Raw genomic sequence first — 230686 nt, forward strand, 5'->3', positions numbered from 1 at the left:
CCTTGCTCCATACCCGGACTTCCTTGAGGCATCATAGGTGCAGAAACGCCGATAACATCTTTTGGCTTATTTTGCACAAGCCACGCGACAACACTACTTGGCACATGCCCTTCTATCGCATAGCCTTGTATGAGAGCTGTATGGCAACTTTGATATTCAGGCTTTATGCCGAGTTTGTCTTTGATTGTGTAAAAATCGTTGCTTTCGTGTATTTCAAGCGTGTAGCCATTTTTTTGCATATATTTTGCCCATAATTTACAACAGCCACAAGTTGGGCTTTCATAAAGCTTTATCAGTGTATCATTAGCATACAATCCAAGTGTCGCCACAACTAAAGCACTAAAAATTTTTTTCATCATTTTACCTTTTTGTAAGATTATCCGCTTTTGGCGCGATTAGTGTAACGCGCGTAACTCACGATTGAATTGATATAGCGCGTGAGTTGTTAATTTATCCAAAACACAAACCAAATCCAAATCACCAACGCAATAACGCGAGACATTATGATGCAAAGTTAAAAACCTAAAATAAATGCACATAACTTACAATCAAAATCGGTGTGCGCGTAAAGGTAATATCTTTTGATACCAATGCCTGCTGACTAACTACATTGCCATTGTTATCTTTAATCGCATAGCTCGCTGGCTTTTCTATGCCTAAGCGCAATTCTGAAGGTAATCCTATATAATTCATCGGTATCTTTGCGCCAATCTCAATTTTATCGCGCTCCAAAAAAGTGATATTAAAGCCAAGATTAAATCCATAATCTACTTGAAGCTGGTATTTCCATAGCACATCTTCGCTTGAGTATTGCTGCTTGTCAGATTTCATAAATTGCTTGATATTACCACTTGTATCGGGAGAATCAAAAAGTAGCATAACGCCAATATTAAGCCCTATATATGTGCCAATGGTAAATTTTTTCCAGAATCTTTGCTGTGTAAAGAGGCGAAATGGAAGATCAAAGAGCAAATCAGCATTCATTCCGCCCAAAATATAAAAAAGCTCGCCGACTTTTGTGCCATTGATTTTTTCACTTCCTGCGCTTATGAGCCCATCGCCATAAATGCGACTTCCAAAGTATGGATTAAAAAAGCTCTGATAGCCAAATCCTCCGCCAAAGCTTATGAGATTTGATTGGATATTGAGCGGATTAGCAAATGAGGAGTTAAAAAGTCCTGTAATCTGACAACCACTTTTATCAGTATCTGTGCAGATACTATTTCCGTCATTTGCTGGGACATTATTTGCGCGATTGTATGTTCCATCAGCATAAGAGTTTTGGATACTTCCAAATCCAAGCATAACACTTCCAAAAGCTCCCTTTTTTCTATCTGCATAGCTATAATACTTGCTTAATTGTTGTTTTTTCTCTTTGTCTGCGTTTTTGAAGCGGTATTCGATATAGTCAGATTTTGGGTATAGGAGTATTGGATCTAAGCCATTTTTTCTAAGCAGTTCTTGGTATTGCTGGATTTGTCTATCAATTTCACTTATATTATCTTGATTATATTCTTGATTTTGGGTGTATTCTTGTGTGTCTTGCATATCTTGCGTGCTAGAAGTTTGGTTGGCAGACAAAAGTCCAAATACGCACAATATATTGAGATATTTTTTCATACATTTGTCCTAAAATACATATTGATACCCTGCAAGATAGATTGTTGAAAGTGAATAATTTGAATAAAACACTGAAGGTGGAAATTTGACTCCAAGCTCGAAGCGATGATGATATTTAAGAGTCGCTGAAAGTCCGAGATTTATCACAGATCCAACAACAATATCCTCAATTTTTTCAGAAGTGCTATGTTGATTATAAAACAATGCCCCTGCGCCAACGCCCATATACATACCGACAAAATACCCTTTCTCATAGCCGATAGCCAAATCTCCTGCTACATCAAGATTAAAGCTCAATAAATGCGAATTGACAGAATCTTGTATATCAGCAGCAAAGCTAAATGCCCCTAGATACTGCCCATACGCACGCAATCCAATTGATGAATTATTAATAAAATGCATATATCCGCCACTTAGCCCAAAAGCCACAGGATGGATTGACTGCGGAAGTTTGCCATCTGTGGTGAGGCTTGAGCCTTTATTTATATCAATACTCATCGTTCCGATATGAACCCCCACAAAAACCCCGCTTCTTTCTGTGTTTTCTTTGTTTTGCTCTTGCTGTGCTAACACTTGATAATGATATTGCCCTTTGAGTAAATATAGTTCTTTTTGCTTGTTTGGCTCATTAAATTCATCTGGCTCTGTGCTATTATCTTGCGACCATTTTTGCGCGCGATCTTGTTTTTGCGCGCTAGAAGTAGTATCAGCATGGAGTGCAATGCTTATGCTACAACTAAAAATAATAAGCCATATATGTTTAAAACACATAGCTATATCCTGTCATTGGTATCGCACCAAACCAATCAAGATTGTTATTAATGATTATTTTTACCTCAAGCTCGATTCTGTGTCGTTTTTGGAGCACAAAATCAAATCCAAGATTAATAAGCCCGCCAAGTGAAGAATTTGGGCTTTTGTCATAAACCAAACTCAAAAGCCCAAGTCCCATAATCGCACCTGATTGAAAATTGCGCGTTATTGGCATATCTACCAAAATATCAGCACTTACACCAATTCCACTCAATCTATAATCAGAAAACGAAAGCTCTTTTGTATTGCTTCCAAGGTATTGCAAATAGATTCTGCTTCCTACGACATTGGGGATCACAAGCCTATCATACAAAGAAGGAAAAAAGCTCTGATAGCCGACTTTAGCCCCATAGGCAAAAGTATTTGTAGAAGTGTAGTTTGGATCATTTGTCGCGTTGCTAAACGCCCAGCCTCCATATATTCCGATAAAAATACCTGTTTTAGAACTTGAGGCTTCAAGGCTATTAATAAGTGTAGCGATTTCTTTGTCTGTCGTCGCGTGATAGGCGATGATATAAGGATAATATTTGAGATTAAGCTCTGAATAATCAATCGGCTCTGAAGGATCAAGAAATGGCTGATTACTTGCAGCATAAAGAGTATGGCAATACACACAAAAAGCCAGACACACATACAAAAAATCTTTTAAAAAATTTTTCACTTTTTTCCTAATACTTTTCCAAAATCTATAAATAAGCGTTTATTATAGCTTTTAAAACTTAAAATAAGAATTTATGGATATAATTTTAAACTTTTCTTAAAAGGAGATGTGAAATGAAGATCACTCTTGATGTATTGCAAAAAAGAAAAAACACCCAAAAAATAACAGCTATAACAGCGTATGACGCGTTGTTTGGAAGGATTTTTGATGGCGAGGTTGATGTAATTTTGGTCGGCGATAGTCTCAATATGAGCTTTGGTGGCAATGCTGATACGACAAATATCAGTCTTGAAGCAATGATCTACCACACACAAGCAGTTTGCAGGGGCGTAAAATCATCTTTTATCATCGCTGATATGCCCTTTGGCTCGTATGCCTACACAAAGCAAGCACTCAAAAATGCGATCAAAATGATAAAAGCCACACACATCGATGCGATCAAAATCGAAGTAAAGCCCGATAAAATCGACATTGTCAAAGCATTGGTTGATGAGGGCATAGCCATAATGGCTCATATCGGGCTTATGCCACAATTCATCAAAGCTGAAGGCGGATACAAAATCAAAGGCAAAACCGCCACTCAAGCTGATTTTCTTTTAGATTCTGCGCTTGCGTTTGAAAAAGCCGGTGCATTTGGGATTTTGCTTGAAGGCATACAAGCTGATGTCGCCAAAACAATCACACAATCTCTTGAGATTCCAACCATTGGCATAGGCTCTGGGCGACATTGCGATGGGCAGATTCTGGTATGGAGCGATGCATTTGGGTTTTTTACGCAATTCAAGCCAAAATTTGTGCGGAGGTATTTTGAAGGTGAGGCACTGCTTAAGCAAGCTGTGCGACAATATGCCAAAGATGTCACAGAATCTACATTTCCAAATGAAAATGAGAGCTATTAAATGGAAAAATTTACACTCAATGGAGAAAATGACAAAAACGACAAGAGTGAAAGATTTGTCTCGATTGAAAGAATTGATTTTGAAGAAAAAGTCGAAAACTCTTTGCGTCCGCATATTTGGGAGGATTATATCGGGCAGGAGCAAATCAAAAAAAATCTCAAAATCGCTATTTTGGGCGCAAAAAAACGATCTGAATGCCTTATGCATACGCTTTTGTTTGGACCGCCCGGACTTGGCAAAACAACCCTAAGCCATATCATCGCCTCTGAAATGGAAGCCACAATCAAAGTAACCGCCGCGCCAATGATAGAAAAGCCCGGCGATCTCGCAGCAATCCTTACAAATCTCAATGATGGCGATATACTTTTTATCGATGAGATCCACAGGCTAAGCCCAGCGATTGAGGAGATTTTGTATCCGGCTATGGAGGATTTTAGGCTTGATATTATCATAGGCTCTGGTCCTGTGGCACAAACCATAAAAATAGATCTGCCAAAATTTATGCTTATCGGTGCGACAACGCGCGCTGGAATGCTCTCAAACCCGCTTCGTGATCGATTTGGAATGGATTTTAGACTGCAATTTTATACAATTGAAGAGCTCGCACTCATTATCCAAAAAGCAGCCACAAGGCTTGAGCGCGAGATAGAATCTAGTGCAAGCTACGAGATTGCCAAACGTGCAAGAGGCACACCGCGGATTGCGTTGCGACTTTTAAAAAGAGTGCGCGATTTTTCTGATGTGGGCGATGAGGAGCTTATCACACTAAAGACGACCAAACACGCACTTGATGAGCTAGGTGTGAATGAATTAGGGTTTGATGAGCTTGATTTGCGCTATCTTCAAGCCCTTACCAATGCCAAAAAGCCAATGGGACTCAATACAATCGCTGCAATCATTAGCGAAGATGAGGACACAATCCAAGATATGATTGAGCCGTATTTGCTCGCTCAAGGGTTTTTGGAGCGCACAGGCAAAGGCAGAATCGCGACAAGAAAGAGCTTTGAGTTGTTAAAGCTAGATAGTCAAGCCCAAAATACGCTTTTTTAGTGTGTGCCACTAGAATCTAAAATCTAGCTTTTAAACGATTTTACGGGAGTTTGTTTTTTGCTTCGTCGATAGGCGACTAGCCTTATCTCCTTGCTCAAAACCGCACAACCCGCAAACTCATCTTAAAATCTAGAATCTAAAAATTAAAAAAAGTCTAGAATTACTTTACACTCTCTTGTCTGCATAGATTCTACTAGAATCTATATCATTTTTGTCGTCATTGCGAAGCCCTTTAGGGCTGTGGCAATCCATTTTGACTAGATTGCTTCGCCCTATCGTCCTCGTAATTGATTGGACAGGCTTGTCATTGCGAGTGAGTGAAACGAGCGTGGCAATCCATAAAATGAGTTCTAGATTCTAGATTCCACAGCCAAACAAACCAAATAAATAGCTCAAACACATCAATGTACTTTTTGATAAATCGAGGTGGCTTGCTGCTTTGAGATGACAGCAAATTGCGTGGTTTTATTGAGCTTTGTTTTTTGTGCATCTTCGATGAGTTGTTTTGGATTGCCCCTGATAAATGGATCGATGTAGCCTATCTCAAAACTTTGAGCATTAATCTGTGAATAAAACTCCCCATCTGTTTTGACAACCACCACGCCATATTGCTTTGAAGCCGACATAATCTGAAGCTTTATATGCATTTCAAGTTTGGCATTTGCAGTGTAGATCAAAAATAGCTTTTCATTTTGCTTTTTGTATTTATGATAGTAGTTGTATCCCATTTTTTCGCTATCGGCTAATTTATTTTTGTCAAGCCTTTTGAGATACTGCCCATAAAAAGTCATCGTGCAATATGGGCTATTGATGTCGTGTTTAAAGAAATTATTATGCACAGCGGTTGAAGCCATCGCGATTTTCCACATTTTATTGTCTAGGTTTGAGCATACAAGATTAAGCGTGGATTTGGTTTTGTCAAACAAATCAGCATGGATTCTCTTTAGTTCCTCGCCAAACTCCTGAAAATGACTCTCTTTAAATGTTTTTGTAAGCATTTCAAGCTTTTCTTGGCATTCGCTAAGCACTTTTATCTCTTCCTCAGCTTTGGTGGCAATTTTTTTCTGCGTTTCGAGCTTTTGGGTGAGGACTTGAGCTTCTTTTTTGTTTATCTCTATTTGATTACGCAATTTTTTCATCTCATTAATACAGAATTTAACTTTATTTTTAAGCTGTATGATTTTTTCTTTGATACCCAAAATCGCCTTAATCGCGCCACGATAATGAAGCTGCTTTTCCAAAAATACTTCAGTATAAATGCTATCTGGCTTTAGATTTGCGCTTTGGATCAAACCCCTGTAAGAATACTCAAGAGAGTTTATTTTTTGCAGATCGCTTGCAAACATATCAGGCGTTACATTTTTGTCGCAATAAATCAAATAATCAATCGCTTTTGTCAAAAATCTACGAACGATAAGATATTGCAACTGGCTATCTAACGGTATTTCTTCTATATCTACAAGCGCGGTTTTTATCGTGCTAGATTCTGAAGTAAAATACTCTTGCAAACACTCAGTAATCGACATCGATATATCAATGTGTGTTATCTCCAAGTAATTTGTCTTCTTGAAAATATCTTCGGCGATCTCATTACGCAAATCTTGTTCTTTGGCTTTGAGCTCCTCATCTGTTTCTGTTTTCCAAAAATCTATCTCTTTGATGAGAGAATTCTCGCCAAATTCTTGATAAATCGAACTATGCGCATCAACAATAAATCCATTTGCATCAAGCCTGCATTCTACATATAATCCCGCCGCTGGTAGCATTTTTCTACCATGCCATTGCTCCTTGCGTAATTCAAAAATCTTTTTGGAATAATTTGTAACAACCCCAGAACCTGTTATCATAGAATATCGACTAATTCTTCCGTGCATAACTGCCCCTAAGTTTAAGTTTAAAAACTCGTATGCTATAATATAATTCAAAAAAATCTGCTTAAAAAAGGAAAAACCATTAAAAAAACATATATATTTATTGGCTGGTGTTTATTATTTATCATACTCACATTGGCGATTATCTTTGGTCAAGAAGGCTCTATGGGCAAATGGGGCAGAGGATTTGCTTCACTCAATTTGATGTGGTTTGGGTATTTGGGATATATTTATCTTTTATTGCTGATTTATCCAGCGTATGGAATCTACAAAGATTCTAAAATCTCAAAAACAAGGCTCAAAAATTGTATCGCGATTGTGCTTCTTAGCCTTGGAATCTTAATGCTACAATACATCGCTTTGCAAAAAGGTGAATTAGGCAAAATCATCACAGAATCTATTTTTGTGTATTTTGGCACTTTTGGCATTTGGCTAAATATTATTTTGTGTGTATTTATCGGGCTATTTTTGCTTTTTCCGCGCAGTATGATATATCTCAAAACAAAAATCTACACACTCACTCTTAAGCTTTTTGGCTACCTCAAAGAAAATTTTATCCAAGCGTATTTGTATCTTAAGCCAATCACTTTGCAATATTATCATGCTTTAAAAACCAAATTGCGTTCATTTTTTGCTTATCTTTCTGCAAATCCTAAATCCACGCATTCACTCAATGCCCCACTCAAAGCCCCATTTTCTCAAAGTCAAAAAGACAGGGGCGATACTTTTCTAAGCGATACAACAAGCCAAAATCCAAATAACACAAGCAGCGCGCCAAATCCGCAAACTCAAAATCCGCATAATTTTGATGAAAAAAATATCATCATCACCTACACTGATACCCAACAACATCTCCAAAATCTCATCAATCAAGAAAAAAAATACGCCAATATGGTGCGTCTAGTCGGTAAAGATGAAAATGGCGAAGTGCTTGATGTCGATCTCAATCTCCTGAAGCAGCGACTCAAAAAGCACGAAGAATCAACCCAAGAGCTAGATTCTGCCCCAAGCCATGCATTTACCAAACTCTCGCCCACTTCAAGCTCGCTTGAGGATTCTCATATGTTAGATTCTCATGCCACTGATTTGCATGCTATGGATTCTTATGCGATAGATTCTCACTTAGCAGAATCCAAAACCGCAGAATCTAGCGCTACAAAATCCTCCACACAATCCATTATGGAGCCTCTCATTGTAGATTCTCACATTTCAAAGAATCCAGAATCAAACTCATTGGAAAAAAGACAAATAGAAGAGGAACAAAACGCGATATTCAATCCTCATATCAGCCAAATTAGCCAAAAGCAAAACACGCAAGAAATAACTCATATTTTAGATTCTAGCGCGCAATCTCAAGCACCACAAATATTGCAACAAAGCTCGCAAAATTTACAGAATCCGCAGGATTTGCAAAGCTCGCAAAAAGTCGCAAAAGTAGCGATTATCAAAGAGCTTGATGAGACAAATATGCTTTTGCAAAGCCTTGAGCAAGGCAGTTTGGAGCAGCCAAAAAACTATATCCTACCGCCACTCTCTCTCCTTCAAGAAGCGCAGCCACAAAAACTCAACTTCGAGGAAGGCGAGATCGATACCAAAATCCAAAATCTCCTTACAAAACTCAAAGTGTTTAAAATCGATGGTGATGTCGTGCGGATTTATTCAGGTCCTGTGGTAACGACTTTTGAGTTCCGCCCTGCCCCAAATGTCAAAGTAAGTCGCATCTCTGGGCTTAGTGATGATTTGGCAATGGCATTGTGCGCGAGCTCAATTAGAATCCAAGCACCAATTCCCGGAAAAGATGTGATTGGCATTGAGGTCCCAAACTCTGAGAGTCAGACAATTTATCTAAGAGAGATTTTAGAGAGTGAGGTATTTCAAAACTCATCGTCCCCGCTTGCTTTAGGGCTAGGCAAGGACATCGTAGGCAATCCATTTGTAACAGATCTCAAAAAGCTTCCTCATCTCCTCATCGCCGGAACAACAGGTAGCGGAAAAAGCGTAGGTGTGAATGCGATGATTCTCTCACTTTTGTATCGCAACTCGCCTGATAATCTCAAACTCATTATGATTGATCCCAAAAAAGTAGAATTTAGCCTATATGAAGAGATCCCGCACCTCCTTACGCCTATCATCACGGATTCCAAAAAAGCAATCATTGCGCTTGGAAATGTCGCCAAAGAAATGGAGAGGCGATATGAGATTATGAAAGAAATGAAGACAAAAACCATTGATAATTACAATGCCAAAGCCAAAGAAGAAGGCAAAGAGATTCTGCCATTTATTGTTGTAATCATTGATGAATTAGCGGATTTGATGATGACAGGTGGCAAAGACGCAGAATCCTCTATCATCAGGATCGCGCAAATGGGGCGAGCAGCCGGACTTCATCTCATCGTAGCGACCCAGCGTCCAAGCGTTGATGTCGTTACTGGACTTATCAAAACAAACCTCCCAGCAAAAATCGCTTTCAAAGTCGGCTCACGCACGGATTCTCGTGTGATCCTAGATACAGAAGGTGCGCAAAATCTCTTAGGTCGAGGTGATATGCTTTTTTCTCTTGGCGGTGGAAGCAATATCTTGCGACTTCATGCGCCATGGACGAGTGAAGAAGAGATTGAAAAAATCGTCGAATTTATCCGCTCACAGCGAGAAGTAAGCTATGATTCTAGCTTTTTGGCTGATGATGCTCAAACCAGACTTCAAGAAAGCGACTTTGAGCTAAGCGACAGCGGAAGTTTGCTTGATGAAGCCAAAAAAATGATGCTTATGGATGGCAAAACTTCAATCAGCAATCTTCAGCGCAGACTTGGCATAGGCTACAATAAAGCTGCAAGCATCGTCGAAGAGCTTGAAAGACAAGGCTTTCTCTCTGCGCCAAATTCAAAGGGTATCAGAGAAATCATAGGATAGCCAAAAATAAATCTGCTAGCTTAAATTATTTATAATCTAATTTCCATGAGAGCTAAATCCTCTCTTTTTTGTATATTTCAGGGAGTTTGAAATTTTTAGCCTGCAAACCTACAATGAACGCTTAATGTTACACTTTTTTGTGTTTTTGCTTGCCTAAAAATTTCTATACAACCCTGACTAAATCTGCCTAAAAATAGAGGATTTCTTAATGCTTGCTTTGTGTTTGCATAGATTCTAGAATCTAAAAATCAAAAAATGGATTGCCACGCAAGGCTTGCCTGCTTGCAATGATAAATGAGAATCTAGATTCTGCTTTTTATTATCTTTTATTTCTGCTATTTTGGCAATTTTTTACATTGAGCGGTTTTATCATTTTTGCTTATTTTGGTATTTTGTCTTACCATTTTTCGCCAATGCCAATAAGCAAGCAGCGATTCACTAATGGCACAGCGCATAGCGCATAAAACTCCCTACTCTCGCCTATTGTGAGTAAATCACTCAAATAGCGACCATCAAAATTAAGATATATTTTTTGGGCTTTTTTATCTTTGGTATCTTGCGCCAAAATAGCATGCACGCTCACTCCTCCTAGCTCGCTATATGTAGGCTTGGATTGCAAAATCCCACGAAAAAATATCAATGGCTTTTTGATATTTTTGCGCTCATTTGGCGACATTTGTTTGTAGATTTTGTAATCAACAAGCTCATACCCACGAAAGCGCAAATAGTTTTTTTGCAACGATCTTTGTATGATAATGCGATGAGATTCTTCCAAATTCTCCTTAAACAAATCCAAAAAATCATTTGCATCGGGCAAATCTTTGGATTCTGCGCCAATTTGACTAATAAGACATAATATGAAGAGTAATTTTTTCATTTGGGCTTTGCGACTTGATTAAGCCACACAACAAACCCAATAATCACCACAAAAACGCCAAAAACAACCATATAGGAGTATTGACCATATTTATCGATAAATATCTCGATAAATTTTGAGCTATAAAACGCCACAATCCCAAGACTTGCCGCCCACACAAAGCACGCGATAAAATTTAGCACCATAAATCGCTTGATATTGTATCGACTTACGCCAATAGCCGCTGGAACGAGGAATTTAATGCCATATAAATATTTATTGATCAAAATCAAAATCGAGCCATATTTTTTGAGCCAAATATGCATAAGGGCGATTTTTCTGCGATGTTTGTTGAGGTATTTTAAAAAGTCTTTTTTCTGATAACGCACCAAATACACAAGCAACGAGCTTCCGACAAAATTCCCCATTGCTGCCACCACAATGCTTAAGCCGATATTCATACTTCCTAACGCACTCAAAACCCCAGCAGCAACAATCCCCACATAACCGCTCCCCATACAATACAAAAATAAAATAACATACCCCCAAGTCTCAAAGGAATCTCTAAATGTCTCAACCATTGCATTCATATTCTGCCTTTTTTTGGATTTTACTTATTCAAAAAATGATAATTATACCTAAAAATGAGTATTTAACTCCATTACAAACTCAAATAAATAATATGCCACAAAACACATAATCATACCCGTAACACAATCCAAAATCCTAAAAGCATAGCGACTTTGAAACAATGGAAGCAAGATCCTCACCCCATAGCCAATGCCAAAATACCACAAAAACGAGACACTCAATAATCCGAGCAAAAATAAAGATTTCTCTACCGCACCCAATGTCGCTGCAACCCCACCAATAATCACGAAAGTATCAAGATAGAAATTTGGATTAAGTAATGTAAGCGCAAATGTTGCAAGAATCGTTTTTTTGAGCGTGAGGGTGAATTGTGCGTGGTGGAGATTAAGATTTTTTGTTTTGGGTGCTATTGCGTTTTTGAAAGACAAAAATGCATAAAAAAGCAAAAACAAGATTCCAATCACGCCGATGACAAGATGAATAAGTTTGTTTTTTTGTAGCATTGCGCCAATCCCATAAACGCTAATCCCCATTACCACAATATCACACAGCAAGCACACGCAAATCACAGCAAAAATATGGTTTTTTAACAATCCTTGACGAATCACAAAGGCATTTTGAGGACCAATGGCAATAATCAAACTCGCACCTAGCGCAAAACCCCTTACAAATATCCCAAACATTCTTTATCCTTAAATCTATCAGAATCTAAAATCTTAAAACCCTGCTATTGTAAGCCACACAAAACAACCAAAAATCTTAGAATTTCATTTTAATGTATTTAGATTCTAGAATCTACTTTATTTGCAACCTTTAGCCTTACGCCTAATTTGCTCATTTAACTTACCTTACGCTTTGTTTGTTACAGTATGATTTCTTGATTAATAATGTAAGGACACATTATGCAACGTAGAGGTTTTTTGAATGGAATGGCTTTAGGTATCGTTGCGACACTCTCGCCATCAAATGTTCTTTTTGGTAATACAAAATCACCCAATACCACTCACCCCATACATGCAAAATTTTATCAAGACTCAGCCTATCCGCCCTCACTTCTTGGACTGCGAGGAAGCGATAATGCAAGCTATGCAAGCGCACATTTACTCCGTGATGGCAAAAAGTTTGAGCTTGAAAATATCCCTGTGAGCGAAGAGTATGATTTGGTTGTCGTTGGAAGTGGCATAAGCGGGCTAAGTGCTGCTTGTCTTTACAAAGAAAAACACCAAAACGCTAGAATCTTGATTTTGGATAATCATGATGACTTTGGCGGACATGCAAGACGCAATGAATTTATATTTGAATACAATGGAACGCATTATAAAATCTTAAGCTATGGTGGAAGCGAGAGTTTGCAATCTCCAAAAAGCCTGTATTCTAAAGAAGTTGTAGATTTTTTGGAGCGATTTGGATTAGGGATTGATAATCTTGCAAAAGGATTTGATGTAGGATTTTATCAGCGCAAGGGGTTAAAAAGAGGTGTGTATTTTGATAAAACTATCTTTGGAGAGCACAAAATAATCGTAGGTAACCCTTCAAAAATGGTTAGTGATGATGTGCCACAAGAGCTCCACAATACAATCTCATTCAAAGATTTTGTTAATCAATTTCCACTCTCTGCTCAAGATAAAAAACTCTTGCGACAACTTTTTGAATCACCAAAAGATTATCTTGCTAAACTCACCAAAGCACAAAAGCAAACATACCTTGAAAAAACAAGTTATTTGGAGTTTTTGGAGACAAAAGTCGGGCTTTCCAAACAAGCACTCAAATATTTTGATGGCATAAGCGATGATTTTAGTGCATTAGGCATTGATGCGATTAGCTGCGAGGAAGCACGAGAATCTTTTTTGCCCGGATTTAGCAATCTTGGCTTAGATGATGAGGATTTGGTTTATGGAGATTTGTATATTCATCATGCCCCTGATGGCAATGCAACAATCGCTAGACTTTTAGTCAAATATCTTATCCCGCAAGTCGCCCCAAACGCAAAGCAGAATCTAAATGACATTATCTTGGCTCAATTTGATTATTCAAAGCTTGATCCTGCCAATATATCCAAACACTTTACGCCTACATCAGAGCACAATGTGCGCTTAAGACTCAAAAGCACAGCAATACATGTCATAGATTCTCAAAATAGCGCGCAAGTGTGCTATATCAAAGATAATGCCCTGCATAAAGTGCAAGCCAAAAAAGTCATCATGGCAAATTATAATAGCATGATCCCCTACATTATCCCCTCACTGCCACAAGCGCAAAAAGAAGCATTAAGCCAAAATGTCAAAACGCCATTATTATACGCACGAGTGATTTTGCGCGATTGGCAAAGCTTTATGAAGCTTGGTGTTTATGATTTTTATGCGCCTTCAATGCCCTTTGTGCGCGTAAGCCTTGACTATCCTGTAAATCTTGGTGGCTATCATCACCCCATAAATCCAAATCAGCCAATCTGTATCAATATGATCTGCTCGCCTGTGGCATTAGCAAGAAGAAATATGGATTTGCGCGGAATGAATGCAAGAGATCAAGCAAGAGTAGCGCGACATTTGCTCCATGATATGAGTTTTGCAAGCATAGAGGAGATGATGCGATCGCAGTTGCAAGCTATGCTAGGTAATTATGGGTTCAAACAAGATGATATTTTAGCTATCACACTCAATCGCTGGGCGCACTGCTATTCATATAGCTTTAATCCGCTCTTTGATGACAAAGATGAGTTTGAACGCACAATGACGCTTGCTAGAAAGCCATTTGGTAATATCGCGATTGCAAATTCAGATTCTGGATATGGAGCATATATCCATACTGCCATAGAGCAAGCTATGCGCGCTGTCCAAGAAATATCATAAAAATATCTCATAAAGAGATCATAAAATATCACAAAACATCATAATAAGATTATGATAAAATACCGCGATAAACGCTATAAAGCAAACAACAAATACTATTAGAGTTTAAATAAGAATCTAAATGAGAATCCAACAATGAATACCACAATACACAAAACAATGATCCATCAAAGTAGCTTCATCGATGAGAGAGTAACAATCGGTGAAAGTGTGCGTGTTTGGCATTTTTGCCATATTTTGAGCGGATCGATTATAGGTGATTGTGTGAATATCGGGCAAAATTGTATGATAGGACCAAATGTAATAATTGGCTGTGGGTGCAAAATCCAAAACAATGTCAGCATATATGAGGGTGTAAAACTAGAAGAAGATGTGTTTGTAGGTCCTAGCGTGGTGTTTAGCAATGTCATCAATCCACGTGCATTTATCGTGCGCAAACATCAATACAAGCCTACACTACTCAAAAGAGGCTGCTCAATTGGCGCAAATGCAACCATTGTCTGTGGTGTTGAAATCGGAGAGTATGCGTTCATAGGTGCTGGCGCGGTGATTACAAAAGATGTGAAAAATTTTGCTCTTATGGTTGGAAATCCTGCGCGACAAATTGGCTGGGTGGATAAAGCGGGTATAAGATTAGAATTTGATGAGAGACACAGAGCGCAAAGTGCGTATGATGGAAGCATATATGTGTATAAAGATGAGGCTGTATATCTGCTATGAAACCAAAAAATCCAAAATCTGCCCATACAAGCAATATAAAAAACACTCATCAAGCAAATCACCAAATAAATCACCAAATAGACAATGCCACAAATAGCGCGCGTACTGCAGAATCCATAGATTCTATTCGTATCGCTGTTTTGGGGCTAGGATATGTTGGATTGCCTTTGTGTTTGGAATTTGGCAAAAAATATCGCACCATAGGATTTGATACAAACCCTCAAAGAATCGCCGAACTTCAAGAGCATATAGACAAAACGACTCAATGCCAACCCAACGATTTTTTAGATTCTGTATATGTGGTATTTTCAAGCGATACAAAGGCACTCAAATACGCAAACTTCTATATCATCGCTGTGCCAACCCCAATCCACAACGACAAAACTCCTGATATTTCATTTTTGCTTCAAGCCTGTGAGATCGTAGGCAATGTGCTACAAAAAGATGATATTGTCATTTTTGAATCCACAACCTACCCTACTTGCACGATGAATGATTGCGTCCCTGTGCTTGAGCGCGTAAGCTCTTTGAAGCTAAATTGCGACTTTTTTGTGGGGTATTCACCTGAGCGGATAAATCCAAGCGATACCTTGCATACCCTCACAACCATAAAAAAAATCACCTCTGGCTCTACTCCGCTTATCGCGCAAAAAATAGATTCTCTCTATGCATCAATCATTTCTGCTGGAACATTGTGCGTCTCAAGTATCGAAGTAGCCGAAGCGACAAAAGTCATAGAAAACGCCCAGCGCGATATAAATATCGCGTTTGTCAATGAGATGTATATTTTGCTTGATAAGCTTGGAATCGATATTTTTGAGGTTTTGCAAGCAGCGCAGACAAAGTGGAATTTTATGCCATTTTATCCCGGGCTTGTTGGCGGGCATTGTATCAGTGTCGATCCTTACTATCTCTCACATATCGCCCAAAAAATAGGCTATGAGACAAAAATCATCTCCGCAGGAAGAATGATAAATAACACAATGTCAAGCGTATTTGCCCAACAACTCCTCAAAAAAATGGCTCAAGCCAAAATCGAGATTTTAGATTCTGATGTGCTTGTCGTAGGTGTTGCGTTTAAAAAAGATTGCCCTGATATACGAAACTCAAAAGTGCCTGAAGTCGTGCGTGAGCTTGCAAGCTTTGGCTGCAATGTCAGCGTGTGTGATCCATTAGTCGATAAAAACGAAGTCAAAAAGGCATACAATATAGAGCTTTTAGATTTGCAGGATTTGCAAAGATATGATGGAATCTTGATTGTGCTTTGTCATAGCATATTAGAATCGTATGATTTTTTGGCATTGCTGAAAAAAAATGGCGTGATTTTTGCAATAAATCCTTGACTTTATTGTGATTTTTTCGTAAAATCTCGGTTTTATTAGCACATACTCCTAAGCTAAATAGATTCCGGATTAGCTCAGCGGTAGAGTAGGCGGCTGTTAACCGCTTGGTCGCAGGTTCGAATCCTGCATCCGGAGCCACTTCAATTTACTTTTTATATCAGTTTAGATTCTCTTTTTTATTTGCTAAATCCTCTTAATTTTCTCAATATTTTTTATAGAATCAAGTATAATGCCCTTAAAGTTTTTCTAAGGAGATGATTATGAAACGTGTTTTACTTCTTGGTGCTGGATATGCAAATATATCATTACTAAAGTCATTGCCTCTTATGCAAGATACCACAATCACCCTTATAAGCAATAATCCATATCATTATATGAGTGTGCTTTTGCATGAAGTGGCAAGTGGCGAACGTGGCGAAAATGTGCTTTTTGGGCTAAGCGGTATGTTTGATGAATACATAAACATCATACAAGATGAGATCCTTGAAATACAGCACGATAAAGTCATAGGCAAAAAAAATGCGTATGAGTATGATATATTGGTTATAGGGCTTGGATTTAGTAGCGATACATTCGGGATTCCGGGTATCAAAGAATTTACCCTATCGCTTGTAAATTACAAAGAAGCACTTGTGATTTATGAGACTTTAAAGCAGAATCTAGCAGCATATAAGCAGACAAAAGACAAATCAAAACTCCAAATCGCTGTCTGTGGTGGTGGATTTAGTGGTAGCGAATTAAGTGCCTCGCTCGCGCAAGAGCTTCCCAAAATGTGCGCCAAAGAAGGTATCGATCCGACTTTAGTCAAAATCTATTGTATCGAGGCGATGCCAGAGATTCTGCCGATGTTTCCAGAACCCTTAAGCAAAGCCGGAAGAGCTTATCTTAGCAAGCTTGGCGTGGAGGTTTTGAGTGGAAGCAAGATTTTGGAGTGCAAAAAAGGCGAAGTGATTATCCAAAACAATCAAGGCACACAATCAATTTTTGCAGAGACAATCATTTGGACAGCAGGCGTCAAAGGCAATGAAGTGATAGAAAAATCTAGCTTTTTTGAGTCCAAACGATCGAGGCTTGAAGTCGATGGATTTTTAAACCCAATCAATCAAAAAACCCCGATGGATCATATTTTTGTGGCTGGAGATTGCGCGGCTGTGCTTGATAAAGCGACACAGAGATTTTTCCCACCAACAGCCCAAATCGCGCTCAAACAAGGCGAATACCTTGCAAAAAGCCTTAGCGCAAAACTCAATGACGAGCCATTTAGCGAGGAGTTTCACTTTGAGTCAAAAGGCACTTTTTGCTCTCTAGGCAAATATTATGGCATAGGTATGACATCAAACAAAACATTCAAAGGCAAAATCGCTATTTGGATTAAAAGATTTATCGAGCTTAGGTGGAGTTATAAAATTAGCGGCTTAGGAGGGATTTTGAGATTTTAGATTCTATTTTCCATGAGAGCTAAATCCTCTCTTTTTTGCATATTTCAGGGAGTTTGAAATTTTTAGCCTGCGATGAACTTCTATGTTACACTTTTTTGTGTTTTTGCTTGTCTAAAAATTTCTACACAACCCTAAAATCTACCTAAAAATAAAGGATTTCTTTGTGCCATTGTGTTTGCATAGAATCTAGATTCCAATTTGTCATTGCGAGCAGTTGCAAACTGCGTGGCAATCCAATAGAATGAGTTTCAGATTCTAGATTGCCTTCATCCTATCGTCCTCGTAATGACGATTTTAGATTCTAATCTAAAATCGCTTTGATGATAGCCACACAAAAAGCTATTATCAAAGGTTTTTATATAAATCAAGCTTATTTAATCTGATCCCAATCTGTGATCTTGCCGTTAAAGATTTCTTTGACTTGTTCTTTGCTTAAAGTCTCTAGGCTATTGCTTGGATTGATGATGACAGCAAGCCCATCAATAGCGATCACGTTTACTTCTAGCCCCAAATCAAGCTCACCCTGCTTCAACTCTCTTGAAACCATACCAATATCAGCGATACCTTGATTTGTAGCGTTGATACCTGTTGTAGAATCTGATTGTTGGATCTCAATCACTGCTTTTGGATTCTGCGCGACATAGGCTTCTTTGAGCTTTTCGACTAATGGTGTAATTGAGCTAGATCCTGCGATTGTGATTTTGCCACTTGGATTTTTGGGTGTGTAGCTTTTGGATTCTACGGGAATGTATCCGGCTTTGGTTATGATAGAAGAGGCTTCTTCAGAATGTATAAACCCGATAAAATCGCTCGCAAGCTCATTGTGCTTTTTTGTTACGATATTAAATGATCGTGAAATGGTGTATTTTTTGTCTTTAACATTTGCTACACTTGGCTCGACTCCATCGATTTTGAGTGGCTTGATAGACGCATTCAAAGAGCCCAAAGACACATAACCGATACTATTTTTATCATTAGCAATTGTTGTTAGCATAACAGCAGTTGAGTTTGTGATTTCTGCGCGCGGTGTGGTCGTATCTATTTTTTTCTCCCCCACTTTTTGCAATAACCCAAAAAGCTCAACAAACGCTCCTCTCGTTCCTGAACCTTCTTCTCGTGAGATTGGGTGTATTTTGGCAGCCCAAACTGTGCTTGTGAGTATCCCTGCGACAAGTATCGCACCTAAGATTTTTGTCTGAAACTTTGGTGTTTCGAGTTTTGTTGTTTGTATTTTCATAGTATTCCTTTGTTTTGGTGTAGTGGAAGTGTAGAATTTTGATGTAAAGTTTAAAATCACAAAATGTAAAAACAATGTAAAAGTTTATTTACACGAGTTTTTGATAGAGACTTCTTACAAATATGGCATAATTTTAAGATTTTTTCAAAAGAGTAAAAATGTCTATTACATCATCTTTATCGCCATCATCTATACCGCCAAAGCAGCCCAAAAGTCTAAGAACTAAGATTTTTTATTCTATTTTTGGTGTTGCTACATTGATTGAGATTCTCGTGTTTATTTTTCTTGGCATCGCCTTTGATCGCATGCTCGAAAAGCAAGCGTTTGAAAATCTCAAAAACGAAGCCCTGCAAATCAAACTCCAAATGCAAAATAGCAATTATTTAAATTTTTGGTCGCATTATCCATATCGTATCACACTTGTAGATTCTAGTGGAAAGGTGCTTTATGATAATCGTCTCTTAGCCGAAGATTTGCCAAACCACCTCTCACATCAAGAGATACAAGAAGCCCTATCGACAAAGCAAAGCGCAAGCTCAAAGCGATTTTCACAATCGCTCAACCAAAAAACTTTATATTATGCTATCTTTTTGCCAGAATATAATCTCATCTTGCGCGTCGCAACAAGCCAAAACCAAATGTATCAGACACAATTAGATTTTGTGCCATATATGCTATGTATTATTTTTATCACGCTTATTGCAAGCTTTGGCTTTGCGTGGTATTTCACAAAATCTATCATCAATCCAATTAACGCGCTCGGATCGCTAGAATCCAAAGAAACACTTTTGCAAATCCCATACATAGAGCTTTCCGGCTTTATCTCCAAAATCTACACACAAAAGAAAAAAATCAAAAAACAACTCAAAATTATCTCACTCAAACAGCAAGAATTTGAAGCCATAAGCCAAAACATAGATGAGGGATTTATGCGCTTAAATGCGATTGGCGAGGTGCTTTCATTCAACCACAAAGCCCAAAAAATCTTTGCGCAGACAGAAATTGGTCTTAATGTTACTTTGCACGAGGATTTTTTGAAGTATTTTAAGCATATCGACTTCTCCTCGCCACAAATCCAAACAAGCGAGCAGCAAATCAATGGGCTTTATATCGAGATGATTACTTTTCCGATCCACTCCAAAAGTAAATTTAATGGATTTGTCGTGCTTTTGCTTGATAAAAGTGCGGATTTCAAAATCCAAAATCTACGCAAAGAATTCAGCGCAAATGTTACCCACGAGCTAAAAACCCCGCTAAGCGTGATTATCGCAAGTAGTGAAATGATAAAAAATAATATGATTCTGCCGCAGGATTTACCAGAATTTGCAGACAAAATCTACCTTGAATCCACGCGCCTACTTGACATTATCAATGATATTTTAAAGCTTTCGTTTTTTGATGAGGGGACGCAACATCTTGAAAAATCTCTGATTGATTTGTATGCGCTCTCAAAGCTTGTCCTCAAATCGCTTGAAAATCCAGCCCAGCAAAAAAACATCTCACTTCGCGTGATAGGCGAGAAATGCGAGGTGCTAGGGATAGAGAATCTACTTTGGGATATGATTTATAATCTATGTGAAAATGCGATTAAATACAATATCGAGGGCGGAAGTGTGGAGATTTGCACATCAAAGCAAAACAACAAAGCAATTTTGAGTATCAAAGATAGCGGGATAGGCATTCCTAAAGAGTCGCTAGATAGGGTATTTGAGCGATTTTATCGTGTGGATAAAGGCAGGAGCAAAAAATTTGGTGGCACAGGTCTTGGACTCTCAATCGTCAAGCACATCGCATTGTATCACAACGCCAAAATCACCCTAAATAGCGAAGTAGGCGCAGGAAGCGAGGTGATTGTTACATTTGATCTCTAAGGCAAGATTTTGCATTTATTTTGAGTTGTCATTGCGAGACTTCGCAAGAAATCATGACAATCCAGAATCCAGTTTTTCGTCATTCTGAAGGAGTGCATAGCACGACTGAAGAATCCAGAAAATACATTAAGTAAAAAGAAAAGAGTAGATTCTGTAAATATTACAGAATCTAAAAATATAAAGCTTACAAACAATACAAATACTGCATTTGATTTTGTTTTAGATTCTAGCTTGGCTGGATTCTTCGGCTTTTGCAAAGCCTCAGAATGACGGAGTGGGTTTGACTCAGGGTCAGAATGACGATTTGCTTTTGGCTGTCGCTTAAGTAATGACGAGGTGGATTCTGAGTTAGATTCTCTTTTGCTTCGCAGTTTTGCAACTGCTCGCAATGACAAAATATTTTAGAATAATGAAGTAAAAATTACTACGTTTTCAAGCCTCATCAAATATCATCAAATCCATTAGCCCAAATCCAAAAATCCATCAAGCCAAAAACCTTGTGATTTCAATAATTTGAAGCTGTGCTACAACTTCAATAAATATTTATGACTTCAAAAAATGCCGATAAATCAGCAATGCCACCACAATCACTCCAAATACAATGCCCTCAAACAATAGCCCTGCTATATTTTCCATATCTGCGCCCTACTCTACTTCTCTATTTTACGCCTTGTTTACGCTTTATTTGCGCCTGCCTTACTTTGCTTTTATCTTTTGTTTTATTTGCCTTATTTGTCATATCGCTTGGCATTTTGCCTACACGCCACCATTGTTTTGGAAGTTGAGCTGCTGTTTTTGGCTCTCTTGGCTAGTTTGATTGTCTGCATTGTCTTGGGTTGGCTTATCTGTATTGGTGGTTTTAAATGGCGGTCCTTTGGTGATGACTTTGGTTAGCTCTGCGGCTCGCTTTGGATCCATTTTGGCAAGGATTTTTGCCATTTCAGATGGTGCAAGCGAAGTGAGAATCTCGGCTGCCTCGCTATCTTCAAGCTCTGCAATAATGGGTGCAGCTTTGGAATCCTTCATACCCGAAAAAGTCTTAGCTACTTTGTTATTTGAAGCAGTTTGTATGGATTTAAGCAAGGCTTCATTTTGGGCGATGAGATCTTGGATATTTTTTTTCTCCTCTTCAAGTCGTTGGGCTTCTTTTTTTTGGACGTCTTGGATTTGCTTTATTTTCTCCTCTAGCGCAACTTCTTGGCTTTTGATTTTGGATTCTCTTTGGTCTAAGAGATTTTGCGTGGCATTTCTATATGCTTCAAGCCCCTGCATACGCTCATTAAGCAAAGTAAGACTATCTTGTATCTCACTTTTTCTAGCTTCAAATACAGCATTGCATTCTAGAATCTTGCTTGGATCTGGCTCTTGCTTTTCTAGCGCGGATACAATCCCATATCCACAGAGCAAAACCGCGATATACCGCATAATCAAAAATTGTATTTGAGTTGTTTTCATTATTTTTATTATAGTCATAGATTCTCCTTTATGTAGAGTAAAGTTCCCATTTCATCAAGCATTTTTTGCTCTTTTTGCTTGAGTGCTTTTAGGATATGTTCTTGCTCTTTTTCTTGAAGGTATTTTATCTTTTCAAATTCCATATATATATGCTTATATTCTTGTTTGAGCGTGCGGACTTCTTGCTTCAGCACTGCAAGCTGTATCTGCTGAGATTGTATATCATTAATCTGTGATTTTTTCATCGCCCGAATCTGCAGCAATGTCCCAAAATCAGCACTTTGCGGAATCTCAATCTGCGCTGCCTCAGCGACCATCGCATCGATAGCACTTTGCAAAGCTAGAGCTTTGGCGTTTGTCTTGGCTATTTTCATCTCGCATATAGAGAGCTTTTGCTTTTGGGCTTTGAGAATAGCGTCAAATTTTGTTTTCATCTGATTGTATCGCTTAAATACACCTGTCGTTTCATTGAATCTAAGCTTATCGATAAATGGTTTGGCTTCTTTCAGCACCAGTAGAGATGATTTTGATTTTGACACCAATATGATCCTCGATAAACTGAATGTAGTTTTTTGCATTCTGTGGCAAATCATTCCATTGCGTGATACCAGCACTTCCCTCCCAGCCTTTGAGCGACTCATATTTGGGGCGGACATTTTCTAGATCTGTTGGCACATAAGTGATGAGTTTAGATTTGTATTCATACGCCGTGCATACTTTGATCTCATCAAAGCCATCAAGCACATCAAGCTTCATTAAGGCTATTTCATTGCAGCCATTAAGCCTGCTTGCGTATTTTGCCACGATCACATCAAAAAACCCACATCGCCTCGCGCGTCCTGTTGTCGTGCCAAATTCATAGCCATTTTTTTGTAAGATTCTGCCCTCTTCGCCAAAATCCTTACTTGGAAATGGTCCATTACCCACGCGCGTGCAGTAAGCTTTCATAATCCCTAGCACATTATGTATCTCTTTTGGTGGTAAGCCACTCCCATTGCACGCGCCAGAAGCGATCGTTGTCGAGCTTGTTACAAATGGATAAGTGCCATGATCAATATCAAGCATACTGCCTTGCGCGCCCTCAAGCAGAATCTTTTGATTACGATCAATGGCTTCCCAAAGCAGTTGTGTCGTATCAGTTGCGTATTTGAGAATCTCATTTGCAATCGCATTAAGATTCTCTAAGATTGTCTTTGGATTTGGTAATGTCTCTTTTTTAAGCTCCATAAAACACGCGATTCTTTCAAGATTGAGGCATATTTTTTCCTCCAAAGTAGCTTTATTATACAAATCACAAACACGAATCCCAACCCGTGAAGTCTTATCTGTATAGCTTGGTCCGATTCCCTTTCCCGTAGTGCCTATGGCTTTTTTGGTGTTTTTTTCGTTTGCAAGATCGAGCATTTGATGATATGGCAAAATCAAATGCGCCTTATCGCTAATAAAAAGTCGCCCTTCAAGATTGCTAAACTGCGCGATCTCTGATACAAACGCATTTGGTTCTATCACCACGCCATTGCCGATGATGTTTTTGCAATGCGGATACAAAATGCCTGATGGAACGAGATGAAGTGCGTATTTTTTGCCATTAACAACAATTGTATGCCCGGCATTATGCCCGCCTTGATAGCGCACGACATAATCATAATCCCCAGCAAGCGCATCAACGATTTTGCCCTTGCCCTCATCTCCCCATTGGATACCTACTACTAAATCTGCCATTTTTATCCTTTATCTTTTGGATTCTTTATTTTCTTAAAGATTACTCTTAGGATTCTTGCAATATCAGATCAACGACATTGTCTGTATAGATTCCAAATCCGCAACACTCATATCCTTGAAGATTATAATTTCCTCCAAGCATTAAAGTGTGATTTGCATTAAAAACCTTAAACACCATATCATCATAATAATCCACCACAGGCTTTGCAAGCGGGGCGATTATAATGCGATTATGCTTACACATTTTTGCACTCTCAATCAGCCGCTCCACTTCAAAGCGCAAAAACATAGGTGCAATAGACAAAAAACGTTCCAAACTCTCTATATCATTTACTTCCAGAATCTGCTTCATAAACAACGCTTTTTGCTCAACTTCCTGCACGCATAACGCATTATACGACTCGATATTGAGCCCGATTTCATTGATACACAAATGCAAAATCTTTGCATTGCTAATCTGAAGATAGGCATCAAGAATAAAAGATGACAGAATCTCAAGTCCTACATTTATGATTGTGCTTAATTCATTCATATCCAAGCATTCAGCACCGATTTGATAAATCTCACTTGTAGGGTAGCTAAAAACCGGCTGGATATAAAACCATTTTTGATGGTTTGTGCTTCGTCCCAATCGCTTTGTAATGATACGAATCGTATCAATCGTAGAATCATAGCGCAATGAAATTTGATGATTATTTTGACTGCTTAGGCGGATAATGTGCCGATTTGAAAAATTTTGCTGATGCTCAAAATACGAAAATGATGGCGTGATAATCTCCTCAAACCCATTGTGATAAAAAATCTCGCACGCTTTATTTTCGATATTGCGCTTTAGTCGCGCGCTTTTGCCAAAGTGAAGCTTCGTGCCTTGCGGAATCTCGTGTTCAAATACCATAATCAAACCACACCAAACTACATAAAAAGTGAATTAACACTTTCATTATGACAAATACGACGTACAACTTCAGCAAACAATGGCACAACATTAAGCGTCGTAATTTTGGCGCATTTTTGGCGCAAAGGAATCGAATTACTCACCACCACTTCATCAAGCACAGATTCTTGGATTCTCTGTATTGCATTTCCACTCAAAATCGCATGCGTCCCCAAAGCCATTACAGATTCTGCGCCTCTTTCTTTGAGCTTTGCAGCAGCCTTACACATAGTCCCCGCGGTATCTATCATATCATCAACCAAAATAACATTTTTACCATCAACATCACCGATGATATTCATCACCTCACTTTCATTTGCCCGCTCGCGCTTTTTATCAACGATCACAAGATCTAATCCAAGCTGATTTGCAAAATACCTCGCACGCGCAACGCCCCCTATATCAGGGCTTGCGATGATTGGAGCTTTGAATTTTTTGGATCGCACATAATCCCTAAAAATAATCGAACCATACAAATTATCCACCGGAATATCAAAAAAGCCCTGAATCTGCCCGGCGTGTAAATCCATAGTGATGACGCGATTGATTCCGGCGTATTGGATAAGATTTGCCACAAGCTTTGCGGTGATTGGCACTCTAGGGGCTGCTTTTCTATCCTGCCTTGCATACCCAAAATACGGAATAATAGCCGTGATAGAATTTGCCGAACTGCGCTTAAATGCGTCTGTCATCACTAATAATTCCATAAGATTGTCATTTGTAGGCGAGCAAGTAGGCTGAACGATAAATACATCTTTGCCACGCACAGATTCATTGATTTGCACGCCGATTTCTCCATCGCTAAAGCGATTTACAGAGATTTGAGAAATCATCACATCAAGTCGTTGCGCAAGCTCTCTGCCAAACTCAAAATGAGCGTTGCCACTAAAAATTTTAAATCCCCTCATATAGATTACCTTCGAGATAGAATTAAGCTAGCATTATAAAAAAAACTAGCTTAAAATTTTTGGAATACAAAGCGATTATCTCAAATCTCATCAAAGACTAGAATCTAGACTTAGATTCTGCATAAACTGCACGCAATCTCCCCAAATAAGCAATGCATCAACACAATAGCTAATCCCCTCTTCATTGGCGTTAAAATCGCCTTGAAGCCACTCATTGCAGGCAAAAGATTCTGACAAAAACACTTCTATGCTTTGATAGATTTTGGAGAGTTTTTTAGGTGTGATTGCATAGATAGGATTTGATGTTTGATAGCATTTCACCTCGATAAAATGCAAGACATTATCCTTATGCGCGATAATGTCAATCTCACCAAAGCGCGCAAAAAAATTACACTCAAGAATCTTAAATCCATGAGAGATAAGCCAAGAGCGCGCTATCTTTTCGCCCCTCAAGCCTTTTTGGCGCGTGTTTGGGGTAGTTTTGGCATTTGGCGGATTGTTAATATTTGGCGTGTTTGTGGATTTTGGCGTATTTAGTGTATTTTTAGATTTTGACGTGCTTAATGTGTTTGACGTGCTTGGCGCATTTGTGAAATTCGCAGAATCTAAAGTATTTAGCGTATTTTGCGCGTTTTTAGCATTTTGAGCTTTTGGCAAGCTTACGCCTCGATCCTAATGATTACAGGCTTTGCGCGCACGACTTCTAAAGATTCTAGTGCCTTTAGTGCGTTTTGGATAGCATATTCTGTCGTGGTATGCGTAGCAAGCAAGATTTTTGCACTTCCGCCCTGATTATTTAGATTCTGCTTTGGATTTTGGTTTAGATTCTGATTATTTGGCTTTTGCAAAAATGTGCTAATTGAGATTTCATTATGACTCAAAATCGCTGCGATTTTTTCAAGCACACCGGGCTTATCATCAGCAAGTATGCGGATATAATACCGACTGATGATCTGCTCTTGTGGTATCAGCCCAAATGATTGACTTGTCTTAAATCCTAGCATTTGGCTGCTTTTGCCCCGAGCGATCTCTATCAAATCACTAATAACCGAACTTGCCGTCGCATCGCCCCCTGCGCCGGCTCCATAATACACACTCTCACCCACACAATCTCCCATAACGCTAATAGCATTCATCACATCATCGACTTTAGCGATCAAGCGATCTTGCGCGATCATCGTAGGGTGGATTCTTAGCTCTATGGAGTTGTTGATTTTTTTGGCGATTCCAAGAAGTTTGATTACATAGCCAAACTCCTTAGCAAACTCCATATCCTCAATCGCAATATCTGTAATGCCCTCTACCAAAATCTCTTCAGGACGAGAATCTATCCCATATGCCAAAGACGCAAGGATAAGCAATTTGTGCGCTGCGTCTTTACCATTAATATCTAAGCTTGGGTTTGCCTCTGCGTAGCCTAGATTCTGGGCGGATTCTAGGCTTTGCTGAAAGCTCCAGCCCTCTTTTGTCATTTTGCTTAAAATATAATTACTTGTGCCATTTAAAATCCCATAAATAGCCTCAATATGATTTGCACTCAAGCCATCTTTGAGTGCCTTAATGATAGGAATCCCACCGCAAACGCTCGCTTCAAATCCAATAGGCGTTTTGGCAATCTGCTCTAATTCATAGCGATGGTATGCAAGCATAGCTTTATTTGCCGTTACAAATGCTTTGCTTTGGCTAAGGGCGATTTGCGCAATTTTGTATGCTTGATCTATCCCGCCCATAAGCTCGACAATCACATCGATTTCATTATCATAAAGCACTTCATCGACATTATCTGTCAAAGCGATATTTACATTGCGCTTTTTGCTTAGATCTTTTACCACGCCTTTTTTGACTACGATTTCAACGCCTGTGCGCGCGGTGATGATGTCTTTATTGCGCTCCAAAATATTTGCCACACTGCTTCCGACCACGCCAACGCCAATAATTGCTACTTTTAATTGTTTATGCATTTGCCCTCTTTCAACTCTAAAATAAAATATTCCATAACCGCCATTCTGATTGCTACACCATTTCTCACTTGCTGTAAAACCTTACATCTAGGATCTTTGAGTAAATCATCTTCTATATCGATATTATGATGCACAGGTCCTGGGTGCATAATCACAATATCGCGATCGCGTATTATAGACTTTGTCAAGCAAAAATTATGCGCGTAATCTCGCAAAGAGCCATAATTTTGCTTGCTGTGCCGCTCAGTCTGCGTGCGAAGTGAGATAATCGCATCAAGAGAATCTATCACTTCACTAAGATTATGCGTAAATGGAAGTTTGGTAGATTCTGGCAAAAAATGCGGAGGCGCGATAAGTGTGATATGTATGCCAAATCGACTAAGCAGCTCGATATTACTATTTGCTACACGCGAGGATTTTATATCACCGATGATTCCTACGCGCTTTTTGCTTAGATCTTCTCCCAAACACTGCCGAAGTGTCAAAAGATCAAGCAATGCTTGTGTAGGGTGAGCGTGTGCGCCATCACCGCCATTGATGATAGGACAAGATACGCTTTTGGTTAAATGCACGGGCGCGCCTGAACTTTGATGTCTTATGATGATTGCTTCTGGATTCATTGCATTGAGATTTGCCGCAGTATCTGAAATCGTCTCGCCTTTTTGCGTAGAAGAGCGACTGACATCAAGTCGCGTTACACTTCCGCCTAGATTTTTGATAGCACACTCAAAGCTACTAAGCGTGCGCGTGGAGTTTTCAAAAAAAATCGTAATAATATTTTTACCATGCAGACTTTGATTTGGAGGCAGATTTTGGCTTGAAGATTGGTGATCCAAAAAATATGTCGCTTTTTGCAAAATATGCAAAACTTCATCTTTACTCAAATCGCTTGTCTGTATAAGATGTCGCATACTCTTATCCTTTGTTATTTTTGTTTTGTTTGTTTGGCGCAATGGGCTTTTTAATGTGCTTTATACTTAGAGAAACTTTTTTGATTGCCAGAATCTTAATATATATTTACTTAAGTATGAGTTATAATGCTAGCTTAATTTCTGATTCTAAACCAAAACATCAATAGAAATAATTTAAGACATTTTAAGACAAATGACTTTTAAGTAAGCGCAGGGGGATTTTTTGAGATTTTTTCTAGCATTGTTGTTTGCGATTTTTTTAAGCAGTTGTAGCAATTATCTCCAGCAAAATCTACACCCAAGCGTGCTTGAAGAAAAAAAAATCCAAGCCACACGAAAAGCCGAAATTATCAATGATAATAAAGTCGAGATACTTTTTCTTGCGACTTATCTCAATGAAATCGAAAACTCTTTTTATCAGAATCTTGAATATTTTTTTGTCGAAATCTACACGCCAAATCACGAGCCAATCAATCTTAAAAGAATCCACTTTCAGCTCACAACAAACAATGCTAATAATAACTCCATAGATTCTGATAATTCTATAATAGATTCTGCTATTGCAGGCACAAACGCAAGCACAAAGCCATTTTTAGAGCCACTATATATACGCCAAATCAAACCAAATGAATACGACTCTGTGCTAAGCCCTACAAACAAATGGTCTTCATGCTATCTTGTTGCATTCCAAAAAACAAACATAATCGATACAGAAAAAATCGGGCTTAACATTATCTATGATGAGACGCCACTTAAATTTGACTTTAGTATCAAAAAAATACCTTTCCAAATCTTTTAATGCGACTTGATGTTTTTTTGGTGGAATGTGGCTTATTTGATAGTCGGCAGAAGGCAAAAGAAGCCATACAATCGCGCATTATAGAGCTAAATGGCACAATAACACAAAAGCCTTCATTTGAAGTCTCGCTAGATTCTACCCCTCAAATCACAATCCTAGAGCCACACTATGTCTCAAGGGCAGCTTACAAACTCAAAGGGTTTTTTGATGAGATTGACTTCAAAAAGCAGCATTTCAAAGCGATAGATGTCGGCGCGGCGCGAGGTGGATTCACACAGATTCTGCTTGAATATGGCGCGCGCGAAGTTTGGAGTATTGATGTAGGAAGTAATCAGCTCCACCCACTTTTAAGGCAGAATCCAAATGTAAAAGTTTATGAACATTGCGATATTAGGGATTTTGCAAAGACGCACGCACAAATAAATCCACAAATGACCCCAAAAACAATCACGCAAGCGCGTACACACGAAAATAATAGTTATGTTCAATTTGACTTGCTTGTGTGTGATGTGAGCTTCATAGAGATAAGCAAAATCTTTGACGCGCTCCAAACCCTAAGCGATGAGATGATCTTGCTTTTTAAGCCTCAATTTGAAGTAGGCAAAGGCACCAAACGAAACAAAAAAGGAGTCGTGCAAGATAGAAAACTCATAGATGACACACTCGCTACATTATGCAAATTTATCCAAACTCAAGGCTTTAGAATCCTTACTATCACACCATCAACCCTGAAAGGAAAAGAAGGCAATGAAGAATTTTTTATCCATACCAAAAAACAATAACATCACAAATATCGCGATAGGCAAATTTGATGGAATCCACTTAGGACACCAACAAATCCTTGATTCTCTGCGCGAAAATAGCGCGATAATTATCATTGACAACCACACCAAAGACTTCCTTACTTCAATAAATGATCGCTTTTTGCGCCTCAAAAACACCTACCCCAATCTCTATCTCTTAGAGCTAGAATCTATCAAGCACCTTGAAGGTAGCGCATTTATCGCTATGCTTTTAGAGCTACTTCCAAAGCTAGAAACCATTGTCGTGGGCTATGATTTTCGATTCGGACATAATCGTGGCTTTAGCGGAAATGATATAGCAAATTTTTTCAAAGGCAGAGTTATAATCATTCCACAAGTCAAATACAATGAAATCCCCCTGCACTCAAGCACGATTAAAGATCTAATCCGACATGGCGACATCGCTATAAGCAATGCCATGCTTGGCTGGAACTACACAATCAAAGGCGAAGCCATCAAAGGTCAAGGCTTGGCAAGCCAAAAGCTATTTGCCACACTCAATATCCAAACATCTGGCTATGTCCTACCCTCTAGCGGCGTATATGCAAGCCTCACTGATGATGAGATGAGCGTGAGCTTCATCGGCAATCGCCTAAGCACAGACAAGCAATTTGCAATCGAAACGCACATCATAGGCAAAGCCCACATACCACACAAACATTCCATACGCATTACTTTTCTCAAAAAAATCCGCGACAACCGCCACTTCTCAGATCTCCAAACGCTTAAAGCGCAAATACGACAAGATATAGCGCAAGCAAAAGAGATTCTAGAATCTAGTTTCCATAAGAGCTAAATCCTCTCTTTTTGCTTCTTTTTGCGGATTGCTTCGTTTAGGGCTTATCTTGTATTATTTTGGCGACGCACGCACAAGTGCGACTCACTTGGTTTTGTCTTGCGCCAAACTCGCAAAACCACAAAAATAAGCTAAAAATAGAGAATTTTTTACACGCTCCTTGTGTCTCCATAGAATCTATCTTTATCGTCATTGCGAGACTTCCGCTAGGAAGTCGTGGCAATCCACTCCTTAAAAAGAAAAACATAAAAAATTACAAAGCAAATCAGGTTAGATTCTACACATAAGAATTCAAAATTATGAGAATCTAAATTTTTTAGATTCTTATGGATTGCCACGCAAGGATAAACCTTGCTTGCAATGACGATAAAATTTCTATATTTATTACCTAACATTGCAACACTCACGGCAACACTCACGCTTAATGCCTAAAAATGACATTGTATATTACAAATCGCTTCACTTTGTTTGCAATGACGCACATTTTAACCCGCGTTTTTTTTATTTTTGTTATAATGACAATTTTTAAGATTTTCTAAAGATGCGTAAGCGATTGTGAGCGATAATGAGAGGATATTTGAGAAGATATTTTAGTTTTTTTGCTTCTTTGTTATTTATTATGCTTTGCGCGCAGTCTCTTTATGCTAATGGCTTCAAAATCCAAGAGCAAAGCCTCAATGCCACAGCACTAAGCTCTGCGTATATCGCGGGTGCGAGGGGTGCTGATGCGAGTTATTATAATCCCGCAAATATGGGGTTTGAAAATGATTGGGGTGAGAACAAAAGCGAGTTTGAGCTAGCCACAAGCCTTATCAATATCCCCGGCTTTAACTTCGATGTCGCCACGACTAATCAAGGGTTGTATTCGAAGACAACACTGCAATTTAATAAAAACCCAGTTATTGATTTGGGACCTTTGGGCAAAATGGATATAGAAGGTTTAATCAAATTAGGCGCTGGTATTTTTGATTCTTTAAATGATTTGTTTAAACCCATTATCCTAGAGCACTCTACCCCAGACTCTCAAATTGTAACCGGTGGCACCGGTGATACCGCCCTAGTAGTGCCAAAGATGTTTTATAAATCCCGCACGATGCACGGCATCACCTTTGGCGGGAGCTTTGTAGCTAGCTCTGGGCTTGCTATGCAGTGGGCAGGTAAGGGTGGGGAATTTTTACAAGATGTGTTTATCATGATGGTAGAGGCAAACCCTAGTGTCTCCTATACGATTAATAACCGCCTCTCTTTTGGATTTGGCTATCGTGTAATGTATGCGATGGGGAAATTTAATAATGTCGTCTATGTGCCACTTGACAAAGAAGGAGGTGGGATTTCACTTAATCAAGAACAAATTATCAATCTTGCCAAGCACCCCGAAGCTGTAAATGCGCTTATACCAGAATCCATAAAAAATCAAATAGGACCAATTCTTAACAAACTTGGTACATTGAGTTCAAGTCTTATAATCCCTGGTTGCAATACAAATGGCGTGGAGTGCGTAAATTGGGGTGTATTGATGGGCAATGTCGATGGGGAGAAAACAAACCTTTTTGGCACTTCTAAAGTTTATCAAAAATCTGAAGGCAAGGATCTCTCAACCGGATTCCGCCTCTCTGCCTCGCTTAGAGTGTTTGATAATGGTATGCTAAGTGTGGTGTATAACTCGCCTGTGAAGTTTGATATGGCAGGCAAAGTCGAGGCGCTCACTTATGTAGGCGGGGCTATGGGAAATGTGCTTACAACGGCAAATCTCAATATCGCAGTGCAAATGCCAGAGATCCTAGCCCTTGCCTACGCGCAAGAAGTGTTTGACAAAAGGCTGCGGATTGAGGGCGTGTATGAGCGGACATTTTGGAGTCGTGGGTGGAAATTCAATGTTACGCCGGATTTTGAAAACGCCACTTATACGGGCTTAAGTGGGCTTGTCGCACTCAAAGATGTGTTTAGCTCTGAGACATTAAAGCAAATGGTAGGAATCGCAGATTTTGGCGTGGTGAGTAATATGGGTGCGGGCTGGAGGGATACAAATACATTCCGACTCGGGCTCACTTATAAGAGTAAAAATATGCGCCTTATGGCAAGCACAGCCTATGATGCTGCGCCTAGCCCGCAAGATAAAGTCGGGATTCCGGATTCTGATGGGTATATGGTGGGTGCGGGCGCAAAGTTTAATCTCAGGGGGTTTGACTTCGGGCTTGCAGGAAGCTGGACTTTCAAGCAATCGATGAGCTCGCTATATCACTCTGGCGGACTTGGTGGGCTATTTATCTATACTGCTTCGCTTGGCTATCGGTGGTAAAATCTATGGTAAATACTAATGAGTAAGCAAGGTGGATTGTGGATTCTGCTTTTTGTGAAATCTAGAATCAAAGTGGATTGCCACGCAAATTTTTATAAATTTGCGTGGCAATGATAAGGTAGGCTTGTCATTGTGAGGACGATAGGATGAAGTAATCTAGAATCTAAAACTTATCGTATGGATTGCCACAGCCCTAAAGGGCTTTGTGATGACGACAAAAATGACATAAAACTAGAATCTATGCAAACAGAAGTGAGCGTAAAAAATTTAAATTTTGAAAGTTAGAGGATTTGAAATGAAATATTACAAAATCACCAATCTTGATTGCGCAAATTGCGCAAATAAACTCGAGCATGAATTGCAGAATCTACAAGGCGTCAAAGAAGTGAGAATCTCGTTTGCGACAAATATTTTGCAGATTGATTGCGCGGATATACAAAGTGTCAAAGACAAAATCGCTAAGCTTGAGCCTAAGGTGCAGATCTTTGAATGTCAAGATGAAAGCAATAAAAATAATTATGAAAATATGGAAAATGCGACAAATACAACCCCAGAAAACAACTCAAGATTCTGGTATCTTAATGCTGAATTTTGGCTACTTGTCGGGCTTATTGTAGTGTTTGTTTTGAGTTTGTGCGCGAGTCATTATTACATTCCAAAGCTACCAAACAACACTGAAATATGGATTATGATATGCAAGGCTCTTTGGATTGTGATTTATCTTATCGCAGGTAGAGAGGTCTTTAAGGGTGCGTATAGGAGCTTTAGGAAAAAAGAATTTTTTGATGAAAATCTCTTAATGCTTGTCGCAAGTATCGCGGCTTTTGGTATCGATGCGTGGGAAGAGGCAGTAAGTATTATGCTTTTTTTCTCTGCTGGCGAATACTTGCAGAATCTAAGCCTCAATCGCTCAAAAGAATCAATCAATGCCCTCTCGAATTTCGCACCGCCAAAAGCGCACAAAATCACAGAATCTAAAACCGCCACACTAAGTGATGTCGCGCCAAATGAGCTTCAAACAAATGATGAGATCATCGTATATGCCGGCGAAATGGTGCCAACAGATAGCGTGCTACTTGATGAGGAGGCAAGCCTTGACTGCTCTGCGCTCAATGGAGAATCTCTACCTATGCAAGCATACCAAAATCAAGAAGTCTTAGCCGGAAGTATCGCTCTAGGCAAAGCGATAAAGCTTAAAGTATCGCGCCCTTTTGAAAAAAGCCAAATCGCCAAAATCACAGAACTTATCCAAAACGCGACCACGCAAAAATCCCAAACTGAAAATTTCATTACGACTTTTGCGCGCTATTATACGCCTATTGTATTGCTTATTGCCGTTATTATCGCGATTTTGCCACCATTGGCACTTGGGCAAGATTGGAATACTTGGATTTATCGCGCGCTTGTTGTGCTTATGGTGAGCTGTCCTTGCGCGCTTGTGATTTCTGTGCCTATCGGGTATTTTGGTGGATTAGCAGCATCAAGCAAACGCGGTGTGCTTATCAAAGGCTCAAATTTCTTAGAAGCATTAAGTCAGCTCTCACTTATAGGATTTGACAAAACAGGCACGCTGACAAAAGGTGTGTTTAAGGTTGTAGAAGTGATCCCTCAAGCCCCATACACAAATGCTGATGTGCTAGGCTACGCACTATGTGCGCAGAATCTATCAACCCACCCTATCGCACAATCTATCAAAAACGAATACCAAAAACTAGCACATTCTCACCATATCAGCGAGTTTGAGGAATTATCCGGGCTTGGCGTGAGGGCGGTTTGTGATAATCATGAGATTCTGGCTGGAAATGATAAGATTTTGCATAAATTTAATATCGCGCATAATACCTGCGATGTGCAAGGTAGCGTTATACATATCAGTGTCGATAAAAACTATATTGGCTACATTCTCATCGCCGATGAGCTCAAAGATGAAGCACTTGAGGTGATCGATAAACTTAAAAAAATGCATATACAGCCTGTGATTTTGAGCGGTGATGGGCAATATCCATGCCAAGTTGTCGCTAACAAGCTTGATTGTGAATATTATCATTCTTTGCTTCCGCAAGACAAAGCTCAAAAATTTTTCGAACTCAAAGAAAGGGCAGGCAAAAAGGTAGGATTTGTCGGTGATGGCATAAATGACGCACCAACGCTTGCATTAGCAGATGTCGGGATCTCTATGGGAAGCGGAAGTGATATAAGTCGTCAAAATGCCGATGTGATCGTGCTTAATAATTCTTTGCACTCGCTTCTTAAAAGTATCCAAATCGCTAAAAAAACCAAAATTATTATTTATGAAAATATTATTTTTGCACTTGGTATAAAAGGTGCTTTTATTGTGCTAGGGCTTTTTGGTGTGGCGACAATCTGGGAAGCGGTATTTGGAGATGTGGGCGTGGCTCTTTTGGCTCTTGCAAATGCGATGAGGACGCTAAAAGTGAGGTGATTTGAGATTTGGCTTTTCGGATAGATAGTCTTAAAAAATAAAACTATATCAAACTAAAAGAAAAAAATGCGATATAATAATATACAAAAAGGCGATCAGGGGGATTGTATGTCATTACCAGAATGGAGTGAGGAATTCAGTATCCACAATGAAATGATTGATATGCAGCATAAAAAGTTATTTCAGATAGCGCATAAGGCTGGATTGCTGATATACAAACAAGTTGATGCTGGCGAGATAAGAAAGATTCTAGCGGAATTGTTTGACTATATGAAAGAGCATTTTCACGACGAAGAAGCGTATATGGAGCAAATCAAATACCCTGACATCGAAAGACATAAAAAACTCCACAAAGAAATCATAGCCAATATGTGCGACCTTATCCAAAACATAAAATATGACTTCAAGCAAAAATTAGCCATCATCACAGAACAATGGCTCATCACACATATCCTCAAAGAAGATATGCGAATCGAACAATACCGCGCAGAAAACGAACAAAGAATCCAAGACTTACTTAACTCGCAAGAAGTCGTGCATGTGTATAAATGCAAATGTAAAGACAGCTTTAATGTCCTTAATACAATCCATGAAAAAATCCAAAATGGGCAGAAATTTCACTGCAAGAAATGCGGAGCTACGATTGAATTTATAGGTGATAAAGCCAAGTAATAGAGTTTAGATTCTAGATTCTGCTTTGCATAGATTCTAAATTCTAGAATCTATTACAACTCCACAAAAGCTATTTTTGCGATGTCGTATCAGTTGTGTTTAAAGTAGATTCTAGGGTTTTCTCGATTGTGTGTAGTTTTTTGCTCATTTGTGCTGTCGCTGTGATTTGATTGAGTAATACATAGACATTAATCATCAATAACACAACAACCACCATTCCCACAAAAATCACTATTTTCATCGCTCTTTTTGCGGTAGAAAGAGCAAGATTCTCGTTGTTTTTATTATTCATACCTTATCCTTTGCATAAGAGATTTGATACACATAGCCACGATAAATGCACCCATAGCACACAGCACGATACACGCACCAGAGGCAAGCTCATAATAATATGAGATAAAAAATCCCACCCACATAAACACAAGGCACAAAAGGGTTGATACCACAAGCTGCCATTTGAAATTCCTTGTCATCATCATCGCAATATACGCAGGTATTGATACGATTGAGATAATCAAAACCAACCCACCAGATCGCATACCCAAAACAATCCCAATCGAACTCAGCACAAAAATCATCGTGATAAAAAAATGTGTCTTGAGATTTTTGAGAGTGCAAAACTCTTGATCATACAAAATCCCCAGAATCTCACGATAATACATCGCCACAAGACAAACTAGCACAATATCAAACCCGATGATAAACCACAAATCCTGCCTTGTCGTAAAAATCAAAGAGCCAAAAAGATAACTCTCGATATTGATTTTGTATCCTGAAGCCATATCGATAAAAATAATCCCAACAGCCATACCAAACGCCCAAAAAGCAGCGATAAAAGTATCAAGCCTGCCACTATGCTTAAAGCTTGCATACACCATAAAAAGCGACATCAAAACAGCCGCAATCATCGCTCCAAATAGCGCATTAACCCCAAAAAATAATGCCACGCCAACCCCGCCAAAAGCCGAATGAGCCACGCCTCCAGCCATAAAGACATTTTTATTTGCAACGATAATCGAGCCGATGATCCCAGCACTTATGCTTAGGAAAAATGAAGCAATAAGCGCATTTTGGACAAAATAAGAAGCAAAAAAATCCACTATAATTCTTCAGGTGAGAGATCTTGCAAAAATCTTGTCGTATCAAAAGTAGCATTGAGATATTTAGTGATTTCCAACGCATCAATATAGGCATTTTGCAGGCAACTTGTCGCCCCCGGAGATGGCGTCATATTAAATGTAATGCCTTTATTTGTGATGATTTTTTTCTCGCCAAGCTCTAGTTTTTTGGCACTTCTATCGACAACTTGAGGACGCACTTCCCCATAGCCTTTTGCGTATTCTAAATCCCCAACTCGAAGTGATGGTATAAGCTTTCTTGCGTCTTTTAAAAATTCGCGTTTGCCAAAAAATGGAATCTCAAAAATAATATTTTTAAGCACATACGCGCGGATTTCTGGATCTTTTATCAGATCAAGCAATACCCCAAAAATCTCTCTATGAAAATCCACCTTAGCCAAATCCGTGCTAATCCCGCTAAACCAATACTTACTTCTCTCAAGCTTTGGCATAGCAATAGCCGTAGGTCCAATCCTTGTGCGATTTGCCACGCCTATATCTGGATCGCCATGCACTGCGGCAAATGGTAATTTTGGATTCTGCACCATATAGACTTTTCCACGCAATAAATTTGGCACAAAATAAAAACTCCCAGCCACAGGCAAACAGCCTAAATTAAGCCCATATTGCATAGTTTGAGCCAAAACAAGCGAATAAGAGCCCGCATTGACAAGCACAAATTTTGCATGCACGACTTCACCACTTTTTGAAGTGAGCGTATAGCCATCTTGTGCGTTTTGCTTGATACTTTTAACCCAAAAATTAAGCAAAACTTGGTTGTTTGGATTTTTTTCTTGAGCTCGATTTGCAAAGTCCTTGCTTAAAGCTTCAAAATTCATCGCGCACCACGCCTCACGATACCCCGATCCGACAATGTTTTCAGGTCTATCGTTTGTTCTATCTACCCCCAAAATGATATTTGGCTCAATTTGTTTGATAGTCCCCTTATCAAACCATTCCAAATCAGGAAAAACCTCCAAAAACTCATGATGTCGTTTCTGTATAAATTCACATTCTTTATCGCCAACCCCAATCGCCATTTTTTGTGTTTTATAAATCACTTTATTTTGTAGATTGTGCTTGAGCGCGTAATTAACGACTTTTTGCGCAGAAAGTTTGACTTTTTTTGCTTTTTGGGCTGTATAATTTGTCTCTATTGATCCATCATGCACGGTTTGCGAATTTGCCCTTACATTTGAGCTTACCATTGCCAAATCACTGCATTTTTCGACAATCGCTATACTTTTTACATTGCTATATTCACTCAATGTCCAAAATGTAGCACAACCAGAAACCCCTCCACCAATGATTACAACATCAAAACTCTCATGATCCATTTATTTTTTCTCCTTATCGCCAACACCAAAATGACTTAAAATAGTAAAATCACTCATATTGTCTTTGCTCTCACCCAATCGTGCCATATCCCTTAAAGTTGCCTTTTTATCGATAAACAATACCCGATTTGCATAGCCAAATAAAACTGATATATCGTGACTGATTGCTATTATAGTATGAAACTTATTAATCTTTTTTAAACTCTCATAGATTTCTTTTTGGATTATTTTATCAATGCTTGAAGTCGGCTCATCAAGCACGATGAGCTTTGGATCACCACAAAGAGCGCGAGCTATCAAAACCCTCTGCCTTTGCCCGCCAGAAAGCTCATTCATTTTTTTGTATGCAAGATTTGCGATACCAAGCTTTTCAAGATATGCAAATGCTTGCTGTTTTTGGTGAGGATTTGGACGAAAGCCAAACCATCTTCTCTCAAAAAACCCCATCAATACAACATCAATAACTTGAATCGGAAAATCACTATTGAGATTTGTATCTTGTGGCACATAGCCAATTTGCGTATCTATATAATGTATGATTTCTCCGCTTTTAGGCTTTAAAAGCCCAATGATAAGCTTTATAAGCGTTGTTTTGCCTCCTCCATTTGGTCCGATAATAGCCAAAAAATCATTTTGATATAGCTTAAGATTGATATGCTCTAAGACTTTTTCTCTCTCATACCAAAAGCTCACATCTTTTAATTCTAGAATCTGCTCTTGTGTTTTATGCATTAGATAGGCTCACTGATAGGCGATTTTTCTTGCGATCTCATACATATTATCCGCCCAATCCGCTCTCAATGGATCTAAGATCACCACTTCTAGTCCTAGCATAGAGGCGATTTGATTGATTGTAGCGGGGTCAAATTGCGGCTGTGAAAACAATCGCTTTATATTTTCTTTGCGGATAAGGCGCACAATCTCATCAAGTCGCTTTGTCTTTGTCTCTTTGCCATCAAGTTCCAAAGCGACTTCCCTAAGTCCAAATTCTTTGGCTAAATACCCAAAACCCGGGTGAATGACAATAAAAGTTTTGGTATGAGATTCTAAAAAAATCTGCTTAAAATCTGTCTGCATTACTGCAATTTGCGCCAAAAAATCATTGAGATTTTGCATATAGAAGTCTTTGTAAGCAGAATCTAGCTTAATAAATACATCACAAATCTCTTGTGCTTGCATTTGTGCGAGATTGAGCGAGATCCAAATATGCGGATCGTGATGAGTGTGAATATCGCTCTTTGTGTAGTTCTCGTTGTTTTTGGAAAGTATTTTATCAGCGAGATTGATATAGCGCAATGACGCATTAAGCGTGCTAAATCGTTTTATCCACTCTTCTTCATAATCCATTCCCACACCAAAAAACAAATGCGCTTTTTGAATGATTTGCGCCTCTTTTGGCGATGGCTCAAAGGTTTCTGGCACGATTCCTTGAGGCACCATAATGCTTACTTTTGCCCGATCTTTGGCAATTGCTTTGATGAAATACTCTTGCGGAGCCACACTCACTACGACATTAATCTCTGCTAGCATCACACAAATACCAAACGCCATACCCAAAAAAACTCTCATAATCCCTCCATATACATATATAAATCAGACATTCCCAAAATCCGATCAACTAGCAATGTATGCGAGAATCTACCATTATTTTCTGCTCCTGCATACAAAGTAGAGATCACAACCCCGCCAAACATATTTTGGGTTTTGCTAAATATCGTAGAAGTGCTGACACTCCAAACACTATGAGCGACAATGGCTTTATTATTGTATGTCCCAAGATAAATCATAATATGTCCCTTAAGCCATAAAATAGTCGCAAATGGCGTGGCGTTTTCTATGATGTATCGCTCTTTTTCTTCGCGACTTTTTGTGCGTAAATCAATCATATTTTTTGCATAATGAGCTTGAGCTTGAGAATTCCTAGGCAAATACACACCAAAATACCCAAAGCTATCTCGCACAAAAGCCGAGCAATCACGATTACCCAAATATCCACCCCAACCATATTTATCGCCTATCATGGTATTGAGAATCTCTGCCATTGCATAAGGGGTGAGCTTTTGTGGAAATTCGCTAAAGTCAGAATCCCTCACTTGAGCCAACGAGATTTGCAATGAGCCATTAGATTCTCTTGAAAACACATATACAAGCTTTGTGTCTTGATGTGATTTTGGCTGATTAGTAGCAATCCTAAAAATCTGTCCGATTCGAGCCAATCCTACAAAATCACCCTTTTGACTATAAAGCCCTATATTATCGGTATTTGGCGTAATGTAATGCAGTGTAGTGCTTTGCTTTGTATCCATAAGAAGTGCGATTTGATCATCGCTAATATAAGCAAGATCATCAACCCTCACCCAGCCATACACGAAATTTGTCTGAATATGCGCCCATTGTTTTGTGCTATCAAAAGCGTAATCAGCACGGGCGTGCCTGCAAAAATCCTTGAATTTTGCCAACGATCAAATGGATAGCCATCTTTTGACTTGAAATAAGGCTTATCAGTAGGCACAGCGCGCGCATCAGATTCTCGCACGATAATGGCTTTTGTCTTGGCATTTGGATAAGTATCAATCTCCATATCTTGATAAATGCGCTGTGTAAAATCAAGCGAATTTGGCAATAGATTCTCGCCAAAACCAGGATTTTTAAGCAAACTATCAAGCATCCAAAACACTTCATTTGTGTGCGGATTTATCTCCATATCATTCCAAGGCTGGGACCAAAGCTTGAAATACAACTCCGCAAGCTTTGCGCTCTGCTCTTGCGAGATTTTATAGCTTTGAGAGACATACACGCGCGCATCTTGAGAGAGTTCTGTTAAATCTTGTGGAATTTTTGTCGTGGTGTGTTTTGCGCACCCTGCCAAAACCCAACCCACAAAAGCATAACTCGCCAAAACATAGCAAGTAGCAAGTAAAAAACGTCTTTTTGTCCTCATTGATTATCCTTTCCATTTTGTTTGTATTGACTCGCTCACATTTATTTATTTTTGCGTGAGTTGATTATTTATATCTTTTGCATATTTTTATTGCTTACCCAAAGATATTTTGGTAATGTATTTCATCAAATCCAATGATTAGATTCTCGTTGTATTCGATGACTGGGCGTTTGATAAGAAGTGGAAATTCAGACATTTTTTGGATTTTTTGCTCTTGTGTGAGGTTTTCTTTGGCAAGTGAGAGTTTTTTATATGTCATTCCTTTTGTGTTAAGCACGACATCAACGCCTGCTTTTTTGACCCATGATGTGATCTTATCTATATGTGGTGGCTGCTTTTTTAGATCGATAAATTCATATTTGATATGCCTAGAATCTAAAAAATTCATCGCTTTTTTGACACTTCCGCAATTTATGATTCCATATAATTTCATGCAAACTCCTGTAATAGATTTTTGATTCCTGATTCAAGGAGCTTATACACCTCCTCAAATCTCTCGCCCCCAGCATAATACGGATCCATAACCTCCACTCCACCCAAGCCAAAATCTCCCAAAAGCTTAATTTTTTGAGGTTCAAAGCCAAGTCGTATGAGATTAGCAATATTTTGTCTATCCATAGCAACAAACAAATCCACATCACTATGCCCATATACGCTCACTTGCTTGCTTGTGTAATGCGAAATGTCAATATTATGCGCCTTAGCCACTGCAATCGATCGAGAATCTACACTCTCACCATTATGAAATCCTGAAGTCCCAGCCGAGCTAAAGACAAGCTTATCGCCGCTATACAAGTGCTTTGCTATCCCTTCAGCCAATGGCGAGCGACAAATGTTTCCAAGACACACAAATACAATCTTCATTTTTTCCTCTTCAATATATGAAATATATTTTTATTACCAGAATCTAGCTTTTTGAGATTCTGCTCTTGATTATTTAGATTCTGTATATCTTGCATTTTTGGATTCTGTTTTTTTAGATTCTGCCATTTTGGATTTTGTTTGGGTTTGGATTCTCTTTGCATACTTGCGCTCATCCAGTCTCCACACCAGCCCATAAGAGCGATGATGATAAAAATCATTCGTGTGGTATTGTAATTGGTTTGAGAAATCACCTTTGATGAAAAAATAAAAATCAACACCCCAATAATCAGCCACAATACATTTGCATATTCATAGAATCCAAATGCTTTATTGTCGCGATAAAGCATAATCACTAAAAGCAGTAGCCCAACATAAAAAGTCCATAAATCCAGATATAGCCATAAATTGTTTTTGTCATAAAATGGCTGAATCCCGCACGCAAACAACATAAACAACGAGACATTAAGCGATGGCTTATAAAATTCAAGTCGCTCTCCCCATTTATTAAAAATATTGAGCCTCCACTTCAACGCCCCAAGCAACAACGGACACAATATAAAAAAGATATACAACAAAATAAACACACAAATAAGCAATAAATTATCTAAAAAAATCCCGCTTAATTTATTACTCAAACCATAAGTGATATTGATCGTTTCTGTGGCGTGATTACCTAGAATCCGCGTGATAAACACAATAAAAACAATAAGCCCAATCCCGCCTGCCAAATAGCGATCAAAAAGGTTATTGATATTGTTTTGCAAGGATTTAAGGACAAATACCACACACATAATCACCCAGCCTAGCAATAAAATATTATTGACAAAATCATACGCCCGATATGGCGCAGAAAATACCAAAAAAAGCTGCGCGAAAGTATCGCTCAAACTCGAGACAATCAAAGACAAAAAGACAAAAATTGCCATAAAGAAAAAAATTGATGAAAACACGACTCTACTAGAAATATTGCTTGAGATATTCATAAAACAATCCTAATAATTCTTTGCGATAAATCCATCGACACCATTTGCGATCCCGATTGCCAAAAATCTTTGATATTTTTCATCATTGAGCCTGACTGATTCTATTGGGTTAGAATTATACCCTATTTCTACCAATACCGAAGGCATTAATGCGCCTGCCAAAACCCAAAAAGGACCTTCCCTTACCCCGCCATCAACAATTCCTTGATAATTTTTTTTTAATTCATTTAAGATTCCGTATTGAATATCGATTGCAAGCTTATTTGAAGCAAGCAAGCGATGAGAATTTAGCGAATTCAAAAAAGTTTGCTTTGAAAAAAAATTCATCACATCAATATCATCTTTGTTCTCCTGCTCGGCGACATCTCTAGCCCTATCGCTCCTTGCTGCAGAGAGAAAATATGTCTCTACACCTTTTGGCGATTTGCTCGAAGTCTTTGGCACAGAATTTGCGTGGATTGAGATAAATAAATCCGCGTTTTTGGAGTTTGCAAAATCTGTGCGCTCTTTGAGATTGATATACACATCTTTATCGCGCGTCATATAGGTAATATAGCCTCTTTTTTTGAGTTCTTTATTGAGGGCTTGCGCGACTTTTAAGACAATATGCTTTTCGCATACTTTTGTCTCTCCTATGGCTCCACAATCCTTTCCTCCATGCCCTGCGTCAATAACAATTTTGTATTTATTTTTGGTATGTGAGGAAGTGGATATGACTTGAGTTGGCGCGGGTTTGGGTGGATTTTGTGCCTTAGTGCTTGTAGTGCTTGTGGCAGTAGTTGTGGGTTGGGTAGGCTTAGGAGTTGATTTAGGTTGTGTATTTGTTTGGTTTTTGGGTTGAGATTGGGCGGTTGATTTGGGTTGTGTTTGTGGATTTGACTTGGATTGATTTGGGGTATTTGATTGGGCTGGTTTTGTGATTTGTTTTGGGCTAGGAGGTTGCGTAGCAGAAGGATTTGTCGTGGTTGGCTTTGTTGTAGGCTGTTTAGATTCTGGAATCTTATCCATAAAAGAGATATATATATTTTTTTGGATAATTTTTATCTGATGGCTCATATAATTTCCATTATCAATCACAATTCTTGTGGTTTTGGGCGTGTTTTGCGCGATTGTGATTTGAGCATGGCTTGGAAAATAATATACCTTTTTGCCATTATCAAGCACTGCATTTATATCGACATAAAGGCTTGTGTTAGAGATTTTGCGCGTGATAATCTCAACATCACTCATATCATCTGAAAACACTATCTTAAGACTACTTGCGCCAAATGCCACTGAATTTGTAATATGCACTTGCGCGTTTAGCACAACTGCAAGCACAAACAACAGCAGGAGACGCGACACCATTATCCTTGCGTGAGCTCTTCTATCAATTCTTTTACACTTATGATTTTTTTGACTTTGTAGCCATTTGCTCCACTAAAATAAAGTCCCTCTCGTATATCTCCTAAATGTCCTTTACCTAAACTATCAGCGATACAATACCCAACTTTTTTGGCTTCTACACCACGATGACATGGTGCGACACAATTACTTATACATTTTATTTTTGGTGCATTGCCTTCTTGAATGCGCTTCAATACCCCAATACGCAATGCTCTAGCAGGATAGCCAACAGGCGATTTGACAAGCTCAATATCTTCTTTTTGGATATGAGGCAAAATCTCTTGATATGCTTTTGCATCGCATTCTTTTGTGCCTAAAAATCTCGTCCCCATTTGCACGCCACTTGCACCGAGATTTAAAAATTTATCAATATCTTGCCTATCCCAAATCCCGCCTGCTGCGATGATTGGAATCCCGCCCCATTGCTGCGATTCTTTAGCAACTTGAGGCACGATATTTTCAAGCTGAAACTCCTCTTTGAAGCAGTCCTCATACTTAAACCCTTGATGTCCGCCACTTAATGGTCCCTCAACCACGACAGCATCAGGAATTCGCTTAAATCGCTCTTCCCATCGTTTGCAGATAATACGCAAAGCCTTTGAAGAAGAGACGATAGGTATAAGCGCGACATCTGGAAAATCTTTGGCAAATTCAGGCATATTTGTAGGAAGTCCTGCGCCTGTTATAATCATATTTGCGCCCACTTCGCACGCATCTCTGACAACCCTACCATAGTCATTAATCGCATGCAAAATATTTGCACCAAGCGGATTCTGCCCACAGATTTTGCGTGCATTTTTAAAAATCTCATTCAACGCCACTTTGGAATAAAAATTAATCGCCTCAAAAGGCTTGCTTGAAACAATGCGCCCTGCAAATTGCATTTTTTTGTAATACCCTGTCCCAACAGCAGAAATAATCCCTAATGCTCCCTCTTTAGAGACATTGCCTGCTAATTCGTCCCAGCTTATCCCAACTCCCATTCCACCTTGAAATATCGGAAACTTGATTGTATGCTTGCCTATTTTTAATGGTTTTAAAGTCGTCTTCATTAATTACAAATCCTTACTTAATAATTGCTTTTAGGAATCTACGTTTGCCAATTTGAATAATATATTCGCCAGCTCCTAATGTTAGATTCTCATTCATTATCTTTTCCTTATTGATCTTGAGCGCACCTGCGTTAATATCTCGTCTAGCTTGAGAAGTTGAGGGGCAGAGTTTTGATTCTTGAAGCAATTTGCAAATCCAAATATCTTTTGAAAATTCAAGACAAATAATATCACTTGGAATCTCATCTTTGCTAAATATATTATCAAATTCTTGCTTAGCATTATGTGCTTGTTCCTTTGAATGAAATCGTGCTGTTATTTCTAAAGCAAGCCTTTCTTTTGCTGACTTTGGATGTAAAACACCATTTTCTACATCATGTTTGATATGTTTTATATCCGTAATTGATTGAGAGCTTAAGAGTTCATAATATCTCCACATCAATTCATCAGAAATACTCATTATTTTAGCATACATTGTATTAGGATTTTCTGTAACGCCGATGTAATTTCCTAGACTTTTACTCATTTTATTAACCCCATCAAGCCCTTCAAGCAATGGCATTGTCAAAACAGATTGTTCTTTTTTGAGTCCATAGGATCGCTGCAAGCTCCTGCCTACAAGAAGATTAAATTTTTGATCATTCCCGCCAAGCTCAATATCACAATTTAGCGCGACAGAATCATATCCCTGCAACAAAGGATACAAAAATTCTATAATACTAATTGGTAAATTTTTGGCATATCGCTTTGCAAAATCATCTCGCTCAAGCATTCTTGCCACAGAGAAGTGAGAGCTAAGATGCACAAGCCCGCCAATCCCCAAAGCATTAATCCACTCAGAGTTAAAGCATATATGTGTAAATTTTGGATCAAGAATCTTAAAAACTTGATCTTGATAGGTTTTTGCATTCGCTAAAACTTCCTCTTTGCTTAATTGTTTGCGCGTTTGGCTTTTGCCACTTGGATCGCCTATGGTCGCAGTAAAATCCCCAATCACAAACTTCACATCGCCACCATATTGCTGAAAAGTAGCAAGCTTTTGGATAAGCACTGTATGTCCTAAATGCAAATCCGGTGCTGTGGGATCAAACCCAGCCTTAACAATAAAACGTTCATTACGCGTAAAAAACCGCTCAACTAATGAAGCGATGTATTCTTCTCCTATAAATTCACTTATCCCGCGCTTAATCTCTTGCATGGCTTGATGTGTGTGGGTTGTGTAGGTTTGTGATGTATTCATTATGCGATTCCTATTTTTGATATGCGTCTTTGAAATTTAAAAATTCAATGATTCTGAATTTCTCGCTTAATTTTTCTTTTAATTTTTTATTTTCGTTTTCGACTTCAAAAACAACCTCACAATACGAAGAGGTTTGGCTATTATCAAAGCCACTATATGATATAGAGATGACATTGCAGTTTTCTTTTGCCAAAAGCGTCAAAAATGCCGCAAGAGTGCCTTTTATGTCCTCTAATGCGACAATAACTTTAAACGCTTTGTGATTTGTTTTAGCCCATTCTACAAATACCACAGGATTACTTGCTTTGATGTCTGCACTAAATTTATCGCATAATTTATGATGAATGATAGCTTTTTGGTTTGTCAAAATCGCACCAACACTATCTCCATATTTGGGGCGACAACAATAATCAAAAGCCACGCCATTAATATTGCGATTGCTTACAAAGATAAAATTATCAAGATAAATTTCTTTAAGTTTAAACATATTGAATCTAAATTTTGCAAATAAATTTGTCTCGCCAAAACTTTGCTTGATTTTGGTGCATATATCTTGCAGATAGGTTTTTTCATTGACACATCGCACCAAATCTATACCAAATCCTTTAATCAAAAGATAGCGGGCAAAAATAACAGGATCTTTGCCAAAAATCGTTGCCAAAATATTGACTGCTTCTTGTTTTTCGATTTCTTTGAATCGATTTTGAAGCTGGATTCTGAGATGGTTTTTGGCTCGTGAGGTTTTGACTGCATCAACCCAAGTGTATTTTGGAGATTCTCCCTCATCACATACAATCCGCACAATATCGCCACTTCTAAGCGTTTGAAGCAATGAGGCTTTTTGGTTATTGATATAAGCAGTTTTTGCTTTATCGCCAAGCTCGCTATGTATAGCATACGCATAATCAAGCGCAATCGCTCCTGCTGGAAGATTGAAAATATCGCCGTCTGGCGAAAAAACAACAATATCTTCGCGATACAAATCATTTTTAGCAAGCTCATAAAATTCCTCAATGTCATTATTTTGGTATTGGAGATTATGAAGCCACTCAAGGCTTGGCACAATGCCTATGTTTTTATACTTCCAATGCGCTGCCACACCGAATTCTGCGTTTTTATGCATACTAAAAGTGCGGATTTGTATCTCAAATACTGATGATTTATCAAAAATCGTCGTATGGATTGTTTGGTATGCGTTTTCTTTTGGCAGGGCTATATAATCCTTAAACCGCGATACAATAGGCTTAAACTCAAGATGAATAATGCCTAGAACTTTATAGCAATCAAGTGGGTTTTTAACCAAAATACGAATCGCCAATAAGTCCAGAATCTCATCTATGCCTATGCCTTTTCTTTGCATTTTGAGATAGATAGAATATGGTCGCTTGATTCTGCTTTCAAGCTGAAAATCATTCTCTTCAAATCCATTTTTTAGCATAAGCTCTTGGATCTTGCGTGCAAAATCATTGAGCTTGAGCGAAAAAGACTGATTATTTTGCTTGATATAGTCTTGAATCTTGTGATATTCTTGCGGAAAAATATACAAAAAACTTTTGTCTTCTAATTCATTTTTAATACTAGAGATACCGAGTCTATGCGAGATTGGAGCATATACGACAAGCGTTTCTTTGGCTATTCTTTGCCGCTTCTCCTCTCTTAATCCCTCAAGAGTTAGCATATTATGCAATCTATCGCTGATTTTTATCACAAGCACGCGCGGATCATCTACCGCAGAGATAAGCATTTTGCGAAAAGTAAGTGCCGCTACTGCCATTCGTTGGTTTGCAGTTTTTGGTCCTAGCTCTTCTTTGCGTATTTCATCAATCTTTGTCAATGCATCAACCAATAAAGCAACCCCTTCTCCAAACTCCTTTCTCACCTCATCTAAATCACATTTTGTATCCTCAACAACATCATGCAACAAAGAAGCGCAAATCATCGCCTCATCACCCCCATAAAAAGCCACTAAACAAGCCACACAAAGAGGATGGACGATATATGGTTCGCCTGTTTTGCGAAACTGCCCTTCGTGGTTTGTTTGAGCGCAAAGTATGGCTTTTTGAATATCTGGGGTGATTTCACATAAAGACGCCAAAAACTCTTTTGCTTGCGTGAAACTCTTTATTTTTTGGATAGTATTAAAAATTTCCAAAAGTTATCCTAATGATTGATGCTCTCTTCGATTCTCTCTAAGGTCAATTTACCTTCTGCGATTTCGCGCAATGCAATATCAGAGAGTTTTTCTGTTTTTCTATTTGCATCAACGAGAATCTCCGCTCCATTTGTCAGTTGTTTGACGCGTTTAAAAACTATATTTGACAAAATATATCTATCGTTATTTACTTGTTCAAGGGCTTTAGCCACTATTTGTTCGGTTCTCATAATCTGCCTCCAAATCTAAAAAAATAGCTTTATTCTATAATGATCCACCTTTTATATCGATTAAATTTTAAAAATTATATAATATCAGAAAAATAAATGGCACAACCACAACATGGCAAAAACAACACATCACATACGCACTCCACAAGAAGTGCTTGATATTATCAATATCCTAGAATCTCATGGCTTTGAAGCATATATTGTCGGGGGTTGTGTGCGAGATAGTCTGCTTCATATCACCCCAAAAGATTGGGACATCGCGACAAATGCGACCCCTTCTGAAGTGATTGAAGTGTTTAGATTCTATACGCATTTTCGCATTTTTACAATGGGTATAAAATATGGCACAATCAGAATCCATAATCCACGCACGCAGCACACACAAACACACACAAATACACACAAAAAAACTTGCAAAAACTTGCAAGCCCATCATAGCACAGCCCATAAGCCTAAACCTCAAATCATCGAGGTTACGACTTTTAGAATCGATGGGCGATATAGCGATTTAAGACACCCTGATGATGTGTGCTTTGTTTTGAGCTTGGAGAAAGATTTGAGTAGAAGAGATTTTAGTATCAATGCCCTAGCCTATAGTCCCACACGCGATATGTTTTTTGATTTTTTTCAAGGAGAATCTGATTTAAAAGCGCGCATTATCCGCTGTGTAGGCGATCCTAGTAAGCGATTTGAAGAAGATTGTCTAAGAATTTTAAGGGCTTTGCGTTTTAGCGCGAGTTTGCCTTGTTTTTTTCATATCGAGCAGCATACTAAGCAAGCTATTTTTTCGCTTTATCATACCCTTATCAAATGCCCAAAAGAGCGCGTCCAAATAGAATTTAATAAAACCTTATTAGGAGATTTTGTTTCTGAAGTATTCAGAGAGTTTTTTTTTGTATTTCGCACACTTTGTCCATTATTACCCAATCTTGCTACCCCAAACAATCCGCATTTTGAGGATTTGTGTAAGGCTTTAGATTCTGCGCCAAAAATCCTTGAAGTGCGTATGGGGCTATTTGTGTATTTTTTGAGTTTAGATTCTGCCACACAAAGCCAAAACCTAGCTTTGCAAACCCTTATATCGCTCAAATATAGCAAAAAAACAATAGATTCTATTATGACTCTTTTGCGATATGCAGATACACAGATACAAGCAAACAAACCAAGCATTAAAGCAATTATTCATGCCACAAGCACGCAATCATTTGCCCTGCTCTTAGAGTTTTGGAAAGCCCAAAATAAAAATAAGAGCAAAAGTGGAGGCAGAAATAAAGCCAAAATATATGAGAATCCCTATCATATACGCACCCTCCAATCTCTTTTTCAAGATATTCTTTTGTATGATGAATGCACGAGCTTAGCGCAGTTAGCAATAAATGGCGATATGATTAAGCAAATCGCAAAAGAAGAAAATCTCACAATACAAGGCGCACAAATAGGCGCGATACTCAAACGCCTTTTAGATGATGTGATTAATGATACATTACCAAACACCCCAAAAGCATTGCAATCTCAAGCTAGACAAATCCTTAACTCCTAAAGCTTATTATCGTGCATTGCATTATTGCATTATTATTTTATCAAGTATGTCATATCACCCAAATCACCCAAAGCGTATTGCAACGCTAAGCTAAAATTTATCATTGTTTTTTTATAGTTGCAGCTTTAGATTCTGTAAGGTTCAAAGGTTATGCAATGGATTATCATCATTTCTATTCACACATCGCCAAATCAGCTCGCCCATCGCCTGTAAGAGAGATCTTAAAAATCCTTGACAAAGAAAATATGATCTCATTTGCAGGCGGAATGCCCGATCCAAATGTCTTTCCGATCGAAGAATTCGCACAAGGAAGTGAAGTCCTCAAAACAAAAGGCGCGCAGATTCTGCAATACTCAATCACAGAGGGCAATCCACAATTACGAGAATTTATCGCCTCATGGAGTGCGCCAAGAATGGGCGGTGCTGTAAGCAATGACCAAATTATGATTACTTCAGGATCGCAGCAAATTATTGATTTATTGTGCTGGAGTATTATTGATCCACAAGATATTGTCATCACTGAAGATCCGACATATTTAGCCGCGCTAAATGTTTTTTCTAATCATCAAGTCCAAATCCAAACGGTTGATACTGATAAGCATGGAATCAAAATAGATGATCTCGAAAGCACTTTGCAAACACTCAAAAAAAATGGCAAATCACCAAAGCTTTTGTATAGTATTGTGAATTTCCAAAACCCCTCAGGAATCGTTATTTCAGAAGAAAGACGACAAAAAATCGCCAAACTTGCTGATGAGTATGATTTTTTGATTTTAGAAGATGATCCTTATGGGTATTTGCGCTATGAGGGCGAACATTTGCACTCTATATATAGCTATAATAATAACCGCGTCATTTATGCTGGAAGCTTCTCCAAAATCCTCTCTCCTGCTGTACGGATCGGCTGGGCTATCGGGGCAAAAGAAATTATTAGACAAATGATAATTTTCAAACAAAGTGTTGATATTTGTCCAAGCGCAATCACGCAAGAGCTTGTTTTGGAATACTGCAAAAAAGGCTATCTTGAATCCCATCTCCCTAAGATTCTTGCTTTGTATAAAGCAAAAAGAGATGTAATGCAGCAAAGCTTTGAGAGTGATTTAGCACCACTCAAAGTCAAATGGAATACCCCAAAAGGTGGATTTTTCTTTTGGCTTGATTTAGAAGATACGCACATAAATGCCGATACACTCACCCAAAAAGCACTACAAAACAACCTTGCTGTCATTCCTGCCAAGCCTTTTTGTGTCAATCAAAACAATAGCGTGCGCTTTATCCGCTGTAATTTTTCTTATCCATCGACTGAAATCATACAAGAAGGCTCTCGCAGAATCGCGCAAAGCATTCAAGAGCTTCTTTGTTAAAGAAAAAGTGTATGATTACACTTATCTTGCAATGAGATATGCGCTTATTATATAATTTAACCAAAAAAGGATTTGCATGTCATACAAAAAGATTAAAGAAATTGATGAACAAAGTTTAAAAAACTATCGGTTTACGCGTCTTTTTGGAATGACTGCGCGCCATATAGAAAATTACATATACAAGCTTCTTCAGCCTTATGGTTTGGGATTTGAGCAAACTGGAATGCTGTTTTTGCTCCCTTGTAGAAAAGACCTCCAACTCAATGACATCGTCAAAGAAAGCCTCAAAGACAAAACAACAATCTCACGCGCCATCTCATCGCTTGAAAAAAAGGGCTTCATCACCAAAACCCATAGCCACAGAGATAAGCGCATTGTCTATATCAATATCACACAAGAAGGCAAAGACAAGCTCCAAGAACTCACAGATTCTACGATTTTTTCCGAAGCAGAATCTATTTTTACAAATGCGCTCACCACAGAAGAGCAAGAAATATTCAAACAATGCCTCACAAAAATCCTCAAAGGTATGCTATGATCCCACACCGATGGATAGTGTGTGTATGGATTGCGCTCTTTTGTGTATTATGGCTTCCATTGTGGCTTACTGCAAAATCCGCAGTAGAAGTAACTGAAGTCAAATACGGCAATCTCCCGCATATAGAATCTTTCATCGGTAGTTTGTATTTCAAAGAGACAAGCTCTATTGCCTCCTCATCAGATGGTATTGTCAAAAATATTTTTTTTAATATCGGGCAGAAAGTCAAAAAAGGACAAAAACTCTTAAGCGTAGATTCTGACTTGCTCCTCCAAGACATCACAATCAAACAATCCAAAATCACCGATGCGCAATACACACTTGAGCGGCAAAAAAACGAGCTTGAACGTTACAAAAGCCTTTTACAATCCCAATCTATCTCTATCCAGCAATACGAGAATCTACAATACGAATTTAAATCGCAAGAAGCACGAATCACCGCACTCAAAGCAGAGCTTGAAATCTCAAAAACAATGCTTAAGTACAAAACCATATACGCGCCATTTGATGGAATCATTGTCGATCAAAAAATCCACATCGGTGAATGGGTGCAAGTCGGACAAGCTATTTGTCAGATCCTTAACTCCAAAGATACAGAAGTCATCATCGATACACCAAGCGCAGTCGCTAAAAATCTCAAACCCAATCAAAAAGTTTCACTTCTTATTGACTCCAAAACATACAATGGCATAATCACAGCCATAATCCCAAAAGCCGATATGCTCTCTCGCACATTTCCTGTGCATATCTCACTAAGCAATGATGGAAGTTTCTTAGATGGTATGGCAGCGCAGGCTTTTATCGATATTTCGTGGAATCAAAAAGGCTTTATTGTCCCGCGAGATAGCATTGTCTATCATGATGGCAAACCGTTTGTATTTATCATGCGCGATAATAAAGCCATAAGCATAGAGGTTACGCTCATCTCGACACAAAACTCGCTTGCACTCATTCAAGGCAAGCTCAAAGAAAATGATCTCATTATCTCGCGCGGTCAAGACAATCTCAAAAATGGCGCAGAAATCGAGGTCAAAAATAAGCGATGAATTTTATAAGATTTTGTCTCAAAAATCCTGTTTTTGCTAGTGTAGGCGGAATCTTTATCTTGCTTTTTGGCTGCATTAGCTGGTATAAAATCCCCTATCAGCTCCTTCCGCAAACAACGCGCCCTGTAATTAGCATTTATACAGCTTGGAGCGGTGCTTCTCCTTATGAGATAGAAAAAGAAATCACCCAAAAGCAAGAAAAATATCTCAAAAATCTCCCAAAACTTGTCAGTATGACTTCAACCTCGCGAGATGCAATGGCAATCATTCACCTTGAATTTGAGCTTGGAACAGATCTCAAAACAGCATTTCTTAATGTCAGCTCAAAGCTTGAAGAAGTAGGAAATTATCATCAAGACATTCAAAAACCAATCATTAAAACAACGGGTGAGAGCATACCCATTGCAGTGTATTTATTTGCCAAAACAAAAGATCCAAATCAAAATATTGATACTTACAAAAACTTCATTCATGATAATATTTTGCAATATTATGAGCGCATAGAAGGCGTGGGTGAAGTGTATATGTCTGGTGGCACAACAAAGCAAGCCCAAATTTTTCTCAATGTCCAACAGCTTGCATTTAATAACATCACAATCTCTGAAGTCATCAAAGCTATCAATGCGCAAAATCTCAATATTTCATCAGGTAATATTGATTTTGATCAGCGAAGTTACAGAATCCAAACTATAGGCAAATACACTTCGATTGAAGATATTTTAAATACCTTTATCAAAGTCCAAAATGGCAAAAGTGTGCGCCTAAAAGACATCGCTGATGTCAAAATGGGCTATGAGAAAAAAACAAGCTACAACATACATAATAGCGACAATGTAATCTCAATCCAAATCCGACCAAGCGCATCAGCAAATATCCTTGATCTGACAAATAAAGTCCGCGATCTCACCCAAAAACTCAATGATACACTTATGGCAGAGCAGAATCTAAGTATTGATTGGGGGCGCGATCAACAGGGTTTCATACTTAATGCAATCAAGCAAGTTAAGCAAAGTGTTGTGATAGGTATTATTCTCTCCATTGGAATCTTATTTGTATTTTTGCGTAATATTGTCTCGCTTTTTATTATCTCGCTTATCATTCCATTAAGCATTATCGGAACTTTTGTGGTTTTGTATATCTTTGGAAGGACACTTAATGTAATCTCACTTGCAGGTATTTCGTTTGCGATTTCAATGGTGATTGATTGTGGAATTGTCGTGCTAGAATCTATCATTAGAAATCAGCACAAAAGAACAAATCCATTTGAAGCGACTTTTATCGGCGTCAAAGAAGTCGTTGGCGCGCTATTTGCCTCAAGTATCACAACCATAGGTATTTTTATCCCCATTATTTACCTCAAAGATGAAGCTGGGCAACTCTTTGCTGATATTGCGTTTGCTTCAAGTGGCGCGATAATTATTGCATTTATTGTGTGTATTTTTATCATTCCTGCACTTTTACTCATCGCCCTTCCTAAGCACAAAACCCAATCAAAACTCAGCCAAAAAATAGGCGACTTTGGAGAGATGCTTGCTACGATTATCTTAAAACTTGTTTGTTTTTGTATCAAAACTCCATTCCACAAAATAGCGTGCATTGTGATTTTTCTTGGCACATGTATAGCATTTAGTATCATGACTTTTCCAAAGCTTGATTATATGCCAAAAGGCTCTCAAAACTTCATCATCTCATATCTTTCAACCCCGCCGGGCTTATCGCTCAATGAAAAATATTATATCGTGCATTTAATCCAGCAAGAAATCGCGCCATTTTTAGAGCAAAATGGCTATGAGCAATCCTTGCCCTCAAATCCACCTGTAATTGAGGATTTTTTCATTAGTGCGGATAATTCGATGTATTTTTATCTTGTCGCCAAAGACCCCAAAAAAGCCAAAGATCTTATCCCTTTTGCAAAGCAGATTATCAATAAGATTCCAAATGTATCAGGCGTTGTATTGCAGCAAGAAATCTTTAGCTCCCAATCAAGCTCAAGTATTGATCTTAACATCAGTGGCTACAATCTAGAATCTATCGCGCAAGCTGCGCACAAACTCCAAACGCTCATCTCACAAAAATTCCCCGATATAAGTGTGCGAGTAATCCCAGCACTCACAGCCAATAATCGAGAAATCAACCTCTATCCTAATTCATTTGCGTTTTTGCAAAACAAGCTTGATATAGACAGCTTTGGAGATATACTCAATGTCGCGCTCAATGGTAAAACATTAGGCGATGTTAGGCTCAATAATGAATACATCGATTTAGTGCTTAAATCCTCTCAAGCCAAAAATCAATCGCCCGAAGATATTTTATTTACGCAAATCTACACACCAAGTGGCAAAATCGTTACACTCGGATCCTTAGTCAATGCCAAAAACAAGCTTGGTATCTCAACTATCCGACATTTTGAGCAAAAACGAAATATCCTCCTTATCCTCAATCCAAGCAGCACCCAACCTCTTGAATCCATTATCCAAACACTCCAAGATGAGATTCTCACGCCCGCGCACGCTGAATTTCCATATCTGACATTTAGCCTCAATGGCAATGCTGATAAACTCAGCCTCCTAAAAAGCAATCTTTCTTTAGGATTTTTGCTTGCTGTGATGATTACTTATCTGATTTTGTGTGCGCTATATGAAAGCTTTATTTATCCATTTTTTATCATCTTAAGCGTGCCATTTGCAATCACAGGCGGTTTGATTGGGCTATTTATCGTCAATCGCTATATTGATATGCAGAATCTTGATGCAATCACTATGCTAGGCTTTATTATTTTGGTCGGAAGTGTGGTAAATAATGCGATACTTATCATCTACCAAGCACGCATTAATTATAATGAATACAAAATGCCATGGCAAACAAGCGTGCTAGATTCTACAAAAACACGGCTTGCACCAATTTATATGAGTATGCTTACAAGTGTTTTGGCATTATTGCCATTAGTGATTTTTAGCGGTGATGGAAGTGAGATATATCGAGGATTAGGCGCGATTTTAATCGGAGGATTAGCTTTTTCCACGCTTATTAGTGTATTTATTATTCCTGTATTGCTTTTGCTTTGGACGCCAAAACGAGCGATGACATACAAAAATGATACAATCTCATCATATAATAAAACACAATCAACAAACTAAATTAATAACACATCTATAATAATAAAGGGGGCAAAATTGAGACATTATGGATTTGTGTTTTTTGCACTCTCTTGTGCCTTTATACACAGCATTGCGCCAAACCTCTATGGACTTGGAATGCAAGAATGCATTAATAAAGCCCTTGATTATTCAGCCAGAATCCAATCTCAAAGAGAATACTACTCAAGCGCGACTTACCAACGTTACGCTTCATTTTCGGCATTTATGCCAACGCTTCAAACAAGCTATATTTACAGCTACAATGCTCCAACTGCAAACATAGCATATTCTCTCAATACTTTTAATCTCACAGGTAGAATCAATCTTTTTCGTGGATTAAGAGATTATCTCAATACCAAAGAAAGCGCGCAGAATCTCACAAGAAAAAGCCTTGATCTCAAAAATGCAATCGCTGATATTACGCTCAATACAAAACTTGCCTACATCAAAATCCTCCAATCAAAAGCCCTGCTCCAAACAGCCATAGAATCTAAAAACCTTCTTAGCGAGCAGCTCAAAAAAGCAAACTTATTTTATCAGCAAGGATTGCGCGCCAAAAATGAAGTCCTCACTATGGAGCTTCAACTCTCTAATGCCCTCATCACTTACGAAAACGCAAAGCTCAATCTCCAATACGCCACGCATCAGCTTAGCAATCTTGTCGGCGCACCGATTAATCCGGACGAAATAGAAGAGATTAGCCACATTGATCTTATTAATTATCAAGAACACGAGCTGCTCTCTCTTGCGCTCAATAACAATCCAAGCTATCTTTTTATCAAATCACAACTAGAATCTGCCAAAATAGCACGCAAAAGTGCAATGGGTGCATTTTTGCCACAGCTTGATATAAACGGAATCAAATATTGGTATATTGATGGAGCCGGGGCTACACGCTATACTTACGGGCTTCAAAGCCAAATTGGTATTAATGTTAGTTTAAATCTTTTTAATGGATTAAGTGATGGGCTAAATTACCAAATCAAACATTATGATTTTTTGGCTATTCAAAATACGCTTTTGCAATACTCACGAGATATGGAAATCAATCTCCAATCCCTGCTAAAAGATTATGAGAGTGCCAAAAAACAGCTAAATATCTCTGAGGATTCTCTCAAAAAAGCCAAAGAAAACTACACAATTATCAATAACCGCTACCTCCAAAATCTCTCAACCTACACCGAGCTTATCAATGCCCAACTTTTGCTTACAAACGTGCAAACAAACATCAATCAAGCCCGATATAATATCCTAAGCATTCAAGCCAATATCCAAAGAATCACTAATCCTTAAAATTGCTAAAAGTAACATTTATACCCTTAATTCCACGCAACCCATTGCAAAATCTAACTTTTAAGCCGAATCTTTTTATAATACACTCGTTACATACAAAAAGGAGCGCACGATGAATGCAGAAATAGTTGCACTCAATACCCCAATTATCATTACTTTTGTCATATACGCACTTTTAATGCTAGGCATTGGTTTTTATTTTTTTAAGAAAAACGAAACAACTGAGGATTATTTTTTGGGTAATCGCTCAATGGGACCTATGGTAAGCGCACTTTCAGCCGGTGCTTCTGATATGAGTGGCTGGCTTTTGATGGGACTGCCCGGTGCTCTTTATGTGGGCGGATTTATTGAGGGGTATATCGCCATTGGGCTAACCATTGGAGCGACATTAAATTGGGCTTTTGTGGCAAAGCGACTCAGAATCTATACAAGCGTTATTGCAGATTCTATCACTATTCCTGATTATTTTGAAACGCGATTTTCTGATGATAAACATATCTTGCGCCTCATTTGTGCGTTTGTGATATTGATATTTTTTACCTTTTATATTTCAGCAGGACTTGTTGGCGGGGCGAAGCTCTTTGAGGCGACCTTTTTGCTCAAATACGATTATGCGCTTAGTATCGGGACATGTATTATTGTAGTTTATACATTTTTTGGCGGTTATCGTGCTGTGTGCTGGACAGATTTGATACAGGGATTATTGATGATGAGCGCGCTCATTGCTGTGGCTGCTGTGATGCTTATCAAAATCGGCGGATTTAGCGAAGCAGTGCATTATATCGCACAATCTGATAAAGCAAAATCTCATATCACAACTTATCAAGCCCAGATTCCAGACATTATCCAAGAAATCAGCACCAACAAAGCACTCACACACCAAATACTTGCTCCACTTGTTATGGATTTGGAGCAAAGCAGAGATTCTATCATCTCTAAAAACCCGCCAATCCTTGCCAAAGATCTCGCCCAAAAACTTCAAGCTGCTATTATCTCATATCAGCAAGAAGGCAACATTCAGCCACTCAAAGAGCTTTTACTTATACTCAAAGATGCCAAAATCAAACCACACAACCGCTTAACTTTTTTTGAAGGTACTTCAATCATTAGCATAATATCCGCACTTGCATGGGGGTTTGGCTATTTTGGACAGCCACATATTTTGGTGCGCTTTATGTCTATTAGATCGGTCAAAGACATCAAAACAGCGACAATAATTGGCATATCATGGATGAGTTTGAGCCTTATTGCTGCGTGCTGCATAGGATTTTTAGGAGTGGCATATATTAATAAATTTGAGCTCTCTTTGTATGATCCTGAAAAAATCTTTATTTCAATGAGTCAGATTCTCTTTAATCCTTGGATAGCTGGAATCTTGCTTAGTGCGATTTTGGCAGCGATTATGAGCACAGCAAGCTCACAACTTCTTGTATCAAGCTCAACAATCGCTGAGGACTTTTATCGCAAAATATTCAAAAAAGAAGCTTCAGAAAAAACCGCGATGTTTGTAAGCAGGATAAGCGTTTTGCTTGTCTCAATCATCGCATTTATAATATCCACAGACAAAAATTCTAGCGTGCTACACATTGTCGCGTATGCATGGGCTGGATTTGGAGCAAGCTTTGGGAGTGTGATTTTATTTTCACTATTTTGGGGGAGAATGACTCGAATGGGCGCAATCGCTGGAATGATAACTGGTGCTGTCGTGGTTGTAACATATGAGAAATTTTTTGCCAAATGGTTTGACTTTCCGATTTATGAGATTGTGCCGGGATTTATATGCGCTAGCATTGCTATTGTGATTGTGAGTCTTTTGCAGCCTGTGAGAGCTGGCACAAAAGAAGCGTTTGAAAAAATGCTTAAAGAAGTGCATAAAAAATGAGCCAAAAAGAGTTTTTTGCGACCTTAGAGCCGATTCTTTTTTCAAAGGATTTCACGCACAAAGCAACTCTCCTTAATGATATATACCAATCACTTCAAAGCGGGGATTGTATCTTTGATCATATGCACATCAATGCAAAAGATTTTTTTACATTTACACCTTCAGTTGCCCTGCACCCCACGCGCATCCATCGCCCAAAGCATGCCAAATCAGGCATCGCACTTGCTAAGATTCTGCACTCTATCGCCCATATCGAATACTGCGCGATCACATTAGCTCTTGATTCTGCTTATCGCTTCAAACACTTGCCATTGCGCTATTACATAGATTGGATAGAAGTCGCCAAAGAAGAAATAGAGCATTTTTTGCTCTTAGAATCTTTACTGAATGAGATTGGATTTAAGTATGGGGATTTTGCCGTGCATTTGGGGCTATACGATGCGATGAAGCGTACGCATAGTAGCCTCAAATATCGTATGGGAGTAGTCCATAGAGGGCTAGAAGCGCGCGGATTAGATGCTAATCCATTTGTGCTCCAAAAACTCTCTCTCACTCCACACCCACTCACAAGCAAAATCAATGAAGTTTTTGGGATTATTTTGCGCGATGAGATAACGCATGTCAGCAAGGGCGATCACTGGTGGCGTTTCGCAAAAGAAGCAAATGATGATTTTCTTGATCTTTGCAAGCAATTTCAAGACTTCAGTCTCGCTGGCAAGACGCTCAATAGTAACGCAAGACTCCAATGCGGATTTGATGCTAGCGAGATAAAGAGGATTGATAATTTTTATAATGCTAGAATCTAGAATCCAAAAGTGGATTCTTATAGATTGCCACACAGCTTTGCAACTGCTCGCAATGACAAGCCTACTCCATCATTGCGAGGACGATAGGACAAAGCAATCTAGTCAAAATAGATTGCCACAGCCCTAAAGAGCTCCGCAATGACAAAAAAAATGATAGATTCTAGTAGATTCTATGCAGACACAAAAAGAGCGTAAAGAAATCTTCTATTTTTAGGCAGATTTTGGGGTTGTGTAGAAATTTTTAGACAAGCAAAAACACAAAAATGTAACATAAGCGTTCCATAAGCGTTCATTGTAGGTTTGCAAGCTAAAAATTTCAAACTCCCTGAAATATGCTAAAAAGAGAGGTTTTAGCTCTCATGGAAAATAGAATCTAGATTCTAGATTCTATACAAAAAGCTTCTCACTATGGCTCATCAAAAAGCGATGGCACAAGCCTTATCTTAAAATTCTTTCCAACCAAAGTAATACTCTCCTCATCGCCCATCACCACAAACCCACCGACAAAATGCTTTGTAAAAATCGTCTCGATATTCATAGCGATTCCATCGCACATTTTTTTACTCAACACCCCGGGCAGTATCGTTATATATTTGCCATTGCCTTGTATCTCAAAAGAGCTCAAATAGTTATTGCAGCCCACAATCCCAGAGATATTATTTTGCCCAGAGCCACTTTGAGAGAATGTGAGATAGGCGTTTTCTACATCATTTGGAATGACAAATTCATACTCGCCCATTTGCATGGATTCTACTTCCCAGCGACTCTCTGACATCAGAGAATACGCATTAATAGCGACAAGACTTTGAAATGCAAAGCCAGAATCTAGGCAAAGTGCAAGAGCGATAAGATGAAAGATGAATTTTTGGAAAAAATTTTTCATATTGCTCCTTTATTTTGGTTTTTATGAATTAATGCCAGATAAATTTGTGAAAATGCAAAGAATACAAACTAAAAGTAGCGATATACAGACAAATACTAAAGATAAAATTGCGATATACAAGAGGCGGAATCTTTTGCTTTTTGCGCCAAAAATACAATAAATCAAATGCGCTAAAGAGCAAAAACGCCCATACAATTTGCTTGGCATAATAAGCAAAAACCATAAAGTAATGTTTGTCTTTGATAAACATTGCCACTTCTAAGAAGTTTGAAAAAAAGTTTGGCAAAGTATCATTTAGCAAAAAGCTTGGATACGCACAGAGCAAAAACAAAACAAATAGCACGATGTATTCACGCAAGATAGCAAATCTCAAACATCCACAAAAAAGCAGCACAATAAAGCCCAAAAAATTAGTCGAAAAAAAGTATAAAAACCACAATAACGGAAAAAATGGCAAGAGCAAATACGCATAAAGTGGCGACTGGGCATTTGCTAGATTCTCCAAGACTTGAGGCAAAAGCACGATAAATGCGATTATATAGCTTAAGATTACAAAAAAAAATTTTGCGCTTTGGTTGGTTGCGGTGGCTTTGGTGATAAAGTGCTTAAGTGAGAGAAAAAACAATTTCATAAATGCTCCTTTAGGGGTGAGTAAGCAAAATGGATTCCTATATTATTGTTTTGATATAGAATTTAGATTCTAAAAGTGGATTCTTATGGATTGCCACAGCCCTAAAGGGCTTCGCAATGACAACAAAAACGACAGATTTTACTAGAATCTATGCAAACACAATAGCACATTAAAAAATCCTCTATTTTTAGGCAGATTTTAGGGTTGTGTAGAAATTTTTAGACAAGATAGAACATAGAAGTTCATCGCAGGCTAAAAATTTCAAACTCCCTGAAATATGCAAAAAAGAGAGGATTTAGAATCTATGAAAATAGATTCTGGATTCTAGCATCTTGTTATTTTGAGCTAGTGTAGCAAGAAAAATCCCAAAAAAGAAAAAACCGCCAAAATATTTTAAATTATCCAAACTATCCAAGCATTGTGCCATTGCTAAGATAATTCACCATTTGGAGTTTGTGTATAAGCTGGGCGATGAGATCGTGCATTTCATAGCTTAGATTCTGGTTTTTTAGCACAGCATTAAAGTTTTGAAAACTTATGTCGGGAGCCTTTTTGGCGAGAAAATCAACTGCTAGCATATCATCTTTATTGAGGATACCATTGATGTTGAGTTGTTGTGCCATCGCTTTGAAGGCATTGACATCTGCCATTCCGTTGGTTACATAGTCTTTGGCTTTGAGCGCGGCGTCAAATTCTTTTGAAAGCGATAGAGAATCATTGATTGGCTTTGGGTTGGTGGAGAGATTTGTGATTGTATTTTGGCTATTTGTATCTATTTGATTGAGTGGATTGAGTGGATTGAGCGCATTTATAGCATTTGAATGAGCGATTTCTTGGGCTTTATTTTCTTGATTGTTTTTATTTTCTTTGGTATGGGTTGTGTCATAGCGATTGGTAAATAGCTCGCTCAATGCTTTCATATTTTCTGTTTTGCTATCGATTTTCATATATTATCCTTTATGTCTGCTTTGCTTGTATCGTATTGTTTTGTTTATCTGCAAAACTTGATAAATCCTAAGCAAAAAATATTCCTTAAATTATTTTATTACTATTTTTGCAAGCACGATAATAGCAAGACAATATGATAGATAGTTATGGTAGGATAAACGATTTAAGCACGCGCGCCACAATTCTTGCTATCACATACATCTTTGAAGTGTTTAATGGATTTGTTTGATAATTTGCTTAATAAGTTTGCGAAAATCTGAATCTATCACGCTAGATAACATGCGATAAAATATGACTTTGAACCAAAAACATATACCCCAATGTCCCACCAATCACAGCCAAAACCCCAAATCTCGTAAAAATATACAGCAATGCAGTGATGATGACACCTAGAATTTCATTGAGCCCAAATGGAGCATGCTCTAAATCCATATCTTTGAGGCAATACACAATCAACATTCCAATAAGGGCTGGTGGTAGGATTTTGCCTAATTGAAGGAGGGATTGCGGAATCTTGTCTTGAGAAAAAATCCAAAAAGGCAAAAATCGTGTAAGCACAGTCGCTACAATCACCACGATAACGATCAAAAAACTATCTAACATATAAAACCTTTAAATCTCTCGCATAAGCCTTAGAGATGAATTATTTTGCATAAATAAAAAATATTAATCTACAATATTTTTACTTAAATAATTTACTTTTTAAGGCTAAGATAGCACATACTACCAAAGAAAAGGAGACAAATAAATGAAAAAAACAATCGGTGGTTTAAAAAAATTACAAGCAGATAGTATTGTGCTTTATATGAAAGTGCATAATTACCACTGGAATGTAAAAGGTGCGGATTTCCCGCAAGCACACAAGGCATTAGAAGGAATCTATGAGGATTTTGCCGATATGTTTGATGATTTGGCAGAGCGAATCGTCCAACTTGGTGAAGTGCCTGTGGTTACGCTTTCTGAAGCACTCAAAACAAGCAAAATCAAAGAAGAGACAAAAACTTCATTTTCTTCAAAAGAAGTGCTTAAAGAAGTGCTTAAAATCTATCAACATTTGCAAGAAAGCTTTATAGATCTAGCCAAATCAGCAGACAAAGATGATGATAGAGTTACAGCTGCATATTGCGATGAGCAATTAGCAAAACTTGAAAAATCTATTTGGATGATCAAAGTCCAGCTTGCTTAAAAGCTGGAGCTGTTTTTACTTCTATATTTTTATTTTCCGATTCGCATTTTTTGTTATATAATACAAATATTATTCCACGATTTATTTAAGAATGAAGTTTGCATGGGAGGCATAAGGCTAATGATAAAGATTCTAAACACCCAATCTCGCGACTTTGATACATTATTTGAGCAAATATTGCTTCGAGGAAAGCAAGATATTGAGGGCGTTACACACAAAGCAAGTCAAATCCTACAAGAAGTCGCAAACCATAAGCAAAGCGCGATTTTGGAGCAAGTGCGGTTATTTGATGAGTGGAATCCAAAAACAATCAATGATCTATTTATCACACCACAAGAATGCCAAAAAGCCTATCAAGCACTTGATAAAGATCAAGCCAAAGCCCTTCATATCGCGTATGAGAGAATCTACTCATTTCACCAAAAGCAAAAGCAACAAACTTGGCTTGACATCGAAGATAATGGTAGTATTTTGGGGCAGAGGTGGAGTCCAATTGAGCGCGTGGGGCTTTATATTCCCGGTGGCAAAGCAGCCTATCCTAGCTCTCTTCTTATGAATGCGATTCCTGCTATCGTGGCTGGATCACAAAGTATTGTTGTTTGCACGCCTACACCCAAAAATCAAACAAATCATCTCTTGCTTGCAGCATTACACATCTGCGGAATCAAAGAAATCTACAAAGTCGGTGGCGCAAGTGCGATTGGCTTAATGGCGTATGGTATTGAAAACATCAAAAAAGTGGATTTTATCAGCGGACCAGGCAATATTTTTGTAGCCACCGCCAAAAAAATCGTGTTTGGAGAAGTTGGTATCGATATGATCGCAGGACCTAGTGAGATCGCTATAATCGCCGATGATAAGGCTAATGTCGAGTATTTGGCATATGATCTGCTCTCTCAAGCCGAACACGATGAAATGGCAAGCTCATTTCTCTTTACTACTTCTTGTGAGAAAGCCAAGCAGGTCGCCCAAACAATAGACAAAATCCTTCCTACTTTGCCAAAAGAAAGAATCGCCTCACAAAGCATCAACAATCGAGGGGCAATCATTGTATGCGATACTTTAGATGAGGCTATTCATCTTTCAAATCAGCTTGCTCCTGAGCATTTAGAGATTCTAACTGAACGTCCATTTGAAGTAATGCCAAAAATCAAGCACGCAGGGGCTATTTTTTTAGGTGAAAATACGCCAGAACCTATTGGAGATTACCTTGCAGGACCAAATCATACACTTCCGACAGGAGGAAGTGCGCGGTTTTTCTCACCACTTGGGGTTGAAAACTTTATGAAACGTTCATCTATTATTAGTTTTTCAAAGCAAGCTATCCAATCTCTTGGTAAAGACTGCTCTTTGCTCGCGCATTTGGAGAATCTTGATGCGCATAAGCAGGCAGTTTTGGCAAGACTTGATACAAAGCAATGAAACAAACAAAAACCAAAGGATATGTATGTGGGAAGATTTTAATAATTTAGAAGTATTGCAAGGCGATCCTATCCAAAAATGGAGCGAAATTATGCTTAATGCCTCACCAACGCTTGTTACACAAGAGCTTGAGCGATTGCTTGAGCTCTTGGCGACTTTTGAGGTGGCGTTTGAAGAAAGCGGAAATGATTTGCGTAAATTTACCCACACGCACAAAGAGCAAATACAAGCGCAAATGCAAAATATCGCTATTGAATCTATGGCAAAAATTTTGAGCGAAAATGAATAGAGTTGCAAATCATTACACAGGCAATTTTGTGGCAGATAATTTTTCTGGCATTTGGTGGGTAATTTTATGAGTATGGGACGATTTTTTATCTGTATTTGTATCATTTGCTCGTTTTTGTCTGCGGCAAAGCCTACATGGGATTTCACGCAATCTCTCACACTCAAAAAAGATGAAGTTTATACGACAACTTTTTCCATAGCTGGAATGCCAAAAGAGCTTAGATTCTATTGGACTTTGTATAAAAATTATGGGCTTGTTATTAATCTCAATTACGATAAATTTCCATATCAATTTATCCTTTATACAGATTATAAAAGAAAAAGCTTCAAGATTCCGCTCTCACAAGGCAACGACAGAGATAAAGATGCGTATTTGCTTATTAGCTTTGAGCATTATGATGAAAAGGCAAAAACAGCGACATTGTGGCTTGGAATGATGATGCCAAAGCAGCTCTCAAGCTAGCAGGCATAATAAGCAAGATGAAAAATGAGGGAATCAAGCTAGAGATGAGTTAGAAAATGAGTCAAAAAAGCAAAAGATAAGGCAAACAAGAAGGATAAAATATGCTAGAAAAAGTCAAAAATCGTTGTGATAAATGGATAGCGCAATTACAAAATCCACACATTAGCACAATGTATAATGCAATCGCTTCGGGCAAAATGTTGCGTTCCAAGCTTATTCTTGCGATTATTCCACCAGAATCTAACCCACACAAACACGATCAAATCATTGATTTGTGCGCTATTATCGAGCTTATACAATGCGCTTCATTGCTTCATGATGATGTGATTGATGATGCTTTGGTGCGTAGAGGCAATGAAAGTATCAACGCATCATTTGGTAATAAAAATGCCATTATGCTTGGCGATGTGCTGTATTCAAGCGCGTATGCTAAATTATGCGAGTTTGATAAACAAATCGCCCAATACATCGCGCAATGTGTCAGCGATCTTTCAATCGGAGAAGTCAATGATGTCTTTTATGCGCACTCTTTTCAATCGGATTTGGAGATTTATTATCAGATTCTAGAGCAAAAAACAGCCGCGCTCATCAAAGCCTGCACCAAATCCGCCGCCATTCTAGCCAATCTCAATCACGCGCAATATGAAGAATATGGCAAGAATCTAGGCATAGGATTTCAAATCATTGATGATATACTTGACATCACGCAAGATTCCCAGACTTTAGGCAAGCCAAATATGAATGATTTGCGCGAGGGCAAAAGCACATTAGCATTTATTTTGCTCTATCATAAGCTTCCATTAAATCAGCGACAAACTTTTTTAGATGCGTTCAAAAGGGCAGATTCTAGTGATATAGAATGGTTTAGATTCCAGTTTAAGACGCACAATATCATACATGAGTCAAAGCAAATCGCCAAAGATTTTATCAACAAAGCAATCAAAGCCATTGAGAATGAAAATAATCCCAGACTTATAGAAGTGGCGCATTCAATGATTCAAAGGAGTTTTTAATGGATATACAATATTTAACCTTAAGCTTTTCGCACAAAAGCACGCCAATTTCTGTGCGTGAAAAACTCGCCATAGAATCCCAGAATCTAGAATCTTTCTTGCTTCAGCTGAAGCAAGAAATCACTGCTATTGATGAATTGATGTTTATCTCAACTTGCAATCGCGTGGAGTTCTATATCACGACGCACGCCCCGCAAGAATGTATCGCTGGAATCTTAGATCATCTCTGTATAATACAAAATCTTGAGCTTTCCCAAATAGAAAAATACTACCAAATCGCGCTCGGACAAGAAGCCGTGCATTATGTCTTTAACGTGGCAAGTAGTTTGGATAGCGTAGTGATTGGCGAGACGCAAATCACGGGGCAAATTAAAAACGCCTACAAAATGTGCTTTGATTTAGGCATTTGCGGGCAAAATATCACGCGTCTTATTCATTTTGCCTTCCGCTGTGCTGCACAAGTTCGCAACCAAACCCAAATCTCTCAAAGCCCATTATCCGTGGCTTCAGTAGCTGTCAAAAAAGCCCTCACTTGCAATGCCAAAAACAAAAATGCCCTTGTGATAGGGCTTGGAGAAATAGGCAAACTCACATCGCGACATCTTTTAGATTCTGGCTTTAGCATAACGCTTGTAAATCGCAATCCACAAAAAGCGCTTCACTTTGTAGAAGAGCTCAAACTCAGCAAAAAAGACATCTCAAAAATCACGATCGCGGATTTTACAAAGCTTGCAGAGATTCTCAATGATTTTGACTTTATCTTTAGCTCGACTTCATCAAATCTACCAATCATCACGCAAGATATGGTTTGTGCTATGCCATTTGAGCGGTTTTGGTTTGATTTGGCGGTGCCACGAGATATTCAAGAATCTATCCACACGCAAAATCTTATGATTTTTTGCGTTGATGATCTAAAAAGTAAAATAGAAGAAAATCTCACGCAAAAAAAGATCCAAGCGCACCTTGCGTATGCACTCATCGGTCAAGCGACACAAGATTTTTTTGTATGGCTACAAAATCTCAATGTCCAGCCCATTATCAAAACAATGCGCCAAAACGCCAAAAATGCTTGCTTGCAAGAGCTTAATCGCGCCATAAAAAAGGGCTATCTGCCAAAAGAATGGGAAGAAGAGGTCAAAATTATTTTGCATAATGCGTTTAATGTGTTTTTGCATAATCCAACCCTAAATCTCAAAAATATCACCAACAAACAAGAAGGCGATAGTATCATCGAAGCGATTAAGGTTATTTTTGGAGAAGAGCAAGAAGAGGAGGCAAAATTTTTGGATTATTATAAATGCGAATATAAAACACCCCTAAAATCCTAAGCAAAATCCTAAGGAGCAATAATGCTATTTTCAAAAACGCTTATCCCTACAAGCAAAGAGAATCCAAAAGATGCGGTTTTAAAAAGTCATCAATTTTTGGTGCGCGCAGGATATATCCATCAAATCGGAAGCGGAATCTATAATTTTTTGCCTCTTGGCAAAATCGTGCTTGATAAAATCATTGAAGTTGTCAAAACCCGAATGAATGAAGCCAACGCACAGCATATCACTATGGGGTTTGTGATCCCAGCAGAATTATGGAAAAACTCCGGAAGGTATGAAAAATATGGCAAAGAATTATTGCGATTTCAAGATCGGAAAAATAACGAATTTGTGCTAGGACCAACACACGAAGAAACCATAACTGAAATCATCAAAGCATTTGTCAAATCCTACAAACAACTTCCACTCAATCTCTATCAAATCCACTTAAAATTTAGAGATGAATTACGCCCTCGGTTTGGACTTATGAGAGGAAGAGAATTTATTATGAAAGATGCATATAGCTTTCATAGCAGTGTGGAGGATTTGGATAGAGAGTTTGAGCTTATGCGCCAAACATATATCAAGATTTTACAGGATTTAGAGCTTGATTTTAGAATCGTTGATGCAGATTCTGGGGCGATTGGCGGAAGTGGAAGCAAGGAGTTTATGGTGCTTGCTGATTGCGGTGAGGATACAATTGTAATGTGTGAGGAATGTCAATATGCTGCAAATATCGAGGCGGCAAATCGCCAAAAACGAACCCCGCCAGCTCCGCCGATAATGCCACCAAAAGCGGATTTTGCGCTATTTAGCACGCCAAATGTAACGACTATTCAAAAGCTGTGTGAATTTTTTCATATCCACGCGTATTGGACGATAAAAGCTGTGGTCAAAAAAATCATTCTTGATTCTAATAAGCAAGATTTTGGAGTGTTTTTCTTGCGCGGTGATGATAGTTTGGAGGAGACAAAAGCACTCAATGCGTTAAATGCAAATGGTATGCAAGCCATTGAACTTCAAGAAGCAAGCGCGCAAGAAATAGAGCAAATAGGCTTGATACCTGGATTTATCGGCGCGTATGCACTAAGATCAATCATCGGGGATCGCCCGATTATTTTTGATATTGACTTACAAGATGAGGCTGATTTAATATGTGGAGCAAATCAAATTAATCATCATTTTGTCGGCGTGGATTTAAGCACTTTTGAGAATCTCATTTACGCAGACATTAGCACAATCAATCAAAACGATAAATGCGCACATTGCGGAGGTAATCTCATCTACAAAAAAGGCATTGAAGTTGGGCATATTTTTAAGCTAGGCGATCGCTACTCAAAAGCCCTTAATGCGGAGTTTTTAGACGAAAATGGTAAAAGCAAGCCATTTATTATGGGCTGTTATGGGATTGGGATCACGCGCTTAATGCCAGCTATCTTGGAGCAAAAAGCCGATGAAAAAGGCTGTATATGGGGCAAAGCAAGCACGCCATTTTTGATTCATATCATTATCTCAAATACCAAAGACAAAGAGCAAAGCGACTTTGGGCTGTGGCTCTATAATACACTTCAAAGCAAAAATATTCAAGTGCTTTGTGATGATAGAGATTTGCGATTTGGAGCAAAGATAGCAGATTTTGAACTCATCGGAAGCTCGTATTGTGTGGTGGTTGGTAAAGAGTTGCAATCACAAAAAATAGAATGGATTAACCGCCAGAATCTGCACAAAAAAGAGTTCTCCACTCACAACATCATAGAATCTATTTTGCGCGAGCTTGATAATGCGGATTAGCACATTATTAATTGTTGGTTATATCGCGATTGAAGTGCTTGGCTTTAGCCTTGTGGTGAGTGATTTTGGGTTTGTGGCTTTGGTGCTTGAGATTATTGGTAGTGCGTGTCTTGGATTTTGGCTTTTATTGCGAGGTGATATAGGGTTTTCACGACTTATCAATACCATAACTAGCGTCAATGCAAGCGATATTTTTAGCGGATTTCTTTCAACCTATATGTATTATATCGGGGCGATTTTGCTGATTCTGCCCGGAATCTTTAGCGATAGTATTGGCGTGATTTTGCTTATTTGCAGCCTCATCATACAGCCCAAACAAGCCCAAAATAGCCACACCCAAAACAACTACACTCAAAATAATCATTCAGCACCAAAAAATAGCGCAAGCACAGAAGATGATGAGATTATTGATGTTGAAATAATCCAAAAAGAGGACAAATCATGAAGCAAATCATCATAGGAACTCGCGGAAGCCCTCTTGCGCTTTGGCAAGCCAAACATATCCAAGAAAGACTCAAAAACGAATTAGATATAGATTCTGCATTAAAAATCATCAAAACCAAAGGCGACAAAATCCTTGATGTCCCGCTTGCCAAAATAGGCGGAAAAGGGCTTTTCACAAAAGAGCTAGAAGAAATGCTACTCTCAAAAGAAATCGATATTGCCGTGCATTCACTCAAAGATGTGCCGATACAATTTATCAGCGATCTTGGGCTTGCTTGCATCACAAAAAGAGAAGATCCCAGAGATTGCTTTGTAAGCCATATTTATCCATCATTGCAATCCCTGCCACACAAAGCCAAAATCGGCACGACTTCATTGCGCCGATCAATGCAACTAAAAGCCATTAGAGCGGATTTTGACACACTAAGCCTAAGAGGCAATGTCCAAACTCGACTCAAACGACTTGAAAATGGCGATTTTGATGCGATTATCTTAGCGACTGCTGGACTCAAACGACTTGACATCACAGAATCTCAAATCAAATACATCTCGCCAATTCCAACAACTACGATGATTCCGGCAATGGGGCAGGCAGCACTTGGAATTGAATGTAAAATGGATCATACAATCGCGCCAATACTTCGCAAGCTTCAAGATGAGCCAACGGCACTTTGTGTCAATGCTGAACGAAAATTTGTCGAGATTTTGGAAGGTGGTTGTCAAGCCCCAATAGGCGTGCATTGCGAACATATAGAAGAAGGCAGAATCCAAATTAGCGCAATGGTAGGCTTTGCTGATAGCTCAAAAACACTCAAAAGCTCCATACAAGGCAATAGTCAAGATTCTATCGCGCTTGCGATACAATTAGCTCATGAGATGATTGCAAATGGTGCAAGAGAGATTCTCGCTGAAGCGATAGAATCTTATAGGCTTTCTTGATTGCCCCGATTGTCCATCTTGATTGTCTCTTGATTATGCTTTTGATTGCTCTTTTTTGATTATTTTTCGCATAATTTTTAAGGCATTGAAGCCTTAAAGTCTTATGAAAACTAGCGCGTATCTTTTGCTAAATTCTCAAGCATGATAGGATTTGGAAGATTCTCGATATACACACTTTGAGAAGGAAATGCAAAACTCAAATGATATTTTTCTACAATCTTCATAATCTCCAAAATCACTTCTTGCTTTGTCTGCAAATATTCTCCTAGCGATGTGGCTTTGCTAAAGCAATAAACCAAAATATTAATAGAGCTATCAGCAAGCTCATCAACCACGACAAAAACACTGCCTTTGTAACCCAGCAAGTCATTCATAGAAACAATGTCTTTTTTAAATGAAAGCTGGTAATTCATTTCTTGTTTGCTTTCAGAATCTTTAGCTATTTTTGGATTCTGCAAAAGCATATCTTTAATCTCTGTGGCACATTTTTGTAGCTGCTCCACAGAAGTATCATATGAAAGTCCGATAGCCATTTTTATGCGTCTGCCCTCTTTGCGCCGACTCCAATTTGTGATTGATTTATTTGATAAATCCGCGTTTGGAATCATCACCAAGCCATTATCAAAAGTGCGAATGATTGTTTTGCGAAGTCCAATTTCTACGATTGTCCCCTCAATTCCACCACATTCAATCCAATCTCCTTGCGAGAATGAATTATCAAAAAGAAGCATAACTGATGCAAAAAAATTCGCTAACATATCTTTAACCGCTAGCGCAACTGCCAATCCACCAAGCCCTAGTGAAGCGATGATAGCAGATACATTAAATCCTAGCGTTTTTAGCACCATTAAGCCCCCGATAATGATAATAATAGAATACATAATTTTTAAAATAAGATTGACAACTTCTTTGCGCAAAGTGCCTCCTGACTTCTTAGCCAAAGTCGATACAAAGGCGATACCATAGCATTTGAGCGCGATAATCAAAAACCACACAAAATTGACAATATAAATAATCGGAAACCACACTTCAAACTTTGGAGGCGTTAGCGATGGATAATACAAAATATTGAGCGAAATATCAAAACTCAAAAACAGCAAAATCGATGAAATGGGCTTAATAATGTCTTTTTGGATTTGGCTATGGATTTGTCTGTCATGCTTTACAAATCGCACAGCAATATCAATACACTTAATAAACCCTAAAGCAATCAATCGCCTACACAGCCAAAGCGCGATAAAAGCGCATAATGAAAGTATGATTTTTGAGATTAAAATATTTGAATGATTAGTCGGAAGTATTTTTGCGATTTTGTCTAAAATATATTCTACGCTGATATTTAAAAACATATTTTGGGGCAAAATACTTTGTGCGTGCTGGCTGATATAGCCAAAAACTTCAATATAAGTGGCTATTTTTGATGAATAGGCTTGATTTTCTTTGTGAAAGCTTGCTTTGCGCGCGCTAGATTCTGCGTTAAGATTTACTTCTTCAAAGCTATGTTTAAAGCCATTTATCGCATCTTCGTATGGCTTGATAATCTTTAGCACTTTGTCTTTGGTGGAGAAAAAATCGATATTTTTACGCAATGCTATGATGGCATTATTGATGTTTTCATCAAGCTTCAATGAATAGAGGTGGATTTTGGCAAGGGCTAGGGCGAGATTATCATGCGTGATTTCAGATTGTATCAAAAGCACTTCTTGAACTTCTTGGTCTTTGAGATTTTTGGTAGAATCTATGCCTATTGGCATTGCATTATCCATAATCCCAGACAAAAACGACTGCAAAGCCACTTCTTTGTGCTTAAGTAAAGATTGGATATTTGGATTCTGGGTGGCTTGAGATTTGGCGATTTCTTGGTTGATTGCACTCATTTCCTCAAGCAGACTTGCAAGGCTTTCTTGAGATATTGCCTTTGTGTTAAGGGTATTTTGACTCAAGTTTGCATTGCTATCAGGGCTTATGTTTTCGCTAAAGCAAACACTAAGGATTCCTACCCACATACAGAATCCAAATGCCACATATCGCCATATTGCTATATCTTTTTTTGTTACTTTTGTTTTTGTCATTCTTGCTCTTTTTGTTTTGGTTTGGCAAGGCTAATAAAGCCAAAATCCTAAATACAATAATAAATCAACAATTTTACAGGATTCTTCATAAAATTTGCTTTATTGTGAGCTAGATTTGCGAGACATCACTATCTGAAACATCACTATCGCAGAATCTACAAATAATAAAAATAATTTAGCCCCGTCATAAACACTGGAGTGCCATTTTGTATATAATTTTTTCCATTGTCATTGACTTCAAATCTCGAAAGAAAGCTATAACCGACGCTAAATTCAAGCCGATGATGTGCTTTGATATTCATACCCATACCAATCTTTGTCCCAATATCCAAAGTATTGAGCATTACATTTTGCTTTTTGTAGATACCATTTGTGCCAAACAATCCAGCCATAAACCCCCAATCAATCTTGGTGTGATGAAAAACATTCCAAATCCATATCACATTCGCGCCATATTTAAATCCATTTGCTTCTTCAAAATCCTTTTTATGTGTATTCTCATATATTCCAAGCTTTGCAAACCCTACTTGCAAGGTATAACGCAATGCGTGGCTTTTATTAAACGCATAGATTCCGCCAAAATGGATTCTAAGATTTCCACCTTGCGCGTAGTATTTTGTAACGTTTTGTTTGCTAATATTCTCTTGATTTGTAAAATTTTCTGTTCTAAATACACGCTCGCTACTTGAGAATCCAATCCCAAACACAAAAGAATTTTTAGAGGATTTGGGTGGATTTTTTGTCGCGCTTTCTTGCGTTGTGATTTGCGGTGTTTGCGTATTTTGTGGGGATTGCATATTTTGTTGCGTTGGTGTTTGTTGTGTTTGTGGATTCTGCAAAGACGTAGTTAAAGCAGGATCACTAAGCTCTGGCTTGCCCTGATTGTTTTGATCGCTTAGATTTTCGCCAAATAATGCCGTGCCACACAATACCAACGCAATAAATATAATTTTTGTATTTATCGCATTTATTGTATTTGTGTAGTTGATTCTTGCGGTTTTTAATCGTAATCTCACTTGCAATCCAATCTATGTGATGATATTTCTATGATAATTAATGATAAAAATAGCCTGACATTGTAGCATTAATTTTAAGTAATGATTTACTTTTTTGACTTGATTTTAGATTCTCATAATTGCTAAGAATCTAAAAATCATAATGCACCCACACAAACGCATGGCTTCTATCAGCGATATTTTTTGACGTGGTGGAGGTTGTAGTTGTCGGCTGATATGGACCATTTGCAGCAGTATTATCGCCATTTGAGCCGACCCTATATCCTTCTTTTGTGATGTCATTATAATACTCAATCTTCGCACCCACTGATAATCCCCCCTCAAACTTATACTTAATACTTCCAGCGATACTTTGCTCTTGGCTTCGCCTAGATTCGCTAAATCGCCCAACAATCCCCCAAGCTACTTTGTCTCTATAATGCACCCCGCCGACAAACAAAAACGGCGTAATCGCGTCTTTACCGATCATATCACTAATTGATCGCCCTAAATCATACGAGCTTGCCGTCCAAAAATCAAGCACACTTTGCAATGGATTCCCATTTGTCCCTATCCACGCGTTTGCATTGCCAAAGTTTTTGTAGATTCCAAGCCCAAAATTATAATTATTATAGTTGAATTGCTGCTTGATAAAAAGATTCTGCGTATATCGCTCAACCAAATCCCCATATCTGTATTTGCCGATTCCACGCTCATTGATAGGTGCGATGAAATTTATAAAAGTTTGCGATCGGAATCCTTGATTGTTAAATTCGCGATTTGTATCATACACAAACCTAATGGCAGGAGCAAGATATGTCCCGGGCGAAAAATACACATAAGGAATCACATCAAGCCCGCCAAAGCTATATGTGGCTTTAAATGCGTGGATTCCGTTATTGATAAACTTTCCATTTGACATATATCCCCTTGGCGAATAAAAATCTATCAACCATTGCCCAAACGCAAAAGCCCTGCCATACGAGCTAAACCACCAGAGATTTAGACTTTGTGTATCACTAAATTTTGCGCGAAAAGCGACTTCAAAGCCTTGCGTATAGCCACTCATATATTCTGCACTTGATCTGTATCGCCCGCCTTTAAACCGAAAACTCAATGTATCATCTGCAAAATTACCTAAAGTGTAGTCAAGATAGGCATTATTAAACACATAATAATGTCGCTTTGTAGCAGGATCACCTTGGAGATCATAGCCTGACCACATACCGACATATTCGCTATTTACGCTATTTGCACCACCCGGGTATTGCTTACTTGAAGAATCTACAATCATACTTCCACCTGTAACACTAAATCCATAAAACAGCTTGTGATTTTGGATAGTAGCAGGAAGAATATTTCCTAAGAATCCAAAACTCCCAATGACATTGACAAATGTATCTGTGGGGTATCTTCCGAGATTGACATCAATAGGCTGATTATTAAAGCCTATTTTACTAAAGCTCTCAAGCCAGCCATTATATTTAATATCAAATGCTTCTAAAGTTGCAAAACTTCCAAATATCATTAATATTACATAAGACTTTTTCAAACTAAACTTTTTCATTATCACTCCTTAAATAATAACTCACATTTCAAATGCTAACATAAAAAAGAGCTATCCGCTCTATAATAAAACAAAAACGAGAATCTATAATATAAATACAATGTGTGTTTTTACAAAAATAATATAAACACGATATGTATTCTATATAAAAATTATTAAGATTTGTGTAAATATCCTTAAAAATATTGAAAATATCACAATTTTTTATAAGCTTTTTTCTCTTGTCTGGAATCTTTTGTGTGAAATTATATGAATCTATAATGATAAATTTTAATCAAAAAAACAAAAAAAAAAAAACGCGTAAAGTTTTTGTGCTATAATTCCATTTCACAACAAAACTTACACACAAACCAAAATCTAAAAATCCAACAAGGAGAGTATTTTATGAAATTGTTTAGCAAATTAAATATTGGCACAAAAATCGTGTTTTTTGTCGGAATTACAATTATTCTAGGGGTTAGTTGCATTGTCTTTATCGTCTCAAGCAAGGTCGAAGATAATATCCGAATACAGACTGAAAAAATCCTCACAGATTCTTCTAGTATGTACGCTGAACGTATATCTCAAGTCTTTTATCAGATTTCATCTTTGACTTCAAATGCTTCAGGCATACTTAGCGAAACATTGAAAAACACTTCTATACAATCACTTGATCCATCATTATTTGATACTATCATCAAAAACACACTTGATTACGCAAATCTGATAGAATATGGCTTCATATACATACCAAACGCGCCACAAAACTTTAATAGAAATAGATTCTACAATACCCCAAATGGAAGATTTGTCATCACCTATCATGACGCTTCACCCGAAACAAATGGCGGATCAGAACTTATCCAATCACACGATGAAGTCATAAATTTCCCAATTGTCAAAAAGCTTTTAAGCGAAGCAAATGGTAATCCAGCAGTATTAGCGCAATTTAACAAGCCAGTCCAAATCACCTACGAAAATGGCAAAACATTTCTCGGATTAAATCTTGTCGCGCCATTTTTTGATAGCAATAACAAAGTTATCGGGGTTATTGGCTTAACGATTAATCTGGATTCATTAGCGAAACTTTTTACAAAATCAGAAAAGAACTTTGAAGGCGAGGTAAAAACCCTTGTATCACAACAAGGCTTTATAGCTACACATACCACACCAAAATACATAGGGCAGATGATGAATGATCTCAATAAAAGACCAGAAGCGGCACCTGTTGTCTCTGCCATAGATAATAATACTTCTGTCTTGGTTCCTGATTATATCGCTTTAGATGGCGATCCAAGCTATGCGAGCGTTACTTCATTTAAGACTGCTGATGGCAATGGCTGGAGTGTCTTAGTAACAGCACCCAAAAGCTCTATGTTTGCACCTTTATATAAGCTTCAATATTTAATTACTTTTATAGGTCTTATATTTATAGTTATAAGTTTAAGTATTGTGTATGTATTTGTCAGATTCACAATCGCCAAAAGATTGTCAATTATTCTCAAAGCACTTGATACATTTTTCAAATACATCAATCACGAAACAGAAAAAGTGGATAGAATCACCATTCGAGCGCAAGATGAATTAGGGCATTTAGGAATGATGATTAATGAAAATATCGAAAAATCTCACAAATCCCTCCAAAAAGATCAAGAACTTGTCCAACAATCTCTAGCTGTTATAGAACACACAAGAGAAGGACATGTAGATCAAAGAATAACACTCACAGGAAGTAATTCAGAGCTAAATACACTCAAAGATTCTGTCAATAAACTTCTAGATCTTCTCTCAAGTGCTATTGGAAATGATTTACCAGAGCTTAATCGTGTATTTGATTCATTTGCAAAACTTGATTTTTCAACGCAAGTTAAAAATGCACAAGGAAGAGTAGAAGTGATTACAAATACTTTAGGTGAAGAAATACGAAAAATGCTCTCTGCTTCATCTGACTTTGCAAATACACTCAATACCCAAAGCAATAAACTTGAAGAAGCAGTCAATAATCTTACCCAATCCTCTCACTCTCAAGCAAGCTCATTAGAGCAAACAGCCACAGCAGTAGAAGAGATCACTTCTTCTATGCAAAATGTCTCAGGCAGGACTAATGAAGTAATCCAACAAACAGAAGATATACGCAATGTCATTGGTATCATACGAGATATAGCTGATCAAACAAATCTCTTAGCACTTAATGCTGCGATTGAAGCAGCAAGAGCAGGAGAGCATGGAAGAGGATTTGCAGTTGTTGCTGATGAAGTCAGAAAGCTAGCAGAGCGCACAGGAAAAAGTCTAGGAGAAATAGAGGCAAATACAAATCTACTTGTGCAATCAATCAATGATATGGCAGAATCTATCAAAGAACAAACAGCAGGTATTACCCAAATCAATGAAGCCATTTCAAATCTAGAATCTGTTACACAAAATAATGTAACTATTGCTAATACTAGCGCAGAGATTAGCAATGAAGTCTCATTGATTGCTAAGGCTATCTTAGATGATGCAAAAAAGAAAAAGTTTTAGGATTTAGATCCTAATATTTTTGCATAGAATCTAGATTCTAATTTACATATTTCCATAGGATCTAAATCCTAGCTTTTAAGCGATTTGAGCTGCGAGTTTGTTTTTCGCTTCGTCGATAGGCGACTAGCCTTATCTCCTTGCTCAAAACCGCACAATCTATCAAGCTCTTGCAAACTCATCTTAAAATCTCTTTTACGCTCTTTTTGTGTTTGCATAAATTCTAAAATCTAAAAATTAAAAAAGTCTAGAATTTCTTAATGCTTGCTTGTGTTTGCATAAATTCTAGTAGAATCTATGTTGTTTTTGTCGTCATTACTTGAGTGAGTGAAACGAACGAAGAATCCAGAAAGAATCGTCATTGCGAGCAAAATTGAAAATTTTGCGTGGCAATCTATAAGAATCCACTTTTGATTTTTAGATTCTAGAATCTAAATCGTCATTGCAACTTTTGCTTTATCATTCTTAAGTGTTTGCAAAAAACTATAAAAAATATAAAAAATAAAATGCAATTTTTGTAGAATCTAAATTCTACATTTTAAGGTAGTTTTAAATGTTTTTATCATAAATACTCAAACTTAATCACAACTTTTTAAGGATTTACAATGCAAGAAAAAATCAAACATATCCTCTCACAAGTCATTTACCCAAACTTTCAAAAAGACATCATAAGCTATGGATTTTTAAAAGACATCAAAATCCAAGACGGCAAAGCTCAAATTTTTATCGAAATCCCCTCGAATGACAATGCAGTCTCTCAAGCCCTTTATGATAAAATCGATAATCTTTTGCAAAAAGAGCAAATCAGAGCAGAGATTTATATCAAAACACCCAAAGCACCTGCTCAAGCCACACAACCTAAAAAGAAAAATCTCGTGCCACATATCAAACATTTCATCATGGTAAGCTCTGGAAAAGGTGGTGTAGGCAAATCAACAGCTTCAACCAACCTCGCCATAGCTCTTGCGATGCAGGGCAAAAAAGTCGGAATCCTTGATACTGATGTCTATGGACCAAATATCCCTAGAATGTTTGGCTTACACGATCAAAAACCACAGCTTGATCCTAGTGGTAAAAAGCTTCTCCCGCTCAAAGCATTTGGGGTGGAAGTGATGAGTATCGGCGTGCTTTATGATGAGGGGCAGAGTCTTATATGGCGCGGTCCTATGCTGATGAGAGCCATAGAGCAAATGCTTAGTGAAGTTGTGTGGGGTGAGCTTGATATATTGGTGCTTGATATGCCTCCTGGCACAGGCGATGCGCAACTCTCCATAGCGCAAAATGTGCCTATTAGCGCAGGAATAGCTGTGATGACACCACAGCAAATAAGTCTAGATGATGGGCTAAGAAGTTTGGATATGTTTGACAAACTCTCCATTCCAATTGCTGGAATCATCGAAAATATGAGTAGCTTTATATGCCCTTGCTGCCATAGCGAATACGATATTTTTGGCAAAAATACGATTCTACCATTAGCCACAAAATACAACACAAAAATCCTTGCTACAATCCCATTAGAGCCTGAAATCCGAGAAAGTGGCGATAGTGGAAAGCCTATTGTGTATTTTCAACCAGAATCTAAAAGTGCGAAAGAATATATCAAAGTCGCTGTGAATGTTTTGCAATTTCTTGATAAAGTCGATGAAGAAAACTTGGCTGATAATTCTGCAATTCAGCCACATTAAAGCAATCAAAGCCAAAAAGGCTTTGATTATCTAAACTAAGATGGAATAATCCAAGTCATATAAAACGCGATAAGATAAGTAAAAATCCCTATACCAATAACAAGCAATATAGAGTATTTGACGGTGAATCTAAAGAGTTCAGATTCTCGTCCTACCAAGCCCACAGCAGCGCAGGCTATGGCGATACTTTGTGGGCTTATCATTTTGCCGACAACCCCACCTACTGAATTTGCCGCGAGGAAAAGCACTTCAGGAATATTAAGCTGCTGTGCTGTAAGCTGCTGAAGTGTGCCAAAGAGGAGGTTTGAGCTAGTATCACTTCCTGTGAGGAATACCCCAATCCACCCAACAATCGGCGAAAAGAATGCAAATGCATTGCCTGTCTGCGCAAGCGCGAGAGCTAATGTCGCTGAGATACCACTATGATTTGAGATAGATGCAAATCCTAGCACAAGCGCGATTGTAAGGATTGCAAACTTCATTTCATTGAGCGTCTCACCAAAAGTCGCCACAGCCGTGCTAACTTTGACTTTCAAAAGCACCATTGTGATGAGCGCAACGATGAAAATCGAAGTTCCAACGGTATTGATAAGCGGAATCTTAAATACGGATTCTACGGCTACATCTTTGGCGACAACTGGCGTAGTTTGAATAATATTTGCAAGATCAGCAAAGCTAAATCCAAACACAAGAGAGCTTAAGACTCCAGCCTCCTTTACCACTTCACCATTTTTGACAACAGCATCTGCAAAGAGATCTTTAAACCAAGGTTGTGTCCAAATCACAATCACAGCGATAAGAATCACAAAAGGTGCCCACGCAAGCACGATTTGCTGTGTGGTGTATTTTTTTGCTTCTGTTTTTGTGCTTACAGAATCCTCATCAAATTTAAAGATATTTTTTGGCTGCCAAAAGCGCAAAAAGATAGCTACTGCTGCGATAGAAGCGACTGCTGAAGCAATATCGGGCAATTCTGGTCCTAAGTGCGTAGCAGTGATAAACTGCACGATAGCAAAGCTCCCGCCTGCTACCAATGCCACAGGCCAAGTTTCTTTGACACCTTTAATGCCATTCATCAACAAAATCAAGAAAAATGGCACAAAAAGCGAAAGGGGTGGAAGCATATGCCCTGCCATAGCCGAGATTCTCGCTGCTTCTGTGGCTTGTAATTCCGAACCATAAACAGCCCCAGCCATTGCGATAATAGGAATCCCAACCGCGCCAAATGCCACAGGAGCGGTATTTGCAATCATACAAAGCCCTGCTGCATAGAGTGGGCGAAGTCCTAGCCCCACAAGCAATGCCGCAGTAATCGCCACAGGACCACCAAAGCCGATAGCTCCCTCCAAAAACGCACCAAAACAAAAGCCGATCAAAATCACTTGTATGCGCTGATCGGGCGTGATAGCAATGATAGATTCTCGTAAAATATCAAAATAGCCAGATTTGACCGTGAGCTTGTAGAGGAAAATCGCTGCGATGATAATCCACGCAATAGGCCACATACCATATAGCGCACCATATACTACGCTCCAAAGTGCCTTTGTAGTAGGCATATCATACACAAAAATAGCTATAACAATAGCAGACAATAGCGTAAGAAGCCCGGCTGCATAGCCTTTGAGCTTAAACACCACCAAACATAAAAAAAACAACACGATAGGCAAAAATGCGACTAAAGCACTCAGCCACATATTGCCAAGCGGATTATAGTTTTGTATCCATTCCATACACTCTCCTTATTTTTATTCGTAGATGTTAGATTCTACAATATTTTTTTTGTAAAGCAAATTTTTGATTATTTGGAGATTCTGTGTATCAATAAAGTGTTTATTTTTTAAACACTTTATTTTTTTATGTTTCTTTTGGTAATTATTTTGCGGATTTATTTAGGCTTTAAGCAGAATCTAGTTTGATTTACATTTTTGTTTTGGCTGTTATACCAAGAAGTTCTAAGCCCTGTGTGAGCGATAAACTCACCATTTTACAGACTTTAAGGTATTGTGTCTCTTTGGGGCTCTCTAAGATTCTTGTTGCGTTATAAAACGCATGGAATTCTGAAGCAAGAAATTTAAGATATTCGCATATTTTTTGCAAGCTTTTTTCTTCCCAAGACATCTGCACGACACGCGGAAGCTGCAAAGCCAAGAAAAGCAAATCAAGTATTTGTTTTTCAGATTCTAGCTTTGCTTCTAGTATATCTTCCTCTTTACATCGCGATTTTTGTATGAGGGTGTGGATTCTAGCATTAGCGTAATTGATATAAAAAACAGGATTTGAATTGTCTTGTTTTTTGAGATCATCAACATCAAATTCCAAATGTGTATCGGGCTTTTTAGACAAAAACACGAATCGCAACGCATCACTTCCAATATCAGCCACTACATCGCGCATAAGGATAAAATTTCCAGCTCTTTTGCTCATTTTGTATGGCTCACCACCACGAAGCAAGCTCACCATTTGCGTAAGCAAAACCTCTAGCTTTTTATCATCATACCCCAAAAACGCGATTGCCGCGCGCACTCTAGCGATATATCCGTGATGATCAGCGCCCCAAATATTGATATAATGCCCAAAATCACGCACAAACTTATAGCGATGATACACAATATCACCAGCTAAATATGTAGGCTCTCCGTCCTCTCGGACGATTACGCGATCTTTTTGGTCGTTGTGTTGGCTTGAAGCAAGCCAGATTTTGCCATCTTTTTGGTATGTGCCATTGTTGCTTTTGAGGATTTTTAATGTCTCTTCCCATTCGCGAAATAAGCTTTTTTCACTCACAAATTGATCAAATTCAATGCCAACATCTAAAAGATTTGATTTGATTTCCTCTAGCATTAAATCTTTGCCAAATTCAGCAAGCACCAAGAGATTCTCATCACTCCGAAACACATCTTCGCCAAAACGTTCCTTTGCAAGATTAGCAATCTCTACAATATATTCTCCCTTATAATAATCCTGCGGATAATCCACTTCCATATGCAAAATAGATTCTCGTCCAGCAAGCATAATAGACAGCCCAAGCATACCGATTTGCGAGCCTGCGTCATTAATATAATACTCTGTCTGTATGTCAAAGCCCAAATATCTGCCAACTCTTCGCAAGCTATCGCCAAATACAGCACCTCGCGCATGTCCTATATGAAGCGGTCCTGTCGGATTTGCGCTCACATATTCAAGCAAAATAGATTCTTTTTTGGATTCTGTGTTGGGCTGATTTGCAGAATCTTGAAGTGTGTGGTCTAATTGGTTTGGCTCTGTGTGGCTTGAGGTTGTATGATTTGAAGTTGTATGGGGCTCTATATTGGGTTGATTTGTATGTGCCAAATTAATGTGAGCTTGGGTAGATTCTCCACTTTGTGGCTTTGTAGGTGATGTTGTGAGCGATTTTATGAGTGCTTCTGTCAAAAATGTATCCAAAACATCGCTATGCAAAGTGAGATTGATATAACCATTCATATTTTCGACTTTTTCAAACGCCTTGTGAGCTTGCAATTTGGCGCATAACTCATCTGCGATTTGCTTTGGTGGCTTGCCTAGTTTTTTGGCTAAAGAAAACGCAATAGGCGTTGCATAATGCCCAAAATCTTTATTTTTTGGGCGCTCTAAAATGATAGATTCTTGTATCTCTTGCTCTAAAAGCGATTTGATATAATCATACATAAGCCCTATTCTGCCTTTTTAGTTCGTGTTTTGGTTGTTTTTGATGCTTGGCTTGCTTTAGATTCTGCTTTTTTAGATTCTGTCTTTTTTGCTTTAGTTTTGCTAGAATCTGCCTTTTTGGATTCTGCTTTTTTAGGTGCTACTTTTTGAGTCGTTGTTTTTTTGGGTGGTGATTTTTTTGTTGTTTCAGATATTGCTTTTGCTGTGTTATTTGGTGCAAGCTCTGATTCTTGGATCTCTATCGTCTGCATGGGTTGTACTGCTTGCTCTTCTTGCTCATCATCTTCTTTGACTGCTTTTTTGAAGCTCTTTATACCTGTGCCTAGCCCTTTCATAAGCTCTGGAATCTTTTTGCCCCCAAATAGCAAAAGCACAACTGCCAACACTATTAACCAATGCCACCAGCTAAATCCGCCCATTTTTTCTCCTTTATTTTTGATTTTAATAAGATGTTATTGTAACTTTTTTTGATTAAAAGCTAATTAAGTGCCCAATCCTCAAGCAATGTTTTGTATGAATGATCGGGGATAAACTCTAATGATGTAGCAATGCTTAAAATCGCGCGCTTTGAGACTTCTATATCATCATTGACAATCACATAATCAAAATGCTCGATGTGCTGCATTTCTTTGTATGCGTGCAATAATCGCAACTCAATATTTGCATGAGAATCTGTCTGCCTTGCCATAAGTCGCTCTCGCAAAATCTCCTTGCTTTTGGTTGTGATAAACACAGATTTAGCTTTTGGATATTTTTCTTTGATACTTTTGTGCCCTTGCACATCGACATCAAAAATTACGATTTTGCCTTCTTTTAATGCTTTTTGTATCGGTGCTAGCGCAGTTCCATAATAATTATTATGGACTTCCGCCCATTCCAAAAACATATTATTTTTGATATTTGCGATAAATTCTTCTTTTTTCACAAAAAAATAATGCTTACCATTGACTTCTCCGTCTCTAGGAGGGCGCGTGGTTGTCGAGATCGAAAAATATGTCTTGGCGATATGCTCTTGGATCATTTTACATAATGTTGATTTGCCACTTCCACTCGGTCCAGAAAGTATCAAAATCCTACTCATTTTTGGCTCGGAAAGTTGATGTTTATCGTTACTTGCGCTCCATGAAGTAGCGCGCGAATCTGATCTTCTGATTTATTTGCTAGCAAATGCGCCACGAGATCTTCGCCATGGATTGAGGTGTCTTTGATCTGCGCAGAATCTGATTGTGCGAGAGGTGATGGCACTTGAGTAGAATCTGATTGGACAGAATCTAATCGTGTAGAAACTACACTATCACTTGGTATGCTTGATTCTTTATCTGAAGCATTGGCAAATGTATCTTGCGCATCGTGCGATTCCTCTGGGATCTCCTCACCTAATGCCATTCCTATATCTCTCTCGCTAAGGCTCAAGAAATCATTTGTAGATTCTGTGGATTCTGTTTGGCTTGATGTAGAATCTGATGCAAAATCTGCTGATGAGTGCGATTTGTCTGCTATATCTTGGCTATTTTTAGCATTCTCGCTCTTTTTGCCATCACTACTTGTATCACTCGCACTAATTGCGCTATTTGAATCATCTTCACTACTATCATCTCCGCTGCTTGCACTACCTGCGCCCTCTTCCAAATCCCCAAAATCTTGAATATCCTGAATGTCTCGTGTTTGTTGAGATGATGAATTTTGAGATTCTGCGCTAGATTCTGCTTTGGAATCTATTGTGGATTCTGCTTTAGTCTCGCTTATGTCGCTATGTTGGTCTTGCGGCTCTGTGGGCTCATTATGCATTGATATATGCAAATCATCAACGATCGGCTCACTAAGATTTTTATCCTCTGGTGGCACATCGCTAAAATCTAGCCCTTCAGGCATAGATTCTGGGGTAGAATCTAGATTCTGGCTAGATTCTTGCGATCCTGTATCAAATACATCAAAATCTTGTGAATTTTGCACATCTTGCGATAAAGTTGCTTGGTCGTTTTGGCTATGTTTGTCATCTTGCACCCGTGATTGCATAGAATCTGATTGTGTCCCTACCGATTGTGTCTCTTGCAAAAGTCGCTTCACCTCATCAATGTCATTTTTATCCAAAATCCCAGATTCTGTGGCTTTAGATTCTGTAGATTCTGCTTTATGTGGCACATCATCAAGTGTTTCTTGTGGTGTGTTATGAGATATATCATCAAGCGCAGCATGAGAAATATCACTTGAAGTATCATCATGCAAGGTGCTTGGCTCATCTGAAGACTTTTGCAAAAGCTCTGATGAAAAATCAATATCATCTAAATTTATATCTGCGAGATCACCCAAATCATCAATACTTGGCTCTGTTGTTTTGCCTGTTTGGCTCGCTTTATCTGCTATTTCATCTACCTTTTTATCTTCTTTTTCGCCTATATTTTCATCTTTATCTGCCCTATTGACTTCGTTACTTATGGTTGCTTCCTCATTTGCATTCGTATGCCCTACATTAGAATCAATCTCTTTAGCTATATCAACCTGCTTCAAATCCTTTGTTTTTTCCTCAAGAGAATCTAGCATTTTATGCGTCGCCAAATCCAAATCCTCACCTAAATCTAAATCTGTATGATTTATCGCATCTTCTAAGCCCTGCTGTGTGTCCTCTTCAAGCATTTTATCCTCAAGCTTGTCTTCTTGTGTACCTTCAAGTTGTGTTTTTGCAAGTTGCGTTTCTGTAAGTTGCGCGTTTGCGAGATTTTCATCAAATTCACCCTCAACCAAATCTGACATATCATCTTCATCATCGGTCTGTTCTAGCTTAGATTTCTCAATATCTAACATCATCTCTTCATCACTTGTATCGCTTGTATTCTGCGCGCTATTCATTTTATCTAGATCTGCGCTCTCAAAATTAAGCATATCAAGATTTGGTGCAATATCGCCTAGATCAAGGCTATCATCATTATTATTTGTATCGCTTGTAGCTTGGGAATCTTTCAAAAAATCCGCCTCATTGAGATTAAATGAATCCAAATCAAGCGATTCTTCTAGCGCGCTCTGATTTGGGGCTTTGGCTTTTGATGATTCTTTTGCGTCTGTTGTTATCTCATCTTTTGTGGCATTGGTTTTATTGTTGGTTTCATCTTGTGTAGATTCTGCTTCTAATGGCTCAAGATCATCTTGACTCACCTCACTTCGCAAAGTCGGATCGTAATTGAGCTGCTTTAATTCATCTTGCACAATATCTAGAATCTGCGTTGGCAAAAATGGCTTTTTGATGACATATTTAAACCCATCAAGCTTTGTTTTGGCATACAAAAAACAACTCAAAAAACTTGAAGCAATCTTTTGTGCTAGCTCTTCTTGCCCTGCTATCACTCCCTCATCAATAAAGAAAAAACAATCTTTTGAGATTTTGGTAGGATCTAACTCATCTAAACTTTTGTAATTCAAAATCGGAATGTCTGTCCTGCGCGCTGTCGCTTCGACAAGCTTAGCGACCATTGGGTCTGTATTGACTAAAACTATATGTATCATTATTGCGTCCGTTTGTTTGATAGAATCTTGTAATTATAGCAATTTTTTGAATTTATTGGAATTTATTGATTGTAAAGTTTAGTTATTTTGTTTTGCTACACAAAACCATATTTTTAAAACCAACAAAAAAATCGCGGTTTTGTGTAGAGACTTAACAATTTTAGATTCTATATCTAATATAAACCTTAGAGCCACTGATACGCCTACGCCACAAGTCGCACACATAAGACATACCAACAAAACACAATAAGACAAATCACGCCAAAGATAAAGCCAATCTCAAACAAAATCTGATACAATACACAAAAATTTCATCTTAACAATACAAAGGAATCAATATGCTAAAACACATAAGCGCATTGCTTTTTTGTTTTTGCTTATGCAGCGCAAGAAGCGAATTGTTTATGATGCCATTTGAGCAAAATGAGGCAATCAAAAACCTACAAAATGCCCTCAAATCCGCGCAAAAAACCATTGATATTTCTATTTATAGCTTTACAAATAAAGAAATTGCTAAAGCCTTGCGAGATAGCGCAAAAAGAGGGGTAAAAATTCGGATTATCTTTGATTCAAGCAACAAAACAGATCCGCACTCTGTCATCGGCTATCTTGACAAATACAACAATATCTCAACCTGCCTACTCAAAGGGCAAAAAGCCCAAAATGGAAGATTTTTTGGCATAATGCACCAAAAAATGGCGATTATCGATGCAAAACTGCTGTATATCGGCTCTGCAAATTGGAGTAAAAACGCGTTTGAAAACAACTATGAGACATTGTTTTATGATGATGATTCATACCTTGTCAATAAGGCATTAAAATACTATAATAAAATGTTTGAGCAATGCACGCCATATTAATTTAATATTGAAAGACAAAATATGATCACACTCAATGATGTTTCAAAATCTTTTAAGCACATTCAAGAATACCTATATAGCATAACAGGCATTTATCTTGATAATAATTCCAAACAAACCATGGTCAAAAATCGCCTAGATTCTCTTAGACAAAACCAAATCTTTAGCCAAGCCTCAAATATAAATGACATTATTACAATTGCTATGCGATCTCCTCAAGCCAAACAGCTTTTTATCAATGCTTTTACGACAAATAAAACAGATTTTTTCCGAGAGAATATACATTTTCAAGATATGCTTGATCGCGCATTGCCACAGCTTTTTCAAACTCAATTTAGCACTAAAATCTATTGTGCTGCTTCTTCGACAGGTGAAGAGCCATACTCAATCGCCGCGACAGCGTTGTATGCGCAAGAAACTTGCAAATCCTCATCAGAGGTGATGATTTATGCAAGCGATATTGATACAGATGTGCTTCAAGTAGCAAAAGAAGGGATTTTTAACTTTAATCCACAGCTAAATATACCCGAGTGGTTTTGTATGGAAAAATACTTTCATATCCTGCAAAACAATAGCAATGGCACAAAGCAAATCCAAGCCAAAAAAGAAATCAAAAATATCATTAAATTCTTGCCATTGAATTTATTTGACAGCACATATCCTTTTGCAAAAAATGAGTTTGATATTATTTTTTGTCGCAATGTTTTAATCTACTTCAAAGTCGAAGATCAAGAAAAAATCCTCAAGCATCTATTTTATCATCTCAAAATCGGTGGGGCATTTTATATCGGTCATGCTGAAGATCTTATCGGGCTCAAAGACAAAGTCGAACGGCTTGGCAATAAAACCTATATAAAAATAAAAGATTAAACACAATGCAACAAATAGAACAAAAATATCACCCTGATGTCTTTCTCAAAAGCTCTCCTTGCTCGATCACAAGAGAAAAACTCATCGTCATAGGCTCTTCGACTGGCGGACCAATCGCTTTGGAAAATATTTTGACAAAACTTCCACTTTGTAATATTCCACCAATTGTCATCGTTCAGCACATTCCATCGCATTTCTCCAAATCGCTTGCAGAGAGGCTCAATGCCAAATCACAAATCAACGTGTATGAAATCGATCGAAAACTCACGCTCAAAAACGATAGTGCGTATTTGGGCTGTGGGGGCTTACAAACACTTCTAGGATATGAAAATGGTAGATATTATGCCTATCCTACACAAGGTCCTAGAATCTCAAGGCATTGCCCAAGCGTAGATGTTTTGTTTCGAAGCGCAAACAATATAGCTGGCAAAAATACCTTAGCCATTATCCTCACAGGAATGGGCGATGATGGCAGTATTGGTATCAAAGAATTACACAATAATGGCGCAAAAACAATCGCGCAAGATGAAAAAAGTTGCGTTGTGTTTGGTATGCCAAAACAAGCTATTGTAGTCGGAGCGATCGATGAAGTTGTGGCACTTTCTGATATTCCAAGTAAAATCTTAAAATTCGCAGAATCTAGAATTTAAATTCTCATTTGCATAAGATCCAAATTCTCTCTTTTTTGCCATGCAACTTTAGGGCTTTGCTTGAAAAGTCATATTTTAGGGAGTTTGAGATTTTTAGCCTGCAAACCTACAATGAACGCTTATGTTACACTTTTTTGTATTTTTGCTTGTCTAAAATTTCTACACAACCCTACTGAATCTGCATAAAAATAGAGGATTTCTTAATGTGCCATTGTGTCTGCATAGAATCTACTAGAATCTGTCGTTTCTGTCGTCATTGCGAAGCCCTTTAGGGCTGTGGCAATCCATAAGAATCCACTTTTAGATTCTAAATTCTATGCAAACACAAGTGAGCGTAAAGAAATTCTAGATTTTAAGATGAGTTTGCAAGGGTTTGATAAATTGTGAAGTTTTGAGTAAGGAGATAAGGCTAGTTGCCTATCGACAAAACAAAAACAAATCTCGTAGCTCAAATCGCTTAAAGGCTAGGATTTAGATTCTATGGAAATTAGATTCTAGCATTCCCTATAAACCCCAAAATCTCCTCATAAGTTAAATTACTCAACTCTCCAATAAGCCTTGCGTGCGAGTCAAGAAGATACAAAGATGAACTATGCGCAATAGAATAATCTAGCGCAGAATCATCAAGCAAAATCCGCTGATATTTGACACCATAACGCGCGGTTACCACATCAAGCTCATCTTGACTTAGTGATAATCCATAGGCGTTTGGATAGAAATATTTTGCATATCGATCAAGGCTTTTTACATCATCTCTTTGGGGATCAAGACTCACAAAAAAAAGTGCAATATCATCTGCCCTACTCTCTTGCAGTGCAAGAGACAAAAGCGTGAACGTCATCGGGCATACATCAGGGCAAGACATATAGCCAAAATACACAATTTTTCGCTGATTTTTAAAATCGCTCAATTTGATTGTGCCATGTATGCTTTGTGCGCTAAAGTCAAATTTAGAAGAATTTTTGTAGCAATAAAAACCCCATACCGCCAAGCCCAGCACGCAAATCCCAACAACCATACCAAAAAATTTTTTCATCTACAAATCCTCTCATATCATTTCTATAATAAACCCTATATATCCGCAAACTGCTTAAAAAGTGCAAAATTATTTGAGCTCATAAAGTGGATTTTATTATGGATTTTTTGAAGTGCTTTAAAAAGCTGAAGCGAGAGATCAAGCCCTACTTTATGCTCCTCATCTTTGCCTATTTGGCTTGCTTTTTGCAATCTCTCAACCCAATCATCAGGAATAAACACGCCCGGAAGCTTATCACGCAAAAACAACGCCGCCTTATAGCTCATCACAGGAAAAAATCCAAGAATAAGTTGTGCGCTTTTACCTTGCGCACTCTTTCCTGTGCTTGCATTTGCCCTCTGTATATTTTGAAGCAACATCTCCGCGCTTTCTGGCGAATAAACAGGCTGACTAAACAACGCCTCACAACCACTTGTGATCTTTTTTTGGATTTTAGATTCTAGTGTTTTGGGGTTTTGGGCGTAAGAGCTTATCGTGCTAAAATTATAAATCCTTTGCACCGCAGAATCTAGTGGCTTGCCGCTTAGCGCGTAGCCGGCGTTTAGCTGGGAGATGATTTGTGCGAGTTTTAAGGAGTTAGATTCAAACACGCCCTTAGAATCCGCGCAATCCCCAAGCTTGATAGGATCGCCTGTGAGGCTCAAAAATGCGCGCACGCCAAGCTCATTAATCGCTAAGATCTCAGCACTTAGGGCAATGGAATTCCTATCGCGCATTGAGAGCGTGCAGATGACAGGCTTGCCCAGCGCGTTTTGCAGCTTGAGCGAGCTAAGCAGCGAGCTAGGCTTTAGACGCGCTAATGGGGAATCTGTGCAGACAAAGGCGTGCGCTTTAGTGCAATCTTTAAGCTCGCTAATAAGGCTACTTGAGAGATTAGCGCCTAAATTGGGCGTGACTTCAAGGCTTAGAAATGGCTTATTAGAGTGAATGTGGGTGATAAGAGAATCTAACATTTGATGAATTACCTCTATGACTGCTAGTATTTTTGAGCGAAATTTGGCGATTGCAAAGCGAGGCGAGGGAGCTACCTTAAGCGGTAGTGACCGAAGCCAAGTTTTGCAATCGCCAAATTTCGCTCAAAAATACTACGCATTTATTGTGTGCCAACAGAAAAAATTTAAAACTTATAAGCACAAACACCGCAGATTCTCTAAATTAGAATCTGTTTGCACTTATTTTGGTAGCAAACTGCGCCCTAATGCGCTCAATGTTTCTAAAGAAGCTACACTTTGTGATAAATTTATTGTTTTGCGAGCCGCAACCAAGGGAGTTACCTAAAGCGGTAAGTGAGCGCAGGTTGCGCGATGCAATCAATGAATTTAGCTAAAAAGGGAGCGCATTATCTAAATGCTCGAGTCGCCTCGACCATATTCTTAAGGCTCGGCTTCACCTCTTCCCATTTACGCGTCTTCAGCCCGCAGTCGGGGTTTATCCATAGCTGCTCTTTTGGTAGCACCTCTAGCAGCGCTTTTATCTGCGTTTTTATCTCTTCCACGCTTGGGATTCTAGGGCTATGGATATCATACACGCCCGGACCCACCTCATTTGTGTAGCCCACGCTCTTGAAAACCTTTAGCAGCTCATTGCCACTGCGCGCAGTCTCAATGCTGATGACATCCGCATCCATCGCCTCGATAGTTTTGATAATGTCGTTAAACTCGCTGTAACACATATGTGTGTGGATTTGTGTCTTAGATTCTGCCACGGCGGTTGAGAGCTTAAAGCACTTGAGCGCGTAAGCTTCATAGTTCTTGATATTCTCGCTCCTCAAGGGATAGCCCTCTTTGAAAGCCGCCTCATCGACTTGGATAATCCTAATTCCGCCCTTTTGCAAGTCATCAATCTCATCGGCAATGCCAAGGGCTATTTGCTCACAGACCTCCGCACGGCTTAGATCATCGCGCACAAAGCTCCAGTTTAGGATGGTTACAGGACCTGTGAGCATTCCTTTCATTATTTTTGAAGTCAAGCTTTGGGCAAATTGGCTCCACTCCAGTGTCATAGGCTTTGGGCGAGACACATCACCAAAGATGATTGGCGGCTTCACACAGCGTGAGCCATAGCTCTGCACCCAGCCATTTTGGCTAAACACAAAGCCTTCAAGCTGCTCACCAAAGTATTCGACCATATCGTTGCGCTCAGGCTCGCCATGCACGAGCACATCAAGCCCGATCTCTTCTTGGAATCGCACGCAGTCGGTGATATATTCTTTAATGCCTTTTTCATACTCTGCTTTATTGATTGCGCCCTTTTTGTAGTTTTGCCTCAAAGCGCGTAGCTCTGGCGTTTGGGGGAAAGAGCCAATAGTCGTTGTCGCCAGATCCGGATAGCCTAGCTCCTCTCGCTGAATCTTTATACGCGCTTTGAAGTCTTGTGCGCGCTTTGTGAGTGTGTTTGCCTTTACGCGATCGCGCACTGCTTTATTATTTGTCTTTGTCGAGCTTTTGCGCGTGGCATTTATTTGCTTATTAGATTCTAAAAACTTCTTTGACTCCGCGCTCCCGCCACTCTTAAAGAGATCCTCTAGCACAAGCAATTCTGTAATCTTCTCACTCGCAAAGCTAAGCCAGCTTAGGATCTCACCCTCTATTTTGCCCTCGTCTGCTTTACCAAATGGCACATGTAGTAGCGAGCAGGAGCTACTTGGCACGATCCTATCCTTTGGCACCACGTGCGCGATAGAATCTAGCAGTGCGAGTTTAGATTCTAAATCCGCCACCCAGATATTGCGCCCATCAATCACACCCGCATACAGCACCTTATCACTCTTAGCGATAGATTCTAGCGCGTCTTTATTTTTAGCACCATGGATAAAGTCTAGCCCAATGCCATGGATTGAGGTTTTAAGCAGGACTTCGGTTAGCTCGTTGCTATGCTCAAAAAATGTGCTCACAATGGCTTTTACGCCCTTCTCAGTCATATTATTATAAATACACTCTATCGTGCTGCCGCCCTTACTACACTCTAGCCCAAAAATCCCCGCATCAAAGCCTTTGACAAAAATCGGCTCACTGAATTCAATCACAATGCCCTTGCCAAGCTTTGTGATAAGCTCATCGATGAGATCAAAATACGCGCTTTTTACCTTCTTAAAAATCTCCTCTGGCGCGCCTTTGGTGATCTTGCTGAGTGCTAAAAATGTAAAAACCCCAATGAGCGCAATTTTTGGCTTGTAGCCTAGCACTTTAGCCTCATTATACTGCGCGATAATGTTGCTCGCATCAGCTTTATACGCATCATCAATGCTGAGCTCTGGCACGACATAGTGGTAGTTTGTGTTAAACCACTTTGTCATCTCGCACGCCACGCCTTCCTTGCTCCCACGCGCCATCGCAAAGTAGCCCTCAAGCCCGCTTAAAGATGCAAAGCGCGCAGGCTTGGCATTCAGCGCATAGGCGAGATCAAGCACATTGTCATAGTAGCTAAAGTCATTGACGCAGACATATTCTAAATCTTTTTGCAGCGCCCAATGCTTCGCGCGCAAGGCTTTTGCGACGCTCTCTAGCTCACTTTGTGGAATCTTATTTGCCCAAAACGCCTCAAGCGCCTTTTTGAGCTCGCGATTTTGCCCAATGCGTGGGAATCCGATAATGTTACTCATATCCTGTCCTTTTTGATGAAATTTAATGTGTTATGATATGTGTATTGTGGCATAAATTTTTAAAAACACAATATGTGTTTGTAAAAATTTAGCGAAATTTTGTAAAATTTTCGCATGGCACTTTGCAAGTTTCTCACCAAAAGCCCTATTTCACGCATTTACACCAAAATCTCCCAAATGTTACAAAAATTAACAAACACAATATGTGTTTTGGATTAAGCACAAAAACTTCAATTCTCAATGCTAAGAGAATCTGATTCTGCCTTTTGAAGTCGCGACAAAAGCTCATTTGAGCTTTTCTCAAGATTCTCGATATTTTGGATAATGACAGCAGAATCTTGAGAAGTAACTTCTTTTTTGAGCCTAGAAATAGCCTCACTAGTGTAATGCTGGAGTTTGCGTTTGAAATCCTCAATCTCTGACTCACTGATTGTTTTAAAGATTGTGCGCTTGCTTGCATCATTTTCCAAAAGCCCAGAGATTGGATTGCGTGTTTCAAGCTCTTGATTTTTTTCTTGTGTATTGAGAGAAAAATACACATGAGATTTATACAAAATATGATCAAGCTTTGCCACAGAAAGCACGAGCCTATCAGAGAGTTGTGAGAAAATCTCATCAAGCGAAAGGCTATTTGACTCCATTTTGCTAAACACGACATTAAAAGCATGGACTTTAGAGCTAGAATCATTCGCGATTTTGGTAACTTCTGTGCTTCCTGTTTGGATCGTATCCATTTCTTGCTGCATTGTTTGGATAGAAATGGCAATTTGATTTGTGGCTTCTTGGGTTTTTTCGGCAAGCTTTCGCACCTCATCAGCCACAACAGCAAACCCTCTCCCATGCTCGCCCGCTCTTGCAGCTTCAATAGCAGCATTGAGCGCCAAAAGATTAGTCTGATCGGCAATATCACTAATAATCCCTACGACATTTCCAATGTCTTTGGATTTTTGAGCAAAGCTCTCCACTGATGTGTTGTTTTGATCGATAAGCCCCAAAAGCCCATTGATAGATTCTATGATAATCGTTACATCTTGTTTGCTTCTTGAGGCAGAGTTTTTGATTTCATGGATATTATCCTCGACTTTTCGCATAAATGTAATATCTTGGTTGAGATCATGGGCGATAGATTTAAGGTTTGTGTTTTGGTGATCGAGATTAAGATTCATAAGGTTTTTAGACAACGCATTTTTGATACTTTCTTTGGCGTTATTTTCGATTTGCATCAATGCAGCATTGATATGTGTGAGGTTTTTGGCAAATGTGCCACTCAAGCCACCGATGATAGGCTTGCGATAATAATTTCCTTTTTGAGAGCTTTCAATCGCAGTTTGAGATTCTCGCAAAAATGCCTCCAAGTGATCAACAAAATCATTAAGATTCTCGCATATTTCTACAAGCTTTGGATTTCCTTTTATATGGATAATCCTCCCTTCAAACTCCCCTTGCGCATATTTGTAAATCTGGCTATGAATGCGATCAATTATCGCACGCTCTTTTCCCCTAAGCACAATTTGGACAATCACCCCCAAAGCCACAAGCACAAACAAAATCCCAATAAGTATATGACCCCCAAAAACACTCACTCCTGCACCCACAAACGCCACAAACACGATACCTATATCAACAATAACATTCATTACAAATCCTTAAAAATCCTTAAAATTGCAAAGATGTATAATAACTTAAATAATCTTTTTATTTGCAATTTTTATAAAATTATTGTGAATTTTCTAAAAACTCTGGAATCTAAAATAAATTCTGGTTTGATTCTTCTTGAATTCTTCGCTAACACTTAAGATATGACAAAGTGGATTCTGGTTTATGGTTTAGATTCTGGATTTGCTGGATTGCCACGCAAAATTTTTAATTTTGCTCACAATGACAAGCTTGCTCCATCATTGCGAGGACGATAGGGCGAAGCAAAAGAGAATCCAATTTAGAATCTAGATTCTATGGAGATAAAAAAGAATGTAAAAAAATTCTAGATTTTAAGATGAGTTTGCAAGGGCTTTATAGATTGTGAAGTTTTGAGCAAGGAGATAGGGCTAGTTGCCTATCGACGAAGCGAAAAACAAATCTCGTAGCTCAAATCGCTTAAAAGCTAGGATTTAGATTCTATGGAAACAAAATGGTATATTAAGAAATCCTCTATATTTTAGCTTATTTTTGTAGTTTTGCAAGTTTAGCAGTGAGTCGCACTATATCGTGCGTCGCCAAAATAAAACAAGATAAGCCAAACGAAGCAATCTGCAAAAGAAGCAAAAAGAGAGGATTTGGAATCTATGGAAATTAGATTCTAGATTCTACACAACCTCCGCACTCCTCGCATCACAAAGCGCAATCCCAAAATGCACCCTAGCCCCAGATCTTTGACACACATCAATCGCCTCACCAAAACTCGTGCCTGTGGTGATAATATCATCAACAATCATCACATCTTTGGCTTTTGCGCTATAAAGCAAATCGCGCTTGTTGTTTTGGCGATACTCAAGCGATTTGCCCGCATAAGAGATCACATTTTGAGCGCGCAGTTGCCCATAAATCGGGCGGATTCCGCTTTGGCAAAAATGTTTCAAAATCACGCCTGTGTGTGAGTAAAAACTCCGCACATAATCATCAATCCCCACGCCATAGATTCCGCTAAAATCAGTTTTTTGCCTGAAAAAATACGCACTTGCTATGCGCGAGAGATGTGTAAATATGCGACTGCCGATTGCATAATACTTTGAGCTAAGTAAAAAATCTATATCCTCATACGCAAAAAATGTATAAATCGTAACACCCGATACAACGCGCTTTCTAGGAGTGAGTACAATAGAATCCAAACACCCTTCACAGAGCACACCAAGGCAGAATCTAGCACATATCAAGCATTTCATAATGCTTTTTCAATCTCTTTGATTATGGTTGTTTGGATCTCTTCTCTACCATAACTCGCATCTACAATTACAAGATGTTTGGCTAATCTCTTAGCATAGAGCTTGATTTTTTCTTGTATGTCAAGCAGATAGGCTATGCCTCTTTGCTCGATGAGATCTTGCGTTTTGCTCCCTAGTCTATCTTTTAGGCTAGATTCTGAAAGCTCGAGCATAACGCACAAATCAGGCATAATATTAGAAGTAGCAAACACATTCATCACAAACGCTAGCTCTTGCTCGTCTTTCTTGTCAAAAGGCACATACGCTATACCGCTAATGAGGCTTCTATCACTAATAATGAGCTTTGAGTTGTGATTTGGCATAATCACAGAATCTATATGCTCGGCTCGATCAGCCAAAAAAAGCAAAAACTCTGCACGTGCGCTAAATTTATGGTGAAGTTCAAGATTTGTTCGTATAAACTGCCCGATCGCGCTATCGCTTGGCTCTTTGGTAAAAATCGCATTAATAAAATGTCTTTTAAGTAAATTTATCTGCGTGGATTTCCCGCAAGTATCAATCCCTTCTATCACTACATACATTGTCGTTTTCTCCTGATGTATTCAAATACTTCTTTTGGAATCAAATGTGAGATTTTGCCCTGATGACTCAAAATATCGCGCACAATCGATGAGCTAATGAAAGCATTTTGCAATGTCGGCATAAAATAAATCGTATCAAGCTTAGGATTAAGCGAAGAGTTTGTATAGCCCATTTGGATTTCGTATTCAAAATCACTCACGACTCGAAGCCCGCGGATAAGGATTTTGGAGTTGTTTTCTCTAGCAAAATCTGCCAAAAGCCCGCTAAAATCCTTGCAATACACATTGCTAAATTCTTTTGTGGCTACTTTTGCTATCTCAAGCCGTTCTTTGAGCGTGAAAAGCGGATTTTTGGAAGCTGAATGGGCGATAGCAACAATCACTTCTTCAAAAATCTCACAACTTCTTTTAATAATGTCTAAATGCCCATTTGTAAGCGGATCAAAAGTCCCCGGATAGATTCCAATTTTATGCATAATCATTCTCCCCAGCGATGATAAAGCGAATTTGATATACCCAAACTATCAAGCCATTTTCCAAAAATAAAATGCTCCATTTCTACTAAATTTGATGGCTTAGCATAATACCCCAAAATCGGTGGCGCAATAATCACGCCAAGGTTGGCAAGTGTTGTCATATTATTGCAAGCTATTGCGCTAAGTGGCATTTCACGAGGTGCTAGCAAAAGCTTTTTGCCCTCTTTTATCATCACTTGCGCTGTGCGTGTAAGCAATGTATCGCTTATCCCGCAAGCAATCTTTGCCAAACAATCCATACTTGTAGGAATAACTGCCATCATATCCGCCCCAAAGCTTCCTGAAGCAATGGGCGCGTCCATTTCAAAATCTTCATATATTTGAGTCTGCATTTGAGTTTGGATTCCGCTACTTTGGCTATGGCTTCTCGCATTTGTAGTTATATCTAAAATCTTATGTTTCAAATCCTCTAGATTAAGCTCAGATTTAGCGCATTGTTTTGCGCCATTTGAAAGCACAACAAAAAGCTCTAGATTCTGCCCAAGATCTTTTAGCACCGCCAAAAACCCAAGAGCCAAAGATATTCCACTTGCCCCACTTATGCCTAATACAAATTTCACTTTCATTCCTTATTAATTATTCTGCCTTATAAATTATTTTGCCTTTAGATTTTTAATCTTAGATTCTCTGCTTTAGATTCTGCCTTTTAATATTTATCATTATCGCAAGATTCTACATTACACGACTTTGCATTATAAGATTCTGCATTATAAAATCTCTGCTTTCTGCTCACCGATCACTCTCACGCGCAGAGTTTTTTTGGAATGCGGATTAAGCGCTTTGATGATCTGCCCTTGCGCGCCATTTTCAAGTGCTTGAAGATCGGTTTGGACCTGGATAGAATCCTGCCAAAGCACCCCTGCAAACATTTCGCCTTTTTTAATCAGAATCTTACTTTGTGTTTTTGATACAAAAATAATCGTATGAGCGCTGATGATGGATTTTGCAGAGATTTGATTGAGGTATTTTGGTGCAAGCGGTATGCCTTTGAGATTCTCGATAGGGATTGTTTGGATTTTGGCGTTTGCAGCAGTGATGTTTTGATTGCTTTTGATAAGCATTGTCGCGCGTAGCACCTCAATGCTCGCATTTATCGTATAGGCGATAGGATAAGAGATTTGGGTGTTGTTTTTTTGGATAAGTGCGATGAGATTTCCGCTATTACGTTGCAATGCGCCTTTTTGGATTTCAAGATTGAGAATCTTTGCGTCTGTGATGTCGATATGAAGTGTAGGCGAGAGTGAAAGCGCGCTATAAGTGAAGTGGAGATCTTTATACTGCTCTTGATAGCTTTTGATGATAAAATCCTTGCATTGCTTCTCAAATGCGCTATTTTCAAACGCATTACCAAAAGCAAGCACCGCCATAACGCACAAAATAAAATATCTCATCTTTTATTCTCTTTCTTTTTTATATTTTTTTGACAAAATCTGACATAATCATTCTGATATTGCCACCAAAATTAATCATAAGCTTATCATCTTGGACTTCTTTAATCACCCCACTTCCAAAGATTTTGTGAAGCACGACATCGCCTTTTTGAAAGGAAGTTTCTTGTGGTGCTGTCTGAAAGCTATTTTTGGATTGCAGCACTTGGGATTCAAACAAAAATCGTGATGGAGTAAGCTGCGTGCGTTTGCCATTGCGAAATCGAGAATCTACGCTTGAGAGGATAAGCTTTTCTTTTGCTCGAGTAAAAGCCACATACCCCAATCGCCGCTCTTCTTCGATATTGACACCATCATAATTCAGCGGAAACACATCTTCTTCAAGCCCTATGACAAATACATACTCAAACTCCAAACCCTTTGAGCTATGCACACTCATCGCACATACACTCTCATCAATAGGAGAATCTAAATCCGATGAGAGCGATAAATCATTCAAAAAATCCTCCAAACTCGCATCAGGATTATGGATAATATAATCTCTAAAATACCCGAAAAATTCACCAATATTTGCCTCTCTATCGATTTCATCATGTTTATTTTTTTTGCCATTATTTTTGCCTAAAACATCGATTTTGGCTTGGAATTGTTCGAGGAATTTTAATGTGCCACTTTTGAGTAAAAGAGCCAAATCCTCAATATCTTGAAACAATTTTTCAAGGCTTTGCTTTTGTGTGGGCGAAAGGATAGAATCTAGCTTGCCACATCTAAGTGCTTCAAAAACGCTCAATGAAAGATGAGTCGCAGATTCAAAGATTCTAGATTCTGTTTGTTTGCCGATTCCTCTTCGTGGTGTGTTTATGATTCTTGAGAGTGAAAAGTCATCATTGATATTTAAAACCAAGCGAAAATACGCAAGCACATCTTTAATCTCCGCGCGTTCATAAAAGCGAGTCGTGCCGATGATTTTGTATGGAATATGAGCGCGATTAAGCCCCGCTTCAATCCCCCTTGAAAGCGCGTTAAGGCGAAATAAAATAGCAATTTCTTGTGGCTTTGTGCCTTGAGCTATGAGCTTTTTTATTTCATTTGCGATTGTATCAGCTTCTTTGTTTTCATCAAAGCTAGAAATCACCGCAACAGCTTCGCCCTCGCCTCGCACAGATTCTAGCTCTTTGCCAAGTCTTGAGTGATTGTGTGCGATAAGTTTATTTGCAGCCTGCAAAATCGGTGCTTTGGAGCGATAGTTTGTCTGAAGTTTGATGATTTTGGCATTATCAAAGCTTTGGGTAAAATTTAAAATATAGCCAATATCCGCACCCCTCCAGCTATAAATACTCTGATCATCATCGCCCACGACACAGATATTTTGATGTGTGCTACATAGCTTATGCAAAAGTGCCACTTGCAATAAATTTGTATCTTGATATTCATCAACCATAATGTATGAATATTGCTGTGAAATTTCTTTAGCTAGATTCTCATTAGATTCTAGAATCTGATAACTTAATAGCAACAAATCATCAAAATCAACCATATTATTGCTTTCCAAAAAGTTTTGGTATTGCTGATAGATATGTGCGAGCATTTTTTGGGGGGGACATTTGGCGTTTTGAAGTGATTGAGCAGGCGTGATGATCGCATTTTTTTGGCTTGAGATAAAGCTTACAATATCACTTGTAGGAATTGTATCATCGATTTTTCTAATGATTTTTTTTTGATCATCAGAATCTATAAGCACAAAATTTGCCTCGCGTCCTAAATGGTGAATATAAAACTTCAAAAACAATAGCCCAAATCGATGAAAAGTGCATAAAAGCGGTGGTGTGGTGATCTCATAATCCTCAAGCAAACTTAAGGCTCTTTGGCGCATTTCATTGGCGGCTTTGTTGGTAAAGGTAAGTGTAAGCGTGCTACTTGGCGGAATGCCTACTTCTTTGATGAGATATGCAAGGCGACTTGTGAGGGTTTTTGTCTTGCCACTTCCAGCACCCGCCAAAATCAATAACGCCCCATCAATATGCATAAGAGCTTGCTGCTGAGAGGGGTTAAGAGATGAGAGAATCTTACTCATTGCTCTTCCATATCTTGATGTTGCGTGTTTTGAAGCTCGTATGAGTAGATTCTATCAGTATCGATTTGGAAGTCAAAAAACTCCGATCGAAATGGGGTTGTGGAGATAAAGTGATAATTTGATGTTGCGGCTTTGAAATTTTTGGCGTTTTGATAGAGCAAGCCGAGTGCATATCGCGCTTCATAAATGCTTGGAGTCTCCATTTTGGTAAGCTGCAAAAGCACCACCGCATCTGCAAAATTTCCAGCCCCAATCGCACTCACAGCTGCCAAAAACTTTGTATGCCCATCATTTTCTTTTATATCATCAATCAGTGCATTATAGATGGCATAGGCTTTTTGGAATTCTTGCTGATAGATATAAATCAGCCCCAATGTCTGTAATGTGCCATTTGGAGATTTCTCTTCTGCTACAAGATGATCTTGCATAATTTTTGCCTGCTCCTGCAAAAATCCCGTAATAAACCCCGAATACACATATAATTCTCTAGGAAGTGCGCCTGCATAATAAATCGGACGCAAATCAATATCTGTGGATTTAAGCACACTATGCATTGTTAAGGTTATATTTTGGAGATTTTCATTAAAGCTTTGAGTAAGCAACTCTAAAATATTAACAACAAGATCTTCTGGATAAATGCTTTTTAATCCTTTGATATATAATGCCATTTGGGCTTTGTCTTTATTGCGCAACGCATAAGTAAAGCCAAGCGCATAATAAATAGGCTCTTTCATTGTGGCTTGCGCGATCCAATCCTCATTTTCTATGCGATTATCATTGATATAATTTAAAAAATTTTTAATAAAATGCTGTGTTGTATCTGAAGTGAATGTCTCTTCTTGAAAGCTATGGAGCAAATCATAATTTAAGCGCGTGGTGTCTTTATGGCTGAATCGCCCTGCCAAAATCGCAAAAATACCTGACAAATAATCGCTTGGATCAAGATAATAGGCTTTAAGAAAATATGTATAAGCATCTTCGTATTGCCCAAGTTGCGCATATATTAGCCCTAGATTATAAAACAAAATCGAATGATTTGAATTGTGATTTGCAAAGGTTTGGAGCTGCTTTAATGCACTTCGTAAATCCTTTGTCTCAATACGCACAAGCCCATCGATGATAACTTTATCGATTTTTGAAGTTGTCGCACTTCGCAAAAGAATATTTTTGCCCTCTTGAATATTGATTTGCTTGATATTTGTGCCTTGCGTGATACCCTCAAGTGCTTTTTTGATGTCAAATACCTTATATGGAGCAAAATAAAACAATGTCTTATAGCCTAATTTATCTTTGTTTTCAAAATCCCGCTCCCAAAACGATTTTTGCGCGAGATTGACCTCAAATAATTCAGGGTTTATGATAACTTTTATCGGATAGGTTTCTTTGGCGATTTCAGCATATTTTCTATTGTTTGCAATATTTTCAAGATTTGTCGCTGCATAAGCGAAATTGCCAAGTTTAAGATCAATTATTTGTGTCGCCATAAGCGATTGTATATCTGTGCGATTGCTTTGCAAAAATCTTGAAAGATATGTCTTAGCCCTTGTGTAATCACCCATTCTTGCATACAACAATCCCATAGCTTTATAATCTTGTGGATTATCTTCTTTTTTTAAGGATTCCAAAGCATTTGCATCATCACCAAACAATGTAAAAATCTGTGCGGCAAGACGCGAATTTTGCACTTCAAATTCTTCTGAATTTGGGTGAAGTAAAGGCGAGAGTGCCTCAAAATAATGTCCGCTATAATACTGCGTAAGTGCATACGCATAGCTATAATATGGCTCATCAAGAGATTCTACTAAGCCATCATTAGCTAGATTTAAATAATAGCTATACAAATCAAAGCGATTGAGTTTGTATGATGAGACAGCCGCATTAATCGCACTTACTGGTATATTTTGACCTGTTTGGATAGAATCCGCATACAGCGCGATAGAATCCTCATAAAGATTATTTGAAAGCTGCATTGTCGCGAGATTATAAGTAGCAAGCGATTGCGAAAAATTTGCAACTTTTTTAAACACATCAAATGCTTCTTGTTTATGACCTTTGTTATAAAGCAAATTTCCTTTGATGATGAGATTATTTATACTTGAATTTGCTAGGCTATCTTGCGAGGGTTCAGGAAGTTTGATACTGACAAGTTTTTGAATGTCTTGCTCTGATTTTTCTTGTGTTTGCTCGATTTGTGGCTGTTGTGATGATTTTTTGGATTTGTGATTGAGGGCAAAAATAAGCACCAAAATCAAAAATACAACCACTCCCACGCCGATAAAAATACTCAATCGCTTTTTATCTTGCTTGATAAATTCTAAAGCCTTTGCAGAATTTGCACTTAAAGTCTGCAAAATGGAAGCGATTTTGGATTCTTTTTGTGCACTTTGAGATTGTGCGGTCTGCTCATCTTGAATGCTGTTAATATCTTCTGCCATTGATTTACTTTAGAGGTATTTTTCCAAAACTTTTGGAATGCTTATACTGCCATCTTGGTGCTGATAGTTTTCCATTATGGCTACAAGTGTCCTGCCAACTGCCAAAGAAGAGCCATTAAGCGTATGGACGAGTGCATTTTTGCCATTTTCTTTGTAGCGGATTTTAGCCCTTCTTGCTTGAAAATCCCTTGTATTCGAAACAGAGCTTATCTCACGATAGCAATTCTGTCCCGGAAGCCATACTTCAATATCAATCGTATTGCTCGCACTAAAGCCCAAATCCCCACCACAAAGCTGCACTAATCGATGAGGAAGCTCAAGCGCGCTTAAAATTCCGCTTGCTGTTTGGAGCATTTTTTGCTGCATTGTATCGCTTTGGCTTGGGTGCGTGATTGCTACGATTTCGACTTTGTCAAACTGATGCTGTCGTATGATCCCGCGCGTATCTTTGCCCGCACTTCCTGCTTCTTTACGAAAGCAAGGTGTATGCGCGCTTAGGCAAATGGGTAGATTCTCAGCAGAAATAATGCAGTCATTATATAGATTTGTAAGCGTGATTTCTGAAGTTGAGATAAGGTAGAGCTGATGACCTTTGGCTTTCTGCCCTTCTATGTTATTTTTAGATTCTGCTTTTTCTTGCTCTATTTCTTGCTTGTCTTCGATGTCGTTCGCAATCTTAAACATATCATCTTCAAATTTAGGCAGTTGCCCTGTCCCAAAAAGCATTTCTTCATTCACAATTACTGGCGTAACAACCGCTTCAAATCCGGCTTTTTGATTATAATCAAGCATAAAATTAATCAGCGCGCGATTGAGCCTAGCACCCATTCCACGTAAAACATTAAAGCGACTTTTGGCAAGCTTCACCCCCGCGCTAAAGTCAATCCAACCATTAGATTCTGCAAGCTCCCAATGCTCTTTTGGGGTAAAATCAAAAACTCGTGGCTCTAAGATTTTTGCAATCTCGACATTATATTCTTCGCTCTGCCCCTTTGGTGTGTGCTCATCTGGAATATTTGGAATCGTCCAAAGCAAAGAATACAATCTTTGCTCTGTGGCTTTGAGCTCTGCCTCACTTTGAGCGATGTTTGATTTGTTTTCTTCAAGTTGGGCTTTGAGCTCACTAATTGGCTTATTTTGGGCTTTGTATTGTCCAAAAAGCTTGGAGGATTTATTTTGGATTTCTTGCAATGCCTCCAAAGCCTGCTTTTTGCTTTTATACAAAGAGGCGAGGTTTTTTAGCCTTTCGAGCTCTTGCGCGCTGACTTTCTTGATAGCAAGCTTTGTAGCCACAGAATCAAAGTCATTCAACAAAAGTTTTATATCAATCATTACTATCTTGCCTTTTATGATTTTTGAGAGTTTTTGAGGATGGATTCTACCAAAAATAGTTTTGAATTAAAATTAGATTCCACAAAGATTCTCAACATTTTTGATATAATTGCTCTTTGGTCTAGTGGTGGCTGCTCTATGTATCAGAGAGGAAAGTCCGAGCTACAGAGACAGGATTCCATTTAACGAATGGCTAGGGTAACCTAAGGGAAAGTGCAACAGAAAACAACCGCCATTTCAAATGGTAAGGGTGAAAAGGTGGGGTAAGAGCCTACCGGAATCTAAGCAATTAGATTTGTCTATGCAAACCCAATCCGTAGCAAGAGGAGCTTGGTAATGTCTCATTTTTGCTCCTTGCTTGAGGTATATTGCGAAATATATCCCAGATAAATAGCCACCCTCGACAGAACTCGGCTTATACTAGACCAAACCTTTTGTGCTACTTTTTCATACTACGAAATTTTCTTTTATAGTTTTAGATAATTTTGACACAACCAATATTAGCGCACCGAAGCCTAACTGCTTTCAAAGCCACTTAAATGTAGCTCACACAAGCAAATCCTACATTGCAAATACATTGTGATTCAAACTCTCATTTTACATCAACATTTCTTTGTGATATTTATAAAATTTTTGCAATATATTTTTGATATACTTAAATCCAATCAAAACTACAAAAAGGATAATCCAATGAAAATCACCTACACACTCACTGATGAGTCCCCAGCCCTTGCCACTTATTCCCTCCTGCCTGTTGTGCGTGCGTTTTTGCGCCACGCGGATATTGAGGTAGTAACTTCTGATATTTCTTTAAGCGCGCGCGTTTTGGCGCAGTTTGCCAAAGAGCTCAATTTAGAGCTTAAAGACGAGCTAGAAATCTTAGGCGAGCTTGTCAAGCAGCCAGAATCTAACATCATAAAAACCCCCAATATCTCCGCCTCAATCCCCCAGCTCAAAGCCACGATAAAAGAGCTGCAGGCTAAAGGCTACGCGCTGCCAGACTTCCCCGATGAGCCAAAAGATTCAAAAGAGCAAGAGATTAAAGCGCGCTACCAAAAGACTTTAGGCTCTGCGGTCAATCCCGTGCTGCGTCAGGGCAATTCTGACAGGCGTTGCACAAAGGCAGTGAAGGAATATGCGAAGAAAAATCCCTACAAGGTCACGCCTTTTGATAAGAATTCTAAAACACACGTATCGTATATGAATGAGGGTGATTTTTTTGAAAACGAAAAAGCCGTGCTTATCACTGAGCCCACCACCGCGCGCATTGAGTTTGTCGATAGCAACGGCAAGATAAGCGTGTGTAAGGATAACTTGAGCCTAGAGCAAAACGAAGTGCTTGATGCCACCTTTATGGATAGCGCAAAGCTCCAGGACTTCTACAGAGCGCAGATTAAGCTCTGCAAAGATGAAAATATCTTGCTCTCACTCCATCTTAAGGCTACGATGATGAAAGTGAGCGATCCGGTGATCTTTGGGCTTGCGGTGAGCGTGTATTTTAGTGAGCTTTTTGAGAAGTTTAGTAGCGAATTAGAATCTTTGGGTGTTAATCCAAACAATGGCATTTCAGAGCTTTTAAGTAAGATAGAATCTAGCCCTAAAAAGAATGAAATCTTGCGCGAGTATGAGCGCATTTTAGAATCGAGTGCGCCGCTAAGCTATGTAGATTCTGCCAAAGGGCGCACGAACTTGCATGTGCCAAGCGATGTAATCGTAGATGCCTCAATGCCTGCTATGCTAAAAAACGGCGCGAAGCTCTGGGATAAAGATGGCGCAGTGCACGATACCAACGCGCTTATTCCTGATAAGACTTATGCCACGATTTATGAGGCGGCGATTGAGGACTTGCACGCAAATGGCACGCTCAATCCCGCAGTGCTAGGCAGCGTGGCAAATATCGGGCTCATGGCGCGCAAAGCCCAAGAATATGGCTCGCATGATAAGACCTTTATCGCGCCAAGCGATGGAATCTACCGCATTATAAATACCAAAGATAATAGCGTGATCTTAGAGCACAAAGTGCGCAAGGGCGATATTTACCGCGCTAATGAGGCGAAATTTGATGCGATCATTAACTGGATTGATCTAGGGCTGCAGCGCGCGGAGCTCACCGGATCAAAGGCGATATTTTGGCTAGATGAAAAGCGCGCAAATAATAGAATCTTAATAAATCTTGTAAAAGCGCGGCTAGAAGAGCTTGCAAAGCAGGGCAAAAAAACTTCTGGGCTTGAGATCCTTGCGCCAAAAGAGGCTTGCCTAAAGACGCTTAAGCTTATCCGCGAGGGCAAGGATGTGATCTCAATCACGGGCAATGTGCTGCGCGATTATCTCACCGATCTTTTCCCAATCCTTGAGCTTGGCACGAGCGCAAAAATGCTCTCAATCGTGCCTATGCTAAATGGCGGGGCGATGTTTGAAACAGGTGCTGGCGGGAGCGCGCCAAAGCAAGTGGAGCAGCTCATAGAGGAAAATCACTTGCGCTGGGATAGCTTGGGCGAATTTTTGGCATTGCAGGCAAGCCTTGAGTTTTACGCGCAAAAGACGGGCAATAAAAAGGCGCAGATTCTCTCTGCCTGTCTTGATAGCGCCATAAGCGAGTGGCTAAGTAATAACAAAGCGCCCTCGCGCAAGGTAAAAGAAGATGATAATCGCACGAGCCATTTTTATCTAGCACTCTATTTTGCAAAAGCACTGGGCGCCCAAGAGCTAGATTCTGAGCTTCGCGCATTTTTTGCGCCAATCGCTAAAGAATTAGAACTAAGTGAATCTAAAATCCGCACGGAGTTTTTAGACGCACAAGGCGCAAAAGTAGAGCTTGGCGGGTATTATAAATTTGATGATAAAAGCGCAGAATCTATTATGCGCCCAAGTGCGAGCTTTAATGCAGTGATTGAGAAAATCGCACAAGGGGCGTAAAGTAGTGATTTGCGCGCATTATGCATCGATTATGCGCGTTTTTAAGATTCTTTGGAATTTTGCGCTTTCATAAGGCACAAAAACCAAAGAATCTAAAATCTAAGGTTTTTTATGGATTGCCACGCAAATTTTTATAAATTTGCTCGCAATGACAAAAATAAATTCCGTATTATTCTTTCTAGATTTTTTGCTTGCACTTAAGAATGGTAACATACAAAAATGATAATTTTTAGATTCTAGATTTTGTGGATTTAGCAAAGCCTCAAAACAACAAACCAGAATCTAAAGCCATAAATGCATAAATCCAAACATCATCTCTTAATCACTTTTGATTCTACCACCGCAGGGGCGATAACCCATAGCCATTGCATATCAATTTTTTGGGCTGTTTGGCAGGTTTGGATCTCGAGAATCTTATTTATCATTTTGGTATTAGGATTTATCGATAAGCATTTATCATTTGCGATTGAGAGGATTTGCACAGCACCTGTTGTGGTAGGAAGGATAGAAAACAAGCTCCGATAATCGCCTGCTTGGATCATATCGCATTTGTCTATTTGTAGCCAGCTTCCATTATTAGCCAAACATTTGCTCGGATCTTTGATGTCATGAAACTGCACTGCGCCAAAAGGATATTTATTTGCCAAATATCCGGGTAGCAAAACTTCTCTCATTTCCCAATTTACACTTTTGGCTTTTTTGGTGTTGTTTTTGAGTAAATATCCTGTCGCCATAGATCGAATCGATACCGCAGAAGTAGGCAAATCAGTCGCACCAAATACCCCAACCACACACAAAGTCACAATGCAACATATTTTTTTCATGCTATCCTCCTTGCTTTTTACTTATTTATTTTGCTTTTGCTTTTTGCCTCATATCTACTTGCCTTAATCGCTCACTTGCCAAACCAAACAGGCAGATACACAGAATCAAATTGCAATCCCACGCTCACAAGCCCACTTACAAGTGCTGGTGCATAATAAGGCGTAACACCTGAATTTCCTGTAATGATAAAATCAAAAACCCCGCCACTTTTGCGCGTGATAGTGTCCGGAGCTACAATATTAATATGCTCTTGTATTTGGGGTGAGAGTCTCTGCTGAAGTGTGGCTGGAGTTTGATTAAAATTCCCAATTAGTGCCCATGAGACTTCCGGACGCAAAGTAAAATTATCATAAATCGTGCTAAGTGTTTGTGGCACATCTTTGCCTTTAGCATCAATAGATGAAAAACTCAAAAACACATCTTGATCGATTTGTATGCCAAAAATCGGAGGAGCAAATCTAATAGGCGATCTGATAGCAACGATATGATGCGCTCTTTTTTTGGTTACAATCGCTAAATTCACCCCATTTGAAGCAGAATCTACGCGCACAAAATACACAAATACAAATGCATTGCCACCCAAATCCCACTGATACTCCTCCACTGGAAGCACGCCTGAGGTGATCGGCACAAAAAATGTATTCAAAAATCGAGCTGTCGCTGCGAGACTTTCCACTTGCTGTAATGCTACTATATCAGCACCATTGCTTCCCATAAGTAGTCCGCGCACAATGTGTTGCCATTTATATTCGCTAGGCATACCGCCTGAAAGATTCCAGCTTGCGATTGTATAGTCTTTGAGATCTGCCAAAAGCCCTTGAGCTATCATTATGCTTAGGACAAAACTTCGTAATATTGCTTTCATTATTGCTCCAATTTTAAGGATATGTTATAGGCATTGGGTTTAAAAATGGAGGAATGATAATCCATTGTTGCTCAAGATTATTGTCTTTGATACATTTTTTTAGCATCACTGGATACTGAGCTTTTTTCGCAAAGCTTGTCTCTAGGCATTGTTTTGTGTAGGTGTTTTGGATTTGAAACGCGCCGTTTTTCATAGAGATAAGCCGAAAGGCTTGATTTGGATTCTGCTCATCACAAGGATAATGGATCACGCCCTTTCCATAGGCATTCAAACATGTTCCGCTCATTTTATTGACAAAGCGGACAGAGCCATTTTGAAGTGGTTGGATTTGCCAATTATACGCATCACCAAAATAAGGATAATGCAAACTCAAATGCGTCCAAACCCAGCTTCCATTGCTACTTTCCCAAATCGATAAGATTCCGCCCAAATGTGTCATCAACGAAACAAAATCTCGCACATCTCCTGTGAGCGGTGAAAGCGGATTTGTAGCATTTTGCACGAGTGTAGCGGGGGTTTTGTTGTTTTGACTATCTGGTGGGGTTGGATTAGCCCCAATCCCCAAAAAATCCTCAAACTCTTTTGGATCATTCTGTTTTGCTACTTTCTGATTTTTTATATCTTCACTTAATGCATCGTTTGTTTGGGTTTTGCCACAACCCCAAATCAACACACACACCACACCACACACAATGCTTTTGATAATAAACCTCACTCTATCTCCTCTCACCACTCAAAATAACTTTAATCATACCACATTTTTCAAATCCACTTCCTTAAATCCACGCAAATAAGATTCTGCTTGGCTTGTTTTATAATTTCAGGCAAGCCATTATTGCTATTTTTGACTGATTATTGGATATTGTTAAGCATTTTCTTGAAGTATTTCTTGACCAATTTGACAATACCTCTGCCAATACCACTCCACAAATTCGCACACAATTTTATGTGCTGAAGTGTAAGTTTTATCATTTTTGCGCACAAAAAGATACAGCCAATCCTTAGCGTCTTTTTTGTCGATATAATGTCTGACTAATGACTCATAAGTGCGTTGATACCATAATTTCAGATTATCATAAAACTGCGTATTGACTTTTAAGCAAGGCGAGTTTTGTGGGTTAAATTCTAAAACATTTGTGCTAAATGCCCCATACAAATGTATCAACCCCTCACAATAATACGGACGCACTTCCTCTTGCTCTCTCCATGCCATCAAAAACACAGCCCTTGCAATTGTATCGCCCATTAATGCACTCAATTCATCGCCTGCGACACTTTGTGCTTTATCCATTTGATGAAAATACGCCACTAAGCCACCTGAAGTAGCTTTAAATTCCTCGATGTTTTTAAATTCTCCGCTTGTATTCATCGCACTTTGCGTCTCATCATCAATCCACAAAATATGCCCAAGCTCATGCCCATTTGTGCTTATATCATAAATCCGAAACCATAGATTCTCATCATCAAACAAAATCTCGCGCATTTTTTGCAAAAACTCTCGCTCAAACACCTCATAATGCAAGCGCATTTTTGGCTTTGCGCGACTTGATCGCAGAATCCTATCTGGAAAAGCAAAGATTTTTTTTCCAAATTCTTTGGAGACTTCCTCATCATTTGGAACGACTTGCGCAGAAAATAAGCCGTCTAAATCAGCACCATAATACAACATTGGCGTCCCGATATAAAACCGCACTTTTTGAAGCGAAGCGATGACATTTGCCCGAATGCCAGCCATAATGCGCGATAGATTCTGCTTGTTCTCTTTTTTGTGATTATTTTCTTTGTCGCTATTTTTTGTATTATTTTCGCGCAACAAATCCTCACACATATCGCTAAAAAGCGCGCAAACATTCTTATATACATCGCTACTTTGCGTGAAATGCGAGTATGCAAAGCGCAAATCCCACTCAGGCGCGACACAATGGCGCAAACAATCCTCATAATATTCAAGAGGATGACCGACTTGAAATGGCGTTGTAATGCACATCCATTTTCTATCTACTTCCTGCCACGATGAGATAAGCTTGTCTGTATCAGCCTGCAAAAACGCCTCCCTCAAGGCTGTAAAATACTCAACATACGCGCTCTTAGCGTTATAAATCTCATCATCAACACAAAGAGAATCTATAAGCTGTGTGAGCGCTTGAGCGATAGATAAAATCTCTTTTTCAAACACTACACAAAAAGGCAAAATCTTAATGCGCTCCCCACAAAGCACAGCAATAGAATAGCTCCGATCCGAAGTAATGAGCTTGCCATTTTTGGATTCTTTGTCGATTGTAGGAATAAGCTTTGCAAACACATCATCTTTAAACTTTGCCCTCAATTCCTCATTTGTGCCATCGATGAACTTTTTGCTCCATTGTGTAAAAAACGCGCTCATTTGCAAACCAACATTATGCACGCCAAAAAGCAACGCCCGATAAAAAGGCGTCAAAAGCCCCGTTGTCTCGATATCCTGCAAAAGCTTAAAATGTCTTGAATGATAAAAATCCTGCACAAAACCAAGCAAAAAATATTTAGATTCCAAGATTTGAGATTCTGATTTGTCGCAGGATTTGAGAATCTGCACAATCCCGCCAACTTTGAGATTGACAATCCGATCAATAAGCGCAAAAAAATGCGCCCTTTTTGGCTCTATATCCAAACTCTTGCAAAGCCTTATGAGCTCGGCTCTAAAGTGATGATCTGGATCATCAAGTGCCTTGTAGAGATTAGCAACTTGAGCCTCTTGAGCTTGGATTAGCCTATCAAGCTTGACAAGATCGTTTTGAAATTTTTTCATACGCGTCCTTTGTGTGTTTATGCGAGATTTATTTGGTTAGATTTATAATATAAATTTTCACATATCCAATCTAAAAATCTCACATAAAATCCAAATTATATCGTTTATTTGTTTTGGATTCTCTAAATAGGATTGATAAGAGAATCAATATTGGCATACAAATTGCTTATATATCACAAATATATCTGGAGAATGCTGTGCGCTACCTTGTTTTTTGTATCACTTTTGTCGGCTTTATTTGTTTTGGTTGCTCTGGAAATTTTGTAGAGATGAAATACAATTCCGCGCTCATGCAAGAATACCGCTTCAACACTAATGCGCCATTGATTGTCGCACCACATAAAGGCGATGTGCTTGCAGCCTCATATATTCCATTTGTGATCGAGCTTCTGCAAAAACGAGGCTTTAGCTCCGTCTATACAGAAAGCGAAATCCCGCTCTCACAAGCGCGCAACATCATCTACATAAGCCTTGTCAAAGCCACAAACACAATCCCAACTTCAAGCATTACATATCTGCCTATGCAAGTGCTAGATAAAAATTCTTGCTTTAATTATGATGGAATCTATTATTGCCGTCAAGAGACTTATCCGATTATCACGGGCTATTCAGCAAGTCTCAATCTCACTTCTAATTATCATTTTATTATGGATTGGTATGATTTGCCGATGAAAAAACGAATCCTATATGTCGATGGCACAATCCAAGATGGTCCGTGCATTTATGATGGAATCTACAAAGATCTCATCTACCAAACCATAGCCAAAATTAATTTTAATCGCCCGGAAGTGTATTCATACAAAACCTTGCTTTCATATTCGAGTTTTGGCTGTATGTTTGAGCGCACAAAAAGCCTTACTACGCGTAGATAGGGCTAAGATTTTATAGAATCTAATTTCCATAGATTCCAAATCCTCTCTTTTTGCTTCTTTTGCAGATTGCTTCGTTTGGCTTATCTTGTTTTATTTTGGCGACGCACGATATAGTGCGACTCACTGCTAAACTTGCAAAACTACAAAAATAAGCTAAAATATAGAGGATTTTTTACACGCTCTTTTGTGTTTGCATAGATTCTACTAGAATCTATCGTTTTTATCGTCATTGCGAGGCTTCCGCTAGGAAGTCGTGGCAATCCATTTTGACTAGATTGTTTCGTCCTATCGTCCTCGCAATGACAGAGCAGGCTTGTCATTGCGAGCAAAATTAAAAATTTTGCGTGGCAATCCAGCAAATCCAGAATCTAAACCAGAATCCACTTTGTCATATCTTAAGTGTTAGCGAAGAATTCAAGAAGAATCAAACCAGAATCCACTTTTAGATTCTAAATTCTATGCAAACACAAGCGAGCGTAAAGAAATTCTAGATTTTAAGATGAGTTTGCAAGGGTTTGCAAGGGTTTGATAGATTGTGAAGTTTTGAGTAAGGAGATAAGGCTAGTTGCCTATCGACAAAACAAAAACAAATCTCGCAAAATCGCTTAAAAGCTAGGATTTAGATTCATTGCGCAAGCTACAAGATAAGATTCCACATTTTGGCATTGCATAAGACTTGAGCGCATACAAACACCCACGATGTCTATATCTTGAAATGTAGCGATATTTTCTGCATTTATCCCGCCTACCGCATATAAAGGTATCGCGCTATTTTTGGCACAATCCCGCAAAAAATCTAACCCTCTAGATCGCAAAGAAGGCTTACATGAGCTCTCAAAAATATGCCCAATCATCACATAATCGCATTGAAGTTTGCATGCCTCATTAATTTGGGCTTGAGAATGCACAGAAACGCCTAGAATCTGAAAGTGCTTTTTGAGCTCTCTATCCTCTTGCAAATCCGCAAAACAAGCGTGAAAAAATGGATAATCAAGCCTCAAAGCCACCTCTTTAAAATGATGCAACACACAAAGGCAATGATGTGTGTTGCAAATGCGTATCGCCTCTTTTGCCAAGTCATAATACAATGCCTCGCTTAAATGCTTCTCTCGCAAGATTATCATATCGATTTTTGCGCGTGCTAGCTTTGCTATGCGATCAAGGATAGATTCTGCGCAAGCTGTGCTATCGCTAATGGCGATGAGTTTTTTAGCCGACATACACGCTATCGCTCATCACAGGCTGTAATTTTGAAGCTTTTAGCATTGCTAAAATCTCATCTACGCTCCTAGAATCCGAAATCTCAAACTGATCATCGCCTTTTTTCTCATCTAATCGCTCGCCTATGCCAACTGAAACACCTGCTGAAATCTTTGTCGCCACAATCGTTGTGATATGATCCCTAAAGCCCGCTCGCTCCCTGCTTGAGACAATAATATTTGCAAATGGCAAAAACAGCCGATACGCACACAAAACCTGCAAAAGTCTAGATTCTGTTACATCTTTTGGACCTATTTTGCGATTACCCAAAATCGGGCGCAGTCTCGGGGCTGAGAGTGAGATTTCTGCGTGCGGATAAGCTTTTTGCAATAAATACGCATGCAAGGCAGTTGCCAACGCATCTTTCCTAAAATCATCAATCCCCAAAAGCGCGCCAAACCCAACGCCCCTCATACCCGCTTTTATCGCCCTCTCCTGCGCATTGAAGCGAAAAGGAAACACGCGTTTCTCCCCAAAAATATGGATTCTCTGATATTTGATAGGATTGTAAGTTTCTTGATAAATCGTTACAAAATCACAACCTGCGTTGTGAAGCACCTCGTATTCGCTTTGATTCATCACATACACCTCGACACCCACAACCTTAAAATACTGCCTTGCGATCTTGCACGCAGTGGCGATATACTCTACACTCGCATGCGCCCTGCCCTCGCCTGTAAGAAGCAAAATCTCTTGCAAACCAGATTCTGCAATAGCTTGCATTTCTTTGTGAATTTCAGCCTCATTGAGTTTTGCTCTCATTATCGCATTGCCCTTTTGAAAGCCACAATACACACATTTACTCTCGCAGTGATTGCTAAGATAAAGCGGGGTAAAAAGAGCGACATTATCCCCAAAATGCTGCTTTGTCCGATGTCTTGCTTTGAGAGCAATTTCTTCTAAAAACCCCTCAGCCACAGGACTAAGCAAAGCCTGCAAATCCTCTATATTGAGACTTTCTTTGGCTAAAGCCCTTCGCACACTCTCTGCATTATAGCTTTGCTCGTTGTATCCAGCTACAATATCTAGCACTTGCGCCAAAATAAGACTCTGCACATCGCACATATAGCTTTCATACTCGAAAATGTCTTTTTTGCTCATCACTCGTCCTTTTGTATCTCTTTGTCTTTCAAGTATTTTTCAAATTCTTCTTCGTTTAGGACTTTGTCGTATCTGTCTTTGGCTATGCGGAATTTATCATTGACTTTTATATCTTTATTTATGTCGGCTATAAAGTCTTTGAAATTTTTATTTTTATTAATAAGCATATCAAGGGTTTGTATATCAAGCTCTCTTTCTTTGGCTCTTAGAAGCACTTTTGAGCTGTTTATATTACTTTCTAGCTGTATCACACCTATGCCAAAACTTGCGTTCAAACGCACAAGCTCGTTTAAAATTTCCTCATTAATATCTTCAAAAACCACAAGATAGCCTTCATTTGCCCAGCTTGAATTACTCACAGCTTGAAAATAATACTCCTTCAAATCCGCCCAAGAAATAGCCTTTTTAAGCTCAAAAGAATACAGCTTATAACTTGGCTTACTTAAATTCGCAAGTAAGGACAAAGTCTGCTCCTCGAAGTCCTCAAAAGGAAAATGAATACCCACTATATCAGGGTAATTCCACCTATCCTTGCCTTTTTCGCTTTTAGAGCTTTTCTCATGGTAGATGGTTTTAGCGTATAAATCAAACTCACTTTCATAAAGGAATTTCACAAGCACAGGGTGTAAATCTCTTTCGTTGAATTTACTTTGATTTATCTTGCTTTTAAATTCTTCCTCCACAGGTTTATCTTTTAAAATTAAAAGCTCATTTTGCCTGCTTTTAAGCCAAAAAGTCGTAGGGCGTTTGCCTACTTTCATGAACAAAGCTTTTTCGCCATTATTTTTTATATCTGTATAAATGAAAGCCGCTAAAGAATGTTCAGGGGTTTTGCCTATGCTTGAAAGCCTTTTATCCAAGCCTTGCTCCACAGCGATTTTGAAAATTTCACCAACGCTTAATGGACTTTTACTTTGCTCAAGTATCATATAAGCTAGTTCTTTATAAGTTATCTTACTCATCTTAAATCTCCTTTTTAATCCCTCAAAAAGCCTGTTAGTGGCGAGCTTGCCTCAGCCTTTAAGTGCGCACTTTGTGGAGCAAGCCCAGCTAAAAATGCCGCGCGTCCTGCCTCAACTGCTAAAGAAAAAGCCCTTGCCATTAAGGCTATATCATTTGCATTTGCAATAGCAGTATTCACCATCACCGCACTAGCTCCCATTTGCATAGCCTCGCATGCTTGTGCTGGCGTGCCAAGCCCTGCATCAACGATGATAGGCACATCAAGCTCATCAAGCAGAATCTGAATAAACTCACGAGTAAGTAAGCCTTTGTTGCTCCCAATTGGCGCGCCAAGTGGCATAATAGCCGCTGCTCCAACGTCTTTCATAGAGCGCGCCGCATACAAATCAGGATACATATACACCAAAGGCGTGAAGCCCTCTTTTGCAAGCATTTCACAAGCCTTGATACTCTCAAAATTATCAGGCAGAAGGTATTTGCTATCGCGTATGACTTCGATTTTTATCAGCTCACTTTGGCAAATCTCTCTAGCAAGGCGTGCTATCCTTAGGGCTTCTGTGGCATTTCTCGCCCCGCTTGTGTTTGGCAAAAGCGTGATATTTTTTGGAATATAATCAAGTATATTCTCCAAACTACCTGTATTAGCGCGCCTTAACGCAAGTGTGATAATCTGTGTATTAGCTTCATTTATAGCACTTTTGATAAGCTCAAGACTAAACTTCCCAGAGCCAAGTATAAAACGCGAACTAAATTCATAATGTCCGAGCTTTAAGGTATCCATTCTCTTCTCCAAAACCCATAAAATCAAATCACCCAAATTAAATAACTAAAATTAAATAGCCAAAATTAAATAACATTGTATTCTTTCATCATAAATCTTTTTCATATCCACTTCATATCCGCACAAAAACTCACATCTAGTCTCTATAAATCCTCTACAATCCCCTCAAATCTCCTATAATCCCTCGCACAAAAGCTCAAGCACCAAATTAGCTTGATGTCCTGCGCAAATATTTACGCGTGGTGCCATAAGCCCATTTCCGGGCTTTGCGCCGCTTACTAAGTCCCCGCATACATAAAAATTATGCGTGATTTTGTGCGTTTGCACGGTATTTGAGTTGCCATATCCAGCAAGTCCTGAAGCACTTATAAGCGTAGTTTTTGGAAAGTGTTTGTGAAAATTTTGAGCAAGCATAGCTTTTGCTAATGCGCTATCAAAGGCTTCACAGACTATATCAGCGCCAGCTAAAAGATCTTGTATATTGCTCTCATCTATCTTAACGCTAAAAATTTCTACCGCGATAAAAGGATTGATAGAGGCGATTTGCTCTTGCAAAGCTTCAGTTTTAAGCTTGCCTAAATCCTCCACCCTGTAAGCTTGGCGGTTAAGATTGCTTGGCTCTATCACATCAAAGTCGATGAGTTTAAGCTTGCCTACTCCGCTTCGCGCAAGCATTATAGCTATGTGCGAGCCAAGCCCGCCAAGCCCACACACCGCCACGCAGGCGTCTTTAAGCCTCTCATGCACTTTTGGGGTATGGCGCGCGCTCATCATCGCCTCAAGTGCTTCACGTAGCGGCAAAACGCCTCTTTTTATACAAAAAAGTTCATCGTCTTCTTTGAGTTCCACCACCTCACGCGTAGCAAAGCCGTTGATGATCCACACATCACTTTGGCTCGTGCTTTTGGTGCTTAAAAATTCGACATTTGTCTTAGCATTTGTTTGCTCGTAAGCATTGTTGAATTTGACTCTCATACGTGTATCCTTTATGATTTCTCACACACCTAATTTCTTACTCGCCTAATTTCTTATCCGCCACCCACAAAGCTTACAATCTCCACTTTATCATTTTCTTTTAGCACGATATGCTCAAACTCTTCTCTTGGTAAAATCCTGCCATTGAGCTCCAAAGCGATAAACTCCACTTTAAGATTCTGCTCTTTGATATAGTCTTTAAGTCGCAACTCTTTTGCTTGTATTGTTTTGCCATTAATAATCATCATTTCTCCCTAAAAGAATCTAAAAGCCCTATTATACATTTTATTCTGTTGCTTTTATCATTGTTTGCTTTGTTGCAGCTTTTTTGCTTTTAAGTAGCTCCTCCAAAGCTTCCTTATCTAAGTCCTTGATCGCTCCATAGCTTCCCATAAGGGCTAAAAGTTTCTTTATCTTTGCTTCGCTTAAGCCTTTTTGGGTCAGCTCATTATACGCGGTGAGGGCGGATTTTTTCTTTTGGCGATGATAGGTGATTACATAGCGATGTGCCTCATCGCGCAATTTCTGCAAAAACTGCAGTCGCTTATCACTTGGCTCTAACGCAAACACATCGTGTGCTGTATAAATGCTATCCCTTGCATTGCCCTTTGCCCTATATGCCTTAGAATCTATCTTTTGCTTAGCGATCCCCACCACATCGACATACACCCCCGCAGAATCCAAAATCTCTCTTGCCAAACGCACTTGTGCCACTCCTCCATCAATCAGCCACAAATTTGGCGCAGGATAATCCCCAAAATCTTGCGCCCTTCTTACAAGCATTTCTTTCATTTGCGCGTATTCATCACTTCCTTGAAGCTTATATCTGCGATAAGAGTTTTTATCAAAATCTCCATTTTCATACACAATCATTCCTCCCACGCAATGCTCTCCGCCGTGATGACTCGTATCAAAAACTTCGATTCTAAATGGTGTGCTTTGCAATGCCAAAAGTTCTTTGAGATTTGCAAGTATAGATTCTTCAGAATGTGCGCTTTGGCTTGTTTGGTGAAGGATTTCTTTGGCATTTTTTTGAGCGAGTTGGATAAGCTTTAGCTTTTCGCCTTTTTGTGGAGCGATGATAGAGATTTTGCTTCCTTGTCTTTGGGTAAGAAACTCGCTCAAAGCCTCTATCTCAAGCCCTTCCAAACTTGGAAGCACGATTTCTTTTGGAAGCAATGGAAGCTTTTGTGCGTAACGATTCAAAATCACTTGCGTATAAATCTCACTTGGAATAAAATCATAATCAAAAAACAATGTATCGCTCAAACACGACACAATCCGCCCCTCACGCACAAAAAGGACAAGCAAAATCGCCTTTCTTTGCTCATAATACAGCCCATACACATCAAGATTTGTATCTTTAGCAAGATCAATAAGTGAAAAGCTCTGCAAATTAGAGAGCTTTTTTATCCGCTCTCTGTAAATTAATGCCTCCTCAAAGCGCATAGATTCTGATAGTTCGAGCATTTTTTGATGTAGAAGTGCGAGGAGTTTTTGGGGTGATTTAAGCGTGGCTATCACAGATTGGATTATCTGTGCGTATTCTTGCTTTGAGATTTTGCCCTCACATGGTGCATAGCAGCGATTGATCTGATGAAAAAGACAGGCTTTTTTGCCTTTGAGGCAGGATTTTTTCTGCACGAGCTTAAAGAGCTCATACACACTCTCTAAAATATCGCGACAACCGCTTGGATAAGGACCAAAATATAAAATATTTTTGCCTTTTGTGATTTGGCGCACAATCTGAGGCGTAGGAAAATCATCGCTACAATCAAGCGCGATATAGGGGTAAGTTTTATCATCTCGCAAAAGGACATTATATTTTGGCTTGAGTTGCTTAATGAGTGAATTCTCCAAAATCAGCGCATCTTGTTCAGAATCTACAATAATAATCTCAAGCCTGCCAATCTGGCGCACCATAAGCTGGATTCTCTGGCTTGTTTTTGGGTTTGGAATGGGCGTGTGAGATTCTAGGGTTTGTGAGAGTGCAAAATAGCTTTTGACTCGCTTTTTAAGGTTTTTGGCTTTGCCGACATAAAGCAATCTATGCGATGTGTCGTAATACTGATAGATTCCGGGTTTATTGGGAAGATTTTGCAATACATGTATCAGATCTTTCACTCTTGATTCCTCTTTGTGTTTTGACTTCTTTGACTTCTTTTATTTATTTTGCGCCGGCTTTAGTGCCATAATAGTGTTTTGTATTTTTTGCCCCGCTTTGAAGCATATCCTATGGGCTGAATGTGTAAGCGCATGGATTTTGCGATTCGCATAAGTTTGTGTTTATGCTTTGGGGCGATTGCAAAGAGTAATTCATATTCTTCACCACTCAAAAAATGTCGCGATAATTGCGATAGTCGCGATTTTTTATGGAGTTTTATACCAAGATGATTAAGTGTGCTTAGGTGATTTAGCTCACTATACACGCCATCAGAGATGTCAATCCCGCAATGCGCAAATGATGCTACTTTGTAAATAAATTTCTCTCGTAAAGTTGGCTCGATAAATCGCAAAAACCGCTTTGAACGCGAGATTTTGCCACTGCGCAAAAGCCATTTGAGTGCATACAAACTCTGCCCTACTTTGCCTGTGTGATAGAGCAAATCTTTATTCTGAAGCCCCGTGCGCAAAAGCGGCTTAGATTCTAGTGCGCCAATAATACTAAGATGAAAAGCTAGATTCTGCCCGCTTGTCGTATCTCCGCCGATAAAAACTACATTATATTTTTTGGCGATATATGCCAAGCCTTGCACGATTTCTAGAATCTCAAATGCCAAAAGATTTGGAAGCGTGATAGAGAGCAAGGCATATTTTGGAATCGCATTCATCGCGATAATATCAGAGAGATTGACAAGCATAGCTTTTTTGGCGATGTCTTTGAGGCTTAGCCATTCTCTGCGAAAGTGAATCCCCTCGCAGAATCCATCACTTGCGATTACAAGTTGTTTGTGGGCTTTGAGGTATTTTGCGTTTGGGGTATTTGTGTTTATATTTGAAATATTTGGGTATTGGGTAGCATTCCAAGTATCAAATGCAAGCACCACGCCATCATCGCCGAGCTTTTTTGTAACACCCTGCTTGATAAGAGATTGTATAAAAAACCGCTCTTTATCCATATAATCTTCACGCTTAATGCATTTTCATACTCATATCAATCCAGCGCGCTTGATGAATGATAGCCCCACAGCTTATCGCATCAGCACCAAGGCTACCATACAAAGCGATATTATCTAATGTAATATTTCCACTTAACTCTACAAGGGTTTTTGGATTTGTAGCATTTCTCATTGCGATAGCTTTTTGTATCTGAGCTATTGGCATATTATCACACATCAAAATATCAGCACCAGCCCTCAATGCGCGCTCAAAAAGCTCTAGATTCTCGCACTCTATTTCTATATTTGTCCCAAAAGATAGTCGCTCTCTTGCGCTTTTTATAAATGATTCAAGATTGTGAATATGCCTTAAATGCGTATCTTTAAGCATAAGCAAAGTATCAAGCCCAAATCTATGATTAGAAGCACCACCATTACGCACAGAATATTTTTCAAACTCACGCAAAAGTGGGCGCGTTTTGCGTGTGTCTAATAGCTTTGTCGGAGAATCTTTCAAGGCTTTGACATACAAATGCGTCAATGTCGCAATCCCGCTACTATGTTGCAAAAGATTCAAAAGCGATCGCTCGATTTTGAGAATCTGCGTGTAGATTCCGCTTATTTGTAATAGCTTTTCATTTGCTTCAAAGCTTTCTTTATCCTTCTTGCTTGAGAGAATCTCAATGCCACATTGTTCGCATAATCGCGTGATGTATTTTTCCCCAGAAAAAATCCCCTCTTCCCTAGCAATAACATACGCTTTGGCTTGCTTATTGCTCTTTTCAAATACTTCTTCAAACAAATCGCCTCGCCCATAATCTTCACACAAAATAGATTCTATAAAATCACGCATAAATTCTCCTATTTTGAAAGCTCAAGCATTCGATCAAGCGCGATTTTTGCGTATTTGGCGACATCACTTGGAATGATTATTTCATTCATACTTTTAAATAAATCGCTTTTGTTTTGCGTAAAAGACTCAAGCACCAAAAGCACATCTTGTAATGTCGTCTCATTCATTGTCGGACATTGAGGAATCGTGCTTGAAAGCACAAAGGTATTTTTTGAGCCTGAACGCAAACGATTGACAAGATTAAATTCTGTGCCGACAGCTACTGCTTGGTTTGGATCTAGATTCTTGACAAATTCTATAATCTGACTTGTCGAGCCTACGAAATCAGACTGCGCGACCACACTAGGATCGCATTCTGGGTGCGTGATAATCAAAATATCTTTGTAACGTTGGCGAAAAAACGCAATATCTTTGGTGGTGAAAAGCTGATGCACAGAGCAGAATCCATCATAGCAAATCACAGCAGAATCTACAATCTCCTCTTTGCTTGCCTGCCCTAGCACACAGGATTTGAGGTTGTTTTTGCGCGCGAGATTAAGCCCCAAACATCGATCAGGCAAGAAAAATATTTTTTTATTGGTTTGCAAGGCATAATCAAAGATTTTGCTCGCATTGCTTGAAGTGCAGACCACACCACCCATTTTGCCGACTTTTGCCTTGACTGACGCATTTGAATTGATATAAGTGATTGGAAAAATGTCTTCTTTTTTGATTCCTGCTTGATTGAGCGTGTCTATACTTCGATCAAAATATTCATCATCAATCATTTTTGCCATAGAACAGCACGCGACTTTTGGCATAATCACACGCTTTTGCGGAGCTAAGACTTTCACACTCTGCCCCATAAACGCAACCCCACAAAACACAATCAAAGAATGCGGACTCAAAGACGCTTTTTTGGCAAGCTCTAAGCTATCTCCGCTCAAATCAGCAAGCTCTAACACTTCATCTCTTTGATAATAATGCGCAACAAGAAGGGCATCTAAATTTTTGAGATGCTGTTTGATTTGGTCTTGCACACTCATATATCCTCCTTTGGTTGTGGATTCTAGCTATAAAATTGGTTGTGAATTTATTTTACAATTATTTATGAAGTGGCATTCTAACTCAATAAAGCTATTTTTTCACCAAAACGCACTTGAGAATGGGTATTTTTTGTCAAAGTGATATTTGAAGCAAAAAGCACGATTGTAGAACCCATCATAAACATTCCTAGCTCCTCGCCTTTTTTGACTTTAATTGGCGTAGGATAGGTATAGATCTCTTTTGTATTTGCTTTGGCATTGGTTGTGATTTTGGGCTCGAAGTGAAAAATCATCTGCCCGACATTAAGTGCGCCGATAGCCACAAAATACAGCTTTGTATTGTTTTTTGTTTTGGCAATCACCACCACTCGTTCGTTTTTGATAAAGAGATTTTGATTTTTACGCAGTGAGGGCTGATTGACAGGCAATAGCACGCCTCCAAAATACCGCACTTCCAAAATCTCCATATCGCATGGACAATGATAACGATGATAATCACGTGGTGAGAGATAGAGATTGATATAACTATATGTAGAATCTAGATTCTCGCCCAAAAGCTCGCTCACGCGATATTCCATACCTTTAATCTGAAGTGCCATATCATCTCTTACTTCACCTTGAGCCATAATCACGCTATCAGTGGGTGAAATCAACACATTTAAACTAGAATCTAATTCCCGCTTCACAATCAGCGCACGCGTAAAAAGCGCATTAAGCGTAGGGTAAGAATCAAGCGGTGCAAAATCACTCAAATCAATCTTAAAAATCCATACATAGACTTTATTGATGATGATTTGAAACCACTTTGGAAATGCATATCCTGCAAATGCCCCAAAAAGCCTTGAGATTGTGTTTGTTGTGTTTGTCATAATTGCTCCTTTTGTATTGTTGGATTTTGGATAGCAAACTTTTTCCAGATAGGTTTATCAAAAATATCAGGCTCACCTACAAGAATCTCAAATGGCATAAATTTTTGTTTATACCCCATGCTGTGGTGATTTTTGATCCAATAGCCCGGATAAAAATATTTGATTTTTTTATTTTTGGCGATGAGGAGTTGGGTGAGGATATTAAAAGTGCCTAAACTTAAATGCTGAAATGCGTGATCATAAAAAAAATAAGTCGCTGAAATGCTATTATACAGCCAGTCAAAATACCCGACACCTACAAGTTGATTATTGATTTTGTAAGTGATCTCATACCCAAAATCATTATACCCATAGATAAAATTTTCATTATACATCTCTTGAGTGATTGGGCGATACCCCCAGCCTTTTTTGGTATCCATAAAGGTATGGTAGCGATGATAGAGACTAAGCTTTTCCTCACTCAAACTTGGGCGAGAAATCGTAATGAGTGTGTTTTGGTTTTTGTGCAGCACGCGTTTGTGCGATCGACTTGGCTCAAACAAAAGCGGAAGCTGTCGTATAGAGATACATTCTTTGCAACTCGCGCATATCGGCACAAAAAAATACTCACCAAATCTCCGCCACCCTCGCTCAATCAGCCCTTCACAAAAATGCTTCGAGCAGTTTTGGATATAAAAATACCGAAAATGCGAACAACGATCAGAATAATAACTGCAAGTATCGTTGGGATTTGAGAAAAATTCATATAATTGCAACAAACAAACCCACTTCAATCACTTGATATTTGCCAATTTCAAAGTAAATTCAACTTCTCCACGCCCTATACGCAATTCTTTAGCGATAGAATCTATACTAAAGCCGTTTTGAAACATATCGATGATTTTTTTCTCATCAATATCGCCACCGCTAAAGCTTAGAGAGCTATACTCACGCATACGATTTTCAAGCCCTATGTATTTTTCATCAAAATAATTTCGTAAATCCTTGAGATTCTCCTCAAGCACCATTGCTTTTTTGTTTAAATCAATAATTTTGTCATTTATGCCACTTTGAAGCGCATCTCCGCCCAAAAATTCTGCACTCTCTTGACTTTCTTGGATTTTTTGTTGTGTTTTTTGGATTTTGTAAATCTCTTTTGCAATCGCCTCTATCGCACTTTCAAATCGATTAATCCGCTTTGTTGCGTCTTTGTCTTTGGCGATCATATAGCCTAGCACGCACAGCACGATAAATCCTAATCCGCCGATACAAATAAAAAATAACTCTTCATCAATCATTTTTATTCCTTTTTTGTCTAAGATATTCCATTTCTTTATTTGCAATATAAGAATCAAGCGCCATTATATCACTTGAATGCATGGTTGTGATTTTGATGACTTTAGCATCGATTGCCTCACCAAATACCGCTACAAAACGATAAGGCATATTTGGAAGGCAAAAACGCAAATAATACAAGCCATTTGGCACAAATTCTGCATTTCCACAGCACACAATGCCATGTCCTAATGCGTTGATTACACCTTTGTTTTGCAATGGCAAAAGTGCATCAGAGCTTTTGTCGATATGGTGTTCTATTTTGGCAAGTTTTTGATAAATCTGTGCCAAAAGCTCCAAAATCAGCACTGAAGTGGTGTCTTTTTCTTTAGGGATTGTATGCAGGACTTGCGAGATAATATCATTATTTTTTTCTCCAAATAGCTCATATTCTTGCAAAAACGACTCTTTATTTTGGATATGCTCAAAACTCACTTCAATCAAACAATCCACAATGCGCGTTTGGATTCCAGCATTATGCGTAATGTCTAAAAATTCTTCTCTCACTTTTTTTCCTTATACATCTTTAATATCTTGAAATTATCACTTTGATTTATGATTTAGATTCATCTCGCGACCCAATCTCTCATCGCATCATACAATCAATCACGATAAATACAAACAATATAAACCCCAAATATCCATTTGTTGCAAAAAACGCTTTAGGGATATTCGCAAAATTTACATACACAAGATACTGCTCATATATAAGCATACACGCACTTACAAAAATACCAACAAAGCCAATCACGCCAAGCCCACACAAATACCCAAAAACACACCATAGCCCAACCGCACAGCAATGAAAGACTCTTGAGATCCAAAGCGCGTTTTGCACCCCAAAACGACTCGGAATCGAAAATAGCCCCTCTTGCTTATCAATCTGAATATCTTGCAAAGAATACAACACATCAAATCCTGCCACCCAAAACATCACTCCAAATGCCAAAGCCACGCTCCAAAGCGGAATCTGCCCCTCCACAGCAATCACCCCTGCAATAGGTGCTAGAGCGAGTGAGATCCCAAGCACAAGATGCGCAAGTGATGAAAACCGCTTCATCAAGCTATATCCGCCAAGCACGATCAAAAACGGCACACAAAGATAAAACGCCAAGTCATTGATATAATAACTTGCCACCACAAAAACAAAGGCATTAATGAGGCAAAAAAGTATAATTTCTTTGTGTGAAATTCTACCATCTACGCTTGGTCGATGCTTTGTGCGGGCATTTCTAGAATCTATCTTTCTATCGCATAATCGATTAAACCCCATAGCAAAATTACGCGCACTCACAAGCGCAATCGCACAAAGCAAAAACACTCTCCAACCCATAAAAATACTTCCATTGACTTCATGTGAAGCCACAACCATAGCGATCAAAATAAAAGACGCGCTAAAAATCGTATGTTCAAACATCACTAATTCACTGAAATTTTTGAGTTTGCAAAAAATTGCAGTTGTATTCATTATTTCATTCCTAGCGAGACGACTTTTTTGAGCCCTTCAGCCACGCTCATATCAGACTTTCTCACATTTGCTTTGGGGATTTTAAACAAGATTCCAGAGGTTGGATTAGGCGTAGTAGGGACAAACACCCACAAATACTCATCTTCTTCTTTGGTGATAAATCCTATAACCTCACTCTCGCCAAATTTCACATACGCTACGCCTAAATACGATTCGCTACCTTTGCCAGAAAACATCTGCACAACATCTTTTAAGACACTATAAATCGAGGCAATTCCGGGAATCTTATTGATAAAAAATTCAGACATTTTTAGCAGGATAAAATCTTTGTTTTTCTCAAGCAAATACCCTGCATACGCCAAAATCACAATCATAATCAGCACGATACCAAGTGTAGCAAGCGTGTTGTTTGCAGTTGTGTTAAAAATCACGCTAATAATTGCTGCCAAAATATCATACACAAACTTCAGAATCCAAATAAGAATAATAATCGGCGCGAGGGCTAGCACGCCCTTTCCGATAAATCTAAATAATACACCCATTTATCTTTCCATTTATATTTTTATGCAATGCCAAATCTACAAAAGCTGTATTTTAGCATTTTTAGCAAACATACGCAACTCAAAAAATCTATTTGTAATTCTAGAGTTAATGTTGCAATTTAGAATCTAGGTTGTCATTGTAAGAAAACAAAGTAATAACAAAGCAATCCAAAAAATAAATAAGAATCTCAATACCACACTTTTGCAAAAAATAACCCCTGTGGGCTTGCTAAGCTTGTATGATGCTGTTTTGTAGCATTGAGTTGTAAGCAAAATTCCGCAAATGTGAGCTTGCCTTGCGAGACGGCAAGAGCAGCCCCTATAAGCATTCTAATCTGCGCACGCAAAAAGCCATTGGCTTGGATATGCACGAGATAATAAGTGCTATGAAAGCGGTGCAAGATTTTGCATTTTGCATACATGATATGGCGAATATCGCTTTTGGTTTTTGAGCCTTGTTTTTTAAAAAGCTCAAAATTATGCCAACCTATGCAAGCCTCAAGACATTGCCGAAAAAGCGCAATATCTCCTATGTGCTCGTGTGAGATATAAGGTGCTAGAAATGGATTTTGCAAATGTGGCGAGAAAATATAATAATAGCTCCGCTTTGTCGCGCTAAAACGCGGGTGAAAATCCTCCTTTACTTCCCAGATTTTGCGGATAAAAATATATGGATAGAGTTTTTGTGAGAGAAGATGATGAAGTTTATTTGCCTCCCAATGCTCTTGAGCTGAGATAGTAATCACCATACCTAGCGCATGCACGCCCTTATCAGTCCTGCCTGCACCAAGTGGTAGAGAATCTATACCTATACTTTGCAATACTTCAAGGATTTTTTCACTCACGCTTTGGATATGTTTTGTCTTCTGTGGTGCAAAACCACTAAAAAAAGTGCCATTGTATGCGATTTTGAGCGCAAAATGTTTCATAGATTTTAGTAAGTTTTAAAAATATAATATCGATACAGCATATATGAGATGATAAACCACACAATAGGCAAAGCGACAATTCCGATAAATGGAGCATTTTGGCTAAAAATATGCATCAAAATAAAATACAGCCCAACGCTCACAAGCAAATACACATAGCTAAGGTTTTTGTGAAAGCGAGGATTTGCCACCCCAAACACAAGAATCAAAAATATACTCGCCACAGGAAAAAGCGAAGTGATGATTGCTTGAGCGAGCCGTTTGGCTTGTGAATGCGAAGTGAGTGCTTGCTGCCAATATTTCCACAAATCATACGAGCTTAACATTACTTCATCGGTTTTGGTATTGACTTGCATTTGCTCAAAATCAACCTTTTGCATTTTGCCTGATTGCGTAAAATACGCGCTACCTTTTTTGAGGATAAGCGTAAAGATTCCTTTTTGGTTGAGGATTTCGCCCTCATCAGCAGTGATGAACGCCTCTTTAGATTCCACATTGTTTGAGAGCAAAACAAGCCCTCTGTAATGTTTATCTTCTGCGCTATCGACATACACAAGCCAATCCCCTAGCTTTTGTCCAAACTCGCCAGCGCGGATATTAATATTGACTTCTGCGCGCTTTTTTGCCATGAAATTTGAATAGGCGTTTTTTGAAAGCGGAATGAGTACAAGCGAAAAAAGCAAAAGCGTGGCACTTGCTAATACGCAAAGCGCGCTTATGGATTGCAGAATCTGCTTTGGAGAAATGCCAAGTGAAAAAAACACCAAAAGCTCATAATCAAAAGAAAGTCTTGATAGCCCAAGCACGCAGGCTGAAAAAAATGTAATCGGAATGATGAAAAACACAGCATTAGGAATTGAATACAAAAAAACCTGCCCCAAATCTAAAAAATTAAGCTTGACAAATTGTGTAATAGTCGCGAGATTGATAAGTAGCACCACAGACGCCACAAAAAATAGCACGATAAAAAATGGCGTGAAAATCTGTGAAATAGAGAGAAAGAGATATTTTTTTATCACACCATGATTCCTATCACAAATCCACCGCTTATAAATGGTATGAGTGGAATTTTGTAGAGATGTTTGTGTGCGAGCTTGTAGAGGACAAACACCGCGCATGCCAAGACGCAACCCCAAAAAATGCTTAAGATGAGATTATACATACCAAAAAGCGCGCCGACACTTGCGCAAAATACAATATCTGCCTCGCCTAAGATTTCTTTGTGTAAAAGCATTTTGCCAATAACATAAACAAGCCCAATCACCCCAGCACCCATAAACATATCTTCAAATATGTCTAAATCCAAAACAAAAATAAATTTTATGCCACCTAAGGCTAGGAGTATGAGATTCTGCCAATTTGGCACGGCGTATTGTTGTATATCCCACACACAAAGTGAGAGGACAAAAATACACACAAAGCTTGCATATATGGCTATCAGTGGCTCATATACATATCCGATAAGCGCGCAGATAATCGCTGATATAATACTTAAGATTCTACGTGATGCAGTGTGTGTGGCGATCATAAAAAACCCGACAAGCCCAATGCAAAATCCGCATATAATGCCTATCCAATTTTGCATTAAAGACATATCAAAATCCCAAAACGAATCAAGGATAATTTCTATATGCTCCAACATAATAGCGTCCTATTTTGCTATGCCGTCCATCACAGGCACAAACAAACATTGCTCTAAAATCTCTTCATGGCATAAGATTCCATTGCGTTTGGTAAATCGTTTGATGATTTGCGTGTTGCCCTCTTGAATCGGCGCGACAAGGATTCCGCCTTCTTCTAATTGATTGATGATTGTTTGTGGAATCTCTTGCTGCAAGCAGGCTGAAAATAAGATTCTATCATAAGGGGCGTATTCTTTCCAACCATTTTTGCCATCATCAAGCTTTGTGATGATATTGCTTACTCCACTTTTTCTAATTCTCTCTCTTGCTTCCAAAAGTAGCTTTTCAATCCGCTCTATGCTAAAGACGCGCCGAAATAGTTGAGCCAAAACCATTGCTTGATAGCCACTTCCGCACCCAATCTCAAGCACACTATCGCCGGGTGTGAGGTATTGAGTCATTTTAGCCACGGTTAGAGGTGAGGAGATCCATTGATCATTTGCCATTGGTAGCGGATCGATACTAAAGGCAAGATGTCGCAAAGATTCTGGCACAAATACTTCTCTATCCACAGCTTGCATAGCTTTTTTGATATTTGCCTGAAGTGCTGGAAATTGCTTTTGGATTTCATCGCACATAAGATGAGTTTTTATTTGCTGCATTCATTGATTCCTGTGTCGATGTATTTACGCATTTTTGCCACTTCTTTGAGGTCGATTTTGTGTGTGATGTTTTCAGAATCTTCATTGCTATATACATTTCCATATGGCGTGATGATTGAGCTTGATTTTGCCATTTGGAGATTTGAGCTTGCGCTCACGACAACAAAGCATTGATTAATAATCGCTAAAGCTCTGCTTAGTGTCTCAAGGTGATGCTTTCGCTGTTTGCCCCATTGCACAGGCACAAAGACAATATCAACGCCTCGCACTTCTTGCCACAACTCCACAAAGCGCAATTCAAAGCAAATGAGTGCCGCACATTTGATAGAATCTATATAAAAAGGAATAATCTCATCGACACTACCCGCCTCAAAATGCAAATGCTCATCGCCAAGTGTGAAGAGATGATGTTTGGATTGTTTGTGGATAAGCTCGCCTTTTGAGAATACTTTGAGGTTATTGTAGAATCTATGGTTTTTTTTCTCAATCATTGTTGTGATGATCGTCCTATCAGCACTCATTTGGAGTAATTCCTGCGTGGCGATTTTGGAAAATTCGCTTGCTTCTTCCATTTTTTGGTAACTAAATCCACTTAACATAAGCTCTGGCGTAAGCGTGATAGAATCTTTTTTATTCTTGCTTATGGCTTCTTTGAGCTTTTTGAGATTGGTTTGAAAGTTTTGCTTGGTTGTGATTTGTAATGCGGATATTTCTTTAAAAGTCATCAAAATTTAAGCTCCCTTTTGTGTAATTAACTACTTTTTGCTCAAAAAAGTTTGTCCGCTGGTCGTTAAAGCTTGAGAATTTATTGATCCATTCTATCGGATTTTTTTGATTATAAAGCTTAGGAAGTCCTACGCGCTTTAGCCTATCATCAGCTAAGAATTTGATATATTTGTCAATGAGCTCATCTGTAAGCCCCATAATATGCCCTTGCGTGATGTATTCACCCCATGCAATCTCAACTTCCACAGCCCTTCTAAACATCTCGATGACTTCTTCTTCAAGTGCTTTTGTAAAAAGATCCGCTCGCTCATCGCGCAAAGCATTGATAATCCTTTGAAAAAGCATTAAATGCGTGATTTCATCGCGCTGGATAAATCGTATCATTTGCGCGCTTGATTTCATTTTTTCATTTCTTGCTAATGTATAAAAAAAGCAGAATCCACTATAAAAATATATGCCTTCCAGAATCTGATTTGCAAAAAGTGCTTTTGTGATATTGTGCTCTGTGGGGTTTGAGGCGAGATTGATATACACATCAGCGATATAGTCGTTTTTTGATTTAAGCTGCATATCTTTACGCCACATTTCATAGATTTCATCGGTGTTTTCAGAGATAGATTCTACCATTACTGCATAAGAGCTACTATGTAGCGCCTCTTCAAATGCTTGTCTGACAAGAGCTAAATTAATCTCAGGGCTTGTAATGTATGGATTGACATTATCGATGAGGTTATTTGTCTGCAAAGAATCCATAAAAATAAGTTGCGCTAATGCTCTATCGTAGCCTGTTTTCTCCTCTTCGCTTAGTATTTTGTAGTCGCGCTTATCATCATTCATATTGACTTCTTCAGGATACCACGAGTTTGCAAGCATTTTTTTCCATAAATCATACGCCCATTGGTATTTGATTTTGTTGAGATCAAAAATAGAAGTTGGATTCCCGCCAAATATCTTTCTGTCATTAACAGATTCATTAGATTCTGGGTTGTAGATTTTTTTGCGCGTTATGGGCATTTGTTGCAGTTGATTTGTAAGCGGAGTTTGTGGCGATTGCATAAGATCATCCTTCAAAGTTTTTGCGAAATTATAATCATTTATATCTTAAACCTAGCTACATTTTGAGTTGCATTTTGGGCTTGTATTATGGAGTGTATTTTTGTCTAAATCCCCATTCCAAAGCTATTTTGGTGATCTCTTCTTTTTCGATTTCAAGTGATAAAATCTCCTCTCCCTCACCAAGCCAATCAATAATCTCTCCATTTGGCATAGCAATCAAACTATCACCATAAAATTCCCATTCTTGATTCTCAATAGCTAGTTTTCCTACGCGATTAGCGCGCACGATCATACAGCCATTGAGAAATGCTCTCATTTTGCAAAGCTCACGCCAACGTTCATAAGAGCCAAAAGTATTTGCCGTGGGCAAAAGCACCATATCCACGCCCGCTTTTTTGAGCTTGAGCCATAATTCATCAAAATGTATCTCAAAGCCAAAAAGCCCAGCAATCGTAAATCCACAATATCTAAACAGAAACGGATCTTTAAAATTTTTGACTTTAGGATTTGCAAAAAATCCCGCCTCATTCCAATGCTCGTATCCGATGAGTTTTTGCTGAGTATAAAATAATGGCTCTGATTTGGTAGTGCCATCAATGAAAACAAGCTGTTTAATAAGTCGTGTAGATTCCCCCATAATAATTGGTGCAAAAAAGCTTATAGAATGTTTTTTGGCAAGCTGTTCTAAATAATTAATTTGTGCGATAGAATGCTGAAGGATTTGTTTGGAAGAGAGGGTTACTAGAGTGTGAAAAAATGGATTAAGCACATATTCACCAAGCACGATAAGGGTTTGTTTTGGAAATTTTTTACAAAACGCGCTAAATTGCGGATCTTTTGGCTTGATGTGTGATTGCTGAAAAATAGTAATTTTCATTTTTTGTCCTTTAGTTTTGTGTTTATTTATTATCTTGAATGTCTTGTGCTTTGATCTCTTCGTATTCTAGTTTTGCTTTCTCTAGCATATCTTGTGCTTCTTTGAGTTCTTTTATACCTTGTTTGTAGAGCTCAAGCCCGCTTTTGAGGCTTAAATCTTGAGCGTTGAGCTGTGCTAGAATCTGTTTTGCTTTTTCTATTTTGCTTTCAAAATCTTGCATAATGTCCCCTTTTATTTAGAATTTATTGTGGTTCGAGTAATTTAAAAATCAAAATACTAACAATCACAATCGGCGCGACAAATCGAATGATAAAATACCATATTTCAAAAAGTGTGTGGTTTAGAAATGAGGTTGTATAAGATCGCAGAGTGTCTTTTTTGATTACAAAGCCCAAAAAAAGAATGCAGCATAATGAGCTTAGAGGCATGATAAAACTTGCAGTGAGAAAATTTAGCCATACAAATATGTTTTTGCCACCAAAGCTAAGCAGGGCTTTGTAGTCCTTAGTCATCGAATACAGCGCAAACATACCGATGATAAATACAATAAAGCTCACCCCCCAAGTCGCGCTTATGCGACTGAAATTATGCCGATTGACAAGAAATGAGACCATAGGCTCTAGCATCGAAATAGTCGAAGTGATCCCAGCAAAGAGCAATGCTAGCAAAAACGCGACGGAGAGAATCTGCCCCGTTGAACCAAATTCTGAAAAAATAAGCGGAAGTGAAATAAACACTAATCCAATGCTTTGTGTGCTATCCTCTCCTAAATCACCGTCATACCCAAAGAAAAAAGTAAAAATCATAAGCCCTGCGATGATTGAAATCAATAAGCCTGTAAGCACGATCCATAGCGCACTTTTGAAAAGATTTTGAGAATTTGATGTAGCAGCAGCATAAGTGATAATCGTCCCAACGCCAAGACTAAGCGAGAAAAACACTTGCGAGAGTGCGCTAATAAGGACATTTGCATCGATTGCCTCATACTTAAAATCAAACAAAAAATGCCACGCTTTCAAAAATGAAGGCTGAAACAAAGTATAAACTAACAGCCCAATAAAAATAATAAAAAGTAATGGCATAAGCACGAGATTTAAAAGCTCTATGCCTTTTTTTATCCCAAATGAAACAATGAGTGCCGAGAGAAATAAACAACCGCTAAAGCCGATAATTTGCCAATAGATTCCAGCTCCCATGAGGTATTCAAAGGTTTGCTTTGAGGTGCGAAGATCTTTTGGCAGATCAAAGCTCACTACCACAAGATAATACAGAATCCAGCCCAAAATCACCGCATAAAAAGACAAAATAAGCGGTCCGCCAATGATTGCAATGCCTGCATATTTCCATTTTTTTGTGGGCGTTGGATCAAGCATTTCAAAACAGCTGACAACATCTTTTTTGCCTCTATTGCCAATAATCATATCAGCAAGCAAAAGACTCACGCCAATCACAAGCAAAAGCACCAAAAATAACAACACAAACGCCCCGCCACCATTTTGCCCAGCCATATATGGAAATCTCCAAATATGCCCCAAACCAATGGAGCTCCCTAAGGTTGCGAGTATGAATCCAATTTGTGAAAAGTTTTTCATTATCTGCCTTTATTTGCCTTGCAATTTGCACTGGATTTTAGTTTGTTTTAATTTGATCCCAATCCAAAAATATGCTCCACCCATGATATGAAGGATTTGAAAATCGTTGCATAGGTATAATCTCTAGATTCTAAAATCAGCCCAACCCACGCGACAATGATAATGAGCGGGGCGACAAAACGAATGATATAGAACCACAAAATAAAGATTCTAGGCGATAAAAAATACTGCGTCATTGCACTTAGATTCTGCTTTTTGATAACCCAGCCTACAAAAATCACCCCAACCAACGCTCCAAGTGGCATAATCACTGCCGAGCTAGAAAAATCAACCCATTTAAAAAGGCTCTGCCCAAAGATATTGAAAATCCCCTCATAATCTCTATGCAAAGACAAAATCAATACCAACCCGCACATATAAATACAACCCACAATCGCCCAAGTTGTCGCAATACGATTTTTTTGGTATTTTTGGACAAAAAACATCACGCTTGGCTCAAGCAAAGAAACCGTTGAAGTGATCCCTGCAAATGCAAGCCCGACAAAAAACAACACAGAGATAACAACTCCACCCATACCTATTTTGGAAAACACAATAGGCAGAGCCTGAAAAACAAGCCCAGCTTCATCGCCTGCTTGCACGTCATACTGATAGACAAAAGTAAATATCATAAGCCCTGCGATAAGCGAAATAAGCACTCCGGGAATAGTAACCCACAGCGCACTTTTGAGGAGATTTTGGTTTTCTTTTGTTGAGGCTGAATAAGTGATGATAATGCCAATACCAAGGCTAAGAGAAAAGCACATTTGCCCCATTGCAGCTACAATTACATTGAAATTTATCGCCTCATACTTAAAATCAAACAAAAAATGCCACGCCTGCAAAAATGATGGCTGAAACATCGCATAGACTAAAAGCCCGATAAAAATCACAAAAAGCAAAGGTATCAGCACGATATTGAGTCGCTCAATGCCATCTTTTATCCCAAATGAGACAATCAGCCCTGTAAAAAAAAGTATTGCGCTAAAACTAGCGATTTGTGCGCTAAGGCTTGAAGTAAGAAGAGAGGTAAAAACTACTTCCGCTTCTTTGGAATCTAGCGGGAGATTAAAACTTACGACAAATAAATAATACAGCACCCAGCCCAAAACAATGCAATAAAAAGTCAGGATAAATGGTCCTCCAAAAAGCGTTAATCCTGCGTATTTCCACATTTTTTTGGGGTTTGGGTCAAGCTCTTTGAATGCATCAGCAGTGTTTTTTTTGGTTTTATGACCAATAAGCATTTCACCAATTAACATAGCTACGCCAACGCTTAGAGCAAGCACCAAAAATAACAACACAAACGCTCCGCCACCATTTTGCCCAGCCATATATGGAAATCTCCAAATATGCCCCAAACCAATGGAGCTCCCTAAGGTTGCGAGTATGAATCCAATTTGTGAAAAGTTTTTCATTATCTGCCTAATTTTGATATTGTAAATGATTTGCAAATATTTCAAATAAACAAAAATCTACTATACACAAATCGCTCTTAAAGCTTTTTTAAATATAATTTGGGGATTTAATCTAATTTCCATAGAATCTAAATCCTAGCTTTTAAGCGATTTTGCGAGATTTGTTTTTGTTTTGTCGATAGGCGACTAGCCTTATCTCCTTGCTCAAAACTTCACAATTTATCAAACCCTTGCAAACCCTTGCAAACTCATCTTAAAATCTAGGATTTCTTTATGTGCTATTGTGTTTTCATAGAATCCTAGAATCTAAAAATTAAAAAAGTCTAGAATTTCTTTATACTCTCTTGTATTTGTATGGATTCTAAAATCAAAAAGTGGATTGCCACGCAAAATTTGAAAATTTTGCTCGCAATTGAGGGGGCAGGTTTGTCATTGCGAGGACGATAGGACGAAGCAATCCAGTCAAAATGGATTGCCACGACTTCCTAGCGGAAGCCTCGCAATGACGACAAAAACGATAGATTCTAGTAGAATCTATGCAAACACAATGGCACACAAAGAAATCCTTTATTTTTAGGCAGATTCAGTAGGGTTGTGTAGAAATTTTTAGACAAGCAAAAATACAAAAAAGTGTAACATAAGCGTTCATTGTAGGTTTGTAGGCTAAAAATTTCAAACTCCCTGAAATATGCTAAAAAGAGAGGATTTAGATTCTATACAAAAGATTTTTAAGGAAATACAATGTTTCACTATCTCATCAAACGCCTATTGCTCGTGATTCCCACACTTTTAGGCATTATCACGCTTAATTTTTTTATCATACAGCTTTCACCCGGCGGTCCTGTCGAATATATGAGCAATAAACTTGAGCGCGCAAATGCGGCTAATGAAGCGACAGCAGGAATGAAAACAAGCGATTATAAGGCTTCACGAGGGCTTGATCCTACACTCATTGAGGAGCTCAAAATCCAATACGGATTTGATAAGGGCATTGTTGAGCGATATATTTTGATGTTGAAACATTACATAACTTTTGATTTAGGTGAGAGCTATTATCGTAAAATAAGCGTGTGGGATTTGATTTTGGAGAAAATGCCTGTCTCTATTTCGCTTGGGCTTTTTAGCACATTGTTGATTTATCTTGTCTCGATTCCACTTGGAATCTACAAAGCCCAGCACAATGGAAGTTTTATCGATAGCTTTTCGTCATTAATTATTGTCGTGCTGAATGCAATTCCAGCATTTTTGTTTGGAATCTTGCTTATTGTGCTTTTTGCAGGGGGCAATTATTTTGATATTTTTCCGCTTCGTGGGCTTGTGAGTGATGATTTTGAGTCTTTGGGGGTGCTTGACAAAATCAAAGATTATCTTTGGCATATCACTTTGCCTGTTGTGTGTTTATCGATTGGAGGCTTTGCAAGTTTGACGCTTTTGAGTAAAAATTCATTCCTAGAAGAAATGCAAAAAAATTATGTGCTGACAGCCTATGCCAAAGGAGCAAGCTCACAGCGAGTTTTGTATAGTCATATTTTTCGCAATGCTATGTTACTTGTGATCTCATCATTTCCGGTGACGTTTTTGAGTGTGTTTATGAGCGGAAGCTTGCTGATAGAGATTATTTTTAGTTTGGACGGGCTTGGGCTTTTGGGGTATGAAAGCATTTTGAGTCGCGATTATCCGGTGGTATTTGGCACGCTTTATGTTTTTACGCTTTTTAGTCTTCTTATCACCATTATCAATGACTTTATTTACACGCTCATTGATCCAAAGATTAATTTTGATGCACAATAATACTTACAAGTTTTAGATTTTACTTTTGTGTTATAATCCCAAGCTAGAATCTAAACACATCATAAGGACAAAACAATGTGGCTGAATAGACAAGTTGGGCAAAATTTCAGGCAAGAATACATCATCGAAGAAAAGCTTTTAGATGTCAGAAGCGAGCACATTTTAGAGATTTTTAAAAGTCAGAATTTCGGACAAATAGCAATGATTGATGAGCGACATATTTTGATAGAGAAATTTCTGTATGTAGAGAGCGAGCTTTTGGCACACATTCCGTCATGCTGCATAAAAGAAGACTATGGCTACAAAAAAGCATTGCTTACGGGCGGATTTTGCTTAGAGATAGCGTATGAACTTTTGAAGCATAATATCGATGTGGATTTTCTCCAAAGCGATGAAAAAGTGTTGCATTCTTTTATTAGCTTTTTTCCGCATTTTACTCAAACAACGCAGAATCCAAAGTTTCATCTGTATGCAAAAACGATTGAATTGCCATTAGAAAAATATGATGTGATTATCCATCAAGGCACGCCAAATGCCCATGAGATTGATGGATTACAAAGAATGCTCACACCTCAAGGGATTTTTATCCATCGCCTTGCTCACCCTTACATTCAAGAAGACAAATGTATCGCACTGCTTCAGAATCTTGACGGATTTTTTGAGATTGTTATGCCATTTTTCGCGCCTTTTTCTTTGTTTGATGATAGGGTGTATGTTTTTGCTTCAAAGCAAACGCACCCGCTTGCTGATATGTGGCTCCAAAAAGTGGATATGCTTAGTGATTTGCGCTATTACAATGCTGATATTCATCAGGCTGCATTTAGTATGCCAACGCACATTGCTAAGAGTTTGCAAGGTATCATTAAGAATTGAAAACATCACAAACATTGCAGCATGCCATAGCCATAACAGGCGCGATAGCCAGTGGCAAATCAACCGCAAGCAAGATTTTCGAACTGCTTGGATATAGAGTTATTTGCGCAGATTCTATCGCTCATAGGGTGCTTGAGCAAAATGCCAAAGAGATTATTAATGCCTTTGGTGCACAAATAGCCAACCAAAATCCGCCAAATCCTCAAACTGACGCAAATCCTGATATAAATCTTGCTTTAAATCCGCCCGCTAATCAAGCTTCACAAGAGCCACAGCCAACAATCAATCGCAAAGAATTAGGCAAGATAGTTTTTGCTGATGAGCGCAAACGAAAGCTCCTAGAATCTATCTTGCACCCAAAAATTCACGCCCAGATTCTCTCCAAAGCATTAGAGCTAGAAAGCTCGCACCAGTGGTATTTTTTGGATATTCCATTGTTTTTTGAGAGTGGTGGAAGGGAGCGTTATCCTGTGCGATATGTCTTGACGATCGCCACAGATGAGCGCACACAGCTTGAGCGAGTGATGAAGCGAGATGCACTTAAGCCTTGCGAGATAGAGCAGCGCATAAACGCGCAAATGCCACTTCAAGAAAAAATCAATGCCAGTGATTTTGTGATACACAATGGAGGAACTTTGCAGGATTTACAGCATAAAATCGAGGAATTTTTGGCAATGATTGGGGATTGTGATACAGGAAATAAATAAATTAGATTCTAGATTCTAAATCCTAGCTTTTTGGTAAATTTTGCGGATTGCTTCGGCTCACTCGATTAGCAACGCACGAAAAGTAGCGATTCACTTGATTTTATCTTGCGCCAAACACGCCAAACTACAAAAATAAGCTAACAATAGAGAATTTCTTTACATTTTTTTATGTTTGCATGGATTCTAGAATCTAAATGGATTTGAGATTTCAAAAAAGCAATAAATTTAAAAAGTTAAAAAAAATTTAACTAAATTATGTATTTTTTATGCAAAAAAGCTTATTATTTGTAAAACAAGAGGAGAAAGGAGAAAAAATGTCGCAAATTAACATTCGCAATCAAGTCAATCAGCACACACAACATTCACACGCCTTAAAGATTCCGCGAATCTTGATTTTGGGTGGCGGATATGGAGGGCTCAAAACAGCACTCACACTTCAGCGATCGCTTCCAGAAAACAAAGCCCAAATCACGATGATTAGCAAGCACGATTATCATTACCAAACCACATTATTACACAAAGTCGCCATTGGCACGCTTAGCGCGCGCAAAGCCAGAATCTATTATCGCAAAATTTTAGATTCTAGCAAAGTTGCTTTCATCAAAGATAAAGTGCTTGAAATCCACCCTGACAAAAAAAAGGTCATTTGCAGGCGGAGTGGGTTTGAGTATGATTATCTTGTGATTGGGCTAGGGTTTAAGCCCGAGACTTTTGGGATCAAAGGTGTGGATAAATACGCCTATAAACTCTCTTCTTTAAATGCCGCTCAAAAGCTTGCTAAAAATATAGAAAACAAATTCAAAGACTATATCATCAATCAAGATCCAAATGATTTGCATGTGATTGTGTGTGGGACGGGATTTACAAGTATTGAGTTTGCAGCAGAGCTTGCGACACAGCTTGATGATTTGTGTCAGATTTGTGGGATCAATAGAGCCATACCCAAAGTAACTTGCATAGGGCGATCAGATCATATTTTGCCTATATTTGATGATAAGCTCTCAAAAGCCGCCAAACATAAGCTCCAAAAACTAGGTGTCGAGCTTATCACTAATGCTGAAGTGATAGAATGCCAAAACAATGGCGTGGTGATTTGCAAAAAAGACTCACAAACGCAAGAATTTATCAATGGCAATACGATTTTGTGGGGTGCGGGCGTGAGAGGAAATGACATCGTAGAAAAATCGCCTCTTGCCAACAAAAGAGGGCGCATTCCTGTGGATCCTCAGCTTAGAAGCTTTGAATATCCAGAAATTTTTGTCGTAGGGGATTGTGCTTTTGCGACAAGCAAAGATGTTATCCATGCTCCGACAGCCCAGCTTTCAGCGCAAATGGGGGATTATGTCGGGCGGTATTTGGCAAATCTTGTTCTTGGCAAAGCCAACAAAAAAGATTTTCATTTTGTGCATAGAGGCACGATTTGTAGTATCGGACATACTGATGGGGTTGGCGTTGTGTATAGCAAGCGGTTAAAAGGAGAAATGGCGGCATTTATGAAAAACACGATTGAAAATAGATGGCTCTTTAGCATCGGGGGCTTGAGTATGGTATTTCGCAAAGGACAATTCCGCTACCGCACGAGCAGTTAGGGGTAATTTTTATTTAGGAAAGCTAAAGCTGATATTATCTTTATTAATTTATCATTTACATAAGATCTAAATCCTAGCTTTTTGTAGATTTTGTGGATTGCTCTAGCTCACTTGCAAAGCCCAAGAGTTCATAGCAAAAAAGATTTAGATCTCATGCAGATTCTAGATTCTACTTTGCATTTATCACATTCACTACTCTGCAGGTTTTTGCGGTTTATTTTTATCAAGCACTGATTTGATATTTTTGGCTGTTTGTGGGGCACTTGATAAGAAAATCTCAACGCGATTATTCCTTGCTTTGTTTTCAAGTGTCGTATTTGGGACGATAGGGCTATAACTTCCATACGATGAAAACGACAAGCGCGCCGGATCTACGCCATTTTTGATGAGTGCTTGCGCAACAGTGTAAGCTCTTGCTGCTGCTAATTGATAATGATCAGTATAGGCAGAGTTTGGCGATAATGGTGTATTGTCTGTATAGCCGCGCACATCGATTTTGATTTCAGAAGGAAGCTTTTGGGTGATGAGCTCGGCGATTCTGCGCACATAAGTTGCCATTTCATCACTGCTTAAATTTGCCTTTCCTTCCTCAAAAAGCAAGTCCGCAGGCAAGCGCAAAAGCACGCCTTGCTCGATTTGCTCCAAAACCCCACCTTCTTGGATCATAAATTGGATTTGTGAAATGCTATCTTTTGCCGAAATCGATGGTGCTTCGCCATCGGCATTATTTGGCTGGACGCCTTCGGTATTGTCTCTGACTTGCCCAGGATCTGGCGGACGCTGAAAAATAGGCTGAAAAATCTTAGAAATAGGCGGAGTATTAAATACATTCACCATTGCCTGACTATATGCTTTTGCCTTAGATGAATCAGTGCTGCTTATCGCCCAAAGCGCGATAAAAAGCGCAAGCAAAAGACTCAAAAAGTCTGCGTAAGGGACAGCCCATCGCTCACCTGCGGGGCATTCTTGTGCTTGTTTTTTTGCCATGTTTTACTCTTATTCAAATTGAGATATTTTTGGTTGATCAGGTCGTAAAAATCCTAAAAGTTTGCTCTCCAAATTTCTTGGATTCTCACCATTGGCTATGCCTAAAATGCCCTCCATGATGACTATTTTTTCTTGGACTATATCATGTGAGTTTGCTTTGAGCTTATTACCCCACGGACCAAAAATACCATACGCGCACATAATCCCAGTAACAGTTGCGGTAAATGCCCCTGCAATGCCCTCTGCCATTCGCTTTGGATCATCTAAAAGCTGCAATGCAAGCATAAGCCCCATAACCGCACCAACAAGCCCAAAAGTCGGGGCGGATTCTCCAGCAGTGATCCAATAATGTGCCGCAGTGTGGTAATAATGCTCGATTTGCTCGATTTTGATTTCTAGCTCTTCTTTGACTGACTTAGCATCGCGACCATCGATAACCATTCCAAGCCCTTCGCGGAAAAAATCATCTTCGATTTGCGCAACCCTTCCTTCAAGCGAAAGTATGCCATCTCTTCTAGCGATTGAGGAGAGTTCGACTATATTTTTGATTGTATCATTGAGGTTGATTTTTGCACCTATAAATACGATTTTAAGCTCTTTGTATGCAGCCTTGACAGCCGCTCCATGTGTCGAAACCATCGCCGCACAAAGCGTGGTAGGCATAATGATAATAACAGAACTTAAGTGGATAACATGCAAAGGATTTCCGCCCTCTAAAATATCGCCCACAGAAATCGATACAAAAGACATAATAAAGCCCAAAACAGATGATAAATCCATACTTTCTCGCTTTGTTGATAGATTTATTTGACTTTTTGCCAAACATTCTTTAACACACTAGCAAAAATTATACCAAAAGCAAAATATTGCAGAATCTAGATTCTAGAATTTCTTTACGCTAAACAATTTTTGTCATTACTTAAGTGTCCGAGAAGAATCTAAGCTTTATTTTACAGGCTTTATTTTTCTAGATTCTTTAGCTATTGCCTCAGAATGATGATTTGAGATGTCATTGCAAAGCCCTTTAGGGCTGTGGCAATCTAGGTTGTCGGTGTTGTCGTCATTGTGAGAATCTGTGTGAGAATCTGTGGTAGCAGATTCATAGCAAATCTAGGTTGTTCTCTTTTGCTTCGTCGGTTTCACCTCCTTGCAATGACAATCTAGAAATTAGATTCTACTTTATAGATTCTATTGCGTTTTGGATTGGCGTAATGCTATCTGGCTCCACAAGCCTCTCGCCAACTTCTTTGCCGTTTTTGTAAAACAAAAGCGTAGGAATCCTGCGGATATTAAGCTCAACTTTAAGCTCCTCATTTGTATCAAAATCCAAAAGGATAAATTTGACATCTGGATATTTTGATTCTAGTTGATTCATAATCGGCTCAATCCTTCGACAATCAGGGCACCAAGGCGCACTCATCTCCACGACACAAACCCCTTGTGCTATCATATCTTTGAAATTTGTCTTATCTGCTGTAATCATACCAACTCCTTTAATATAAAGTTATACAAAAAATTTAACGAGCAAAAACCCGCCCGCATACAAAATAACAAACAATATCAACCCTAAAGTAAATGCCCTGCCTCCAGATTCTGCAAACTTCTTAAAATCAATTTGCAAACCTATCGCGCTCATCGCCATAATCAAACAAACCTCCGAAATAAATCGCAAGGCTTTCACGATGAATTCATCTAATGGCACAAACGAATGAAACACCACTACACCCAAAAACCAAAGCGCAAAATACGGAATATGAAGATTGCGCTTGTGCTCACCCTTGCTTACAGAAAACATATAAGGCACAAGCAAAAGCACCGGCACAAGCAATAACACACGAATCATTTTGACAATCAACGCGACTTCTTGCGTCTCTTGCGAGATCGCTCCTCCAGCACCCACGACATTAGCAAGCTCATGCAAACTTAGCCCTATATAATACCCCTCTTGAGTGTGATTAAGCGGAATGACTCCAAGCGCATACACTGCCGGATACAGAAACATTCCTAATAACCCAAATATCACAATCACCCCAACAGCAATCACGCCTTTATAGGGCTGCGATCTTATGCTAGATTCTAGAGCAAGAATAGCTGCAGCCCCACAAATAGCACTTCCACCGCTAATCAAAATCGCTATATCCTTATCAAGTCTCAAGCACTTCACGCCAATAATATACCCACTTAATAAAACAACGCTCACAACGACAATCCCTAGCACAATCCCGCTCAATCCCACAGAAAAAATATGCTCCAAAGTAATATGAAATCCATACAATATAATGCCAAGTCGCAATAATTTTTTGGCACTAAAATCTATGCCTTTTTGGCTTAGAGACTTGACTTTGGCATACAAAGGTGAGAGGATAACGCCTAAGATTATCCCAATGATAAGGGCAGGAATGTGAAAGCGCGAGAAAAAGCCACTTTGCGCCAAAAATAAACTCAATACAGAAATCACACCTGTAAAAACAAGTCCAAATATCAAGCTTTTTAGATTCTGTAATGTCGCCAAAATCCGCATTATGCCTGCGCTTCTATGAATTTTTCTTTGGTGAGATTGAGTTTTTCAAAGAGCATCTCATCAGAATCTGGCTTATTGTTATTTGTCGTCAAAAGCCTATCGCCATAAAACACAGAATTTGCCCCCGCAAAAAAACATAACGCTTGCAACTCCTCGCTCATTTGCTTTCTGCCCGCAGAGAGTCGGATATATGAAGTTGGCATAAGGATTCTAGCAAGGGCTATGATTTTTACAAATTCAAACTTATCCACTTCTGGTGCGTCAGATAATGGAGTGCCCGGAATCTTGACAAGCTGATTGATAGGAATAGATTCTGGAGACGTGGATAGATTTGCAAGGCTTACAAGCATATTAATCCTATCTTGCGTGCGCTCACCCATTCCAAGAATACCCCCAACGCAAATTTTTATATCCGCATCGCGCACATTTTGGATAGTATCAAGCCTATCTTCAAAAGTCCGCGTAGAGATGATTTGAGAGTAAAACTCTTGTGATGTGTCAATATTGTGATTATAAAAATCAAGCCCTGCACTTTTGAGTTTTTTTGCCTGCTGCTTATCTAGCAATCCAAGCGTTACGCAAGTCTCCATACCGAGATTTTTTACCTCTTTGATCGCTTCGCATACTTCATCAAGCTCCTCATCATTTGGACTTCGTCCGCTAGCCCCCATACAAAACCGCGAGCTTCCGGCTTCTTTGGCGCGTTTGGCATATTCTATGATTTGCGCACAATCAAGCATTTTTTGCTTTTTTGTATCGGTTTGATAATGCGATGACTGCGCACAATATGAGCAGTTTTCAGAGCATGCACCGGTTTTGATACTAAGAAGTGTGCTTGTTTGGATTGTGTTTGGGTCAAAATGCTCTCTATGCACGCTATGCGCCTTAAAAAGTAAATCCATAAATGGAAGATCAAAAATTTCTTTGGCTTGATGAAAGGTTATCATACATACTCCTTAATTTAAGATTTTAAGAGTTTAGATTCTATGCAAACACAATGGTGTATTAAAAATTCTAGATTTTAAGATGAGTTTGCAAGGGCATCGTAAAATCGCTTAAAAGCTAGATTCTAGCTAGATTTAGCATTGGCTTATGAGTTGTGGATTTGATATATCCTACATAGCAAAAAAGCAGAATCTAAAACAAATAACCACAATAACCCAAAATAGCTATGTAAATCCGCATTAAATCAAATCACATCAAATTAAACCAGCACCATAGACTACTTATCCTCTAATTATCCTCCCAAACTCCCTCCACTTGATTTAGTAGCAGAGCTTGATGTGCTAGAGCTATTGCCAAAAAAGCCTGTTTTTGCATTGCTTGGCGTTGTTGCTCTGCCCGCACTTGTGCTTTGAGTTTTGTTGAAACTATTTGCACTGCGTTCATAGGCTTGAGGTGATTTATAGGTTCGTTGTCTGTTTTGCTGATAGTTTGGGTTATTAAAAAGCTTATTGCCAATATAGCTTCCTATCAACGCCCCAGCCGCACTTGCAAGTATTGCTCCTCCAAGGCTTAGCCCGCCACTCTCCATACTTGTAGGATTTGATGAAGTCAATGAGCTTGTGCCATTATCAATCTTTGCTTCCTCTTGCTTGAGGAGATTTTGCACCTCTTCATCGCTTAGCACGCGCTCTTCACCTTGCTGATTACGCACGACAATGTGGGTTTTTTGGCTTGGGTATTCCTCAAGGATTTTGTAGCCACCATTTGGCTGCTCCTCAAGCAAAACAAACGCGCCTTCCTGTATGGCTTGCGCGGTTTGTGAGGCTTGCTCTTTTTGTGAGGATTGGGTATTATCACAGCCTGCGATAATGCCTACCACAAGGGCTGATATACCGCCTACCATAGCAAAATCTGAAATTTTACGCATATATTTTTTCATCATTATTCCTCCTTATTTCCTTTTATTCTTGTCAATTTGCTTCATAGACAAATGGCACGCTTGTAACAAGATGCGAGTTTTCTATGATTTTGGTTACATTTTGGACTTGCTGCGTGCTTTGGCTACTCTGCTCGCTTGCTTGATGCGTTGTGGCATAAATCTGCTTAAGAAGTGAGATTTTTTCAGCATTATTCTGGACGGATTTGATTTTTTCTGTAATTTCTGCGGATTTTTTCAGAGAATCTGCGCCAAGAAACGCCACAGGTATCATCACCACACTTCCTTTTTCCAAACGAGAATCTATGTGGTTTAATTCATCTTGACAATGCGGACACATCGGATCTGAGATGATATAAGTAAGGGCATTGCCTTTGCCTTGAAGGGTGATTTTATACTCATTTGGAATGGCTTTAAATAGCGCATTGAGCGAGGCGGAATTCTCAAGCTTAAAGTTATAAGATTCTACCTCTTGAAGTGTTTTGGCGACTTTTTGCCGATCATCTTTATCTGTCCCAAAAAACGTCGCCACGACAATGATACTTTTTTGATCATCATCAGCAAGGAGTGTCGTCCTATATCCGCTTACTTTGTCCTGAACGACAAAAAGAGATAATTTCGCATTTTTGAGCTGCTCAACGCTTATGACTTGAAGCTTTCTGCCACTTTGACTCTCAAGAGTTTTGATTGTCTGATCTTTGATGTCTGCATATCCATAGACAAAAACCGCAACAACAAACACAATAATTCTAAACATTATTTATCCTTTTATGTATTTATTAGCCTATTTGGCACTTATTTAGCGCATTTATACACTTCTCCATAGATGATGTATTCATCTATTTTATTGAGTGTAGTTTCACTTCCCATACCGACTTTGAAATTATAATCCTTAGAAATATATCTTGATTCTGTATGGAGCACCAAAACAGCATCGCCACCATATCGAAAAGCCTTGTTTTTTAGATCCACTTCTGCATCTTCGATAGCCTGCTGCAAGCTTATGCCATAGCCTTTTGTCGATACAGATCCAAAAGTCTCATTGATATACACGCAATGCTCTAATGCTGCCTTTCCGCGATATACTTTTATATTTACAGCACCTTTTAATGAAACTGGAGATTTATAGCAACCACCTAAAAAAATAAGTAATCCCAAACACAGACTCCATTTTTTCATTTTTATCCTTAAAGCAAATTTGAAAAGAAAAGTTATTCTAAAAGCTTTTTACTTAAATGCGACTTTAAAGAAGCAAAATCTAATGCCAAAATCTATCACAAAGTCATAAAAAGTCATAAACTGCAAGCCACTTGTCATCACGAAGCAAATCTTTGCTCTTGTCATTGCAAGCGAGCAAAGCGAGCGTGGCAATCCAGCCCTTTCTTGTCATTCTGAAAGAGTGCGTAGCACGACTGAAGAATCCAGAATCCAACCAACCCATCATTGCGAGGACGACAGGACGAAGCAATCCAGGAAAAATAAACAAGTGGATTGCCACAGCCCTAAAGGGCTTTATGATGACAACACCGACAAAGTGGATTGCCACGCGGGCAAATCTACTCGCAATGACGAAGCAAAGCGCGCAGATTCTCGCAATGACAAATCAACTCGTCATTCTGAACGTAGCGAAGAATCCACAAACAACAATAAAAGTATGGATTGCCACGAAAATTCTTGCGAATTTTCTCGCAATGACGACCTAGATTCTCGCCTCAAAGCCCTTGTTTTTGATTATGACGCCAAGACCCTAAGCGCCCAAGACAAAGCCTCCTTGCTCAAAGCCCTAAGCCAGCTCAAAATAATCGATCCAGCCTGTGGAAGCGGAGCTTTTCCTATGGGGATTTTGCAAGAGATTTTACATTTATAAGAGATTCTAGGCGATAGCAGAAGCCTTTATGAGCGCAAGCTTAGCATTATCCAAAACCAAATCTATGGTGTCGATATTCATCCAATGGCGACTGAAATCTCACGACTTCGATATTTTCTCTCACTCATTATTGAATACCAAAGAGACGATAGCAAAGATAATTTCAACATCAATCCCTTACCAAATTTGGAATTTAAATTTGTCGCTGCTAATAGTTTTTTGAAACTTCCTCCAAGCCAATTAGAATACGCCGAATACGCAAAAGACAAAGCTCAAATATGCCAACTTCGAAACGACTACTTCAACCCAAACAATGACAAAAAAGCTATACAAAAAGCCTATCAAAATCTAAGAAATAAAATCTTTGATAATCTCACCCTCCAAACTGGCAAAACCCACCCTCTTGCAAGCTATGATCCTTTTGATGAGTTGAGTGTAGCAGAGTTTTTTGATGCTGAGTTTATGTTTGGGGTAGAAAGTTTTGACATCGCCATCAGCAATCCACCCTATATATCCACAAAAGGTGATTTTAAGAAGTATAAAAAAGAGATTGAGGCTCAAGATGGATTCTTTGATGATTCTTATAATCACGCATTTTTTATTTGCACACATTATCTCAAAGAAAACGGCGTCTTAAGTCTCATCACTCCTAAGACTTTCTGGACTATCTCTACAAAGAAAAAATTACGAGAGCTTATCTTTGCAAACAAGCCTGTTTTTATCTGCGATAGTGCCAATCCATTCGCATCGGCTATGGTTGATACTTGCATAACAGAGCTTATTAAAAGCCCTAGCACAAAAGAACACAAGCTTGAATTCATCGATGCTTCAAAAGATTTTGATAAACCTGAAATTTACACTATACCAGCTTCACTTTACGCCAATACCTATGACTTGACTATCTTTAAGCCAAGCCCTTATAATCTCGCTATATATGACAAATACAACGACAAAGTCAAAGCTCTAATGAAGCGGTATTGGAAAAGCATTAAGACTTCAGCAAAAATCACAAAAAATCAAGTAGATATAAGCCATCACAGAGCAGAGCTTAGACCCGGCGATATAACCTTGCTAGGACTTATCACCGATGGCGGACAAGGACTTGCTACTGCAAACAATGGCAAATATGTAGCCCTAAAATCTGGCACGAAAGAAGCTATAAAAGCAAAAGAGACAAGAGCTGAAAAGCTCTTCAAAGCTAAAGCTATATGGCAGGATTTAAATCTTGAATTTAAAAACAAAAAAGACGCATTAAGCTTTCTTGAAGACAAACAAGAGCAAGAAATTTGGCAAATCTTTGATGAGGCAAAAGAAAAATTTGGCAGAGATATTTTTGGACAGGGCTTTTTATATCGTATCATAGACGATACGCTTATCGCTGATGTAAAAGCTTTGAGCGATGATGAAAAATTAAATGGCATAGACTCACCCAAATGCTTTGTGCCTTATGACAAAGGCGATAAAGATGGCAATAGATGGTATCTCCCTACGTCATACTATATCGCTTGGTCTAAAGAAAATGTCGCCTTTCTTAAAACAAATTCAGGTAAGAAAGGCGAGGGTATGCCTGTGGTGAGAAATCCTCAATTTTATTTCAAAGAGGGTTTTTGTTGGAATAATGTTTTGCAGCCCAAAAACGAAGAGAGCATGTTTATCAAGTGTCGCATAAAAGAGCAATCGGTCAATGATGTTGCAAGTATGAGTTTATATACTCAATTTGATAGCATCTCAAATGCTTATATAGTGGCAATTTTAAATTCAAAATTCATGTATGAATATCTCAAAGTTCTTATCAATGCAAGCGTAAATTTGCAAATCAATGATTTTCGTCAAATGCCTATCGTAATCCCCACAAATAAAGAGCTTAAGGATTTTGAAGACCTTTTTAACCAAGTGTGCAAAATCCAACAAGATAAATTTAGCAAACTCATAAGCGAACAAGAGGCAAGGTGTAAGCTAGAAGCTTTGCAGCAAGAGTTGGATTTGAAAGTTTTGAGGCTTTATGGGGTGGATTTTTAAAATTCTAAGCTGGATTACTTCGCAACGCTTTCAATGACAATTTATCAATTAATCCTTGTTGGAAGCATATTTAGTTTGCTAGATTTTCTAATCCATAAAGTTTATAAACCATTGTATCAAGCTCGTTTTGTATAGCTTGAAGCTCATTTGTATTGTCTTTGTTTTGAGTGAATTTTTCTACTTGCAAAGCATACGCCCCATCAAAAAGAGCTTCAAATTCTTGTAATTGCTGTGGCGTAGGGATAATGATAGGCACTTGTCTTGCATCGTTGATTTGAAAGCTAATCGTTCCATTAATAAAAGTCTTAATATATTTTCCTACAAGACTACTATTTATCAAACTTACTATAAATTTATCGTTTAAATGGTTACTTTAAACAAATAAAGACATACTTTTAACATCATAGACACTTTAATTATTTAGCCTAACATTTTATAAATTCACTTGATATATCACTCCAACAAAAACCCTCTTTGAAAAAGAATGTATATCCTTGCCAACGAGCTTTTTTATCTGTTTGTAAAATCTGGACATTTAATGTCTCCATAACATCAAGCAAACTTCTACCAAGTCTTGATAATTCTGGCACTATAAGCAAATCATCTTTTTTAAGCTTTTTGATAAGACTGCCTAATTTTCTATGCTTTATAGCTATTTTACCACTCATAGTTTCTTCGCAAAATAAATCTATTTTTATATTGTTATTTTTTGCGTAAATTTCGACTTCATAGCGTTGATTTTCTACTGATTGTCTATCTGTGCTAACCCTTATGTATGCATAAATCATTATTGCCTCTTTAAGTTTTTAACGACATACAAGCAAAATATATGTAATCTTAGAGGGCAAAAGATTCTAACGCTGACACTTCAGAGCTAGAAAAACAAATCGACTCTTTAATTTATAAACTCTACGATTTAACAGAATCTGAGATTAAACTCATAGAATCCAAATAGTGCTATAATGCCAGAATCTAAAAGATAAGGAGTAAAGATGACTTTGCAATTTAGCCTTGAAAATGCAAGCGATGAACTTGTAAAAGCGTTTAAAAGTATGGCAAAAGCCTCAGGGGCAAAGCTAAAAGTGCAAACCTCGCCACAAAAAAACTCGGAGCAAAAAGATTCGTGGCAAAATGAGTATAAAAAGCTCATCAAGGACTACAAAGCAGGTAAGATAAAAGCCCACAAAAACACCAAAGAAGCTTTTGAAGAAGCTGGGCTTTTATGAAATACTCTATCTTGCTTGCAAATAGCTTTAAAAAAGAAGCTAAAAAACTCAACAAAGAAGACATAAAGCTTACAATGCAAATCATCGATAGACTCGCAAATGATGAGATTTTGGAAGAAAAATACAAAGACCATAAACTCAAAGGTAAATATACAGGCTGCAAAGAATGCCACATCAAGCCAAATTTACTTTTAATCTACAAAAAAGCCTACTTGTGCTTACAGCCTTACGCATCGGCTCTCACAGCGAGCTTCTTTAAGTAAATTTCTTGTCATTGCGAGCGTGAGTGTAGTAATCTAGAAAGCAAGCAAAAAGTATGGATTGCCACAAATCTACTAGCGCAGATTCTCGCAATGACGAAGTAGTGGATTCCACCGCAGAGCTAGAATCTAAAATCAACTCTTTAGTTTATAAACTCTACAATCTCACGGAATCTGAAATCAAACTCATCGAGGGGTAAAATGGATAAGGAGAAATAAGAGGAACTTAAATTGTGCTACAATGCCAGAATCTCAAACCAAAGGATAAACAATGAGTGTTACGCTAGAAATCTCTCAAGATATACAAGATATTTATACACAATTAGCACAAGAGCAAGATATATCAAAAGAATCTCTTATGCAAATGGCATTAGCAGAGTATGCACACGATTTGGCTATCGCATTGCAGGGTAGGAGTGAATACGACAAGGCGCAAGATTGGGATACATTAAAGGCTGAGCTTAGGCTATAAAATCCTTATAAACCCAAAAGCAAAAAAGCAATTACAAAAGCTTGATTTTAGTTTATGCCAAAGGATAGCAAAACTATTTGATACATTGCAAACGATAGGAAATCCACGAAACAAAGGAAAGCCTTTGGTAGCAAATCTCGCAGGATTTTGGCGTTATAGGGTTGGGGATTGGCGCATTATTTGTGAGATCGTGGATTCTTCAAATTGTATTTATGTCATCGATATAAGGCATAGAAGCGAAGTGTATAAATAATGCCTTAAAACAACAATAAAGCTAAAATCCAAAAAACTAGCCCGTCCCGTCATTGCGAGCGAGTGCAACGAGCACGGCAATCTAGTCCATTCTTGTCATTCTGAGCGTAAGCGAAGCAATCCAGAAAAAACAAGCGGATTGCCACAGCCCTAAAGGGCTTCCGACAAAATGGATTGTAACGCCAATAAATCGGCTCGCAATGACGAAGTAGTGGATTCCACCGCAGAGCTAGAATCTAAAATCGACTCTTTAGTTTATAAACTCTATAATTTAACAGAATCTGAGAATAAAATAATAGAATCCTAAGCCGTCATTGAAAGCGTTGCGAAGCAATCCAGCTCCCCCTCCGTCATTGCAAGGGCGATAGGACGAAACAATCCAGAAAAAATAATAAAACAACTCATAGAGAGCTAATAAGAAAACGAGGGCTAAGTTATGCCACAATGCCAGAATCTAGAATCCAAACAATCGCAAGGCTTTTTGGAGATCTTGGGGCGTGTCAATGCCAATGCTTTGTGTTTGCACGATTGCCATTTGGATTGTGTAGCCATTATAAAGAGCGCGGAGCTGTTCGAGTTTTTCTATTTCTTCAAGCGGGCTTGGCTTAAGGGCGCAAAATGTATCCAAAAACCCTACGCTATACCCATAAATACCTAAATGCCCATAATATATACATTCAGAATTGTCGCGATTATAAGGAATGATTGAGCGCGAAAAATAAATCGCCTCGTTGTTGTGATTAAGCACAACTTTGACTAGATTTGGATCGCTTGCGCTCTCTTTAGTGATTATTTTTGCGCAACTTGCCATTTGTGCGCCATTTTTCATCATCTCAAAAAGCTTAGAAATCACCTCTACCTCCAAAAACGGCTCATCAGCTTGGACATTAATCACAATCTCTGTATCGCTTAATCCTAGAATCTTAGCTGCCTCATTGCACCTATCAGTGCCGCTATTGTGGTGCTTTGATGTGAGGATTGCATTGAGATTGTGATTTTTGCAAATCTCTAGCACCTCATTATCATCGCACGCCACACACACTTCATCGACTTTTTGGGCGTTTTTGGCAGTGGCTACGACCATAGGGATACCTTGGATTGGAGTGAGGATTTTGTGAGGAAATCGCGTAGAAGCGAGTCTAGCTGGGATAATAATCATATTTTCTCCTTTATGGATTTGTGTTGTAGTTTATGATGAAGTATTGTAGCTTGAAGTCTGAAAAATCAGAATTTAAATCTTTCATTTTGGCAAAATTTTAAAGAGAATGTTTGAGTAAGCAAAAAACAAAGTGCAATAACACAAAATAATACATTTTGCAAAAATTACTTTTGTCTTGCGTTGATATTGCTTGCGCTTTGGAGGGTGAGAAGAGCTAAGTAGAATCTATCTGTTTGCTTTTTTGATATTACATTTGGTGAAACATATTTAGTGGAGCATTTGGGAAGCATTTGATTATGCTTACCCATTTACTTTGTTATTTCGTTGGCTTCGATTGAGATTTTGATTTTCACCTCATCACTTACCATAGCATTGCCTGTTTCTTTGCCGACTTCAAAGTCTTTGCGGTTGATTTTGCCTTCAAGCTTGATTGCTATGGTTTGTTTTTTTGTCATTGGATTTTCAACAGGTCCTTTTACACTTACATCAAATGTAACAGGTTTTGTTACGCCTCTTAGTGTCAAGTCAGCAGTGAGCTTGTCTCCTTTGATGTCTTTTGCTACCAAAGTTGCTTTTGGGAATTTCGCAGAATCAAAGAAATCATTTGCGTTGAGATGTTTATCGCGGCTTGCGTTTTTTGTATCAATAGAGCTTATTTCAACCTCACCTGAAAGAGCCTTTAGTGTCTTTGAAGCAATATCATAATCAACACTTCCAGAGAAATTATTGAATTGTCCTTCAACATCACTAATCATCATATGTGTAACTTGAAAGCCCACAGAAGAGTGCGATTTATCGATATTGAAAGGTTTTGCAAACATTGGCGATAAGCTTAAAGCCAAGATAGAACTAAGCACAAGTGTCTTTTTCATAAATGTCCTTTTTTTGTAGATTTAACCCTAAAAATGAGTTGAGTTGTGATTGTAATCCTGCAATGTTAATACTCATTTAATGCGGTTTTGTTTTTGGGATTTGTTTTGGTGGTTTTATTTTGATTGAGTATAATACCAAAACAAACGCACTTCCACGCTTCCAGAAGCAACACTAAAAACAAGGACAACGATGATTTTAAGCATTGAAAGTAGTTGTGATGATAGCTCCATTGCCATTACGCGTATCAAAGATTCTGCCCTCCTCTATCACAAAAAGCTTTCTCAAGAAAGCCAGCATAGCCAATATGGAGGCGTTGTTCCAGAGCTTGCCTCACGACTTCATACAGAGTTTTTGCCACTTGTCTTGCAAGATGCCAAAGCATTTTTGGGAGATTTTAGCGGGCTTAAAGCCATAGCCGTTACCACAGAGCCCGGACTTTCAGTAAGTCTTATCGAAGGGCTAATGATGGCAAAAACCTTATGCCTTGGACTGCAGATTCCGATCATTACGATAAATCACCTTATCGGGCATTTTTATTCGCTATTTATCAACCAACATCAATGCACCTTTCCGATGAGTGTGCTACTTGTATCGGGCGGACATACACAAATCATAGAAGCCATAAGCCCGACTTGCTTCAAAATCATCGCCAAAAGTATGGACGATAGCTTTGGAGAATGCTTTGACAAAGTCGCCAAAATGCTTAATCTTGGCTATCCCGGAGGTCCTATCATCGAGCAATATGCAAAAGCATATCACAACTCCGCTACTTACACACAAAGCCTTGATAAAGATTCTGAAAAAACCTTGGCACCCCTTCCACTGCCACTCAAGCACGACAAAACCATAAGCTTTAGCTTCTCAGGACTCAAAAACGCCACAAGGCTTATGATTCAAAATCAATTAGATTCTCAAAGTCTCAATGACGAGCTTAGAGCTTATATTTGCGCCTCATTTCAGCAAGCTGCCATAGAGCATATTTGCGACAAAACACATCGCTATTTCAAAACAACCCAAATCAAAAACTTCGCTATCGTCGGCGGTGCAAGCGCAAATGAAGCCCTGCGGACAGCAATACAGCAAATATGCGACACATATCACGCAAAGCTTTTTCTCGCTCCGCTTGAGTTTTGCCAAGATAATGCAGCAATGATCGGGCGCGCAGGGGTTGAGGAATTTAAGGCGGGGCATTTTAGTGATATTTTTGAATGCGACATCTCTCCCAAAACAACATCAAAATATTTTGACTAGATTCTTAAACCTAGCCGCAAATCCCAACCAAACGAGAATCTAAAGTGTTTATCAAAGTGCTTCTCAATAGCGTTTATCACCTCAAGGATTTAGAGACTTTGCTTTTTAATTCTTTGGATTCTGTGGCAGAGTTTTTGGATTCCAAGTTGGATTAAGTTAAGGAATAAAAGCTAGATATAATATATTGGTTTGCAATGGCTCATCTCTAAAATAAACCAAAAAACCAATAATCAATGTGCTTATTCCCAAAATATAAGCAATAGAGCTTAAAATATTCTCATTAACTGATAAAAATTTACTTTTTAAATAAAAAATAAATGTTGCAAAAGCAAAAATTGAAAGCATAAACATATTTCTACCTTTTGATATTTTATCGTATATATTTTTTCTTAGACTTCTTTGTTTTAAGCACCTTTAAATTCCTGTTATAAGGTTATTATAAGCATTTCCACTTTTTCTATAAACAATTTCTAATTTTTTATTGTCAATAGCACAAAATTCATACATTTTTCTATAAATACACCAAAAACCATCGCTTGTTTTTTGTATTTCAATAAATCCATTTGCATTGCCAAAATCAAATAGTTTTTTACTCCAAGTGTAACAATATGATTTTGGTTTTTTAATGTTTTGATGATTTTTAAAAATAGTGCCGTCTGGTGCTTTTACTTCATAGTCTAGGCTTTCAATATATTTAAAACTGCTTGCCGAACAGGAGCGCATTAAAGGAGTAAGTTTATAATATCCTCTTGTTTTAAAAAATTCGTCTTTTAAAATATACCCTTTTTCTTTTAATTCGTCTTTTGTATTTTCGTATTTATTTGCTAAAAAATAACTTTTTTGATAGCAAAGTATATGTTCGGTTCTTGTATCAATGGTTTTGTTTTCAGTTGTATTACCACTCGGTTTATTTTTAGAGTGCCAAATAATATTAGCTACAAAATTATCTTCCCCAAAAATTTCATCGCATAAAAGTTTTAAATTTGCCTGTTCATTATCGTCAATGCTAATAAAAATCACGCCATCATCACGCAAAAGCTGCCTAGCGATATATAATCGCGGATACATAAAACTAAGCCACGCACTATGCGTGCTAGAATTTTTAAGCGTAAGATTAAGTATGCTGCTTGCTTCTTCAAGCTCTATATTTGCCATTTGCGCCAAACTCTGCGGCGTGAAACTTCGCTCGTCATTGTAGATAAAGTCTCCATTGCCCGTGTTATAAGGCGGGTCGATATAAATCATCTTTACTTTGCGGTAATAAGCGTTTTTTAGGTGTTTTAGCACTTCTAAATTGTCGCCTTTGATAAGGACATTTTTAGAATTTGCATTTTGTGGCTGTGCGTTGTGCGCGCTATCTTGCGCAATCAGCGTGTGTGTAGGCAAATGACGCAAGAGTTTAGCATAAGACTTGCCAAGCCAATTTAGGCTATATGACTCTTTTGAGAGTGAAAACGCCGCTTCATTTTCTAAATCCTGCGTTGCTGTGTTTGCTTGTGCGTTAATTTCTTGCGCCAAATCCAAAATCGCCTTTTGAAGTTTGTGTGGCATTAAATCGCCGTTTTTGTCAAAGCACTGCGGAAAATACTCTTTAAGTTTGTGGAATCTATCTAACATAATTATTTTGTCCTTCTAAAATCAAAAATAAATCTTGCATTATAGTAGAGAGTTACTAATAAAACTTTGAATCAAGGGCAAAGCATTGTTATTGCAAACAAAGTGAAACAATCCACAAATCAAAAGCGAATTTGTTATTTCTCCCTACCCTCCACCACTACAAACCTTTCTACACCAAAGACTTTTGCGTAAGTGGTGTTTGGCCACTCGTTTGTGTTTTGATTTGGATTGCCCCAATCGCCATATTCTGCAAGTTTTAGAATATGTCCAAAAGCCCAAGTGATGATAGAATCTCCTTTAATAATATAGCCTTGTTTCTTTTTCACTCATTGGCGTCTCTTTTTGCAGGTTTTAGATTTTTGATTAGAATCTTGTAAATCTCTTTCTTCTCTCAATACTTCATCAATAAATTCATCTGCCTTATTGTTAAATTTGAAAGTAAAAACAATAAACAATTTTTAAAGATTCCAAATCTAGGCAGTGTTAAGTTAAGAGAGAATCTAAGATTTCAAGGTAAAATTCACTCTTGCACTATTTCCCAAAAAGCTAATAGATTCTATGCTTCTTTTAGCTTAGAGATAAGTGAAAGCGAATTTAAAAGAACTCATAAAGATAGCAAACAAACAAAACTTGGATTAGGCATAGATGTTGGCTTAAAATCCTTTGCAAGTTTATCTAATGGCTTAAGCATTCAAGCACCCAAACCCTTAAATAAGCTTACACGGCGTTTAAGAAGAGTGAGCAGAAGTCTAAGCAAAAAGCAACACCCAAAAACCAAGAGTGAAGCAATGCAAGGCATAAAAAAGTCTCATAACTACTTAAAGCAAAGTGTTAAGCTTAATAAACTCCACACAAGAATCGCTAATGTAAGAAATGATTTTTTACATTAGCTCACTTCAAGCCTAGTAAAACATTATGCTTACTTTGGACTTGAAAATCTCAATATTAAAGGCTTAATGAAAAATAATAGATTAGCAAAGGCAATAAGCGATGTAAGCTTTTATGAGTTTAAAAGACAGCTTCAGTATAAAAGCGATTACCACAAAAGAGAGATTATAGAGGCTGATACATTCTATCCAAGCTCTGAGACTTGCTCAAAATGTGGAAGCATTAAAGAAACTCTCACACTTAAAGAAAGAATCTATGAATGTGAAAATTGTGGATTAAAAATAGATAGAGATTATAATGCCAGTTTAAATCTCTACAATCTTATTCCACAAAAAATAGGGCAAGTTCTGTCCGAATTTACGCCTGCGGACTTGACGGCTCTGCAATATGATTTAGCGACAAATAATATTGCAAATAGCCAAGGTTGAAACAGGAATACAACAGAAAAACTATTTATAGATATTTCTATTTATTTATGGTTTTTTATAGGTTTGTAGGAACGGCTACATCACATCTAGGAAACTATCCACTAAAAATTGAAGTAAGTGGCAGAGAAAGAAATCGTTTGCGTTTATTAAAAGACAAAAACATTTTTTATCAAAATATCAATGGAGTAAATGTATATAATATTGACAAACTCATTGCTATGAAAATTAATGCTTTCAATGGAAGAGACAAGGTTAGAGATTTGTTTGATATTAATTTTTTATTTGAGCATTATCCTGAACTTTTTGCCATTGCTAATCTTGAAAGCATTATAACAAAATTTCACTATTATGGAGAAAAGGAGCTTGATTTATTGCTTGAAGATGAAACACATACCCACAAGCTTACAAGTTGTGAAGAGATTAAAACAAATGGATTTTCTAATGCTTTGTTGCAAAAAGTGCAAAACAGACTAAATGAGCTAGAGAATGAATCAACAAATGAAAATGTAGAACTTGTATCAAGTCGTATAAGAAAATATAGATAAATATAACATAATATATATAAGTATATAATATTATATATTTTTATATATTATAATAGAATATAATATCCTTATCTATGTTTTCTTATAAGCTCTGTCTTTTTAGCTTCGTTAGATTCATTACTTATTTCAAATTCTGCAATTTTTGATTTTTTACCTGTAAGCAAATGTGTTAAGTCGTGTTGTTCGCCTATATCTGTTACATCAAAATTTAGCACACAAGTAGAGAGCCAAGATAGCTGTTTATTAAGTTTTCTAACTAATTTTGTTATTTCTCTTTCATTCATAGGTTCTTTAGAAATATAACCTGAATATTGCCTATGCTCAAAACCATTTTCAATCATAAATATTTTGATTTGACTATAAGCTTCCGCAGTGCTATTAAAATGCTTTTTAAGTTCATTTGTAGATAAATCAAAGTTTAGGGCTTTACGATTCTTCATTGCCAAACGCCCATATCATCGCCAATAAGAGTCTCGTTCCCCTCTTTTTCACTTATCCAATCCCATTCTTTAACATTCAAAGTGAACCATTTGCAATCAATAAGATTGTTATATACAAATATGCCTAAACACGCCAAGTCTTTATCATTGCCTTTGCAATGATAGGTGTGTTTATCTATCTTTATAAGTCCAGATTCTTTAGCCAATTCATCAATAATCTCATACATTCTATCTAAGTCGTATTTGTTTTCTTTTAGAATCTTTTCTTCATCTAATACAATTCTAGTGCCTAATAATGAGCGTCTTTGTGTGTGTTGTGTAGATATGGCTGTCATTTGAAACTCCTTTGATTTAAGAGATTTTTATCATTATAACATTTATTTGATATATATAATATAAGTATAGATAAATATAGCAAAGTATATAATATTATATGTTTTACTATAATATTATATATTATCTATGCCTTTTAATATGTTTTTTTCTTGCATGTTTTAGTCCCTTCTTAAACTTCTATATGCTAGAATTCACACGATGATATGATAGATAGCACGACTGTTTTAGTCCCTTCTTAAACTTCTATATGCTAGAATTTTTTTTTGCTTAATCCTAATTGCTCGCTTGTTTTAGTCCCTTCTTAAACTTCTATATGCTAGAATCTACAATCTCAGCAATTCAAGACTTAATGAGTTTTAGTCCCTTCTTAAACTTCTATATGCTAGAATCTTTGAGCAGGGTGTCCTTTGTTATTGTATGTTTTAGTCCCTTCTTAAACTTCTATATGCTAGAATCTACAATCTCAGCAATTCAAGACTTAATGAGTTTTAGTCCCTTCTTAAACTTCTATATGCTAGAATTAATCATAGGGGGAATAAATGAGCGGAGGGGTTTTAGTCCCTTCTTAAACTTCTATATGCTAGAATAATAATCGGCTTGCCACAGAATGATATTGCGTTTTAGTCCCTTCTTAAACTTCTATATGCTAGAATCCTTTTAATTAAGCTATGTGTTGAATTTACGTTTTAGTCCCTTCTTAAACTTCTATATGCTAGAATTTAGTGTTTTTTGACGCACCAGATTTAATTGTTTTAGTCCCTTCTTAAACTTCTATATGCTAGAATAAAACTATGGGCTTTAGCAGAAGAAACTGCAGTTTTAGTCCCTTCTTAAACTTCTATATGCTAGAATCATAAATAGGCGCAAAGGCAGCTGCGCTTGCTGTTTTAGTCCCTTCTTAAACTTCTATATGCTAGAATTTCTAAAATGTAGCTTAGCCACGCTGGTATTGTTTTAGTCCCTTCTTAAACTTCTATATGCTAGAATAGGCTCTCTGTTGGTGCCTATAGATAGGGATTTCAAAGGATTTTAAGCTAGAAATTACCTGAAATCCTTTATAATTCGCGACATAGAAGTTTAAGAAGGGACTAAAATAAGGGAGTAAGGGGTCTTCCGCAGGGTAAATCATATCCCTATCAAAACCCTAGAATTCAAATAAGCTTGGTTGCCTATTTTTGATTTTTTGTTTTGGTTGTGTAGTAGTTGTATTCAATTCTTCTTGTTTTTGATACTCCATACCATAGCGGTAATCACCCGCATTTTCGTCAAAGTCAAATAGCACAAGATTTTTATCTTCATTAACATTTTCATTAAATGATGGGTTTCCTAATAATATTTCTATATTGTCGAATTGTCTTTCTGTGATGATAAGTGCGCGGACATTACCATAAGGTGGAAGCACCTTTTTTACAGCATTTAGAGAGCTTTTTGCCGAGCTTAACCCTTTGCATATTTTCATATACACGCTAAATTGCATCATAAAAAAGCCAAGCTTGATGAGTTCATTTCGAAATCTTGTAGCTTGTTTTTGTTCTTTTTTTGTTTTTGTTGGCACATCAAACATTAAGAGTATGCGCATAAATTTATCTTCAAGTTTCAAAACTTACAACCATTAATGTTTGATCTCCTAATAACGCCGATCTAAAACTTTGAATATAGCGTCCAATGGCTCGGCTCAAAGGATGTTTTTGGCCATCTATTAAGGCTGCTTGTTGTAAAATATTAATAAGCTCTCGTTTGTCGTTTGGCCGTAAGGTTGCTTCTTTATCTAGCGTATTCAGTTTAAGCACACATAGATCTACCCACGGGCGAAATACTTCTATTAAATCATCACAAAGATTAAAACTATTATACATATTGTCGTGTTTAATTCCTAGCCAAGTAATAAGCCCACTGATACAGACATTTCGCACGATACAAGCCCTAAGAATCGCATAGCCATAGTTAAGTGCAGAATTGATAAAGTTTATTTCATCTCTGTGAAATTCTTTGCCAAATAAGGCCTTAAAATATATTGCTGCTGCAACTGCCTCTAAATTTCTAGAATCCCCCAGTGAAACATTTTTAGCAAAACTTAAGAGTTCATCGCTTTCTTTAGATTTGTGGTGTAATTTTAAGATACGGGCTTGATTTGTAATTTTATTTTTAACGATTTTTTGCCATACAATCGCTTTTTTATGAGTGCTGACCATCATTTGTTCCTTGGCAATTTTAGCGTGCTGAAAATGCCCCAAATATGAGTGCATAATGCCATTGATATGATGACTTTCATCACAAGTCAAAAGAACGATATTGTGTTTTGCAAAGGCACTTAATAAGGCGGAAGTAATAAGAATTTGTGGAGATTCTAAAATCACAAAATGAATATCTTTGAGAAAAAGTTTTGCCTCTTTATTTGTTTGCTTTAGCACCAAGTGATTTGCCTGCAAACTAAGCTTTGCTTCAGAGCTAACCAAGACACTTCTAAAGGCTTCATCAAAACTCATTTTATTTCTTTGCTTTAGAGGCAAGAGATATGTTTTCGCGTGGGTATGATTGTGTGCGTTTTACTTCACCTAAAACTGAGACTTGCCATTTTTCAAAAACTTTGAGATTTTGGATTCCAATGCTTTTACCCACCACTTCCTCTTTTGTAGCATTGCTGAAGAGGAGTTTTTGATTCTCTGTGAGTGTGGAGAAGTTATTATCGTGTTTTGCCACTTTGATGCTTGCACCACTAGTATCAAAACTCACAAAGTAGCATAGCTCAGGCTCCGCCATTTCTTTCTTTTGCACCAAAAGCAAATCATCTTTATAGAGTGAAAATATAAATTCATAGCTAGAATCCATCTCTAGCCAATCTTTAATCACATCATTTTTATCTTTGCCTTGCACAACCGCTTTATTTGGCAAAATCCCTAGCGCGAAGTCCATTGTATAAACAGGCACACCGTAAAATTTGCCACTTTTTCTATGTTTAAAAATATCCACACGCACCATCGCGCCATTGCTTACAATCTTTGTGCCAATTTGACGGATTTTTCCCAATTGTAAGGCTTTTTCTATACCTTCTGCCCCACCATAGCTCTTGAGTAATTTTGTATCATTTTGTGAATAAAAGCTTTCTTCGTGCAATGCCCCTCTCACTCTTTTTCTTGGTGGTTTGGAAACAAAGACAGATTCTGCTTTTTCTAGCACGTTTGCGCGGAAATTTTCGCCGCTTGGGAGTTGGATAAAAGCTCGTTGTTTTTTATACTCCTGCTTACTTAGAGTGTGGGCATAGTAGGCGGCTTTGCTTGTCTCTTGCGTCTTTTTGAAATCGCTAAAAGCCTTTATCACACTATCATTCATAAAGCCAATAATCACCGCATCAAGAGCGTGGTGTAAGTGATTATCCCTATCTTTGCTAGCAAAGCCTAGATAATATCTCATCGTGCTAGTAAGCGCACCATTGACAATGGCAATGTGCTTTTTGCTCCCCTTTTGCCCCTTGCCAAGCGTGGTGTTCTCACTCTCAACTAGGGACAAAAACTCCAAATATGTTTCAGTATAATCTGCTACAAGGCGTGCGATATAGCTTGTGTCATTAAGGTTACGGAGCTTAAATCCTGCTTCCTTATCGTTAAAGGCTGTGTTTAGGATTCTACGGCGTTTTTTGTGTGGGAGCTTTTGGGCTAGGGTTGTGATAACTCCCCACTTGGCAGAGTCTGTTCCAAAGGCTTCAAAAGGCGTGCGGTTGCCCTTTTCTTGGTTTGCTTTTGTAAGGACTAGACACTTATTCATATAGCTATCATCAAAGCTACGCGAGTAGGGATAGATATGATCCACTTGCAATGCGGTGGGATCTTGCAAGTAGGAGATTGTGATTTTTGCCCCACTATATAGACACAACCCTCCTTGCTCTTGCCAAAGCTTTAGCTTTAAGAGATTGGTGCTACTTGGCTCAAGCCCTAACTCTTGGCATTTCTTGTGGGCAGCTTGATTAGCGGCGTAATTATCTTTCTGCTCTTTTTCATACTTTTGTCGCTCTGTGGTATTTAGCTTGGCTTCTCTGGCGTATTCTATGTGGATTTTATGGGGGCTGCCATATTGCTTAAGCAGCGCGTTTAGCACCTTTCTATACTCGGCTAATGCCCTTGCTACAACGGGGTTTGCGAGATATGGTTCAAACTCATTAAGCGGTGGGAGTATCTGCCCTTTTAAAGTATCTTTGCTTAGAGCTTTTAACCCTGCTTTTTCTACAGACTCATCATAGCGCAAGCACTGGCTCTCTCCACTCTCATCAATGCCGATACAATAGTCCGCATCGCTGCTGCGTGCTTCACGCTCTCCGCGCATAAAGGGTAGAATCTGCTCTAATGCCTTGAGACTTAGGCTAATGTGTGATGAGAAGTTAAGATGGCTTAGGGCTTGTATCTGCTCGCTTGTAAGAGAGAGCTGCTCTGTGGCGCAATAGGATTCTAGCTCTTTGTGTAGTTTCTCTACATCTTTTATCACAGCAATGCGCTCTGCAATGGAGTCTATATGCTTTCTTTCTAATGTTTTATAACAATTCCCTAACACCTTTTTAAAAGATTTTAGATTTTTACATTCTACAAATTTTACCTTTTCTGTCTCTTTTATCTCCTTGCTATAATCTAGCCTAGAATCCGCAAATCGTATTTTTTCATCTAGGTTGATGGCTTCACGCAATGCGTAGTAGCTCATCTCTCCTTTTTCTAGCACAGAATCTAAAATTGTAAGAACCATAGCTTTGTCATACATCTCTCCGCTTTTCTTGCTAAGATTGGCAAGTGTGTTGATAATGCGCGAGAGTGCTACAAACTCTATCGCGCTTATGCTGTCTTTGGGCGCGCGCTTTGCTCCAGCGATAAACTGGCACTTCCCAACCTTATCCGCAAAGCTTTTTAATGGGCGTTGCTCAAAAATCTTGTCTAAAAGCTGCTTTTCAAACCCATCGCTTAAATGTAAGCCAAGCTCTTTTTGTTTCCTAAAGATGAGTTCAAGCTCATCTTTTAGCATATCTTGCGCTACACAATGCTCGTAATTCCCAGTCTTGTTTCGCACATTGACAAATTCTGTTGCACCGTTATTTTGTGAGATTCTGCTTTGTTGGAAAAATTCTCTATATAGATATTCTCCAACACTCCTATAACCCTTTTCTGCTAGAGTCTTGCGATTAAATTCTATTGCCTTTTTAACCTTGCCAGATTCTGTGTCTTTGCTGTCTTTGGCGTGTTTATTACCATAGCCACGGTGCTTTGCAATGTGTAAAATCACACGCACCAAATCTTTAGAATCTAGCTTTTGACTTAGGGCAAGTGTGCGTAGCTCATAAGGGGATTTCAAAGGGTTAGCTTTAGAAGCAGTGTAGGCTTTTGGCAATTCACCATCATTACTCAAATAATCTTCTAATTGCAATCCAAATTCTTTACAAAGTAATTGTTTTATGGTGTTTAATCTCCCTCTTCTTCTTGCTAATCGTTTTCGCACTCCTCGTGCCTCTCGCCTAGGCAAAGCTAGGGAGGCTCCATTTTTTGGATTTTCTGCTTTGGTAAAGATTCTAATACCACAATCTTGTAGCACTTCATTTTCTATAAACGCCCAGCCAATGCTCGCTACACCGATGTCAAAGCTATATATTTTCATACACACATCTCTTTATTACTTGTCGTATATGATAACAACTTTTATTGAAAATTTTATTAAATAGGTGCTAATTTTCGTTGTATTCATATGCACTTCTACACTTCATTTTTTCTTTAAGATTCCTAATAGAATACAATGTTATAATCACACTCGCAAAGGGGGAAGGTGGCAGTTGTCGTCCTCCCCTTTGTTTCTTTTGTAAATTTCACAAAGGATTAACTATGTTTGGCACACGATTTGAATTAGATGAAGAAAAGATTCTAAGAGAGGACATCTACGACTTAGATGAAATGTATGCAAAGATAGAAGAGTTGGCTACTAAAAGAGCAGGACTTACAAAAGTATCTAAAAATCATTATGAGTTTAGAGGCGAGAAAAACGCACAAGCACATTTAGGGATTTTAGTATTTAATTGTCTAAAACATTGCGATTGGTTTGCTAAGAATGTTAAAAGTTGGGATTGGCTAGGCGATAGCAATAATCCAAACTATGTGGGCGATTTGATTGCACTCTTTCAAAAAGATAAAGACAATGAAATTTGGCAAAATAGACAATAAAAAACTTAAAACCATAGCCTTTGATTTAGATACTAAAGCTCTGCAAGAGTATTACACTGAAAGTGATTGGCATAATGCCTATAATGATATAGGAAGTTTTCTTGCAAAGTATGATTTTATGCGTATGCAGGGTTCAGTCTATGATTCTACTACGAAATTTAGCGATGATGAATTAGGGGACTTGATTGAAAAAATGGGCAGACAACTCACTTGGCTACCTCATTGTGTTAAAAGCATACGAGGCTATGACCAGCCTGTAATGATTGATTATACTTTACAGCTCAAAGATAGCATTACACAGGATTTAACTTTAACAAATAACAAAAGCAAGAATACAGATTCTATAAAAATACGCAAAAGATGATAAATTCAATTACTCATTGCTTCTGCATTTGTGTTTGTTGCATAACTTAATCCTAGTTTTTTAACAATTTCATTAGTCTTTTTAAAAAATATTCTTTTGCTAACATATTGAACTAATGGAATTTTCTCGCTACTCATTCCTTGATAAGTCGTTTTTTTACCAAGTGCCATTAAAGAAGTTTCCGTTTGTGCTATGGCTCTATGTAGTTTGCCATTAGCAAATATCATCATCTCGCCATTATTCATATTTACTACTTCATTATGTTCTATGGCTTCTTTCTCTTCTATTCTAAAAGTATCTTCTGTCGCTCCAGAACCTTTAGCTCCATCACGCCTTTTAAGATAGTCTCTGCTCATTGTTTTAATTTTTTCAACCATTTTTGCATAAAATTCTGTTGTTTCAGGGTGCATATTTTTCATTAATAGTAACATCAATGATTTCTTTTCTTTCATAATCATTTTTTGCAACAACATCAATTTGTGCGGGACTTTGAAAAAATGGAACAACGCTAATACCCAAACTTCTACTTTTAGATTCTAATCTTCCAAATCCCTCAATAACATAGCTTCCCAACTCATCACAAAAACAAGCAAAAGGAATTTTAGATTCTTTTGCAAATTTTGCTTTTTGGGCGGCGACTCCTTTAATAAGTCCTAGCAACAATCTTCCAAGCTCTTTTGGAGTAGTATCAGAATCCATTGTAGGCAATGTTACAAATATAATTTTATTTCTTTGTGTAGCTTCCCATAAAGAAATATCAGGGTTTGGAGCGTTAAAAATCCTACCATAGTCTGAGCTTAAATTTGTCAAAACATTTCTCCAAGCTCCAACGCATACAGAAACATCATAAATGCCTTGCCCCTCTCCACTTGTTTTTTTAATCATTTCATCTACCCATTTTTTATTTTCTTTATCTCCTTGTAAAAAATCATTTATATCCACTTCAATGGTAGAACTTACATATTTAACAAAATCCATTATTCCAACATTATATCTTGCTAAATGTTTATATTCTATTGCAGTTTTTACTAGCGTTACAAGACTCATCATATTTGTAAGTGATGAAAAGTCAAAAACAAAGTCTTTTTCATTATCTCTTTTATACACCATAAGTTTGAGGATACATTTCATAAATTCTTTTTGTTTTTCTTTCCATTCGTTTTCTTCTCCTATCAATAAAGCAATAAGAATTTCATATATACTTAACGCCCCTCCGCTCAATAATGGATTGATTGTGTGAGTATTATCCATATCTAAAAAATTAAGATATACAAAATCATCTTCTCTCCCCACACTTGCAACTACTCCATATATTTCCTTTGCAAACTCATCTGTCCCCTTACCATCAATAATAAAACAACCTCCGCCCAATACGGCATATTGTTCTATCAATCCTTTCATTAGAACTGATTTTCCTGCTCCAATGGTTGCCATTACAAGAAAGTGCCGTTTCATTGTTTCTGCATTTATAAGCAAAGGACGAGTTTTATTGTTTTTTACTCTACCACTTTTAACAGCGTCTCCATAAAACTTTTTCACTTCATATCCAAGTGAAAGTAAATACTCTTTATCTGCTTCATTTGGAATAACAGCTTCTTTTGTATCTTTTGTTTCGCTTACAAAATAAAGTCCTATCATTATTCCTGCATATATGACTCCTAGCATATAGAGTCCTATGGCAATATTTTCTCCAATAGTAAAAAAAGAAGTTAAGAAAGCAAGAATACAGCCTAAAATTCCACCAAATAAAATTAATTTTTGCAAAACCTCTTCTTCTTGTAAAAAAATACAAAGATTATTTTGGTATGGTTTGTATAAATTAACTTTTGCAGATTCAATTTTCATTCTAGTTTGCCTTTATATTGTTATTTATGCTTTGTAACTCGTTGTTTTGCTTAAGCAAAAAGCTTTTTTTCAAAGCCAAAATTGATTCGGCTTCTTTTGCTCTCTTTAAGTTTTTTAATAGTGTTTTGTTATTGTTTTCTATTTGCTTAATTTCACTTTTTATCGTATTTGTAATATTTCTTATTTCATTTCCAATTTCATTATCTCCTTGAGTATATTTACTATTTGTCATTTGTTCATATACATTAAGTGTTGCAAAATCAACACAGAAAACCGCATTAGCATTACTTACAATTATTGCAATAATAAATAATATAGTAGAAAGTTTTATTTTTATCATTTAATCACTCCTTATGTCTATTTCTCGTTTTGGCATAAAAAATCTCTTTTCTAAAATCAAATCGCTCAAAGTTTTTATGCTTATCTAACTTCAAGCAATGCAAATACAAGGTATTTGCCTCTATCTCATCGCTTGTAAAATTCACATCTCTATGCCAATGACCAAATATCCAAAATTGTGGTTTTTGATGATTATCAATCAAAGCGTTTTTAATCTTTTCTAGCTTGTATGGATTCTCATCGTGAATCTTATGGTCTATATTGATAAGTTCGCTTAAAGGGCTTAAAAAGCTTTGGGGGCAAGTGTGGGTTACTACAAGCTCTATTTTTCCTTTGTAGTTTTGTATATTGTGTAAAGCATTCTCAAGTTCCATTTGAGTAATGGCTTCTTGCCTCCACCAGCTTAGCCTTTCAGCCCTCCACGCCTTATCTATGCTTAAAGCTCCACCCATAGTGAAAATAGTATGTCCTATTATATTATAAATATTCCCTCTTTTGAGATGATAGCATTTATCTTTTATATATTCACCCACAATAGATTCAAATCTCTCAACTTGCTTAAGAGTGTTTAGGCGATTAAAATTCTCGTGGTTACCATCTATAAACAAAAGAGTGCAAGGCAAGGTTTGAATGCGTTCTTTTAGCTTGGCTTCTTTTTCTAGCATATCATCTTGCTTAAACACACCCGTTTCATCACTCCATAATACGCCAAAATCTCCACAGACAATAATATAATCATCTGCTTGATAACTAGGCATAAAAATCTTATCTATATCAAGGCTTCCGTGTGTATCACCAAAGAAGTAAATATTACTCATTTTTGAATCCTTTTATATACATATCTTTTTGAAGTTCAGGTGTGAAATCTGCTGAAAACGCTTTTTTGCATAGTTAAGAATCTGCGTAAGTGCGGGATTGTATTCCTCAATGCTAATTTGCACAAATCTACTAAACGCCTCAACTCTCAAAAAAATATCCTTGCCTAAAATCTAAATTTTTCTTTAAATATCTTTGCGATTCGTAAGCAAAAAGGATTCTGTTAAATATCATTTTTATTTAAAAATTCTTGCAAAATCTTTGTGATTGCTTCGCTTTCAAATTGCGCCCTAAATTGTATCTTTGCACCAAAAATCCCACTTTTTTCCAAAAACTGCTCGGCACGAGATATTTTTAGATTTTCTACCTTGCTTAAATCACGCAAATCTTTGCCCTTGCTCTCAATTATGCAATATATCTGCTCGCCATTTTCGCACTTCAAAACATAAGCAAAATCTGGTGTGTAGCTTATCCCACCTGCCACAGGGATTTTTAACGCATTTTTAGGAATCTTGGTGAAAACCAAAACTCTATCAACATTTTGTAAGATATTTTCTCTCTCAATAGCAGAATCATAAAACAACTCATCAAAAAGATAATTTTTTGGCGTGATTTCATCGCTAGATTCTATCCCTAAATTGCTTGATTCTATCGCCTCATAGGGTTTGCCATTTGTATCTGTGAAAGCCGTAGGGTGCAAGTTTGGCTGTGTCGCACTAGAGATTTTAGCAAAGCCCACTTCAAAGCCGCTTATCGCATTTTCAAACAAAAATCTATTAAATTCACTTTTCAGCATAGCGACATTTCGTTGATTGTAAAATTTCTCGTCAAATCCCACTTGTTTTAGCACCTTTCGCAAGGTGTTTATATTTGCTAGCAAGGCATTTGCGCCCTCTTTCACAAACTCATCTTCACTCATCGCTTGATAGCGCAACTCTTGCGTGTTAGAAGTGAGCAAAACTTCTTGCAAATTTGCTTGCTGATTGTGCGTTTCTAGTCTCTTGGTTGTCGTAATGACGCTTGAATTCACAGCCTTTTGCGTAAAATCACGCAAAAATTCCTCCAACAAAGCTTCAAATTTCGCTTCACTTTGAATTTTATACTCTAAAATCACCTTTTGGTTGATAGTCTCCCAAAGTTCTTGTAAGATTTTGTAATTATCACGGCGGATATGCGCCTTTGTTTGTGTTTTGCCACTTTGTCGCACTTTGTCTTTTTGCAAGTTTTCTTTGTCAAAAGCGTTTGGATAAAGTTCTTTTAGCTTTAACATACCATTTTCTAAAAACACCAAATCCTCGTCAATCACGCCTTTTTCCACTAGCTCCATTTGTAGTTTTAGCCTGCTCAGCCCTGAAACTTCACAAAGTTTATCTATCATCGCATTATCTAACTTTGTAGCATTTTCGCTAAATATCACGCCACTTTGAGCGTTTATATCGCTTATAAGGCTTTGCGCAAAATCTCGCTCACTATCATTTACTATATAATGCAAATAATGCGCCCCAAAATCACCATCATTCCCCACGCGCGACATATATTCATTCACAGGCAGCCTAAGCCCACGCCCAACCTCTTGGAGTTTGCTTATCTCGCTTCCGCTAGAACGCAGTTTGCATATCACAAAGACATTTGGATTGTCCCAGCCCTCACGCAAAGTCCATTTAGAAAAGATAAAACGCCTTATATTCTCGCAGCTTAACAGCTTTTCTTTGTCGTGTAAAATTTCATTTATCTCACTTACGACATACTCTTCTTTATTTGAGTTATCTTTGGAAAAATACCCGCCGCTAATGCCTCGCAAATCACGCAATGACTTTTCTAAATACTCCTTATAAAACCCACTCGCCTCTTTTAAATTCTCACGCATTAAATTCTCGGCGATTTTTTCAAACTCGATTCGTAAAAACTCCCTTGTAGCGTCATCACTGCGGTAACTTTCAATATCCTCGATGAAAAACAGCGTTAAGGGTTTGATTTTCGTTTGACTTTGCATTAGCCTTTTTTCTAGCTCAAAGTGCTTTTTAAGCGCAGTTTGTAGCATTTGCGTTTGCATTTGTGGCAAATACGCATTTAGGTTAATCCTATCGCCCTTTTTTAGCTCGTTGTTATCGTCTTGATTATTGAGTTTAAATTTTGTGATTGCTTTTGATTTTGCGGTTTTTATCTCCACGCACAAATGCGCTAAATTCTCATCTATCACGCCCAAACTCTCACCAGCATTTAATCTCACTTGCCTAAGCACTCCGCTTTTGCCCTGCTCTTTGAGTTCAAATTTGGCTTGATTGTTTTCTATGCCGCTAAATTCTACCCATTTGTGCTTTTCGCTACCTTGTGCTTCGCAGACACTGATTTCCACGCCTTTGACTAGATTGTCATTAAACGCACTAATGGCGTTGAGTTGGTAGATAAGATTGTGATATTTGTTTCCACGCCCGTCCTCTTTAAATGTCGCACCATAGCGAAAAATCATCTGCGGATTTATGGCTTTTTCTGTTTTATTCACAATCCTCGCCCACGCCTTATTTGTCTCATCAAACCTATGTGGCTCATCTACAATGCACACGGCATTTACCGCATTAAGCGCGTCATAAGGATTGCTAAATTCATCACACAAGTTTTGTTCATAATCCTCATTCATCGAAGTCGCCGTAAGCATTTGGGCGTTTATGATTAAAAAATGCACCTCTTTTGGATTGTCATTTTCTATAAAATCACGCAACCCATTTGGCATTAGCTTTCTGCCTTTTTTGCCAGCTTGTTTTTTAGCTTCGATTGCATTAGCGATGATTTCAAGCTCAAATTCACTTTTAAAATGCTCTCTTGTGGCAACGGCTTGTAAAAAGTTAAGCGTGTTGGCTTTTATAGCTAGGCTTGGGACGATGATGATAAATTTTCGCAACCCAAATTCCTTACACAACTCTAATGCCATTTTAGTGTAGGTGTAAGTTTTTCCAGTCCCTGTCTCCATACATACATCAAACACCCTTGTAAGCGTGTGCAAAGAATTTATATTTTCTCGTTTTTGTAACTCTCTTAAATTTGCGCTTAAATTTAAGTCGTTAATGCTTATCTTTGGGTTAAAACTTTTGTTTAAGCTTGCTTCTACGCTCGCACCTTTTAAGGCTAACAAAACACAATCTATCGCCTTGCTTTGGTGTGGCAAATTTCTTTCATAACTAAATCCCATTAAGCAAACCTCGCTCGCACAAGGATTTTAAGCCCTTTTTTGTTGCTGTAAGATTTGATTCCCTCTTCTATTTCGCGGATTCTAGCACTTTCAAAGGCGTCATTAAGATAACTTATCTCTTTTATCACAAAGTCTTTTTGCGCGTCAATTAGCGAGATTAGTTTTTGCAAATGTTTCATTTCAAAGCCGCTATTGAGTAAATACAGCTTTTCCCCTGCCCTTATCGCTTTGTATCCACCCAAATCGATTGTTTGATTTTCTACACTCAAAGGCGTGGAGTCTTGAAGTCTAAAACTTTCTAACAATGCGTTTTTATCAACTTCTTTAAACAAAGCACCATTTTGTGAGTCAAAATCATTTTCACGCAATTCATAGATTTTAAATCCTAAATCCAAATTTGAATTTTGCGCGATTTTTGCGCTTGCGCGTTTATGCGCTCTTTGGTAATGTCAAAAATCGTAGGATTTTCGCTTCCTAGCTCATTTTTACAAAACTCATAAGCCGTTTTTGATTTGCTTTTGTCGATAACTTCATCTAACTGCACCAAAAGAAACTCTCTATTGCCTTTATCTTGGGCATTTAACTCCATAACCGCTTGGGCAGTCGTTCCGCTTCCTGCAAAAAAGTCTAAAATAATATCGTTTGAATTTGGCGTGGTTGAAAGTTGCAATAATGTTTTTATTAAATTTGTCGGTTTTGGAAAAGAAAAAGGAATCGATAATTCTTTAATCTCATCCGTTCCTTTATCATTGACAAAATCGGCTTTCATTAAATCAAAGGTTGTTATAGATAATTTTTCGTCTTTATCAACCATTTTATTTGTTCCGACTTGAAATTCTTTATTTATATAATTTCTAACTCTCAAACTATTTTTTGTTTCAACTATTATTCCTAACTCAATAGCTTTTTGCATTCTCTCTTTTGTCCAAAGCCAACGCCTACGATTTCCACTTGAATCAATTGGACTAAATATTTTTCCATTAAATTCAATATCATAATCTCCACCATTTGAATATCCTTGTGTAGCTGATGCAAGAATTGGGCTTGTATCATTTTTAAAAAATTTTCCTATATTATCGCAAAAAACTTCTTTACTAAAATCTCTGTTTATAACAGAGTGAAAATTATATGATTTGTTTTTAGAATAACATAAAATATAATCGTGATTCACACCTATATATTTTTCTTGTGCGGGTCTCTGTGCAGAAGTTAATCGCGGAATTGAAACCACAAAATTATCTTCCCCAAAAATTTCATCGCATAAAAGTTTTAAATTTGCCTGTTCATTATCGTCAATGCTAATAAAAATCACGCCATCATCACGCAAAAGCTGCCTAGCGATATATAATCGCGGATACATAAAACTAAGCCACGCACTATGCGTGCTAGAATTTTTAAGCGTAAGATTAAGTATGCTGCTTGCTTCTTCAAGCTCTATATTTGCCATTTGCGCCAAACTCTGCGGCGTGAAACTTCGCTCGTCATTGTAGATAAAGTCTCCATTGCCCGTGTTATAAGGCGGGTCGATATAAATCATCTTTACTTTGCGGTAATAAGCGTTTTTTAGGTGTTTTAGCACTTCTAAATTGTCGCCTTTGATAAGGACATTTTTAGAATTTGCATTTTGTGGCTGTGCGTTGTGCGCGCTATCTTGCGCAATCAGCGTGTGTGTAGGCAAATGACGCAAGAGTTTAGCATAAGACTTGCCAAGCCAATTTAGGCTATATGACTCTTTTGAGAGTGAAAACGCCGCTTCATTTTCTAAATCCTGCGTTGCTGTGTTTGCTTGTGCGTTAATTTCTTGCGCCAAATCCAAAATCGCCTTTTGAAGTTTGTGTGGCATTAAATCGCCGTTTTTGTCAAAGCACTGCGGAAAATACTCTTTAAGTTTGTGGAATCTATCTAACATAATTATTTTGTCCTTCTAAAATCAAAAATAAATCTTGCATTATAGTAGAGAGTTACTAATAAAACTTTGAATCAAGGGCAAAGCATTGTTATTGCAAACAAAGTGAAACAATCCACAAATCAAAAGCGAATTTGTTATTTCTCCCTACCCTCCACCACTACAAACCTTTCTACACCAAAGACTTTTGCGTAAGTGGTGTTTGGCCACTCGTTTGTGTTTTGATTTGGATTGCCCCAATCGCCATATTCTGCAAGTTTTAGAATATGTCCAAAAGCCCAAGTGATGATAGAATCTCCTTTAATAATATAGCCTTGTTTCTTTTTCACTCATTGGCGTCTCTTTTTGCAGGTTTTAGATTTTTGATTAGAATCTTGTAAATCTCTTTCTTCTCTCAATACTTCATCAATAAATTCATCTGCCTTATTGTTAAATTTGAAAGTAAAAACAATAAACAATTTTTAAAGATTCCAAATCTAGGCAGTGTTAAGTTTGGTAAAATTCTTTATAAAGATATTCGCCTATGCTTTTGTAGCCTTTTGCTTGCATAGCTTTTTGATTCTCTTGCAAGGCTTTTAAAACTTTTTGTTTTTCTTCCGCTTCTTTTTCCTTTTTCTCATCTCGTGTTTATTGCCATAGCCCCTATGCTTTGTGATGTGCAAAATCACACGCGCAAATTCGCTAGAATCTAATTTCTGTGTGAGTGCTAAGGCTCGCAATCCATAGGGGCTTTTTGTGCTTTTATCGCATTGACAATAAATAATAAATACACTACTATTTTGCGCTTTTAAATTCACACAAAAGGAGCACTTATGAAATTCCTAGACAACGACAAAATCATCGAGGCATTCCACTTCCGTCACGCGTGCAAGGTATTTGATGGCAGCAAAAAGCTAAGCGAGCAAGACTTCCGCACGATTTTAGAATCTGCGCGCCTTAGCCCTTCTAGCTTTGGCTTTGAGCCTTGGAATCTGCTTATCCTGCGCGATAAAGCGGTGCGCGAAAAGATCTTTGCGCCCACTTGGGGCGGACAGGACGCGCTCAAAAACGCGAGCGAATTTGTGATAATCCTCGCGCGCAAAAATGCCGACTTGCACCCGCAATCTACTTATATCACGCACATGATGAATGATATTCACGGGCTAAATGCTGAGGCGCAAAGCCTGCGCAGAGGCTTTTTTGACACATTCCAAAAAGATCACTTTTGTTTTTATAATAACGATCCAAAAATCTTTGACTGGGCGTGCAAGCAGTGCTATATCGCGCTTGGCAATATGCTCAGCGTTGCGGGGCTTTTAGGTGTAGATTCTCTACCAATTGAGGGCTTTAATCGCGCGCAGGTTGAGGAGATCTTAGCAGATTCTGGTTTGCTAGATTCCAAACATTTTGGTGTCGCGGTGATGTGCGCCTTTGGCTTTCGCTTAAATGAGCCAAAGCACGCCAAAACAAGGCAAAGTTTAGAATCCATCACGCGCTTTGTGTGAGATTCTTTTGTGCAAAATTTCATGCAATTAAGACAAATATTTGACGAAAGGGCGATATGCAGACTTTAGAGCTTGTTTTCCCGCAATGGCAGGGCGGCGACATCACGCGCTTTTTCCCTGAATTGAGCGCTCAAGAGGCAGCGCAAGGCTATTACCTCGGCGCTCAGATTCTAAAACTGCTCACAGAATCCATTAACCCAAACCTTGCCAAAAATAGCGCGCTTGTGCCCATTTCGCTAGAATGGACGCTGGATTCTAACGGACAAAAAATCGTGCAAGAAGGCATCATCGATGGCGCGATTTTACAAAAGCAAACAAAATCTGCGCTGCAAATCCTGCGCGATAAAAATCCGGATAGAATCCTCACGCTTGGTGGCGAGTGCGCGACCTCTATCGCGCCTTTTAGTTAGCTTGCGGATAAATACAAAGGCGATTGTGTCGCGCCCATTTGGCTTGATGCGCATCCAGATTTAGGGCTGCCACATGATGACTTTTATAAAGGCTACCACGCAATGGCTGTGAGCGCGCTAAATGGACGATTGCAAGAGCAATTAAAACTCCCCGTGATTATAAAATCTCATCGCATCTTGCTTGCAGGCTTGCACTCCCACGAAGCAGAAGTGATGAAAGAGTGGCAAAAAGCATTTGGCATAAAATCGCTAAATAGCGCAGAATCTAGCGCGCAAAATGTCCTTGCCTTTTTAGCACAAAGCGGCGCAAAAAAGCTACTCATTCATTTTGACTTGGACGTGCTAAACCCAGCCGAGCTTTACGCAGGCGTGGGCAATAGCGGAAAAATGAGTATTGCACAAATCATGGAAATAATAGAGGCACTCAATGCGGAATATGACATCATAGGGCTAACCATTGCCGAGCATTTGCCAAAATTAGAATTACAGCTTAAATGTCTGCTAGAAAATTGCCATTGATTAAAAACGACCAAAACTAAAGGAGCAAACATGCAAACACTCATACTCTTAACACACCCCGATATTGCGCACTCACGCGTAAATAGGATATTAAAAGATACGCTTTTAGAATCTAGCGAGCTAAAAAATGCACTAGATTCCAAAACCCTGCAAATCCATGAAATCTACAAGGAATACCCACATTGGCAAATCGATGTAGGCGCGAACAAGCGCTATTAGAGAGCGCGCAAAATATCATTTTTCAATTCCCAGTCTATTGGTTCTCTTGCCCGCCGCTACTTAGAAAATATTTTGATGATGTTTTCACACACGGCTGGGCGTATGGAAGCAAGGGTGGCAAGCTAAAGGGCAAAAGAATATGTCGCACTGGTGCGCGAGATGGTAGAATCTAAAGACTAAAAATTATAAAAAAGGAGCAAATATGCAAAAAATCTTAATTTTAAACGGCGGAATGAGTTATGGCGAGAGTGGCGGGAAGCTAAATCTGGCATTTAGCGAGATAATCGCGCAGGAGCTAGAAAAGCTCGGCAAGAGTGTGCAAACCACGTATATCGCGCAAGGCTATGAGATAAAGGCGGAAGTGGCTAAGTGGAAGGACACAGATGCGGTAATCTGGCAGATGCCCGGCTGGTGGATGGGCGAACCATGGATAGTGAAAAAATATATTGATGAAGTGCTGTATGCGGAGGCTCTTGGCGTGCTATTTAGCGGCGATGGTAGGAGTAGGAGCGATGAGTCTAAGCGCTATGGAAGTGGCGGGCTGTGTCAGGGCAAGGCTATGATGCTAAGCACGACTTGGAACGCCCCGCTATATGCGTTTAACGAGGTGGGCGAGCTCTTTGATGGGCGCGGGGTCGATGAGGTCTTTGCGCATTTTTATAAGATTCATAAGTTTATTGGCTTTAGCAAATTTCTACCAAGCTTTATGGCAAATGATGTGCATAAAAAGCCAGATTTCACCAAGTGGGAAGCAGACCTACGTGCGCATGTGAGAGGGAATTTTAGCTAAGTGTTAAAGCACATGTTAGATAAATCCAGAATCTAGATTCTAGATTCCGTAGATTCTAAATTCTAGCTTTTAAGCGATTTGAGCTGCGAGTTTGGATTTTTCCACTGCGACGCACGCACAAGTGCGCCTCATTCCAAAATCCTACACAACCCACAAACTCATCTTAAAATCTAGAATTTTTTACACGCTCTTTTTATCTCCATAGAATCTAGATTTGAATTTGACTGGATTGCCATGTAGTTGCTCGCAATGACGATTACAGCATAGATTCTGTGTTTTTTATTTCTTTAATTTTTTCTGGATTCTTCGGCAAGCCTCAGAATGACGAAGGGTTATTTTGTGGTGAAGTGGCACAAAGTGGATTCTATGGATTGCCACGCAAGGATAAACCTTGCTCGCAATGACGGCTTGGTTTTGGATTACGCTTAAAAACGACAAAAATCACTCCTCTTTTCGTCTTGTGATTTGTGCGCCTATGAGGCTAAGTTTTTGTTCGAGATTTTCATACCCTCTATCAAGATGATAGATTCTGTGGATATTGGTTTGTCCTTGCGCGACAAGTCCTGCCAAAACAAGCGCCGAAGACGCCCGCAAATCCGTAGCCATCACATCTGCGCCGATTAGATTACTTTTGCCTACAATGCTTGCGCTATTGCCATTGAGCGTGATTTGTGCGCCTAATCGCTTCAGCTCGCTAACATGCATAAAGCGATTTTCAAAAAGCGTCTCTTGGATACTTGAAGTGCCCTCGCATTGCGTTGCCAAAGCCATAAATTGCGCTTGCATATCGGTTGGAAATCCCGGATATTCAGTTGTGATGATGTCAAAATGATGAAGTTTTTTAGCCGGCAAAATCTCAATGCTCTGATTTTTGATTTGGATTCCAAAGCCTATTTCTTTGAGTTTATCAAGGATTGCATCAAGATGATGAGGATTTACATCTGTGAGCTTGATTTGCGAGTTTGTTATCGCTCCTGCGCATAAATATGTGCCTGCTTCGATTCTATCGGGTATAACGCGAATTGGCTTAAAATCTAGTGCTTCGCCATCTGTGCCCATTATCTCTAAATCACTCGTGCCAATGCCTTCAATCTCCACGCCAGCCTCTTTAAGCACTTCGCAAAGCTGCACGACTTCAGGCTCTCTTGCGGCATTAATGATTTGTGTTTTGCCTTTTGCAAGAGCTGCTGCCATGATGACATTTTCACAGCCTGTAACAGTGATCTTATCAAACACAATTCGCGTGCCACTAAGCCCATTAGGTGCGTTAGCTACGATATAACCGCCCTGTATCACAATCTGTGCGCCCATTTTTTCCATAGCCTTGATATGCAAATCCACTGGTCGCGCGCCGATAGCACAACCTCCGGGCAAGCTCACTTCACACTGCCTAAATCGCGCCAAAAGCGGACCCAAAACCAAAATAGAAGCGCGCATTTTACGCACAATATCATAAATAGCCTTCGTATGAATAATGCGAGATGAGTCGATACGCACTTTATGATTGGATTCCCATGTGATATTTGAGCCCAAATGTTCAAGCAACTTCGCCAAAGTTTTGACATCAGCCACAAAAGGTAGATTCTGTATCTGCACTTCATTTTTTGCAAGCAATGCACTTGATAAAATCGGTAATGCAGCGTTTTTGGATCCTGATATACTCACCTCACCTTTAAGCAATGCCCCACCTTTGATCTGCAAAAAATCCATACTTTTTCCTTTTTGTTTATTGTTTTTTTGTTTTGAGTGCTGTGCCTACATGTTGAGCGATCTCATCTTTGAGTGAAGGATTTGTAAGGGTGAGCTTTTCTCTGATTTTAGCGGCTTGATCTGTATCGATAAAATCTAATCCACTCAAGCTCTTAACGGTATCAAGCCATTCTTGAAGTCGTTTGGAGTGCGGTGAAATCGTGCCAAAATCCTTATAAAACAACTCAACCAATGCAAAAGCCTCTTCTTGTGTCTTGACTTTAGAGATTTTGTTTTGAAAATCCTTAAGCGTAGGGGCTTTGGGCTTGTGTCCTTGCGAAGAAAGCCGCACGATAACAGAGCCCAAAACAAAAACAACAAGCCCAAATCCAAGAGAAATAAGCAAAAAAATCGTATAAAATCCGTGATGAAACATTAGCGTTTGTTAGCGTTTGCGCGCTTTGTAAGCACTATAAAAATCAGTTGTAGCCTGCACGAAACCATCGATACTTCCGCAATCATAACGTTTGCCTTCAAATTTATACGCAAGCACTCTGCCATTTTTTGCCTGCTCCATAAGCGCGTCAGTGATTTGTATCTCGCCCTTTTTGCCCGGAGGTGTTACACGCAAAATATCAAAAATATCAGGCGTAAGAATGTATCTTCCGATGATAGCGAGATTTGATGGAGCTTCGTTTTTGTTTGGCTTTTCGATTGTTTTATTGACACGATATACATTTTTGGCAATTTCATCGCCTGAGATCACGCCATATTTATCGACTTCATCTTGAGGCACTTCTTCGATCGCTACAATCGAACATTTGTGTTTGTTGTAGAGTTTGACCATTTGTGCTAGCACGCCATCGCCGCTATTAGTGCATAAATCATCAGCCAAAATCACTGCAAATGGTTCGTTGCCAATGAGTGTCTCACCTGTCAAAATAGCATGCCCTAAACCTTTCATTTCATTTTGCCTTGTATAAGAAAAAGTGCATTGACTGATGAGAGTGCGCACTTCTGCGATTAAGGATTCTTTGTCTGTGCCTTTGATTTGGTGCTCAAGCTCATAGCTAATGTCAAAATGATCCTCAATACTGCGCTTTCCTCGTCCTGTAACAATCGCCATTGTATGACAACCTGCCTGTAACGCTTCTTCTACGCCATATTGGATAAGCGGTTTGGTTAGGATTGGTAACATTTCTTTTGGCATTGCTTTTGTCGCAGGCAAAAACCGCGTCCCATATCCCGCTGCTGGAAACAAACATTTACTAATCATTCAAACTCCTTTAAAACATAAATTTTAGCATTGTAGAAAAAAATAACAAACAAAATCCCATATACCTAATATCTTAATGCCGATTGCAAGAGAGCTTCTATATTTATTTCATTGCCTAAAAGTTTGTGATAAATCACATAATTTGCCAAAACTTTCATTCCATAGAATCTTGATTCCTCATTTTGAAGAAGCTCAAGCGAGAGCCAAGGCTCGTATTTGCGATTTTTGATAAAGAGTCTCTTTTTTTCAAGGGTGCGTCGCAAAAATCCCGGTCCGCCATTATACGCATACGCCACAAACAACGGGTGATGAAACTCATCATCAAGCTCTTTGAGATACATTTTGCCAAATTTATACGCCATCGCAGGATCAAACATAGAATCTAATCTCACCCCCTCAAGCCCTATTTTTTTTGCAAACGGCTCGACATTAAATGGCATAATCTGCATCATACCAAGCGCATAAGAGCGCGAAATGAGTGCGGGTAAAAAATTACTCTCTTGTTTAGCGATAGCAAAAGTCATCGCCTGCTCATCGATACTTGCCCACTGCACCAAATCCCTATAAGGCATAATGTAATAATTCACAGAATATTTTGTCAAGCGATTATCAAAATACGCAAAATGCGGAACAGAATCTACATAATAAAAGCTTTTGATGAGCTTTTGATACTGCTGTGTGTCTTTGATATTTGAAATATTTGTGCGCAATGTCTGCCACAAAAATGGATCTTTGATGTCAAAATCTGGATTTTTAGCACCGAGATTCTCAAATGAAGAGATGATTTTAAAATTTGGCGTGGTTTTGAGCTTTTGATTTGCAAAAATAGAAAAAATATCCACAAAATTGCTAGCTTGCAAATCATTGAGAAATAAAGCATTTTGGCTTATGAGGTATTGCCAAAAAATCGCCCTATCTCTAAAAAACGGATCAACAGCCACATTTCTTGAGAGCTCAAAATACCTTAGCGCATCGTGGGTATTATGATGAGTTATAATCTCATTAATCCCGAGCAAAAAGAAGGTATTTGTATCAGATATGGTGATATTTGCTTTTGATATGGCTTTTTTAAACGCGCCAAATTGAGAATCTAAAATGATTGTCTGCAAGATTTTATTAAAAGAAGTTTTGTTTTCATGGGCGAGTTTTTTTATAAGTGATGGCTTGAGATTGCTCTCAAAAAGTTTGAGTTTTTGGGAGTATGAGAGGGCATTAAAAATATCTGCAAAAGTTTGCGCATCAGCTGCAAACATCGCTTCAGTGATATTTTTTTGCCTAAGGATTGCTATTTTTTGAAGTAATTTTGGATTTGCCTGAAGCTTTTGGGTGAAAAACTTTACATCAGCTTGATTCATCAAAGGAATGTCTTGAAGTCTAAGTCCAAATGCAATACATTCTGGATCTTTATTTTTAAGCTCTTGAAGTGAGAGTTTAGCGCAGATGACGCTTTTTGGCATCGCAATATGAAAGCCCTTTTTTTCTAAAGCACTCTTTAGCTTTGGAATCTCATTATACACAAGCGAATACGCCTCAATGCAATCCTGCAAGCTTGTGTCTTTATCACCAATGTATTCCCAAATATAAAAATCCCTTGCCACACCCTTTGGCTTTGTTTGTAGCTCTTCAAGGCTTAGCAGTGGCTTTGAGTTAAGGTTTATACACCCACACACAAAGACAACGCACAGCACAAAAAATAAGTGAGATATATCGCGTTTTAGATTCTGCGGATTCTGCATTAATAAAGCCTCATCATCATCTGAATAAGCGTCATATCAAGCAATTCAAGCGCGATGATAAGCAATAATGGCGAAAAATCTATGCCATTAAAGCTAAGCGGAATCTTGCGTCTCAAAAAATCAAGCACAGGAAAACTTAAGCGGTAAAACACCTGCACGATCGGATTATATGGATCAGGGCGCACCCAGCTCAAAATCGTCGCAATGATGATAATCCAGATATATGCAGTAATGATCATATGCAAAATTTTTCCAATAGCCCCAATGATAATCATGTCAATCCTTTAATTTTTTAGAGATAAGATTTTATCAATCATAAGCCGCAAATACGGATAAGTCTGATGTAGCTCAGGACCGCAAGAAGCCCCGCTTAATACAATACGCAATGGCTTGAAAAACGCCTTGCCTTTGAGATTGCTCTCTTTCATTAATAGTTGCTTAAATTCCTCGTATTCAAGCGGAAGATTTTGCTTTTTTGCACACAAAATATTATACAAAATCATACATTCTTTTGAAAAATCCTGCCCCTCATAAAGCTTTGCGATGTCCTTTGGTGCAAAAATTGCCTCGATTTTCTCGCGCAATTCATTAAGTGTGCTCGCTTCCTCAAGATAGATTCTAGCTAGCGCGCCAAGGCTTAGATTCGGCGTAGAGCTAGAATCCAAAAGCATACTCAAATCGCTTTCATTGAGGTTTTTGAGATGAGCGTGATTGATGAAGCGTAATTTGGCAAGATCAAATTTGACGGGAGATTTGGCTATTTTTTTGATGTCAAACCATTCAATCGCCTCGCTTAGCGTAAAAATCTCATGTGGCACAGCATTACCCATAGCGATGAGATAATTACTAATAGCCACAGGCAAAAATCCCTCTTCCAAAAGCCACACAACAGAAGACGCCCTATCTCTTTTGCTCATTTTTTTGCCATCTTGTCCGAGTATGATTGGCAAATGCGCGAACTGAATGTGTTTGTCATAGCCTAAACTTTGGCGGATAAGCAGTTGTTTGGGGGTATTGCTTACATGATCTTCGCCTCGCACGATATAATCAATATCATAAATCATATCATCGCACGCGCACGCAAAATTATAAGTCGGAATGCCATCTTCACGAATGATGACAAAGCTATCAAGCTCATTTGGCTCAAAAGTAATCTCACCTTTGATTTCATCGCGATATGTGATTGGCTTTTGGCTTCCTCTTAGTCGTATCACAGGCTTTTTGGTAGAATCTTTGCAAATCTCAGCCCAGCTATCATCATAACGAAATGGAATTTTTTGCTCTATGGCTTCTTGCTTTTTTTGCTCCAAAAATTCCTTACTGCAATAGCAATAAAATGCTTTATTGTTTTGTAACAAAAACTCCGCAAATTGCTGATGTTTGGAAAAATTATGGCTTTGATACACAAGACTATCCCAAAACAAACCAAAAAGATTAAGCAAACTCAAAATCTCTTTGTCTTTTCCGGGAATATTTCTTGCCATATCTGTATCCTCGATGCGTATCAAAAATTTCTCATTTCTTTGTTTGGCAAGAATATAATTAAAAATAGCCGCTCTAAGATTGCCAATATGCATATCTCCGGTAGGAGAAGGCGCAAAACGAAGCATAAAAACCCCTTACAAAACTTTATAAATGAGAATTCTAGCATATTAAAATAGTATAATGCGATTTATTTATTTTGTATGCGAGGAGAAAGTATTGAAAATCTATGTGTTAATAGCCATTTTGGCGCAGGCTTTGTGTGCGCAATGGGTAATGTTTAGCGATGGCGTGGATACATATTTGTATAATGACCAAAGTGGCGATGTGTATGTGCGCTACAAAAAAGGCGGAAAAAACTACGAAGATGCGTTTATAAAAATGCCCGCAGGAATCGTGCCAAAAGTAGAATCTAGAGCAAAATCTAAAAGAGAATCCATAGCAGACAAAACCACAGAATCTAGCAAAAAACAAAATCTTGAAGCCATTCAAAAATCACAAGAACTCTTAAGGCAGAGTATAGATTCTAGTAGTTTGCTTGAGTGATAAAAATAATTAAAAATTTGAGCTAACTAGGTGATTTGGCAATCAAAAATATTAAGGACGATTTAGGGCAATTTGGGTGATTTAAGGCGATTTGGGGCAAAATCTAGCACAATCAAGCAAGCACAATCGCACAAAACCAAAATCTAGCAAAAAATCCAAATAAAATTACACAAAAGAAGTTGGCAATGATTGAGCTTGTTTTTGTATTTTTGAGCGCACTTCCTTTGTCTTTGGGGCATTGCATAGGTATGTGCGGGGGCATTGTGATTGCGTATTCTAGCATCAAGCAAGCCCCCAAAAATATGCTTGTAGCACATTGTTGTTATAATCTCGGACGGCTTTTTAGCTACCTTTTGATAGGCATTGTCTTTGGGCTACTTGGCAAGGGGATTGCTTTTATTCCATTTATCCGCGAGATATTTTCGATTATCATCGGAGTGTTGCTGATTGTGTATGCGTGCTGCTTGGTGTTTTTTCCAAAGATTCTGCGATTTTTTGAGCCAAACATCACGCACTTTGGCTTTGTCTCTAAGATTTTTTCATCTTTGTTGCTTTCATCATCGCTATGGAGTTATGTTTTTATCGGCGTGTTAAATGGCTTTTTGCCTTGCGGGCTTGTGTATTTTTTTGCCCTCTCTGCGCTTAATGCCCAATCCATAAGCCCAAATGTCCTCATCGCAAGCACCGCGATAATGGCTAGCTTTTGGTTTGTTACTTTTTTGGTAATGCTAGGGGTTGGGATTTTTGGCAGCACACTTATCAAAAACCACAGAAAAACATTCCTACTCCTAGGATTTGTGTGCATGATAAGCTTTGGCATTTGGAATATATACCAAGGACTTCATACTTTTATTTTGTGATTCTAAGTGATAGCCAAAAGTAGATTCTAAGGGGGTTTATCCTTAAAGAGTCTATAAATAAAAATCAAGAAAAGAAATGCAATAGAATCTAGATTCTATGCAAACACAAAAGAGTGTAAAGAAATCCTCTATTTTTAGGCAGATTTAGTCAGGGTTGTGTAGAAATTTTTAGGCAAGCAAAAACACAAAAAATGTAACAATAGAGTTCATCGCAGGCTAAAAATTTCAAACTCCCTGAAATATGACTTCTCAAGCAAAGCCCTAGAGTTGCATAGCAAAAAGAGAGGATTTAGATTCTGTGTTTAATAAAAATTGCGCTTGCATTATCGCTAATCTTGGTTTCTTATCATTTTTTTACTCATTAAAATCATTTTTCAGTTGATATTAAAGAATAAAAGTTATAAAATACACACTTATGGATTATCCATAAACATTGCAAAGAAAGGAAGACAAATGAAAAAAATACTTTTAGTCGCACTCGTAGTCGCACTCGGTTCAGTTAGTTGCTCTCTTTTACTTAATGCAGCAGCACCTGCTGATATTATCAAAACGAAATGCCAAGCTTGCCATGGTGCAAATATGGAAAAACAAGCCCTTGGCAAAAGCAAAATCGCAAACGCTATGACTCCTGAAGACATCAAAAAAGATTTGTTAGGCTATAAAGCAGGAACGCTTAATCACTTTGGTTTGGGAGCGACAATGTGGGGACAAGCAAAAGCATTGAGCGATCAAGAAATCGATGAGCTTTCAAAATACATTCCTACACTCAAAAAATAACCAACCAAAATAACTCACAATGCTAAGCCTTTGATAAGGCTAAGCCACTTTTCTACAAATCTACATCATATTCAAAGATATTCAAAGCAATACATTAGAAATACATCAGCTTTTAAGCTAGTTTTGTTTATAATCGCAAAATTTCTAAGCCAAATATTCCAAATCAAATATTCTAAGTTAGGAGGTTTTATGGTTACACTCAAAGAAGCCTTATTGCTACCCAAACAAGAGCAAAACGCCCTGAAAGCCATTATCCAAAACAAAGCACAACAAAATATCGAACTCAATGCGTATATTGATTTTTCTGATGATAAATACGAAGGTGTGCCAATTCTCATCAAAGACAATATCAATGTCAAAGACTGGCAAATCACTTGTGCTAGCAAAATCCTACAAGGCTATATCGCCCCATATAATGCAAACGTGATTGAGCGATTGCGCGCAAATGGAATGAGCGCGTTTGGGCGAGCAAATATGGACGAATTTGCAATGGGAAGCACCACAGAATCTAGCTGCTATGGGCGGACAAAAAACCCAAAAAACTCCGCTTGTGTGCCGGGAGGAAGCTCTGGAGGAAGTGCGGCAGCTGTGGCAGGTGGATTAGCCATAGCTGCTCTTGGAAGCGATACGGGAGGTTCGATTAGACAGCCTGCTGGATATTGTGGTTGTGTCGGATTAAAGCCAACTTATGGGCGCGTGAGTAGATATGGACTCATCGCATATAGCTCAAGCCTTGATCAAATAGGACCAATCACCCAAAATGTCGAGGATTGCGCGATATTATTTGATATGATAAGTGGAGCTGACAAAAAAGATTCTACTTGTGCTAATCTCAAGCCTAGCGAAACATTTAAAAAACTCGATAGAGAGCGAGGGTTTAAAATCGGTGTATTGCGGGATTTCTTAAAAGATGCAAGCCCGACTATTGCCAAAGCATACGAAGATACGATTAAGATTCTGGAAGCAAACGGGCATGAGATTATTCCCAAAAAAATGATTGATACAAGTTTTCATATTTCTACATATTATATTTTATGCACGGCTGAAGCAAGCTCAAATCTCGCACGCTTTGATGGAATCCGCTTTGGGCATAGGATTGAAGGCAAGAACCTTAAAGATGTCTATATCAACACGCGGACAAATGGATTTGGCAATGAAGTCAAAAACAGAATCTTATTAGGAAGTTTTGTGCTAAGTAGCGGGTATTATGATGCGTATTATCTCAAAGCCCAAAAAATGCGCGCTCTTATCAAGCAACAATATGAGGAGATTTTTAGCGATGTCGATCTCATACTCTGCCCTGTGGCACCAAATGTCGCCCCAAAATTTCGATCAAGCCAAAGCCCGCTTGAGATGTATCTTAGCGATATTTATACAATCGGCGCAAATCTCGCTGGACTGCCTGCTATATGCCTGCCTGTCGGAGAATCTAAAGAGGGCTTACCTATAGGAATGCAGCTTATTGGTCGGGCATTTGAAGAGCAAAATATATTAGACGCAGCATTTGGCTTAGAGTATCAATTACAATAATTCACAAATTCACAAAAGGAGTTTTTATGAAAATCATCAAAAAAGCACTCACCTTTGAAGATATTTTACTTATTCCCGCCTACTCTGAAGTGTTACCAAAAGAGATTGATACCTCTTCTAAGCTTACCAAAAATATCACCCTCAATATTCCATTTGTATCCGCAGCTATGGATACCGTTACAGAATACCGAACTGCCATTGCTATGGCAAGATATGGCGGGATTGGCATTATCCACAAAAATATGCCAACAGAATTGCAGGTTGAGCAAATCAAAAAAGTCAAAAAAAGCGAGAGTGGCGTTATCCAAGATCCGATTTTTATCCAAGCTAATCGCTCACTTGCTGATGCAAAAATCATCACTGATAATTACAAAATCTCGGGCGTGCCTGTGGTCGATGATTATGGTGTGCTTATTGGAATCTTGACAAATCGAGATATGCGCTTTGAGAATGATTTGAGTCGCAAAATCGGCGATGTGATGACAAAAATGCCGCTTGTTACAGCAAGCGTGGGCGTGAGTCTTGAAGAAGCACAGCAAATCATGCATAAACACAGAATCGAAAAACTGCCACTTGTCGATAACAATAATATCCTCAAAGGTCTTATCACAATAAAAGACATTCAAAAACGAATCGAATATCCAAACGCAAATAAAGATTCTATGGGAAGATTGCGCGTGGGAGGGGCTATTGGCGTAGGTCAGCTTGATAGAGCGCAATCACTCATCAATGCGGGAGTTGATGTGATCGTGCTAGATTCTGCTCACGGACATTCTAAAAATATCATCTCCACGCTTGAAGCGATCAAAAACACGATGAATATCGATGTGATTGTCGGAAATGTCGTAACAAGCCAAGCTGCCACAGATTTAATCAAAGCAGGTGCAGACGCGATAAAGGTTGGAATCGGTCCGGGCAGTATATGCACCACTCGTATCGTAGCAGGGGTTGGAATGCCCCAAATCACTGCGATTGAGGATTGTGCCAAAGTCGCAAGCAAGCTTGGCATACCTGTGATCGCTGATGGCGGGATAAAATATTCCGGAGATGTCGCTAAAGCCTTAGCCATAGGTGCTTCAAGCGTGATGATAGGTAGCCTTCTAGCAGGCACTGAAGAGAGCCCGGGTGATTTGGTGCTATATCAAGGCAGACAATACAAAAGCTATCGCGGAATGGGAAGCATAGGCGCAATGACAAAAGGAAGTGCCGATCGGTATTTTCAAGAAGGCACTGCTCAAGATAAGCTTGTTCCAGAAGGAATTGAGGGGCGCGTGCCTTATCGAGGTAAAATCGGCGATGTGCTACATCAGCTTGTAGGCGGGCTTAGAAGCTCTATGGGCTATATAGGAGCAAGTAATATCCAGAATCTATGGGAAAAAGCACAGTTTGTCGAAATAACTGCCGCGGGATTGCGAGAATCTCATGTCCATGATGTTGATATTACAAAAGAAGCCCCAAATTATCATGGCTAGCATATATCGCCACTGCTTATTTGGCTTGCGCTATCACTTGTGGCTGATTATGTGCTATTACAATGTTTAGCCTATTTTCTATATTTTATGCCAGATTTTTGCCCGCTTCATGCTTTAATCTATGAATAATCTCATTCAAAGTGCCGATGGCTCTATAACAGCATTTAATCAAGAGTTTTGCGAGCATTACTCAAGCCTAAGCGATGGAGCCAAAACGGAAAAACTCTACAAACATATCATTCCTGCTGCAACACTCTTTGCAAATCAGCCACAAATCCGCATACTTGACATTTGCTTTGGGCTTGGATATACAGCATTTTTGAGCGCGCAAATCTATACTCACACCGCGCAATCTATCCATATCATCTCGCTTGAAAAAAACCCAGCCACTCTACATCTCGCAGCCAAAATCCACAACCTTAGCAAAGAGATGATAACCAAACTTGCAAATGGAGAATCTCTTTTTATCGCACCACATACCAGTTTGCGGATTGTTTGGGGTGATGCAAAAACGCATATAGAATGCTTTGAGGATAATACCTTTGATATTGTCTATCAAGATCCTTTCAGCCCAAACAAAAACAAAGATCTTTGGAGCAAAGAGCATTTTAGGCATTTGTATAGAATCACAAAAGCAAAAAGTGTGATTACAACCTATTCTACAAGCAGGCAGATTAAAGAAAACGCAAGTGAGGCAAAATTTTTAATCTATAAGCTTAAATCCCAGAATCTAAGGGCTTCGAGCATTTTTACAAAATCCCCTATCGCGCTAGAAAATGCCACGCAGATATCTTTGGATAATTTGGCATAAAGCAAGCTTATCTTTTGCTATAATGGCAGTTTTATTGCGTATCGTGTGCGGTTATTATAATGCTATCAAACGCAACCAATGCAAAACCACAAAAAGGAAAAAAAATGGACTATACACCAAACAACCCAAAAATACTCATGCTAGATTCTAGTCAAGAGCTAAAAACCACCAAAAATATGATGTGTAAATCATTAATTGTTGCTACGATTTCATTATTTGCTTTGATGATTCCATTTGTGAATCTCCTTGCTTTGATTGTGTTTGTCGCAGCAAGCATTTGCTATCTTGTGGGCGTGTATCACTTTAGCAAACTCACGCATTCATCAGTATTTGCCTATATGATATATATGCTTATTTGCGTATTTGTTTTGCCACTTATTCCGATATTTTGGATTGCGGCATATCAGAGTATCACACTAGATTCTACGATTATTATAAGTGTTGTTGTTGGATTGGTTTTGGTAGCGATTAATGTGTTTCTTTTTTATCGCATTTGCAAAGCTATGGAATCTATCACTTGCTTATCGCACTTTATGCTGGCATTTAAGTGCTATATAGGAAGCGTGATTATTTCACTTATTGGGCTATTGTATTTATGGTTTAATATTGATATGCAAGAATTTATCGCGCTTTATACTTCAGGTAATGAGATGTCAATTTTCACAGAAAAAAGCTATCAGCAAGGCGGTATGAATGATGGGTTTATTGGGGTAAGTGGCTATATGATAGCGACATTTTTATCTGCGCTCATTTCGCTTGCAAGCGTGGTTTTTTGGATTCTAGGGCATATACGCATACAAGAAGTCAAAGTGCAAGAGAATCTTAAAGATAATCTTAAAAATTAAGATAACTTCAAATCAAGTCAAATAAAACAAAGCAAAAAAACAACTTGCAGAATCTAAAGCGACACAAAGGGCAGTTTGTATGAAACTTATCTTTATGGGCACACCTCTTTTTGCGTGTTATGTGTTTGATGAGCTCATTTTACATCATGAGATTTTGGCTGTTTTTACGCAGCCTGACAAACCTGTGGGGCGCAAAAACATCATCACCCCGCCACCAATAAAGCAAAAAGCATTGCAACATCATATCAAAATCTATCAACCTACAATGCTTGGAAAAGACGAGATAGAGGCTATTGCGAGCCTTAAGCCCGATATGATTGTGGTTGTGGCGTATGGAAAGATTTTGCCAGAATCTATCCTCAAAATCGCGCCCTGTGTGAATGTGCATGCCTCGATTCTGCCAAAATATCGCGGGGCAAGCCCGATACAGCAAATGCTTTTAAGCGATGATAAAGAGTTTGGGGTAACGATTATACGCATGGATAAAGGGCTTGATAGTGGCGATATACTCATGACAAAAACAATTACTCGCGATAGTGTGGAAAATATGGGGCTAGAATCCTTAAGCCAAAAGCTTTCACTTTTGGGTGCGAGCGCACTTTTAGAGGTGCTAGAGCATTATCAAGACATCACGCCCATACCGCAAGACTCCACGCAAGCTACATACTGCAAAAAAATCACAAAAAGCGATGGGTTGATAGACTTTGATGATGCGAAAGAGATTTTCAAAAAATCCCTAGCGTATGAGAACTGGCCCGGAATCTACATTAAAAGTGGTATAAAATTATTTCATCTTACATTATGCAAATATACAGGCACGCACATTGCTGGTGAGATTTTGCAAACTACGCCACATGTCATTATCGGCTGCAAAAAAGGAAGCCTTATCATAGAATCTATCCAAGCCCCAAGCAAACAAAAGATTCTAGCTGCGGATTTTTTGCGAGGTAGAGGACTTAAAGTCGGAGATATTTTACAATGAATATTGAATGGAGGATTGAATGGCTTGATGAGATAGATTCTACACAAAAAGAGCTTGAGCGCAGAATCAAGCACGCACACGCAAAATCTTGCGTACAATCACAGCCCAAATCACAAATCCAACTGCACACCAAAGCCCAATTTATAGCAAATCCGCAGAATCTAGAGGCGCAAAACATCTGTCTTGTCGCAAATAAACAAACAAATGGTATCGGCTCTCGGCATAATAATTGGGAATCTCCAGAAGATGCGCTTATGTTTTCTTTTATTTATGGCGCGATTCCAAAGGATATTCCGATACAGAGTTTGGCGATTTTTTTTGGCTATATCCTCAAGCAAACACTCAATGCGCTTGGCTCTAAGGTATGGCTCAAATATCCAAACGATCTATATATTGAAAATCAAAAAATCGGCGGCATTATGGTTAGCATTGTCAAACAAACGATTATCTGCGGAATTGGCTTAAATCTCAAAGACAAAAAATTTAAAAGTCTTGATATTTGCATTGATAAAAAAGAGTTTTTAGAAAAATATTTTCAAGATTTACAAAATGCTCCAAATTGGAAGCAAATTTTCAGAAACTATAAGCTAGAATTCTATAAAAATTTTTCTTTTTCATTTCACAACCATCATCATGGAAGCAAAGAAAGCGAAATAATCTCTCTCAAAGACGCTATTTTGCTTGATGATGGCTCAATAGAAGTGAATGGAAGAATTATTTATAATTTAAGGTTGATGGAGTAACAAATGAGTGAAATAATTACTGTTGCCAACCAAAAGGGCGGAGTCGGCAAAACAACAACAGCAGTTAATCTCGCAGCATCATTGGCTATTACCGAAAAAAAGGTGCTATTAATTGACTTTGACTCGCAGTCAAATGCGACTGCAAATGTAGGATTCCGCAGAACAGATATTGATTTTAATATTTATCATGTTTTGATGGGAAGCAAAAAAATCTCTGAAGTCATCTTGAAAACAGATATACCTTTTATGGATTTAGTGCCTTCGGATATTGGACTCGTTGGCATAGAAAAAAATTTTTATGTCAATAAAAGTGGTAGAGAGCTTATCCTCAAAAAAAAGATCCAAGAAGTGCAAGATCAATATGATTTTATTATCATTGATTCTCCACCAGCATTAGGACCACTCACGATTAACGCTCTTGCTGCGGCGCATTCAGTGATTATTCCTATCCAATGTGAATATTTTGCGCTTCAAGGTTTGGCACAACTTGTAAGCACAATTCGGCTCTTAAAAGATAATAAAATCAACCCTAATCTTGAAATTAAAGGGTTATTACCAACGATGTATTCATCTCAAAATAATCTATCTAAGCAGGTATTTACAGATTTATCACAGCATTTTGACTCAAAATTATTCAAAAAACATGCTCAAAATAATAATGAAGAAAATCCATATATCATTATCCCAAGAAATGTAAAACTTGCAGAATCTACGAGCTTTGGAAAGCCAATTTTGCTCTATGATATAAAATCAACCGGAAGTGTCGCCTATCAGGATTTAGCGCAAGTTATATTGCAAGGAGCATAATTTGGCAAAAAAACAAGCACTTGGTAGAGGTTTGGGTGAACTTCTTGGTGAAGTGGAAAAAGCATACGAAAAAAATCTAAATGTTCGCTCAGAAGATGTGATTGAACTTAGTGTTGATATTATCAAACCAAACCCCTATCAGCCACGAAAAACATTCAAGCAAGAATCCTTGCAAGAATTAGCCATGTCAATTACGGAGCATGGGCTATTGCAGCCTATCCTTGTATATGAAGATGAGGGTGATTATTTTTTGATAGCTGGCGAAAGAAGGCTTAGAGCAAGCAAAATCGCCAAACAATCAACGATTAAAGCTATCATTGCTGATGTCCCAAAAGATAAACTTCGCGAATTAGCAATCATTGAAAATATACAACGCGAGAATCTTAATCCTATCGATTTAGCCATTTCATACAAAGAGCTTATCGATAGCTATCATATCACACATGATGAGCTTGCCAAAAAGCTTAAAATCTCAAGGACTCAAATCACAAATACATTAAGAATCCTTGAGCTTTCTGAATACACACAGAATCTTATTTTGGAAAATAAAATCTCTCAAGGGCATGCAAAGATTATGGTCGGTCTCTCGCAAGAAGAGCAAAAAATACTTGCTGATTCTATCATCGGACAAAGGCTCTCTGTAAGAGAAACCGAGAATCTTGTCAAAACAATCAAAGCACCAAATCAAAAACCAAATAAACCAATAAACAAAAAGCCTCAGCTTGATTTGCAAAAATTACAAGAAGTATTCAGCGATCTTGGCATTCAAAACACAATCTCTAAGGATACAATTATCATAAAACCCACAAAAGAAAAAATTGATTACTTAATTAAAAAATTAAAATCTTGATTTAAGGTTTAGATTGCTAGAATATAACAAAGATAAAAACAAAAAAGGAAAAATATGAGCATCACAATCCCAAATCCTTGGCTTATGCTGTTGGTTTTTATTGTATTTTTAGTTACGATGTTTTTACTCAATACTTGGCTTTTTAAGCCTCTTTTAGGCTTTATGGACGAGAGAAATACCGCTATACAAAACGATTTACAAAAAATCAACAATAGTGATGCTGAAATTGCAAAAATCAATGATGAAATTAAAACTATCTTTGAAAACGCAAAAAAAGAAGCAAACACAATCCTTGAAAACGCGACAAATGAGGCGCAAGCAGAATACGAAAGTAAAATGCTTAAAAAACAATCAGAATCTCAAGCAAAACTCAAAACTTTTCGTTTAGATTTGCAAGAGCAGAAAAAAGCACTTGAAACAGAGATTGTAGCACATTTGCCTGAGTTTGAAATGGCACTTCAAAACAAAATCCAGCAACTCTAAGATTAAAAAGTAAAGGAAAAATATGAAATATATCATTTTATTATTTGGATTCTGTGGTTTTTTGTTTGCCTCAAACACTGATATTTCTCAAACTGACTTTATCGAGCGAGTGATTAATTTTGTCATTTTTGTCGCTATTTTGTGGTATTTTTTAGCCGATAGACTCAAACAATTATTACAAAATAGAAAAGATGGAATCATTAACAAACTCAATGAAATCCAAGAAAAAATCAAGCTTGCCAATCAAGCAAAAATTCAAGCAAATAATCACCTTGAAGAAGCAAAAAAGAAAGCCGTAGAAATCGTTTCTGACGCCAAAAAAGAAGCTTTGCTTATCAAACAAAAATATGATGAACAATACAAAATAGATACAGAGAATCTATTTAAACACACAGAATCTCTTATGCGTTTTGAGCAAAAAAAAGCAGAAAATGAAGCGGTTGAAAATGTGTTAAATCGGCTCTTTCAAAGCGATGTCGCTCAACATCTAAGCAATAATGAGTATATTAAAATCATTAACAAAAAGGTTTCATAATGGAAGAGATTATCGCCAAAAAATACGCTAACGCGCTGATTAAAACTTATCCTCAAAATATCCTCAAAAATATTTTTGCATCGCTGTGTGATATTTCAAATGCGCTAAGCATCCAAAAATGTCAAGAGATCGTCCATTCTCCATACATCACAAAGCAAGCTAAAACAGATTTTATTCTTTCATTACTCAAACACAAAGAATCCGAAATTTTTATAAAAATACTTTCACAAAACAATCGCATAGAAATTATTCCATTTATCACCAAAGCCTTAAAAAAGCATTTTATGGATACAGAAAAAAAATACGAAGCTATTTTGTATGTGGCTCAAGAGTTAGATTCCGCTACAATCTCTACAATGACAAACAACCTCTCTAAAAAACTTAATGTCGATATTGCGATCAAACAATGTCTGACCAAAATAGATGGCATTAAGTTGATTGTTCAGGATTTGGGCATTGAAATCTCTTTTGCCAAAGAGAGGTTTTTTGAGAATCTAAAAAGCCATATTCTAAAAGCTATTTAATTTAAATATAAGGAGAAATGCTGTGGTAGAAAAATTAAAACCAGAAGAAATTAGTTCGATCATTCAAGACAAAATCAATAGTTTTGAAATCAAAATTGATGTATCCGAAACAGGCAAAGTTATAAGTTATGCTGATGGGGTTGCCAAAGTATATGGACTAAAAAATGTAATGTCTTATGAAATGGTTGAGTTTGAAACCGGGGATTTGGGGCTTGCTTCAAACCTTGAAGAAGGAAGTGTCGGGGTTGTAATCCTTGGAAATGGAAACAAAATCAAAGAAGGAATTTCAGTCAAACGACTCAATAAGCTTATGAAAGTTCCTGTTGGTGAAGCTGTAATCGGACGCGTGATTAATGCCATTGGTGAGCCAATCGATGCAAAAGGCAGTATCAATACAAGTGAGTTTGGATTTATAGAGCAAAAAGCACCCGGAATCATGGATAGAAAATCCGTCCATGAGCCTTTACAAACAGGAATCAAAGCTATTGACGCACTTGTGCCAATCGGTAGAGGACAAAGAGAGCTTATCATAGGCGATAGACAAACAGGTAAAACAACCATAGCCATAGATACGATCATTAACCAAAAAGGACAAAATGTTGTATGTATCTATGTCGCTATCGGGCAAAAAGAATCAACAGTCGCACAAGTTGTCCGAAGGCTTGAAGAGCATGGCGCAATGGAATACACTATAATCATCAATGCCCCCGCTTCATCATCAGCAGCAATGCAATATCTAGCACCATATACAGGCGTTACCATAGGTGAATATTTCCGAGACAATGGCAAACATGCGTTGATTATTTATGATGATTTGACAAAGCATGCCATAGCATATCGTGAAATGAGCCTTATTCTTAGACGACCTCCGGGTAGAGAAGCTTTTCCGGGAGATGTGTTTTATATCCATTCAAGATTGCTAGAGAGAGCAGCAAAGCTCTCTGATGAAAAAGGTGCTGGCTCACTCACCGCACTTCCTATCATAGAAACCCAAGCTGGTGATGTTTCGGCATATATTCCAACAAATGTTATCTCCATTACAGATGGACAGATCTTTTTAGAAACTGACCTTTTTAATTCTGGCGTCCGACCAGCGATTAATGTTGGGCTATCAGTATCTCGTGTTGGTGGGGCTGCGCAGATTAAGGCAACCAAACAAGTTGCTGGAACTTTGAGATTGGATTTGGCACAATACAGAGAGCTTCAAGCATTCTCGCAGTTTGCATCTGATCTTGATGAAACAAGTCGCAAACAGCTTGAGAGAGGACAACGAATGGTGGAAGTTTTGAAGCAACCTCCATATTCTCCGCTTGCTATTGAGCGACAAGTGGTTATTATTTTTGCGGGCGCGAAAGGCTTTTTAGATGATATTCCAGCAAATCGAGTTATGGATTTTGAAAAAGATCTTTATACTTTTATAGAATCTAAATTTCCACAGATTCTCGAAGACATCAGAGCTAAAAAATCTATCGACAAAGATACAGAAAGCGTTTTGTCTAAGGCATTGGAAGAATATAAGCTAGGCTTTTAATTGACATTAAGTTGTAAGGAAATCAAATGGGAAACAACCTCAAAGAGATTAGAACAAAGATTGGAAGTGTTAAAAATACCCAAAAAACAACACGTGCAATGAAATTAGTCTCTACATCAAAGTTAAAAAAAGCAGAAGAAGTAGCTAAGAAATCTCGTGCTTATGCAAATAAACTCAATGACATCTTTGAGGATATTTTGTCAAAAATTCAAATACGCGGATTAGAAAACATCAATAGCAAATTTTTTGCAGAATCTAAAACAAGGCAGATAAAAAAAGTTGATATTGTTTTTATCACAGCCGATAAGGGCTTATGTGGTGGGTTTAATGCCATAACAATCAAGGAAGTTTTAAGGCTTATGGCTGATTGCAAAAAAAATGGGATAAATGTGAGGCTTAGAGGCATTGGCAAAAAGGGTGTTTCTTATTTTACATTTAATCAAATTGATTTGGTTGATAAGATTATCGGTTTGAGCTCATCTCCGAGCTACGATAAATCAAGCGATTTTATCAATAGTGTCATATCTGATTTTTTGGCAGGGGTAACTGATGAAGTTATCCTCGTTCATAATGGTTTCAAAAGCAAAATATCACAAGAGCTTAAGGTGAAGAGTATCTTGCCTCTAGGATTAGATCTTGATAATATCCAGCAAAACACACAAAAATCAAGTCAAGAGATTGTCAGCATTGAGCCAGACGAAGATGAGGATATGGTTTTGGAGCAATTAGCCCAAAGATACATAGAATATAATATGTATTATGCACTGATAGATTCTTTGGCAGCCGAACATAGCGCAAGAATGCAAGCAATGGACGCGGCGACAAAAAATGCTGGCGAATTAGTAAGGAATTTGACTATATCATACAACAAAGCACGACAAGAAGCAATCACAACTGAGCTTGTGGAAATCAATGCCGGCGTCGAATCAATGAAATAAATTTAGTAAGGAGTAACATATGGAAGGAAAAATCATTCAAATAATGGGTCCAGTAGTAGATGTAGATTTTGACTCTTATCTACCATCGATTAACGAAGCACTTGATGTCGAATACATTTTTGATGGAATCAAGAAAAATTTGGTGCTAGAAGTCGCAGCGCATTTGGGAGACAACCGAGTTAGAACCATTGCTATGGATATGACTGAAGGGCTAACACGAGAGCAAAAAGTCATCGCGCGAGGCAAGATGATTGAAGTTCCTGTTGGGGAAGCGGTTTTGGGAAGGATCTTTAATGTCGTGGGTGAAGTTGTCGATGGTGGCGAACCTATCAAAACAGATCTAAAATGGCCTATACATAGAGAATCTCCAAAGTTTGAAAACCAAAGCACAAAAACTGAAATGTTTGAAACAGGAATCAAAGTTGTGGATTTGCTCGCACCTTATTCTAAGGGCGGTAAAGTCGGATTATTTGGTGGTGCTGGCGTAGGAAAAACAGTCGTTATTATGGAGCTTATACATAATGTCGCCTACAAACATAGCGGATATTCTGTGTTTGCTGGAGTTGGTGAGAGAACCCGCGAAGGCAATGACTTGTATCACGAAATGAAAGAGGGTGGGGTTTTGGATAAAGTTGCCCTTTGCTATGGACAAATGAATGAACCACCAGGTGCTAGAAATAGAATCGCCTTTACTGGTCTAACAATGGCAGAATATTTTAGAGACGAAAAAGGGCTAGATGTTTTGATGTTTATTGACAATATTTTCCGCTATGCTCAATCCGGTGCGGAAATGTCTGCTCTTTTGGGTCGTATTCCTTCAGCTGTTGGGTATCAACCGACATTAGCAAGCGAAATGGGTAAGCTCCAAGAAAGAATCACTTCAACCAAAAAAGGCTCTATCACTTCAGTGCAAGCTGTTTATGTTCCTGCTGACGACTTGACTGACCCAGCTCCAGCATCAGTGTTTTCTCACCTAGATGCGACAACCGTTCTCAATAGAAAAATCGCTGAAAAAGGTATCTATCCTGCTGTGGATCCGCTAGATTCTACATCAAGGATTCTCGATCCACATATTATTGGTAGCGAACATTACAACATCGCTAATGGAATCCAGCAGATTCTGCAAAAATATAAAGATTTGCAAGATATTATTGCTATTTTGGGTATGGACGAATTATCCGAAGAAGACAAAAAAACGGTAGAGAGAGCAAGAAAAATTGAGAAATTTTTATCTCAACCATTCTTTGTCGCAGAAGTCTTCACAGGAAGTCCGGGTAAATATGTAACGCTCAAAGAAACACTAGAAGGCTTTAAAGGAATTTTAGAAGGCAAATACGATCACATTCCAGAAAATGCATTTTATATGGTTGGAAATATTCAAGAAGCGATACAAAAAGCAGAGAGCATGAAATAATCCTAAGGGGGAATATGTATGGAAAAATTAGTTGCAAGCATCGTTACTCCGTATGGTGAAATTTTCTCTGGAGAGGTAGATTCTGTCACTCTACCCGGAGTTGAGGGAGAATTTGGCGTGCTGTATGGTCATGTCAATCTCTTATCACTTCTAAAAGCCGGCGTAATCGAACTTGATCACAATGGGCAAAAAGAACTCGTTGCTATTGATTGGGGATACGCAGAGATCGCTTCATCAAAAGTTGATATTATCATAAATGGAGCCGTATCAATTAGTGGTAAAGATGAGAATTCCATATCTAATGCCATATCTAATGCCAAAAAATTACTTGAAGAAGCTTCTGATGATAGAATCGCTATATCATCTGTCGTATCTAAAATAGAGCAAACAAAAAATAGATTCTAGATGAATATTATTATCGCATTTTTTACAGAATCTAATCTGATTACGATTTTTGCACTCGCTTGGCTTTCTGTATATTTTATTTTGACTTTTTGGATTTTTTTATACAAATACTTTAGTATCTCACACATGATAGAAAACGAGCAGGAATCTCTGAATGCAATACTAAACGATGAGCAAAAACTTCCTCGAGATGTTTTGTTTTTTAATCAAAATAACATCACGCCTTCAAATGGAATCCTCTGCATTTGGAAAAATAAACTACTCAAACAAGCCACAACAGGCTTGTCATTTTTGAGTATTATCGCTTCGACTTCTCCATTTATAGGTTTGTTTGGAACGGTGGTTGAGATTCTGCAAGCATTTGGACAGCTTGGCAATAATGGGCAAGTCTCTTTTGATATTATTGCTCCTGTTATCTCAAAAGCCCTTATCGCGACAGCTGCTGGAATCCTAACAGCAATTCCAGCATATACTTTTTTTATCGCCTTAAAAAGAAAAGCTTATGATTTAGGGGTTTATATTCAAATGCAAATGGATTATCTCTCTCCAAAACAATAACCTACGGAGCATAAATAATGGACGAAAATCTCTGGGACGATAAGCCCGAACTTAATATCACTCCATTAGTTGATATTATGCTTGTGCTACTAGCAATCCTTATGGTAACAGCGCCAACAATCCTCTACAAAGAAGACATCACTCTTCCAAAAGGAAGCAAAAGTGCGAAAAAAATTGGCGATAATATGCTAGAAATCCGAATGGATAAAAATAAAACAATCTATATCAAATCCCAAACTTATACTTACGCGTCTTTTCCTGATAGTATCAATATGATCGCTCAACAATACGACAAAAAAGAAACATCAGTATTTATCAGAGCCGACAAAAATCTCTCGTATGAAAATGTAATCTATGTCTTAAAAAGCTTAAAAGAAGCAGGTTTTACAAAAATCTCATTGGTGACAAATGGATAGGAACCAGCAAGCACTCATTATTAGTGGAATTGTCGCATTTTTGATTTATTTTCTTTTGCTTTTTGTTTTGCTTTCAAACAAAGCCCTTTTGTCCAAAACAAAATATATCCCAAAAACAAATACTTCACTAGACCATAGCATAGCAATTGATATTGGTAGCTTTCCAGATGAAGATGAGAGTTCAAAAAATGGAGGCACACCATTAGAAGGACTTGGAATCAAGGATATTTTTTCATCTATTCCTGATGATACGCAGTCTCAACAGCCACAAAACAGCGACAATAGAAGCATAAAAGCCAAAAACACCAAAAACAAAATCAATCAAGCCCAAATCAAAGCCCTGCAAGAAGAATTGCAACACATCAATTCTAATCTCAAAAATATCCAAAAACACACTATTGACATTTCTCCCACATCGTCTGTTTCGGAGCTTACAAAAGGCGAGTATGATGAATGGTTTGCAAAAATTTATGATATAATCTACAAAAATTGGAATATTGTTTTTTACCAAAATGCTCAAGTAAAGGTGCTACTACACATCAGCTCAAATGGTTTTTTTGACTATCAAATCATAGAAGCATCAAAATACGAAGATTTTAATCAAAATATTTTAGCACTTTTGGAATCCCTCAAAAAACAACCATTTCCACCATCTCCAAACCAAAAAGCAATAAACATAGAAGTAAATCTCATTAATGAAGGAATAAAATGAAAAAGTTATTTTTGTATATTTTCATCATCGGAAGTGTGTTTGCCGCAGATGCGACTCTTGATATTGTCAAAACCATTCAAAAAACGCCTCGCATTGAGGTTGGCTATGTAAATTCAGGAGATTATATAACCGCAAAGAGAATCTACAAAATTCTTATGGGTGATCTGAATGTCTCTGGTCATTTTGAGCCAATCGATGGTAGCATTTATAATAAAAATTCTGTTGATTTTGCACCCTATCAAGACAAAAAAATTGAGCTTGTCGCAATCATCCAAGTTACCAAAGACGGCGGTAAAATTAAAGCCTCGCTTTTGCTCTATGACATCAACTCATCAAAACTGCAAATCAACAAAACATATCAAATCACTGATATTGCACTCTATCCATTTGCTGCACACAAAATGGCTATTGATATTAATCAATACATCAATGCTCCAGCGATTGATTGGATGAATCGTTATCTTGTTTATTCAAAATACACAACCTCTGGTGCTGCTGATATAGTTTTAAGCGATTATACGCTCTCTTATAATCAAACTATCGTTACTGGTGGGTTAAATATTTTCCCCAAATGGGCAGATTCTGCGCAAAAAGAAATCTACTATACAAAATATCTCAAGCGTCCAACAATTATCAAATACAACATATATAGTGGCGCGACAGAAGCTATTGTTGAGAGTGATGGAATGGCAGCTGTCTCAGATGTGAGCCAAGATGGAAGCAAAGCTCTTATCACGCTTGCCCCAAAACAGCAAGCAGATATATATCTCTACCAAGTAAAAAGTAAGCAATTAACCCAACTTACGAAATATTCAGGCATAGATGTATCGGGGTATTTTATCAAAAACGAAACAGAAATGGTGTTTGTCTCAGACAGATCGGGCTATGCTAATATCTACTCCAAAAAGCTTGATATTGATGCGCCAGTTGAGCAAGTTGTCTATCATGGAAAAAATAACAATTCTGTCTCATCATTTGGAGATTATGTTGTGTATTCAAGCAGAGAGACAGATAATGAGTTTGGCGCAAATACTTTTAATATCTATCTTATTTCCACAAAAAGCGATTACATTAGGCGACTTACAGCTGTGGGCAATAATCAAATGCCAAGATTCTCAAAAGATGGCAGCAGTGTTATGTTTTTGAAGCACACTCCCGATCAGACAGCAATTGGTGTCATCAGACTTGATTATAATAAAAGCTATCTTTTTCCGCTTAATAAATCAAATATTCAATCATTTGACTGGTGATTGTTAAAAATCAAACAAAATTTGTGATATAATGAACCAAAATTACCAAAAATAAGGAGTTTGAAATGAAAAAAATAGCCGCGTTAGGTGCTTTTTTGGCACTTTTTTTACTTACTGGATGCCCAGAGAAGCAAGTCAATGTAGAGCAAGAAGGTGAAGGAGCAAACGCTCAAGTAGAAGTCAATCAACCAACAAGCACAACAGACGATGAGCCAGCACAAGTCCAATCTACACAGCAACAACCACAAGAAGATAGCCTTGTAGAGAGCATATATTTTGATTTTGACAAATTTAACATACGCGCTGATATGCAATCCTCAATCGATAAAGCTGCAGAAGAGATTAGCCAAGCAGGTAATGCGAAAGTCGTGATCGAAGGAAATACCGATGAATTTGGAACTGACGAATACAACTACGCACTCGGAACAAAACGTGCAATAGCCACAAGAGATGCTTTAGTCGTTAAGGGTATCAACAAAGGCAATGTAAGAGTTGTAAGCTTTGGCGAAAGCAAACCTATCTGCACAGCAAAAACAAAAGAATGCTACCAAAAAAACAGACGATCTGACATTAAGATAGTCAAATAACACCAAAAGATGACACATAATATATTTGCACTTAAATCCAAAATATTATTATGTGTTTTTATTTGTTTTGGTGCTCTCCACTCTGAACCTTCTGCTTTTGAGCTTCAAAGTGGAGCGACCAAAAAAGACCTCAAAAAACTTCAAGCGACCAATAAAAATCTCGAAAGCGCAGTGATTGATTACAATGCCAAAATAGAATCCTTAGAGCAATCCCAAGACGGCTTAAAAAGTATTGTTGATGGGCAGGCTTTGCGTATCAAATCCCTTATAGATTCTACAAATAGCCAAAGCACAACTATTCAGACATTGCAAGCCAAGCTTGAAAAGCAAAGCACACTGATTGAAACCCTGCAACAAAAGCTAGATTCTCATACGCAAACAATCGATCAACTAAATACCAAAATCAACGATCTGAACGCCCTAATAACCAAAATCAACGATAGTGTATTAACAAAGCTCAATGCCCTCGCGGACAATAAAAGCACCACAGATAGCAAAAAAGATAAATCCCAAAGCCCAAAATCTAGCTCTTCGCCTTCATTATCATCAATTAAAAATCCAGATAAAAAGAAAGAAGCCATAGATTTTGCAAGAAAAATGTATAGAGAAGGCAAGCTAAACGAATCAAAAGAAATCTACCAATGGCTTGCTGACAACGACTACAAAGCCGCTTCGAGTTTATATATGGTTGGCGAAATTTTATACCAGCAACAAAAATACACAGAAGCAATCGCTTCCTACAAAAAAAGCGCGTCTTTAGATGAAAAAGCTTCTTATATGCCTATTCTTTTATGGCATACTGCTTGGGCTTTCAGATATTCTAAAGACTTAATAAACTACAATAAATTCTTAGATTCTCTAATCTATCTTTATCCAGAAAGCGAACAAGGCAAAAAAGCCAAAGATCTAAAAAACAAGGAGATAAAAAAATGAGTCAAATAACAAAAAATCAAGTCGTATCCATAATTTACGAAGTCAAAGACGCTGACACTCAAGAGATTGTCGATAGCAATACACAAGGAAAACCTTTAGAATTCCTTGTCGGAGCTGGGCAAATCATTTCAGGATTAGAAAAATCTATCCTTGAATCCAAAAAAGGAGACAAGCTCAATGTCTCAATCCCGCCAGAAGAAGCATACGGAATCTACCAATCCGACTATCTACAAGAAGTCCCAAGAGATCAGTTTGAGGGCATTACTCTTGAAGCGGGTATGACTCTTTTTGGTCAAGCTGAAAATGGTCAAACCATTCAAGTTGTAGTCAAAGATTTTAACGAATCAAATGTGATTATTGATTACAATCACCCTCTTGCTGGCAAAACACTGCTTTTTGATGTCGAGATAACCGATGTCCGAGATGCGACGTCTGATGAGATTCTGCAAGGTGGCGTTGGCGGGGGCTGTGGCTGCGGAGGCTGTGGCTGTGCGGGAGAATCTGAAGAATCCAAAGATGCTTGCCATTCACACGATAACAATCACTCTTGCGGTTGCCATCATTAATGCTTTAGTCTAGCCTGCCCCGAAATGTGCGCCTAAATTGCATTGCAGTATAAATGATATAAATAATGGCATAAATGATGTATAAGATTTTAGTATTTATATTATCCATAAATCTTCTGTATGGATTTGGTGAAAACATCAAATCCATAGAAGCAGACTTCACCCAGCAAACCAAAAGTCAAGATAGCACTTTGACATACAAGGGGCATTTTTATGCCAAATCCAACTCCAAAGCCAAATGGATATACACTGCCCCAACACACAAAGAAATCTACATCAATGATACGCTAACAATCGTGTATGAGCCACTTTTGGAGCAAGCGACAATCGGCAAATCTCGCAACAATATAGACTTTTTGCATATCCTTCAGCAAGCCAAGCAAATCGATAAGCAAACATACAACACCACTTTTGAAAATACAACCTACACGCTCACAACAAAGGACAATCTCCCCTACACACTCGAATTTCACGATGAATTTGACAATCAAATCACCATTACTTTTTCTCATATCCAAATCAACCAAACAATGCAAGATGAGATTTTTACCTTTGTCCCGCCACCGCACATTGACATTATTCAGTAGATTCTGATTCTCGTTGTTTAGCCTCACAAACGCAAAATCTTATCATCATTACACGCAAAGTAATCCAAAATAAATCACAATCCAAATAACAAAAAACACAACCAACCAAAAAAACAGCAAAAATTAAAAAAAATATGTTTATTTCTGTATCATTTTAGTAAAGTTTAAGCTTACCAAAGAGTATAACTATTTTTTTAACTTTAATCAAAAGTATTCCATAGATTCTCGATCAAAATAAAGCAATCAAAGCTTTTTGGCTTGGGATTTATGGATATATGGTAAGGAGTAAAAATGAATACAAATAAAAAGTTTGTCTGCAAAAATTCTCATTATAATGCTTTAAAAGAGAATAATATCTCTATGGGGGGGGGGCTAAGAAAGCCTAATCATCGCGTTTTCAGACGGATTTTGGATTCCGCAGAATCCAATTTTTATTGTGTGGATTTGTATAATGCCAATCACAATGGCAGGGTGGATTCTGTAAAGAATCAAAGTTGCAATGACAACATTACGCGTCATTGCGAGCGAAGCTAAGCAATCCATAATACACAATCTATCACTTGTCATTCTGAAGCGAAAGCCAAAGATTCCATACATAAAATAATCAAGAAAAGAAATACAATAGAATCTGTGGATTCTAGATTGCCACGCAAAACTTTCGATTTTGCTCGCAATGACGATTTTTTACTGGATTCTAGTTTTTCTGGATTGCCACGACTTCTTGCGAAGTCTCGCAATGACGAGGTAAAAAATCACAAAAACACCAAATCAAAGCAATGCCTCAAATCTGTAATCTTTGCATTTTTTGGCTTGGCTTCGCCGGCAGTAGCGATTGACATCAGCAGTGGCAGATGTGGTGATGGAAGTATCAGCACTTTGGGTGACTGTATGATTATCTCAAGCCCGACAGATCTGATTGACATTAAAGGCAATAATAGCGGGATAAATCTTGATATATCCTCAAATGCCACAGGAGGACTCAAGGTAGAATCTAACGTAAGTCTTGGCACGCTCACTATCAATGGTAGTCTAAGCAATAGCGGGACATTTAGCCAGATAGCAGCCAATGCTGGCGGAAATGCAAGCATTTATCTTAATGGCAGGATTAATACCATTATCAATAATGGTGTGATAGGCGATGCAAGCAAGCTCACAGGGCAAGCTAGCGATTATGCGTATGCTATTTATATGACTAGCAATTCTTCAATTATTCGATAACCAACAATGGCTCTATGTATGGAGATATAGAAACTGCAAGCGGTGCAAATCAATTTAGCTTCACAAATAATGGCTCTATGACATTCAATTCCCTAGGCGCAATGCTCAAATCTGATTTGACTATCCTTACAAATAACGGAGAAATGAGAAAAGTAGCACAAGATGCTACTGGAAGCACCTCAATAGGGATTATTACCTTTGATCTTGCCAATCAATCATCACGAGGCTATCTTACTCATAATGCATATGCAAGAATCTATGGAATAATCAGAAATGGAAGTAGTGGATCAACACAAGGCATACTCACTATTAAAAACAAGGGATTTGTGGTTAATGATGGGAAATTCGCAGACTTGTCAAATAACAATAGCAGTAGCACTACTGGCACGCAAATCATCGTCAAAGAATGGCATGTTACACGAGATTTTGCTTTCACGGGCAAAAACATCACTTTTTTGCCCGGATCGATTAGAATCGATCCTGTGGTGGGGCTCATTAATGCGCTAGAGACTGGGTGTAGTAATCTTGCAACTAGCGACACTGGCTTAGAATGCCTCATCAAGCCCGGAGATAATGGCACTGGAACACAAAATAGTAATGTCGATGACAAAAACACCTTAGCAAATCTAATAGCAAATGGTAATCTCAAAGACTCTGTCTTTGGCGACATCATTGATAGTAGCTGGAATCTCACAGAGCGAGGACTTCGAAGTTTGTCAAATGACTTTGCTGATGCGTCAAAGACATTGCATCAGACTTTAAATACAAACTTCAATGTCAGGGCGTTTTTTATCGATAGTGTCTTGGCAAATGCAGCGATGAGTGGAGGCGGAATGCTTATCCATTCTAATACAGGAATCAAAAAAGTCCAATCACCAGTAGAATCTAGCACAAACAACACAAACAATAAAACCAACACAAAAAATCCTGCAAACAACAAAAAAGGCGCAAAAGGTGCGAGATTTGAGAGTGAAGGAGGCTTTGGCAGTGTCTGATGAAGCATTTGACTCTCATTATGCAGCATTGACTCAAGACTCCAATCTCGCGCAAGCGCAAAAGACAGAGAATTTTAGAGCTTCTGGGTTTTTCTTGCCTTATTACAACAAAAGCACAATCGCTATCACAGGCACAACACAAGCAAATGTCAATAGCGTAGGCTATATCAAAGGTGGCATTATGGGAGGGCATTTTTTTACACGAAGTGGGACTTATGGCGTGTATGCCGGATATGAGGCTTCAGACTTTGCTGTCGAGCACAATAGAGCACCTCTTGATTTAAATATCAACTCGTATTTCTTAGGAATAAAGTATTCGACACTTATCGCTAAGGCTGGAAATCATAGCTTTTTTATCAAAGCTGATGTAAGGGGGCTATTTAATAGAATCAATGGAAATATCAGCTATACTACCGACCTTATCACCGCCAAAGGCAAGCTGCGACAACTGCTTGGACTTATACCGCAGAGCTAGGGATAGGCGATAGCTGGGCTATCACTCAAAAAACTCTGCTTACGCCTACATTATCATTTGGGTATCTAGGAAGCTATACAGAAGGATTTGATCTGGCATTAAATAGAACTGATAGCTATGGGGCAGGACGAAAGCTTATCGATGCGACAAATGATACAACGATTAATAACTTCTTTACAATGCAATTTAGCGCGAAGTTTTATCAAGGGCTATTTAAGAAATTAGGATTTGTAACGTAAGCTGGAGGGAAATATATCTTTAATCCAAAGACAACTTCATCTGGGGTTGTAGAGTTGTTTGGAAATAGTGCTTTTTCACAAACTTCTACAAGATCGTATTTTATACAAGATCTGTATGGCTACGCGCAAGCTGGGCTTATGCTCAATGTAGAGAAAAATATCAATGTGAGCTTGAACTATAATGGACTTTTTGCAAGCACGATAGAATCTCATACTGCGTATATGCAATTTGACTGGTTGTTTTAGGGCTGTTTGGGGGAAGTTGCTAGTTTTGAAACCATATCGTCAATCCACATTGTCATTCTGAAGGAGTGCAAAGCACGACTGAAGAATCCAGCAAATAAGTCGTCATTGCGAGCCGATTTATCGGCGTGGCAATCCATTTTGTCGGTATTGTCATTGCGAAGCCCTTTAGGGCTGTGGCAATCCACTTTTTGATTTTTAGATTCTGGATTCATATCAAATCAAGGAGGTGCAAAAGCAAAAATACAAAAAAGCAAGAAAATAAAATGAGGGCTTACTACATAGGGGGGACAGAGGCTTACGCAACAAGGGGAAGTTGAAAAGCCAAAAAGAAAGAAAGAAATAAAGAAAAAAAGAAGTCTAACAAAAAAGTCTGTAACAAGTCTCAATGCGATAATGTGATACATTGAGACTTAAAAATCATTAGGAAAAATGTCATTCTAGGGCTTTGCAAAAGCAAAAGAATTTAGAAAATTTTGTCATTGCGAGCGTGGCAAAATAAAAAGTCGCAATGACAACATTACGCGTCATTGCGAACAAAGTGAAGTAATCCATAATATACAATCTATCATTTGTCATTCTGAAGGAGTGCAAAGCACGACTGAAGAATCCATACATAAAACAATCAAGAAAAGAAATACGATAGATTCTATGGATTGCCACGCAAGGATAAACCTTGCTCACAATGACGATTCACTTTTTGGATTCTTTGCTTAAGTAATGACAAAATAAAAAGTCGCATCTGCAAATATAAAGCTTGGATTATAACGCTCACTTAAAAATAGCGATAAGCAACTCACAATCGCACGATTTTTGCGCCCATACCGCCCATATTTATCGGCGCGTCATCAAAATGTATGACTTTTGGGTGTGATTTGAGAAAATCACTCACGACTTTAGAAAGCCTGCCTGTGCCGATCCCATGGCAAATCAGCACCTCATCAAACCCCGCCATAAGACAATCAGACAAAAACTTATCAAGCCTCTCTAATGCCTCCTCTGCGCGCAATCCATGCAAATCCAAACTCACATGAGCATTTTTGACTTTTGGGTAAGTTATGTGCGCCATAAATCGCCCGCTACTGCCCCCGCGAGAATCCCCACGAGAATCCACAATAGAATCTATGTGAGAATCTATAATAGCTCCCCCGCCAAACTTCTTTGATTTTCGCCATATAGAATCTTTGGAATCTTTAATCAATTTGCTAGATTCTAAGCTTGCTTTGTTTTTGCTATGTAACTCATTATCAAGCCCGCCATTATCAAGCTTTCTATTATCAAGCCCGCTATTATCAAATCTATCAAGCCCGCTATGATTCCCATTGCAAAGTTGCAATACATTTTTATTGACTTTGAGCCGCATTCCAGAATCTAGCTCCACTAAACAATTATGCGCATTCACACTCACAATCACGCCTCTTTGCACGTTGTATTTGACCATATCGCCTATCCCTAGCTCTTTTGTCTGCTCTTTTGGGGCAAAAGATTCTGAAGATTTTAGCGTCGAGAGAATCTTATTTGCATTATTCATATTGCGATGTATTTGATTGATTGTTTTTGCCTGCGTTTTGAGTGAGGAGAGCGCGTCTTGATATGTTTGCTCTAAATGATGTGATTTTTGCTGGTATTTTGCTTTTAGCTCCTGCCCCAAATGCGCGTATTCAAGCTTTTTGCGCTCGTATTGCTTGATTGTCTCTTCAAGCTCTTTGTGCTTGTTTTTGAGCTGTATTTCTAGCTGTGCGGATCGCTCTATAAGGTGATTGAGTCGCTCTTTGTCCTCGCCATAATGCTCCATTGCACGCGCAATGATAGATTTTGGAATCCCATATCGTTTCGCTGTTTCAAACGCATAGCTTTTGCCTATGCTTCCATGCATAAATTCAAAAGTCGGCTTGGCTTGTTGGACATCATAAATCGCCGCGCTCATCTGCACTCTAGAATCGCTTGCCATAAGTGAGGCTAGCCTTTTGTGGTGGGTTGTGATGATGACTTTGGCATTGTTGTTTAATAAACTCTCCAAAAGTGCCTTATACAAGCTTGCTGCTTCATCTGCATCAGTGCCAAGCTCAATCTCATCAACCCCTAGCAATAAATCTTTAACCCCGAGAATCTGGCTAAATTCTAGCATTCTGCCTGCAAAAGTGCTTATGTCGTTTTTGGTGCTTTGCGGATCATTGATAATGGCTCTGATATGCTTAAAATGCGGAATCTGGCTTTTGTGGGGATTGATTTTCATCGGTAGGAGATATTTTGCCAAAAACACACTTGATAAAATCGATTTTAAAAGCATAGTTTTACCGCCTGCATTCACGCCGGTGATAAGCAAAAGCTGCTGTGTGAAGTCAATATAAATTGGCTTTGGACGCTCCAAAATGGGGTGTGAGAATCCATGCAAAATGATGTTTTGTGTGTTTTTGGTAGGCAATACAAATTCTAAATCAAACTGCTTTGCAAACGCCACCCTCGCCTGCAATGAGTCAAAATAATCAAATTCTTTATTGATAAATTGCAAAAACAATATATGCTTACGCAAAATCTCGCTTAACTCTGCGCAGATTTTATACATTTGGCTTGAGTGCTCATCTTCTAAGTCTTTTTGCTTTTGGTAGAGGTTTTGGATATTTTGCGGAAGGAGATAAAAAAATCCACTTTGTGATCGCATAAGCACAGAACCTTTAATTACGCGCGTATAGCCGGCTTTAAGCAAAAGCGTTTGGGTGTTGTTTATCAGGTGGATTTGCTTATCGACCAAAAATTCCTGCAATCCTGACAAGCTCAAAAGATTGGCAAGCTCGCTTTGGATTTGCTTTGTAGTGTGAGAAATTGCGCGATTAAGATTATCAAGCTCTTTGTATATGCCCTCTTTGAAGTTTTTGTCATCATCAAAAATATCAATAAGACTTAGCAAGGATTCTGGAATGAGGATTTTTTCTAGCATTTGGTGAAGTGTCGGTTGAGAAATAATGTGCTGGTGTTTTTTGAGTCGGTGAAAATACCCAACAATTTGCAAAAAATAATAAATATCCTCTTTGTGAAGTGTGCCAAATTTTTTGAGATGCAGAATCTGTGTGTCAAGATGTGGTATTTTTGGCATTGGCGGAATCTGGATTACTTCAAGCTCATCGATGATTTTTTTGTGTGCGAGATAATTCCCCTGAATCAAAAAGTCCTTTTTGCGCGCAAAAAAAGTATAAAACTTCTCAATCCATTCCTCCAAATCCAAAAGCTTTAACAGGGTTTGATGAGATGATGGGGCAGAATCTAACATCATGCTTTAGCCATGTATTTCATAAAGTTTTTTGCGCTCGCTTGAGCTTGCGATATTAAGCTGTTTGCGGTATTTGGTGATTGTGCGGCGCACGATTTTGAGCTCAAATTTTTCTTCGATCATTTTTTGGATTTTGAGATCGCTTAGGGGTTTTTTGTGGCTTTCGTTTTTGATGATTTCACTTAAAAAATCCTTCAAAGACGCATTACTGACATCGCCTTCAATCGCGGTTGTAAAAAAGCTCTTAAGCGAAAAAATCCCTCTTTGGCATTCAAGGTATTTGTTTGAGATCGCGCGCGAAATGGTGCTTGGGGCATATCCTAGCTCTTGGGCGATGTCTTTGAGCTTCATAGGCTTTATCTCTCCTCCACGAAAAAAATCATATTGATAATCAATAATCATAAGCCCGACCTTTTTTATCGTGGCTTTACGCATTTCAAGCGCATCGACAAGATCGCGCGCTTCTTTGGTTTTTGACTTGATGTAGTTTTCTGTGTCTTTACCCTCATTACAAAGCTCCATAGATTCTATCTCAATGATTGGGTAATACTCATCATTTGTGTGCACGATGAGATTCCCCTCCTCTTCTGCAATCAAAATATCTGGAATCTTAAAAATCTCTTCTACTTCAAATTCAAGCGCGGGCGGGTTTTTGAAATTTTTGATGATTTTCATCGCTTTTTGGTAATGCTTATGCTTTCTAAATTGTAAATGATTGTGAAAATTTTGGATAATTTGCTCGCACAAATCATACACTTCATCATCTATGTTTTCAATCGCACTAAGCTGAAAAGAAAAAGATTCTGTGATGTCTTTTGCGCCAACGCCTCTTGGCTCTAGGAAGCAAAATCTCTGTCGGATTTTTTCGTATTCTTCATAGCTTACATTTATGCACTCTGCGCACTCTTTGCAATCCTCCTTAAAATAGCCATCTGTATCAATGCCTTGAATAATATCAAGCGCGATTTCTTGGCTTAGCTGTGTAGGAAAAAGTGGTGGGGTGATTTGTCGCTCTAGATTCTGATATAAACTCTCAGAATCTAATGTGAGTTGCTCGATTTTATCGCTGATAGAGTTTTTTGAAGAGTTAAATCTACCAAAGCTTGAGCTGAAGTTATTTTGCATAGGAAGCTTGATATTTAAAAGCGGATTCTCATTGACATATTGCTTAAGAATATCCTCAACCTCAAACAAATCTCCTTGCAGAATCGGAAGCCAGCTTTTAAGCGTGGTTGAGAGCTTGCCTTTGACATTTTGCCGCAATCGCCCGCCTGCGCCCATTCCTCCTCTTGCTCCTGCTGCTTGCGCCACAATCCACCCTTAAACTTTAAAGTTCTCACCCAAATAATATTTTTTGACAAGTGTATTATTGTAGATTTCCTCAGCATTTCCGCTTGCCAAAAGTGAGCCGGATTTAATCACATACGCCCTATCGCACACAGAGAGCATTTCGCGCACATTATGATCAGTGATTAGCACGCCGATATTCATAGAGCTAAGCTTTTGGATAATTTTTTGAATATCAATCACAGCGATTGGATCAACGCCAGCAAATGGCTCATCAAGCAAAATAAACTTCGGCTCCTTAACTAGCGCGCGCGCGATCTCAACCCTTCTGCGCTCACCGCCACTTAGGCTTAGCCCTTTGCGCTTACGAATAGGCTCGATATTAAAAGTCTCAAGCATTTGCTCGATTTTGCGTTGTGCTGCTTTTTGAGATTTGAAAGTCGCTTCAGCTGCCAAGAAAAGATTATCCTCCACGCTCAAATCCTTAAAAATGCTTGACTCTTGCGGAAGATACCCGATACCCATATTTGAACGTTTATGCAAAGGAAATTGAGACAAATCCACAGAATCTAAAAACGTCCCACCCCCTGTTGGCTTCAAAAGCCCACAAATCATATAAAAAGTCGTCGTTTTGCCAGCACCATTTGGACCCAAAAGCCCAACTACTTCTCCACTTTGTATCTCTAAAGAAATATCATTGACAATTTTTGTTTTTTTGATATGTTTGGCTAAATGCTTTGCTTCAAGCTTATGAAGTCCCAAAATTTTCCTTTATCATAAATATGTATCACAATGTAAAATTAAAATTTAATTCTACAAAATAATTGATTGGTTTTGTTTTAAACTTATTCCAAAATTTTATAAATTCTGCCATTATCTGCTGGAATAATCTCAATATAAGTGCTTTTCATATGAAAATATTTAAGCATATTCCACAAATCCTCTCCGCCCCACTCTACAAAGTGAATCCCGCCTTGACTAAGCCACTCCAAAAGCCCAAGCTCCAAAACCTCTGCGAGTGTATGATTATACAAATCATAATGATGAATACAGCCATAATGATGCGCAATACTAAAAGTTGGCGAGGTTACTTCCTCATTGATATTTATAAAACAAGCAAACCCCTTGACAAAAGTTGTTTTGCCACTGCCAACTTCTCCATTAAGCAAAAAAATGCTATTTTGCTTTGGCTTGATAGCCTCAAACACTTCATGCAAATGCGCTATATCAGCAAAAATTTGCTTTGTATGTGGCGTGTTGGTGGTAATGTCTGCTTGTTTCATTTTTGTTTTATTCATTTTTGGACTCGACATACATTTTTGTTACCCCAAAATCTCTTTTCATCTGCTCTACAAGCTCTTTATTATCATCTAAAAATATTTCTATATGAGATTTTTCTTGTGCTGCTTGCTTTGTTTGGGGTTGCTCTGCTGTATTGCGCGTGCTTTCTGTTTGTGGATTTTCTTGTGTGTTTTCTTGTATATTTTCTACTTGTGTGGGGTTTTCTTGTGGGTTTTGCGAGATTGGATTTTGAGAAATTGGCGCATAAGAATCTATACTACTAGAATCTACACTTTTGAAATCCGTATCCTTGAAATCCGCGAAATCCGCATTCTTGGATTCTTTAGATTCTAAGGGAGAGTTGTTGTTTTGTAGTATCGCTTGATGTGTGAAGTCTTGTGGTGTTTGCTTATCTTGGTTGGAATTTTGTGTGTTTTGTTGTGTGGCTTGCAAGCTTTGCGTAGAGGCTACTTTTTGGATCTTAATTTTTGGACTAGATTCTAAGCTTTCTTGTGCGCTCGCGCTATTTTGTGTTCTATTTTGCGCGCCAAAGATGTGCTGCACAAATTCTTGAATGACTTTTCCAGATTTTGCAAGCGTGATTTTATCCTCATCATTTGGGTGAGAATCCCAATACAGCACATTATCTTTAAATCCTACAAACTCCACACTCCGCTCAAACGCTTCGCCAACTTCTAATGATCGATCAAAAATAAGTCGCTTAAGCTCCACAAAATACGGATAATATGTATCAAAATCTAAATCCATATTGCTTTGAGTAGATTCTAGTGTGGATTTTGATGATGTTTGGGGCTGTGGTGTAGAGGGTGTTAAGTTTGTGTTTGATTCAGGCAAATGCGCGGGCTGGTTTGTGGGCTGTGCGGGCTGGTTTGTAGCTGAAATTACAGGCTGATTCTTTACTTGAGATTCAAAAGACGTAGGCTTTATAGCCTCGCTTGATAGGCTAGATTCTATTTTTTTTATTGCCTCATCAATGTCTTTAAGCTTTAAGGCTTCTTTCATCTTGAGACTTGTTAGCAAAAGCACAAATCCGCTATCTGCGCTAAATTTTGAAAGCGTTTTGGATTGGGTTAGGATTCTTAAAAATCTATCAACAAGCAAAGTCGGAAAGTCTGGATTCTGCGCAAAAACCGCATCTTTGAGAAAAAGTAGCATCTCATCAAGAATCATCTCACACTCATAATCACCAAAAATTTGTAGATTTTGCATTACGCCCTCTTCATCATTATGCAAAATAGACAAAAAGAAATCCTGCAGAATCTTTGGATCAACAACCCCTAACATTTTGGTTATTTGCTCGGTGGTGAGGAATTTATTACAATAATTAATCGCTTGATCTGTAAGTGTGAGCGTATCGCGCAAGCTCCCACCACCTGCGCGCGTAAGCACATCAAGCGCACTATCTTCGTATTTGACTTCTTCTTTGTCTAGGATTTTTTTGAGATGAGCAATGATGCTTTTTTGCGGAATCTTTTTGAATCTAAAATGCTGTGTCCGACTCAAAATCGTTACAGGCACTTTGAGTGGATCGGTTGTAGCAAGGATAAATTTCACATATTCTGGCGGCTCTTCCAAAGTCTTTAAAAGCGCGTTAAACGCCTCGCGAGAGAGCATATGCACCTCATCGATGATAAAGATTTTGAATCGTCCCATAGCTGGCGCGTATTTGGTCTGCTCAATCAAATCTCTAATATTATCAATCCCGCGATTTGAAGCTCCGTCCATTTCGATAATGTCGATATTTCTTCCCTCAAGTGCGGCTTTGCAGTTTCCGCATTCCCCACAAGGTGTAGAAGTCGGTCCTTTTTCGCATTCCAAAGCGCGGGCAAAAATGCGCGCAGAGCTTGTTTTGCCACTTCCTCTCAATCCACTAAACAAATACGCATGAACGATACGATTTTTATCTAATGCTTGAGAGAGGGTTTGAGAAATCGCTTCTTGTCCGACAAGATCTTCGAAATTTTTTGGACGATATTTGAGTGCAAGTGCCAATGCCATTTTATACCTTAGGAATGAGAATGTATTGTGGGCGTATTATACATATAAATGACTTGAAATAAGATTAGAGATTATATCTTGCTACAAATCCCCTGTCATTTTGCGCTAAATCCCTATAAAACTCCGCCTTGTATCCAGAATCTAAAAGCACAGAATTAAGCCGTTCTTTTTGGTCGTAGCCCATTTCGCAAGCAAGAAATGCTATCTTTTTGCGCGCGCATAAAGCGATGATGTCTTCTAGGATTTCACTTCCACACTCTCCACCAAAAAGTGCGCAATGTGGCTCAAATAACACATTTGGCTGAAGTGGATACGCAAGGCTAATGTAGGGTGGATTAGAAAACACAAGCTCAAAATCTTGCGTAATATCATCAAGCAATGAGGTGGATTTGAGGGTGATTTGATCTTCAAAATGAAAGTTTGTGATGTTATGCTTGGCGATATGTAAGGCTTCTTGGCTTATATCTGTGGCGATGATGTGGAGATTGGGGCAGGCTTTGGCGATACTAATTGAAAGTGCTGCGCTTCCTACGCCTATTTCTGCGATTTGGGTTAGGTGATGTGTCTGGACTAACTCAATGACTTTTTTAACTAGAATCTCACTTTCTGGGCGCGGGATTAGCACCCCAAAATCTACAAAAAATTCATATTCAAAAAAGCTTGCGCTTTTTGTAAGGTATTCGATAGGAATCTGACTTAATCGCTGCTCTATAAGCTCAAAAAATAAAGCTTGACATTTGGAAGTAAGAGGGGTATCAAAATGCGTGTGTAGCCATACACGAGATTGGCAAAGCACAAATCCAAGCAAAATCTCAGCCTCAAGTCTATATCGCTCAATGCCATGATCTTTTAACATCAAACTTCCACAATCAATGGCTTGCTTGATGTTTAAAATGTGCGCTGTATTAGTCTTTGAGGGCATAGAGTCGATCAAGTAATGGCGGGTGTGTGTAATGGAAAAAAATGTAGATTTTATGAGCGTATGGAAAGGTTTTGTTTTCATTGACTAAGCGGATAAGTGCTTCTTTGAGGCAGTGTGGGTTTGTCAAAGATGCGCCATAAGAATCCGCCCTGTATTCAGCTTTGCGACTAAAGTAGCCGATGATTGGCATAACCCAAAACGACACAATAGGCGCAATAAGCAAAAGCACAATCAAAGTTGTCGCGTCATTTTTTTCTATACGCAAAAGCGAAAAAATAGATTCTGGTAAATGCCCGGCGATAAAAAATAGCACAAATAATAACACGCCCATAATACTGAGATTAACCAAAATATCTTTATGCTTAAAATGCCCCAACTCATGTCCCAAAATAGCAAGCAGTCCTTCTGTGCTGACTTTTTCTAAAAGTGTATCAAACAAAACAACGCGCTTTGAGCTTCCAAGCCCTCCAAAATACGCATTAAGTCGCCCATCTCGCCTGCTTGCGTCCATCACAAATACGCCTTTTGCATGAAAGCCTGCTTTTTGCATAAGGTCTTGGATTTTGGTTTTGAGATTCTCATCATTAAGTGGAGTGAAGGTATTAAATATCGGGGCGATAAGCGTTGGATAAAACATATTTAAAAGTATCAATACCATAAACACAAAGCCAAATCCAGCCAACCACCAATGCGTATAAGACATCACACTTACAAGTATCCACAAAATAACAAACCCAAAAAATAACATTAGCACAAAGCCTTTGAGCGTATCAAGGACAAAAAGCTTTGGAGTTATGGTTGAAAACCCAAATCTTTTATCCAAAACAAGCTGCTGATATGCTTTAAGCGGAAGCGAAAGCACTGAATTCACCGCAACAAAGCTCAACACAAACGCTATGGATTCTAAATGCGCAGGATAGAATCCAAAATATTCTTGCAAAATATAAAACCCAAACAGCACCCAGCACGCAAAAATAACCGCGTCAAAAAGACTATGAATGATAGAGAGTCGTAGTGTTGAGAGTGAATATTTGGCTGAAGTGATATAATCTTTTGGTGGCAAAATAACAGCGGTTTTTTGGGAGTAGATTCTGATATGTCGTATTTGTAGCCAGTCAATTAATATACTCGGAAATGTAAATATCAAAAGATACAAAGCAACAAAAAACATCGTCATTTCCTTACGATCAAAAATTTCCAAGTATTCTAAACAAAAAATATAAATCTAAACACAATAACTTTTAAGCACTATTTGTATAGGATTATAAAAAATTTTGCATAAGCCAAGCAAGAATTAAGGAATACAAATGCATAACACAAAATATATCTTTGTTACCGGTGGAGTGCTAAGCTCTCTTGGTAAGGGCATATCATCTTCATCAATTGGCACACTTTTAAAACAAAGTGGCTATAAAGTGGCGATACTCAAAATCGATCCCTACATCAATGTAGATCCCGGAACAATGAGTCCGCTTGAGCATGGAGAAGTGTTTGTAACTGCTGATGGCGCAGAAACGGATTTAGATATAGGGCATTATGAGCGGTTTTTGAATGTCAATTTCACAAAGCAAAATAATTTTACCACCGGTCAAGTCTATCTTTCTGTGATAGAAAACGAACGACAAGGCAATTATTTAGGCAAAACGATTCAAATCGTCCCGCATATCGTTGATGAGATCAAAAAACGCATTAAATCAGTGGGTAAAAATTTTGACTTTTTGGTCGTGGAGCTTGGCGGAACAATCGGCGATATGGAGGGTTTGCCATTTCTTGAGGCGATGAGACAAATAAAACATGAGCTTCCAAAATCAAAAGTAATCAGCATTCATGTTACATTGATTCCGCTTATTAAGGCTGCTGGCGAGCTAAAAACAAAGCCTACACAGCATTCTGTGCAAGAGCTTCGTCGTATCGGGATCTCACCACAAATCATTGTCGCTCGCTGCGAAAAACCCCTCTCAAAAGAGCTCAAAAAAAAGCTAGCCCTTAGCTGTGATGTCGATGATGATAGTGTGATTGAAGCAGTTGATGCGCAAAGCATTTATCAATGCCCGCTTAATTTCTTAAAAGAAGGTATCTTAACGCCCATAGCACGAAGATTTGAGCTTCAAGAATTGCGCCCGCAAATGCAGGATTGGGACGCGCTTGTCAAAAAAATCATTCTGCCAAAAGATGAAGTTACAATCGCATTTGTCGGCAAATATCTAAGCCTCAAAGAATCTTATAAATCACTCACTGAAGCACTTATTCATGTTGGGGCAAATCTTGATGCTAGGGTCAATATCAAATGGATAGATTCACAGAATCTAGATTCTAGTAATCCTAAAATCATCGATGATACGCTTGGTGATGTTGATGGAATCTTGATTCCGGGAGGGTTTGGAGAAAGAGGGATTGAGGGCAAAATGATTGCTATCACTTATGCACGCGAGCATAACATTCCGTTTTTGGGTATTTGCCTTGGAATGCAGCTAAGTATCATTGAGTTTGCACACAATGTCTTGCATATCAAAGAAGCAAATTCAAGCGAATTTGATCCAAACACCCCATATCCATTTATTTATCTCATCGAGGATTTTATCGATCAGCAAGGAAACAATCAAATACGCACATACAAATCGCCAATGGGTGGCACAATGAGGCTTGGCGAGTATGAATGTATCCTTGCAAAAGGGACAAAAATCCTCAAAGCCTACAATGACCAATCACTTATCAAAGAGCGACATCGTCATCGCTATGAAGCAAACCCAAAATACAAAGCAATGCTTGAAGAGTATGGGCTTCTTATCAGTGGAGAATCCAAAAACGGCTTGATTGAGACAATCGAACTTCAAGATCACCCATTTTTTGTGGGCGTTCAGTTTCACCCTGAATTTACCTCGCGACTTCAAGCCCCAAATCCGATTATCCTTGAATTTGTCAAGCAAAGTCTAGAATCTAAAAATAAAACCTCTAAATAGTTATGAAACTCACAAAACAAAAAATCAAAGAGATTCTGACGCTAAGGACGCAAAATTGGGATTTTAAAACCCTCTCTTCATTGCCTCACCCATACACGCTCAAAAACTGCAAAGAAGCCTCACAGATCATAGCCAAATCCATACAAGAGCACAAAAAAATCCTCATTGTCGGGGATTATGATGTCGATGGAATCATCGCTAGTGTCGTGATGATGAAGTTTTTTGAATACATAGGTTATAGCAATGTGCAATATGTCATTCCTAATCGCTTTGAAGATGGCTATGGGCTTTCTGTGGATATTATCCGCAAACATATTGGCGATACGGGCGATATTATCATCACGGTTGATAATGGCATTACAGCTTTTGAAGCCGCGCAGTTTTGCTTTGAGAGAGGGATTCCGCTTATCATAACCGATCATCATATTCCCAAAGATACACTTCCAAACGCTACTTACATTATAAACCCTCAGCAAAAAGACTGCAATTTCGCACAAAAAGAAATCTGCGGGGCTATGGTAGCGTGGTATTTTTGCGCCGGGATCAAAATCGCGCTAGAATCTAAAGTCAATCTCACGCAACTTTTAGAGCTCATCATGCTAGCAACAATAGCTGATATGATGCCTCTAACACAAATCAACAAATGTATCGTGCTATATGGACTCAAAAAGCTACAAAACACGAATTTTCTAGCACTCCAAAAGCTAAAAACCCAACTCAAAACCAAAAACCCAACTGCCATTGATATATCATTTAGTATCACGCCTCTTATCAATGCTGCCGGAAGAATGGGCGAAGGAAGGATAGCAAGCGAGTTTTTGCTCTGCAATGATGAGCAAAAAAGCAACGAACTTTTTGCAATGCTTTTAGAGCTTAATAAAGAGCGCAAAGATACCGCAAAGAGCGTGCTTGAAGAAGCTATGCAGAGTGCGTATATTTATGATTATGCAGTCATTGCCAAAAATGATGCGTGGCATGAGGGCGTGCTAGGGATTGTTGCGGCGCAAATGGCGGAAAAATTTGAGCGACCTGCATTTGTGTTTTCTAAGACAAATGCAGGACTCAAGGGAAGTGCGCGCTCATTTGGGGATATTGATTTGATGCAAATGCTCCTAAAAGCCAAAGATTATCTCGGAGAATTTGGCGGGCATAGCAAGGCTGCTGGCATAGGCATAGATGAGGAAAAATTTTTAGACTTTTGTCAATACCTTCAGAATCTAGATTCTACTTCTACTATTTCTCGCAAAGATTCTGCTTGCGGGCTTAGTGATCCGCTAGATTCTGGTATATTTGGAGAGATTGAAGGAAGTGATATTGATGAGGAGCTTTTGGCACTTCTTCAGGAGTTTGAGCCATTTGGACAAGCCAATCCAAAGCCTACTTTTCAAGCAACACTTCAAGTCAAATCCATAGAAAATATTAAAAACCTCCATCAAAAATTTAGATTCCACACAACACATATTCAGGCTATTTCGTTTTTTAGCTCTGTTGAGATAGACAAAAACCAATGGGTGAAGGTTGATTTTAATATGCATCTTGATATATTTGGCAATAAGCCTATTATGGTGATTAAACAGATCCAAGAATGCTAAAGCTAGAATCTAAAGTAAAAGAATCTAGATTCTATAAATTGTATTTATGTGTTTTTGTTTATTTTTGGGTGGATTTTGTGAGCTTCTTTTTGGGCTGTTTGGGAATATTAATTTTTGGGGGTTTTAGATTCTCTAGATTCTGCTTTTGCCCTATTCTATATAGCGCGAAGTCATATTTGATCGGATCGTCTCTATCAAATGCCCCAAGATTCTTACTCACTTCCAAAACCGCTTTGATGTCATAGCTTTTGCGCTTCAAAAGCCCTAGATTCTGGCACATTCTAAATGTGTGCGTATCAAGTGGCAGAAGTAAATCGCTTGTTTTTATATACGCATTCCAAATGCCTAGATCGACATTATCTTTGCGCACCATCCAGCGCATAAACATATTCCAACGTTTCAGTGGCGAAGAAGTGTGAGGCTTACCTACCAAAAAATCAAACCCCATGCTTTGATGATTGCTCGCTTGTCTGATCGCCTCCATACACTCATAGATAATTTTTATAATTTTGGTATTCTCTATATTTTTGGCATTCATAGAAGGCACGGAAAGCTTGGTATTTTTGGTATTTTTGCAAGATTTATCCTTCGCGCAATGTGTAATGATAGATTCAAGCGCATTGGCACTTTTTAGCTCACAAAGCCCCAAAAAAAGAGCCTTGACATCATCTTGAGTTTGGAATCTATAATACGGAAAAGAAGTGCGCAAAATCCTCTCCCTAGAATCCAAAAGCCCAAAGTCAAGACTCTGCAAAAACTTAACAATAGATCGCACATTACCATACGCAAACAGCGCGCAAATAAGGGCTATGTATTCGATATTTGGGTGATTTTTGTATTGATAGAGCACAAAAAGTGGATCAAGATTTGTATGAGTGATAGAATCTTTTGTGTTGTGTATGTGGTATTGGAAGTCAAGTTGGGCTTTGAGGTTGTGGTTCATTTTATGCCTTTGTAAATTCTAATTTCCATGGAATCTAAATCCTCTCTTTTGACTTCTTTTTGTATTTGCATAGATTCTACTAGAATCTGTCGTTTTTGTCGTCCGTTTTTGTCGTCATTGCAAAGCCCTTTAGGGCTGTGGCAATCCATTTTGACTAGATTGCTTCGGCTTTGTGCCTCGCAATTGAGGGAGCAGGCTTGTCATTGCGAGTAGTTGTAAAACTGCGTGGCAATCTAGCAAATCCAGAATCTAAACCAGAATCCACTTCATCATGCCTTAAGCATCTGCAAAAAATCCAGAGAGAAACAAACCAGAATCTATTTTAGAATCTAGAATCTATGAAAACACAATGGCGCATCACGAAATTCTCTATTTTTAGCTTATTTTTATAATTTTGCAAGTTTGGCGCAAGATAAAATCAAGTGAGTCGCACTTTTTGTGCGTTGCCAAACAACACAAGATAAAACCAAACGAAGCAAAAAGAGAGAATTTAGCTCTCATAGAATCTAAATTCTAGCTATTGCTTAATCCCAAGCAAAGTCTCTATCATTCTATCAATCGTCGTAATCACCTTTGCATTAGCCGCATATCCGCCTTGAAACTTAATCAAATTCACCATTTCCTCATCAATACTCACTTGCGTGATCGCGAGATGTTCTTTTTTTGTGGCTTCCAGGACTGATTTTTTGGTATCAAGTATGCGTTGCGTCTCTTCTGTATCGGTAGCTACGCGCCCGGCTGCAAACTGATAAAACTCGCTAATTTTCATATTTGAGAGCTGTTTTGAGTGTTTGTTATAAAAATCCACCTTATCATATTGGAGCTGCTGCATCATATTTGCCACATCAAAGTTTCCATTAATTGGCGCAAGCCAAGGACGAATATATGTAGGATCTTTTTGGTATTGACGATGAATGTGTATATCTTTTGCGCTATCGCCATCAAGAAATTTATTAATCCCAATCGCTCCTGTGAAATTTGTGCCATTATCTTTGATCCCGACATATAGCCCTTCTGATGGTCGTTTGGCTTGGATAAAAAACTTCTTCACCATCGGATCAAAATACGCCTGAAAATAATCATCAAAGTCGTTTGTGTCGTTATTGTCTTTATTATCATCAATGTTTTCATTGATTTTTTGCACGACATCATGCATTGTTGTTACATTATCAATATAGATTCTGCGCTTTGCGATGACTTCGCCATTTGTATTGTATGCGATCACATCAAAAGAGCCATTTTTGACATTATAACCTGTATCTTTAAGGGCTTGATTGGCTTGAAAGCCCACTTGATCACTGCTAATCTCACTTGTCGCGGATTGAGCGTATATGGCATTTGTAGCCTCCATAAAGCCTTGCGCAAAAGTATCAAGATAATCAATATATTGCTGCAATTTTCCAATTTTTGTGCCATTGTAGCCTGTATTATAAAGGCTAATGAGCGATCCTGCCTTGCCCTCTAGCATTTTGTCAGTAACATCAACATCTTTAAAATCATAAGTGCGATAATACACGCGATTAAGGTGCTCGGCGTTGTTTTCTTTTTCTAATGTCAATGGGTGAAAAGTCGAACCATCGACGATATTAAAGCCTTGCGCGACATTCATAACATAATTTTCATCAAAGTCAGCCGTTGAGATTGAGGTTTGAGAATCTGTTTTGAGATGGTTTTTGAATACCTTACCACCGATAAGCTCTATAAGGTGGAATTCATACTCATCTCGCCTATCGCGCAATTCATTTGCCTGCTGATAACGTTTAGCGTCTTCCATTTCGCCTATTTTTTCATTTAAATGCGCGATTTCATAGCCTAAGCGATTGGCTTCTTTGACGATTGTCTCTAGATTCTCGCTTGCTTGCCTTTGGATCGCGGTAAGCTTGAGGCGCGTATCTCGTATATTGCGCGTCAAAACTTGAGTGGCTTCTGCTAGCACTTGCTTTTGTGCGGCGTCTTTTGGATTTTTGGAGAGATCTTTCCATGCGTTAAAATATGTCTCAAGATCATTATAGATTCCAACGCCATCGACATCTGGAAAATGCGCTGATACCTCTCGTAGATTGTTAAAGCTATTTTCAAAAAACGAATGCTCTGAAGCGGCTTTTGTATAGCGATCAAACACAAAATCATCATGGATTCTGCGAATAGCTTGCACATCAACGCCTCTTCCCATAATCAGCTGATTATGCATAACTAGCGGACGCTCTGGCTGTGCGATCACTCGTTTTCTGCTATAAAACTCATCACTTGCGTTAGAGATGTTATTACCCGTGGTATCAACCATCACTTGATGTGCTTGCAAGCCCGTGTAAGAGGTGTTAAGAGAAGTTAAGATTCCACCCATTTTGCTTCCTGTTTAGATTCTGTATTGCTTGCTAGACTTGGACTTGCAAGATATTGGCTTTGAGTTGAGAGGAGGCTTTTTTGTTTTCGCCATATCCGATATTTTCTTGAGGTATGATTCTGTCTTTGAGCGAGGTAAAAAACTCAAGCACTGCAAATACTATGCGCGCATAATCGCTATTGAGCTTTTTGAGCTCGCTTAATTTATCGCGCATATTGCCAAATAAATCGATAATTTCTGCACTTAAAATATCTTGAAGCTCTTGAGTGGGTTGATTGTTTTTTATGATTCTAATTTCTTGATCTATCAGGGATTTTTTTGTCTCAAATTCTTGGATTAAGGCTTCTTTTTTGGTATTTGACTCAAAAATCTCATTATGATTAGCAACCTTAATGCTCTCTATATCAAATTTCGTGTATTCAATAAGCGTTTGCAAATCCGCAATCGCGCCTTTTAAATATTGCACTAACATCACAACCTCCATTTATCTCCATATCATAAATGGAGATATTTTTAGAGATTAAGCAAATCTAGTGCCATTTTTTCTGAAGTTTTTTGTAAGTCAATCTTATAGTCTCTATTTTCAATAGATTCTTTGATTTGTGCTGCTTTGTTTTGATTGGTTACTTCTTGAATGTCTTTATTTTTTCGTATCATTGCTTTTTTTTCTTCTTCTTTGTAGCCGGCATTTACTGAAGCCAAGTTTGTTCTAATACCATCTATCATAGCAAACTCCTTGTTTTGAACTCATAATAAACCACAATCGACAATTCTTATTTATTTTGTATAGAAATGCAATTTTTCATTATCATTAACAATTACCGCAACTTCTTACTTAATTCTTTTTGGAGTGCTTCAACATCTGTTACATTATTGTTTGGCTGGCTGCTTGATGACTGAAATAGCGAAATATTCGGATTGACACGATATGTAAAAATACCGACAAAAATCATTGAATAGCAAAATAGCGCAAAACAAATGCTTGGAAAAATCCACACTCGCAAATTCATAGAAATCCTCGTTTTTGGGTTTAGAGCTTGGATTATACCAAAAAATACGCCCAAAGACTATCGAGTTTGTGAAAATAATCAAGTTTATTTAAAATATTTGTTATAATGCAAACTTTAATAAATCCCCTCAAAAATAATGATAAAAATAAAAGTCCAATAAATACAACAAAATGGAATACTCGATGAAAAAAATTTTATGTCTTGTGTGTTTGAGCTTTTGTATATGTCTAGGTGCTATTGGTGAGAGAATGCAATGGAGCAATGGACTTACCCTTTTGGCATTTTTTGAGCAGAATCTCATTCCACTCAAGCTCTATTATAATCTTCCCGCACAAGACAAAGAACTCACTGCTGAAGTAAAGGCAAATGCGACTTACTATACTTTGCGAAATGAAAATGGCGATTTGCTTCATGCGCTTATTCCGATAAGTAACGATGTCCAAATGCATATTTACAAAAAAAATAATGACTACAAACTTGATTTTATCCCTATTGTATCTTTTGCAAAACAGCAGATCCTCACAATCGCCACTCAAACTTCCCCATATCAAGATATAGTTAATATCACAGGAGATGTTTTGCTCGCTTCAGAATTTGCAAATATTTATAAAAAAAGTCTCTCATCTGCTGTTATACACACAAATGACAAAATAGCCCTCATTTTTGATCGTGAGTATCGACTCGGCAAGCCATTTGGCATTCCAGAGATTAAGGCTACGATGATAGAAACCGCAAAAAAGGCACATTATGTTTTCTTGCATACAAATGGACAATACTACAACAAAAACGGAAAAGAAATGGCAGGATTTGTCCTTGAAGTCCCTGTGCATTACACAAGAATTTCTTCTAAATTCTCTTATGGCAGACCTCACCCGATACTCAAAGTCGTCCGCCCGCATTATGGAGTGGATTATGTTGCCAAATATGGCACTCCAATCAGAGCTGCTGCCTCTGGAAGGGTTATATTTGCAGGTATTCGCGGAGGATATGGAAAGGTCGTCGAAATAGCGCACGAAGAAGGGCTAAAAACTCTTTATGCGCATATGAGCGTCATTAGCTCAAAAATCAAGCCCGGAGTCTATGTCAAAGTCGGCACAACAATAGGCAATGTCGGCAATACCGGAATAAGCACAGGTGCACATCTTCACTTTGGGGTTTATAAATTTAATCAGCCAATAAATCCTCTAGGCAGAATCCGAACCACAAAAAGCGAACTTAAAGGCAAAGAAAAAAAAGAATTCCTAGAGTATGCTAATCGCTATGAAGCAGCATTTCAAAACGCCATAAGCCTTGTTGATTGGGAAAAGCAATCATATAACATTTCAAATCAAGGAGATTTTATACAACAATGAGTTATTTTTTAAATCCACCGCAACCAACCCCAAAAATCACAGATTTACGGCAAGCACTCTGTAAAGATTCTCGATTTATTAAGCCTATGCGCCTTTATTATAAGCAAGATGGGCAAGAAAAAAATTGGGATATTATCCACTCTCACGATAGTGTATCTGTGATGATTTATGAGCAAGATCTCGAAGCATTTGTAATCGTCAAGCAATTCCGACCAGCGGTATTTATGCGTAATAATGACGGGTATATTTATGAGCTTTGCGCAGGGCTTGTAGATAAACCCAAAAAAACACTTGAAGAAATTGCTGCTGAGGAAGTTTTTGAAGAATGCGGA

235 protein-coding genes, 1 tRNA gene, 1 other RNA gene, 6 pseudogenes and 1 CRISPR repeat array (2 of these 244 running past the window's edge) are annotated in these 230686 nt (G+C 38.3%); of the genes and pseudogenes, 104 read left to right on the plus strand and 139 right to left on the minus strand.

What is annotated here, in order from left to right; translation table 11 throughout:
- The 4 genes from DY109_RS07120 to DY109_RS07135 all read right to left on the minus strand — a co-directional run.
- On the minus strand, nucleotides 1–359 hold the 5' portion of the coding sequence (locus DY109_RS07120) for a DUF411 domain-containing protein (protein ID WP_034550279.1). It extends 97 nt beyond the left edge of the window; the window shows 359 of its 456 coding nt (coding positions 1–359); its start codon is at nucleotides 357–359; its stop codon lies beyond the left edge, outside the window.
- A 163-nt stretch (nucleotides 360–522) separates the two neighbouring features.
- Complete coding sequence (locus tag DY109_RS07125; RefSeq protein WP_023949452.1) at nucleotides 523–1620, minus strand: outer membrane beta-barrel protein; 1098 nt, start codon at nucleotides 1618–1620, stop codon at nucleotides 523–525.
- A gap of 9 nt (nucleotides 1621–1629) precedes the next feature.
- The gene (locus DY109_RS07130; RefSeq protein WP_023949450.1) at nucleotides 1630–2391 is read right to left on the minus strand and encodes an outer membrane beta-barrel protein; all 762 of its coding nucleotides are present in this window, start codon (nucleotides 2389–2391) and stop codon (nucleotides 1630–1632) included.
- Nucleotides 2381–3094 carry a hypothetical protein gene (locus DY109_RS07135; protein ID WP_023949448.1) on the minus strand — a complete coding sequence of 238 codons (714 nt, stop codon included), beginning with the start codon at nucleotides 3092–3094 and terminating at the stop codon, nucleotides 2381–2383. Before DY109_RS07135 ends, DY109_RS07130 begins: the two co-directional genes overlap by 11 nt.
- Nucleotides 3095–3207: 113 nt before the next feature.
- On the opposite strand from DY109_RS07135, the gene panB reads away from it, so the two are divergent.
- Complete coding sequence (panB, locus tag DY109_RS07140; RefSeq protein WP_023949446.1) at nucleotides 3208–3993, plus strand: 3-methyl-2-oxobutanoate hydroxymethyltransferase; 786 nt, start codon at nucleotides 3208–3210, stop codon at nucleotides 3991–3993.
- A complete protein-coding gene (ruvB, locus tag DY109_RS07145; protein WP_023949444.1) occupies nucleotides 3994–5043 on the plus strand; it encodes a Holliday junction branch migration DNA helicase RuvB in 1050 nt (349 codons plus the stop codon).
- A 401-nt stretch (nucleotides 5044–5444) separates the two neighbouring features.
- Here ruvB and DY109_RS07150 read toward each other — a convergent pair whose 3' ends face one another.
- Entirely contained in the window at nucleotides 5445–6917 is a 1473-nt protein-coding gene (locus DY109_RS07150) for a hypothetical protein (protein WP_115737828.1), read from the minus strand.
- 162 nt (nucleotides 6918–7079) lie between these two features.
- Between DY109_RS07150 and DY109_RS07155 the strand changes: the two genes are divergently transcribed.
- On the plus strand, nucleotides 7080–9824 hold the full coding sequence (locus DY109_RS07155; RefSeq protein WP_051404668.1) for a DNA translocase FtsK: 2745 nt from the start codon (nucleotides 7080–7082) through the stop codon (nucleotides 9822–9824).
- A 397-nt stretch (nucleotides 9825–10221) separates the two neighbouring features.
- Here DY109_RS07155 and DY109_RS07160 read toward each other — a convergent pair whose 3' ends face one another.
- The 3 genes from DY109_RS07160 to DY109_RS07170 are packed head-to-tail and all read right to left on the minus strand — an operon-like array spanning nucleotide 10222 to nucleotide 11954.
- Entirely contained in the window at nucleotides 10222–10701 is a 480-nt protein-coding gene (locus tag DY109_RS07160) for a hypothetical protein (RefSeq protein WP_023949438.1), read from the minus strand.
- Nucleotides 10698–11270, minus strand: a complete 573-nt coding sequence (locus DY109_RS07165) for a DedA family protein (RefSeq protein WP_023949436.1) — start codon at nucleotides 11268–11270, stop codon at nucleotides 10698–10700. The genes DY109_RS07160 and DY109_RS07165 overlap by 4 nt, the downstream gene beginning before the upstream one ends.
- A gap of 48 nt (nucleotides 11271–11318) precedes the next feature.
- Entirely contained in the window at nucleotides 11319–11954 is a 636-nt protein-coding gene (locus DY109_RS07170; RefSeq protein ID WP_023949434.1) for a LysE/ArgO family amino acid transporter, read from the minus strand.
- A 219-nt stretch (nucleotides 11955–12173) separates the two neighbouring features.
- Between DY109_RS07170 and DY109_RS07175 the strand changes: the two genes are divergently transcribed.
- From DY109_RS07175 to DY109_RS07195, 5 genes are all read left to right on the plus strand, one after another.
- Complete coding sequence (locus DY109_RS07175; RefSeq protein WP_023949432.1) at nucleotides 12174–14120, plus strand: NAD(P)-binding protein; 1947 nt, start codon at nucleotides 12174–12176, stop codon at nucleotides 14118–14120.
- A 135-nt stretch (nucleotides 14121–14255) separates the two neighbouring features.
- Nucleotides 14256–14840: an acyltransferase gene (locus DY109_RS07180; RefSeq protein ID WP_023949430.1), complete on the plus strand. Its 585-nt coding sequence runs from the start codon at nucleotides 14256–14258 to the stop codon at nucleotides 14838–14840.
- On the plus strand, nucleotides 14837–16183 hold the full coding sequence (locus tag DY109_RS07185; RefSeq protein WP_023949428.1) for a nucleotide sugar dehydrogenase: 1347 nt from the start codon (nucleotides 14837–14839) through the stop codon (nucleotides 16181–16183). Before DY109_RS07180 ends, DY109_RS07185 begins: the two co-directional genes overlap by 4 nt.
- 63 nt (nucleotides 16184–16246) lie before the next feature.
- Nucleotides 16247–16321: transfer RNA gene (locus DY109_RS07190), tRNA-Asn, on the plus strand.
- 122 nt (nucleotides 16322–16443) lie between these two features.
- On the plus strand, nucleotides 16444–17622 hold the full coding sequence (locus DY109_RS07195; RefSeq protein WP_023949426.1) for an NAD(P)/FAD-dependent oxidoreductase: 1179 nt from the start codon (nucleotides 16444–16446) through the stop codon (nucleotides 17620–17622).
- 370 nt (nucleotides 17623–17992) lie between these two features.
- Here DY109_RS07195 and DY109_RS07200 read toward each other — a convergent pair whose 3' ends face one another.
- On the minus strand, nucleotides 17993–18859 hold the full coding sequence (locus DY109_RS07200) for a substrate-binding domain-containing protein (protein ID WP_023949424.1): 867 nt from the start codon (nucleotides 18857–18859) through the stop codon (nucleotides 17993–17995).
- 158 nt (nucleotides 18860–19017) lie between these two features.
- On the opposite strand from DY109_RS07200, the gene DY109_RS07205 reads away from it, so the two are divergent.
- Complete coding sequence (locus tag DY109_RS07205) at nucleotides 19018–20730, plus strand: sensor histidine kinase (protein WP_023949422.1); 1713 nt, start codon at nucleotides 19018–19020, stop codon at nucleotides 20728–20730.
- Here the strand turns inward: DY109_RS07205 and DY109_RS11150 are convergent.
- The 9 genes from DY109_RS11150 to DY109_RS07245 form a co-directional block, all read right to left on the minus strand.
- On the minus strand, nucleotides 20727–21119 hold the full coding sequence (locus tag DY109_RS11150) for a hypothetical protein (protein WP_147291177.1): 393 nt from the start codon (nucleotides 21117–21119) through the stop codon (nucleotides 20727–20729). The two genes, DY109_RS07205 and DY109_RS11150, sit on opposite strands and share 4 nt — an antisense overlap.
- Nucleotides 21120–21486: 367 nt before the next feature.
- Nucleotides 21487–22203 carry a MotE family protein gene (locus tag DY109_RS07210; RefSeq protein ID WP_023949418.1) on the minus strand — a complete coding sequence of 239 codons (717 nt, stop codon included), beginning with the start codon at nucleotides 22201–22203 and terminating at the stop codon, nucleotides 21487–21489.
- Nucleotides 22200–22724, minus strand: a complete 525-nt coding sequence (locus tag DY109_RS07215; protein WP_158413036.1) for a flagellar export protein FliJ — start codon at nucleotides 22722–22724, stop codon at nucleotides 22200–22202. The genes DY109_RS07210 and DY109_RS07215 overlap by 4 nt, the downstream gene beginning before the upstream one ends.
- Nucleotides 22666–23907, minus strand: a complete 1242-nt coding sequence (locus tag DY109_RS07220; protein WP_115737829.1) for an adenylosuccinate synthase — start codon at nucleotides 23905–23907, stop codon at nucleotides 22666–22668. Before DY109_RS07220 ends, DY109_RS07215 begins: the two co-directional genes overlap by 59 nt.
- 46 nt (nucleotides 23908–23953) lie before the next feature.
- Nucleotides 23954–24802, minus strand: a complete 849-nt coding sequence (locus DY109_RS07225; protein ID WP_023949412.1) for an ATP phosphoribosyltransferase regulatory subunit — start codon at nucleotides 24800–24802, stop codon at nucleotides 23954–23956.
- A 17-nt stretch (nucleotides 24803–24819) separates the two neighbouring features.
- Entirely contained in the window at nucleotides 24820–25749 is a 930-nt protein-coding gene (locus tag DY109_RS07230) for a ribose-phosphate pyrophosphokinase (protein ID WP_023949410.1), read from the minus strand.
- A gap of 90 nt (nucleotides 25750–25839) precedes the next feature.
- Nucleotides 25840–26406: a YraN family protein gene (locus DY109_RS07235; protein ID WP_023949409.1), complete on the minus strand. Its 567-nt coding sequence runs from the start codon at nucleotides 26404–26406 to the stop codon at nucleotides 25840–25842.
- A 2-nt stretch (nucleotides 26407–26408) separates the two neighbouring features.
- The gene (locus tag DY109_RS07240) at nucleotides 26409–27710 is read right to left on the minus strand and encodes a homoserine dehydrogenase (protein ID WP_023949408.1); all 1302 of its coding nucleotides are present in this window, start codon (nucleotides 27708–27710) and stop codon (nucleotides 26409–26411) included.
- On the minus strand, nucleotides 27695–28621 hold the full coding sequence (locus DY109_RS07245) for an aspartate carbamoyltransferase catalytic subunit (protein WP_023949407.1): 927 nt from the start codon (nucleotides 28619–28621) through the stop codon (nucleotides 27695–27697). The genes DY109_RS07240 and DY109_RS07245 overlap by 16 nt, the downstream gene beginning before the upstream one ends.
- A 223-nt stretch (nucleotides 28622–28844) precedes the next feature.
- On the opposite strand from DY109_RS07245, the gene DY109_RS07250 reads away from it, so the two are divergent.
- The 3 genes from DY109_RS07250 to DY109_RS07260 are packed head-to-tail and all read left to right on the plus strand — an operon-like array spanning nucleotide 28845 to nucleotide 31019.
- A complete protein-coding gene (locus tag DY109_RS07250; protein ID WP_051404667.1) occupies nucleotides 28845–29420 on the plus strand; it encodes a hypothetical protein in 576 nt (191 codons plus the stop codon).
- Entirely contained in the window at nucleotides 29420–30202 is a 783-nt protein-coding gene (locus tag DY109_RS07255) for a TlyA family RNA methyltransferase (RefSeq protein WP_023949405.1), read from the plus strand. The genes DY109_RS07250 and DY109_RS07255 overlap by 1 nt, the downstream gene beginning before the upstream one ends.
- The gene (locus DY109_RS07260; protein ID WP_023949403.1) at nucleotides 30168–31019 is read left to right on the plus strand and encodes a bifunctional riboflavin kinase/FAD synthetase; all 852 of its coding nucleotides are present in this window, start codon (nucleotides 30168–30170) and stop codon (nucleotides 31017–31019) included. Before DY109_RS07255 ends, DY109_RS07260 begins: the two co-directional genes overlap by 35 nt.
- Before the next feature lie 37 nt (nucleotides 31020–31056).
- On the opposite strand, the gene DY109_RS07265 is transcribed toward DY109_RS07260, so the two are convergent.
- Complete coding sequence (locus DY109_RS07265; protein ID WP_034550267.1) at nucleotides 31057–31242, minus strand: hypothetical protein; 186 nt, start codon at nucleotides 31240–31242, stop codon at nucleotides 31057–31059.
- 396 nt (nucleotides 31243–31638) lie between these two features.
- Between DY109_RS07265 and DY109_RS07270 the strand changes: the two genes are divergently transcribed.
- From DY109_RS07270 to DY109_RS07280, 3 genes are all read left to right on the plus strand, one after another.
- Nucleotides 31639–33318, plus strand: a complete 1680-nt coding sequence (locus tag DY109_RS07270) for an OmpP1/FadL family transporter (RefSeq protein ID WP_034550310.1) — start codon at nucleotides 31639–31641, stop codon at nucleotides 33316–33318.
- A 295-nt stretch (nucleotides 33319–33613) separates the two neighbouring features.
- Complete coding sequence (locus tag DY109_RS07275; RefSeq protein WP_023949397.1) at nucleotides 33614–35761, plus strand: heavy metal translocating P-type ATPase; 2148 nt, start codon at nucleotides 33614–33616, stop codon at nucleotides 35759–35761.
- 66 nt (nucleotides 35762–35827) lie between these two features.
- Nucleotides 35828–36433 (plus strand): bacteriohemerythrin, encoded by a 606-nt coding sequence (locus DY109_RS07280; RefSeq protein WP_023949396.1) that lies wholly within the window; start codon nucleotides 35828–35830, stop codon nucleotides 36431–36433.
- A 70-nt stretch (nucleotides 36434–36503) separates the two neighbouring features.
- On the opposite strand, the gene DY109_RS07285 is transcribed toward DY109_RS07280, so the two are convergent.
- The 15 genes from DY109_RS07285 to DY109_RS07350 form a co-directional block, all read right to left on the minus strand.
- Entirely contained in the window at nucleotides 36504–36725 is a 222-nt protein-coding gene (locus DY109_RS07285) for a DUF5408 family protein (RefSeq protein ID WP_023949395.1), read from the minus strand.
- On the minus strand, nucleotides 36718–37533 hold the full coding sequence (locus DY109_RS07290; RefSeq protein ID WP_023949394.1) for a metal ABC transporter permease: 816 nt from the start codon (nucleotides 37531–37533) through the stop codon (nucleotides 36718–36720). Before DY109_RS07290 ends, DY109_RS07285 begins: the two co-directional genes overlap by 8 nt.
- Nucleotides 37533–38888 carry an FAD-dependent oxidoreductase gene (locus DY109_RS07295; RefSeq protein ID WP_023949393.1) on the minus strand — a complete coding sequence of 452 codons (1356 nt, stop codon included), beginning with the start codon at nucleotides 38886–38888 and terminating at the stop codon, nucleotides 37533–37535. Before DY109_RS07295 ends, DY109_RS07290 begins: the two co-directional genes overlap by 1 nt.
- Nucleotides 38889–39620 carry a metal ABC transporter ATP-binding protein gene (locus DY109_RS07300; protein ID WP_023949392.1) on the minus strand — a complete coding sequence of 244 codons (732 nt, stop codon included), beginning with the start codon at nucleotides 39618–39620 and terminating at the stop codon, nucleotides 38889–38891.
- A gap of 9 nt (nucleotides 39621–39629) precedes the next feature.
- Nucleotides 39630–40457: a metal ABC transporter solute-binding protein, Zn/Mn family gene (locus DY109_RS07305; protein WP_023949390.1), complete on the minus strand. Its 828-nt coding sequence runs from the start codon at nucleotides 40455–40457 to the stop codon at nucleotides 39630–39632.
- On the minus strand, nucleotides 40454–41347 hold the full coding sequence (locus DY109_RS12040; protein ID WP_244916661.1) for an NlpC/P60 family protein: 894 nt from the start codon (nucleotides 41345–41347) through the stop codon (nucleotides 40454–40456). Before DY109_RS12040 ends, DY109_RS07305 begins: the two co-directional genes overlap by 4 nt.
- Nucleotides 41242–41829: an NlpC/P60 family N-terminal domain-containing protein gene (locus tag DY109_RS12045; RefSeq protein ID WP_244916662.1), complete on the minus strand. Its 588-nt coding sequence runs from the start codon at nucleotides 41827–41829 to the stop codon at nucleotides 41242–41244. The genes DY109_RS12040 and DY109_RS12045 overlap by 106 nt, the downstream gene beginning before the upstream one ends.
- Before the next feature lie 94 nt (nucleotides 41830–41923).
- On the minus strand, nucleotides 41924–42262 hold the full coding sequence (locus DY109_RS07315; protein WP_023949388.1) for a Spx/MgsR family RNA polymerase-binding regulatory protein: 339 nt from the start codon (nucleotides 42260–42262) through the stop codon (nucleotides 41924–41926).
- Nucleotides 42259–42693: a low molecular weight protein-tyrosine-phosphatase gene (locus tag DY109_RS07320; RefSeq protein WP_023949387.1), complete on the minus strand. Its 435-nt coding sequence runs from the start codon at nucleotides 42691–42693 to the stop codon at nucleotides 42259–42261. The genes DY109_RS07315 and DY109_RS07320 overlap by 4 nt, the downstream gene beginning before the upstream one ends.
- Nucleotides 42690–43676 (minus strand): hypothetical protein, encoded by a 987-nt coding sequence (locus DY109_RS07325; RefSeq protein ID WP_023949386.1) that lies wholly within the window; start codon nucleotides 43674–43676, stop codon nucleotides 42690–42692. Before DY109_RS07325 ends, DY109_RS07320 begins: the two co-directional genes overlap by 4 nt.
- Before the next feature lie 9 nt (nucleotides 43677–43685).
- Nucleotides 43686–45023, minus strand: coding sequence for an N-acetylmuramoyl-L-alanine amidase family protein (locus tag DY109_RS07330; protein ID WP_034550263.1), 1338 nt, complete (start codon nucleotides 45021–45023; stop codon nucleotides 43686–43688).
- Nucleotides 45023–46114: a nitronate monooxygenase gene (locus DY109_RS07335; RefSeq protein WP_023949384.1), complete on the minus strand. Its 1092-nt coding sequence runs from the start codon at nucleotides 46112–46114 to the stop codon at nucleotides 45023–45025. The genes DY109_RS07330 and DY109_RS07335 overlap by 1 nt, the downstream gene beginning before the upstream one ends.
- A gap of 13 nt (nucleotides 46115–46127) precedes the next feature.
- Nucleotides 46128–47354 (minus strand): tyrosine--tRNA ligase, encoded by a 1227-nt coding sequence (tyrS, locus tag DY109_RS07340; RefSeq protein ID WP_023949383.1) that lies wholly within the window; start codon nucleotides 47352–47354, stop codon nucleotides 46128–46130.
- 10 nt (nucleotides 47355–47364) lie between these two features.
- Nucleotides 47365–49506, minus strand: coding sequence for a RelA/SpoT family protein (locus DY109_RS07345; protein ID WP_023949382.1), 2142 nt, complete (start codon nucleotides 49504–49506; stop codon nucleotides 47365–47367).
- Nucleotides 49507–49514: 8 nt separating this feature from the next.
- Nucleotides 49515–49736, minus strand: coding sequence for a DNA-directed RNA polymerase subunit omega (locus tag DY109_RS07350; RefSeq protein WP_023949381.1), 222 nt, complete (start codon nucleotides 49734–49736; stop codon nucleotides 49515–49517).
- Between the two features lie 112 nt (nucleotides 49737–49848).
- On the opposite strand from DY109_RS07350, the gene DY109_RS07355 reads away from it, so the two are divergent.
- The 9 genes from DY109_RS07355 (at nucleotide 49849) to DY109_RS11520 (ending at nucleotide 61469) form a co-directional block, all read left to right on the plus strand.
- Nucleotides 49849–51276 carry a CCA tRNA nucleotidyltransferase gene (locus DY109_RS07355; RefSeq protein WP_023949379.1) on the plus strand — a complete coding sequence of 476 codons (1428 nt, stop codon included), beginning with the start codon at nucleotides 49849–49851 and terminating at the stop codon, nucleotides 51274–51276.
- 155 nt (nucleotides 51277–51431) lie between these two features.
- Complete coding sequence (locus DY109_RS07360) at nucleotides 51432–52640, plus strand: aminotransferase-like domain-containing protein (protein WP_023949377.1); 1209 nt, start codon at nucleotides 51432–51434, stop codon at nucleotides 52638–52640.
- 76 nt (nucleotides 52641–52716) lie between these two features.
- The gene (locus DY109_RS07365) at nucleotides 52717–53178 is read left to right on the plus strand and encodes a MarR family winged helix-turn-helix transcriptional regulator (protein WP_023949375.1); all 462 of its coding nucleotides are present in this window, start codon (nucleotides 52717–52719) and stop codon (nucleotides 53176–53178) included.
- Nucleotides 53175–54224, plus strand: a complete 1050-nt coding sequence (locus DY109_RS07370) for an efflux RND transporter periplasmic adaptor subunit (protein ID WP_034550260.1) — start codon at nucleotides 53175–53177, stop codon at nucleotides 54222–54224. The genes DY109_RS07365 and DY109_RS07370 overlap by 4 nt, the downstream gene beginning before the upstream one ends.
- The gene (locus DY109_RS07375) at nucleotides 54221–57361 is read left to right on the plus strand and encodes an efflux RND transporter permease subunit (protein ID WP_023949371.1); all 3141 of its coding nucleotides are present in this window, start codon (nucleotides 54221–54223) and stop codon (nucleotides 57359–57361) included. The genes DY109_RS07370 and DY109_RS07375 overlap by 4 nt, the downstream gene beginning before the upstream one ends.
- Before the next feature lie 36 nt (nucleotides 57362–57397).
- On the plus strand, nucleotides 57398–58654 hold the full coding sequence (locus DY109_RS07380; RefSeq protein WP_023949369.1) for a TolC family protein: 1257 nt from the start codon (nucleotides 57398–57400) through the stop codon (nucleotides 58652–58654).
- Between the two features lie 112 nt (nucleotides 58655–58766).
- Nucleotides 58767–60536 carry a sodium:solute symporter family transporter gene (locus DY109_RS07385; RefSeq protein ID WP_023949367.1) on the plus strand — a complete coding sequence of 590 codons (1770 nt, stop codon included), beginning with the start codon at nucleotides 58767–58769 and terminating at the stop codon, nucleotides 60534–60536.
- A complete protein-coding gene (locus DY109_RS07390) occupies nucleotides 60533–61342 on the plus strand; it encodes a ferritin-like domain-containing protein (protein WP_023949365.1) in 810 nt (269 codons plus the stop codon). Before DY109_RS07385 ends, DY109_RS07390 begins: the two co-directional genes overlap by 4 nt.
- Nucleotides 61329–61469, plus strand: a complete 141-nt coding sequence (locus DY109_RS11520) for a hypothetical protein (protein WP_023949363.1) — start codon at nucleotides 61329–61331, stop codon at nucleotides 61467–61469. The genes DY109_RS07390 and DY109_RS11520 overlap by 14 nt, the downstream gene beginning before the upstream one ends.
- 279 nt (nucleotides 61470–61748) lie before the next feature.
- On the opposite strand, the gene DY109_RS07395 is transcribed toward DY109_RS11520, so the two are convergent.
- From DY109_RS07395 to DY109_RS07410, 4 genes are all read right to left on the minus strand, one after another.
- Entirely contained in the window at nucleotides 61749–62225 is a 477-nt protein-coding gene (locus tag DY109_RS07395; RefSeq protein ID WP_023949360.1) for an META domain-containing protein, read from the minus strand.
- Nucleotides 62226–62253: 28 nt separating this feature from the next.
- Entirely contained in the window at nucleotides 62254–62856 is a 603-nt protein-coding gene (locus DY109_RS07400) for a hypothetical protein (RefSeq protein WP_023949358.1), read from the minus strand.
- Between the two features lie 407 nt (nucleotides 62857–63263).
- Nucleotides 63264–63803, minus strand: coding sequence for a hypothetical protein (locus tag DY109_RS07405; RefSeq protein WP_023949354.1), 540 nt, complete (start codon nucleotides 63801–63803; stop codon nucleotides 63264–63266).
- Nucleotides 63804–64074: 271 nt separating this feature from the next.
- Nucleotides 64075–64407: a branched-chain amino acid transporter permease gene (locus DY109_RS07410; protein WP_023949352.1), complete on the minus strand. Its 333-nt coding sequence runs from the start codon at nucleotides 64405–64407 to the stop codon at nucleotides 64075–64077.
- Nucleotides 64408–64552: 145 nt separating this feature from the next.
- Here DY109_RS07410 and DY109_RS07415 point away from each other — a divergent pair, with 145 nt between their 5' ends.
- The 9 genes from DY109_RS07415 (at nucleotide 64553) to hemC (ending at nucleotide 72660) form a co-directional block, all read left to right on the plus strand.
- Nucleotides 64553–64990: a Dps family protein gene (locus DY109_RS07415; RefSeq protein WP_023949350.1), complete on the plus strand. Its 438-nt coding sequence runs from the start codon at nucleotides 64553–64555 to the stop codon at nucleotides 64988–64990.
- Between the two features lie 123 nt (nucleotides 64991–65113).
- Nucleotides 65114–66412 (plus strand): histidinol dehydrogenase, encoded by a 1299-nt coding sequence (hisD, locus tag DY109_RS07420; protein ID WP_034550294.1) that lies wholly within the window; start codon nucleotides 65114–65116, stop codon nucleotides 66410–66412.
- Between the two features lie 25 nt (nucleotides 66413–66437).
- Nucleotides 66438–66701, plus strand: a complete 264-nt coding sequence (locus DY109_RS07425) for a DUF2018 family protein (RefSeq protein WP_023949346.1) — start codon at nucleotides 66438–66440, stop codon at nucleotides 66699–66701.
- A 66-nt stretch (nucleotides 66702–66767) separates the two neighbouring features.
- Nucleotides 66768–67163, plus strand: coding sequence for a hypothetical protein (locus DY109_RS07430; RefSeq protein WP_023949344.1), 396 nt, complete (start codon nucleotides 66768–66770; stop codon nucleotides 67161–67163).
- 101 nt (nucleotides 67164–67264) lie between these two features.
- Nucleotides 67265–68176 carry a polyprenyl synthetase family protein gene (locus tag DY109_RS07435; RefSeq protein WP_023949343.1) on the plus strand — a complete coding sequence of 304 codons (912 nt, stop codon included), beginning with the start codon at nucleotides 67265–67267 and terminating at the stop codon, nucleotides 68174–68176.
- On the plus strand, nucleotides 68176–69504 hold the full coding sequence (hemA, locus tag DY109_RS07440; protein ID WP_023949342.1) for a glutamyl-tRNA reductase: 1329 nt from the start codon (nucleotides 68176–68178) through the stop codon (nucleotides 69502–69504). The genes DY109_RS07435 and hemA overlap by 1 nt, the downstream gene beginning before the upstream one ends.
- 21 nt (nucleotides 69505–69525) lie before the next feature.
- Entirely contained in the window at nucleotides 69526–71277 is a 1752-nt protein-coding gene (locus tag DY109_RS07445; RefSeq protein WP_023949341.1) for a proline--tRNA ligase, read from the plus strand.
- Nucleotides 71267–71722 carry an FxsA family protein gene (locus DY109_RS07450; protein ID WP_023949340.1) on the plus strand — a complete coding sequence of 152 codons (456 nt, stop codon included), beginning with the start codon at nucleotides 71267–71269 and terminating at the stop codon, nucleotides 71720–71722. Before DY109_RS07445 ends, DY109_RS07450 begins: the two co-directional genes overlap by 11 nt.
- Nucleotides 71719–72660 (plus strand): hydroxymethylbilane synthase, encoded by a 942-nt coding sequence (hemC, locus tag DY109_RS07455; RefSeq protein ID WP_023949339.1) that lies wholly within the window; start codon nucleotides 71719–71721, stop codon nucleotides 72658–72660. Before DY109_RS07450 ends, hemC begins: the two co-directional genes overlap by 4 nt.
- A 110-nt stretch (nucleotides 72661–72770) precedes the next feature.
- Here the strand turns inward: hemC and DY109_RS07460 are convergent, their stop codons facing one another.
- The 3 genes from DY109_RS07460 to DY109_RS07470 all read right to left on the minus strand — a co-directional run bounded on the left by DY109_RS07460 (nucleotide 72771) and on the right by DY109_RS07470 (nucleotide 77294).
- Nucleotides 72771–74732, minus strand: a complete 1962-nt coding sequence (locus DY109_RS07460) for a mechanosensitive ion channel family protein (protein WP_051404666.1) — start codon at nucleotides 74730–74732, stop codon at nucleotides 72771–72773.
- Nucleotides 74733–74887: 155 nt separating this feature from the next.
- Nucleotides 74888–75748 (minus strand): hypothetical protein, encoded by an 861-nt coding sequence (locus DY109_RS07465; RefSeq protein WP_034550257.1) that lies wholly within the window; start codon nucleotides 75746–75748, stop codon nucleotides 74888–74890.
- A 130-nt stretch (nucleotides 75749–75878) separates the two neighbouring features.
- Nucleotides 75879–77294, minus strand: a complete 1416-nt coding sequence (locus tag DY109_RS07470) for an outer membrane family protein (protein ID WP_023949334.1) — start codon at nucleotides 77292–77294, stop codon at nucleotides 75879–75881.
- A gap of 384 nt (nucleotides 77295–77678) precedes the next feature.
- Here DY109_RS07470 and DY109_RS12365 point away from each other — a divergent pair, with 384 nt between their 5' ends.
- Together DY109_RS12365 and DY109_RS07480 are read left to right on the plus strand one after the other, a co-directional pair.
- Entirely contained in the window at nucleotides 77679–79793 is a 2115-nt protein-coding gene (locus DY109_RS12365) for a methyl-accepting chemotaxis protein (RefSeq protein WP_115737830.1), read from the plus strand.
- Between the two features lie 602 nt (nucleotides 79794–80395).
- A complete protein-coding gene (locus DY109_RS07480; RefSeq protein ID WP_023949483.1) occupies nucleotides 80396–81475 on the plus strand; it encodes an Mrp/NBP35 family ATP-binding protein in 1080 nt (359 codons plus the stop codon).
- 35 nt (nucleotides 81476–81510) lie between these two features.
- On the opposite strand, the gene DY109_RS07485 is transcribed toward DY109_RS07480, so the two are convergent.
- The 5 genes and pseudogenes from DY109_RS07485 to DY109_RS07505 form a co-directional block, all read right to left on the minus strand.
- Nucleotides 81511–83205 (minus strand): lactate permease LctP family transporter, encoded by a 1695-nt coding sequence (locus tag DY109_RS07485; protein ID WP_115737831.1) that lies wholly within the window; start codon nucleotides 83203–83205, stop codon nucleotides 81511–81513.
- A gap of 187 nt (nucleotides 83206–83392) precedes the next feature.
- The gene (gene argS, locus DY109_RS07490) at nucleotides 83393–85141 is read right to left on the minus strand and encodes an arginine--tRNA ligase (protein WP_023949490.1); all 1749 of its coding nucleotides are present in this window, start codon (nucleotides 85139–85141) and stop codon (nucleotides 83393–83395) included.
- A gap of 259 nt (nucleotides 85142–85400) precedes the next feature.
- Nucleotides 85401–85560, minus strand: a pseudogene (gene tatA / locus DY109_RS12055) (twin-arginine translocase TatA/TatE family subunit); the annotation flags it as partial.
- Nucleotides 85561–85619: 59 nt separating this feature from the next.
- Complete coding sequence (gene gmk / locus DY109_RS07500; RefSeq protein ID WP_023949494.1) at nucleotides 85620–86222, minus strand: guanylate kinase; 603 nt, start codon at nucleotides 86220–86222, stop codon at nucleotides 85620–85622.
- A complete protein-coding gene (locus DY109_RS07505) occupies nucleotides 86219–88639 on the minus strand; it encodes a hypothetical protein (protein ID WP_034550347.1) in 2421 nt (806 codons plus the stop codon). Before DY109_RS07505 ends, gmk begins: the two co-directional genes overlap by 4 nt.
- 338 nt (nucleotides 88640–88977) lie before the next feature.
- On the opposite strand from DY109_RS07505, the gene DY109_RS07510 reads away from it, so the two are divergent.
- Genes DY109_RS07510 through DY109_RS07520 form a run of 3 tightly spaced genes read left to right on the plus strand, consistent with a single transcriptional unit; the run spans nucleotide 88978 to nucleotide 91019 of the window.
- Complete coding sequence (locus DY109_RS07510; RefSeq protein WP_023949498.1) at nucleotides 88978–89499, plus strand: phospholipase D-like domain-containing protein; 522 nt, start codon at nucleotides 88978–88980, stop codon at nucleotides 89497–89499.
- A 21-nt stretch (nucleotides 89500–89520) separates the two neighbouring features.
- Nucleotides 89521–90369 carry a CheR family methyltransferase gene (locus DY109_RS07515; protein WP_023949500.1) on the plus strand — a complete coding sequence of 283 codons (849 nt, stop codon included), beginning with the start codon at nucleotides 89521–89523 and terminating at the stop codon, nucleotides 90367–90369.
- Between the two features lie 5 nt (nucleotides 90370–90374).
- Nucleotides 90375–91019, plus strand: coding sequence for a CheB methylesterase domain-containing protein (locus DY109_RS07520; protein WP_023949502.1), 645 nt, complete (start codon nucleotides 90375–90377; stop codon nucleotides 91017–91019).
- 487 nt (nucleotides 91020–91506) lie between these two features.
- On the opposite strand, the gene DY109_RS07525 is transcribed toward DY109_RS07520, so the two are convergent.
- Both DY109_RS07525 and DY109_RS07530 read right to left on the minus strand, forming a co-directional pair.
- Nucleotides 91507–92055, minus strand: coding sequence for an SCO family protein (locus DY109_RS07525; RefSeq protein ID WP_023949508.1), 549 nt, complete (start codon nucleotides 92053–92055; stop codon nucleotides 91507–91509).
- A 35-nt stretch (nucleotides 92056–92090) separates the two neighbouring features.
- The gene (locus DY109_RS07530) at nucleotides 92091–93008 is read right to left on the minus strand and encodes a methylenetetrahydrofolate reductase (RefSeq protein WP_023949510.1); all 918 of its coding nucleotides are present in this window, start codon (nucleotides 93006–93008) and stop codon (nucleotides 92091–92093) included.
- Nucleotides 93009–93024: 16 nt separating this feature from the next.
- On the opposite strand from DY109_RS07530, the gene DY109_RS07535 reads away from it, so the two are divergent.
- Nucleotides 93025–93333: a hypothetical protein gene (locus tag DY109_RS07535; protein WP_023949512.1), complete on the plus strand. Its 309-nt coding sequence runs from the start codon at nucleotides 93025–93027 to the stop codon at nucleotides 93331–93333.
- 61 nt (nucleotides 93334–93394) lie between these two features.
- Here DY109_RS07535 and metE read toward each other — a convergent pair whose 3' ends face one another.
- The 10 genes from metE to serS all read right to left on the minus strand — a co-directional run bounded on the left by metE (nucleotide 93395) and on the right by serS (nucleotide 106881).
- Nucleotides 93395–95656: a 5-methyltetrahydropteroyltriglutamate--homocysteine S-methyltransferase gene (gene metE / locus DY109_RS07540; RefSeq protein WP_023949514.1), complete on the minus strand. Its 2262-nt coding sequence runs from the start codon at nucleotides 95654–95656 to the stop codon at nucleotides 93395–93397.
- 230 nt (nucleotides 95657–95886) lie between these two features.
- A complete protein-coding gene (locus DY109_RS12370; protein ID WP_115737832.1) occupies nucleotides 95887–97293 on the minus strand; it encodes a methyl-accepting chemotaxis protein in 1407 nt (468 codons plus the stop codon).
- 666 nt (nucleotides 97294–97959) lie between these two features.
- Nucleotides 97960–98535, minus strand: coding sequence for a ComF family protein (locus tag DY109_RS07550; protein ID WP_034550352.1), 576 nt, complete (start codon nucleotides 98533–98535; stop codon nucleotides 97960–97962).
- A complete protein-coding gene (gene tmk, locus DY109_RS07555) occupies nucleotides 98532–99116 on the minus strand; it encodes a dTMP kinase (protein ID WP_023949521.1) in 585 nt (194 codons plus the stop codon). The genes DY109_RS07550 and tmk overlap by 4 nt, the downstream gene beginning before the upstream one ends.
- Nucleotides 99107–99592, minus strand: a complete 486-nt coding sequence (gene coaD, locus DY109_RS07560) for a pantetheine-phosphate adenylyltransferase (protein WP_023949522.1) — start codon at nucleotides 99590–99592, stop codon at nucleotides 99107–99109. Before coaD ends, tmk begins: the two co-directional genes overlap by 10 nt.
- 2 nt (nucleotides 99593–99594) lie before the next feature.
- Entirely contained in the window at nucleotides 99595–100218 is a 624-nt protein-coding gene (locus DY109_RS07565) for a UbiX family flavin prenyltransferase (protein WP_034550354.1), read from the minus strand.
- Nucleotides 100219–100359: 141 nt separating this feature from the next.
- Nucleotides 100360–101043, minus strand: coding sequence for a flagellar basal body P-ring formation chaperone FlgA (gene flgA / locus DY109_RS07570; RefSeq protein ID WP_023949524.1), 684 nt, complete (start codon nucleotides 101041–101043; stop codon nucleotides 100360–100362).
- A 19-nt stretch (nucleotides 101044–101062) separates the two neighbouring features.
- On the minus strand, nucleotides 101063–103114 hold the full coding sequence (locus DY109_RS07575; protein WP_115737833.1) for an ATP-dependent helicase: 2052 nt from the start codon (nucleotides 103112–103114) through the stop codon (nucleotides 101063–101065).
- Complete coding sequence (locus DY109_RS07580; RefSeq protein ID WP_023949528.1) at nucleotides 103111–105549, minus strand: tetratricopeptide repeat protein; 2439 nt, start codon at nucleotides 105547–105549, stop codon at nucleotides 103111–103113. Before DY109_RS07580 ends, DY109_RS07575 begins: the two co-directional genes overlap by 4 nt.
- 9 nt (nucleotides 105550–105558) lie before the next feature.
- Complete coding sequence (gene serS, locus DY109_RS07585) at nucleotides 105559–106881, minus strand: serine--tRNA ligase (RefSeq protein WP_023949530.1); 1323 nt, start codon at nucleotides 106879–106881, stop codon at nucleotides 105559–105561.
- A 115-nt stretch (nucleotides 106882–106996) separates the two neighbouring features.
- On the opposite strand from serS, the gene rnpB reads away from it, so the two are divergent.
- Nucleotides 106997–107315, plus strand: an RNA gene (rnpB, locus tag DY109_RS07590) — RNase P RNA component class A.
- 256 nt (nucleotides 107316–107571) lie between these two features.
- Entirely contained in the window at nucleotides 107572–109797 is a 2226-nt protein-coding gene (locus DY109_RS07595; RefSeq protein ID WP_023949532.1) for an NADP-dependent isocitrate dehydrogenase, read from the plus strand.
- Nucleotides 109798–110108: 311 nt separating this feature from the next.
- On the opposite strand, the gene DY109_RS07600 is transcribed toward DY109_RS07595, so the two are convergent.
- The 4 genes from DY109_RS07600 to ciaB form a co-directional block, all read right to left on the minus strand.
- Nucleotides 110109–110621 (minus strand): RICIN domain-containing protein, encoded by a 513-nt coding sequence (locus DY109_RS07600; protein ID WP_023949535.1) that lies wholly within the window; start codon nucleotides 110619–110621, stop codon nucleotides 110109–110111.
- A 71-nt stretch (nucleotides 110622–110692) separates the two neighbouring features.
- Nucleotides 110693–111487 (minus strand): exonuclease/endonuclease/phosphatase family protein, encoded by a 795-nt coding sequence (locus tag DY109_RS07605; protein WP_023949536.1) that lies wholly within the window; start codon nucleotides 111485–111487, stop codon nucleotides 110693–110695.
- Between the two features lie 13 nt (nucleotides 111488–111500).
- Nucleotides 111501–112202, minus strand: coding sequence for an RICIN domain-containing protein (locus DY109_RS07610; protein ID WP_023949537.1), 702 nt, complete (start codon nucleotides 112200–112202; stop codon nucleotides 111501–111503).
- Between the two features lie 150 nt (nucleotides 112203–112352).
- On the minus strand, nucleotides 112353–114272 hold the full coding sequence (gene ciaB / locus DY109_RS07615; protein WP_023949539.1) for an invasion protein CiaB: 1920 nt from the start codon (nucleotides 114270–114272) through the stop codon (nucleotides 112353–112355).
- 197 nt (nucleotides 114273–114469) lie between these two features.
- On the opposite strand from ciaB, the gene DY109_RS07620 reads away from it, so the two are divergent.
- Nucleotides 114470–115144, plus strand: a complete 675-nt coding sequence (locus tag DY109_RS07620; protein WP_034550357.1) for a hypothetical protein — start codon at nucleotides 114470–114472, stop codon at nucleotides 115142–115144.
- A 140-nt stretch (nucleotides 115145–115284) separates the two neighbouring features.
- Here the strand turns inward: DY109_RS07620 and DY109_RS11160 are convergent, their stop codons facing one another.
- From DY109_RS11160 to DY109_RS07750, 27 genes are all read right to left on the minus strand, one after another.
- The gene (locus DY109_RS11160; RefSeq protein ID WP_023949542.1) at nucleotides 115285–115464 is read right to left on the minus strand and encodes a hypothetical protein; all 180 of its coding nucleotides are present in this window, start codon (nucleotides 115462–115464) and stop codon (nucleotides 115285–115287) included.
- Between the two features lie 285 nt (nucleotides 115465–115749).
- Nucleotides 115750–116364 (minus strand): thiamine phosphate synthase, encoded by a 615-nt coding sequence (locus DY109_RS07625; protein WP_023949544.1) that lies wholly within the window; start codon nucleotides 116362–116364, stop codon nucleotides 115750–115752.
- Nucleotides 116354–117505, minus strand: coding sequence for a 2-iminoacetate synthase ThiH (gene thiH, locus DY109_RS07630; RefSeq protein ID WP_023949545.1), 1152 nt, complete (start codon nucleotides 117503–117505; stop codon nucleotides 116354–116356). Before thiH ends, DY109_RS07625 begins: the two co-directional genes overlap by 11 nt.
- The gene (locus DY109_RS07635; RefSeq protein WP_023949546.1) at nucleotides 117505–118467 is read right to left on the minus strand and encodes an HTH domain-containing protein; all 963 of its coding nucleotides are present in this window, start codon (nucleotides 118465–118467) and stop codon (nucleotides 117505–117507) included. Before DY109_RS07635 ends, thiH begins: the two co-directional genes overlap by 1 nt.
- A 14-nt stretch (nucleotides 118468–118481) precedes the next feature.
- Nucleotides 118482–119249, minus strand: coding sequence for a thiazole synthase (locus tag DY109_RS07640; RefSeq protein ID WP_023949547.1), 768 nt, complete (start codon nucleotides 119247–119249; stop codon nucleotides 118482–118484).
- A gap of 174 nt (nucleotides 119250–119423) precedes the next feature.
- Complete coding sequence (thiF, locus tag DY109_RS07645) at nucleotides 119424–120224, minus strand: thiamine biosynthesis protein ThiF (RefSeq protein ID WP_023949548.1); 801 nt, start codon at nucleotides 120222–120224, stop codon at nucleotides 119424–119426.
- Between the two features lie 53 nt (nucleotides 120225–120277).
- Entirely contained in the window at nucleotides 120278–120469 is a 192-nt protein-coding gene (thiS, locus tag DY109_RS07650) for a sulfur carrier protein ThiS (RefSeq protein WP_023949549.1), read from the minus strand.
- A gap of 40 nt (nucleotides 120470–120509) precedes the next feature.
- The gene (gene uvrC, locus DY109_RS07655) at nucleotides 120510–122348 is read right to left on the minus strand and encodes an excinuclease ABC subunit UvrC (RefSeq protein ID WP_023949550.1); all 1839 of its coding nucleotides are present in this window, start codon (nucleotides 122346–122348) and stop codon (nucleotides 120510–120512) included.
- A 59-nt stretch (nucleotides 122349–122407) separates the two neighbouring features.
- Entirely contained in the window at nucleotides 122408–123343 is a 936-nt protein-coding gene (locus tag DY109_RS07660; protein ID WP_023949551.1) for a thiamine-phosphate kinase, read from the minus strand.
- A 13-nt stretch (nucleotides 123344–123356) separates the two neighbouring features.
- Complete coding sequence (nadC, locus tag DY109_RS07665; RefSeq protein ID WP_023949553.1) at nucleotides 123357–124175, minus strand: carboxylating nicotinate-nucleotide diphosphorylase; 819 nt, start codon at nucleotides 124173–124175, stop codon at nucleotides 123357–123359.
- 8 nt (nucleotides 124176–124183) lie between these two features.
- Nucleotides 124184–125200: a quinolinate synthase NadA gene (nadA, locus tag DY109_RS07670; protein WP_023949555.1), complete on the minus strand. Its 1017-nt coding sequence runs from the start codon at nucleotides 125198–125200 to the stop codon at nucleotides 124184–124186.
- Between the two features lie 77 nt (nucleotides 125201–125277).
- Complete coding sequence (locus DY109_RS07675; protein WP_023949557.1) at nucleotides 125278–126069, minus strand: phosphatidylserine decarboxylase; 792 nt, start codon at nucleotides 126067–126069, stop codon at nucleotides 125278–125280.
- A complete protein-coding gene (locus DY109_RS07680; protein ID WP_307983626.1) occupies nucleotides 126066–126827 on the minus strand; it encodes an arginyltransferase in 762 nt (253 codons plus the stop codon). Before DY109_RS07680 ends, DY109_RS07675 begins: the two co-directional genes overlap by 4 nt.
- Before the next feature lie 15 nt (nucleotides 126828–126842).
- Nucleotides 126843–127346 (minus strand): DUF6115 domain-containing protein, encoded by a 504-nt coding sequence (locus DY109_RS07685; RefSeq protein ID WP_023949560.1) that lies wholly within the window; start codon nucleotides 127344–127346, stop codon nucleotides 126843–126845.
- Nucleotides 127339–127890, minus strand: a complete 552-nt coding sequence (locus tag DY109_RS07690; RefSeq protein ID WP_023949561.1) for a hypothetical protein — start codon at nucleotides 127888–127890, stop codon at nucleotides 127339–127341. The genes DY109_RS07685 and DY109_RS07690 overlap by 8 nt, the downstream gene beginning before the upstream one ends.
- Before the next feature lie 79 nt (nucleotides 127891–127969).
- On the minus strand, nucleotides 127970–128851 hold the full coding sequence (gene mqnP, locus DY109_RS07695) for a menaquinone biosynthesis prenyltransferase MqnP (RefSeq protein ID WP_023949562.1): 882 nt from the start codon (nucleotides 128849–128851) through the stop codon (nucleotides 127970–127972).
- Entirely contained in the window at nucleotides 128851–129393 is a 543-nt protein-coding gene (locus tag DY109_RS07700; RefSeq protein ID WP_023949564.1) for a DUF502 domain-containing protein, read from the minus strand. The genes mqnP and DY109_RS07700 overlap by 1 nt, the downstream gene beginning before the upstream one ends.
- A gap of 188 nt (nucleotides 129394–129581) precedes the next feature.
- Nucleotides 129582–130322: a tRNA pseudouridine(38-40) synthase TruA gene (gene truA, locus DY109_RS07705; protein ID WP_023949566.1), complete on the minus strand. Its 741-nt coding sequence runs from the start codon at nucleotides 130320–130322 to the stop codon at nucleotides 129582–129584.
- A gap of 5 nt (nucleotides 130323–130327) precedes the next feature.
- Nucleotides 130328–131341 (minus strand): LptF/LptG family permease, encoded by a 1014-nt coding sequence (locus tag DY109_RS07710; RefSeq protein WP_023949567.1) that lies wholly within the window; start codon nucleotides 131339–131341, stop codon nucleotides 130328–130330.
- On the minus strand, nucleotides 131338–131964 hold the full coding sequence (locus DY109_RS07715; protein ID WP_023949568.1) for a prepilin peptidase: 627 nt from the start codon (nucleotides 131962–131964) through the stop codon (nucleotides 131338–131340). Before DY109_RS07715 ends, DY109_RS07710 begins: the two co-directional genes overlap by 4 nt.
- Nucleotides 131965–131973: 9 nt before the next feature.
- Nucleotides 131974–132606, minus strand: coding sequence for a protein-L-isoaspartate(D-aspartate) O-methyltransferase (locus tag DY109_RS07720; protein ID WP_023949569.1), 633 nt, complete (start codon nucleotides 132604–132606; stop codon nucleotides 131974–131976).
- Nucleotides 132594–133331, minus strand: a complete 738-nt coding sequence (locus DY109_RS07725) for a carbon-nitrogen hydrolase family protein (RefSeq protein WP_023949570.1) — start codon at nucleotides 133329–133331, stop codon at nucleotides 132594–132596. Before DY109_RS07725 ends, DY109_RS07720 begins: the two co-directional genes overlap by 13 nt.
- Nucleotides 133321–134346 (minus strand): ribonucleotide-diphosphate reductase subunit beta, encoded by a 1026-nt coding sequence (locus DY109_RS07730; protein WP_034550378.1) that lies wholly within the window; start codon nucleotides 134344–134346, stop codon nucleotides 133321–133323. Before DY109_RS07730 ends, DY109_RS07725 begins: the two co-directional genes overlap by 11 nt.
- Before the next feature lie 127 nt (nucleotides 134347–134473).
- Nucleotides 134474–135265: a carbon-nitrogen hydrolase family protein gene (locus tag DY109_RS07735; protein ID WP_023949574.1), complete on the minus strand. Its 792-nt coding sequence runs from the start codon at nucleotides 135263–135265 to the stop codon at nucleotides 134474–134476.
- 22 nt (nucleotides 135266–135287) lie between these two features.
- A complete protein-coding gene (gene xseB, locus DY109_RS07740; RefSeq protein WP_023949575.1) occupies nucleotides 135288–135485 on the minus strand; it encodes an exodeoxyribonuclease VII small subunit in 198 nt (65 codons plus the stop codon).
- Between the two features lie 22 nt (nucleotides 135486–135507).
- Complete coding sequence (locus DY109_RS07745; protein ID WP_023949576.1) at nucleotides 135508–136857, minus strand: sodium-dependent transporter; 1350 nt, start codon at nucleotides 136855–136857, stop codon at nucleotides 135508–135510.
- 47 nt (nucleotides 136858–136904) lie between these two features.
- Nucleotides 136905–138317, minus strand: coding sequence for a sodium-dependent transporter (locus DY109_RS07750; protein WP_112059105.1), 1413 nt, complete (start codon nucleotides 138315–138317; stop codon nucleotides 136905–136907).
- A gap of 409 nt (nucleotides 138318–138726) precedes the next feature.
- Here DY109_RS07750 and DY109_RS11525 point away from each other — a divergent pair, with 409 nt between their 5' ends.
- From DY109_RS11525 to DY109_RS07770, 5 genes are all read left to right on the plus strand, one after another.
- On the plus strand, nucleotides 138727–138891 hold the full coding sequence (locus DY109_RS11525; RefSeq protein ID WP_023946445.1) for a hypothetical protein: 165 nt from the start codon (nucleotides 138727–138729) through the stop codon (nucleotides 138889–138891).
- Between the two features lie 164 nt (nucleotides 138892–139055).
- Nucleotides 139056–140105, plus strand: coding sequence for a microcin C ABC transporter permease YejB (gene yejB, locus DY109_RS07755; protein WP_023949868.1), 1050 nt, complete (start codon nucleotides 139056–139058; stop codon nucleotides 140103–140105).
- 75 nt (nucleotides 140106–140180) lie between these two features.
- Nucleotides 140181–140978 (plus strand): spermine/spermidine synthase domain-containing protein, encoded by a 798-nt coding sequence (locus DY109_RS07760; protein ID WP_023949869.1) that lies wholly within the window; start codon nucleotides 140181–140183, stop codon nucleotides 140976–140978.
- Nucleotides 140975–141685, plus strand: coding sequence for a dephospho-CoA kinase (gene coaE, locus DY109_RS07765; protein ID WP_023949870.1), 711 nt, complete (start codon nucleotides 140975–140977; stop codon nucleotides 141683–141685). The genes DY109_RS07760 and coaE overlap by 4 nt, the downstream gene beginning before the upstream one ends.
- A 314-nt stretch (nucleotides 141686–141999) precedes the next feature.
- On the plus strand, nucleotides 142000–143274 hold the full coding sequence (locus DY109_RS07770) for an NAD(P)/FAD-dependent oxidoreductase (protein ID WP_115737834.1): 1275 nt from the start codon (nucleotides 142000–142002) through the stop codon (nucleotides 143272–143274).
- A gap of 192 nt (nucleotides 143275–143466) precedes the next feature.
- Here DY109_RS07770 and motB read toward each other — a convergent pair whose 3' ends face one another.
- From motB to DY109_RS11530, 9 genes are all read right to left on the minus strand, one after another.
- Nucleotides 143467–144261: a flagellar motor protein MotB gene (gene motB, locus DY109_RS07775; RefSeq protein ID WP_023949877.1), complete on the minus strand. Its 795-nt coding sequence runs from the start codon at nucleotides 144259–144261 to the stop codon at nucleotides 143467–143469.
- Between the two features lie 9 nt (nucleotides 144262–144270).
- The gene (gene motA / locus DY109_RS07780) at nucleotides 144271–145041 is read right to left on the minus strand and encodes a flagellar motor stator protein MotA (RefSeq protein WP_034550530.1); all 771 of its coding nucleotides are present in this window, start codon (nucleotides 145039–145041) and stop codon (nucleotides 144271–144273) included.
- Between the two features lie 394 nt (nucleotides 145042–145435).
- Entirely contained in the window at nucleotides 145436–145744 is a 309-nt protein-coding gene (locus tag DY109_RS07785; RefSeq protein ID WP_023949880.1) for a thioredoxin family protein, read from the minus strand.
- Between the two features lie 21 nt (nucleotides 145745–145765).
- Nucleotides 145766–146782, minus strand: coding sequence for a YeiH family protein (locus tag DY109_RS07790; protein ID WP_023949881.1), 1017 nt, complete (start codon nucleotides 146780–146782; stop codon nucleotides 145766–145768).
- Complete coding sequence (gene bioB / locus DY109_RS07795) at nucleotides 146782–147729, minus strand: biotin synthase BioB (RefSeq protein ID WP_023949882.1); 948 nt, start codon at nucleotides 147727–147729, stop codon at nucleotides 146782–146784. The genes DY109_RS07790 and bioB overlap by 1 nt, the downstream gene beginning before the upstream one ends.
- 290 nt (nucleotides 147730–148019) lie before the next feature.
- Nucleotides 148020–148667 (minus strand): UPF0323 family lipoprotein, encoded by a 648-nt coding sequence (locus tag DY109_RS07800; RefSeq protein ID WP_034550532.1) that lies wholly within the window; start codon nucleotides 148665–148667, stop codon nucleotides 148020–148022.
- A gap of 31 nt (nucleotides 148668–148698) precedes the next feature.
- On the minus strand, nucleotides 148699–149421 hold the full coding sequence (locus DY109_RS07805) for a DsbA family protein (protein WP_023949884.1): 723 nt from the start codon (nucleotides 149419–149421) through the stop codon (nucleotides 148699–148701).
- Between the two features lie 38 nt (nucleotides 149422–149459).
- The gene (locus DY109_RS07810; protein ID WP_023949886.1) at nucleotides 149460–149843 is read right to left on the minus strand and encodes a DUF4156 domain-containing protein; all 384 of its coding nucleotides are present in this window, start codon (nucleotides 149841–149843) and stop codon (nucleotides 149460–149462) included.
- A 48-nt stretch (nucleotides 149844–149891) separates the two neighbouring features.
- Nucleotides 149892–150035, minus strand: a complete 144-nt coding sequence (locus DY109_RS11530) for a hypothetical protein (protein ID WP_023949888.1) — start codon at nucleotides 150033–150035, stop codon at nucleotides 149892–149894.
- A 28-nt stretch (nucleotides 150036–150063) separates the two neighbouring features.
- On the opposite strand from DY109_RS11530, the gene DY109_RS07815 reads away from it, so the two are divergent.
- A complete protein-coding gene (locus tag DY109_RS07815) occupies nucleotides 150064–150531 on the plus strand; it encodes a hypothetical protein (protein WP_148293382.1) in 468 nt (155 codons plus the stop codon).
- Between the two features lie 60 nt (nucleotides 150532–150591).
- Nucleotides 150592–152550 (plus strand): Eco57I restriction-modification methylase domain-containing protein, encoded by a 1959-nt coding sequence (locus tag DY109_RS07820; protein ID WP_414629184.1) that lies wholly within the window; start codon nucleotides 150592–150594, stop codon nucleotides 152548–152550.
- 70 nt (nucleotides 152551–152620) lie between these two features.
- On the opposite strand, the gene DY109_RS07825 is transcribed toward DY109_RS07820, so the two are convergent.
- Together DY109_RS07825 and DY109_RS07830 are read right to left on the minus strand one after the other, a co-directional pair.
- Nucleotides 152621–152890, minus strand: coding sequence for a hypothetical protein (locus tag DY109_RS07825; RefSeq protein WP_051404678.1), 270 nt, complete (start codon nucleotides 152888–152890; stop codon nucleotides 152621–152623).
- Between the two features lie 85 nt (nucleotides 152891–152975).
- Nucleotides 152976–153338, minus strand: coding sequence for a recombinase family protein (locus DY109_RS07830; protein WP_023949896.1), 363 nt, complete (start codon nucleotides 153336–153338; stop codon nucleotides 152976–152978).
- A gap of 53 nt (nucleotides 153339–153391) precedes the next feature.
- On the opposite strand from DY109_RS07830, the pseudogene DY109_RS12615 reads away from it, so the two are divergent.
- The 7 genes and pseudogenes from DY109_RS12615 to DY109_RS12625 form a co-directional block, all read left to right on the plus strand.
- Nucleotides 153392–153505, plus strand: a pseudogene (locus tag DY109_RS12615) (type II restriction endonuclease); the annotation flags it as partial.
- 37 nt (nucleotides 153506–153542) lie between these two features.
- On the plus strand, nucleotides 153543–153776 hold the full coding sequence (locus DY109_RS07840; RefSeq protein WP_023949898.1) for a hypothetical protein: 234 nt from the start codon (nucleotides 153543–153545) through the stop codon (nucleotides 153774–153776).
- A complete protein-coding gene (locus DY109_RS07845; protein ID WP_023949899.1) occupies nucleotides 153773–154039 on the plus strand; it encodes a type II toxin-antitoxin system YafQ family toxin in 267 nt (88 codons plus the stop codon). The genes DY109_RS07840 and DY109_RS07845 overlap by 4 nt, the downstream gene beginning before the upstream one ends.
- A gap of 107 nt (nucleotides 154040–154146) precedes the next feature.
- Nucleotides 154147–154236: pseudogene (locus tag DY109_RS12620) on the plus strand (hypothetical protein); the annotation flags it as partial.
- Between the two features lie 71 nt (nucleotides 154237–154307).
- On the plus strand, nucleotides 154308–154508 hold the full coding sequence (locus DY109_RS07855) for a hypothetical protein (protein ID WP_023949901.1): 201 nt from the start codon (nucleotides 154308–154310) through the stop codon (nucleotides 154506–154508).
- Between the two features lie 7 nt (nucleotides 154509–154515).
- Complete coding sequence (locus tag DY109_RS07860; protein WP_235148614.1) at nucleotides 154516–154761, plus strand: type II toxin-antitoxin system RelE family toxin; 246 nt, start codon at nucleotides 154516–154518, stop codon at nucleotides 154759–154761.
- A gap of 219 nt (nucleotides 154762–154980) precedes the next feature.
- Nucleotides 154981–155067: pseudogene (locus tag DY109_RS12625) on the plus strand (hypothetical protein); the annotation flags it as partial.
- Nucleotides 155068–155214: 147 nt separating this feature from the next.
- Here DY109_RS12625 and kdsB read toward each other — a convergent pair.
- Both kdsB and DY109_RS07875 read right to left on the minus strand, forming a co-directional pair.
- Nucleotides 155215–155919 carry a 3-deoxy-manno-octulosonate cytidylyltransferase gene (gene kdsB, locus DY109_RS07870; RefSeq protein WP_023949906.1) on the minus strand — a complete coding sequence of 235 codons (705 nt, stop codon included), beginning with the start codon at nucleotides 155917–155919 and terminating at the stop codon, nucleotides 155215–155217.
- Nucleotides 155920–156227: 308 nt separating this feature from the next.
- On the minus strand, nucleotides 156228–156791 hold the full coding sequence (locus DY109_RS07875; RefSeq protein ID WP_023949908.1) for a YceI family protein: 564 nt from the start codon (nucleotides 156789–156791) through the stop codon (nucleotides 156228–156230).
- 190 nt (nucleotides 156792–156981) lie between these two features.
- On the opposite strand from DY109_RS07875, the gene tsaD reads away from it, so the two are divergent.
- The gene (gene tsaD / locus DY109_RS07880) at nucleotides 156982–158043 is read left to right on the plus strand and encodes a tRNA (adenosine(37)-N6)-threonylcarbamoyltransferase complex transferase subunit TsaD (RefSeq protein WP_023949910.1); all 1062 of its coding nucleotides are present in this window, start codon (nucleotides 156982–156984) and stop codon (nucleotides 158041–158043) included.
- 156 nt (nucleotides 158044–158199) lie between these two features.
- Here the strand turns inward: tsaD and DY109_RS07885 are convergent, their stop codons facing one another.
- The 3 genes and pseudogenes from DY109_RS07885 to DY109_RS07895 all read right to left on the minus strand — a co-directional run bounded on the left by DY109_RS07885 (nucleotide 158200) and on the right by DY109_RS07895 (nucleotide 159986).
- Nucleotides 158200–158394, minus strand: a complete 195-nt coding sequence (locus tag DY109_RS07885) for a hypothetical protein (protein WP_023949911.1) — start codon at nucleotides 158392–158394, stop codon at nucleotides 158200–158202.
- 66 nt (nucleotides 158395–158460) lie between these two features.
- Nucleotides 158461–159660: pseudogene (locus DY109_RS12065) on the minus strand (site-specific DNA-methyltransferase); the annotation flags it as partial.
- 134 nt (nucleotides 159661–159794) lie between these two features.
- On the minus strand, nucleotides 159795–159986 hold the full coding sequence (locus tag DY109_RS07895) for a hypothetical protein (RefSeq protein ID WP_023947164.1): 192 nt from the start codon (nucleotides 159984–159986) through the stop codon (nucleotides 159795–159797).
- Nucleotides 159987–160301: 315 nt separating this feature from the next.
- Between DY109_RS07895 and DY109_RS12070 the strand changes: the two genes are divergently transcribed.
- From DY109_RS12070 to DY109_RS07905, 3 genes are read left to right on the plus strand one after another with little or no spacing between them, the layout of a single operon-like run.
- A complete protein-coding gene (locus DY109_RS12070; RefSeq protein WP_244916676.1) occupies nucleotides 160302–160550 on the plus strand; it encodes a transposase in 249 nt (82 codons plus the stop codon).
- A 54-nt stretch (nucleotides 160551–160604) separates the two neighbouring features.
- Nucleotides 160605–160976, plus strand: a complete 372-nt coding sequence (locus DY109_RS12075; RefSeq protein WP_244916677.1) for an RNA-guided endonuclease InsQ/TnpB family protein — start codon at nucleotides 160605–160607, stop codon at nucleotides 160974–160976.
- Complete coding sequence (locus DY109_RS07905) at nucleotides 160973–161521, plus strand: nucleotidyl transferase AbiEii/AbiGii toxin family protein (protein WP_200864623.1); 549 nt, start codon at nucleotides 160973–160975, stop codon at nucleotides 161519–161521. The genes DY109_RS12075 and DY109_RS07905 overlap by 4 nt, the downstream gene beginning before the upstream one ends.
- A gap of 68 nt (nucleotides 161522–161589) precedes the next feature.
- Here DY109_RS07905 and vapD read toward each other — a convergent pair whose 3' ends face one another.
- From vapD to cas9, 5 genes are all read right to left on the minus strand, one after another.
- Nucleotides 161590–161961 carry a VapD family protein gene (gene vapD, locus DY109_RS07910; protein WP_023947179.1) on the minus strand — a complete coding sequence of 124 codons (372 nt, stop codon included), beginning with the start codon at nucleotides 161959–161961 and terminating at the stop codon, nucleotides 161590–161592.
- Nucleotides 161958–162296, minus strand: a complete 339-nt coding sequence (locus tag DY109_RS07915; protein ID WP_023947177.1) for a hypothetical protein — start codon at nucleotides 162294–162296, stop codon at nucleotides 161958–161960. Before DY109_RS07915 ends, vapD begins: the two co-directional genes overlap by 4 nt.
- A gap of 156 nt (nucleotides 162297–162452) precedes the next feature.
- Nucleotides 162453–163284: a CRISPR direct-repeat array (repeat unit 36 nt; unit sequence GTTTTAGTCCCTTCTTAAACTTCTATATGCTAGAAT).
- 157 nt (nucleotides 163285–163441) lie between these two features.
- Nucleotides 163442–163897 carry a CRISPR-associated endonuclease Cas2 gene (gene cas2, locus DY109_RS07920; protein ID WP_235148522.1) on the minus strand — a complete coding sequence of 152 codons (456 nt, stop codon included), beginning with the start codon at nucleotides 163895–163897 and terminating at the stop codon, nucleotides 163442–163444.
- A complete protein-coding gene (gene cas1, locus DY109_RS07925; RefSeq protein ID WP_023947174.1) occupies nucleotides 163887–164783 on the minus strand; it encodes a type II CRISPR-associated endonuclease Cas1 in 897 nt (298 codons plus the stop codon). The genes cas2 and cas1 overlap by 11 nt, the downstream gene beginning before the upstream one ends.
- Nucleotide 164784: 1 nt before the next feature.
- Nucleotides 164785–167925, minus strand: a complete 3141-nt coding sequence (gene cas9, locus DY109_RS07930) for a type II CRISPR RNA-guided endonuclease Cas9 (protein WP_023947173.1) — start codon at nucleotides 167923–167925, stop codon at nucleotides 164785–164787.
- A gap of 221 nt (nucleotides 167926–168146) precedes the next feature.
- Between cas9 and DY109_RS07935 the strand changes: the two genes are divergently transcribed.
- Entirely contained in the window at nucleotides 168147–168482 is a 336-nt protein-coding gene (locus DY109_RS07935) for a hypothetical protein (protein WP_002957397.1), read from the plus strand.
- Complete coding sequence (locus DY109_RS07940; protein ID WP_015453613.1) at nucleotides 168457–168846, plus strand: hypothetical protein; 390 nt, start codon at nucleotides 168457–168459, stop codon at nucleotides 168844–168846. The genes DY109_RS07935 and DY109_RS07940 overlap by 26 nt, the downstream gene beginning before the upstream one ends.
- Before the next feature lie 5 nt (nucleotides 168847–168851).
- Here DY109_RS07940 and DY109_RS12080 read toward each other — a convergent pair whose 3' ends face one another.
- The 9 genes from DY109_RS12080 to DY109_RS07975 all read right to left on the minus strand — a co-directional run bounded on the left by DY109_RS12080 (nucleotide 168852) and on the right by DY109_RS07975 (nucleotide 177736).
- Nucleotides 168852–169256 (minus strand): hypothetical protein, encoded by a 405-nt coding sequence (locus DY109_RS12080; protein ID WP_023947172.1) that lies wholly within the window; start codon nucleotides 169254–169256, stop codon nucleotides 168852–168854.
- Entirely contained in the window at nucleotides 169246–170691 is a 1446-nt protein-coding gene (locus DY109_RS07945; RefSeq protein WP_014667583.1) for a type IV secretory system conjugative DNA transfer family protein, read from the minus strand. Before DY109_RS07945 ends, DY109_RS12080 begins: the two co-directional genes overlap by 11 nt.
- A gap of 1 nt (nucleotide 170692) precedes the next feature.
- On the minus strand, nucleotides 170693–171031 hold the full coding sequence (locus DY109_RS07950) for a hypothetical protein (protein WP_002957394.1): 339 nt from the start codon (nucleotides 171029–171031) through the stop codon (nucleotides 170693–170695).
- Between the two features lie 4 nt (nucleotides 171032–171035).
- Nucleotides 171036–171848, minus strand: coding sequence for a metallophosphoesterase family protein (locus tag DY109_RS07955; RefSeq protein ID WP_014667009.1), 813 nt, complete (start codon nucleotides 171846–171848; stop codon nucleotides 171036–171038).
- Between the two features lie 221 nt (nucleotides 171849–172069).
- Entirely contained in the window at nucleotides 172070–175033 is a 2964-nt protein-coding gene (locus DY109_RS07960) for a type III restriction-modification system endonuclease (protein WP_023947167.1), read from the minus strand.
- Nucleotides 175033–175401: a hypothetical protein gene (locus DY109_RS12085; RefSeq protein WP_244916663.1), complete on the minus strand. Its 369-nt coding sequence runs from the start codon at nucleotides 175399–175401 to the stop codon at nucleotides 175033–175035. Before DY109_RS12085 ends, DY109_RS07960 begins: the two co-directional genes overlap by 1 nt.
- A gap of 17 nt (nucleotides 175402–175418) precedes the next feature.
- Nucleotides 175419–176942 (minus strand): site-specific DNA-methyltransferase, encoded by a 1524-nt coding sequence (locus DY109_RS07965; protein WP_023947165.1) that lies wholly within the window; start codon nucleotides 176940–176942, stop codon nucleotides 175419–175421.
- Between the two features lie 134 nt (nucleotides 176943–177076).
- On the minus strand, nucleotides 177077–177268 hold the full coding sequence (locus tag DY109_RS07970) for a hypothetical protein (RefSeq protein WP_023947164.1): 192 nt from the start codon (nucleotides 177266–177268) through the stop codon (nucleotides 177077–177079).
- A 246-nt stretch (nucleotides 177269–177514) separates the two neighbouring features.
- Nucleotides 177515–177736 (minus strand): CRISPR-associated protein, Csn1 family, encoded by a 222-nt coding sequence (locus DY109_RS07975; RefSeq protein WP_023947161.1) that lies wholly within the window; start codon nucleotides 177734–177736, stop codon nucleotides 177515–177517.
- Nucleotides 177737–177751: 15 nt separating this feature from the next.
- Between DY109_RS07975 and DY109_RS07980 the strand changes: the two genes are divergently transcribed.
- The 6 genes and pseudogenes from DY109_RS07980 to DY109_RS08000 all read left to right on the plus strand — a co-directional run bounded on the left by DY109_RS07980 (nucleotide 177752) and on the right by DY109_RS08000 (nucleotide 180361).
- The gene (locus DY109_RS07980; RefSeq protein WP_023947159.1) at nucleotides 177752–178423 is read left to right on the plus strand and encodes an NAD(P)H-dependent oxidoreductase; all 672 of its coding nucleotides are present in this window, start codon (nucleotides 177752–177754) and stop codon (nucleotides 178421–178423) included.
- Between the two features lie 56 nt (nucleotides 178424–178479).
- The gene (locus DY109_RS07985) at nucleotides 178480–178833 is read left to right on the plus strand and encodes an arginase family protein (protein WP_023947157.1); all 354 of its coding nucleotides are present in this window, start codon (nucleotides 178480–178482) and stop codon (nucleotides 178831–178833) included.
- A 21-nt stretch (nucleotides 178834–178854) separates the two neighbouring features.
- Nucleotides 178855–179352, plus strand: a pseudogene (locus DY109_RS07990) (arginase family protein); the annotation flags it as partial.
- A gap of 30 nt (nucleotides 179353–179382) precedes the next feature.
- Nucleotides 179383–179571, plus strand: coding sequence for an NADPH-dependent FMN reductase family protein (locus DY109_RS12090; protein WP_023947153.1), 189 nt, complete (start codon nucleotides 179383–179385; stop codon nucleotides 179569–179571).
- The gene (locus DY109_RS12095) at nucleotides 179535–179744 is read left to right on the plus strand and encodes an NAD(P)H-dependent oxidoreductase (RefSeq protein WP_023947151.1); all 210 of its coding nucleotides are present in this window, start codon (nucleotides 179535–179537) and stop codon (nucleotides 179742–179744) included. Before DY109_RS12090 ends, DY109_RS12095 begins: the two co-directional genes overlap by 37 nt.
- A gap of 29 nt (nucleotides 179745–179773) precedes the next feature.
- Nucleotides 179774–180361, plus strand: coding sequence for an NAD(P)H-dependent oxidoreductase (locus DY109_RS08000; protein WP_023947149.1), 588 nt, complete (start codon nucleotides 179774–179776; stop codon nucleotides 180359–180361).
- A gap of 441 nt (nucleotides 180362–180802) precedes the next feature.
- Here the strand turns inward: DY109_RS08000 and murA are convergent, their stop codons facing one another.
- The 6 genes from murA to gltX all read right to left on the minus strand — a co-directional run bounded on the left by murA (nucleotide 180803) and on the right by gltX (nucleotide 186672).
- Entirely contained in the window at nucleotides 180803–182071 is a 1269-nt protein-coding gene (gene murA / locus DY109_RS08005) for a UDP-N-acetylglucosamine 1-carboxyvinyltransferase (protein WP_034549371.1), read from the minus strand.
- A 16-nt stretch (nucleotides 182072–182087) separates the two neighbouring features.
- Nucleotides 182088–182486 (minus strand): hypothetical protein, encoded by a 399-nt coding sequence (locus DY109_RS08010; RefSeq protein WP_112058699.1) that lies wholly within the window; start codon nucleotides 182484–182486, stop codon nucleotides 182088–182090.
- Nucleotides 182487–182495: 9 nt separating this feature from the next.
- Nucleotides 182496–183326, minus strand: coding sequence for a UTP--glucose-1-phosphate uridylyltransferase GalU (gene galU / locus DY109_RS08015; protein ID WP_023947141.1), 831 nt, complete (start codon nucleotides 183324–183326; stop codon nucleotides 182496–182498).
- 65 nt (nucleotides 183327–183391) lie between these two features.
- Nucleotides 183392–185062: a lytic transglycosylase domain-containing protein gene (locus tag DY109_RS08020; protein WP_023947139.1), complete on the minus strand. Its 1671-nt coding sequence runs from the start codon at nucleotides 185060–185062 to the stop codon at nucleotides 183392–183394.
- Entirely contained in the window at nucleotides 185062–185337 is a 276-nt protein-coding gene (locus DY109_RS08025; protein WP_023947137.1) for a YggT family protein, read from the minus strand. The genes DY109_RS08020 and DY109_RS08025 overlap by 1 nt, the downstream gene beginning before the upstream one ends.
- 9 nt (nucleotides 185338–185346) lie before the next feature.
- A complete protein-coding gene (gene gltX / locus DY109_RS08030) occupies nucleotides 185347–186672 on the minus strand; it encodes a glutamate--tRNA ligase (RefSeq protein ID WP_023947135.1) in 1326 nt (441 codons plus the stop codon).
- Nucleotides 186673–186763: 91 nt separating this feature from the next.
- On the opposite strand from gltX, the gene DY109_RS08035 reads away from it, so the two are divergent.
- The 31 genes from DY109_RS08035 (at nucleotide 186764) to DY109_RS08185 (ending at nucleotide 211379) form a co-directional block, all read left to right on the plus strand.
- Nucleotides 186764–187090 carry a hypothetical protein gene (locus DY109_RS08035; RefSeq protein ID WP_023947133.1) on the plus strand — a complete coding sequence of 109 codons (327 nt, stop codon included), beginning with the start codon at nucleotides 186764–186766 and terminating at the stop codon, nucleotides 187088–187090.
- Nucleotides 187091–187275: 185 nt separating this feature from the next.
- Nucleotides 187276–187950, plus strand: coding sequence for a sulfite exporter TauE/SafE family protein (locus DY109_RS08040; protein ID WP_023947131.1), 675 nt, complete (start codon nucleotides 187276–187278; stop codon nucleotides 187948–187950).
- A 453-nt stretch (nucleotides 187951–188403) separates the two neighbouring features.
- Complete coding sequence (locus DY109_RS08045; protein ID WP_023947129.1) at nucleotides 188404–188727, plus strand: c-type cytochrome; 324 nt, start codon at nucleotides 188404–188406, stop codon at nucleotides 188725–188727.
- Between the two features lie 189 nt (nucleotides 188728–188916).
- Nucleotides 188917–190257, plus strand: coding sequence for an Asp-tRNA(Asn)/Glu-tRNA(Gln) amidotransferase subunit GatA (gatA, locus tag DY109_RS08050; protein WP_023947127.1), 1341 nt, complete (start codon nucleotides 188917–188919; stop codon nucleotides 190255–190257).
- 26 nt (nucleotides 190258–190283) lie between these two features.
- Nucleotides 190284–191729: an IMP dehydrogenase gene (gene guaB / locus DY109_RS08055; protein WP_023947125.1), complete on the plus strand. Its 1446-nt coding sequence runs from the start codon at nucleotides 190284–190286 to the stop codon at nucleotides 191727–191729.
- Nucleotides 191730–191850: 121 nt separating this feature from the next.
- Nucleotides 191851–192540, plus strand: coding sequence for a tRNA (5-methylaminomethyl-2-thiouridine)(34)-methyltransferase MnmD (locus DY109_RS08060; RefSeq protein ID WP_023947123.1), 690 nt, complete (start codon nucleotides 191851–191853; stop codon nucleotides 192538–192540).
- 104 nt (nucleotides 192541–192644) lie between these two features.
- Nucleotides 192645–193385: a hypothetical protein gene (locus DY109_RS08065; RefSeq protein WP_023947121.1), complete on the plus strand. Its 741-nt coding sequence runs from the start codon at nucleotides 192645–192647 to the stop codon at nucleotides 193383–193385.
- 79 nt (nucleotides 193386–193464) lie between these two features.
- Entirely contained in the window at nucleotides 193465–194367 is a 903-nt protein-coding gene (gene fmt / locus DY109_RS08070) for a methionyl-tRNA formyltransferase (protein WP_034549334.1), read from the plus strand.
- A complete protein-coding gene (locus DY109_RS08075; protein ID WP_023947117.1) occupies nucleotides 194364–195110 on the plus strand; it encodes a biotin--[acetyl-CoA-carboxylase] ligase in 747 nt (248 codons plus the stop codon). The genes fmt and DY109_RS08075 overlap by 4 nt, the downstream gene beginning before the upstream one ends.
- A gap of 3 nt (nucleotides 195111–195113) precedes the next feature.
- Complete coding sequence (locus tag DY109_RS08080) at nucleotides 195114–195917, plus strand: ParA family protein (RefSeq protein ID WP_023947115.1); 804 nt, start codon at nucleotides 195114–195116, stop codon at nucleotides 195915–195917.
- A gap of 1 nt (nucleotide 195918) precedes the next feature.
- On the plus strand, nucleotides 195919–196767 hold the full coding sequence (locus DY109_RS08085; protein ID WP_023947113.1) for a ParB/RepB/Spo0J family partition protein: 849 nt from the start codon (nucleotides 195919–195921) through the stop codon (nucleotides 196765–196767).
- A gap of 54 nt (nucleotides 196768–196821) precedes the next feature.
- Entirely contained in the window at nucleotides 196822–197250 is a 429-nt protein-coding gene (locus tag DY109_RS08090) for a F0F1 ATP synthase subunit B family protein (RefSeq protein WP_023947112.1), read from the plus strand.
- A 22-nt stretch (nucleotides 197251–197272) separates the two neighbouring features.
- Nucleotides 197273–197785 carry a F0F1 ATP synthase subunit B gene (locus DY109_RS08095; RefSeq protein WP_023947110.1) on the plus strand — a complete coding sequence of 171 codons (513 nt, stop codon included), beginning with the start codon at nucleotides 197273–197275 and terminating at the stop codon, nucleotides 197783–197785.
- The gene (locus DY109_RS08100) at nucleotides 197785–198309 is read left to right on the plus strand and encodes a F0F1 ATP synthase subunit delta (RefSeq protein ID WP_023947108.1); all 525 of its coding nucleotides are present in this window, start codon (nucleotides 197785–197787) and stop codon (nucleotides 198307–198309) included. The genes DY109_RS08095 and DY109_RS08100 overlap by 1 nt, the downstream gene beginning before the upstream one ends.
- Before the next feature lie 22 nt (nucleotides 198310–198331).
- A complete protein-coding gene (atpA, locus tag DY109_RS08105) occupies nucleotides 198332–199840 on the plus strand; it encodes a F0F1 ATP synthase subunit alpha (RefSeq protein ID WP_023947106.1) in 1509 nt (502 codons plus the stop codon).
- A 26-nt stretch (nucleotides 199841–199866) separates the two neighbouring features.
- Nucleotides 199867–200778: an ATP synthase F1 subunit gamma gene (gene atpG / locus DY109_RS08110; protein ID WP_023947105.1), complete on the plus strand. Its 912-nt coding sequence runs from the start codon at nucleotides 199867–199869 to the stop codon at nucleotides 200776–200778.
- A 19-nt stretch (nucleotides 200779–200797) separates the two neighbouring features.
- Nucleotides 200798–202192, plus strand: a complete 1395-nt coding sequence (gene atpD, locus DY109_RS08115) for a F0F1 ATP synthase subunit beta (RefSeq protein WP_023947103.1) — start codon at nucleotides 200798–200800, stop codon at nucleotides 202190–202192.
- A gap of 18 nt (nucleotides 202193–202210) precedes the next feature.
- Entirely contained in the window at nucleotides 202211–202597 is a 387-nt protein-coding gene (gene atpC, locus DY109_RS08120) for an ATP synthase F1 subunit epsilon (RefSeq protein WP_023947101.1), read from the plus strand.
- Nucleotides 202598–203155, plus strand: coding sequence for a MotA/TolQ/ExbB proton channel family protein (locus DY109_RS08125; RefSeq protein WP_023947099.1), 558 nt, complete (start codon nucleotides 202598–202600; stop codon nucleotides 203153–203155).
- Between the two features lie 17 nt (nucleotides 203156–203172).
- Entirely contained in the window at nucleotides 203173–203571 is a 399-nt protein-coding gene (locus tag DY109_RS08130; RefSeq protein WP_023947097.1) for an ExbD/TolR family protein, read from the plus strand.
- The gene (locus DY109_RS08135; protein ID WP_023947095.1) at nucleotides 203564–204283 is read left to right on the plus strand and encodes a TonB C-terminal domain-containing protein; all 720 of its coding nucleotides are present in this window, start codon (nucleotides 203564–203566) and stop codon (nucleotides 204281–204283) included. Before DY109_RS08130 ends, DY109_RS08135 begins: the two co-directional genes overlap by 8 nt.
- Nucleotides 204280–205533 (plus strand): Tol-Pal system protein TolB, encoded by a 1254-nt coding sequence (gene tolB / locus DY109_RS08140; RefSeq protein ID WP_023947093.1) that lies wholly within the window; start codon nucleotides 204280–204282, stop codon nucleotides 205531–205533. The genes DY109_RS08135 and tolB overlap by 4 nt, the downstream gene beginning before the upstream one ends.
- A gap of 65 nt (nucleotides 205534–205598) precedes the next feature.
- Nucleotides 205599–206120, plus strand: a complete 522-nt coding sequence (locus DY109_RS08145) for an OmpA family protein (protein WP_023947092.1) — start codon at nucleotides 205599–205601, stop codon at nucleotides 206118–206120.
- Between the two features lie 9 nt (nucleotides 206121–206129).
- On the plus strand, nucleotides 206130–207053 hold the full coding sequence (locus tag DY109_RS08150) for a hypothetical protein (RefSeq protein WP_023947090.1): 924 nt from the start codon (nucleotides 206130–206132) through the stop codon (nucleotides 207051–207053).
- A complete protein-coding gene (locus tag DY109_RS08155) occupies nucleotides 207050–207619 on the plus strand; it encodes an FKBP-type peptidyl-prolyl cis-trans isomerase (protein ID WP_023947088.1) in 570 nt (189 codons plus the stop codon). The genes DY109_RS08150 and DY109_RS08155 overlap by 4 nt, the downstream gene beginning before the upstream one ends.
- A 77-nt stretch (nucleotides 207620–207696) precedes the next feature.
- Complete coding sequence (gene lolA, locus DY109_RS08160) at nucleotides 207697–208206, plus strand: LolA-like outer membrane lipoprotein chaperone (protein ID WP_023947086.1); 510 nt, start codon at nucleotides 207697–207699, stop codon at nucleotides 208204–208206.
- Between the two features lie 291 nt (nucleotides 208207–208497).
- Nucleotides 208498–208740: a hypothetical protein gene (locus DY109_RS08165; RefSeq protein WP_023947080.1), complete on the plus strand. Its 243-nt coding sequence runs from the start codon at nucleotides 208498–208500 to the stop codon at nucleotides 208738–208740.
- A gap of 108 nt (nucleotides 208741–208848) precedes the next feature.
- Nucleotides 208849–209424 carry a hypothetical protein gene (locus DY109_RS08170; protein ID WP_147291178.1) on the plus strand — a complete coding sequence of 192 codons (576 nt, stop codon included), beginning with the start codon at nucleotides 208849–208851 and terminating at the stop codon, nucleotides 209422–209424.
- Nucleotides 209425–209438: 14 nt separating this feature from the next.
- On the plus strand, nucleotides 209439–210419 hold the full coding sequence (locus DY109_RS08175; RefSeq protein WP_023947075.1) for a hypothetical protein: 981 nt from the start codon (nucleotides 209439–209441) through the stop codon (nucleotides 210417–210419).
- Entirely contained in the window at nucleotides 210412–210894 is a 483-nt protein-coding gene (locus DY109_RS08180) for a hypothetical protein (RefSeq protein ID WP_023947073.1), read from the plus strand. Before DY109_RS08175 ends, DY109_RS08180 begins: the two co-directional genes overlap by 8 nt.
- Before the next feature lie 293 nt (nucleotides 210895–211187).
- Nucleotides 211188–211379, plus strand: coding sequence for a hypothetical protein (locus DY109_RS08185; RefSeq protein ID WP_023947072.1), 192 nt, complete (start codon nucleotides 211188–211190; stop codon nucleotides 211377–211379).
- 432 nt (nucleotides 211380–211811) lie between these two features.
- Here the strand turns inward: DY109_RS08185 and DY109_RS11170 are convergent, their stop codons facing one another.
- The 8 genes from DY109_RS11170 to DY109_RS08225 form a co-directional block, all read right to left on the minus strand.
- Complete coding sequence (locus DY109_RS11170; protein ID WP_147291179.1) at nucleotides 211812–212060, minus strand: hypothetical protein; 249 nt, start codon at nucleotides 212058–212060, stop codon at nucleotides 211812–211814.
- Nucleotides 212061–212172: 112 nt separating this feature from the next.
- Nucleotides 212173–214647 (minus strand): endonuclease MutS2, encoded by a 2475-nt coding sequence (locus DY109_RS12100; protein WP_051404617.1) that lies wholly within the window; start codon nucleotides 214645–214647, stop codon nucleotides 212173–212175.
- Nucleotides 214648–214650: 3 nt separating this feature from the next.
- Entirely contained in the window at nucleotides 214651–215925 is a 1275-nt protein-coding gene (locus DY109_RS08200; protein WP_034549360.1) for an RNA polymerase factor sigma-54, read from the minus strand.
- A 39-nt stretch (nucleotides 215926–215964) separates the two neighbouring features.
- Nucleotides 215965–216693 (minus strand): LPS export ABC transporter ATP-binding protein, encoded by a 729-nt coding sequence (gene lptB / locus DY109_RS08205; protein WP_023947060.1) that lies wholly within the window; start codon nucleotides 216691–216693, stop codon nucleotides 215965–215967.
- An 83-nt stretch (nucleotides 216694–216776) separates the two neighbouring features.
- On the minus strand, nucleotides 216777–217229 hold the full coding sequence (tsaE, locus tag DY109_RS08210) for a tRNA (adenosine(37)-N6)-threonylcarbamoyltransferase complex ATPase subunit type 1 TsaE (protein WP_158413016.1): 453 nt from the start codon (nucleotides 217227–217229) through the stop codon (nucleotides 216777–216779).
- A complete protein-coding gene (locus DY109_RS08215) occupies nucleotides 217222–219231 on the minus strand; it encodes a DNA polymerase III subunit gamma/tau (protein ID WP_023947056.1) in 2010 nt (669 codons plus the stop codon). Before DY109_RS08215 ends, tsaE begins: the two co-directional genes overlap by 8 nt.
- A 64-nt stretch (nucleotides 219232–219295) precedes the next feature.
- Nucleotides 219296–220153 carry a peptide chain release factor N(5)-glutamine methyltransferase gene (prmC, locus tag DY109_RS08220; RefSeq protein WP_051404615.1) on the minus strand — a complete coding sequence of 286 codons (858 nt, stop codon included), beginning with the start codon at nucleotides 220151–220153 and terminating at the stop codon, nucleotides 219296–219298.
- Nucleotides 220137–221330, minus strand: a complete 1194-nt coding sequence (locus tag DY109_RS08225) for a M48 family metallopeptidase (protein ID WP_034549331.1) — start codon at nucleotides 221328–221330, stop codon at nucleotides 220137–220139. Before DY109_RS08225 ends, prmC begins: the two co-directional genes overlap by 17 nt.
- A gap of 130 nt (nucleotides 221331–221460) precedes the next feature.
- Between DY109_RS08225 and pyrG the strand changes: the two genes are divergently transcribed.
- On the plus strand, nucleotides 221461–223113 hold the full coding sequence (pyrG, locus tag DY109_RS08230; RefSeq protein WP_023947050.1) for a glutamine hydrolyzing CTP synthase: 1653 nt from the start codon (nucleotides 221461–221463) through the stop codon (nucleotides 223111–223113).
- Between the two features lie 2 nt (nucleotides 223114–223115).
- The gene (recJ, locus tag DY109_RS08235) at nucleotides 223116–224705 is read left to right on the plus strand and encodes a single-stranded-DNA-specific exonuclease RecJ (protein ID WP_023947048.1); all 1590 of its coding nucleotides are present in this window, start codon (nucleotides 223116–223118) and stop codon (nucleotides 224703–224705) included.
- Between the two features lie 58 nt (nucleotides 224706–224763).
- Here recJ and DY109_RS08240 read toward each other — a convergent pair whose 3' ends face one another.
- Nucleotides 224764–225648, minus strand: coding sequence for a TIGR02757 family protein (locus tag DY109_RS08240; RefSeq protein ID WP_023947046.1), 885 nt, complete (start codon nucleotides 225646–225648; stop codon nucleotides 224764–224766).
- The gene (locus DY109_RS11545; protein WP_023947044.1) at nucleotides 225645–225797 is read right to left on the minus strand and encodes a hypothetical protein; all 153 of its coding nucleotides are present in this window, start codon (nucleotides 225795–225797) and stop codon (nucleotides 225645–225647) included. Before DY109_RS11545 ends, DY109_RS08240 begins: the two co-directional genes overlap by 4 nt.
- A gap of 48 nt (nucleotides 225798–225845) precedes the next feature.
- Here DY109_RS11545 and DY109_RS12375 point away from each other — a divergent pair, with 48 nt between their 5' ends.
- Nucleotides 225846–225974: a hypothetical protein gene (locus tag DY109_RS12375; protein ID WP_023947042.1), complete on the plus strand. Its 129-nt coding sequence runs from the start codon at nucleotides 225846–225848 to the stop codon at nucleotides 225972–225974.
- 191 nt (nucleotides 225975–226165) lie between these two features.
- Here DY109_RS12375 and flgK read toward each other — a convergent pair whose 3' ends face one another.
- The 4 genes from flgK to DY109_RS08260 all read right to left on the minus strand — a co-directional run bounded on the left by flgK (nucleotide 226166) and on the right by DY109_RS08260 (nucleotide 229002).
- Complete coding sequence (gene flgK, locus DY109_RS08245) at nucleotides 226166–227992, minus strand: flagellar hook-associated protein FlgK (protein ID WP_023947038.1); 1827 nt, start codon at nucleotides 227990–227992, stop codon at nucleotides 226166–226168.
- Between the two features lie 31 nt (nucleotides 227993–228023).
- On the minus strand, nucleotides 228024–228464 hold the full coding sequence (locus tag DY109_RS08250) for a hypothetical protein (protein WP_034549355.1): 441 nt from the start codon (nucleotides 228462–228464) through the stop codon (nucleotides 228024–228026).
- A gap of 41 nt (nucleotides 228465–228505) precedes the next feature.
- The gene (locus tag DY109_RS08255; RefSeq protein ID WP_023947033.1) at nucleotides 228506–228718 is read right to left on the minus strand and encodes a flagellar biosynthesis anti-sigma factor FlgM; all 213 of its coding nucleotides are present in this window, start codon (nucleotides 228716–228718) and stop codon (nucleotides 228506–228508) included.
- 92 nt (nucleotides 228719–228810) lie between these two features.
- Complete coding sequence (locus DY109_RS08260) at nucleotides 228811–229002, minus strand: hypothetical protein (RefSeq protein ID WP_023947031.1); 192 nt, start codon at nucleotides 229000–229002, stop codon at nucleotides 228811–228813.
- Nucleotides 229003–229184: 182 nt separating this feature from the next.
- On the opposite strand from DY109_RS08260, the gene DY109_RS08265 reads away from it, so the two are divergent.
- Both DY109_RS08265 and DY109_RS08270 read left to right on the plus strand, forming a co-directional pair.
- Nucleotides 229185–230354: a peptidoglycan DD-metalloendopeptidase family protein gene (locus DY109_RS08265; RefSeq protein ID WP_181811306.1), complete on the plus strand. Its 1170-nt coding sequence runs from the start codon at nucleotides 229185–229187 to the stop codon at nucleotides 230352–230354.
- Nucleotides 230351–230686, plus strand: the 5' portion of a protein-coding gene (locus DY109_RS08270; protein WP_023947026.1) for an NUDIX domain-containing protein. Its footprint extends 309 nt past the window's final position; 336 of the gene's 645 nt are visible here — the first part of the coding sequence; the start codon lies at nucleotides 230351–230353; its stop codon lies off the right edge, out of view. Before DY109_RS08265 ends, DY109_RS08270 begins: the two co-directional genes overlap by 4 nt.

The sequence above is a fragment of the Helicobacter fennelliae genome (assembly GCF_900451005.1).
Taxonomy (GTDB): Bacteria; Campylobacterota; Campylobacteria; order Campylobacterales; family Helicobacteraceae; genus Helicobacter_B; species Helicobacter_B fennelliae.

Excerpts from the sequence above, each read along its gene's own strand:
- DY109_RS07200 (WP_023949424.1), bottom strand. The coding sequence starts at position 18,859 with ATGAAAATACAAACAACAAAACTCGAAACACCAAAGTTTCAGACAAAA.
- fmt (WP_034549334.1), top strand. The coding sequence starts at position 193,465 with ATGAAACTTATCTTTATGGGCACACCTCTTTTTGCGTGTTATGTGTTT.
- tmk (WP_023949521.1), bottom strand. The coding sequence starts at position 99,116 with ATGTATGTAGTGATAGAAGGGATTGATACTTGCGGGAAATCCACGCAG.
- DY109_RS08045 (WP_023947129.1), top strand. The coding sequence starts at position 188,404 with ATGAAAAAAATACTTTTAGTCGCACTCGTAGTCGCACTCGGTTCAGTT.
- DY109_RS08100 (WP_023947108.1), top strand. The coding sequence starts at position 197,785 with ATGGAAGAGATTATCGCCAAAAAATACGCTAACGCGCTGATTAAAACT.
- DY109_RS07745 (WP_023949576.1), bottom strand. The coding sequence starts at position 136,857 with ATGAAAAACTTTTCACAAATTGGATTCATACTCGCAACCTTAGGGAGC.
- DY109_RS07945 (WP_014667583.1), bottom strand. The coding sequence starts at position 170,691 with ATGAAAATTGAATCTGCAAAAGTTAATTTATACAAACCATACCAAAAT.
- DY109_RS07425 (WP_023949346.1), top strand. The coding sequence starts at position 66,438 with ATGTGGGAAGATTTTAATAATTTAGAAGTATTGCAAGGCGATCCTATC.
- DY109_RS07415 (WP_023949350.1), top strand. The coding sequence starts at position 64,553 with ATGAAAAAAACAATCGGTGGTTTAAAAAAATTACAAGCAGATAGTATT.
- tsaE (WP_158413016.1), bottom strand. The coding sequence starts at position 217,229 with ATGAATAAAACAAAAATGAAACAAGCAGACATTACCACCAACACGCCA.
- DY109_RS11545 (WP_023947044.1), bottom strand. The coding sequence starts at position 225,797 with ATGGATTGCCACAGCCCTAAAGGGCTTTGCAATGACGACAAAAACGGA.
- DY109_RS07640 (WP_023949547.1), bottom strand. The coding sequence starts at position 119,249 with ATGGATACCTTAAAGCTCGGACATTATGAATTTAGTTCGCGTTTTATA.
- DY109_RS07175 (WP_023949432.1), top strand. The coding sequence starts at position 12,174 with ATGCAACGTAGAGGTTTTTTGAATGGAATGGCTTTAGGTATCGTTGCG.
- tyrS (WP_023949383.1), bottom strand. The coding sequence starts at position 47,354 with ATGAATACATCACAAACCTACACAACCCACACACATCAAGCCATGCAA.
- pyrG (WP_023947050.1), top strand. The coding sequence starts at position 221,461 with ATGCATAACACAAAATATATCTTTGTTACCGGTGGAGTGCTAAGCTCT.
- DY109_RS07805 (WP_023949884.1), bottom strand. The coding sequence starts at position 149,421 with ATGTTTAGAATTATTGTGTTTGTTGTTGCGGTTTTTGTCTATGGATAT.
- DY109_RS11160 (WP_023949542.1), bottom strand. The coding sequence starts at position 115,464 with ATGACAAGCCTGCTCTGTCATTGCGAGGACGATAGGACGAAACAATCT.
- DY109_RS07445 (WP_023949341.1), top strand. The coding sequence starts at position 69,526 with ATGCTATTTTCAAAAACGCTTATCCCTACAAGCAAAGAGAATCCAAAA.
- guaB (WP_023947125.1), top strand. The coding sequence starts at position 190,284 with ATGAAAATCATCAAAAAAGCACTCACCTTTGAAGATATTTTACTTATT.
- thiF (WP_023949548.1), bottom strand. The coding sequence starts at position 120,224 with ATGAGAGTCAAATTCAACAATGCTTACGAGCAAACAAATGCTAAGACA.
- DY109_RS07315 (WP_023949388.1), bottom strand. The coding sequence starts at position 42,262 with ATGAAATTATATGGAATCATAAATTGCGGAAGTGTCAAAAAAGCGATG.
- DY109_RS07260 (WP_023949403.1), top strand. The coding sequence starts at position 30,168 with ATGAAGAATTTTTTATCCATACCAAAAAACAATAACATCACAAATATC.
- DY109_RS08255 (WP_023947033.1), bottom strand. The coding sequence starts at position 228,718 with ATGATAGATGGTATTAGAACAAACTTGGCTTCAGTAAATGCCGGCTAC.
- DY109_RS07275 (WP_023949397.1), top strand. The coding sequence starts at position 33,614 with ATGAAATATTACAAAATCACCAATCTTGATTGCGCAAATTGCGCAAAT.
- DY109_RS07160 (WP_023949438.1), bottom strand. The coding sequence starts at position 10,701 with ATGAAAAAATTACTCTTCATATTATGTCTTATTAGTCAAATTGGCGCA.
- xseB (WP_023949575.1), bottom strand. The coding sequence starts at position 135,485 with ATGCAAGATTTTGAAAGCAAAATAGAAAAAGCAAAACAGATTCTAGCA.
- DY109_RS07785 (WP_023949880.1), bottom strand. The coding sequence starts at position 145,744 with ATGATTACAGCAGATAAGACAAATTTCAAAGATATGATAGCACAAGGG.
- DY109_RS07280 (WP_023949396.1), top strand. The coding sequence starts at position 35,828 with ATGCGATATAATAATATACAAAAAGGCGATCAGGGGGATTGTATGTCA.
- DY109_RS07410 (WP_023949352.1), bottom strand. The coding sequence starts at position 64,407 with ATGTTAGATAGTTTTTTGATCGTTATCGTGGTGATTGTAGCGACTGTG.
- nadA (WP_023949555.1), bottom strand. The coding sequence starts at position 125,200 with ATGAGTGTGCAAGACCAAATCAAACAGCATCTCAAAAATTTAGATGCC.
- DY109_RS07285 (WP_023949395.1), bottom strand. The coding sequence starts at position 36,725 with ATGAATAATAAAAACAACGAGAATCTTGCTCTTTCTACCGCAAAAAGA.
- lolA (WP_023947086.1), top strand. The coding sequence starts at position 207,697 with ATGTATAAGATTTTAGTATTTATATTATCCATAAATCTTCTGTATGGA.
- DY109_RS08145 (WP_023947092.1), top strand. The coding sequence starts at position 205,599 with ATGAAAAAAATAGCCGCGTTAGGTGCTTTTTTGGCACTTTTTTTACTT.
- atpG (WP_023947105.1), top strand. The coding sequence starts at position 199,867 with ATGGGAAACAACCTCAAAGAGATTAGAACAAAGATTGGAAGTGTTAAA.
- DY109_RS07730 (WP_034550378.1), bottom strand. The coding sequence starts at position 134,346 with ATGCCCATAACGCGCAAAAAAATCTACAACCCAGAATCTAATGAATCT.
- DY109_RS08025 (WP_023947137.1), bottom strand. The coding sequence starts at position 185,337 with ATGATTATCATTGGGGCTATTGGAAAAATTTTGCATATGATCATTACT.
- metE (WP_023949514.1), bottom strand. The coding sequence starts at position 95,656 with ATGAGTAACATTATCGGATTCCCACGCATTGGGCAAAATCGCGAGCTC.
- DY109_RS07985 (WP_023947157.1), top strand. The coding sequence starts at position 178,480 with ATGCAGACTTTAGAGCTTGTTTTCCCGCAATGGCAGGGCGGCGACATC.
- DY109_RS08130 (WP_023947097.1), top strand. The coding sequence starts at position 203,173 with ATGGACGAAAATCTCTGGGACGATAAGCCCGAACTTAATATCACTCCA.
- DY109_RS07385 (WP_023949367.1), top strand. The coding sequence starts at position 58,767 with ATGAATGCAGAAATAGTTGCACTCAATACCCCAATTATCATTACTTTT.
- DY109_RS07405 (WP_023949354.1), bottom strand. The coding sequence starts at position 63,803 with ATGAAAATCGATAGCAAAACAGAAAATATGAAAGCATTGAGCGAGCTA.
- DY109_RS07685 (WP_023949560.1), bottom strand. The coding sequence starts at position 127,346 with ATGATTGATGAAGAGTTATTTTTTATTTGTATCGGCGGATTAGGATTT.
- DY109_RS07430 (WP_023949344.1), top strand. The coding sequence starts at position 66,768 with ATGAGTATGGGACGATTTTTTATCTGTATTTGTATCATTTGCTCGTTT.
- DY109_RS07510 (WP_023949498.1), top strand. The coding sequence starts at position 88,978 with ATGCTAAAACACATAAGCGCATTGCTTTTTTGTTTTTGCTTATGCAGC.
- nadC (WP_023949553.1), bottom strand. The coding sequence starts at position 124,175 with ATGCGTGATTTTATAGAATCTATTTTGTGTGAAGATTATGGGCGAGGC.
- DY109_RS07130 (WP_023949450.1), bottom strand. The coding sequence starts at position 2,391 with ATGTGTTTTAAACATATATGGCTTATTATTTTTAGTTGTAGCATAAGC.
- DY109_RS07580 (WP_023949528.1), bottom strand. The coding sequence starts at position 105,549 with ATGGCAGAAGATATTAACAGCATTCAAGATGAGCAGACCGCACAATCT.
- DY109_RS07675 (WP_023949557.1), bottom strand. The coding sequence starts at position 126,069 with ATGACAAACACAACAAACACAATCTCAAGGCTTTTTGGGGCATTTGCA.
- DY109_RS08165 (WP_023947080.1), top strand. The coding sequence starts at position 208,498 with ATGAATACAAATAAAAAGTTTGTCTGCAAAAATTCTCATTATAATGCT.
- DY109_RS07505 (WP_034550347.1), bottom strand. The coding sequence starts at position 88,639 with ATGATACATATAGTTTTAGTCAATACAGACCCAATGGTCGCTAAGCTT.
- DY109_RS07245 (WP_023949407.1), bottom strand. The coding sequence starts at position 28,621 with ATGCGACATCTTATACAGACAAGCGATTTGAGTAAAGATGAAGTTTTG.
- DY109_RS07575 (WP_115737833.1), bottom strand. The coding sequence starts at position 103,114 with ATGAGTAAGATTCTCTCATCTCTTAACCCCTCTCAGCAGCAAGCTCTT.
- DY109_RS07125 (WP_023949452.1), bottom strand. The coding sequence starts at position 1,620 with ATGAAAAAATATCTCAATATATTGTGCGTATTTGGACTTTTGTCTGCC.
- DY109_RS08265 (WP_181811306.1), top strand. The coding sequence starts at position 229,185 with ATGAAAAAAATTTTATGTCTTGTGTGTTTGAGCTTTTGTATATGTCTA.
- DY109_RS07240 (WP_023949408.1), bottom strand. The coding sequence starts at position 27,710 with ATGCATAAACAATTAAAAGTAGCAATTATTGGCGTTGGCGTGGTCGGA.
- DY109_RS07840 (WP_023949898.1), top strand. The coding sequence starts at position 153,543 with ATGACTTTGCAATTTAGCCTTGAAAATGCAAGCGATGAACTTGTAAAA.
- DY109_RS07855 (WP_023949901.1), top strand. The coding sequence starts at position 154,308 with ATGAGTGTTACGCTAGAAATCTCTCAAGATATACAAGATATTTATACA.
- DY109_RS08240 (WP_023947046.1), bottom strand. The coding sequence starts at position 225,648 with ATGAACCACAACCTCAAAGCCCAACTTGACTTCCAATACCACATACAC.
- DY109_RS07525 (WP_023949508.1), bottom strand. The coding sequence starts at position 92,055 with ATGAAAAAATTTTTTGGTATGGTTGTTGGGATTTGCGTGCTGGGCTTG.
- DY109_RS11520 (WP_023949363.1), top strand. The coding sequence starts at position 61,329 with ATGCTAGAATCTAGAATCCAAAAGTGGATTCTTATAGATTGCCACACA.
- DY109_RS07360 (WP_023949377.1), top strand. The coding sequence starts at position 51,432 with ATGGATTATCATCATTTCTATTCACACATCGCCAAATCAGCTCGCCCA.
- DY109_RS08200 (WP_034549360.1), bottom strand. The coding sequence starts at position 215,925 with ATGGGCGCAGGCGGGCGATTGCGGCAAAATGTCAAAGGCAAGCTCTCA.
- DY109_RS07395 (WP_023949360.1), bottom strand. The coding sequence starts at position 62,225 with ATGAAAAATTTTTTCCAAAAATTCATCTTTCATCTTATCGCTCTTGCA.
- DY109_RS07875 (WP_023949908.1), bottom strand. The coding sequence starts at position 156,791 with ATGAAAAAGACACTTGTGCTTAGTTCTATCTTGGCTTTAAGCTTATCG.
- DY109_RS07205 (WP_023949422.1), top strand. The coding sequence starts at position 19,018 with ATGTCTATTACATCATCTTTATCGCCATCATCTATACCGCCAAAGCAG.
- DY109_RS07720 (WP_023949569.1), bottom strand. The coding sequence starts at position 132,606 with ATGCAGCAAATAAAAACTCATCTTATGTGCGATGAAATCCAAAAGCAA.
- DY109_RS07325 (WP_023949386.1), bottom strand. The coding sequence starts at position 43,676 with ATGAATATCTCAAGCAATATTTCTAGTAGAGTCGTGTTTTCATCAATT.
- prmC (WP_051404615.1), bottom strand. The coding sequence starts at position 220,153 with ATGCCCTCAAAGACTAATACAGCGCACATTTTAAACATCAAGCAAGCC.
- DY109_RS07550 (WP_034550352.1), bottom strand. The coding sequence starts at position 98,535 with ATGAAATGCTTGATATGTGCTAGATTCTGCCTTGGTGTGCTCTGTGAA.
- DY109_RS08020 (WP_023947139.1), bottom strand. The coding sequence starts at position 185,062 with ATGCAGAATCCGCAGAATCTAAAACGCGATATATCTCACTTATTTTTT.
- DY109_RS07155 (WP_051404668.1), top strand. The coding sequence starts at position 7,080 with ATGGGCAAATGGGGCAGAGGATTTGCTTCACTCAATTTGATGTGGTTT.
- DY109_RS07735 (WP_023949574.1), bottom strand. The coding sequence starts at position 135,265 with ATGAAAATTACTATTTTTCAGCAATCACACATCAAGCCAAAAGATCCG.
- DY109_RS07365 (WP_023949375.1), top strand. The coding sequence starts at position 52,717 with ATGTCATACAAAAAGATTAAAGAAATTGATGAACAAAGTTTAAAAAAC.
- argS (WP_023949490.1), bottom strand. The coding sequence starts at position 85,141 with ATGTATGATTATATCAAATCGCTTTTAGAGCAAGAGATACAAGAATCT.
- DY109_RS07700 (WP_023949564.1), bottom strand. The coding sequence starts at position 129,393 with ATGGGTGTATTATTTAGATTTATCGGAAAGGGCGTGCTAGCCCTCGCG.
- atpC (WP_023947101.1), top strand. The coding sequence starts at position 202,211 with ATGGAAAAATTAGTTGCAAGCATCGTTACTCCGTATGGTGAAATTTTC.
- gatA (WP_023947127.1), top strand. The coding sequence starts at position 188,917 with ATGGTTACACTCAAAGAAGCCTTATTGCTACCCAAACAAGAGCAAAAC.
- cas9 (WP_023947173.1), bottom strand. The coding sequence starts at position 167,925 with ATGAAAATATATAGCTTTGACATCGGTGTAGCGAGCATTGGCTGGGCG.
- tsaD (WP_023949910.1), top strand. The coding sequence starts at position 156,982 with ATGATTTTAAGCATTGAAAGTAGTTGTGATGATAGCTCCATTGCCATT.
- DY109_RS07635 (WP_023949546.1), bottom strand. The coding sequence starts at position 118,467 with ATGAGTAAGATAACTTATAAAGAACTAGCTTATATGATACTTGAGCAA.
- murA (WP_034549371.1), bottom strand. The coding sequence starts at position 182,071 with ATGGATTTTTTGCAGATCAAAGGTGGGGCATTGCTTAAAGGTGAGGTG.
- DY109_RS07150 (WP_115737828.1), bottom strand. The coding sequence starts at position 6,917 with ATGCACGGAAGAATTAGTCGATATTCTATGATAACAGGTTCTGGGGTT.
- DY109_RS07270 (WP_034550310.1), top strand. The coding sequence starts at position 31,639 with ATGCTTTGCGCGCAGTCTCTTTATGCTAATGGCTTCAAAATCCAAGAG.
- DY109_RS07300 (WP_023949392.1), bottom strand. The coding sequence starts at position 39,620 with ATGCATAAAACACAAGAGCAGATTCTAGAATTAAAAGATGTGAGCTTT.
- DY109_RS07225 (WP_023949412.1), bottom strand. The coding sequence starts at position 24,802 with ATGGTATTTGAACACGAGATTCCGCAAGGCACGAAGCTTCACTTTGGC.
- mqnP (WP_023949562.1), bottom strand. The coding sequence starts at position 128,851 with ATGAATACAACTGCAATTTTTTGCAAACTCAAAAATTTCAGTGAATTA.
- DY109_RS07230 (WP_023949410.1), bottom strand. The coding sequence starts at position 25,749 with ATGAGGGGATTTAAAATTTTTAGTGGCAACGCTCATTTTGAGTTTGGC.
- hemA (WP_023949342.1), top strand. The coding sequence starts at position 68,176 with ATGGATATACAATATTTAACCTTAAGCTTTTCGCACAAAAGCACGCCA.
- DY109_RS12090 (WP_023947153.1), top strand. The coding sequence starts at position 179,383 with ATGCAAACACTCATACTCTTAACACACCCCGATATTGCGCACTCACGC.
- DY109_RS07450 (WP_023949340.1), top strand. The coding sequence starts at position 71,267 with ATGCGGATTAGCACATTATTAATTGTTGGTTATATCGCGATTGAAGTG.
- kdsB (WP_023949906.1), bottom strand. The coding sequence starts at position 155,919 with ATGATTATTATCCCAGCTAGACTCGCTTCTACGCGATTTCCTCACAAA.
- DY109_RS07845 (WP_023949899.1), top strand. The coding sequence starts at position 153,773 with ATGAAATACTCTATCTTGCTTGCAAATAGCTTTAAAAAAGAAGCTAAA.
- DY109_RS07185 (WP_023949428.1), top strand. The coding sequence starts at position 14,837 with ATGAAACCAAAAAATCCAAAATCTGCCCATACAAGCAATATAAAAAAC.
- DY109_RS07165 (WP_023949436.1), bottom strand. The coding sequence starts at position 11,270 with ATGAATGCAATGGTTGAGACATTTAGAGATTCCTTTGAGACTTGGGGG.
- DY109_RS08075 (WP_023947117.1), top strand. The coding sequence starts at position 194,364 with ATGAATATTGAATGGAGGATTGAATGGCTTGATGAGATAGATTCTACA.
- DY109_RS07530 (WP_023949510.1), bottom strand. The coding sequence starts at position 93,008 with ATGTTAGATTCTCTTATCACCCACATTCACTCTAATAAGCCATTTCTA.
- DY109_RS07885 (WP_023949911.1), bottom strand. The coding sequence starts at position 158,394 with ATGTTTATGCTTTCAATTTTTGCTTTTGCAACATTTATTTTTTATTTA.
- DY109_RS12365 (WP_115737830.1), top strand. The coding sequence starts at position 77,679 with ATGAAATTGTTTAGCAAATTAAATATTGGCACAAAAATCGTGTTTTTT.
- coaD (WP_023949522.1), bottom strand. The coding sequence starts at position 99,592 with ATGCATAAAATTGGAATCTATCCGGGGACTTTTGATCCGCTTACAAAT.
- DY109_RS08155 (WP_023947088.1), top strand. The coding sequence starts at position 207,050 with ATGAGTCAAATAACAAAAAATCAAGTCGTATCCATAATTTACGAAGTC.
- DY109_RS08000 (WP_023947149.1), top strand. The coding sequence starts at position 179,774 with ATGCAAAAAATCTTAATTTTAAACGGCGGAATGAGTTATGGCGAGAGT.
- bioB (WP_023949882.1), bottom strand. The coding sequence starts at position 147,729 with ATGATAACCTTTCATCAAGCCAAAGAAATTTTTGATCTTCCATTTATG.
- DY109_RS12080 (WP_023947172.1), bottom strand. The coding sequence starts at position 169,256 with ATGCACCCTGAAACAACAGAATTTTATGCAAAAATGGTTGAAAAAATT.
- DY109_RS07605 (WP_023949536.1), bottom strand. The coding sequence starts at position 111,487 with ATGAAAGCAATATTACGAAGTTTTGTCCTAAGCATAATGATAGCTCAA.
- DY109_RS07535 (WP_023949512.1), top strand. The coding sequence starts at position 93,025 with ATGACTGCTAGTATTTTTGAGCGAAATTTGGCGATTGCAAAGCGAGGC.
- DY109_RS08175 (WP_023947075.1), top strand. The coding sequence starts at position 209,439 with ATGTATGGAGATATAGAAACTGCAAGCGGTGCAAATCAATTTAGCTTC.
- DY109_RS08095 (WP_023947110.1), top strand. The coding sequence starts at position 197,273 with ATGAAATATATCATTTTATTATTTGGATTCTGTGGTTTTTTGTTTGCC.
- DY109_RS08260 (WP_023947031.1), bottom strand. The coding sequence starts at position 229,002 with ATGAATTTGCGAGTGTGGATTTTTCCAAGCATTTGTTTTGCGCTATTT.
- motB (WP_023949877.1), bottom strand. The coding sequence starts at position 144,261 with ATGGCAAAAAAACAAGCACAAGAATGCCCCGCAGGTGAGCGATGGGCT.
- DY109_RS07515 (WP_023949500.1), top strand. The coding sequence starts at position 89,521 with ATGATCACACTCAATGATGTTTCAAAATCTTTTAAGCACATTCAAGAA.
- DY109_RS07470 (WP_023949334.1), bottom strand. The coding sequence starts at position 77,294 with ATGAAAAAGTTTAGTTTGAAAAAGTCTTATGTAATATTAATGATATTT.
- DY109_RS07180 (WP_023949430.1), top strand. The coding sequence starts at position 14,256 with ATGAATACCACAATACACAAAACAATGATCCATCAAAGTAGCTTCATC.
- yejB (WP_023949868.1), top strand. The coding sequence starts at position 139,056 with ATGTTTCACTATCTCATCAAACGCCTATTGCTCGTGATTCCCACACTT.
- DY109_RS07950 (WP_002957394.1), bottom strand. The coding sequence starts at position 171,031 with ATGATAAAAATAAAACTTTCTACTATATTATTTATTATTGCAATAATT.
- DY109_RS07965 (WP_023947165.1), bottom strand. The coding sequence starts at position 176,942 with ATGTTAGATAGATTCCACAAACTTAAAGAGTATTTTCCGCAGTGCTTT.
- flgA (WP_023949524.1), bottom strand. The coding sequence starts at position 101,043 with ATGAGATATTTTATTTTGTGCGTTATGGCGGTGCTTGCTTTTGGTAAT.
- gltX (WP_023947135.1), bottom strand. The coding sequence starts at position 186,672 with ATGCTTCGTTTTGCGCCTTCTCCTACCGGAGATATGCATATTGGCAAT.
- DY109_RS07320 (WP_023949387.1), bottom strand. The coding sequence starts at position 42,693 with ATGAAGATTGTATTTGTGTGTCTTGGAAACATTTGTCGCTCGCCATTG.
- DY109_RS07390 (WP_023949365.1), top strand. The coding sequence starts at position 60,533 with ATGAGCCAAAAAGAGTTTTTTGCGACCTTAGAGCCGATTCTTTTTTCA.
- DY109_RS07435 (WP_023949343.1), top strand. The coding sequence starts at position 67,265 with ATGCTAGAAAAAGTCAAAAATCGTTGTGATAAATGGATAGCGCAATTA.
- DY109_RS07375 (WP_023949371.1), top strand. The coding sequence starts at position 54,221 with ATGAATTTTATAAGATTTTGTCTCAAAAATCCTGTTTTTGCTAGTGTA.
- DY109_RS07170 (WP_023949434.1), bottom strand. The coding sequence starts at position 11,954 with ATGTTTGGGATATTTGTAAGGGGTTTTGCGCTAGGTGCGAGTTTGATT.
- vapD (WP_023947179.1), bottom strand. The coding sequence starts at position 161,961 with ATGAAGAATCGTAAAGCCCTAAACTTTGATTTATCTACAAATGAACTT.
- DY109_RS08080 (WP_023947115.1), top strand. The coding sequence starts at position 195,114 with ATGAGTGAAATAATTACTGTTGCCAACCAAAAGGGCGGAGTCGGCAAA.
- DY109_RS07255 (WP_023949405.1), top strand. The coding sequence starts at position 29,420 with ATGCGACTTGATGTTTTTTTGGTGGAATGTGGCTTATTTGATAGTCGG.
- DY109_RS07760 (WP_023949869.1), top strand. The coding sequence starts at position 140,181 with ATGTGGCTGAATAGACAAGTTGGGCAAAATTTCAGGCAAGAATACATC.
- DY109_RS12370 (WP_115737832.1), bottom strand. The coding sequence starts at position 97,293 with ATGAATGTTATTGTTGATATAGGTATCGTGTTTGTGGCGTTTGTGGGT.
- cas1 (WP_023947174.1), bottom strand. The coding sequence starts at position 164,783 with ATGAGTTTTGATGAAGCCTTTAGAAGTGTCTTGGTTAGCTCTGAAGCA.
- DY109_RS08225 (WP_034549331.1), bottom strand. The coding sequence starts at position 221,330 with ATGACGATGTTTTTTGTTGCTTTGTATCTTTTGATATTTACATTTCCG.
- DY109_RS07330 (WP_034550263.1), bottom strand. The coding sequence starts at position 45,023 with ATGGTGTCGCGTCTCCTGCTGTTGTTTGTGCTTGCAGTTGTGCTAAAC.
- DY109_RS07725 (WP_023949570.1), bottom strand. The coding sequence starts at position 133,331 with ATGACTTTTAAAGAAATATCCGCATTACAAATCACAACCAAGCAAAAC.
- DY109_RS12045 (WP_244916662.1), bottom strand. The coding sequence starts at position 41,829 with ATGAGGACAAAAAGACGTTTTTTACTTGCTACTTGCTATGTTTTGGCG.
- DY109_RS07960 (WP_023947167.1), bottom strand. The coding sequence starts at position 175,033 with ATGGGATTTAGTTATGAAAGAAATTTGCCACACCAAAGCAAGGCGATA.
- thiS (WP_023949549.1), bottom strand. The coding sequence starts at position 120,469 with ATGATTATTAATGGCAAAACAATACAAGCAAAAGAGTTGCGACTTAAA.
- DY109_RS07980 (WP_023947159.1), top strand. The coding sequence starts at position 177,752 with ATGAAATTCCTAGACAACGACAAAATCATCGAGGCATTCCACTTCCGT.
- DY109_RS08250 (WP_034549355.1), bottom strand. The coding sequence starts at position 228,464 with ATGTTAGTGCAATATTTAAAAGGCGCGATTGCGGATTTGCAAACGCTT.
- DY109_RS08065 (WP_023947121.1), top strand. The coding sequence starts at position 192,645 with ATGGACTATACACCAAACAACCCAAAAATACTCATGCTAGATTCTAGT.
- DY109_RS07940 (WP_015453613.1), top strand. The coding sequence starts at position 168,457 with ATGAAATTTGGCAAAATAGACAATAAAAAACTTAAAACCATAGCCTTT.
- DY109_RS07800 (WP_034550532.1), bottom strand. The coding sequence starts at position 148,667 with ATGAAAAAATATATGCGTAAAATTTCAGATTTTGCTATGGTAGGCGGT.
- DY109_RS07830 (WP_023949896.1), bottom strand. The coding sequence starts at position 153,338 with ATGATTTATGCATACATAAGGGTTAGCACAGATAGACAATCAGTAGAA.
- motA (WP_034550530.1), bottom strand. The coding sequence starts at position 145,041 with ATGGATTTATCATCTGTTTTGGGCTTTATTATGTCTTTTGTATCGATT.
- DY109_RS07220 (WP_115737829.1), bottom strand. The coding sequence starts at position 23,907 with ATGGCAGATTTAGTAGTAGGTATCCAATGGGGAGATGAGGGCAAGGGC.
- DY109_RS07460 (WP_051404666.1), bottom strand. The coding sequence starts at position 74,732 with ATGACAAAAACAAAAGTAACAAAAAAAGATATAGCAATATGGCGATAT.
- DY109_RS08060 (WP_023947123.1), top strand. The coding sequence starts at position 191,851 with ATGAATAATCTCATTCAAAGTGCCGATGGCTCTATAACAGCATTTAAT.
- DY109_RS07565 (WP_034550354.1), bottom strand. The coding sequence starts at position 100,218 with ATGAAAGTGAAATTTGTATTAGGCATAAGTGGGGCAAGTGGAATATCT.
- flgK (WP_023947038.1), bottom strand. The coding sequence starts at position 227,992 with ATGGGTGGAATCTTAACTTCTCTTAACACCTCTTACACGGGCTTGCAA.
- DY109_RS07715 (WP_023949568.1), bottom strand. The coding sequence starts at position 131,964 with ATGTTGGAGCATATAGAAATTATCCTTGATTCGTTTTGGGATTTTGAT.
- DY109_RS08040 (WP_023947131.1), top strand. The coding sequence starts at position 187,276 with ATGATTGAGCTTGTTTTTGTATTTTTGAGCGCACTTCCTTTGTCTTTG.
- DY109_RS08215 (WP_023947056.1), bottom strand. The coding sequence starts at position 219,231 with ATGGCATTGGCACTTGCACTCAAATATCGTCCAAAAAATTTCGAAGAT.
- recJ (WP_023947048.1), top strand. The coding sequence starts at position 223,116 with ATGAAACTCACAAAACAAAAAATCAAAGAGATTCTGACGCTAAGGACG.
- DY109_RS08090 (WP_023947112.1), top strand. The coding sequence starts at position 196,822 with ATGAGCATCACAATCCCAAATCCTTGGCTTATGCTGTTGGTTTTTATT.
- DY109_RS08010 (WP_112058699.1), bottom strand. The coding sequence starts at position 182,486 with ATGTTTCATCACGGATTTTATACGATTTTTTTGCTTATTTCTCTTGGA.
- DY109_RS07810 (WP_023949886.1), bottom strand. The coding sequence starts at position 149,843 with ATGAAAAAATGGAGTCTGTGTTTGGGATTACTTATTTTTTTAGGTGGT.
- DY109_RS07660 (WP_023949551.1), bottom strand. The coding sequence starts at position 123,343 with ATGGATAAAGAGCGGTTTTTTATACAATCTCTTATCAAGCAGGGTGTT.
- atpD (WP_023947103.1), top strand. The coding sequence starts at position 200,798 with ATGGAAGGAAAAATCATTCAAATAATGGGTCCAGTAGTAGATGTAGAT.
- hemC (WP_023949339.1), top strand. The coding sequence starts at position 71,719 with ATGAAGCAAATCATCATAGGAACTCGCGGAAGCCCTCTTGCGCTTTGG.
- DY109_RS07355 (WP_023949379.1), top strand. The coding sequence starts at position 49,849 with ATGGCAAAAACAACACATCACATACGCACTCCACAAGAAGTGCTTGAT.
- DY109_RS12100 (WP_051404617.1), bottom strand. The coding sequence starts at position 214,647 with ATGATGTTAGATTCTGCCCCATCATCTCATCAAACCCTGTTAAAGCTT.
- gmk (WP_023949494.1), bottom strand. The coding sequence starts at position 86,222 with ATGAGTAGGATTTTGATACTTTCTGGACCGAGTGGAAGTGGCAAATCA.
- truA (WP_023949566.1), bottom strand. The coding sequence starts at position 130,322 with ATGAAACATTTTGCGCTCAAAATCGCATACAATGGCACTTTTTTTAGT.
- thiH (WP_023949545.1), bottom strand. The coding sequence starts at position 117,505 with ATGAGCAAAAAAGACATTTTCGAGTATGAAAGCTATATGTGCGATGTG.
- DY109_RS07370 (WP_034550260.1), top strand. The coding sequence starts at position 53,175 with ATGATCCCACACCGATGGATAGTGTGTGTATGGATTGCGCTCTTTTGT.
- serS (WP_023949530.1), bottom strand. The coding sequence starts at position 106,881 with ATGATTGATATAAAACTTTTGTTGAATGACTTTGATTCTGTGGCTACA.
- panB (WP_023949446.1), top strand. The coding sequence starts at position 3,208 with ATGAAGATCACTCTTGATGTATTGCAAAAAAGAAAAAACACCCAAAAA.
- DY109_RS07915 (WP_023947177.1), bottom strand. The coding sequence starts at position 162,296 with ATGACAGCCATATCTACACAACACACACAAAGACGCTCATTATTAGGC.
- DY109_RS07480 (WP_023949483.1), top strand. The coding sequence starts at position 80,396 with ATGCAAGAAAAAATCAAACATATCCTCTCACAAGTCATTTACCCAAAC.
- DY109_RS07335 (WP_023949384.1), bottom strand. The coding sequence starts at position 46,114 with ATGAAGACGACTTTAAAACCATTAAAAATAGGCAAGCATACAATCAAG.
- DY109_RS07955 (WP_014667009.1), bottom strand. The coding sequence starts at position 171,848 with ATGAGTAATATTTACTTCTTTGGTGATACACACGGAAGCCTTGATATA.
- DY109_RS07195 (WP_023949426.1), top strand. The coding sequence starts at position 16,444 with ATGAAACGTGTTTTACTTCTTGGTGCTGGATATGCAAATATATCATTA.
- DY109_RS07305 (WP_023949390.1), bottom strand. The coding sequence starts at position 40,457 with ATGAGAGTTTTTTTGGGTATGGCGTTTGGTATTTGTGTGATGCTAGCA.
- DY109_RS07210 (WP_023949418.1), bottom strand. The coding sequence starts at position 22,203 with ATGACTATAATAAAAATAATGAAAACAACTCAAATACAATTTTTGATT.
- ciaB (WP_023949539.1), bottom strand. The coding sequence starts at position 114,272 with ATGAAAAAATTTCAAAACGATCTTGTCAAGCTTGATAGGCTAATCCAA.
- DY109_RS08150 (WP_023947090.1), top strand. The coding sequence starts at position 206,130 with ATGACACATAATATATTTGCACTTAAATCCAAAATATTATTATGTGTT.
- DY109_RS07935 (WP_002957397.1), top strand. The coding sequence starts at position 168,147 with ATGTTTGGCACACGATTTGAATTAGATGAAGAAAAGATTCTAAGAGAG.
- DY109_RS07770 (WP_115737834.1), top strand. The coding sequence starts at position 142,000 with ATGTCGCAAATTAACATTCGCAATCAAGTCAATCAGCACACACAACAT.
- DY109_RS07625 (WP_023949544.1), bottom strand. The coding sequence starts at position 116,364 with ATGTCGGCTAAAAAACTCATCGCCATTAGCGATAGCACAGCTTGCGCA.
- DY109_RS07400 (WP_023949358.1), bottom strand. The coding sequence starts at position 62,856 with ATGAAATTGTTTTTTCTCTCACTTAAGCACTTTATCACCAAAGCCACC.
- DY109_RS08125 (WP_023947099.1), top strand. The coding sequence starts at position 202,598 with ATGAATATTATTATCGCATTTTTTACAGAATCTAATCTGATTACGATT.
- ruvB (WP_023949444.1), top strand. The coding sequence starts at position 3,994 with ATGGAAAAATTTACACTCAATGGAGAAAATGACAAAAACGACAAGAGT.
- tolB (WP_023947093.1), top strand. The coding sequence starts at position 204,280 with ATGAAAAAGTTATTTTTGTATATTTTCATCATCGGAAGTGTGTTTGCC.
- DY109_RS07790 (WP_023949881.1), bottom strand. The coding sequence starts at position 146,782 with ATGCGGATTTTGGCGACATTACAGAATCTAAAAAGCTTGATATTTGGA.
- DY109_RS07350 (WP_023949381.1), bottom strand. The coding sequence starts at position 49,736 with ATGAGAACCGAACAAATAGTGGCTAAAGCCCTTGAACAAGTAAATAAC.
- DY109_RS07485 (WP_115737831.1), bottom strand. The coding sequence starts at position 83,205 with ATGGAATGGATACAAAACTATAATCCGCTTGGCAATATGTGGCTGAGT.
- DY109_RS07520 (WP_023949502.1), top strand. The coding sequence starts at position 90,375 with ATGCAACAAATAGAACAAAAATATCACCCTGATGTCTTTCTCAAAAGC.
- galU (WP_023947141.1), bottom strand. The coding sequence starts at position 183,326 with ATGATTAGTAAATGTTTGTTTCCAGCAGCGGGATATGGGACGCGGTTT.
- DY109_RS08135 (WP_023947095.1), top strand. The coding sequence starts at position 203,564 with ATGGATAGGAACCAGCAAGCACTCATTATTAGTGGAATTGTCGCATTT.
- DY109_RS07295 (WP_023949393.1), bottom strand. The coding sequence starts at position 38,888 with ATGGATCATGAGAGTTTTGATGTTGTAATCATTGGTGGAGGGGTTTCT.
- DY109_RS07600 (WP_023949535.1), bottom strand. The coding sequence starts at position 110,621 with ATGAAAAAAATATGTTGCATTGTGACTTTGTGTGTGGTTGGGGTATTT.
- DY109_RS07595 (WP_023949532.1), top strand. The coding sequence starts at position 107,572 with ATGAAAATCACCTACACACTCACTGATGAGTCCCCAGCCCTTGCCACT.